216 protein-coding genes, 4 tRNA genes, 3 pseudogenes and 1 riboswitch (2 of these 224 cut by a window edge) are annotated in these 228,686 nt (G+C 64.5%); of the genes and pseudogenes, 121 read left to right on the plus strand and 102 right to left on the minus strand.

The window, feature by feature from the left end; all coding sequences use genetic code 11:
* Positions 1-497, minus strand: partial view of a DoxX family protein gene (locus DSM43276_RS03125; RefSeq protein WP_078331348.1) — the 5' portion only. It extends 829 nt beyond the left edge of the window; the window shows 497 of its 1,326 coding nt (coding positions 1-497); the start codon lies at positions 495-497; the stop codon falls past the left edge of the window.
* Between the two features lie 123 nt (positions 498-620).
* Here DSM43276_RS03125 and purF point away from each other — a divergent pair, with 123 nt between their 5' ends.
* A complete protein-coding gene (gene purF / locus DSM43276_RS03130; protein WP_078331349.1) occupies positions 621-2,135 on the plus strand; it encodes an amidophosphoribosyltransferase in 1,515 nt (504 codons plus the stop codon).
* Here the strand turns inward: purF and DSM43276_RS03135 are convergent.
* The 3 genes from DSM43276_RS03135 to DSM43276_RS03145 form a co-directional block, all read right to left on the minus strand.
* Complete coding sequence (locus DSM43276_RS03135; RefSeq protein ID WP_078331350.1) at positions 2,132-2,659, minus strand: hypothetical protein; 528 nt, start codon at positions 2,657-2,659, stop codon at positions 2,132-2,134. The two genes, purF and DSM43276_RS03135, sit on opposite strands and share 4 nt — an antisense overlap.
* A 74-nt stretch (positions 2,660-2,733) precedes the next feature.
* The gene (locus tag DSM43276_RS03140; RefSeq protein ID WP_078331351.1) at positions 2,734-3,747 is read right to left on the minus strand and encodes an AraC family transcriptional regulator; all 1,014 of its coding nucleotides are present in this window, start codon (positions 3,745-3,747) and stop codon (positions 2,734-2,736) included.
* Between the two features lie 55 nt (positions 3,748-3,802).
* On the minus strand, positions 3,803-4,270 hold the full coding sequence (locus DSM43276_RS03145; RefSeq protein WP_078331380.1) for a MarR family winged helix-turn-helix transcriptional regulator: 468 nt from the start codon (positions 4,268-4,270) through the stop codon (positions 3,803-3,805).
* A gap of 72 nt (positions 4,271-4,342) precedes the next feature.
* Between DSM43276_RS03145 and DSM43276_RS03150 the strand changes: the two genes are divergently transcribed.
* On the plus strand, positions 4,343-5,254 hold the full coding sequence (locus tag DSM43276_RS03150; protein WP_078331352.1) for an SDR family NAD(P)-dependent oxidoreductase: 912 nt from the start codon (positions 4,343-4,345) through the stop codon (positions 5,252-5,254).
* Here DSM43276_RS03150 and DSM43276_RS03155 read toward each other — a convergent pair.
* A complete protein-coding gene (locus DSM43276_RS03155) occupies positions 5,240-6,211 on the minus strand; it encodes an NAD-dependent epimerase/dehydratase family protein (protein WP_078331353.1) in 972 nt (323 codons plus the stop codon). The two genes, DSM43276_RS03150 and DSM43276_RS03155, sit on opposite strands and share 15 nt — an antisense overlap.
* Positions 6,212-6,417: 206 nt before the next feature.
* Between DSM43276_RS03155 and DSM43276_RS03160 the strand changes: the two genes are divergently transcribed.
* Genes DSM43276_RS03160 through DSM43276_RS03175 form a run of 4 tightly spaced genes read left to right on the plus strand, consistent with a single transcriptional unit; the run spans position 6,418 to position 11,562 of the window.
* Positions 6,418-7,944, plus strand: coding sequence for an ABC transporter substrate-binding protein (locus tag DSM43276_RS03160; RefSeq protein WP_078331381.1), 1,527 nt, complete (start codon positions 6,418-6,420; stop codon positions 7,942-7,944).
* Positions 7,941-8,966: an ABC transporter permease gene (locus DSM43276_RS03165; protein WP_078331354.1), complete on the plus strand. Its 1,026-nt coding sequence runs from the start codon at positions 7,941-7,943 to the stop codon at positions 8,964-8,966. Before DSM43276_RS03160 ends, DSM43276_RS03165 begins: the two co-directional genes overlap by 4 nt.
* Positions 8,966-9,907, plus strand: a complete 942-nt coding sequence (locus DSM43276_RS03170) for an ABC transporter permease (protein WP_078331355.1) — start codon at positions 8,966-8,968, stop codon at positions 9,905-9,907. Before DSM43276_RS03165 ends, DSM43276_RS03170 begins: the two co-directional genes overlap by 1 nt.
* Positions 9,904-11,562 (plus strand): ABC transporter ATP-binding protein, encoded by a 1,659-nt coding sequence (locus DSM43276_RS03175; protein ID WP_078331356.1) that lies wholly within the window; start codon positions 9,904-9,906, stop codon positions 11,560-11,562. The genes DSM43276_RS03170 and DSM43276_RS03175 overlap by 4 nt, the downstream gene beginning before the upstream one ends.
* Here the strand turns inward: DSM43276_RS03175 and DSM43276_RS03180 are convergent.
* From DSM43276_RS03180 to DSM43276_RS03190, 3 genes are all read right to left on the minus strand, one after another.
* Entirely contained in the window at positions 11,559-13,562 is a 2,004-nt protein-coding gene (locus DSM43276_RS03180; RefSeq protein WP_078331357.1) for an esterase/lipase family protein, read from the minus strand. The genes DSM43276_RS03175 and DSM43276_RS03180 overlap by 4 nt on opposite strands.
* Before the next feature lie 118 nt (positions 13,563-13,680).
* The gene (locus DSM43276_RS03185; RefSeq protein WP_078331358.1) at positions 13,681-15,105 is read right to left on the minus strand and encodes an amidase; all 1,425 of its coding nucleotides are present in this window, start codon (positions 15,103-15,105) and stop codon (positions 13,681-13,683) included.
* Complete coding sequence (locus tag DSM43276_RS03190; protein ID WP_078331382.1) at positions 15,102-15,662, minus strand: TetR/AcrR family transcriptional regulator; 561 nt, start codon at positions 15,660-15,662, stop codon at positions 15,102-15,104. Before DSM43276_RS03190 ends, DSM43276_RS03185 begins: the two co-directional genes overlap by 4 nt.
* Before the next feature lie 154 nt (positions 15,663-15,816).
* On the opposite strand from DSM43276_RS03190, the gene DSM43276_RS03195 reads away from it, so the two are divergent.
* From DSM43276_RS03195 to purM, 3 genes are read left to right on the plus strand one after another with little or no spacing between them, the layout of a single operon-like run.
* Positions 15,817-16,824 carry a 3-ketosteroid-9-alpha-monooxygenase, oxygenase component gene (locus DSM43276_RS03195; RefSeq protein ID WP_078331359.1) on the plus strand — a complete coding sequence of 336 codons (1,008 nt, stop codon included), beginning with the start codon at positions 15,817-15,819 and terminating at the stop codon, positions 16,822-16,824.
* An 8-nt stretch (positions 16,825-16,832) separates the two neighbouring features.
* Positions 16,833-17,906, plus strand: coding sequence for an NAD(P)H-dependent amine dehydrogenase family protein (locus DSM43276_RS03200; protein WP_078331360.1), 1,074 nt, complete (start codon positions 16,833-16,835; stop codon positions 17,904-17,906).
* Positions 17,907-17,955: 49 nt separating this feature from the next.
* On the plus strand, positions 17,956-19,035 hold the full coding sequence (gene purM, locus DSM43276_RS03205) for a phosphoribosylformylglycinamidine cyclo-ligase (protein WP_078331361.1): 1,080 nt from the start codon (positions 17,956-17,958) through the stop codon (positions 19,033-19,035).
* A gap of 25 nt (positions 19,036-19,060) precedes the next feature.
* Here purM and DSM43276_RS03210 read toward each other — a convergent pair whose 3' ends face one another.
* Complete coding sequence (locus DSM43276_RS03210) at positions 19,061-19,240, minus strand: DUF3073 domain-containing protein (RefSeq protein WP_078291719.1); 180 nt, start codon at positions 19,238-19,240, stop codon at positions 19,061-19,063.
* Between the two features lie 115 nt (positions 19,241-19,355).
* Positions 19,356-20,450 (minus strand): CAF17-like 4Fe-4S cluster assembly/insertion protein YgfZ, encoded by a 1,095-nt coding sequence (gene ygfZ, locus DSM43276_RS03215; protein ID WP_078331362.1) that lies wholly within the window; start codon positions 20,448-20,450, stop codon positions 19,356-19,358.
* A gap of 70 nt (positions 20,451-20,520) precedes the next feature.
* Here ygfZ and DSM43276_RS03220 point away from each other — a divergent pair, with 70 nt between their 5' ends.
* On the plus strand, positions 20,521-21,375 hold the full coding sequence (locus tag DSM43276_RS03220; protein WP_078331363.1) for an aminodeoxychorismate lyase: 855 nt from the start codon (positions 20,521-20,523) through the stop codon (positions 21,373-21,375).
* Between the two features lie 288 nt (positions 21,376-21,663).
* On the opposite strand, the gene DSM43276_RS03225 is transcribed toward DSM43276_RS03220, so the two are convergent.
* Complete coding sequence (locus DSM43276_RS03225; protein WP_078331364.1) at positions 21,664-22,281, minus strand: heme-binding beta-barrel domain-containing protein; 618 nt, start codon at positions 22,279-22,281, stop codon at positions 21,664-21,666.
* A 347-nt stretch (positions 22,282-22,628) separates the two neighbouring features.
* On the opposite strand from DSM43276_RS03225, the gene DSM43276_RS03235 reads away from it, so the two are divergent.
* Positions 22,629-23,015: a hypothetical protein gene (locus DSM43276_RS03235; protein WP_078331383.1), complete on the plus strand. Its 387-nt coding sequence runs from the start codon at positions 22,629-22,631 to the stop codon at positions 23,013-23,015.
* 134 nt (positions 23,016-23,149) lie between these two features.
* A complete protein-coding gene (locus DSM43276_RS03240; RefSeq protein ID WP_412458698.1) occupies positions 23,150-23,515 on the plus strand; it encodes a hypothetical protein in 366 nt (121 codons plus the stop codon).
* Between the two features lie 28 nt (positions 23,516-23,543).
* Here DSM43276_RS03240 and DSM43276_RS03245 read toward each other — a convergent pair whose 3' ends face one another.
* Positions 23,544-24,197 (minus strand): response regulator, encoded by a 654-nt coding sequence (locus DSM43276_RS03245; protein WP_078331365.1) that lies wholly within the window; start codon positions 24,195-24,197, stop codon positions 23,544-23,546.
* Positions 24,198-24,324: 127 nt separating this feature from the next.
* Between DSM43276_RS03245 and DSM43276_RS03250 the strand changes: the two genes are divergently transcribed.
* The 4 genes from DSM43276_RS03250 to DSM43276_RS03265 all read left to right on the plus strand — a co-directional run bounded on the left by DSM43276_RS03250 (position 24,325) and on the right by DSM43276_RS03265 (position 28,003).
* Entirely contained in the window at positions 24,325-25,785 is a 1,461-nt protein-coding gene (locus DSM43276_RS03250; protein WP_078331366.1) for an ATP-binding protein, read from the plus strand.
* A gap of 378 nt (positions 25,786-26,163) precedes the next feature.
* Positions 26,164-26,820 carry an MspA family porin gene (locus tag DSM43276_RS03255; protein WP_078331367.1) on the plus strand — a complete coding sequence of 219 codons (657 nt, stop codon included), beginning with the start codon at positions 26,164-26,166 and terminating at the stop codon, positions 26,818-26,820.
* A gap of 14 nt (positions 26,821-26,834) precedes the next feature.
* Entirely contained in the window at positions 26,835-27,401 is a 567-nt protein-coding gene (locus DSM43276_RS03260) for a hypothetical protein (protein WP_078331368.1), read from the plus strand.
* A gap of 32 nt (positions 27,402-27,433) precedes the next feature.
* Positions 27,434-28,003 carry a hypothetical protein gene (locus tag DSM43276_RS03265; RefSeq protein WP_078331369.1) on the plus strand — a complete coding sequence of 190 codons (570 nt, stop codon included), beginning with the start codon at positions 27,434-27,436 and terminating at the stop codon, positions 28,001-28,003.
* A 98-nt stretch (positions 28,004-28,101) separates the two neighbouring features.
* Here the strand turns inward: DSM43276_RS03265 and DSM43276_RS03270 are convergent, their stop codons facing one another.
* The 6 genes from DSM43276_RS03270 to lmeA form a co-directional block, all read right to left on the minus strand.
* Entirely contained in the window at positions 28,102-28,407 is a 306-nt protein-coding gene (locus DSM43276_RS03270) for a DUF1416 domain-containing protein (protein ID WP_070936675.1), read from the minus strand.
* Positions 28,408-28,409: 2 nt separating this feature from the next.
* Complete coding sequence (locus tag DSM43276_RS03275; protein ID WP_078331370.1) at positions 28,410-29,243, minus strand: sulfurtransferase; 834 nt, start codon at positions 29,241-29,243, stop codon at positions 28,410-28,412.
* Between the two features lie 30 nt (positions 29,244-29,273).
* Positions 29,274-29,747 carry a DUF4395 domain-containing protein gene (locus tag DSM43276_RS03280; protein ID WP_078331371.1) on the minus strand — a complete coding sequence of 158 codons (474 nt, stop codon included), beginning with the start codon at positions 29,745-29,747 and terminating at the stop codon, positions 29,274-29,276.
* A 69-nt stretch (positions 29,748-29,816) separates the two neighbouring features.
* Positions 29,817-29,906, minus strand: coding sequence for an Ms5788A family Cys-rich leader peptide (locus DSM43276_RS24050; protein WP_354535866.1), 90 nt, complete (start codon positions 29,904-29,906; stop codon positions 29,817-29,819).
* A 10-nt stretch (positions 29,907-29,916) separates the two neighbouring features.
* A complete protein-coding gene (locus DSM43276_RS03285) occupies positions 29,917-30,336 on the minus strand; it encodes a thioredoxin family protein (RefSeq protein ID WP_078331372.1) in 420 nt (139 codons plus the stop codon).
* 44 nt (positions 30,337-30,380) lie between these two features.
* Complete coding sequence (lmeA, locus tag DSM43276_RS03290; protein ID WP_078331385.1) at positions 30,381-31,178, minus strand: mannan chain length control protein LmeA; 798 nt, start codon at positions 31,176-31,178, stop codon at positions 30,381-30,383.
* A gap of 116 nt (positions 31,179-31,294) precedes the next feature.
* Between lmeA and DSM43276_RS03295 the strand changes: the two genes are divergently transcribed.
* The 7 genes from DSM43276_RS03295 (at position 31,295) to DSM43276_RS03325 (ending at position 38,122) form a co-directional block, all read left to right on the plus strand.
* Entirely contained in the window at positions 31,295-32,089 is a 795-nt protein-coding gene (locus DSM43276_RS03295) for a winged helix-turn-helix transcriptional regulator (protein ID WP_078331386.1), read from the plus strand.
* Between the two features lie 20 nt (positions 32,090-32,109).
* The gene (mshD, locus tag DSM43276_RS03300; RefSeq protein WP_078331373.1) at positions 32,110-33,015 is read left to right on the plus strand and encodes a mycothiol synthase; all 906 of its coding nucleotides are present in this window, start codon (positions 32,110-32,112) and stop codon (positions 33,013-33,015) included.
* A gap of 166 nt (positions 33,016-33,181) precedes the next feature.
* Positions 33,182-34,321, plus strand: a complete 1,140-nt coding sequence (pstS, locus tag DSM43276_RS03305) for a phosphate ABC transporter substrate-binding protein PstS (protein WP_078331374.1) — start codon at positions 33,182-33,184, stop codon at positions 34,319-34,321.
* A gap of 78 nt (positions 34,322-34,399) precedes the next feature.
* Positions 34,400-35,464 (plus strand): phosphate ABC transporter permease subunit PstC, encoded by a 1,065-nt coding sequence (gene pstC, locus DSM43276_RS03310; protein WP_078331375.1) that lies wholly within the window; start codon positions 34,400-34,402, stop codon positions 35,462-35,464.
* On the plus strand, positions 35,461-36,369 hold the full coding sequence (gene pstA / locus DSM43276_RS03315) for a phosphate ABC transporter permease PstA (RefSeq protein ID WP_078324787.1): 909 nt from the start codon (positions 35,461-35,463) through the stop codon (positions 36,367-36,369). The genes pstC and pstA overlap by 4 nt, the downstream gene beginning before the upstream one ends.
* A 10-nt stretch (positions 36,370-36,379) precedes the next feature.
* Complete coding sequence (gene pstB / locus DSM43276_RS03320; RefSeq protein WP_078324788.1) at positions 36,380-37,156, plus strand: phosphate ABC transporter ATP-binding protein PstB; 777 nt, start codon at positions 36,380-36,382, stop codon at positions 37,154-37,156.
* Positions 37,157-37,195: 39 nt separating this feature from the next.
* Positions 37,196-38,122: an NADP-dependent oxidoreductase gene (locus DSM43276_RS03325; RefSeq protein ID WP_078331376.1), complete on the plus strand. Its 927-nt coding sequence runs from the start codon at positions 37,196-37,198 to the stop codon at positions 38,120-38,122.
* A 4-nt stretch (positions 38,123-38,126) separates the two neighbouring features.
* On the opposite strand, the gene phoU is transcribed toward DSM43276_RS03325, so the two are convergent.
* From phoU to DSM43276_RS03345, 4 genes are all read right to left on the minus strand, one after another.
* Positions 38,127-38,804: a phosphate signaling complex protein PhoU gene (phoU, locus tag DSM43276_RS03330; RefSeq protein WP_078324790.1), complete on the minus strand. Its 678-nt coding sequence runs from the start codon at positions 38,802-38,804 to the stop codon at positions 38,127-38,129.
* A gap of 113 nt (positions 38,805-38,917) precedes the next feature.
* The gene (locus DSM43276_RS03335; RefSeq protein ID WP_078331377.1) at positions 38,918-41,227 is read right to left on the minus strand and encodes an LCP family protein; all 2,310 of its coding nucleotides are present in this window, start codon (positions 41,225-41,227) and stop codon (positions 38,918-38,920) included.
* A 148-nt stretch (positions 41,228-41,375) separates the two neighbouring features.
* A complete protein-coding gene (gene dusB / locus DSM43276_RS03340) occupies positions 41,376-42,551 on the minus strand; it encodes a tRNA dihydrouridine synthase DusB (RefSeq protein ID WP_109556296.1) in 1,176 nt (391 codons plus the stop codon).
* 12 nt (positions 42,552-42,563) lie between these two features.
* A complete protein-coding gene (locus DSM43276_RS03345) occupies positions 42,564-43,568 on the minus strand; it encodes an acyl-ACP desaturase (protein WP_136628980.1) in 1,005 nt (334 codons plus the stop codon).
* Positions 43,569-43,783: 215 nt separating this feature from the next.
* Here DSM43276_RS03345 and DSM43276_RS03350 point away from each other — a divergent pair, with 215 nt between their 5' ends.
* Positions 43,784-44,131 carry a hypothetical protein gene (locus DSM43276_RS03350; RefSeq protein WP_078331536.1) on the plus strand — a complete coding sequence of 116 codons (348 nt, stop codon included), beginning with the start codon at positions 43,784-43,786 and terminating at the stop codon, positions 44,129-44,131.
* On the opposite strand, the gene DSM43276_RS03355 is transcribed toward DSM43276_RS03350, so the two are convergent.
* Positions 44,088-44,738 (minus strand): TetR/AcrR family transcriptional regulator, encoded by a 651-nt coding sequence (locus tag DSM43276_RS03355; RefSeq protein ID WP_078331535.1) that lies wholly within the window; start codon positions 44,736-44,738, stop codon positions 44,088-44,090. The two genes, DSM43276_RS03350 and DSM43276_RS03355, sit on opposite strands and share 44 nt — an antisense overlap.
* A gap of 74 nt (positions 44,739-44,812) precedes the next feature.
* Here DSM43276_RS03355 and DSM43276_RS03360 point away from each other — a divergent pair, with 74 nt between their 5' ends.
* From DSM43276_RS03360 to DSM43276_RS03370, 3 genes are all read left to right on the plus strand, one after another.
* Entirely contained in the window at positions 44,813-45,829 is a 1,017-nt protein-coding gene (locus DSM43276_RS03360) for an oxygenase MpaB family protein (protein WP_078331534.1), read from the plus strand.
* A 106-nt stretch (positions 45,830-45,935) separates the two neighbouring features.
* A complete protein-coding gene (locus tag DSM43276_RS03365) occupies positions 45,936-46,919 on the plus strand; it encodes an oxygenase MpaB family protein (protein ID WP_078331533.1) in 984 nt (327 codons plus the stop codon).
* A 65-nt stretch (positions 46,920-46,984) separates the two neighbouring features.
* Positions 46,985-47,659, plus strand: coding sequence for a GAP family protein (locus DSM43276_RS03370; RefSeq protein ID WP_078331540.1), 675 nt, complete (start codon positions 46,985-46,987; stop codon positions 47,657-47,659).
* 9 nt (positions 47,660-47,668) lie between these two features.
* Here the strand turns inward: DSM43276_RS03370 and DSM43276_RS03375 are convergent, their stop codons facing one another.
* Both DSM43276_RS03375 and DSM43276_RS03380 read right to left on the minus strand, forming a co-directional pair.
* Positions 47,669-48,526 carry an SDR family NAD(P)-dependent oxidoreductase gene (locus tag DSM43276_RS03375; protein ID WP_078331532.1) on the minus strand — a complete coding sequence of 286 codons (858 nt, stop codon included), beginning with the start codon at positions 48,524-48,526 and terminating at the stop codon, positions 47,669-47,671.
* 39 nt (positions 48,527-48,565) lie between these two features.
* Positions 48,566-49,063: an anthrone oxygenase family protein gene (locus tag DSM43276_RS03380; RefSeq protein ID WP_078331531.1), complete on the minus strand. Its 498-nt coding sequence runs from the start codon at positions 49,061-49,063 to the stop codon at positions 48,566-48,568.
* A gap of 102 nt (positions 49,064-49,165) precedes the next feature.
* On the opposite strand from DSM43276_RS03380, the gene DSM43276_RS03385 reads away from it, so the two are divergent.
* Both DSM43276_RS03385 and DSM43276_RS03390 read left to right on the plus strand, forming a co-directional pair.
* Positions 49,166-49,630, plus strand: coding sequence for a DUF2269 family protein (locus DSM43276_RS03385; RefSeq protein ID WP_078316510.1), 465 nt, complete (start codon positions 49,166-49,168; stop codon positions 49,628-49,630).
* A gap of 50 nt (positions 49,631-49,680) precedes the next feature.
* The gene (locus DSM43276_RS03390; protein WP_078331530.1) at positions 49,681-50,583 is read left to right on the plus strand and encodes a DMT family transporter; all 903 of its coding nucleotides are present in this window, start codon (positions 49,681-49,683) and stop codon (positions 50,581-50,583) included.
* Between the two features lie 7 nt (positions 50,584-50,590).
* On the opposite strand, the gene DSM43276_RS03395 is transcribed toward DSM43276_RS03390, so the two are convergent.
* Complete coding sequence (locus DSM43276_RS03395; protein ID WP_078331529.1) at positions 50,591-51,553, minus strand: AraC family transcriptional regulator; 963 nt, start codon at positions 51,551-51,553, stop codon at positions 50,591-50,593.
* A gap of 111 nt (positions 51,554-51,664) precedes the next feature.
* On the opposite strand from DSM43276_RS03395, the gene DSM43276_RS03400 reads away from it, so the two are divergent.
* Complete coding sequence (locus DSM43276_RS03400; protein ID WP_078331528.1) at positions 51,665-52,360, plus strand: alpha/beta hydrolase; 696 nt, start codon at positions 51,665-51,667, stop codon at positions 52,358-52,360.
* A 56-nt stretch (positions 52,361-52,416) separates the two neighbouring features.
* On the opposite strand, the gene DSM43276_RS03405 is transcribed toward DSM43276_RS03400, so the two are convergent.
* Both DSM43276_RS03405 and DSM43276_RS03410 read right to left on the minus strand, forming a co-directional pair.
* Positions 52,417-53,703: an MFS transporter gene (locus DSM43276_RS03405; protein WP_078331527.1), complete on the minus strand. Its 1,287-nt coding sequence runs from the start codon at positions 53,701-53,703 to the stop codon at positions 52,417-52,419.
* 69 nt (positions 53,704-53,772) lie between these two features.
* Positions 53,773-53,848 (minus strand) — tRNA-Lys (locus DSM43276_RS03410).
* Between the two features lie 140 nt (positions 53,849-53,988).
* Here DSM43276_RS03410 and DSM43276_RS03415 point away from each other — a divergent pair.
* The 3 genes from DSM43276_RS03415 to DSM43276_RS03425 all read left to right on the plus strand — a co-directional run bounded on the left by DSM43276_RS03415 (position 53,989) and on the right by DSM43276_RS03425 (position 54,278).
* A tRNA-Glu gene (locus DSM43276_RS03415) sits at positions 53,989-54,061 on the plus strand.
* A 29-nt stretch (positions 54,062-54,090) separates the two neighbouring features.
* Positions 54,091-54,167, plus strand: a tRNA-Asp gene (locus DSM43276_RS03420).
* Between the two features lie 34 nt (positions 54,168-54,201).
* Positions 54,202-54,278 (plus strand) — tRNA-Phe (locus tag DSM43276_RS03425).
* Between the two features lie 122 nt (positions 54,279-54,400).
* Here DSM43276_RS03425 and DSM43276_RS03430 read toward each other — a convergent pair.
* The 3 genes from DSM43276_RS03430 to DSM43276_RS03440 all read right to left on the minus strand — a co-directional run bounded on the left by DSM43276_RS03430 (position 54,401) and on the right by DSM43276_RS03440 (position 57,721).
* Positions 54,401-54,814, minus strand: a complete 414-nt coding sequence (locus DSM43276_RS03430) for a DUF2628 domain-containing protein (protein ID WP_078331526.1) — start codon at positions 54,812-54,814, stop codon at positions 54,401-54,403.
* A gap of 340 nt (positions 54,815-55,154) precedes the next feature.
* Positions 55,155-56,615: a PPE family protein gene (locus tag DSM43276_RS03435; protein WP_169053030.1), complete on the minus strand. Its 1,461-nt coding sequence runs from the start codon at positions 56,613-56,615 to the stop codon at positions 55,155-55,157.
* A 215-nt stretch (positions 56,616-56,830) separates the two neighbouring features.
* The gene (locus tag DSM43276_RS03440; RefSeq protein WP_078331524.1) at positions 56,831-57,721 is read right to left on the minus strand and encodes an alpha/beta hydrolase; all 891 of its coding nucleotides are present in this window, start codon (positions 57,719-57,721) and stop codon (positions 56,831-56,833) included.
* A gap of 107 nt (positions 57,722-57,828) precedes the next feature.
* Here DSM43276_RS03440 and DSM43276_RS03445 point away from each other — a divergent pair, with 107 nt between their 5' ends.
* The 5 genes from DSM43276_RS03445 (at position 57,829) to DSM43276_RS03465 (ending at position 61,283) form a co-directional block, all read left to right on the plus strand.
* Positions 57,829-58,572, plus strand: coding sequence for a 3-oxoacyl-ACP reductase family protein (locus DSM43276_RS03445; RefSeq protein WP_078331523.1), 744 nt, complete (start codon positions 57,829-57,831; stop codon positions 58,570-58,572).
* A gap of 28 nt (positions 58,573-58,600) precedes the next feature.
* On the plus strand, positions 58,601-59,038 hold the full coding sequence (locus DSM43276_RS03450) for an SRPBCC family protein (RefSeq protein WP_078331522.1): 438 nt from the start codon (positions 58,601-58,603) through the stop codon (positions 59,036-59,038).
* A 69-nt stretch (positions 59,039-59,107) separates the two neighbouring features.
* Positions 59,108-59,707, plus strand: coding sequence for a TetR/AcrR family transcriptional regulator (locus tag DSM43276_RS03455; RefSeq protein ID WP_078331521.1), 600 nt, complete (start codon positions 59,108-59,110; stop codon positions 59,705-59,707).
* On the plus strand, positions 59,704-60,474 hold the full coding sequence (locus DSM43276_RS03460) for an SDR family NAD(P)-dependent oxidoreductase (protein WP_078331520.1): 771 nt from the start codon (positions 59,704-59,706) through the stop codon (positions 60,472-60,474). The genes DSM43276_RS03455 and DSM43276_RS03460 overlap by 4 nt, the downstream gene beginning before the upstream one ends.
* Positions 60,471-61,283 (plus strand): enoyl-CoA hydratase/isomerase family protein, encoded by an 813-nt coding sequence (locus tag DSM43276_RS03465; RefSeq protein WP_078331519.1) that lies wholly within the window; start codon positions 60,471-60,473, stop codon positions 61,281-61,283. The genes DSM43276_RS03460 and DSM43276_RS03465 overlap by 4 nt, the downstream gene beginning before the upstream one ends.
* Here DSM43276_RS03465 and DSM43276_RS03470 read toward each other — a convergent pair.
* The 7 genes from DSM43276_RS03470 to DSM43276_RS03500 all read right to left on the minus strand — a co-directional run bounded on the left by DSM43276_RS03470 (position 61,280) and on the right by DSM43276_RS03500 (position 66,924).
* Complete coding sequence (locus DSM43276_RS03470; RefSeq protein ID WP_078331518.1) at positions 61,280-61,924, minus strand: TetR/AcrR family transcriptional regulator; 645 nt, start codon at positions 61,922-61,924, stop codon at positions 61,280-61,282. The two genes, DSM43276_RS03465 and DSM43276_RS03470, sit on opposite strands and share 4 nt — an antisense overlap.
* A complete protein-coding gene (locus DSM43276_RS03475) occupies positions 61,921-62,706 on the minus strand; it encodes an enoyl-CoA hydratase-related protein (protein WP_078324814.1) in 786 nt (261 codons plus the stop codon). The genes DSM43276_RS03470 and DSM43276_RS03475 overlap by 4 nt, the downstream gene beginning before the upstream one ends.
* Complete coding sequence (locus DSM43276_RS03480) at positions 62,703-63,857, minus strand: thiolase domain-containing protein (RefSeq protein WP_078324815.1); 1,155 nt, start codon at positions 63,855-63,857, stop codon at positions 62,703-62,705. The genes DSM43276_RS03475 and DSM43276_RS03480 overlap by 4 nt, the downstream gene beginning before the upstream one ends.
* Complete coding sequence (locus DSM43276_RS03485) at positions 63,854-64,927, minus strand: thiolase domain-containing protein (RefSeq protein WP_078331517.1); 1,074 nt, start codon at positions 64,925-64,927, stop codon at positions 63,854-63,856. The genes DSM43276_RS03480 and DSM43276_RS03485 overlap by 4 nt, the downstream gene beginning before the upstream one ends.
* The gene (locus tag DSM43276_RS03490) at positions 64,920-65,396 is read right to left on the minus strand and encodes a Zn-ribbon domain-containing OB-fold protein (RefSeq protein WP_078331516.1); all 477 of its coding nucleotides are present in this window, start codon (positions 65,394-65,396) and stop codon (positions 64,920-64,922) included. The genes DSM43276_RS03485 and DSM43276_RS03490 overlap by 8 nt, the downstream gene beginning before the upstream one ends.
* Positions 65,393-65,848, minus strand: a complete 456-nt coding sequence (locus tag DSM43276_RS03495) for a PhlB family protein (RefSeq protein ID WP_078331515.1) — start codon at positions 65,846-65,848, stop codon at positions 65,393-65,395. The genes DSM43276_RS03490 and DSM43276_RS03495 overlap by 4 nt, the downstream gene beginning before the upstream one ends.
* 113 nt (positions 65,849-65,961) lie before the next feature.
* Positions 65,962-66,924 (minus strand): ABC transporter substrate-binding protein, encoded by a 963-nt coding sequence (locus DSM43276_RS03500; protein WP_136628981.1) that lies wholly within the window; start codon positions 66,922-66,924, stop codon positions 65,962-65,964.
* 239 nt (positions 66,925-67,163) lie between these two features.
* Between DSM43276_RS03500 and DSM43276_RS03505 the strand changes: the two genes are divergently transcribed.
* The 6 genes from DSM43276_RS03505 to DSM43276_RS03530 all read left to right on the plus strand — a co-directional run bounded on the left by DSM43276_RS03505 (position 67,164) and on the right by DSM43276_RS03530 (position 73,233).
* Positions 67,164-68,150: a hypothetical protein gene (locus DSM43276_RS03505; protein ID WP_078324820.1), complete on the plus strand. Its 987-nt coding sequence runs from the start codon at positions 67,164-67,166 to the stop codon at positions 68,148-68,150.
* A gap of 163 nt (positions 68,151-68,313) precedes the next feature.
* A complete protein-coding gene (locus DSM43276_RS03510; protein WP_234803129.1) occupies positions 68,314-69,165 on the plus strand; it encodes a hypothetical protein in 852 nt (283 codons plus the stop codon).
* Positions 69,162-69,926, plus strand: a complete 765-nt coding sequence (locus tag DSM43276_RS03515) for a hypothetical protein (protein WP_078331513.1) — start codon at positions 69,162-69,164, stop codon at positions 69,924-69,926. The genes DSM43276_RS03510 and DSM43276_RS03515 overlap by 4 nt, the downstream gene beginning before the upstream one ends.
* Positions 69,923-70,957 (plus strand): hypothetical protein, encoded by a 1,035-nt coding sequence (locus DSM43276_RS03520; protein WP_078324822.1) that lies wholly within the window; start codon positions 69,923-69,925, stop codon positions 70,955-70,957. Before DSM43276_RS03515 ends, DSM43276_RS03520 begins: the two co-directional genes overlap by 4 nt.
* Before the next feature lie 43 nt (positions 70,958-71,000).
* On the plus strand, positions 71,001-72,092 hold the full coding sequence (locus DSM43276_RS03525) for a CaiB/BaiF CoA transferase family protein (protein WP_078324823.1): 1,092 nt from the start codon (positions 71,001-71,003) through the stop codon (positions 72,090-72,092).
* Positions 72,093-72,162: 70 nt separating this feature from the next.
* A complete protein-coding gene (locus DSM43276_RS03530) occupies positions 72,163-73,233 on the plus strand; it encodes an alpha/beta hydrolase (protein ID WP_078331512.1) in 1,071 nt (356 codons plus the stop codon).
* Here the strand turns inward: DSM43276_RS03530 and DSM43276_RS03535 are convergent.
* From DSM43276_RS03535 to DSM43276_RS23510, 3 genes are all read right to left on the minus strand, one after another.
* Positions 73,222-74,400 (minus strand): pyridoxal phosphate-dependent aminotransferase, encoded by a 1,179-nt coding sequence (locus tag DSM43276_RS03535; RefSeq protein ID WP_078331511.1) that lies wholly within the window; start codon positions 74,398-74,400, stop codon positions 73,222-73,224. The genes DSM43276_RS03530 and DSM43276_RS03535 overlap by 12 nt on opposite strands.
* 54 nt (positions 74,401-74,454) lie before the next feature.
* Positions 74,455-74,862, minus strand: a complete 408-nt coding sequence (locus tag DSM43276_RS03540) for a hypothetical protein (RefSeq protein WP_078331510.1) — start codon at positions 74,860-74,862, stop codon at positions 74,455-74,457.
* 103 nt (positions 74,863-74,965) lie between these two features.
* On the minus strand, positions 74,966-75,373 hold the full coding sequence (locus DSM43276_RS23510) for a hypothetical protein (RefSeq protein WP_234803127.1): 408 nt from the start codon (positions 75,371-75,373) through the stop codon (positions 74,966-74,968).
* Between the two features lie 256 nt (positions 75,374-75,629).
* On the opposite strand from DSM43276_RS23510, the gene DSM43276_RS03550 reads away from it, so the two are divergent.
* The 6 genes from DSM43276_RS03550 to DSM43276_RS03575 all read left to right on the plus strand — a co-directional run bounded on the left by DSM43276_RS03550 (position 75,630) and on the right by DSM43276_RS03575 (position 86,742).
* Entirely contained in the window at positions 75,630-76,838 is a 1,209-nt protein-coding gene (locus DSM43276_RS03550) for an acetyl-CoA C-acetyltransferase (protein WP_070936623.1), read from the plus strand.
* Positions 76,839-76,867: 29 nt separating this feature from the next.
* Positions 76,868-79,027, plus strand: a complete 2,160-nt coding sequence (locus DSM43276_RS03555; RefSeq protein WP_078324829.1) for a 3-hydroxyacyl-CoA dehydrogenase NAD-binding domain-containing protein — start codon at positions 76,868-76,870, stop codon at positions 79,025-79,027.
* Positions 79,028-79,594: 567 nt separating this feature from the next.
* The gene (locus DSM43276_RS03560; RefSeq protein ID WP_078331508.1) at positions 79,595-80,986 is read left to right on the plus strand and encodes a condensation domain-containing protein; all 1,392 of its coding nucleotides are present in this window, start codon (positions 79,595-79,597) and stop codon (positions 80,984-80,986) included.
* Between the two features lie 61 nt (positions 80,987-81,047).
* Positions 81,048-82,247, plus strand: a complete 1,200-nt coding sequence (locus DSM43276_RS03565) for a serine hydrolase domain-containing protein (protein ID WP_078331507.1) — start codon at positions 81,048-81,050, stop codon at positions 82,245-82,247.
* Positions 82,244-83,608: a condensation domain-containing protein gene (locus DSM43276_RS03570; RefSeq protein WP_078331506.1), complete on the plus strand. Its 1,365-nt coding sequence runs from the start codon at positions 82,244-82,246 to the stop codon at positions 83,606-83,608. The genes DSM43276_RS03565 and DSM43276_RS03570 overlap by 4 nt, the downstream gene beginning before the upstream one ends.
* 2 nt (positions 83,609-83,610) lie before the next feature.
* The gene (locus tag DSM43276_RS03575; protein ID WP_078331505.1) at positions 83,611-86,742 is read left to right on the plus strand and encodes an MMPL/RND family transporter; all 3,132 of its coding nucleotides are present in this window, start codon (positions 83,611-83,613) and stop codon (positions 86,740-86,742) included.
* Here DSM43276_RS03575 and DSM43276_RS03580 read toward each other — a convergent pair.
* The gene (locus DSM43276_RS03580; protein WP_078331504.1) at positions 86,669-87,337 is read right to left on the minus strand and encodes a TetR/AcrR family transcriptional regulator C-terminal domain-containing protein; all 669 of its coding nucleotides are present in this window, start codon (positions 87,335-87,337) and stop codon (positions 86,669-86,671) included. The genes DSM43276_RS03575 and DSM43276_RS03580 overlap by 74 nt on opposite strands.
* A gap of 65 nt (positions 87,338-87,402) precedes the next feature.
* Here DSM43276_RS03580 and DSM43276_RS03585 point away from each other — a divergent pair, with 65 nt between their 5' ends.
* From DSM43276_RS03585 to DSM43276_RS03610, 6 genes are all read left to right on the plus strand, one after another.
* The gene (locus tag DSM43276_RS03585) at positions 87,403-88,884 is read left to right on the plus strand and encodes an FAD-dependent monooxygenase (protein WP_078331503.1); all 1,482 of its coding nucleotides are present in this window, start codon (positions 87,403-87,405) and stop codon (positions 88,882-88,884) included.
* A 1-nt stretch (position 88,885) separates the two neighbouring features.
* Positions 88,886-89,887, plus strand: a complete 1,002-nt coding sequence (locus DSM43276_RS03590) for an LLM class F420-dependent oxidoreductase (protein ID WP_078331502.1) — start codon at positions 88,886-88,888, stop codon at positions 89,885-89,887.
* A gap of 246 nt (positions 89,888-90,133) precedes the next feature.
* Complete coding sequence (locus DSM43276_RS03595; RefSeq protein WP_169899980.1) at positions 90,134-91,813, plus strand: PA14 domain-containing protein; 1,680 nt, start codon at positions 90,134-90,136, stop codon at positions 91,811-91,813.
* Positions 91,814-91,855: 42 nt separating this feature from the next.
* Complete coding sequence (locus tag DSM43276_RS03600) at positions 91,856-92,341, plus strand: SRPBCC family protein (RefSeq protein WP_078331500.1); 486 nt, start codon at positions 91,856-91,858, stop codon at positions 92,339-92,341.
* 23 nt (positions 92,342-92,364) lie between these two features.
* Positions 92,365-93,714, plus strand: a complete 1,350-nt coding sequence (locus DSM43276_RS03605) for a PA14 domain-containing protein (protein WP_078331499.1) — start codon at positions 92,365-92,367, stop codon at positions 93,712-93,714.
* A gap of 27 nt (positions 93,715-93,741) precedes the next feature.
* Positions 93,742-94,857 carry an acyltransferase family protein gene (locus tag DSM43276_RS03610; protein ID WP_078331498.1) on the plus strand — a complete coding sequence of 372 codons (1,116 nt, stop codon included), beginning with the start codon at positions 93,742-93,744 and terminating at the stop codon, positions 94,855-94,857.
* Here the strand turns inward: DSM43276_RS03610 and DSM43276_RS03615 are convergent.
* A complete protein-coding gene (locus DSM43276_RS03615) occupies positions 94,854-96,506 on the minus strand; it encodes a DNA repair helicase XPB (protein ID WP_078331497.1) in 1,653 nt (550 codons plus the stop codon). The genes DSM43276_RS03610 and DSM43276_RS03615 overlap by 4 nt on opposite strands.
* 64 nt (positions 96,507-96,570) lie before the next feature.
* On the opposite strand from DSM43276_RS03615, the gene DSM43276_RS03620 reads away from it, so the two are divergent.
* A complete protein-coding gene (locus DSM43276_RS03620) occupies positions 96,571-96,969 on the plus strand; it encodes a DUF2628 domain-containing protein (protein WP_078331538.1) in 399 nt (132 codons plus the stop codon).
* Positions 96,970-96,987: 18 nt separating this feature from the next.
* Here DSM43276_RS03620 and DSM43276_RS03625 read toward each other — a convergent pair whose 3' ends face one another.
* Positions 96,988-99,222 (minus strand): helicase-associated domain-containing protein, encoded by a 2,235-nt coding sequence (locus DSM43276_RS03625; RefSeq protein ID WP_109556308.1) that lies wholly within the window; start codon positions 99,220-99,222, stop codon positions 96,988-96,990.
* Positions 99,223-99,285: 63 nt separating this feature from the next.
* Between DSM43276_RS03625 and DSM43276_RS03630 the strand changes: the two genes are divergently transcribed.
* The 5 genes from DSM43276_RS03630 (at position 99,286) to DSM43276_RS03650 (ending at position 102,263) form a co-directional block, all read left to right on the plus strand.
* The gene (locus tag DSM43276_RS03630) at positions 99,286-99,459 is read left to right on the plus strand and encodes a hypothetical protein (protein ID WP_099051525.1); all 174 of its coding nucleotides are present in this window, start codon (positions 99,286-99,288) and stop codon (positions 99,457-99,459) included.
* 2 nt (positions 99,460-99,461) lie between these two features.
* A complete protein-coding gene (gene moaC / locus DSM43276_RS03635) occupies positions 99,462-99,974 on the plus strand; it encodes a cyclic pyranopterin monophosphate synthase MoaC (protein ID WP_078331496.1) in 513 nt (170 codons plus the stop codon).
* Positions 99,959-100,444 (plus strand): MogA/MoaB family molybdenum cofactor biosynthesis protein, encoded by a 486-nt coding sequence (locus DSM43276_RS03640; RefSeq protein WP_078331495.1) that lies wholly within the window; start codon positions 99,959-99,961, stop codon positions 100,442-100,444. The genes moaC and DSM43276_RS03640 overlap by 16 nt, the downstream gene beginning before the upstream one ends.
* Positions 100,441-100,869 (plus strand): molybdenum cofactor biosynthesis protein MoaE, encoded by a 429-nt coding sequence (locus DSM43276_RS03645; RefSeq protein ID WP_078331494.1) that lies wholly within the window; start codon positions 100,441-100,443, stop codon positions 100,867-100,869. Before DSM43276_RS03640 ends, DSM43276_RS03645 begins: the two co-directional genes overlap by 4 nt.
* A gap of 86 nt (positions 100,870-100,955) precedes the next feature.
* Complete coding sequence (locus DSM43276_RS03650; protein WP_078331493.1) at positions 100,956-102,263, plus strand: lipase family protein; 1,308 nt, start codon at positions 100,956-100,958, stop codon at positions 102,261-102,263.
* 2 nt (positions 102,264-102,265) lie between these two features.
* Here DSM43276_RS03650 and DSM43276_RS03655 read toward each other — a convergent pair whose 3' ends face one another.
* From DSM43276_RS03655 to moaA, 5 genes are all read right to left on the minus strand, one after another.
* Positions 102,266-102,973 carry a class I SAM-dependent methyltransferase gene (locus tag DSM43276_RS03655; RefSeq protein ID WP_078331492.1) on the minus strand — a complete coding sequence of 236 codons (708 nt, stop codon included), beginning with the start codon at positions 102,971-102,973 and terminating at the stop codon, positions 102,266-102,268.
* A gap of 5 nt (positions 102,974-102,978) precedes the next feature.
* Complete coding sequence (locus tag DSM43276_RS03660; RefSeq protein WP_078331491.1) at positions 102,979-103,767, minus strand: class I SAM-dependent methyltransferase; 789 nt, start codon at positions 103,765-103,767, stop codon at positions 102,979-102,981.
* 132 nt (positions 103,768-103,899) lie between these two features.
* On the minus strand, positions 103,900-105,018 hold the full coding sequence (locus DSM43276_RS03665; protein ID WP_136628982.1) for a transglycosylase family protein: 1,119 nt from the start codon (positions 105,016-105,018) through the stop codon (positions 103,900-103,902).
* Between the two features lie 10 nt (positions 105,019-105,028).
* Positions 105,029-105,206: riboswitch (cyclic di-AMP (ydaO/yuaA leader) on the minus strand.
* A 291-nt stretch (positions 105,207-105,497) separates the two neighbouring features.
* Positions 105,498-105,746, minus strand: a complete 249-nt coding sequence (locus DSM43276_RS03675) for a MoaD/ThiS family protein (RefSeq protein ID WP_078330707.1) — start codon at positions 105,744-105,746, stop codon at positions 105,498-105,500.
* Positions 105,747-106,739, minus strand: coding sequence for a GTP 3',8-cyclase MoaA (gene moaA / locus DSM43276_RS03680; RefSeq protein ID WP_078330708.1), 993 nt, complete (start codon positions 106,737-106,739; stop codon positions 105,747-105,749). It abuts the gene before it with no gap.
* A gap of 92 nt (positions 106,740-106,831) precedes the next feature.
* Between moaA and DSM43276_RS03685 the strand changes: the two genes are divergently transcribed.
* On the plus strand, positions 106,832-107,245 hold the full coding sequence (locus tag DSM43276_RS03685; RefSeq protein WP_078324852.1) for a cold-shock protein: 414 nt from the start codon (positions 106,832-106,834) through the stop codon (positions 107,243-107,245).
* 28 nt (positions 107,246-107,273) lie between these two features.
* Positions 107,274-107,966, plus strand: coding sequence for a DNA alkylation repair protein (locus tag DSM43276_RS03690; protein ID WP_078330760.1), 693 nt, complete (start codon positions 107,274-107,276; stop codon positions 107,964-107,966).
* Here the strand turns inward: DSM43276_RS03690 and DSM43276_RS03695 are convergent.
* Together DSM43276_RS03695 and DSM43276_RS03700 are read right to left on the minus strand one after the other, a co-directional pair.
* Entirely contained in the window at positions 107,963-108,466 is a 504-nt protein-coding gene (locus DSM43276_RS03695) for a DUF2771 domain-containing protein (RefSeq protein ID WP_078330709.1), read from the minus strand. The genes DSM43276_RS03690 and DSM43276_RS03695 overlap by 4 nt on opposite strands.
* Positions 108,463-110,061, minus strand: a complete 1,599-nt coding sequence (locus DSM43276_RS03700; protein WP_078330710.1) for an MFS transporter — start codon at positions 110,059-110,061, stop codon at positions 108,463-108,465. Before DSM43276_RS03700 ends, DSM43276_RS03695 begins: the two co-directional genes overlap by 4 nt.
* Before the next feature lie 139 nt (positions 110,062-110,200).
* Between DSM43276_RS03700 and DSM43276_RS03705 the strand changes: the two genes are divergently transcribed.
* Positions 110,201-110,938: a DUF3027 domain-containing protein gene (locus DSM43276_RS03705; protein ID WP_078330711.1), complete on the plus strand. Its 738-nt coding sequence runs from the start codon at positions 110,201-110,203 to the stop codon at positions 110,936-110,938.
* Here DSM43276_RS03705 and DSM43276_RS03710 read toward each other — a convergent pair.
* Together DSM43276_RS03710 and DSM43276_RS03715 are read right to left on the minus strand one after the other, a co-directional pair.
* Positions 110,935-111,396, minus strand: a complete 462-nt coding sequence (locus tag DSM43276_RS03710) for an SRPBCC family protein (RefSeq protein ID WP_078330712.1) — start codon at positions 111,394-111,396, stop codon at positions 110,935-110,937. The genes DSM43276_RS03705 and DSM43276_RS03710 overlap by 4 nt on opposite strands.
* Positions 111,397-111,437: 41 nt before the next feature.
* The gene (locus tag DSM43276_RS03715) at positions 111,438-111,683 is read right to left on the minus strand and encodes a DUF2530 domain-containing protein (RefSeq protein WP_078330713.1); all 246 of its coding nucleotides are present in this window, start codon (positions 111,681-111,683) and stop codon (positions 111,438-111,440) included.
* A gap of 81 nt (positions 111,684-111,764) precedes the next feature.
* Here DSM43276_RS03715 and DSM43276_RS03720 point away from each other — a divergent pair, with 81 nt between their 5' ends.
* Genes DSM43276_RS03720 through DSM43276_RS03735 form a run of 4 tightly spaced genes read left to right on the plus strand, consistent with a single transcriptional unit; the run spans position 111,765 to position 114,674 of the window.
* Positions 111,765-112,196, plus strand: a complete 432-nt coding sequence (locus tag DSM43276_RS03720; protein ID WP_078324858.1) for an Rv0880 family HTH-type transcriptional regulator — start codon at positions 111,765-111,767, stop codon at positions 112,194-112,196.
* 34 nt (positions 112,197-112,230) lie between these two features.
* Positions 112,231-113,553 carry an MFS transporter gene (locus DSM43276_RS03725; RefSeq protein WP_078330714.1) on the plus strand — a complete coding sequence of 441 codons (1,323 nt, stop codon included), beginning with the start codon at positions 112,231-112,233 and terminating at the stop codon, positions 113,551-113,553.
* Positions 113,554-114,366 (plus strand): TrmH family RNA methyltransferase, encoded by an 813-nt coding sequence (locus DSM43276_RS03730; protein ID WP_078330715.1) that lies wholly within the window; start codon positions 113,554-113,556, stop codon positions 114,364-114,366. It abuts the gene before it with no gap.
* A complete protein-coding gene (locus DSM43276_RS03735) occupies positions 114,363-114,674 on the plus strand; it encodes a DUF2537 domain-containing protein (RefSeq protein ID WP_078330716.1) in 312 nt (103 codons plus the stop codon). The genes DSM43276_RS03730 and DSM43276_RS03735 overlap by 4 nt, the downstream gene beginning before the upstream one ends.
* Before the next feature lie 13 nt (positions 114,675-114,687).
* Here the strand turns inward: DSM43276_RS03735 and sepH are convergent, their stop codons facing one another.
* The 4 genes from sepH to DSM43276_RS03755 form a co-directional block, all read right to left on the minus strand.
* Positions 114,688-115,506 carry a septation protein SepH gene (gene sepH / locus DSM43276_RS03740; RefSeq protein WP_078330717.1) on the minus strand — a complete coding sequence of 273 codons (819 nt, stop codon included), beginning with the start codon at positions 115,504-115,506 and terminating at the stop codon, positions 114,688-114,690.
* A 267-nt stretch (positions 115,507-115,773) separates the two neighbouring features.
* A complete protein-coding gene (locus DSM43276_RS03745; protein WP_078330718.1) occupies positions 115,774-116,250 on the minus strand; it encodes a lipoprotein LpqH in 477 nt (158 codons plus the stop codon).
* Positions 116,251-116,340: 90 nt separating this feature from the next.
* On the minus strand, positions 116,341-116,649 hold the full coding sequence (locus DSM43276_RS03750) for a DUF202 domain-containing protein (RefSeq protein ID WP_078330719.1): 309 nt from the start codon (positions 116,647-116,649) through the stop codon (positions 116,341-116,343).
* Positions 116,646-116,990, minus strand: coding sequence for a YidH family protein (locus tag DSM43276_RS03755; RefSeq protein ID WP_078324964.1), 345 nt, complete (start codon positions 116,988-116,990; stop codon positions 116,646-116,648). Before DSM43276_RS03755 ends, DSM43276_RS03750 begins: the two co-directional genes overlap by 4 nt.
* A gap of 115 nt (positions 116,991-117,105) precedes the next feature.
* Between DSM43276_RS03755 and DSM43276_RS03760 the strand changes: the two genes are divergently transcribed.
* Together DSM43276_RS03760 and DSM43276_RS03765 are read left to right on the plus strand one after the other, a co-directional pair.
* Complete coding sequence (locus DSM43276_RS03760; RefSeq protein ID WP_078330720.1) at positions 117,106-118,335, plus strand: saccharopine dehydrogenase family protein; 1,230 nt, start codon at positions 117,106-117,108, stop codon at positions 118,333-118,335.
* A gap of 69 nt (positions 118,336-118,404) precedes the next feature.
* Positions 118,405-119,265: a PaaX family transcriptional regulator C-terminal domain-containing protein gene (locus DSM43276_RS03765; protein WP_078330721.1), complete on the plus strand. Its 861-nt coding sequence runs from the start codon at positions 118,405-118,407 to the stop codon at positions 119,263-119,265.
* Here DSM43276_RS03765 and DSM43276_RS24055 read toward each other — a convergent pair.
* Together DSM43276_RS24055 and DSM43276_RS03775 are read right to left on the minus strand one after the other, a co-directional pair.
* A pseudogene (locus DSM43276_RS24055) lies at positions 119,258-119,644 on the minus strand (hypothetical protein). The gene DSM43276_RS03765 and the pseudogene DSM43276_RS24055 sit on opposite strands and share 8 nt — an antisense overlap.
* Positions 119,645-119,646: 2 nt before the next feature.
* Complete coding sequence (locus tag DSM43276_RS03775; RefSeq protein WP_412458689.1) at positions 119,647-120,594, minus strand: alpha/beta hydrolase family protein; 948 nt, start codon at positions 120,592-120,594, stop codon at positions 119,647-119,649.
* Between the two features lie 356 nt (positions 120,595-120,950).
* On the opposite strand from DSM43276_RS03775, the gene DSM43276_RS03780 reads away from it, so the two are divergent.
* Together DSM43276_RS03780 and DSM43276_RS03785 are read left to right on the plus strand one after the other, a co-directional pair.
* The gene (locus tag DSM43276_RS03780; protein ID WP_078330722.1) at positions 120,951-122,174 is read left to right on the plus strand and encodes a bifunctional glycosyltransferase family 2/GtrA family protein; all 1,224 of its coding nucleotides are present in this window, start codon (positions 120,951-120,953) and stop codon (positions 122,172-122,174) included.
* The gene (locus DSM43276_RS03785; RefSeq protein WP_078330723.1) at positions 122,171-124,036 is read left to right on the plus strand and encodes a glycosyltransferase family 39 protein; all 1,866 of its coding nucleotides are present in this window, start codon (positions 122,171-122,173) and stop codon (positions 124,034-124,036) included. The genes DSM43276_RS03780 and DSM43276_RS03785 overlap by 4 nt, the downstream gene beginning before the upstream one ends.
* 29 nt (positions 124,037-124,065) lie before the next feature.
* Here DSM43276_RS03785 and serC read toward each other — a convergent pair whose 3' ends face one another.
* Positions 124,066-125,181: a phosphoserine transaminase gene (gene serC, locus DSM43276_RS03790; protein ID WP_078330724.1), complete on the minus strand. Its 1,116-nt coding sequence runs from the start codon at positions 125,179-125,181 to the stop codon at positions 124,066-124,068.
* A gap of 213 nt (positions 125,182-125,394) precedes the next feature.
* Here serC and DSM43276_RS03795 point away from each other — a divergent pair, with 213 nt between their 5' ends.
* The gene (locus tag DSM43276_RS03795) at positions 125,395-126,450 is read left to right on the plus strand and encodes an AurF N-oxygenase family protein (RefSeq protein ID WP_078330725.1); all 1,056 of its coding nucleotides are present in this window, start codon (positions 125,395-125,397) and stop codon (positions 126,448-126,450) included.
* Positions 126,450-128,132, plus strand: coding sequence for an FAD-dependent oxidoreductase (locus DSM43276_RS03800; RefSeq protein WP_109556225.1), 1,683 nt, complete (start codon positions 126,450-126,452; stop codon positions 128,130-128,132). The genes DSM43276_RS03795 and DSM43276_RS03800 overlap by 1 nt, the downstream gene beginning before the upstream one ends.
* Positions 128,133-128,145: 13 nt before the next feature.
* On the opposite strand, the gene DSM43276_RS03805 is transcribed toward DSM43276_RS03800, so the two are convergent.
* Together DSM43276_RS03805 and DSM43276_RS03810 are read right to left on the minus strand one after the other, a co-directional pair.
* Positions 128,146-128,610: a VOC family protein gene (locus DSM43276_RS03805; RefSeq protein WP_078292770.1), complete on the minus strand. Its 465-nt coding sequence runs from the start codon at positions 128,608-128,610 to the stop codon at positions 128,146-128,148.
* Between the two features lie 46 nt (positions 128,611-128,656).
* Positions 128,657-129,793, minus strand: a complete 1,137-nt coding sequence (locus DSM43276_RS03810) for a citrate synthase 2 (protein ID WP_078330727.1) — start codon at positions 129,791-129,793, stop codon at positions 128,657-128,659.
* 110 nt (positions 129,794-129,903) lie between these two features.
* On the opposite strand from DSM43276_RS03810, the gene pdxH reads away from it, so the two are divergent.
* Positions 129,904-130,551, plus strand: a complete 648-nt coding sequence (pdxH, locus tag DSM43276_RS03815; protein ID WP_078330728.1) for a pyridoxamine 5'-phosphate oxidase — start codon at positions 129,904-129,906, stop codon at positions 130,549-130,551.
* Positions 130,552-130,581: 30 nt separating this feature from the next.
* On the opposite strand, the gene kstD is transcribed toward pdxH, so the two are convergent.
* Positions 130,582-132,270, minus strand: a complete 1,689-nt coding sequence (gene kstD, locus DSM43276_RS03820) for a 3-oxosteroid 1-dehydrogenase (RefSeq protein WP_109556226.1) — start codon at positions 132,268-132,270, stop codon at positions 130,582-130,584.
* A 76-nt stretch (positions 132,271-132,346) separates the two neighbouring features.
* Between kstD and DSM43276_RS03825 the strand changes: the two genes are divergently transcribed.
* A complete protein-coding gene (locus tag DSM43276_RS03825) occupies positions 132,347-132,943 on the plus strand; it encodes a TetR/AcrR family transcriptional regulator (protein WP_234803081.1) in 597 nt (198 codons plus the stop codon).
* 5 nt (positions 132,944-132,948) lie between these two features.
* Positions 132,949-133,602 (plus strand): GAP family protein, encoded by a 654-nt coding sequence (locus tag DSM43276_RS03830; protein WP_078330763.1) that lies wholly within the window; start codon positions 132,949-132,951, stop codon positions 133,600-133,602.
* Between the two features lie 20 nt (positions 133,603-133,622).
* Here the strand turns inward: DSM43276_RS03830 and DSM43276_RS03835 are convergent, their stop codons facing one another.
* Genes DSM43276_RS03835 through DSM43276_RS03850 form a run of 4 tightly spaced genes read right to left on the minus strand, consistent with a single transcriptional unit; the run spans position 133,623 to position 141,100 of the window.
* Positions 133,623-135,392: an AMP-binding protein gene (locus DSM43276_RS03835; protein WP_078330730.1), complete on the minus strand. Its 1,770-nt coding sequence runs from the start codon at positions 135,390-135,392 to the stop codon at positions 133,623-133,625.
* Positions 135,393-135,406: 14 nt separating this feature from the next.
* Positions 135,407-136,573 (minus strand): acyltransferase PE, encoded by a 1,167-nt coding sequence (gene pe, locus DSM43276_RS03840; RefSeq protein WP_078330731.1) that lies wholly within the window; start codon positions 136,571-136,573, stop codon positions 135,407-135,409.
* A gap of 51 nt (positions 136,574-136,624) precedes the next feature.
* On the minus strand, positions 136,625-139,645 hold the full coding sequence (locus tag DSM43276_RS03845; RefSeq protein WP_078330732.1) for an MMPL/RND family transporter: 3,021 nt from the start codon (positions 139,643-139,645) through the stop codon (positions 136,625-136,627).
* Between the two features lie 33 nt (positions 139,646-139,678).
* A complete protein-coding gene (locus DSM43276_RS03850) occupies positions 139,679-141,100 on the minus strand; it encodes a condensation domain-containing protein (RefSeq protein WP_078330733.1) in 1,422 nt (473 codons plus the stop codon).
* Between the two features lie 299 nt (positions 141,101-141,399).
* On the opposite strand from DSM43276_RS03850, the gene DSM43276_RS03855 reads away from it, so the two are divergent.
* From DSM43276_RS03855 to DSM43276_RS03890, 8 genes are all read left to right on the plus strand, one after another.
* Positions 141,400-152,541, plus strand: coding sequence for a type I polyketide synthase (locus DSM43276_RS03855; RefSeq protein WP_078330734.1), 11,142 nt, complete (start codon positions 141,400-141,402; stop codon positions 152,539-152,541).
* 88 nt (positions 152,542-152,629) lie between these two features.
* Positions 152,630-153,928, plus strand: a complete 1,299-nt coding sequence (locus DSM43276_RS03860; RefSeq protein ID WP_078330735.1) for an MFS transporter — start codon at positions 152,630-152,632, stop codon at positions 153,926-153,928.
* Between the two features lie 10 nt (positions 153,929-153,938).
* Positions 153,939-155,315 carry a DUF2252 domain-containing protein gene (locus DSM43276_RS03865; RefSeq protein WP_078330736.1) on the plus strand — a complete coding sequence of 459 codons (1,377 nt, stop codon included), beginning with the start codon at positions 153,939-153,941 and terminating at the stop codon, positions 155,313-155,315.
* Between the two features lie 62 nt (positions 155,316-155,377).
* The gene (locus tag DSM43276_RS03870) at positions 155,378-156,355 is read left to right on the plus strand and encodes a GlxA family transcriptional regulator (RefSeq protein WP_078330737.1); all 978 of its coding nucleotides are present in this window, start codon (positions 155,378-155,380) and stop codon (positions 156,353-156,355) included.
* A complete protein-coding gene (locus DSM43276_RS03875) occupies positions 156,352-157,131 on the plus strand; it encodes a DJ-1/PfpI family protein (RefSeq protein ID WP_078330738.1) in 780 nt (259 codons plus the stop codon). The genes DSM43276_RS03870 and DSM43276_RS03875 overlap by 4 nt, the downstream gene beginning before the upstream one ends.
* 72 nt (positions 157,132-157,203) lie before the next feature.
* The gene (locus DSM43276_RS03880) at positions 157,204-158,487 is read left to right on the plus strand and encodes a citrate synthase (protein WP_169053031.1); all 1,284 of its coding nucleotides are present in this window, start codon (positions 157,204-157,206) and stop codon (positions 158,485-158,487) included.
* Positions 158,488-158,561: 74 nt separating this feature from the next.
* Positions 158,562-159,974: a DHA2 family efflux MFS transporter permease subunit gene (locus tag DSM43276_RS03885; RefSeq protein ID WP_078330739.1), complete on the plus strand. Its 1,413-nt coding sequence runs from the start codon at positions 158,562-158,564 to the stop codon at positions 159,972-159,974.
* Positions 159,975-160,002: 28 nt separating this feature from the next.
* Positions 160,003-160,386 (plus strand): MarR family transcriptional regulator, encoded by a 384-nt coding sequence (locus tag DSM43276_RS03890; RefSeq protein WP_078330765.1) that lies wholly within the window; start codon positions 160,003-160,005, stop codon positions 160,384-160,386.
* On the opposite strand, the gene DSM43276_RS03895 is transcribed toward DSM43276_RS03890, so the two are convergent.
* The 3 genes from DSM43276_RS03895 to DSM43276_RS03905 are packed head-to-tail and all read right to left on the minus strand — an operon-like array spanning position 160,379 to position 164,762.
* Positions 160,379-161,848, minus strand: coding sequence for a phytoene desaturase family protein (locus DSM43276_RS03895; protein ID WP_078330740.1), 1,470 nt, complete (start codon positions 161,846-161,848; stop codon positions 160,379-160,381). The two genes, DSM43276_RS03890 and DSM43276_RS03895, sit on opposite strands and share 8 nt — an antisense overlap.
* A gap of 26 nt (positions 161,849-161,874) precedes the next feature.
* Positions 161,875-163,194, minus strand: a complete 1,320-nt coding sequence (locus DSM43276_RS03900) for an aspartate aminotransferase family protein (protein ID WP_078330741.1) — start codon at positions 163,192-163,194, stop codon at positions 161,875-161,877.
* Entirely contained in the window at positions 163,191-164,762 is a 1,572-nt protein-coding gene (locus tag DSM43276_RS03905; RefSeq protein WP_078330766.1) for an APC family permease, read from the minus strand. Before DSM43276_RS03905 ends, DSM43276_RS03900 begins: the two co-directional genes overlap by 4 nt.
* Before the next feature lie 257 nt (positions 164,763-165,019).
* Between DSM43276_RS03905 and DSM43276_RS03910 the strand changes: the two genes are divergently transcribed.
* From DSM43276_RS03910 to DSM43276_RS03925, 4 genes are read left to right on the plus strand one after another with little or no spacing between them, the layout of a single operon-like run.
* A complete protein-coding gene (locus DSM43276_RS03910) occupies positions 165,020-166,048 on the plus strand; it encodes a phosphotransferase enzyme family protein (RefSeq protein ID WP_078330742.1) in 1,029 nt (342 codons plus the stop codon).
* A complete protein-coding gene (gene fabG, locus DSM43276_RS03915) occupies positions 166,048-166,824 on the plus strand; it encodes a 3-oxoacyl-ACP reductase FabG (protein ID WP_078330743.1) in 777 nt (258 codons plus the stop codon). Before DSM43276_RS03910 ends, fabG begins: the two co-directional genes overlap by 1 nt.
* A gap of 25 nt (positions 166,825-166,849) precedes the next feature.
* The gene (locus DSM43276_RS03920) at positions 166,850-167,671 is read left to right on the plus strand and encodes a GntR family transcriptional regulator (RefSeq protein ID WP_078330744.1); all 822 of its coding nucleotides are present in this window, start codon (positions 166,850-166,852) and stop codon (positions 167,669-167,671) included.
* Positions 167,668-168,027, plus strand: coding sequence for an FKBP-type peptidyl-prolyl cis-trans isomerase (locus DSM43276_RS03925; RefSeq protein WP_078324890.1), 360 nt, complete (start codon positions 167,668-167,670; stop codon positions 168,025-168,027). The genes DSM43276_RS03920 and DSM43276_RS03925 overlap by 4 nt, the downstream gene beginning before the upstream one ends.
* Before the next feature lie 2 nt (positions 168,028-168,029).
* Here the strand turns inward: DSM43276_RS03925 and DSM43276_RS03930 are convergent, their stop codons facing one another.
* Both DSM43276_RS03930 and DSM43276_RS03935 read right to left on the minus strand, forming a co-directional pair.
* Complete coding sequence (locus tag DSM43276_RS03930) at positions 168,030-169,343, minus strand: sensor histidine kinase (RefSeq protein ID WP_078330767.1); 1,314 nt, start codon at positions 169,341-169,343, stop codon at positions 168,030-168,032.
* Positions 169,344-169,450: 107 nt separating this feature from the next.
* Positions 169,451-170,185 (minus strand): response regulator transcription factor, encoded by a 735-nt coding sequence (locus DSM43276_RS03935; RefSeq protein ID WP_078330768.1) that lies wholly within the window; start codon positions 170,183-170,185, stop codon positions 169,451-169,453.
* A 165-nt stretch (positions 170,186-170,350) separates the two neighbouring features.
* Between DSM43276_RS03935 and DSM43276_RS03940 the strand changes: the two genes are divergently transcribed.
* Positions 170,351-170,932, plus strand: coding sequence for a hypothetical protein (locus DSM43276_RS03940; RefSeq protein ID WP_078330745.1), 582 nt, complete (start codon positions 170,351-170,353; stop codon positions 170,930-170,932).
* 21 nt (positions 170,933-170,953) lie between these two features.
* Here DSM43276_RS03940 and DSM43276_RS03945 read toward each other — a convergent pair whose 3' ends face one another.
* The gene (locus DSM43276_RS03945) at positions 170,954-172,024 is read right to left on the minus strand and encodes an NAD(P)-binding domain-containing protein (RefSeq protein WP_078330746.1); all 1,071 of its coding nucleotides are present in this window, start codon (positions 172,022-172,024) and stop codon (positions 170,954-170,956) included.
* 15 nt (positions 172,025-172,039) lie between these two features.
* On the opposite strand from DSM43276_RS03945, the gene DSM43276_RS03950 reads away from it, so the two are divergent.
* Positions 172,040-172,771, plus strand: coding sequence for an enoyl-CoA hydratase (locus DSM43276_RS03950; RefSeq protein ID WP_078324893.1), 732 nt, complete (start codon positions 172,040-172,042; stop codon positions 172,769-172,771).
* Between the two features lie 2 nt (positions 172,772-172,773).
* Positions 172,774-173,874, plus strand: a complete 1,101-nt coding sequence (locus DSM43276_RS03955) for an MBL fold metallo-hydrolase (RefSeq protein WP_078330747.1) — start codon at positions 172,774-172,776, stop codon at positions 173,872-173,874.
* Here the strand turns inward: DSM43276_RS03955 and DSM43276_RS03960 are convergent.
* Positions 173,871-174,548, minus strand: coding sequence for a class I SAM-dependent methyltransferase (locus DSM43276_RS03960; protein ID WP_078330769.1), 678 nt, complete (start codon positions 174,546-174,548; stop codon positions 173,871-173,873). The genes DSM43276_RS03955 and DSM43276_RS03960 overlap by 4 nt on opposite strands.
* Positions 174,549-174,665: 117 nt before the next feature.
* Here DSM43276_RS03960 and DSM43276_RS03965 point away from each other — a divergent pair, with 117 nt between their 5' ends.
* Both DSM43276_RS03965 and DSM43276_RS03970 read left to right on the plus strand, forming a co-directional pair.
* Complete coding sequence (locus tag DSM43276_RS03965; RefSeq protein ID WP_078330748.1) at positions 174,666-177,071, plus strand: cation-translocating P-type ATPase; 2,406 nt, start codon at positions 174,666-174,668, stop codon at positions 177,069-177,071.
* Positions 177,072-177,374: 303 nt separating this feature from the next.
* A complete protein-coding gene (locus DSM43276_RS03970; protein ID WP_078330749.1) occupies positions 177,375-178,055 on the plus strand; it encodes a slipin family protein in 681 nt (226 codons plus the stop codon).
* 6 nt (positions 178,056-178,061) lie between these two features.
* Here the strand turns inward: DSM43276_RS03970 and DSM43276_RS03975 are convergent, their stop codons facing one another.
* The gene (locus DSM43276_RS03975; protein WP_078330750.1) at positions 178,062-178,895 is read right to left on the minus strand and encodes a class I SAM-dependent methyltransferase; all 834 of its coding nucleotides are present in this window, start codon (positions 178,893-178,895) and stop codon (positions 178,062-178,064) included.
* 54 nt (positions 178,896-178,949) lie between these two features.
* Between DSM43276_RS03975 and DSM43276_RS03980 the strand changes: the two genes are divergently transcribed.
* From DSM43276_RS03980 to DSM43276_RS03995, 4 genes are all read left to right on the plus strand, one after another.
* Entirely contained in the window at positions 178,950-179,165 is a 216-nt protein-coding gene (locus tag DSM43276_RS03980; protein ID WP_078330751.1) for an antitoxin, read from the plus strand.
* Between the two features lie 13 nt (positions 179,166-179,178).
* On the plus strand, positions 179,179-180,324 hold the full coding sequence (locus DSM43276_RS03985) for a lipase family protein (protein ID WP_459543353.1): 1,146 nt from the start codon (positions 179,179-179,181) through the stop codon (positions 180,322-180,324).
* A gap of 36 nt (positions 180,325-180,360) precedes the next feature.
* Entirely contained in the window at positions 180,361-180,804 is a 444-nt protein-coding gene (locus DSM43276_RS03990) for a type II toxin-antitoxin system Rv0910 family toxin (RefSeq protein ID WP_078304310.1), read from the plus strand.
* A 112-nt stretch (positions 180,805-180,916) separates the two neighbouring features.
* Positions 180,917-181,204 (plus strand): hypothetical protein, encoded by a 288-nt coding sequence (locus DSM43276_RS03995; RefSeq protein WP_078330752.1) that lies wholly within the window; start codon positions 180,917-180,919, stop codon positions 181,202-181,204.
* A 20-nt stretch (positions 181,205-181,224) separates the two neighbouring features.
* Here DSM43276_RS03995 and DSM43276_RS04000 read toward each other — a convergent pair whose 3' ends face one another.
* Positions 181,225-182,136 carry an LLM class flavin-dependent oxidoreductase gene (locus DSM43276_RS04000; protein WP_078330753.1) on the minus strand — a complete coding sequence of 304 codons (912 nt, stop codon included), beginning with the start codon at positions 182,134-182,136 and terminating at the stop codon, positions 181,225-181,227.
* 91 nt (positions 182,137-182,227) lie between these two features.
* On the opposite strand from DSM43276_RS04000, the gene DSM43276_RS04005 reads away from it, so the two are divergent.
* Entirely contained in the window at positions 182,228-182,779 is a 552-nt protein-coding gene (locus tag DSM43276_RS04005; RefSeq protein ID WP_078330754.1) for a TetR/AcrR family transcriptional regulator, read from the plus strand.
* Here DSM43276_RS04005 and DSM43276_RS04010 read toward each other — a convergent pair.
* Positions 182,742-184,742 carry an MDR family MFS transporter gene (locus DSM43276_RS04010; RefSeq protein ID WP_078330771.1) on the minus strand — a complete coding sequence of 667 codons (2,001 nt, stop codon included), beginning with the start codon at positions 184,740-184,742 and terminating at the stop codon, positions 182,742-182,744. The two genes, DSM43276_RS04005 and DSM43276_RS04010, sit on opposite strands and share 38 nt — an antisense overlap.
* A 144-nt stretch (positions 184,743-184,886) precedes the next feature.
* Here DSM43276_RS04010 and DSM43276_RS23745 point away from each other — a divergent pair.
* The 4 genes and pseudogenes from DSM43276_RS23745 to DSM43276_RS04030 all read left to right on the plus strand — a co-directional run bounded on the left by DSM43276_RS23745 (position 184,887) and on the right by DSM43276_RS04030 (position 189,168).
* Positions 184,887-185,284, plus strand: a pseudogene (locus tag DSM43276_RS23745) (PaaI family thioesterase).
* A 76-nt stretch (positions 185,285-185,360) separates the two neighbouring features.
* Positions 185,361-186,878: an aldehyde dehydrogenase gene (adh, locus tag DSM43276_RS04020; protein ID WP_078330755.1), complete on the plus strand. Its 1,518-nt coding sequence runs from the start codon at positions 185,361-185,363 to the stop codon at positions 186,876-186,878.
* Between the two features lie 28 nt (positions 186,879-186,906).
* Positions 186,907-187,293 (plus strand): DUF779 domain-containing protein, encoded by a 387-nt coding sequence (locus DSM43276_RS04025; protein ID WP_078330756.1) that lies wholly within the window; start codon positions 186,907-186,909, stop codon positions 187,291-187,293.
* A gap of 102 nt (positions 187,294-187,395) precedes the next feature.
* Positions 187,396-189,168, plus strand: coding sequence for a hypothetical protein (locus DSM43276_RS04030; RefSeq protein WP_078330757.1), 1,773 nt, complete (start codon positions 187,396-187,398; stop codon positions 189,166-189,168).
* Here the strand turns inward: DSM43276_RS04030 and yaaA are convergent.
* Positions 189,158-189,904, minus strand: a complete 747-nt coding sequence (gene yaaA / locus DSM43276_RS04035) for a peroxide stress protein YaaA (protein WP_078330772.1) — start codon at positions 189,902-189,904, stop codon at positions 189,158-189,160. The two genes, DSM43276_RS04030 and yaaA, sit on opposite strands and share 11 nt — an antisense overlap.
* Positions 189,905-190,023: 119 nt before the next feature.
* Between yaaA and DSM43276_RS04040 the strand changes: the two genes are divergently transcribed.
* Positions 190,024-190,806 (plus strand): VOC family protein, encoded by a 783-nt coding sequence (locus DSM43276_RS04040; protein ID WP_078330758.1) that lies wholly within the window; start codon positions 190,024-190,026, stop codon positions 190,804-190,806.
* Positions 190,807-190,967: 161 nt separating this feature from the next.
* Here DSM43276_RS04040 and dinB read toward each other — a convergent pair whose 3' ends face one another.
* Positions 190,968-192,173 carry a DNA polymerase IV gene (gene dinB, locus DSM43276_RS04045; protein ID WP_078330759.1) on the minus strand — a complete coding sequence of 402 codons (1,206 nt, stop codon included), beginning with the start codon at positions 192,171-192,173 and terminating at the stop codon, positions 190,968-190,970.
* A 227-nt stretch (positions 192,174-192,400) separates the two neighbouring features.
* On the opposite strand from dinB, the gene DSM43276_RS04050 reads away from it, so the two are divergent.
* The 3 genes from DSM43276_RS04050 (at position 192,401) to DSM43276_RS04060 (ending at position 195,227) form a co-directional block, all read left to right on the plus strand.
* Entirely contained in the window at positions 192,401-194,281 is a 1,881-nt protein-coding gene (locus tag DSM43276_RS04050; protein ID WP_420359330.1) for a hypothetical protein, read from the plus strand.
* Positions 194,282-194,370: 89 nt separating this feature from the next.
* Complete coding sequence (locus DSM43276_RS04055; RefSeq protein ID WP_078324979.1) at positions 194,371-194,799, plus strand: MarR family winged helix-turn-helix transcriptional regulator; 429 nt, start codon at positions 194,371-194,373, stop codon at positions 194,797-194,799.
* Positions 194,796-195,227: a hypothetical protein gene (locus DSM43276_RS04060; RefSeq protein ID WP_109556232.1), complete on the plus strand. Its 432-nt coding sequence runs from the start codon at positions 194,796-194,798 to the stop codon at positions 195,225-195,227. Before DSM43276_RS04055 ends, DSM43276_RS04060 begins: the two co-directional genes overlap by 4 nt.
* Here DSM43276_RS04060 and DSM43276_RS04065 read toward each other — a convergent pair.
* The 4 genes from DSM43276_RS04065 to DSM43276_RS04080 are packed head-to-tail and all read right to left on the minus strand — an operon-like array spanning position 195,189 to position 198,071.
* The gene (locus DSM43276_RS04065; RefSeq protein ID WP_078330774.1) at positions 195,189-195,854 is read right to left on the minus strand and encodes an enoyl-CoA hydratase/isomerase family protein; all 666 of its coding nucleotides are present in this window, start codon (positions 195,852-195,854) and stop codon (positions 195,189-195,191) included. The two genes, DSM43276_RS04060 and DSM43276_RS04065, sit on opposite strands and share 39 nt — an antisense overlap.
* Before the next feature lie 6 nt (positions 195,855-195,860).
* Entirely contained in the window at positions 195,861-196,304 is a 444-nt protein-coding gene (locus tag DSM43276_RS04070) for an acyl-CoA thioesterase (RefSeq protein ID WP_078296816.1), read from the minus strand.
* Positions 196,301-197,413 (minus strand): alcohol dehydrogenase catalytic domain-containing protein, encoded by a 1,113-nt coding sequence (locus tag DSM43276_RS04075; protein WP_136629151.1) that lies wholly within the window; start codon positions 197,411-197,413, stop codon positions 196,301-196,303. Before DSM43276_RS04075 ends, DSM43276_RS04070 begins: the two co-directional genes overlap by 4 nt.
* Positions 197,414-197,438: 25 nt before the next feature.
* The gene (locus tag DSM43276_RS04080; RefSeq protein WP_136628984.1) at positions 197,439-198,071 is read right to left on the minus strand and encodes a TetR/AcrR family transcriptional regulator; all 633 of its coding nucleotides are present in this window, start codon (positions 198,069-198,071) and stop codon (positions 197,439-197,441) included.
* Positions 198,072-198,145: 74 nt separating this feature from the next.
* On the opposite strand from DSM43276_RS04080, the gene DSM43276_RS04085 reads away from it, so the two are divergent.
* The 3 genes and pseudogenes from DSM43276_RS04085 to DSM43276_RS04095 all read left to right on the plus strand — a co-directional run bounded on the left by DSM43276_RS04085 (position 198,146) and on the right by DSM43276_RS04095 (position 202,166).
* The gene (locus DSM43276_RS04085) at positions 198,146-199,654 is read left to right on the plus strand and encodes a flavin-containing monooxygenase (protein WP_078330776.1); all 1,509 of its coding nucleotides are present in this window, start codon (positions 198,146-198,148) and stop codon (positions 199,652-199,654) included.
* A gap of 427 nt (positions 199,655-200,081) precedes the next feature.
* Positions 200,082-201,377: a serine hydrolase domain-containing protein gene (locus tag DSM43276_RS04090; protein ID WP_078330777.1), complete on the plus strand. Its 1,296-nt coding sequence runs from the start codon at positions 200,082-200,084 to the stop codon at positions 201,375-201,377.
* Positions 201,364-202,166, plus strand: a pseudogene (locus DSM43276_RS04095) (ArsR/SmtB family transcription factor). The gene DSM43276_RS04090 and the pseudogene DSM43276_RS04095 overlap by 14 nt, the downstream one beginning before the upstream one ends.
* Positions 202,167-202,169: 3 nt before the next feature.
* On the opposite strand, the gene DSM43276_RS04100 reads toward DSM43276_RS04095, so the two are convergent.
* Complete coding sequence (locus tag DSM43276_RS04100; protein WP_078330778.1) at positions 202,170-205,040, minus strand: MMPL/RND family transporter; 2,871 nt, start codon at positions 205,038-205,040, stop codon at positions 202,170-202,172.
* The gene (locus tag DSM43276_RS04105; protein WP_078330779.1) at positions 205,037-205,480 is read right to left on the minus strand and encodes an MmpS family transport accessory protein; all 444 of its coding nucleotides are present in this window, start codon (positions 205,478-205,480) and stop codon (positions 205,037-205,039) included. The genes DSM43276_RS04100 and DSM43276_RS04105 overlap by 4 nt, the downstream gene beginning before the upstream one ends.
* Positions 205,481-205,545: 65 nt before the next feature.
* Here DSM43276_RS04105 and DSM43276_RS04110 point away from each other — a divergent pair, with 65 nt between their 5' ends.
* On the plus strand, positions 205,546-206,160 hold the full coding sequence (locus tag DSM43276_RS04110; protein WP_078330780.1) for a TetR/AcrR family transcriptional regulator: 615 nt from the start codon (positions 205,546-205,548) through the stop codon (positions 206,158-206,160).
* 27 nt (positions 206,161-206,187) lie between these two features.
* Here DSM43276_RS04110 and DSM43276_RS04115 read toward each other — a convergent pair whose 3' ends face one another.
* The 3 genes from DSM43276_RS04115 to DSM43276_RS04125 form a co-directional block, all read right to left on the minus strand.
* Positions 206,188-206,733, minus strand: coding sequence for a DUF5994 family protein (locus DSM43276_RS04115; RefSeq protein ID WP_078330781.1), 546 nt, complete (start codon positions 206,731-206,733; stop codon positions 206,188-206,190).
* A gap of 230 nt (positions 206,734-206,963) precedes the next feature.
* Complete coding sequence (locus DSM43276_RS04120; protein ID WP_078330782.1) at positions 206,964-207,815, minus strand: universal stress protein; 852 nt, start codon at positions 207,813-207,815, stop codon at positions 206,964-206,966.
* Positions 207,815-208,696 carry a slipin family protein gene (locus DSM43276_RS04125; protein WP_078330783.1) on the minus strand — a complete coding sequence of 294 codons (882 nt, stop codon included), beginning with the start codon at positions 208,694-208,696 and terminating at the stop codon, positions 207,815-207,817. The genes DSM43276_RS04120 and DSM43276_RS04125 overlap by 1 nt, the downstream gene beginning before the upstream one ends.
* A 406-nt stretch (positions 208,697-209,102) precedes the next feature.
* Here DSM43276_RS04125 and DSM43276_RS04130 point away from each other — a divergent pair, with 406 nt between their 5' ends.
* The 3 genes from DSM43276_RS04130 (at position 209,103) to DSM43276_RS23515 (ending at position 211,056) form a co-directional block, all read left to right on the plus strand.
* On the plus strand, positions 209,103-209,906 hold the full coding sequence (locus DSM43276_RS04130; protein ID WP_078330784.1) for a GAF and ANTAR domain-containing protein: 804 nt from the start codon (positions 209,103-209,105) through the stop codon (positions 209,904-209,906).
* Positions 209,907-210,090: 184 nt separating this feature from the next.
* Entirely contained in the window at positions 210,091-210,651 is a 561-nt protein-coding gene (locus tag DSM43276_RS04135; RefSeq protein WP_078330785.1) for a hypothetical protein, read from the plus strand.
* 246 nt (positions 210,652-210,897) lie between these two features.
* On the plus strand, positions 210,898-211,056 hold the full coding sequence (locus DSM43276_RS23515; RefSeq protein WP_169053033.1) for a DUF6307 family protein: 159 nt from the start codon (positions 210,898-210,900) through the stop codon (positions 211,054-211,056).
* 14 nt (positions 211,057-211,070) lie between these two features.
* Here the strand turns inward: DSM43276_RS23515 and DSM43276_RS04140 are convergent, their stop codons facing one another.
* The 4 genes from DSM43276_RS04140 to DSM43276_RS04155 form a co-directional block, all read right to left on the minus strand.
* Positions 211,071-212,324 carry a fatty acid desaturase family protein gene (locus tag DSM43276_RS04140; protein ID WP_078330786.1) on the minus strand — a complete coding sequence of 418 codons (1,254 nt, stop codon included), beginning with the start codon at positions 212,322-212,324 and terminating at the stop codon, positions 211,071-211,073.
* Positions 212,325-212,418: 94 nt separating this feature from the next.
* Positions 212,419-212,670, minus strand: coding sequence for a hypothetical protein (locus DSM43276_RS04145; protein WP_136628985.1), 252 nt, complete (start codon positions 212,668-212,670; stop codon positions 212,419-212,421).
* 88 nt (positions 212,671-212,758) lie between these two features.
* The gene (locus DSM43276_RS04150) at positions 212,759-212,938 is read right to left on the minus strand and encodes a DUF6131 family protein (protein ID WP_078330788.1); all 180 of its coding nucleotides are present in this window, start codon (positions 212,936-212,938) and stop codon (positions 212,759-212,761) included.
* Between the two features lie 86 nt (positions 212,939-213,024).
* Positions 213,025-213,198: a CsbD family protein gene (locus DSM43276_RS04155; RefSeq protein ID WP_070950158.1), complete on the minus strand. Its 174-nt coding sequence runs from the start codon at positions 213,196-213,198 to the stop codon at positions 213,025-213,027.
* Between the two features lie 389 nt (positions 213,199-213,587).
* On the opposite strand from DSM43276_RS04155, the gene arsC reads away from it, so the two are divergent.
* Positions 213,588-213,929 (plus strand): arsenate reductase (glutaredoxin), encoded by a 342-nt coding sequence (gene arsC, locus DSM43276_RS04160; RefSeq protein ID WP_078330789.1) that lies wholly within the window; start codon positions 213,588-213,590, stop codon positions 213,927-213,929.
* Positions 213,930-214,009: 80 nt separating this feature from the next.
* On the opposite strand, the gene DSM43276_RS04165 is transcribed toward arsC, so the two are convergent.
* Positions 214,010-215,038: an FUSC family protein gene (locus DSM43276_RS04165; RefSeq protein WP_078330790.1), complete on the minus strand. Its 1,029-nt coding sequence runs from the start codon at positions 215,036-215,038 to the stop codon at positions 214,010-214,012.
* Positions 215,039-215,161: 123 nt separating this feature from the next.
* Here DSM43276_RS04165 and DSM43276_RS04170 point away from each other — a divergent pair, with 123 nt between their 5' ends.
* From DSM43276_RS04170 to DSM43276_RS04190, 5 genes are all read left to right on the plus strand, one after another.
* A complete protein-coding gene (locus DSM43276_RS04170) occupies positions 215,162-216,052 on the plus strand; it encodes a LysR family transcriptional regulator (protein ID WP_078330791.1) in 891 nt (296 codons plus the stop codon).
* A gap of 156 nt (positions 216,053-216,208) precedes the next feature.
* Positions 216,209-217,393: an NAD-dependent formate dehydrogenase gene (locus DSM43276_RS04175; protein ID WP_078330799.1), complete on the plus strand. Its 1,185-nt coding sequence runs from the start codon at positions 216,209-216,211 to the stop codon at positions 217,391-217,393.
* Between the two features lie 155 nt (positions 217,394-217,548).
* Entirely contained in the window at positions 217,549-217,923 is a 375-nt protein-coding gene (locus DSM43276_RS04180; RefSeq protein ID WP_078330800.1) for a DUF4345 family protein, read from the plus strand.
* A gap of 103 nt (positions 217,924-218,026) precedes the next feature.
* Positions 218,027-218,296, plus strand: a complete 270-nt coding sequence (locus DSM43276_RS04185; RefSeq protein WP_234803085.1) for a hypothetical protein — start codon at positions 218,027-218,029, stop codon at positions 218,294-218,296.
* Between the two features lie 78 nt (positions 218,297-218,374).
* A complete protein-coding gene (locus DSM43276_RS04190) occupies positions 218,375-219,655 on the plus strand; it encodes an acetyl-CoA C-acyltransferase (RefSeq protein ID WP_078330793.1) in 1,281 nt (426 codons plus the stop codon).
* Between the two features lie 65 nt (positions 219,656-219,720).
* On the opposite strand, the gene DSM43276_RS04195 is transcribed toward DSM43276_RS04190, so the two are convergent.
* The 9 genes in view from DSM43276_RS04195 to DSM43276_RS04235 are tightly spaced (at most 37 nt apart) and all read right to left on the minus strand, a layout consistent with a single transcriptional unit that may run on beyond the window.
* The gene (locus tag DSM43276_RS04195; RefSeq protein WP_109556234.1) at positions 219,721-220,518 is read right to left on the minus strand and encodes a mannan-binding protein; all 798 of its coding nucleotides are present in this window, start codon (positions 220,516-220,518) and stop codon (positions 219,721-219,723) included.
* Between the two features lie 18 nt (positions 220,519-220,536).
* On the minus strand, positions 220,537-221,214 hold the full coding sequence (locus DSM43276_RS04200; protein WP_078330794.1) for a YfgM family protein: 678 nt from the start codon (positions 221,212-221,214) through the stop codon (positions 220,537-220,539).
* Positions 221,215-221,251: 37 nt separating this feature from the next.
* Positions 221,252-222,502, minus strand: a complete 1,251-nt coding sequence (locus tag DSM43276_RS04205) for an MlaD family protein (protein WP_078330795.1) — start codon at positions 222,500-222,502, stop codon at positions 221,252-221,254.
* Positions 222,499-223,842 (minus strand): MlaD family protein, encoded by a 1,344-nt coding sequence (locus tag DSM43276_RS04210; protein ID WP_078330796.1) that lies wholly within the window; start codon positions 223,840-223,842, stop codon positions 222,499-222,501. Before DSM43276_RS04210 ends, DSM43276_RS04205 begins: the two co-directional genes overlap by 4 nt.
* Positions 223,842-224,972 carry an MCE family protein gene (locus DSM43276_RS04215; RefSeq protein WP_078330797.1) on the minus strand — a complete coding sequence of 377 codons (1,131 nt, stop codon included), beginning with the start codon at positions 224,970-224,972 and terminating at the stop codon, positions 223,842-223,844. The genes DSM43276_RS04210 and DSM43276_RS04215 overlap by 1 nt, the downstream gene beginning before the upstream one ends.
* Positions 224,969-226,015: an MCE family protein gene (locus DSM43276_RS04220; protein WP_078325000.1), complete on the minus strand. Its 1,047-nt coding sequence runs from the start codon at positions 226,013-226,015 to the stop codon at positions 224,969-224,971. The genes DSM43276_RS04215 and DSM43276_RS04220 overlap by 4 nt, the downstream gene beginning before the upstream one ends.
* Positions 226,008-227,066: an MlaD family protein gene (locus DSM43276_RS04225; protein WP_078330798.1), complete on the minus strand. Its 1,059-nt coding sequence runs from the start codon at positions 227,064-227,066 to the stop codon at positions 226,008-226,010. Before DSM43276_RS04225 ends, DSM43276_RS04220 begins: the two co-directional genes overlap by 8 nt.
* The gene (locus tag DSM43276_RS04230; protein ID WP_169053034.1) at positions 227,063-228,631 is read right to left on the minus strand and encodes an MlaD family protein; all 1,569 of its coding nucleotides are present in this window, start codon (positions 228,629-228,631) and stop codon (positions 227,063-227,065) included. Before DSM43276_RS04230 ends, DSM43276_RS04225 begins: the two co-directional genes overlap by 4 nt.
* Positions 228,632-228,686 carry the final stretch of an MlaE family ABC transporter permease gene (locus DSM43276_RS04235; protein WP_078296884.1) on the minus strand. It continues 803 nt past the right edge of the window, so the window shows 55 of its 858 coding nt (coding positions 804-858); its start codon lies beyond the right edge, outside the window; it ends in the stop codon at positions 228,632-228,634.

Genomic DNA, 228,686 nt, shown 5'->3' on the forward strand with positions numbered 1-228,686 from the left:
GGGCTCAGGGTGCCGTACGGCTGCAACAGCTGTGCCAGCGTCGGGCCCGGCATCTGGGTGGGGATCAGCTTGGCGAATCCGTAGAAGAGCATCTGCCCGCCCAGACATATGCGCAGGAACACGGTGAACCAGGCCAGTAGCCGTGGGTAGTAGGTGCGGCGGTCGAGAGCCGTCCACAGCACCGTGGCCACGACCGCGATGACCAGAATGCACAACACCAGCACCCAGATGGCGGCCTGGTCCCCGCTTCCGGAGTCCTCGTGCAGCACTGCGTCGACGCCGAACAAGGTCCTGCCCACCCAGCCTGTGATGGGGTTCATCAGTGACATCGCCGTCAGCGCGGTCTGCCCGCCGATCACCCGGCCCGCGACACCGAGTAGCGCGAACGGAATCTGCGTCAACAGCAGGCAGAAGAGGCCGAAGTAAACGACACCGAACCGGAACGCGATTCGCGTCTGCGGGCGCCACGTTGGGGGTGTTGCAGTGGCCTCGGTCACTTCAGCGATGGTACTGACGGGCCATTTTGCGGGGATCGGCCTGCCGATTCTGCGTTCAGCAACCTTCCCCGTAAACTGAAGTGGTCACCACCCCCACGCAGGACTCAGCCAGGGAGCCGCACCGTGACCGCACAGCCAATCGAGCTGGAAAATGATCCTCGTGAAGAATGCGGCGTATTCGGGGTCTGGGCACCCGGCGAAGAGGTAGCAAAACTCACCTATTACGGCCTGTATGCGCTGCAGCACCGTGGCCAGGAGGCCGCCGGTATTGCCGTAGCGGACGGCTCGCAGGTGGTGGTGTTCAAGGACCTCGGCCTGGTCAGCCAGGTATTCGACGAGCAGACCCTCGCCGCCATGCGGGGACATGTGGCGGTCGGTCACTGCCGTTACTCCACCACTGGCTCGGTGACCTGGGAGAACGCCCAACCGGTGTTCCGGACGACCGCCGCGGGCACTGGAATCGCGTTGGGACATAACGGGAACCTGGTCAACACCGCCGAGCTCACTACCCGAGCGCGTGATGCGGGCCTGATCAACTCGAAGACCCCGGGTCTGGCCACCACCGATTCGGACATCATGGGCGCACTGCTGGCACACGGAGCTGCGGACGCCACCATTGAGCAAGCGGCCATGTCGCTGTTGCCCACCGTTCGCGGCGCGTTCTGCCTGGTCTTCATGGACGAGAACACGCTGTATGCGGCGCGTGATCCGCACGGGGTCCGGCCGCTGTGCCTGGGCCGTCTCGACACCGGCTGGGTGGTCGCCTCCGAAACCGCCGCCCTGGACATCGTGGGTGCCTCCTTCGTTCGGGATATTGAGCCGGGCGAGCTGCTCGCCATCGACGCAGACGGGGTGCGCTCCAGCCGGTTCGCCAACGCGACGCCCAAGACTTGTGTCTTCGAGTACGTGTACCTGGCCCGTCCCGACAGCATGCTCGACGGCCGCTCCGTGCACTCCACCCGCGTTGATATCGGGCGCCGGCTGGCCGCCGAACACTCGGTGGACGCCGACCTGGTGATCGGTGTTCCCGAGTCCGGTATCCCGGCGGCCGTCGGATACGCGCAAGGCTCGGGCATCCCGTACGGACAGGGACTGATGAAGAACGCCTACGTGGGCCGCACCTTCATTCAGCCGTCGCAGACCATCCGTCAGCTTGGTATCCGCTTGAAGCTCAACCCGCTTCGTGAAGTCATCCGCGGCAAGCGGCTTGTGGTGGTGGATGATTCGATCGTCCGCGGCAACACCCAGCGCGCGTTGGTGCGAATGCTGCGCGAGGCCGGGGCGGCCGAGGTGCATGTGCGCATTGCCTCCCCGCCGGTGCGCTGGCCATGCTTCTATGGCATCGATTTCGCTTCTCCCGCAGAACTTATCGCTAACGCGGTGGAATCGGACGACGAGATGCTCGATGGCGTCCGGACCGCTATTGGTGCCGACAGCCTCGGTTACATTTCGGCTGAAGGAATGGTCGCGGCCACCACGGAACCCCGGTCGCGGCTGTGCTGTGCGTGCTTCGACGGCAACTACCCGATCGAGCTGCCCAAGGAAACGGCGCTGGGCAAGAACGTGGTCGAGAACATGCTCGCGGCGACCGCACGGGAGAGATCAAGCGACAGCGCGGATTCCGTTCAGGCGCGTTAAGTGTCACGTCCCCGCGGCGGGTACTCCTCGACGACGGTGACGTCCCGAAGTACCTCGGAGCTGCTCTTGATGAGCTCGATCTGGGTGTCGATCATGCCGTCGAGTGCCGTCATGAAGGAATGCTGAAGGTCGCCGGTCAAGATCACTTCGTCGATCAGCACGAACAGCTCGGCCCTGACCGACGGCGCCTGCTCGTAGACGTTGAGCACGACGGTGGCGGTCGCACCCTGTAGTCCTTTCGACACCACCTGGTAGCGGCCTCGACGGTCGGCGAGAAGTTGTGCCGTGTGGGTGATTTCGACGATCACCCAATCGATGGGCGTCATCAGGCCGGCTATTCCGGCCTGTGTGGTGAATTCGTCGCCGACGGTGAAGTCACTGAGCCGACGAGCCGTATCGGCGAAGACCAGGGGTGCGTGATTGCCGGGCTCGATGTCGCCGGCTGAGGGTAGTTCGAAGCGGGCGACCGAAGAGATTTCCTCGAGGCTGCGAGAGAACTCGAATCGTCGCTCAGCCGATAGCAAACTTCCCCCCTCGGATTCCCTTGGCCCGAGGTTATGTGATGGAGCGGGAGCGTGCGATGACCGAATGGGGCGAATTACTTGACCGAACGTGCACCGTTTCGGTACTGGGCCGGCGAAGCGCCCGTCCAGCGGCGGAAGGCGCGAGTAAAGGCGCTCAGCTCCGAAAAGCCAAGGCGGATCGATAGATCGCTAAGAGATTCCATTCCGCCCTCGAGGCTTCTGATGGCCTCAGCGCGCAGCGCGGTATCTCTGATCTCTCGCACCGAGGTGCCGAACTCGCTTCGGAGTGAACGCTGGAGCGCGGAGGGCGTCATGTTCAACGCCGTCGCGATATCGCGCACGGTCGGAATTCCCTGCCCGATACTCGATGCGACGATTCGTTCGACGCGCTCGGGCAGCTGCTGGCGGTCACTATGAACGTTGAACCAGATCTGCTCCGGGTTCTCGAGGAGGGATGTGATTTCTTCCTCGGTGCGCAGAACCGGAGCATCGAGGAGCTTGGCGTCCAGAATTATTGCGGCCGAACCACTGTCGAACTCTATCGGCGCCTTGAGTATGTTGCTGCGGTTGGATCGCCCGGCCGCGCGAGCCTGAGGAAGGCAAATACGGTCCAGGTGTATCGACCGCATGGTCAACCAGCTCCACATCCGGACTACGGCGGCGAGAATCCATTCCGTGACTGTGGCGTCGGGCAATCTGAGTGTTGATACCTCTATCGCCACGGTCGCGAGGTCGCCAGATCTGGCCACCGTCATGTTCGGCACCAGAGGCATGGCGTCGCGGAATACCACCCAGCGGGCAAAAGCCGCACCGACAGTCTCGGAAGTCGCGAGACTGAACATCAGAAGCTGGAGTGTCTCGGGTGGGATCGGCTCCGGGCTGCTGCCAAATGACAGGTCTGCCGTGCGGGCGAGGGTCTCACGTATTACGGTGCGGATCTGCTCGGGGCCGACCATCGCAGGTTCGCCGGCGAGAAACCGTGGCGAAACCTGCACATTCATCAGCATTTTGGCTGCGTCCATGCCCTGCCGCTGTGCCAACTCCGCCACCAGGGTGCCCCATCGCGGCGGGATAGACAGCTGCTCCACGTCACCTCCTGAATCAAGATCCGAGAGGTGATCTTGGTATAGATTATTGCCAGTTTCAACTACCCCGGTACTGCGGCACGTCAATTCCACGCGCGCGCAGGGCCTCTGCCACCTTGGTCAGGAGGCGAAGCAGCTCCACCTGTTCCCTGACCGGGAGGTCGTCGAAGAGCGCCGCAGAGACCAGTTCCGAGGGGCCGAGTTCTGTCTTGGCGATTTTCCTTCCTGCATCCGTGATTTCGACACAGGTGATCCGTCGGTCGCGCTCGTGGGGTACCCGCTGGACCAGGCTCTCTCTTTCGAGGCCGTCAATGAGCACCGTCATGTTCCGTGGGGACATGCCGAGATACTCGCCGAGTTCGCTCATTCCGGCGGGCTCGGTTCGGGTGGACAGGCCGAGGAGCACCGTGGCGCGGGGCACGGTCATGCCGCCGTCGGTGGGGATGTTCGAACGGGCCCACTGTGTGAGGGCCTTCGATGACTTCAGCAGGGCGAAGAGCAGTTCGCGCGTCGTTGTGCTTGACATGGCCATTCTTAACAATTGATACTATTTCCAGTGATATGTTAACTGTCATCCTAGACGTCCCGGAAGGCCGACATGAGCGAATCCACCCCCCAACACACCGTCGTCATGACGGGTGCCACCGCGGGACTCGGTGCGCACGCCGCCAAACTTCTTGCCGAACATTCGAATACGCGCCTGATTGTGGGTGCGCGCGGCACCGGCAGGGATGTTCCCGGCGCCCAGGTGCTGCCGCTCGATCTCGCCTCACTGGATAGCGTCAGGGAATTCGCCGAGGACGTGAAGCGTGAACTTGGCAAAGTCCCGATCGATGTGCTGGTGCTCAACGCGGGGATTCAGTTCCGGGACACGAACCATGTGACCGTCGATGGCTTCGAGACGACCTTCGCGGTCAATCATCTCGCGCACTACCTGCTGGCGCGGCTGCTCCTGCCCAGCCTCGCGGAGGGTGGTCGTCTGCTCATTACCACCAGCGACACCCACGACCCGGCGATCATCCCGTTCGGACCGCGGTCGCTGGACCCGGAGCGTCTGGCGCACCCCGAAACGGGCGGATTGTCCGCGGGCTTTCGCGCGTACGCGTCCTCCAAGCTGTGCAACCTGCTGACTGCGCGATCCTTCGCCGCGTCGGATGAGGTCATTCGTCGGCGGATCGATGTGGTCGCATACAACCCCGGCCTTACCCTGGGGACGAATCTGGCGGGGGAGTCGATGTCGGGTCGCGCGATCACGGGGGCGTTCCGGCCGGTGCTGCACTTGCTCTCCACAGTGCGGCCCGCCTTCTATCCAGGGCGCGTCGAAACGGCGGGAAAGGCACTGGCGGATCTTTCGACGGGCGCACTGACACCGCCGCAGGGTCGCCTCTATGCGTCACTTGTCAAGGGGAAATTGACTTTCCCGGACCCGGCGCCGCTGGCACAGGACAACCGCATCGCGGATCAGCTGTGGCGGGAGAGCGCGACCATGGTGGGGCTAGAGCCGGCCTGAACTGACGAAGAAGTCCACGAGTTCGGTGACCGTCGTCTCGATCGAGCGAGGGTCGTAACCCAACTCGGTGCGGGCCTTGGTGATGTTCGCAGTGGGCGAGACGGTCAGCTTGTTGAATGCGGCGCGGCTCAGCGCGTCGTTCTTCAGCAGCTTCCCGATCGGCTCGATGAGCGGAACCGAGGCGTTGAGCAGACCCATCGGCAGCGCGAACAGCGGACCGCGCTTGCCGACATGGCGCGCGGCCAGGCGACACACCTCTAACAGGCTGCCCATGTGGCCGCCGAATAGATAGTTCTCGCCGGTGCGCCCCTTCTCGCCGGCCAGGTATAGCCCGGCCGCGACATCGCGGGCATCGACGAGGTCGTACTTGCTGTTCACCATGGCGGGAAGTCGTCCGCGGGCACTGTCGAACAGCAGCTTGTTGATGCGGGACAGGTTGGGCAGATCCACCGGGCCGTAGACGCCGGTGGGGTTGCCGATGACGGCGTCCAATCCGGACTCGATGACCTCGCGCACGGCAACCTCGCCACCCCACTTGGAGCGCTGGTAGACGGGCAGGTCGGCACCCGTCGAGCGCGGTGAGTTCTCGTCGAGGGTGGCCACACTGTTGGAGTAGGAGTCGATAGAGCTGCAATGCACCATGCGGCGGACGCCGACGGCGAGGGCGGCCTGCGCGACGGTGCGCGCACCCTCGGTGTTGATGCGCCAGCACAGCTCGTCTTCGTGCTTGAGCGTGATGACCGCCACCAGGTGGTAGACGACCTCGACGCCTGCGAGGGCCTTGGTCATCGAGGCTAAGTCGAGAACGTCACCGGAGACCCAGGTCACGGCCTCGCGAGTCTCCGGTGAGCTGGGCGCGGCGCGGTCGATGGCGACCACTTCGTGCCCGTGCTCCACCAGGAGATTGACTAGGTTGGTACCAATGAAGCCGGCGGCTCCGGTGACAGCAGTCTTCATCTTTGTCCCTCGTGTGGCTCGGGTGTCGTGACCGCCGGGCGCTGGCGCGGACGACGGGATCGCCACCAACCTACCTAACGCTCGCTTGGTCGGTCTGGTGACATGTATTGCACCGCACCCCAGCAGGGTGGGGCAAGTATTGCCATACTCGTCGGATGCGCAAACTGGCGGTGGCCGCATCCGTGCTGCTTGTTGCTGGATGTGGAGTGGGCCGGCCACCAGGAGCCGTCGATGGCGAGTACCTCACGGTCGGCACCACGGACCGTGTTTCCACGCTCGATCCCGCGGGCGCCTATGACAATGGCTCCTTTCAGGTCGAGAACCAGGTCTACCCGTTCTTGATGAACTTCACTCCGGGGACCGGCGACCTCAAGCCCGATTTGGCGGCGTCGTGCGGATTCAAGAACCCCACGCTCTATAGCTGCACGCTCAAGCCCAACACGGTATTCGCCAACGGGCACAAACTGACCTCATCGGACGTGAAGTACTCATATGACCGCGAGCGCGTGATCAATGATCCCAACGGGCCGCAGTCGTTGCTTGCCAATCTCGATCGCATCGAGACGTCCGACGACCTGACTGTCGACTTCCTGCTCAAGCTCCCCAACGACCAGACCTTTCCTCAGGTGCTGGCCACTAATGCGGGGCCCATTATCGACGAAGAAGTATTTCCGCCCGACCGGCTGCTCGATGACGATGCCATCGCGCATGCCGAACCTTTTGCGGGTCCATACACCATCACTTCGCACAGCAAGAATCAGCTGATCGGCCTGCGGGCCAATCCCACATACGTTGGCGGCCTGGGAAAGCCGCAATGGGAGCTGGTCGGTATCAAGTACTACTCCGGTGGCGAGAACCTCAAGATCGACATCGAGAACCGTGCCATCGACATCGCGTACCGGAGTCTGTCTCCCAATGACATCGAAACGCTGCGGGTCAATCCGCGCCTTGCCGTGCACGAGGGGCCCGGCGGCGAGCTCAGGTACATCGTCTTCAATCTCAAGACCATGCCGGGCGGCACGGATGTGCAGAAGCTAGCCATCCGCAAGGCCGTCTCCGCGTTGGTAGACCGTGAAGCGTTGTCCCGCAACGTATACAAGGGCGTCTACACCCCGGTCTATTCAGTGGTGCCCGACTCGATGTCGGGTGCCCTGGAATCTTTCAAGACGCTCTACGGAGCCAAACCCAATGTGGAACTGGCGCGAAAGTTTTTGTCCGATGCCAAGATTGCGGTTCCGGTGCTGATAAACCTGCAGTACAACCCGGATCACTATGGGAGCAATTCATCGGAGGAGTACGCGGCGGTCAAGGGACAACTCGAATCATCCGGCCTATTCCGAGTGGATTTGCAGTCCACCGAGTGGGTCGCCTACCAGGAGCGGCGGTCGACGGACTCGTACCCCGTGTACCAGTTCGGTTGGTTCCCCGATTTCCCCGATCCCGACAACTATCTGACGCCATTCTTCATGCCGGACAACATGTTGGTGAACCACTTCGAAGATGACACCATCACCCGGCTCATCACCGCCGAGGTCACCGAACCGGACCGAGCCAAGCGCCTGGGCATCATCGGGCAGATCCAGGATCTGATGGCGCGCGACTATATTTCGACGCTGCCGCTGCTCACCGGGAAACAGATCGCGGTATCGGTGAAAAATGTCGAGGGGATCAAGCTCGGTCCCTCGTTCAAGTTCCAGTTCACTCCGCTGAAGAAGACGAGTAAAGCCGCATGAGCTCCACGCTGCTGCGCTATCTCGGAGTGCGTTTGGCGCTGATCATTCCCACAGCCTGGATCCTGATGACGCTGGTATTCGTGCTCATGCGCGGCATCGGCGACCCGATCACCGCGCAGGCCGGCGGGCGGCTCACACCCGCCGAGATCGCCAAACGCAAGGCCGAGGCGGGGTTTGACCGACCGATCTGGACTCAATACTGGGAGTACCTCACCGGCGTGCTGCGCGGAGACTTCGGGCGCACGTTGACCGACAAGCGCTCGATCACCGACATCATCGTGGTCAACGGCGCGGCCACCCTGGAGCTTGCCGTTGGTGCCATCCTGCTGGCACTGCTGGTGGGGATTCCCCTGGGGCGCCTGGCAGCAACTCGCCGCGACAAGATCACCGACGTGGCGTTGCGGCTGGCGGCGGTGTTCTTCTACGCAGCCCCGGTGTTCTTCGTCGCGATCCTGCTCAAGCTCTTCTTCTCGGTGAAACTGGGGTGGTTGCCGGCCTCGGGGCGCAGCACCGTGGGGACTGAGATCGCGCTGGACGCCATGCCGCACCGCACGCACCTCTTGCTGGTGGACACCGTGTTGTACGGCAACAGTGGATATTTCGTGGATGCACTCAAACATTTGGTGCTACCGGTGCTGGCGCTCGGATTGTTGACCGCCGGGGTGTTCCTGCGGTTGGTGCGCGTCAACCTCTTGCAGACGCTGCGTGCGGGGTATGTGGACGCCGCCCGCGCCCGCGGGCTTTCGGAGCGAGTGGTCGTGGGACGGCACGCCTTCCGGAACTCGTTGGTGCCGGTGGTCACGGTGATGGGTATGCAGATCGCCATGCTGCTGGCCGGCGCCGTGCTCACCGAGACGGCCTTTGAGTGGAATGGGTTGGGTTCACAGCTGGCGCATTATCTTTCGGCGCGTGACTTCGTCGCGGTGCAGGGCATTGTCACCGTGATCGCGATCATTGTCGCGGTGATGAGCTTCGTCATCGACGTGGTGGTCGCTTTTATCGACCCGAGGGTGAGGTTCTGATGACGGCATCGGTTAAGGAACCGGTCGGGGACCGGCTGCGCAGGCTGCCGGGTGTGGGTCTGTTGCGTTCCACGCATGGCCTGCAGCGGGTCACGCTGGTGGCCGGTCTGGTTCTGGTCTTGGGATTTATTCTCGTCGCGATACTGGCGCCCGTGTTGGCGCCGTACGGATTCGCGCAGACCAGTGGCGACAGCGTTGATTTCGTGCGACAGCAGGCCCCGTCCTGGCAGCACTGGTTCGGTACCTCGGTGCGGGGTGAAGACGTGCTCTCGCGCGTACTGTTCGGTGCCCGCACCGCGCTGCTGGTCATCGTGGCCTCGCTGGTGGTCTCCCTGCCGGTGGGTGTGGCGCTGGGCCTGACCTCCGGATACCTGGGCGGCTGGCTGGACCGTGCGCTGGTGCTCGTGACGGACGCGCTGTACGCCATGCCCTCGCTCCTGCTGGCCATCGTGGTGTCGATCGCGGTCACCGGAGGGCAATCCAGCACCGGCGGAGGCATTCTCGCTGCGGCCATCGCCATCATGGCGGTGTTCGTGCCGCAATACTTTCGGGTGGTACGCAATGCCACCGTCGGCATCAAACAGGAGCCGTTCGTGGACGCCGCACGGGTCACCGGGGCCAGCACCCCACGAATCCTGTTCCGGCACATCCTGTCCAATGTCACCTCGTCGCTGCCGGTGATCATCACCCTCAACGGTGCCGAGGCCATTCTCACGCTGGCCGGCCTGGGATTCCTCGGCTTCGGCATCGAACCCACCCAGGCCGCCGAATGGGGGTATGACCTCAACAAGGCGCTTTCGGACGTGGCGAACGGCATCTGGTGGACGGGGGTCTTTCCCGGTACCGCCATCGTGTTGGTGGTGCTCGGGATGACCCTGGTGGGCGAGAGCCTCAACGAGGTCATCAATCCTCTGCTGCGGACGAGGCGGGGGGACGCATGAGCGAGAAGGAAGCATTGGCTGCGCTGTCGTTCCAGTCGCTGTCGGTGACATTCAGCACCGACAGCGGTCCGGTGGCCGCTGTCGAAGATGTGTCGTTTGACGTCAAACCGGGAGAGGTGCTGGCTGTCGTCGGCGAGTCGGGTTCAGGCAAGTCGGTGTCCTCGCGCACCGCCATCCGGCTGCTCCCGGACACCGCGCGCATCACCGGTTCGGTTCTGCTCGACGGCCGCGACGTCACCACCCTGTCGGGCCGGGAGCTGACGGCCATGCGCGGCAAGGACATCGCGATGGTGTTCCAGGAGCCCGGGGCGGCACTGGATCCACTGTTCACCATCGGATACCAGGTGAGTGAGGCCGTTCGCGCACATTCGGATATGGGCCGCGCTCAGGCCCGCGCGCGCGTCATAGAACTACTCACACTCGTGCAGCTGCCCGATCCTGAGCGCCGCTACGACTGCTATCCCCATCAGCTCTCGGGTGGCCAGAAACAACGTGTGGTCATCGCGATCGCCATCGCGTGCGACCCCACGGTCATCATCGCCGACGAGCCGACCACCGCCCTGGACGTGACGGTGCAGGCCGAGATCCTGGAGCTGCTGCGGGATCTACGCGACAGGATCGGCAGCGCCATCGTGCTCATCACCCACAACATGGGGGTGGTGGCCGATATCGCAGACCGAGTGGTTGTCATGAAGCAGGGCAAGGTTGTCGAAATAGCCCCGGTGGAACAGCTATTCGCTGAGCCTGCCGAGCCGTACACCCGCGCATTGCTGGCGGCGGTCCCGCACTTGGGCCAGGGAGATCCCGAGCATGCGCCCGCGCGGAGTCCGGAATCGGCCGAGCCCGTGCTCGAGGTGACCAACCTTGTCGTGGAATTCCCTGGCCTACTGGGCCGCTCGTCCTTCCGCGCGGTGGACGATGTGAGCTTCAGTATCGGACGGGGGAAGACCCTGGGGCTGGTGGGGGAGTCGGGATCCGGGAAGTCGACCATCGGCCGATGCGTGGCCGCGCTGCAGCAGCCCGCCTCGGGGTCGGTACGGATGCTCGGGCAGGAGCTTGTCGGCATGAGCCAGCGCAAGCTGCGCCCGTTGCGCGCCAAGTTCGGTTTCGTGTTTCAGGACCCGGCGACCTCGCTCAATCCGAAAATGCGCGTGGGCGACTGCATCGCCGAACCCATGCGGGTGCATCGATACGGCGATCAGCGCAAGATTCTGGGTCGCGTTGCCGAGCTGATCGATGCCGTGCAACTTCCGGCCGGCACCGAAAACCGCTATCCACATGAGCTTTCGGGAGGCCAACGGCAGCGCGCCAACCTGGCCCGAGCGCTCGCGTTGGGGCCTGACCTACTGGTCGCGGACGAGCCCACCAGCGCTCTTGACGTGTCTGTGCAGGCGGCGGTGCTGGACCTGTTCGAGGAACTGCAGCGTCAGTGGCAGTTCGCCTGCCTCTTCATCAGTCATGATCTCGCGGTGGTGGACCGGCTGGCCGACGAGGTCGCGGTGCTACGTCATGGAGTTCTGGAGGAGCTGGGGCCGCGCGGACAGATTTTGCACAATCCGTCGACCGAGTACACCCGAGCGTTGGTGGCTGCCGTGCCCGTGCCGGATCCCGTAGAACAACGGGAGCGGCAGCGCAATCGCCAGCACAGCCTTTAGGAGTCACCTGCGGAGTGCTCGTGGGACGGCCCGGTGGTGGACTTCTTGTGGTCACTGGCACCCGAGCTTGAGCTGGCATCCGAATGTCCGGGCTTGCTGTCACTTGCCCCGGACACCGATCGCGAGCCTGTCGAGCCGGAGGTGCTCGCACCGTCCTTGGGCGCGGAAGAGTGTTGTCCACCAACGCTGCTCGACGAGCCAGGGCGTTCGGGGGAACCGTTGGGGGTGCGGGCGCCGGCCCCGGCGCTGGCGGGCGCCGTGCCGTTCTTCTCTGCCGCCGTCTTCGTCGACTCCGAATCGGTTGTCGGGCCGCCCGGATGGTCGGCGGGTCTGCCGCCCGCAGTTGTCCCGTCATGGCCGGCTATCCCATTGCCGCCGATACCGATTTTCGGCGTGATACCCACGGTCTTGTGTGCGGAGGGCTTCTTGTCGGCATCCGGCTTACCCGGTGACTGGCCGGCTTTCGTGTCACCACCCGCCGGGGAGGATTTGTCGGTGGTGTCCCGGCCGGCTTTGGCGGGGTGATCAGGCTGCGGGGAACTCTTGGTGCTGGATGACTGTTCGGCCGGGCTATTGGTAACCGTCACACCGTGCGTTTCGCTGACGGAGACCGATTGGCCATTGCGCTTCAGTGTGACGTCGCGCCCCGCCACCTCAAGGGTCGCTCCCGACGGTGTGGTACTGGTAGCGGCCTTGCCGGTGGATTCGCGAGATTGCTTGGCGGTGTTCTGTTGTGCATCGGATCGGTTGTCGACGGTCGCGATGACCTTGCCGCCCTCGGACACGGTGGTCGTGTCGCCGTCCCTGGTAAGTGTGGTGCCGGGATTGGCCTTGACCTGGTCGGTGGAGCGCTGTGCAGACTGGGTGGACTTGAGGTAATTGGTCACCGCCGAGATGACGTCTCCGGTGTTCAGGCCGTGGTCTACCACCCCGTCACGCGGCACGCCGGGCAGTGCATGCGCTTCGATATTGACCGCAGTGGAACCCGGTGCCGCGGTGATGAATTGAGATTTATATGGCGTGGCTACCACATCGTCCTTGGTGCTCACTACCAGATAGTCGACGCCGGGTTTGGTGTCCGGCAGTTTGTTGAGCTTCTCGAGGAAGCGGCTGCCCACGGTTTGTTGCGACAGGGATGGCCAGGCCAGCGTGCCAGCGGCCCCGTAGATCGCGTCCTTGACGGGCTTCCAGCCGTTGATGTCGACGGAGTTGCCCACCGGGCCGACGAAGTCCGCCAGGCCATTGAAGGTGGTGCCGTGGGTCGACGGGGCAAGCTGAACGACATTGGCCACGCTGTCAGATGTGTCCTGCGCCACGAAGTTCTTGATCAGGAGGCCGCCTTGGGAATGGCCCACGAGGTCGACCTTGCCCGCCCCGGTTCGGTCCAAGACCGTCGCGACTTCGTTGGCGAGCTGCTGGGTGGACACCTCGACATCACCGAAGCCACGCAGTCCGACCTTCCGTCCGATCGACCCGACGAGTCCCTGAAATCCAGTCTGGCCGTACTCGAAGGTGAATGCCTTCATCCCGGCATCGTGCAGGCTCGTCTTCATTGCATCCCAGTACTTCTCATTCTCGGCGGTCCCGTGTACCAGCACGATCGGGATGCTTCCGGTCGTGGGCTTGTCGGCCTCGGACGCGGAAGTCACGGATTCGGACGTGATCACCGCATCGAGGCCCTGGCCATTCACGCCCGGGTTCAGCGACACGGTGGCCCGTCTGGTGATCGTCAAGGTAGGTGACGAATCGGAGACGCCATGCTCCGCTCCGAGTGATGTCGAGCTGGAGGTCAGAGAAATGAACCCCGACTCCACCGTCACTGTCATCGGCGCGGACGACGGATTGACCGTAGTCGTGTGCGGGGCAGCGGGCGCCCCGTCCGTGACAACCAACGATGCGACGAGGGACGCGGCCAGCAGGACGCGCAGCCTGTCTGTGCGTGGGTGCTGTGAACGGGGATTCCGGAAGATACCGCTCGCTTGATGCGATGCCGTCGGCATGAACCAAACGGTAGGTGTTCAGCCGGTTGATCGCATGTCGAGCGTCCCAATTCTGTTGCAACACTGACAATTTGTGACTGGCGTCACGGTGGAGGGTTGGATGTTGCCGTGCGGGCGGCTAGCCCAGAATCGAGAAGGGCCGCGCTTCCTCGACTTCCAGCGCCAGCTCAAGCAACGTCCGCTCGCTGCCGCGGCGACCGCTGAACATCACCCCGATGGGCAGACCGTCCGGATCTTGCCCGAGCGGAAGCGATATCGCCGGAGCGCCGGACGCGTTGTGCATCGGGGTGAATCCCACGTATGAGCTGAGCTTGTCCAGCAGTACCTCGGGATCCTGGTCTGGGGTGAGGTACCCGATTCGCGGGGTGGTGTGCGTGAGCACCGGCGTGAGCACGGCGTCGATACCGGTGTCGAATCCGCGTTCGTACACCCGGGCGGATGCGGCCAGCCGGGCCAGGAACAGCGGCGTGCGATAGGACCGCCGGACAAACCTGCGGCTGAGTCCGAGCGTCAGCGGGTCTAGCCGGGAGGCGTCGAATCCGTCGAACAGCCTGGAACCGCCCTTGGCGACGGCGAACGCCAAGAAGGACCAGTAGTCCTCGAAGTCGGTTTTGAACGAGGGCAGCACCGCAGGTGTGTACGGCTCGACGCTGTGGCCAAGGGACTCAAGCATTTCCGCGGCGGAGTTCACCGTCTGCCGGGTCGCGGTATCCGTGGCCGGAGTGAAGGGGGAATCCATGCACAGACCGATGCGCAGCCGGCGCTGCACCGGGCGGTCCACGCGGCCGATCGGGGTCAGCTTCGGATTGCGGTAATGCAATTCGGCCGCTTCGAAGAACCTCGCGCAGTCCCGGACGCTGCGTACCAGCACCCCGTCGGCGACGATCTTCACGGGCGCCGAGCTGCTTGACGGATCACCCAAAAGTCTTCCGCGACTTGGCTTGAGGCCAACCAGTCCGCAGACCGCAGCCGGAATCCGGATGGAGCCGCCGCCGTCGTTACCGTGTGCGATGGGCACCACGCCGGCGGCCACCAGGGCCGCCGAGCCACCTGAGGAGCCACCGGCCGAGAAGTCCGTGTGCCATGGATTACGGGTGACCGAGCCTCCCGAACGTTCCGTGCTGGCCGACCAGCCGTATTCCGGCATGGTCGTCGACGCGATGGGCACGACCCCGGTGCTGAGGAACTGCTGCGTGAACGGCCCATCCACAGTCTGCAGTGTCGGTGCGATCGCCGCCGAGCCTTCTGTCAGTGGCATGCCCGCCACGTGGATATTGCATTTTGTGGCGGTGGGTACGCCCCGAAAGGCAATGAACGTCTCGGAGGCGCCCTCCGCGGCTTCTGCCCGCTCTCGAGCCCGCGGAAAGTCCTTGAACTCCACCGCATTGAGCGCCGGATTGACCCGCTCCAGACGGACGATGGCGGCCTCGGCGCATTCGCCCGCGGTGACCTCGCCGGAGGCGATACGCTCGGCGACCCCGGTGGCATCCAGGTCGCCAAGAGCGTCCTCGGTGAATGCCGAAACGACGTGCGTGCCCGTCATGCGTGACCTCCTAGGTAGGCGACGATCGCGTTGGTCAGCCCTCGACGGGCCTCTTCCAGATCCGAATAGGTTCCCAGCTGCTTTTCCGACACAAGCCCGCGCATGGCACCGGGAATGAAGGCCGCCACCTCGCGCACTCGGACCGGATCCACATCCAGGCCGTCGAACGCCTGCTGGCACGCTCGCGCCCAACGATGCTTCCATGACGCCAGCTCGGCGGCGGTGTGGGGGTAGAGCCGTTCCAGCTCGGCGGATTCATGGGGCAGTGCGCGGCGCAGGTTCTCAATGGCCCGCGAGTCCGGTGAGGTCAAACCCCGGTAGAGAGTTTCCACGATCGCGCTGACCCGGCGATCCAACGGGCCCTCTGGATCGGATCGCCAGGGCTGATCGCCGCGGCGCTCGGCGGTGCGCTGCAGTACCGCGGCCCACAGCCCGTCGATATCACCGAACTGGTACTTGACCGCTCCCCAGGTGGCGCCGCATTCCTTGGCGATTCTGTTCGCCGACACCGCGGCCGGATCGCCCGAGGCAAGCACGCGTAGCGCCGCGTCGAGCATGCTCTCGCGGGTCGCCAGGCCGCGACGATTGGCTCGTCGTCCGGTGGCCACCGCTTCGCTCATTTCAGTGATGCTAGCGGTCGGGGAATTTTTCACAGAAGCATCTGTGATAAGTGGATGAATTGGATTACTGTCACCGCGTAAGGAGGTTCCGATGCCGAAGCCGCCGTTGTCGATGAAGCCCACGGGGTGGTTCCAGGTCGCCTGGTCCGCGGAGATCGCAGTGGGCACGGTGCACCGGATGACCTATTTCGGGCGTGAGATGGTGGCCTGGCGCGCGCAGTCGGGTGAACTCGCCGTCATGGATGCCTACTGCGAGCATCTCGGTGCGCACCTCGGGCACGGCGGCCACGTTGAGGGCGATCGCATTGTCTGTCCCTTTCATGGCTGGGAATGGAACCGCGACGGCAAAAACGTGTGCATCCCCTACGAGAAGCGGCCAAATCCATTGCGGCGTATTCAAAGTTATCCGGTAGTGGAACGCAATGAGGCGGTGTACATCTGGCATGACATCGACGGCCGCGAGCCATACTTCGACGTCCCGGACGTCTTTACCGGATTCGCCGACGGCAGCAGCGCCCAGGACTACTACCCGGGATATCCGTACAGCACCCTGTATCGGGAACGGTTGCAACTGCATCCGCAGTACGTGCTCGAAAATGGGGTCGATTTCGCGCATTTCAAGTATGTGCACAAGACCCCGTTCATCCCGAAGTTCACCCGGCAGGAGTTCGAGGAGCCCATCTCCTATGTCGACTTCACCATTGCCTTCGACGAGATACCGGGCATCTCGGCCGAGGGCATGAAGAGCGGAGTGCAGGCCATCAATGGCGGCTTGGGGGTCGCCGTCACCAAGAGCTGGGGGATGATCGACAACCGCACCGTGTCCGCGGTGACTCCGGTCGATGACCAGACCTGCGATGTCAGATTCACCGTCTTCATCGGAAGACCTCCGGGGGCCGGCCCGGGCGGGCCCGAGGAGCCATCCCAGACTGCAAAGGCCTTCGCGCAGGCCATCATCGACCAGTTCCTCGCCGACATCCACATCTGGTCGCATCAGCGGTACTCGGACCCGCCCGCGCTGGTGCGGGCCGAATACGAAGGCTTCATCGCCCTACGAAAATGGGCGACCCAGTTCTATCCGGAGGAAGTCCGAGCATGATCCGAGCAATGAGCGGAATTAGGGTTTTTCAGGTGGCGACCGGAAATGTCGGCACCGAGATGATCAAGCGCATCGCCCAGCATCCCGATCTGGAGCTGGCCGGATTGCATTGCTACTCACGAGAGAAGATCGGTCGGGACGCCGGCGAGCTCGTGGGGCTGGAACCCAACGGAGTCATCGCCACCGGCACCGTCGAAGAGATCATCGCCGCCAAACCCGATGTGCTGACCTTCCACGGTGTGTTCCCCGACGAGGATCTCTATGTGAAGGTGCTCGAGGCGGGCATCGACATCGTGACCACCGCCGACTGGATCACGGGGCACCATCGCGACCAGAATCACCCTCATCCCTCGGGTCGATCCACCACCGAGGTCTTGCAGGAGGCGTGTGAGCGGGGTGGATCCACCTTCTACGGCACCGGGATGAATCCGGGTCTGACGCAGATCCTGGGCGTCATCCACTCCTGCGACGTCGCCGAGATCGAGAACGTGACCGTCATCGAATCGGTGGACGTGTCCTGCCATCATTCGGTGGACTCCTGGGACATGGTCGGATACGGGCGCCCCATAGCGGACCCGGAGATCCCGGCCCTCCTGGAGAAGGGCACCCGTGTCTTCGCCGATGGGGTGTATCTGATGGCCGACTGTTTCGGTCTCGAACTCGACGACGTCACGTTCTCCTATGAGCTGGGGGCCTGCACCGAGGACGTCGACCTCGGTTGGTACCGGCTGCCCAAGGGCTCCCTGGGTGCCAACTATCTGAAGTACCAAGGGATCGTCGACGGGGTACCCAAGGTGGAGGTGCATGTCGAATGGCAGATGACCCCGAAGACTGAGCCGCACTGGAACGTCAAGGGCTGCTACATCACGAAGATCCAGGGCGATCCCTGCGTGTACAGCAAGCACATGGTCATTCCCAAGCCCGGCACCGACTTCTCCGACCCCGCCGCCTTCGCGTCCGTCGGGATGACCGTCACGGGTCTGCCCGCGCTCAACGCCATCCGGAGCGTCATCGATGCCCCGCCGGGCATCCTCACCTCGGCCGACCTGCCACTGCGCGGATTCGCGGGCCGGTTCAAGTAGGGCTGTGCGGACACCGCTGACAGCCGGGACGGGTAGCCTAAGGCCCGTTATGAGCGAGCGAGCCGACAAACCCAGTAATTCGTACGCCGCGGCCGGGGTGGATATCGAAGCCGGCGACCGGGCGGTCGAGCTGTTCAAGAAATCCGTCGCCAAGACGCATCGCCCCGAGGTGCTGGGCGGCATCGGCGGCTTCGCCGGGCTGTTCGCCCTCAAGGGCGGATACCGCGAGCCGGTGCTCGCGGCCTCCACCGATGGCGTGGGCACCAAGATCGCCGTCGCGCAGGCCATGGACAAACGCGACACCGTCGGCCTCGACCTGGTGGCCATGGTCGTCGACGACCTCGTCGTGTGCGGGGCCGAGCCGCTGTTCCTGCAGGACTACATCGCCGTCGGCAAGGTGGTGCCCGAGCGCGTCAGTGAGCTGGTCGCCGGCATCGCCGAGGGATGCGCCATTGCCGGCTGCGCGCTGCTCGGCGGCGAGACCGCCGAACATCCGGGCCTGATGGCTCCCGAGGACTTCGACCTGTCTGCCACCGGTGTCGGCATCGTGGAAGCAGACCGGGTGCTGGGACCGGACCGCGTGCGTCCGGGCGATGTCGTGATCGCGATGAGGTCCTCGGGGCTGCATTCCAACGGATACTCGCTGGCTCGGCATGTGCTGCTGGAAATCGACCGGATGGATCTGTTCGGACAGGTCGAGGAGTTTGGCCGCACTCTTGGCGAGGAGCTCCTGGAGCCCACCCGCATCTACGCCAAGGACTGCCTCGCGCTGGCTGCCGAGACCGAGGTGCGGACCTTCTGCCACGTCACCGGTGGAGGGCTCGCAGGCAACCTCGCCCGCGTGATCCCCGATGGATTGGTCGCCGAGCTGGACCGCAGTAGTTGGACCCCGGGCCCGATCTTCGCGATGATCGCCCAGCGCGGCCGCATCGAGCGTGCCGAGATGGAGAAGACCTTCAACATGGGCGTCGGCATGGTCGCCGTCGTCGCACCCGAAGACGTCGACAGGGCGCTCGCCGTCCTGACCGCACGGCACATCGACTGCTGGACCCTTGGCGCCATCAAGAAGTCAGGCAGGGATTCGGGCAGTGAGAATGCCGTGCTGGTGGGCCAGCACCCGAGATTCTAAGGAGAGGTGCTGCGCCTGGCCGCTGTCAGCGGCGCCAGGCGTCCTCGTCTTCGGTCCAGCGGTCGCTGGTGCGGTCGTCATCCGGCTGAGATGACGGAGCGCCGGAAAGTTCACGGCGGAGCTGCTCGAGATCCGTGTTAGGAGAGCTGTATTTCAGCTCGCGAGCAACCTTGGTCTGCTTTGCCTTTGCCCGGCCGCGGCCCATGGGGGAACCCCCTCGCGCAATAGCGGAGCGGCCCAATTTCAGGGCGGCTCCGGTGGAGTGTTTTTATCGATCCTGACGATAGTTTAGCGTGCCGATCCACCAACTGCTGCACGCCCTAACTACCCGGTTGACCCGGCCCTTGTCGTAGACGGTTGATCGCCTCGCGTCCGCGCTGCTCACCCTGCAGGTCGGGCAGTAGATCGAGGTCGATAGCGGCCGGTGACGGGCCTGCCGTGAGGGGCGTTTGATCGCCGTGTGAGAGGGCCTCGACGACCGTGCGCTTGAGCAGAGCCAGGGCTATGGGGCCGAGGTCCACATGGTCGACCACCGAGCCCACCCGGCCGACGGAACGCCCGCCCGCGGCCACCTCATCACCGGTGGACGGCCGATCGGCGGAGCCATCGAGATGTAGCAACACCAGCACCCGCGGTGGCTTGCCCAGATTGTGTACCCGAGCCACCGTCTCTTGCCCGCGGTAGCAGCCCTTTTCTAGGTGTACCGCCCGTGGATCGTCGTCGACCGCGATCCATGCCACCTCATGCGGGATGGTGCGCTCATCGGTATCCAGCGTCAGCCTCGGTTGTGCGGCCGCGATCCGGAGCGCCTCGAACGCCCACAGGCCGGCCAGACGTACACCCAGCCGGTCGGCGAGGTTGTCTCCCGGCGGAACCAGGAGGTCGAACGTCGCATCGGGGAGCGGCCACGGCATGCGCCTGATGAGGCCGCCGCCGGGTAGGGCGACCGCACGGTCGAGTTCGGGCAGAGCTGTGATCCCCAGCTTGCCGGCGAGGTCGGCGGTGTTCGGTCCTATCAGGCTGTAGACCTTCAGATCGGACGACGAGACCTCCACCTTCGCCCAGAACACCATCTTGGCGAGGAAGTCCTTGAGCGCCTGGCCCCGCCAGGGCTCGGTGTCCAGGTAGGTGATGCCATCCAGATCGGTTTGTACCCAGTGGTCTTCGACACGTCCTTGGCCGTCGAGGCTGAGGTTCTCCCGCGTTTGACCGTCCTGTAGATCGGTGACGTGCTGGCTGGAAATGGTGTGCAACCAACTCAGCCGCTCGGTGCCGGACAGGGCGATGACGGGGCGTGTCGACCGATCGATGAGTACGGCGGCAGTCAGGGCTGTGCGCTGCTCACCGAGGGGGTCGCCATAGTGCCACACAGCGCCGGCGTCGGGGCCGCCTTCGGGTACGTAGATAGCCGTCATCGGTGCCTAATGTTCTTCACGCAAGCGGCTCATCACATGTCCAACTGTACGACCGCTAATCTCATTGCCCATGGCGGTAGCGGTGCTGGTCACACTCGACGGTGCAGTGCATGACCCCTCGGTACCGCTGTTGTACGCCGACGAGCTTGCCGCGGTTCGCGGAGACGGCGCGTTCGAGACGCTGCTGGTGCGCGGCGGCCTGGTCTGCAAACTGGACGCGCATCTGGATCGGATGGCCGTATCCGCCGCATCGATGGATCTGGCCGAGCCGGACCGGCCTGCCTGGCGTGCGGCCGTTGAGGTCGCTGTGCGGCAATGGAACTCGATATCGACCGACGATGCGATGTTGCGGCTTGTCTACACCCGCGGTCGTGAAAGCGGAGGGGGCGCAACGGCGTATCTGACGATCGCGCCGGTTCCGGAACGATCGTTGGTGGCGCGCCGTGACGGTGTCTCGGTGATCACCTTGGATCGCGGACTGCCCGCGCGGCCCGCCGAGCCGCTGCCCTGGCTGCTATCGGGGGCCAAGACGCTGTCCTACGCGATCAACATGTCCGCCCTGCGATATGCCGAAACTCAAGGGGCTCACGACGTCATCTTCGTCAGTTCGGATGGGTTCGTGCTGGAGGGGCCGCGGTCGACGGTCATCGTGGATACCGGCGACGCACTCCTCACCCCGTTCCCCGAACATGGGATCCTGCACGGAACCACACAGCGGGCGCTCTTCGAGGTGGCAGTGGCCGAGGGTATTCCGTGCCGGTACGAGGCCGTGAGACCCGCTGATCTGGTTGCCGCCCAAGATGTTTGGATGTTGGCCAGTATTACTCTCGCGGCCCGGGTGCGCACGCTCGACGGTGTCAGCCGTCCCGCGGGGCCGCTGGCGGCGCGGTTGCCCGAGCTGGTCGATAGGGCCATCGCGCTCTAGTTCTGCTCGCCGCAGAATAAATCGGTTGTCGCGCACTCTGTTGCGTCGTACCGTCGTCGGTACACAAGGAAGGAGGTGGTCCGACACTTTGATTGCTTATTGGACATGTGAGGTGGCTGCTCGCTAGGTGCAGCCATGCGCTGCAGTGGGCAAATCCACCGCAGCCACCCGGCCCCCGAACCCTCGATGAGTCCGATCGAGCCGAATGGTTCGGGGGCCGCCCCCTTTCTGGGGACGGCCGGAAAGACGCGTCGAAGTGCCCGGCCACGAGCGACAGGCGGGGGAGGTCTAGCCCGCGAACCGTGACAGCCGCGCCGACAGATGCGGTGTCAGGCCGCCGTCGGCCGCCACCCGCTCCTCGACATAGGCCAGGTCGCCGCCCTCGACGATGCCGTACAGACGCTTGGCGCCGCCGATCAGTGCACCGGACTTGCTCCGGGCCAGCGCATCGGTGACCAACTCCCAGGATGAGGCGTTGCGGGGATGGCCGTAGAACAGCTCGACAAATCCCGCGGCATGCGCCAGCACCAGCTCGATGGCCTGCTCTTCGTCTGGATCGTCAGGATCGGGCGCGAACCGCCAGAACCCACTCTCGCGCAAGGTCAGGCGCTCGAACTGCCCGTCGGCATCCAGCCGCCACGACCGCGAATCCCACGTGAGGTAGTCGCTGCCGTCGTGCGCGACGATGATCTGCTGTCCGAAGCGGTAGTCGCCATCGGCATCCCGGCCCTCGCCCTCGCCGCGCCATACCCCGACCAGGGGCAGCAGCGCGAGCATCGCCTGGTTGAGATCAGCGCCCTCGCGCAGGTTCGCGGTATCGGCGGGGATGGGGAGGTCTTGAAAGGTGGGTAGGTTTCGGTCCACCGATGGCCGCTGCTCGGCGGCGGTCGGATCTGGTTCCGTCACGACTCGTCGGTGATCAGCCGGTACAGCGCGTACAGCGCGAACCAGGTGATGACAAGCACCGCGGCCACCAACATGATCTCGAAGAAGAGCACCACGGAATGGGAGCTTACCTGGGACAACGGTGTGACCCACAACTCGCCGGGTAACGTCGGATCCAGCTACCGCGATGGAGGGGTGTGACGATCTTGCCAAGGCGATTGTTATCTGCGTTTTTCGTACCCTTTGTGGTGTCTGTTGGGCTTGTTGCGACGCCCACAGCGAATGCGCAACCGCCCAAGTTTCCGGATGTTGACTCCTATCCGGCGGTCGACCTCGGCGAGTATCGGGTGATCGGTGCGCACCCGAGCATGTCGGGTTGGGTGTTCAGCACGCCCGGTGGCCTCAGATGCCAGAGCAACATGATCGCGGATCTGGGCGTCTCGTGTACCGGACAGGTCGTGGGTGCCGGCGAGGGCATGAACTCGGTGACGGTGTCCCTGACGAGGCCTGGGCTCATCGCACAGTACGAGCAGACACCCGACGATCACCCGTATCCGCTGTTGCCCACCGGATCCAAGATCGCGCCCGGCAATGGCGTGGTCTGTGCCGTTCTCGCCGAGGATGCGCTGGCCTGTCGCGCAAAGAAACCCGATTCCTGGGCCAAGGACGCCCCGGATCCGCCGGACCGGCATTACGGCGAGCACGGGTTCGTCGTGCAGCCCAGTTCGTCGGGCACCGGCAGCTGGTCCTACTAGCGAGCTTCCGATCTGTGGGGGTAAACCCCCATGAACTTTGGGTGTCCGTCTGGATGCCAGCGGTGGGCGCACACGGGACGATTGCCGAGTGGGGCGTCGTGGATAGGAAACCAACTGTGTGGCAATCGAAGTCAGTGTTCCGGGGAATCGGTGCGGGTCTTGTCGGCCTCGCGCTCGTGGTGGCGACACCGGGTCTTGCCTATGCGGCACCCGACAAGCCCACTCCGGTGCCTTCGCCCAACCATGACGGTGAGTGGCTCGATGGCGGCATGGCGCCCACCGAGGCGCAGCAGCCGCGCGACAGTGCCGGCGGCTGGGTTGACCACCCCGATGGCACCGGGCCGCAGTGCATGGATAGGGGCGTCATCTGTAGTACAGGAATCTGGTACCCGGACCAGGTTCAAAGTCAGCGCGGTCAACCCGAGTGGGTGCAGTTGCCCGACACCACCGGCCCCGAATGTGAGAATCCCGGCGTCGTCTGTGGGAACACGGCGTCATAGTCGCCGCGCACATCGAGCCCGGCCCGGGTCAGGTACCCGCCAGGAAGGTGATCACCGCCAGCACCCGGCGGTGGTATTCATCGGTTTCGGTGAGATTCAACTTCGTCATCACATTGTGGACGTGCTTTTCGACCGTGCTCTCCGTAATCCATAGCCTGCGGGCGATGCCGGCATTCGATAAACCCTCGGCCATCACCCCCAGCACCTCGCGTTCGCGCTGGCTCAGGGCATCAATCGGATGGTCGTTGCGGCGTGTCACGACCAGCTCCCTGACCAGTGCCGGGTCCAGTACCGCGGCCCCTGCGGCAATCCGGTTCAGCGCGTCGACGAACTCCGCGACATCGCCGATACGGCTCTTGAGGAGATAGCCCCGCCCGCCTCCCGTGGACACGAGCTCGATCGCGTACTCCACTTCCACGTGCGCGGAAAGGACCAGCACTCCCGTCGCGGGGAATTCCTTGTGGATTGTCCGGGCGGCCTCGAGTCCTTCTGTGGTGTGCGTCGGCGGCATCCGGATGTCCGTGACGACGAGGTCGGGCCGGTGGGCCCTGACCAAAACCATCAGGTCGGCAGCGTCGCCCGCCTGGCCCACAACCTCGAAATTCGAACGATCGAGAAGGCTGGCGATCCCTTCACGAAGGAGTACATCGTCGTCGGCGATTACCACGCGCAGGGCGGTCACAGCGCCAGAGTAGCTGCGCAGCCTGCGTCGCTATATTCGAAGAGGCGGGACGTACTGGGTCCCGGAGGTAAGGAAGTTTCCAGACGTGACCCCCACTATCTCAACGCTGCCGCTGGGGCCGTCGACGATGGCCGGCGAGTCGGTCAACAACGGCCGCGGCGCGTCATCACCCAGATTGTGGGGATGGCTGACGCTGCCCTTCCGGCCGGGCGCATCACCCTCGGCCACACTCGGAATCCTGGTGGCGGCGGGCTTTCTCGTTTCCGAAACCGTCGCGGCGCTGTTACTGCGGCAGATCGCGCCGACCGAGCGCATGGGGACCATTTATCTTCTCGGCATCTTGGTCGTGTCGGCGATCTGGGGCCTGCGGCTCGCGGTGCTCACCTCCATCGCCAGCGCCATCACGTTCGACTATGTACGCGATTGGCCGAACGGTCACGTGCTGTCGGTCGAGCTGCAGAACGGCGTGGTCCACGTGATTTTCCTGGTTGCCGCGCTGGTTGCCAACGGGCTGGCAAGCCTGGCTCGCGCCCGCACCAACGAGGTCGAGGCGCGCCGTCGGGAGGCGGCCGCTATCGCCGAGCAGCAGGCGGGGTTGCGCCGGATAGCGACTCTGGTCGCGCGCGCGGTACCTCCGTCGGACGTGTTCGCGGCGCTGGTCGACGAGATGGTCCATTGCCTGCACGCCGACACCGCGATTCTGATGCGGTATGAGGCCGGCAACACCGTCACCATTGTCGCGGCATCCGGTGACGTAGGCCTGGGTCACACCCCGGGAACCCAGTTCGTGTTGGACGACGGCGTGCCGCCGGGCGAGGCGCTGGACTTCCATGCCAGCGTGTCCACCCCGATCCGCGTCGGTGAGAGCACCTGGGGAGCGGCAGTGCTGCGGGGGGAAGGCCTTGCGGTTGCACCCGTGAACGACTTTGCCGACCTGGCTGCCACCGCGATCGCGAATGCCCACACGCGAGAAGAACTCACAGCCTCCCGCGCGCGGATCGTGACAGCGGCCGACGAGGCACGGCGCCGTCTAGAGCGCGATCTGCACGACGGCGTACAGCAGCGCCTGGCGTCGCTGCGCCTGCGGCTCGGCATGGTGACCGCGGAGTTGCCCTCGGGTTTCCCTGATCTGGCCAACCAACTCGCCGAGCTCAATGCCGGGTTGATCGGCGTCACCGAGGATCTTCGGGAATTCTCGCGCGGTGTTCACCCGGCAATCCTGTCCAGTGGCTTGCGGCCCGCGTTGTGCACGCTGGCGCGGCGCTCGGCCGTTCCGGTCACCATCGAGGTGAACGTTGATGGCGCGATCGCCGAGTCGGTCGAGATGGCCGCGTACTACGTGCTGGCGGAGGCACTTGCCAACGCCGCCAAGCACTCCGCTGCCAGTCAGGTGCAGGTTTCGGTGCGATGTAGCGGGCCAGATCTTTGTATGGCTATCCGCGATGACGGCGTAGGTGGGGCCAATCCGCGTAAGGGTTCGGGACTCGTGGGGCTGACCGACAGAGTCGAGGCGCTGGGCGGCACGTTGAGGGTGTCCAGCCCCGTCGGGCGCGGTACGTCTCTGGACGTGTCCATTCCGATTCTCTGACCGGGTCGCTGCCACGGCCCCGCACAGGTGATTCCCGGGTATTTCTGCCTGCGGTGCTGTCCTCATGGGGGCAAACCACACCTGCTTAATGGTGGGAAACCCTACCAAATTCCGCGTTTAGTCCCCGTTCACCGAGATTCGAGGCGGCGTTAACGGATCTCTAGCTAGATGAGCTCCGTTCGGTTGCGAAGAGCTTTATCGGGAATAAGTGACGGCTGGAGAAATTGTTGCGGTAAAGCGCAATTCGCAGAAATTGTGGCGTTGTTGCCTGGTCAAGAGTGATGTTGTCGATATCAGTCGATAAATGCCCATACAAGGCAAGCGGCGCCATTCCGTAAGACAGAACGGCGATATTCAAAGACCATTCGAAAGGCTCACATGGCGGGAATGCTTGATCGATTTACGCGCGCTGCATGCGTTGTGGCGGTGCTCTGCGGTATGGCAGTGACAGAAGCGCCCGCGGCATTCGCGGAACCGGTGACCATGTTGCCGGAGGACCTGGATCAGGTGACACCGGACGGCTGGCACATCCATCTGAACAGCTACAACGAGGTAGTCAACTCGATTCCCAACCTCGCCAATGCGACGAACTCTCGCGAGGCCTTTGTATCCCTGTATGCCTCGGCGAGGGTCGAGGGTGGGCAAGGGGCGATCGTGGACAGCCTGTTCATCATGGGCTATCAGCTCGGCTGCCAATCTGACGTGTCCAGCGGCCTTCAGTTCGGCGGCGCGGCGTCCGGCGGTGTGAGCGGAACCGGAAGCCTCGGGTCGAGCAGCTCCGTCGGCGGATCAGTAGGTGGCGGTCTTACCGGGTACGCGCAGACGGTTCTCGAACCCGGCGTGATTGTTGATCTCCCGATGTCGAACATGGCGCTCGACAAGTCGGGACACGCAACGCTCGACGTCACGAATCTGCATGTCAAGGCCGATGCCTGCGGCGGCGATGTCACCGTCCGGTCGTACGCGTACTTGCGGATCTCGACCACGGGGGCACATTCCTCCTACGCCATCTATGGCGAACCCACCAAGATCTGAACAAGGAGAACGCCATGGCATCACGCATGATCGCGAGGGGAGCGCTCGCGATTCTCTGTGGCGCAGGGATTTTCCTGGCGCCGAACGCATCCGCAGATCCCGTCCCTCCCGGCCCACCTCCTGGCTATGACGGTCTTCCGTACCACAACATGCCGGGCCGGATCGGGCATCAACCCGGTGCGTACACCTGGATCCTGGGCTTCTGGATGCGGCCCCGGCGCGTCCTCGACACGGCCGGCGTGGCCGCGATGACCAATACCGACTCCCAATCGGCCGAGTTCGGGCTCCCCGGCTCGCAACTCGGTGTCGAACCGCAGCGCCGTTCGATGGTGGGGAACGCCTTCGGAGTGCGGCCGGAGTCGCAGATGGAGGCGACGGGTGCACCCGAGCCTGCCGGTGGCGTCACGCCCGGATACACGATGCCGGTGGGCAGTCCGGGTGGTGGCCTCGAAGACCCCTACGCCGGAACCGCGAGACAGCTGCCCCTCGGCGGTGAATCCCTGCAGCCGGCCGCCAACGGGACCGTCGGGCCAAGCTCTGTGAACAGCGGCCCCGACACGGGTCCCACCTTGTCGAAGTGACTCACCGCACCCATAGGCAGAGGATCCACACCATGAGAGCACACCTCACCCGAGCAGCGGCGATTGTCGCGCTGCTACCTGCGACACTGCTGGGAGCGCCGAGCGCGGCGGCGGACCCTTCGGTACCGGGCGACCCGACAGGGCAGATCTACTCTCCGCCGGGCTACATCGGCTACTTCCCCGGCGCGTACGGGTTCCAAACCGTCTTCTCCCTGACCCCGCCGCCCCGGGTCCTGGACGCCGGTGGCGTCGGGGCCATGACGAACGCGGACCCGGAGTCGTCCCATATCGGCCTGCCCGACGATCGTCTCGGAGTTCAGTTGAAGTATGTCGTCGTGAAGCCACAAGAGGCCGGCCCGCGTGGACAGGTCTTCGGCGTGCGCACCGGTTCGCCCATGCAGGAGACCGCGGCGCCCGACGCCGCCGGCGGCGTGATGCCGGGTGCGACGTCCGCCATCGGCCGGCAAAACCCCGCCACCGGGCAATCGATCGGACTGGAGGATCCGTCACCGGTCGGGGGTGGACCCGAGCAGCCCATGCCGGGGCTGGAGGCCAGGCAGCCGGTGCGCAGTCCCGTCGCCGCACCGGATACGGCGAACTGAACTCCTGCGGGCACGGCGCCTAGTGACATGAAAAGGCACTCAGGTACGTGATTCGGGCTGAATACGTACCTGAGTGCCTTCGGCAGCGAAAGAAGAGGCTAGGCCTCGATCTTGATGTCGACCTCGTGGATGCCGGCGCCGGTGGGGCTCACCGTGGCCGTGCCGTTCCCGGCCGAGGACAACGCGCGCAGCGTCCAGTCGCCCGGTGCGGCGAAGAACCGGAAGTCGCCGGTCGCAGACGCCACCACCTCGGCGGTGAATTCATCGGAGGAATCCAGCAGGCGCACAAAGGCACCGCCCACCGTCTGACCGTTGCCGTCGACCACGCGGCCGGTGATCACGGTTTCCTTTTCCACGTCAACGCCCGCCGGAATGGCCAGGCCCTGCTTCGGTGCACTGCACATAACTAGCTTCCCAACTCGATCGGGGCTCCCACCAGAGAGCCGTATTCGGTCCAACTGCCGTCGTAGTTCGTCACGTTCTGATGTCCCAGGAGCTCCTGCAACACGAACCAGGTGTGCGAGGAACGCTCACCGATACGGCAGTACGCGATGGTTTCCTTTTCACCGTCCAGCCCCGCGTCGGCGTAGAGCTTGGCCAGCTCTTCATCCGACTTGAAGGTGCCGTCTTCATTGGCCGCCTTGCTCCACGGGACGTTGATGGCGCCGGGGACGTGTCCGGGGCGCTGGCTCTGCTCCTGCGGCAGGTGTGCGGGAGCCAGGATCTTCCCCGAGAACTCGTCGGGCGAACGCACGTCGACCAGGTTCTTGGCGCCGATGGCGGCGATCACCTCGTCGCGGAAGGCGCGGATCGAGTTGTCCGGTGCGGCGGCCTGGTAGGACGTTGCGGGCCGCGAGACGGTGTCAGTGGACAGCGCGCGGCCGTCCAGCTCCCACTTCTTGCGGCCGCCGTCGAGCAGCTTCACGTCCTGGTGCCCGTACAACTTGAAGTACCAGTAGGCGTATGCGGCGAACCAGTTGTTGTTACCGCCGTAGAGGACCACGGTGTCGTCGTTGCCGATGCCCTTGTCGGACAGCAGCTTCGAGAACTGCTGCTGATCGACGAAGTCTCGCTTGACCGCATCCTGCAGATCGGTCTTCCAGTCCAGCCTGACGGCGCCCTCGATGTGGCCGACGTCGTACGCGCTGGTGTCCTCGTCCACCTCCACGAACACCGTGTTGGGGGTGGAAAGGTTGTCTTGCGCCCATTGGGCGGAGACCAGTACGTCAGAGCGTGCCATGCAGGGGATCCTTCCGGTGGTTTTGTCGGGTTACTGAGCCGACGGTTGTGTGCGGCGAAAACGGGTGACGAGCGGGTACAACTGGCAGCCCAGGCAGATGCCGAAGGCGGCGTTCAGGAAGGCGGCGCCCAGTGCGAACGCCGTCGCGATCAGGCCGAGCAAGGTGACGCCGGTGGCGAACCCGATGGTTCCGACCGCGGCGAAGGTGAAACCCAGCAACTGGGCGAACTGTAGAGGCGGGATGGGCTCACGCTCGGTGACCGGGCTCAGCCTGGGCTGAATCAGGGTCCGGAAGATCGTTCCGTAGGGGGAGCGATGCGGTCCCAGCAGCGCGCCGATCGCGAACACCACCGCTTGAAGTCCCAGGATCACCGCGGCTGCAACCGGCGACACGGCAGACACCGCCAGGGTGATGATGAGAACTGTGGTGGTGACCCACGCGACGAAGCGCGGACCGCGAACGTCAACCTGACTGATTGCGGGCGGTGTGTTGGCAGTGGTCATGGGGTGTTGTGCTCCTAAGGGTGGCGGATATGGCTACACCAGGTACGGCACACTCAAAGGTGGCCGCTATTAGCAGCAACAACAACAGCAGCAGCCCGCGACGCGGCACAGATCGACGGCGCGTCGTTTAGTGAGCATCGGCTCAAGGCGGGCTTGCACGGCGACGAGTTTACCCCGGCTGCGTCATGCCCTGCAGCGCAGTGCGCAGGTCGGCGGCCTTGGGCACTCCAGAGACCCGATACGCCTGCCGTCCGGTGGCATCGAAGATGAACGTTGTCGGCAGTGACAGCACCGAGAGGACCCGCGCGGCGTCGGGATTGGCATCGATGTCGACCTCTATATGGGCCACCTCAGGATGGTCAGCCGAGACCTGGTCGACAACTCGCCGGACCGACGCGCACGGACCACACCAGACCGCGCTGAAATGCACGATTGTCGGTCCGGTCGCGGAGAGCTCGATGCCGGGCGGGGCTTGGACGTCGTCCGTTCCGCCGGGGCCTTCGCGGAGCTTGCCGGCCCTGCTCTTGATGGCAACTGCGATGAGGCTCGACGCCAGCAGCGCGACCGCGATCACCATGACCGCGGTCACAAAGGGCGATGAGCCGCTCTCCTGGAGAGCGGACAAACCTGACGTCATGACTGTTTGAACGCGTCCAGGGAGATGGTTACTCCCTTGGCGATACCTTCGATGATCACATCTGATCCACGTGCGCCGACCGTTGTTGGTTCGATGGCGAAGGGGAGCTTCTGCTGCGGGACCACTTTGGTGAACGCGGCGAACACGTTCGCCTGCTGGTCCTCGGGCACATCGCGGTCGGCCGTGCCCGGGCCCGTCACCACGGATGTGGCGACGAACTGCAGATCCGTCTTGGCCGGTCCGCCGACGGAGACGTCGACGGAGACGGTCACCTTGTGCTGAAATTCGCCCGTCTTCGGCGTGCCGGTGAACAGCAGGCCGGTTCCCGTGGAAATACCGGATTCGGTGGTGCCGCCGGTGGCGTCGTTCTGTTCCTTCGGCGGGGGTTCGACGGCGAGGTCGTTGATTCCCATGAATCGGCCCAAGTGGTTGGAGTCGATGATGATTCGGCTCTCCACCCTGTCCACGCGCAATGGAGAATCCGGGCGGATCAGCCAGGAAGCCTGGGATATATCGATGCCGTGCAAGGTGCCTTCCAGCGTCGCCTTGCCCGTTTCCGCGTGGTCCACCCCGTGCGCCTTGATCTCTACTTCCTTGTATCGGTGCGCCAGAGCCTGGGGAATGAACGGGAACACCAGGATCGCCACGGACGGATCGGAGCTCAGGTTTGCCTCGGCGCGCAGCGTCCGGGACAGCCGGTATTCGGCGTAGATCGCACATCCGAAATCGGTGCCGGTGACCGCAATTGCCAGTGCACATACCGGCGCGATAGTGGCGATCAGGGGTTTGCGCATCTGCACATTCTGGCGTACCGCCGCGCGTCTGACGTTCTCGGCCGGGCTTACCAGCAGGTGGCGGGGTACATTATGGAACACCTGGAGACCGAAGCACCCGGGTGTTGGAGGGCTCGTTGGACCTGTTGCTGCTGACCGCTGACCCAAATCCCGATGCGGTGTTGCCGTCTCTGTCGCTGCTCGCCCATACCGTGCGACCGGTGCCCAGCGAGGTGTCCTCGCTGCTGGAGGCGGGCTCCGCCGACCTGGCGATCGTCGATGCGCGCACGGATCTGGCCTCCGCGCGCGGCCTGTGCAGACTGCTGGGAGCCGCCGGATCGTCGGTTCCGGTGGTCGCCGTGGTCAACGAGGGCAGCCTGGTGGCGGTCAACGTCGACTGGGGTCTGGACGACATCCTGCTGCCCGGAACGGGCCCCGCTGAGATCGACGCACGGCTACGCCTGCTGGTGGGGCGCCGTGCGGGCGCGGTCAATGTGGAGAACGCCAGCAAGGTTGTGCTCGGCGAACTGGTCATTGACGAGGGCACCTACACCGCGCGGTTGCGCGGGCGCCCGCTCGACCTCACCTACAAGGAGTTCGAGCTGCTCAAGTATTTGGCGCAGCACGCCGGTCGAGTGTTCACCCGGGCTCAGCTGCTTCAAGAGGTGTGGGGATACGACTTCTTCGGTGGCACTCGCACCGTGGATGTCCACGTGCGGCGGCTGCGCGCGAAGCTGGGCGGCGAGTACGAATCGCTCATCGGCACCGTACGCAACGTCGGTTACAAGGCGGTCCGGCCGCCACGAGCGAAGGGCGACTCCGGCGCATCCGAGAGTGCCGGCGTCACGGTCCCCGACGTCGATGACGACGTGGACGAGCAGATCGGCGATGACGACGTCGTCACCGAACCAGGGGCACGCAACGCAGGCTGAATCACGACTAGCGTGACGGTATGACCGAATGGGTCCCGCTTCTCGATGATCAGCGCCAACTACAGATACGCGAATTGATTGTCGGGGCCACCCGCGTCGATGGTGTCGCGCCGGTGGGGGAACAGGTGCTGCGCGAGCTGCGCGGAACCGGAGCCAAGCATCTGGTCGCCGAGGACGGGGACGAGGTGGCGGCCTACCTCAACTTGGTGTTGCCGGACGACGGCGCCACCGACGGGGATGCTCGCGAGAATGCCACGGCGATGGCCGAATTGGTGGTCGCGCCGGCGATGCGGCGCCGCGGGATCGGTTCGGCGATGATTCGGCAAGCCCTTGGTGAGGGTGGCGAGGGCACCCGCATGTGGGCCCACGGCGACCTGCCGGAGGCGAGGGCGCTGGCTGCCAAGCTGGGGCTGGTCGCGTTGCGGCGGCTCCATCAGATGCGTCGCCCCCTGTCAGATCTGCCCGCCGTCTCGGTCGACCCCAGTGTCGTTATCCGGCATTATATTGGGCCGCAAGATGATTCGGATCTGCTTCGCGTCAACAACGCCGCGTTCGCGTGGCATCCGGAACAAGGGGGCTGGACGCAGGACGATCTGTCCGGCCGGTTTGCCGAACCCTGGTTCGATCCGACTGGGGTGTTCCTCGCGCACGACGCGCAGACCGGCGACCTTCTCGGATTCCACTGGACCAAAAGGCATTTGGACAAGCCCGGAGTGGGCGAGGTGTATGTCGTGGGGGTCGACCCCGCCGCGCAGGGCGGGGGATTGGGTCATCTCCTGACGTTGGTGGGGCTGCATCATCTGGCTGACACCGGATTGAGCACCGTGTTGCTGTACGTCGAGTCGGACAACAGCGCGGCCCTGCGAACCTATGAGCGGCTGGGATTCGAGGTTTCCCTCACCGATGCCGCCTACGGTCGGGCCTGATAGGCGTTTACCTGCGATAACGACCGGACTGTCAAGTCTGTGAGTTCACTTCCCGTTCACCTGCGGTCGGGTGCCCGTCCATCGACTGCCTTTAGTTTCCGGGGTGCGCGTAGAAGATCCATCCCATCACCTGACTTCCGATCACTCATGCGAGAAAGCGAGAGCCGTGAACCTCAAGGCCGTGAATCTTAAAAGCACTGGCACCACGATCTTCGCGGCGGCCGCCGCAGTCGCTCTGACCGCCGGCCTCGCCGCCTGCGGTAGCGACAACACCACGGGAGGTTCCTCGTCCAGTGCCTCAGGCGCTGCTTCCGGCTCGGGCGACTGTGCGGGCAAGGCCAAGCTGAGCGCAGAGGGCTCGTCGGCACAGAAGAACGCCTTCGACATTTTTGCTAACGAGTACTCGACCGCGTGCTCCGGAAAGTCGATCAACTACAACCCCACCGGCTCGGGCAAGGGACGCGACAACTTCATCGCCGGACAGGTCGACATCGGCGGCTCCGACTCGGCGCTGTCCGAGGAAGAGGCGGGCAAGGCAAAGGAGCGCTGCGCAGGCAACGAGGCATGGAACCTGCCCGTCGTTTTCGGTCCAATTGCCTTGGCCTACAACGTCCCCGGCGTTGACAAGCTGGTCCTGAACGCGGACGCCGCGGCCAAGATCTTCACCGGTGCCATCACCACCTGGAATGACCCGGCCATCGCCGCACTCAACCCGGGCGCGACGCTGCCGGACACCAAGGTCACCCCGGTGTACCGCAAGGACAAGTCCGGCACCAGCGAGAACTTTGGTAAGTATCTGACCACCGCGGCCCCGGAGAGCTGGACCAAGGGCAGCAGTGGCAGCTGGGAGGGCGGCGCCGGTGAGAGCGCCGAGAAGTCCTCCGGTGTGGCCGAGAAGGTCAAGGCTCTGCCCGGTGCCATCACCTATGTGGAGAAGGGCTACGCCGACGACCTCAAGATGCCGTATGCCCAGATCGACAGCGGTGCCGGCGCGGTTGCGCTGACCCCGGAGACCGCCGCAGCCTCGGTGGAGACCGCCAAGTTCGCGGGCGAGGGTAATGACCTCAAGCTGGACCTGGCCTCGATCTACGGGACCAAGACCGCCGGTGCTTACCCGATCGTGCTGGCCACCTACGAGATCGTCTGCTCCAAGGGTTACAAGGACCCCGAAGTTGCCGCCGCGGTGAAGTCGTTCCTGACGGTTGCGGTGAACCAGGGACAGAAGGGTCTGGCCGATGTCGGCTACGCCCCGCTGCCCACACAGTTCAAGTCCCGTCTGGAGACGGCCATCAAGGCCCTCTCCTAGCAGCTGATTCGTCCCCACCCGGTGAGCTCGGGCGACCCGGGTGGGGACGTACCATCAACGACATAGACAGCGAGTTCAATGAGCAGCCAGACCAGCGGGATCGATCCCGTGGGGGTAGCCCGTCCGGCGGATCTTGACGGATCGGTCTTCGAGGAGAAGCCACAACCCATGAGCGACGAGGGCGACCATCAGCCACCCGCTAAGTCCACCAAGACGGTCAGCCGTCCAGGCGACCGCATCTTCTCCGGGCTCGCGACTGGCTCGGGAGTGTTCGTTGTCGCGCTCATCGGTCTGGTGGCCGTATTCCTGATCCTGCGCGCTGTCCCGGCGCTGAACAACGACGACGCGAACTTCTTCCTCTACAACGGTCCGTGGCGCACCGACGACACGGCGCACATGCAGTTCGGCGTCCTCGATCTGTTCCAGGTCACCGTCTTCGTTTCGGTCTTCGCGCTCCTGCTCGCCATGCCGGTGGCTCTTGGTATCGCGATCTACCTCTCCGAGTACGCACCGGCACGGGTTCGTGGGCCGCTGGCCTATGTCATTGACCTGCTGGCCGCGGTGCCGTCCATCGTCTACGGCCTGTGGGGCATCTATGTGCTGGCGCCCGCGATCGCGCCGGTTGCCCTCTGGCTCAACAGAAACCTCGGTTTCATACCGTTTTTTGCCGACAGCCCCGTAAACATCGGAGGCGGCGGCAACCTGTTCACCGGTGGCATTGTGCTGGCGGTGATGATCCTGCCGATCATCGCGGCTGTCACTCGCGAGGTCTTCATTCAGACCCCGAGGGGCCAGATCGAGGCCGCGCTCGCGTTGGGCGCCACCAAATGGGAAGTGGTGCGCACCACCATCATTCCGTTCGGCACCTCCGGATATATCAGTGGTTCCATGTTGGGGCTCGGTCGCGCGCTGGGCGAGACCATCGCACTGATGTTGATCTTGTCGGGTACCTCGGTGGCATTCGGCTGGTCGCTGTTCGACAGTGGGAGCACCTTTGCAACCCATATCGCTTCCAATGCATCGGAATTCAACAACGAATTGGAGGCCGGAGCCTACATCGCGGCCGGGCTGGTGCTGTTCGTGCTGACGTTCCTGGTGAACTCGGCGGCCCGTGCCGTCGTCGGCGGAAAGGGCCGGGCATGACCGCGACTCTTGACAGGCCCGTGAAGGAGCCTGCTTTCCATCCCCTCTCGGGTAGGCGCAAGGCCACCAACGCCCTTGCCACGGTGCTTGTCTCGGCGTCGGTGCTGGTCGCCCTGGTTCCGCTGGTGTGGGTGCTGTACACCGTGTTCGATCGCGGATTCAGTGCCATCCTCAGTGAGGACTGGTGGTTCAAATCCCAGAACATGATGACCAACCGGATCGAGGGTGGCGGCGCCTATCACGCCATCATCGGCACGCTCTTCCAAGGTCTGTTCTGCGCGATCATCTCGGTGCCCATCGGCATCTTCGTGGCCATCTACCTCGTCGAGTACGGTGCCAACTCCCGGCTGGCCAAGCTCACCACCTTCATGGTCGACATCCTGACCGGCGTGCCGTCCATTGTGGCCGCGCTGTTCATCTATGCCCTGTGGGTGGCGACGCTCGGGTTGCCGAGGTCGGGCCTTGCGGTATCGCTTGCCTTGGTGCTGTTGATGATTCCGGTGGTGGTGCGCTCCTCGGAGGAAATGCTCAAGATCGTCCCGAACGATCTGCGCGAGGCCTCTTTCGCACTGGGCGTGCCCAAGTGGAAGACCATCGCGCGCATCGTGCTGCCTACCGCACTCTCGGGTGTGGTTACCGGTGTGATGCTGGCGCTGGCCCGTGTCATGGGCGAAACCGCACCGCTGCTGGTGCTCGTCGGCTACAGCAAGCTGATCAACTACGACATGTTCGGCGGGGAGATGGCCTCGCTGCCCGGCATGATGCTCGACCAGCGCAGCGGTTCTGTGGTGGGGCTTGCCGAGTCGCGGCTCTGGGGCGCCGCCCTCACCCTCATCCTGCTGGTTGCGATCCTCAACGTAATCGCCAAGCTCATTTCGCGTTTCTTCGCACCGAAAAAGGTCTAGGAAGGTAGTCATGGCCAAGCGCCTCGATCTCAAGGACGTCAACATCTTTTACGGCAAGTTCCACGCCGTTCAGGATGTCGCGCTGTCGGTTCCGCCTCGCAGCGTGACGGCCTTCATCGGCCCGTCCGGTTGCGGTAAGTCGACTGTGCTGCGCACCCTCAACCGGATGCATGAGGTGACACCCGGTGCTCGTGTCGAGGGTTCGGTGCTGCTCGACGGTGCCGACATCTACGGTGCCGGGGTGGACCCGGTTTCGGTGCGTAAGACCATTGGCATGGTGTTCCAGCGGCCAAACCCATTCCCCACCATGTCGATTCGTGACAATGTGGTGGCCGGCCTGCGGTTGCAGGGCGTGCGCAGCAAGAAGACCCTTGACGAGGTCGCCGAGCGCTCACTGCAGGGCGCCAACCTGTGGAACGAGGTCAAGGATCGTCTCGACCGTCCGGGCGGCGGGCTCTCCGGCGGTCAGCAGCAGCGTCTGTGCATCGCCAGAGCCATCGCCGTGCAGCCGGACGTGCTGCTGATGGACGAGCCGTGCTCGGCCCTGGACCCCATCTCCACGCTGGCCATCGAGGATTTGATCTCCGAGCTCAAGCAGGAGTTCACCATCGTCATCGTCACGCACAACATGCAGCAGGCCGCGCGCGTCAGCGATCAGACCGCGTTCTTCAACCTGGAGGCCGCCGGTAAGCCGGGCATGCTGGTGGAGATCGACGACACCGAGCGGATCTTCTCCAACCCCAGCCAGAAGGCCACCGAGGACTACATCTCCGGCCGCTTCGGCTGATCCAGGAATACCTCGGGTCGCGCAACTGTCTTAGTCGGCATGACAAAGGCAGTGCAGTTTGACCAGTACGGCGATATCGACGTCCTGCAGGTGCGTGAGGTGCCGCGTCCGGTCCCCGGGCCCGGTGAGGTGCTCGTGCAGGTGCGTGCCGCGGGGATCAACCCCGGCGAGGCGAAGATCCGCACCGGGGTGCTGCACGATAGGTTCCCCGCGATCTTCCCCTCCGGGCAGGGCAGCGACCTGGCCGGTGTGGTGGTGGAGGTGGGCCACAGCGTGGCGCGTTTCGCGCCAGGGGACGAGGTGTTCGGCTACACCGATGATCGGGCCAGTCACGCGGAGTTCGTCGTCGTTCCGGCGAGCCAGCTAGTCACCAAGCCTGAGAGTCTGTCATGGGAGGTGGCGGGCAGTCTCTTCGTCGCGGGTACCACCGCATACGCCGCGGTCGGCTCGGTGGATTTGGCTCCGGGTGATGTGGTCGCCGTCTCGGGCGCGGCGGGGGGAGTGGGCACCATCGCCGTACAGCTCGCCAAGGCCGCTGGTGCGACCGTGATCGGTATCGCAGGGCAGGGCAACGACGAGTGGCTCACCGCGCATGGCGTCATCCCGGTCAACTACGGCGACAGATTGGCAGACCGCATCAAGGCAGCAGCGCCCGACGGGCGGGTTGACGCCTTCCTCGACCTCTTCGGCGGAGGCTACGTGGAGCTGGCGCTCAATGAGCTTGGAGTGGAGCTGCGGCGAATCGACACCATCATCGACTTTGCGGCAATCGAGCGATACGGCGTGCAAAGTGTGGGAAACGCCGAAGGCGCCTCGGCGCAGGTGCTCGCCGAGCTGGCCGCACTAATTGTCGACGAAAAGCTGGATGTGATTGTTGCGCAGACATTCCCGCTGGACGAGGTGCGCAGTGCGTACGAGCTGCTCGAACAGCAGCACACCCGCGGAAAGATCGTCCTGGTGCCTTAGCCGCTCAGAGTGGAGTCAGGTGGTCGTGGCCCTGCCCCTCCGGCGGCAGCGTGCCGGTCACCTGGAAGATGACCCGTCGGGCGACCTCCACCGCGTGATCGGCGAAGCGCTCGTAGAAGCGACCCAGCAGCGTTACATCGACGGCGGCGGCCACTCCATGCCTCCACTCGCGGTCCATCAACACGGTGAACAGGTGCCGGTGCAGATCGTCCATCGCATCGTCTTCTTCATTGATGCGGGCGGCCTTCTCCGGATCGCGGGTCAGCAGCACCTCCTGCGCGCTGTTGCCCAAATCGACTGCGACACGGCCCATCTCAGCGAAGTATCCGTTGACCTCTTCGGGCAGCGCGTGCTGAGGGTGCCGGCGCCGGGCGATCTTGGCGACGTGCAGGGCCAGGGCGCCCATCCGGTCCACGTCCGCGACAATCTGGATGCTGCTGACGACCTCGCGCAGGTCGCCGGCCACCGGGGCCTGCAGGGCCAAGATGGCGAAGGCGTTCTCTTCGGCAGCGGCACTCATCGCGGTGATCTGCTCGTGGTCGGTGATGACCTGCTCGGCAAGGACGAGATCGGCCTGCAGCAATGCACGAGTGGCCCGCTCCATAGCGGCTCCGGCCAACCCACACATCTCCCCCAGCTGTGCCGATAATGAGGACAGCTGCTCCTGAAACGCGGTACGCATGGATTAAGACTACGGACCAGTCGTCGTTGAGTCATGGCCCTGGTGTGAACGGCGAGTGAATGCCGCTACAGATTCCGTCGACAAAACTTGCGATCAATGTCTAAATAGATGGACTATCCGCAGGTAGCGTCGCCGGCGTTGACGACCGTCAGGTCCATCGGAAGTTCGGCGGGAGCCATCGCGCCCGATGACAGCTGCAGCGGCACGGTCGATCCGGCGACGGGCGGAGCCTGCACGTTGGCGGTGGACATGTAGTCACCGCCGAGGACCACGCGCACAGAGGTTTGGGCTCCGGTGATCCGCTGGAGCTTGGCTCCACCGAACGAGGCGGCAACCGTCGCGGCCTGCTGCTCGTGTCCCGGCGAGAAGAAGACCGTGGTGGCGGGTAGTGCGGACGGATAGTCGTCGGTGGTGGTGATGCCGAATCCGTACTGGGACAGCTGGCTGGCCGCCGATGCGGCCAGGCCCGTTCGGCCCGTGCTGTTGGACACGTGCACGTTGATCTCGCTGGGCTCTGTGGTGACCAGGTCGATCTGTTCACTCGGCGTAGCGGCGGGAGCAGGTGTGGCCGTGGATGTTTCGCCGAGTTCAGTCGCATCGCCGTGCTCGCTGGATGCCAAGGTAGTGCCTTGAGTGGTGGTGCCGGGCATGGGGACGCGGGTGCCGTCGGGCTGCAGCTCGCCGGGCAACGGATCGTCATTGATGATGGCGTCGAAGATCTTTCGGATATCCGTGGTGCGCGGCGTCTCGTTGCCCTCAGGGTCGGTGCCATCGGTTGGGACCGTCAGGAAGGTGATCCGGCCAGCCTTCACGTCCTGCAGTGATTGACCAAGGTCCACAAGGTCTTTCGTCCTGATGTTGTCGACGTAGGAGTCGTCGATGAAGGTGTTCACCACGTTGTTGAGCTTGCTCAACGAGAAGAAGGTGTTGTGCGAGATCATCGAACGCAGCAGGGATGACAGGAACAACTGTTGCCGCTTGATGCGCCCGTAGTCACCGTTGTACTCGGTGGTGACCTGACGTGCGCGTACGTACTGCAGGGCAGTATGCCCGTCAATCGTTTGGCGTCCAGCGGTTTCCAGCACGGTGCCCAGTTCGTAGTCCTCGATCGGCGTGGGCGTGCATACCTCGACCCCACCCAGCGCGTCGACCATCTTGGAGAACCCGGCGAAGTCCACCCCGAGGAAGCGGTTGATGTTCAACCCCGAGATCTTCTGAATGACCTTGACCAGACACTTGGGACCGCCAAATGCGAAGGCCGAGTTGAGTTTAGTTTCGGTATAGGCCTTATCGGGCCCGTAGGACCGGGTGTCCTCGTTCCAGACCTCGCAGAGTGTCGGCTGGATCGCCAGATCGCGCGGGAAGGACACCACCGCGACGCGCTTACGGTTCGCCGGGATGTTGACCAACATCATGGTGTCCGAGCGCGTGCCCTCGGCATCGGAGGTGTCTCCGGCGCCCATGTTGCTATTGGCGCCCGCACGGGTGTCGACGCCGATGATGAGGAAGTTCTCGTCGCCGTACTGAGCGTTGGGATCGCGGATGTCGTGGGAGTTGGGATCCAGCGCCTCGACGCGGTTGAGCCTGTTGTTCTTGACATTGCTCCACTGCCACGCGCCGCCGGTCACGGTGAGGGAGCACACCGCGACGATCGCGGCAATGGAGCGTCCGAGGTAGATGGGCCGCCGTGAGCGCTTGGACTCAGGTTCCTGGACAAAGGCTTCCGGATTCCCCACGCGGATGGGGATGGCGCGGGTGTCGATGTTGTCGTCCAGATTCGATGCCCGCACACGGCGTGCGGCGGCCTTGTCGTAGAGGGGGGCGTCGTCCGGATAGTCGACAAAGTCGGCATGCTCATCGACCGGCTCGTCGGAGTAGCGATCGAGATCGGGTGCGTCCTGTTGCACCTGCGGGAGGACATCGGTGTGGCTTTCGTCGGCGAACGCAGCGAGAGCGGGCTCCTCGGCGCGGTCCTCGGCCTCTGAGCGGGCGTGCCGCCGCGATCGGCGCCCGCCGCCGGCGCCCTCACGGGCCAGGAGATCGGCCACCGACAGCGAGTGTGAGCCGGTCTCGTGCGCTGACGTAGCGGGCGGTTCCGGTGCCCGGCCCGGCGTCGATCCGTTGGGGGCGGGTTTGGGCGGTCGGGTGGCCTGCCGCGGTGCGGGCCGGGGGGCCGGCGCTGCTGGCTCCGGACGCTGCGTCTCGCGCACCGTGTGCGTGGTCTCCAACCGCCGCGCCCACTCGTCGTCGGTGGGATCGGGCAGCGAGTGATTCAGCGCGGGTGGTGGCGTCCACGGTGTGTTGGATGGTTCCGGCGCCAAGTCAATGTCAGGATGACTGCCAACGGGCTCGACCGCGCGTTCCCATGGGGCCGCGCCGTATGCGCGCGGTTGGGCAGGAGTGGCGTTGGGGCCATCACCCATATTCAACCTCGCTTAAAAACGTCTGGACAGTTGCAAGTACACGGCACACCGGCAGCACATAATGCCGTGCCCTGGGCACGGTCGTCGTCACATGCTACTGAGCATTGCCGCAGATCACCATGCCCAGTGACCGAGATGTGACCCCACATCACCCGCCAGAGTGCATGACGTCGGCGGCTGAGGGAACCGTGCAATCGTCGGGGTCGTTGAGCCAGCCATCGGGCAGCGACACCTTGCCAGGTGACCCCTGGCGTCCCCGAGGGCCGTTTCCGCCCTCGGGGAAGGGAGCGGTGGGATCCAGCTGATTGAGCAGGGTGTCCAGCTCGGCGAGGGTGCTGACGAGTGCGAGCGCGCGCCGGAGGTCTCCACCGGCCGGGAAGCCGTGCAGGTACCAGGCAATGTGCTTGCGCATATCGCGCAACGCCTTGTCCTCCCCAAAATGATCGACGAGCAACACAGCATGACGACGCATAATGTCCGTGACCTGACCGAGATTTGGCGGCACTGGAATCGTCTGACCGTTGAAAACGGCACTCAGTTCGGCGAAGAGCCAGGGCCGACCAAGGCATCCGCGGCCAATGACGACGCCGTCGCAGCCCGTCTGTTCCATCATGACGACCGCATCGGCGGCGTCGAAAATATCGCCGTTTCCGAGAACGGGGATGGTTGTCACGTGGTTCTTGAGTGCCGCTATCTGGCCCCAGTCGGCGGTGCCCGAGTAGCGCTGCGAGGCGGTACGTGCGTGTAGCGCAACCGCGGCGGCTCCCTCGGCCTCGGCGATGGCGCCGGCATCGAGGTGGGTGTGGTGGTCGTCGTCGATGCCGACGCGGAACTTGACTGTTACCGGTATATCGGTGCCCTCCGTGGCGCGCACGGCGGCGGAGACGATCTGCCCGAACAGCCGCCGCTTGTAGGGAAGTGCTGCGCCGCCGCCATTCCGGGTGACCTTCGGGACCGGGCAACCGAAGTTCATGTCGATGTGGTCGGCGAGATCCTCGTCCACCACCATCTTGGCGGCCCGATAGGTCGTTTCCGGATCGACTGAATAGAGCTGTAGCGACCGCGGTGACTCTTCTGGGGAGAAAGTCGTCATGTGCAGCGTGACGGGATGCCGCTCGGCCAGGGCCCGCGCGGTGACCATCTCGCAGACGTACAGTCCGCTCACGGTGCCCGTGGTGGCCAGCTCCAGCTCCCGGCACAGCGTCCGGAACGCCACGTTGGTGACACCCGCCATCGGAGCGAGCACGACCGGGCTCGGCAATACCAAAGACCCGATCCGCAGTTCGCGGGATCGGGCCTTCGGAAGGTCGACGGATGCGGTCACGATGTCAGTCGATTAGACACTGACCGCTTCCCTGGCGGCCTTGGCGGCGTTGCGCTCGGCCCGCTTGGCCTGGCGCTCCAGGTACTTGGCCTTGACTTCCTCGAAGTCGGCGGAGGTCTTCCTGAGATCGTTGACGATGCGGTCCAGGTCCTCGCGCAGGGTTTCGCCCTCGCCGCTGAGGTCGGTGCGGTCGAAGATGCGCCATTTGCGCAGCACCGGCAACACCACCTCGTCGAGATGTGACTGCGGGTCGTACACGCCGCCGGTGGCGATGGTGACGGCGCTCCTGCGGAATCCGGGGATCGTGTAGCCGGGCATCTTGAAGTTATCGAGTACCCGGTGAACGGCCTTCACGGCCTGGTTCGGTGACACTTCGAGGGCAGCCTCGACCATGTTCCGATAGAAGATCATGTGCAGGTTCTCGTCGGTCGAGATCCGCTTGAGCAGCTCGTCGGCCACCGGCTCGTTGCAGGCCTTGCCGGTGTTGCGGTGCGAGACGCGGGTAGCCAGCTCCTGGAACGTCACATAGACGACGGAATCGAGCAGGCTGTGGGCGAAAATCTCCTCCCCGCCCTGCCGATTCTGGCCGGGGGAGAAGCCGCGGGTCATCTGCTCCACGCGGAGCTTCTCGAGTTCCACGGGATCTACCGAGCGGGTGACCACGAGGTAGTCGCGGATGGCAATGCCGTGGCGATTCTCCTCGGCGGTCCACCGGTTCACCCAGGTGCCCCACGGCCCGTCCATGGTGAAGTTCATCGCGATCTCGCGGTGATATGAGGGCAGATTGTCCTCGGTGAGCAGGTTGGTGATCATCGCGACCTTGGCCACCTCGGAGAGCTTGGACTGCTCCGGATCCCAGTCCTGCCCACCCAGTGCCTTGTAGTTCTTGCCCTCGGACCACGGCACGTAGTCGTGGGGGTTCCAGTCCTTGGTGACACCGAGGTGGCGGTTGACATTCTCCTCGACCACGGGCTCGAGCTCGTGCATGAGCTCGAGGTCGGTGAATTCCTTCTGCATGGACACGTTCCTCAGGTCTCGACAGAGTTATCTGTATCTGGAAGTTGCAGTCAATATATCTGTAAACGGCGGTTGCACACAAGTGGACGGATCATGACGCACAAATACCCTTCCGCGTGCCTACCGACGTGCGGATCAATGCGTTTCTCGCTCGGGCTGCGAGACCGCTATACCCGCAGTATGATTGCTCGCATCCCAAGCCGGAGGTGTATCCAGTGAAGTCGGTAGTCAACGCGACCATCGTCGCGGTTGCGGGCGCGGGTTTCTCGTTGGCGATGGCCGGGCTGGCCCATGCGGGTGGCCCGACCGACACGACCGGGCAGTTCTACGGCGATGCCTCCTCCACTCTTAAGGGTGAGGGCTACACGGTCGTCGTTGCGGGCCGCTCTGGTGATCAAGTGGGTCTTGACAATTGCCTTGTCGCGCATCAGGAAGCGTTCACCGTTAAGAAGGGGCAGGACGACCGCGGAAAGATGGTCCATGTGACCCTGCGCTGCTACAAGGCAGAGGTCGCGGCGGCTAAGAAGGCTGCTGAGGAGAAGGCGAAGTCCGCAGCGACGTAGTCGACCCGGTCGTTGATGGCGTCGCGGTAGCGCCCTGTAGCAGTATCTGCACGCAGTAGTCCACGAACCGCTGCCGGCCCACATTCAGCTCCTCGTTCAGGTATCCCCTGAAAAGGCTTGTCAGCGCACCCACGAGGCTGGTTGCCACCAATTGTTGCTGCACCTCGTCGGTGAGGTTGGTGCTGAGCTTTCCCTGCAACAACGCGACGAATCGTGGTAGCCAGTCGTAACCGGATTCCGAAAGTGTCGGCTCAAATGTCGGTGCTATCAGGAGGACTCGTCCCATCGTGGGTTCGTCCACCATGAGACGGACAAACGCGTCGACGCCCTCATGTGCGGATCGGGCGCCGCTGAGTGCTTCGATCGCGCGAAAGCCCACGTGGTCGTAGACCGCTCGGACGAAGGTGTCGCGGTCGGAGAAGTTCTCGTAGAAGTATCGCTCGGTCATGCCCGCGGATCGGCATACGGCCCGGACGGTGACGGCCGGCCGGGGGTTGAGTCCCAACAGGCGTACGCCGGCCGCCATGAGCTCGCGCCGCCGCTCATCTGCGCGCTCGCTCGCTGAGATACCTGCCCAGCTACGTCGCTGCGCTTGACCGTTCGCCACGGGCCTCCTAGTCTGATATCAAAGTTGACAACCGTGATTGTCACTATACGTCGAACTGCAACGGAGCGTTCCGAATGGTCAACGATATGTCCGAGCTCGCCGAGGCGCAGCCTGTCGCCACATCCGGCACCTTCATGTCGGGCTGTCCGGTGAGCCACGAAGCGGGTTCGTCGAGCGCTGTACCACTCGGCCCTGAATCGTTGACGTGGAAGTACTTCGGTGATTGGCGGGGGGTGTTGCAGGGCCCCTATGCCGGGTCCATGCAGAACATGCATCCACAGCTGGGCGCGGCCGTCGAGCAGCATTCCCTGTTCTTCCGGGAGCGTTGGCAACGGCTCCTGCGCTCGTTGTATCCGATCGGCGGCGTCGTATTCGACGGAGATCGTGCCCCGATGACGGGCGCCGAGGTGCGCGACTATCACGTCAACATCAAGGGGGTCGACGATCAGGGGCGCCGGTACAGCGCACTCAATCCTGATGTCTTCTACTGGGCGCACGCCACCTTCTTCATGGGCACGATCGTCGTCGCGGACTGGCTCAGCGGCGGTATCGGCGAGGCCGAGAAGCGTCAGCTCTTCGATGAGCACATCACGTGGTACCGGATGTATGGCATGAGCATGCGACCGGTGCCGAAGACCTGGGAGGATTTCCAGGAATACTGGGATCACATGTGCACCAACGTCTTAGAGGACAACAAGGCTTCGCGAGATGTGCTCGACCTGACCACTCTGGCGGTGCCGCCGTTTGCGCCCTGGATTCCTGAGGGTTTGTGGCGGTTCCAACGACGTTTGGTGGCGCCGATGTTCGTGTGGCTGACCGTTGGCCTGTATCACCCTGCCGTCCGAGAGCGGTTTGGGTACACCTGGTCTGCACGTGATGAGTGGCTGCACCGCAAGTTCGGTCAGGGTGTCAATCTGCTGTTCAAGTTTGTGCCCGAACGCAAGCGGCGCCACCCGCGGGCCCGGGCCGGCTGGGACCGTGCCACGGGAAGGATTCCCACCGATGCCCCGCTAGTGCAGACCCCGGATCGCAACCTGCCGCCACTGGATACGTGGGGCAGCCCCAATCACTACAACCCCAAGGTCTCCTGAACGCCCGTCATTTTTGGTGCTTGACGTCACCACATGGGGGCTCCTAGTGTCGACGTATAACTGAATCGCAATTCAGTTTCTGATAGGGGCGACAACGGAGTGGCTTATGACCGACGGCGAGGTCGATGCTCTGACGGCAGGGTGTCCGGTCACCCACGGCGCGGCTCGGTCCATGCCGGTGCCGCTGGGGCCGGAGTCGTTGACGTGGAAACTCACCGCGGACTGGTCCGGGATGCTGATGGGCTCCTACGCCACCGCGATGCAGAACATGCACCCGAAACTCGGTGCCGCCGTCGAGGAGCACTCCACCTTTCTGCGTGAGCGGTGGGAACGGCTCCTGCGGTCGCTGTATCCGATCACCGGCGTGGTCTTCGACGGGAATCGTGCCCCGACGACCGGCGCCGAGGTGCGCGGCTATCACGTCGGCATCAAAGGCATTGACAGTCAAGGGCGCCGCTACAGCGCACTCGACCCCGACGTCTTCTATTGGGCGCACGCGACCTTCTTCAAATCGTTGTTGCTCTCGGTGGAGCGGTTCGGTGGGGGGCTTACCGAGGCGCAGAAGCGACAACTTTTCGATGAGCACATCGTCTGGTACCAGATGTACGGGATGAGCATGCGGCCCGTGCCCAAGACCTGGGAGGAGTTTCAGGACTATTGGGATGACATGTGCGCCAATGTCTTAGAGGACAACAAGGCGACGCGTGATCTGCTGGACTTCGCCCAGTTGCCCAAGCCGCCGTTCCTGCCGTTGATGCCGACCTGGATGTGGCGCCTAGCGCTCCCTATCTTCACCCGGTTCTCCGAGTGGGTGATGGTTGGGATGTTCGATGATCCAGTGCGAAAACGCCTGGGGTACACGTGGACCGACCGTGACGAGCGGCGTCTTGAGCGACTGGGGCGGGTAAACCACGCGATCTTCCGCCTGGTGCCCTTCCGATGGAGAAAACATCCGCGCGCGCGGGCGGGGTGGGACCGGGCGACCGGGCGGATGCCCGCCAACGCACCGTTGCCGCAGACTTCCGCGCGCTACCTGCCTCCGGTGGCGCTGCGCGACAGTCCCCATCACTACAGCCCCACGGCGTCCTGACCGGCCGACTGCCCTTCTTTAGTTTTCGCCGGTGACATCGTGTTCATGGTGCGAAGATGCTGCTCATGGCAGGAAGTTGGGGCTCTGTCCTCACTGGGCTAGTTCCGCTCGGACTGGTTATCGCGCTGTCGCCGATCACGGTCATTCCGGCGGTGTTGGTCTTGCATGCGCCGAGGCCACGGCCGAGCGGTCTCGCCTTCCTTGCCGGGTGGCTGTTGGGCCTGGCCGCTCTCACGGCGCTGTGCGTCGCGGCCACCGGCCTACTTGGCGGGCTACACCGGTCGGCGCCGAACTGGGCCTCGTGGGTGCGCGTGGTTCTTGGCTCGGCGCTCATCCTTTTTGGCATCTACCGGTGGCTGACCCGGCATCGTCACTCCGAGTCGCCGGGCTGGATGCGATCGTTCTCCACGATCAGCCCGGCGCGGGCGGCGATAACGGGGACGGCTCTGGTGGTGGTACGGCCCGATGTCCTGTTCATTTGCGTTCCGGCCGGATTGGCGATCGGCGCCAGTGGGCTGGATATCGCAGATCGCTGGACGGCCGCGGCGTTCTTCGTCGCCGTCGCCGCATCGACAGTCGCTGTCCCGATACTGGCCTATGCGGCAGCGGGGCACCGACTCGACGACACCATGCGCCGGCTCAAGGACTGGATGGAGAAAAACAACGCGGCCTTGATGGCGGTAATCCTGATAGTGATCGGTGTGATGGTGCTGTACAACGGAATTCACGCCTTGAAGTGAGGACGTCCGCTAGCTGCGCACCGGAAGCGGCTCGACGCCGACCAGCTCGCAGCTCTTGGTATACAGGTCATCTTGCGCCGTTACGTTTTTCGTGTAGCGCCGTACCGGGCTCGGCTTTTGTGCGGTGAGGTACTCCCCATTGTGCCCGCGGTGCTCCTCCGTCACCGCCATGTCGGTGATCAGCTGACTGGGCCGCTCCGGTGTGATCAGCACCAGCATCACCAGCGGCCGGATGGGCTGCGGTATCTCACGCCAGATCTCGGATCTGACGTTGCCGGGATGTAGCGCGTTTGAGGTGACCCCTTCGGGGAGGCGGCGGGCAAGTGCATTGCTGAACATCAGATTGCCCATCTTCGACTGCGCATAGGCCGAGAAGGTGAAGTAGAAACGCCTTCCACGCCAGGTCTTTTCGTTGATCCTGCCTACGCTGTGGGCGACGGAGGCCAGATGTATGACGCGGGCATCGCCGGTTCGGGCGGCCTGCAGCTGCGGAAGCAGCAGGTGTGTCAGCAGGAAGGGGCCCAGATAGTTGGCACCCCACTGCAGTTCGAATCCGTCTTCGGTTGTGGACTGGCGCATCGGTGAGGCGCCGGCATTGTTGATCAACACGTCGACCTGGGGATGCTGTGCGGCCAGCTCACCGGCGAAACGGTGGATGTGCTCGAATGAGGACAGATCCAGCGACATCACGTCGACCTGCGCGCCGGGCGTTGCGGCCAGGATTTCGTCGCGCGCTGCCTGGGCCTTCTCCTGATTGCGGCAGGCCATCACGATGGTGTGCCCATCGGCGGCCAGCCGGTGTGCCGTGGCCAGGCCGATTCCGGCGTTCGCGCCGGTGATGACCACTGTCCTCGGGGTGCTGGACATGCAGATCTCCTCGTTGAGATGTTCGGAACAGGGGAAGCTTCACACGGTGGCGGTCGGGTGTCGACCGGAGGACTGCCAGACAAGACGCAGGGCTCTCATGGCGAACAGTAGCGCGATGGCGGTGAGCACCACACGGATGAGGTTGAGCATGTTCCACCGCAGCGCGAGCTCATGTAACTCACTAGGGGTTTCGCCCAGAGAGCCGAAGAAGAGCGTCATATTGAGTGTGACGATCATGTAGATGGAGAGAGCCACAGCCGCGATCTCGGCGAGGCAGGCCAGGAACAGCGAGAGTTTCTCGGGAGCTCGGCGCGGAGTGCGCACGAGCCAGACGATCAGGGTGATCGCGGCGATCTGGGTGAGCGGGATGTAGTAGTACACGGGATTGATCACCTCGGTGAACTGCTGGAAGGCCTTCAGCTGCTCCTTGGTGTCACCGGCGATGTTCGGTCCTATCACGATGGCCTCGTAGAGGTTTCCGAAGAACCACATCGCGATCCCGAACACGGTGAAATACATCAGTATTCGACGGCCCATCGGCACATACTCCCAAGATTCGGGGGCGATACGGCCGAAAGTCGTCGAAATATGGCCAGCGGCGGCCTTTCGGCACCGCGGCGGGACCGATACCGTCTGCGCGTGACCAAGGTATTGCTCTCGATCCACGTGCTGGCCGTGATTCTCGCGGTCGGCCCAATTGCCGTGGCAGCAAGCATGTTTCCGGCTTTCGCACGTCGGGCGGCGGCCTCGCCCGACGGCGCTGGCGAGTTGGGAAGCCTGCGCACCCTGCATCGGGTCTGCCGGGTATACGCGGCGGTGGGGATCGCGATTCCGATGTTCGGTCTGCCGCTGGCCGACCTGATGGGTGTCCTGGGCACCCCGTGGCTGATCGCGTCGCTGGTGCTCACGGGGGCGGCAGCGGCGGTGCTGGTGTTTGTGGTGTTGCCGCGACAGCAGCGGGTGTTGGCCCAGTTGGGCGAAGGCGAGTCGCTCGATGGGCGGGTGTTCGCGCGGTTGGCGATGTTCACCGGGATCTTCAACCTGCTGTGGGCGGTGGTCACCGTGCTGATGATCGTGCGCCCGGGGTCCAGCACCGGCGTGTGACGTCCGAAATCCGCTAGCGCTTGTGGTCGGTTGTGCTGTGGAATCACTCAGTGGACACCGCGACCGTCGCTCCGGCCCGTAATCGCTGGCTTCCTCTTCAGTTCGCCGCTCTTGCCCTGGTGTGGGGTGCGAGTTTCCTCTTCATCAAGATCGGTCTGCAGGGGTTGTCGGCGCTGCAGGTGGCGGCCGCACGCCTGGATCTCGGTGCTCTCACGCTCGTTTCCCTGATTCTGCTGCTGCGAGTTCCGCTGCCGCGCCAGGCCACGGTGTGGGGACATATCGCCGTTGTCTCGCTGACGCTCTGCGTCATCCCGTTCGTGCTGTACCCGTGGGCCGAGCAGACCATCGACTCCGGGTTGGCGAGCATCTACAACGCGGCCACGCCCTTGATGACCACCCTGGTGACACTCATCGCGCTGCGGGCCGAGCGCCCCGGCCGGATGCAGCAGCTCGGATTGGCGCTCGGGTTCGTGGGTGTGTGCGTGGTGTTAGCTCCGTGGCAGCTGATTGGTCACGGCGGCCCGGTGCTCGCGCAATTCGCTTGTCTCGGGGCAACGCTGAGCTACGGAATCGGTTTCGTCTACATGCGCAAGTACGTCACGCCGCTGGGTCTGCCCGCGCTGACGGTCGCCGGTATTCAGGTGGGTGTGGGCGCGGTGCTGATGACCGTCGTGGTGGCGCTGGCCGACCGCCACCGCGTGGACGCGACTCCCGCCGTGGTGCTGAGCATGCTGGCCCTCGGGGTACTGGGGACCGGATTGGCCTACGTCTGGAACACCCGCATCATCAATGGGTGGGGTGCCACCGCGGCGTCGTCGGTTACCTACCTGACCCCGGTGATCGGGGTGCTGCTCGGCGCGTTGCTCTTGGGCGAGCGCATCGGCTGGCACGAACCGCTGGGCGGGGCGATCGTGATCGCCGGAATCGTGCTGAGCCGCAGGGGTAGTCGCTGACCTGAGGTCATTGAGGCCGGTGTCGCATGCGCCAACGTAGGGGCGGCTCGCCGAATCGGCGCTGGAACGCCCGGCTGAAGGCGGCATCCGAGGTGTAACCGACGGCTCTGCCGACCTTGCTCACCGCGTCGGTATTGAAGCGCAGAAGATGCGCCGCCCGATCGAGCCGTCGCTCGGTGATGTAACCGGCGGGCGGCTGTCCCAGCAGTGCGGTGAACCGTTGCGTGAACGCCGAACGTGACTGCTGCGCGTGCTTGGCGAGCTCTGCGATGGACCAGGGGTGCTCCAGATTGTTGTGTATCGCGGTGAGCACGGGGGCCAGGCGTGGGTCCATGGCCGCGGTGAGCCAGCCGGGCTCGGCGCGATCGGATGTCGACCACTCCCGCAGCGCATGGATGAACAGCAGGTCCAGGATCCGCGACAGCATCACCCAGGAGCCAGGGCTAGGCGTGACGACCTCGGCCAGGACGAGCTGAAGAGACAGCGATAGCCATTCATGGCCGGGCTGATCGGTCCGAACGACGATGGCAGGCGGCAGGACCGACAGCAGCGGGTCGGCGGCTGTCTTCTCCGCGGTGAATCGCCCACTGACCCAACGGGTTGCGGTCGGGGTGTCCCGCACGCTCACGTGCCGATCCGCCGCAGACAGGCTTCGCACGCAGCTTGGCTCGCCGTTGGCAAGGCGGTGCGCGGTACCGCGCGCCAGGAGCACCATGTCTCCGGCACCGAGGGTGTACTCAAGATCTCCGTCGATATGCACCCGGAGCCCGGGGGTCTCGGCGATGTGCAGTACGCGATCGCTGGAGGGGAAGGTGATATCGAACGGCGGCTCGGAGGAGCAACGCATCACGGTTTCGCCCCTCAACCCGATGGCGGAGAGGACGCCGGAGAAGGCGTCGATATCTGGAGAGTCTGAGAACCAGCTGAGCGATTCTGGCCGATCGGCAAAAAATTCAGGATGATCGGTCATACCACTTGCTCCATAGTCCAAATATGTTGGAGGAGCCCCGGTAAGTCAACAGTGCCGCCGACGGCGGACACGACGGGGTTGAGCTCGTCCAACATCTACTGAGAGGCAGATATGTCCAGCAAACCGGCCATCGTCCTGGTCCACGGATTCTGGGGTGGCGCCGCGCATTGGGGGAACGTGATCGTCGAGCTTCACAAGCGCGGCTACGAGGAGCTTTACGCGGTGGAGAACCCGTTGACGTCACTGGCCGATGATGCTGCCCGCACGCGGCAGATGGTCCAGCAGATCGACGGCCCGGTGCTTCTTGTCGGGCACTCGTACGGCGGTGCGGTGATCACTGAGGCCGGCGATCTTCCGAACGTGGTCGGCTTGGTCTACGTCGCGGCGTTCGCCCCCGATGCCGGCGAGAGCCCAGGGCAGCTGACCGAACAGCTGCCGCCCGCTGCGGCGGCCAATTTGGCCCCCGATAGCGATGGTTATCTGTGGATCAAGCAGGACAAGTTCCGTGAGAGCTTCGCCCAGGACCTGTCCGAGGACGCGGCGCTCGTCATGGCCGTCACGCAGAAGGCGCCGCTGGCATCGACATTCGGGGACGCCATCACCGCGCCCGCGTGGAAGGTCAAGCCCTCCTGGTATCAGGTATCCACGCAAGACCGGATGATCAACCCGGAGAACGAACGCAAGATGGCGCAGCGGATCAACCCCCGTAAGACCATCGAACTGGACGCCAGCCACGCCTCGCTGGCGTCGCAGCCCGTTGCCATCGCTGATCTCATCTCCGAGGCCGCTGAGGAACTCGCCGGCTGAGAGATAGCGCGAGTGGGGGCATCGGCCAGTGCTGTCGATGCCCCCATCGGCGTGAGTTAGGGCGCCAGGTCTTCGGTAAAGGCCTCGTCGGCAAGGTCTTCGAGCTCCTTGCCTTTGGTTTCGGGTCCCAGCAGGTATCCGATAATCGTCAGGACCCACAGGCCGCTGAGCGCCAGATAGGGCGTTTGGATTCCGTACTGCGTTATGGCCCAGCCCACCAGGGTTGGTGCGGCAATGGAGACGACGCGGCCACCGCCGACCGCGATACCGAATCCGGTGCCGCGCAACACGGTGGGGAAGAGTTCTGCGACATAGGTATCGCCGACGCCCCACAGCCAGCCGAGCGTGGCGATGGAGATGGCGCCGAACACCAAATACTGCGAGAGCGAGTCTGAGGTGGCTCCCAATGCGGTGGAAGTGATTTCGATGACCGCGGCGAGGATGGCCGAGGGGCGTCGCCCTATCCAGTCGGCGAGCGCGGTGCCGATGAACACGAACACGGCCTGCAGCAGAAAGAAGATCAGGGCATAGCGGATCGCTTCTACCGAGGTGGCGTGGAATTTCTTGACGATGTACGTGGTCAAGAACAGTGTCATGCCCCAGTACCCGACCGCGTTGGCGGTGTAGACGAGCCAGCCGACCATGAGGCGCCGTCGCACGCCGGGCAGATGCCACAGCTTGGGTTTGGTGGCGCCACGTTCGACCTTGGCCTGGGTCTCCGTGTAGCGGTGTGATTCCTTGATGCCTTGCCGGGCAAGGAAAAGCACGATCGCCGGGACGATCGCGACGATGAAGGCCGCCTGCCAACCGAAACGGGGAACCAGCACCAGGGCAACACCGGCGGCCAGGACGTAGCCCAGCGAGAAGAGTGAAAAGATCACGCCACCAACGCCTATGGCTCGGGTCTTGGCCGGCCACACCTCGGCAGTGTAAGGGGCACCGACCGCGAGCTCACCGGCTCCGCCGACACCCGTCAGAAACCGCAACCCGGTGAATGCCGCGACGTTCGTGGTGAGACCTGCCAGGGAGGTCGTGATGCCGTACAGCAGGATCGAGGCCCCGAGTGTCGTTTTGCGTCCCCATCGGTCGGCCGCGAGGCCGAAGCCAATGGTGCCGATCGTGTAGCCGAGCAGAAAGATCGAGCCGATGTATCCGGCTTGAGCCTCGGTGATGTGCAGGGTCTTCTTGATCTCGGGCAGCACCAGACCGTAGATGTTCACCGCATACGAGTCGAAGCCGTACCCGAGCCCCGCCGTCACGGCGACGAAGAACGCCTGCCGGAACGTCACGGGCTGGGACTGAGGCGCTGCTGTCTCGGTGGTGCTCTGGGCCGTCGACGTCATTTTCCGAACGGTAGGCAGCGGGGGAGGGCCTGATAAGGCTCCTGCTCCCGCTGATCGCAACCGGCGCGCTGGTGCCCCCCGTAGGGCTCGAACCTACGACCTGCGGATTAAAAGTCCGTAGCTCTACCAACTGAGCTAGAGGGGCGTGCCGAGACAGAATACTGGTCGGAGCGGCGAGTCAGCACCGAGGTAATCCGGTTTGGGTTCTGGGGAGGTTGTGCCCTAAGCTAGGCGAGCTCCCAACGTGACCACGTTGACGAGTACCCCGGAGTGATTCGGACATGGGCCCCCATCGTCTAGTGGCCTAGGACGCCGCCCTTTCACGGCGGTAGCACGGGTTCGAATCCCGTTGGGGGTACGCAACCAGTCATACTGGGAGCAGAGTAAGGCCCTGTGGCGCAGTTGGTTAGCGCGCCGCCCTGTCACGGCGGAGGTCGCGGGTTCGAGTCCCGTCAGGGTCGCCAGTACGGCGAGGCAGTTTCTGTGGATCTGCCGTCCGGCCAGGTAGCTCAGTTGGTACGAGCGTCCGCCTGAAAAGCGGAAGGTCGCCGGTTCGATCCCGGCCCTGGCCACCATGAGAGCCCGCTGGTGACAGCGGGCTTTTTCCGTATTTGGGCGCACGCACGTCCATCTCGGGGGGCGTACACGGTCTATTCCTGCCGTGGGCAGACGTACTTGCCTACTTGCGGCGCTGCGCCTAGGCTTCGCACATCTCACGGTTGAACCGCCAGCCGATGCCATCGAGCGGATTCCACGACCGGCTGCCCACGGCCCGATGGCGGTAGTAGGCCGGGCCCGCCAAAATCATGTACACCGCGCCATTGGTCCCGAATCCTCCGAATCCCAGCCTCGGGAAGGCCAGGTACACCACCACACCAAGGAGTAGGCCTAACAGCATGATGGTTATGGCTTTCCGCCACATGCCTTTCACGATGAAGTAGATGGGCCCGAAAAACAGGGCAGGCAGATTGATGGCCGACCGCATCCTGACCGTGAAGGGTCTGGCTTTCGCGGCGGCGACCGTTTCCGGCGTGAATCTCGTCCCGTAACGGTCGTAGAAATCGAACTTCAGCCGCCAGTACGCCGACAGGTCGCTGCGGTCATCGATCATTGCCACGGCCAGCAACCTAGCAAATTCAGGCACAGTGCTGCGCTCTGTGCCCGAGTCAGGTGCGCCGGCACGCGTCGATTAGCCATCGGTCAGGTTGGACGTCTGTCTTCCTCGACTCGGCGAGCGTATCGAGCTCGCGGTGTGGGGCTCCAGGCCAGTAACTGTCGTGGAGTTCGATGGCGCGATGAAGCGGTTCTCGGAACCGGTGCTCGCGGTAATCGCTGCGCTTGGGGTTGTAGCCGGGGCCGCTGAGCGTGTGTGGGCTGTCTCGTGGCGGCTGCGACATCGAGACTGTTCCGCCACGGATCGTTCTCAATGACCGCGGTCGCGCCGATGGTATTCAGCGCGGATCACTGCCAGCCGGATCCCAGGTGTTCGGAATCATCGGCGCACGGGCACCCTCGCCGCAATCATCACTGCGGCCGAATGTCGCCAATCCAGCCGCTGCCGTGTCCTTTCTGGACGCGGTACCGGTGAACCCCATGGGCCCGGCTCCGCGGTGTGAAGCCGTCGCGGAAGGCTCGTCCCTGTCAAAGGTCACGGTGGCGTCCATGTCCATGTATTCGACGGCGCGCCGTTCCTGCTTGCTCCGATCGCGGCGTCGGCGCGCCTGTCGTGCTGCCGCAGTCGCGGCAGTCGCCGCCCGTTCTGATGCTGAGTTCCTGGCTACTGCATTGGCTCTCGTGTGAGCCTGGCTCGCCAATGCCAATCCGGCACCGATGCGGGGGCCGCCGCCCACGGCATACGGGAAGGAAAAGCCGGGATCGCCGACGGGTGGGGGAGGAGGCGACGGCGCGGGCGCCGTACTTGTGACCGTGGAGGTAGGGGCGCTGGCGGGGGCTGGAGTCGACGGCGATGGGCTGCTTGTCGGGGCCGTCCCTGCCGCCGCTGCTGTCGGAGGTTCCTGAATGGGATTCGGTTCCGCGGCAAGAGCATCAGGCGATGGTTGAATCCCGGCCAGTCCGGCGAGTCCGGCCACCGAGGCAAGGCTGGCAATAGCCAGGGCCAGCGCGGGCTGGATCAGAGCCGGGGCGAATTGTCCGATGGTGGAAGCCAATTGGGCGGCATGAAAAGCAACGTCCGCCAGCACCAACGGCAGGTTGGTCAACAGCGCGGCCGGATCTGTCAGCAGGTTGTTCCACAGCAGCTCAATATGTTCAACCATCTCGCCGGCCACATGTACCCACCACTCCGGGTCGGTGGGATCCAGGTCCCCGTGGCCATGGCCATCGTCGTGCTCATGATCGTGGTCGTGATCGTGGCCATGCAGGATCGGCGGTGGTGGCGTGGAGGGCGGTGCGGATGCCAGGGCGGCATCGGAGGCAGTTTGGTACGTCGCCATCGTGGTGGCGGCCTGGACCCACATGCGGACGTAGTCGGCCTCGGTGGCCACGATGGGAATGGTGTTGATACCAAAGAAGTTTGTGGCCATCAACGCCGCGTGCGTGGCGTGGTTGGCGGCCAACTCGGCAAGGGTGGGCATGATCGCGAGTGCGGAGCTATAGGCGCCCGCCGCAGCCCCGTGCTGAGCGGCCCGCCCATTGCTTTCGATGGCGCCTTGGGTCAGCCACTCCAGGTATGGAACGTGCGCGGCCACGTACGTGTTCGCGCTGGGGCCCTGCCACGCTGCCGCATGGGCAGTGGCCAGAATCGCGCGGAGCTCGTCGGCGGTCTCGGTGTAATGCGCACCCAGCGAAGACCATTGGGCAGCGGCGGCGAGCAGAGGGCCGGGGCCCGGGCCTCCGCTGAGCAGGGCCGAATGGACCTCCGGCGGAGACGCCATCCACACAGGCATAGCCATTTCCGCACCCTCCGCAGCACTAATGACAACGATAACGATATTCATTTACATTAGCGCGTGAGGTTCTAGGCCGTGCCGGTACCCCGTAGGCGTTCGCTGCATTCAGCCGCAGATTCGAGAAATCCTGTGCCGTAGATATCGGAGAGCCGTGTCGGCCAGCTGTATTCAGAAGGTCAGTAGATCGTTCTCGCCGCTGAGAGCTCGGGAAGCGCCGCTCAGATGAGCGCCTGCTGCAGGCTTCGGCAGGCCTTGGCCAGGAAGTCCTTCGATACCTGCGCCCACGGCGCGAATCTGTCGAAACCGTGGAAGGCGCCCTCGACCACTTCCAACTCGCACGGCACCCCGGCCGCTCGCAGGCGTTCGGCGTACGTGAGGTCCTCGTCGTGGAACAGATCGGCGGTCCCAATGCCCAGCCATGCCGGCGCCAACCCCGCCAGATCGGGGCGGCGGCCCGGCACCGCGACATCGGGGTCTGCGTCGCCGAGATACGAATCCCAGCCAAACCGGTTGCTTTTGTTGCTCCACATCCGCAGCGTGGTTTCGTCGACATCGGTGCGCGCGGCGGTGCGATCATCGAGCATCGGGTAGACCAGCAGCTGCATGGCGGGGGCCACCTCGCCGCGATCGCGTGCCAGCAGGGCCAGCGCCGCGGTCAGTCCGCCCCCGGCACTGGCACCGCCGATGGCGATGCGGGTCGGGTCGATCCAGCCCTGCACGGATAACCAGCGCAGCGCGGCATAACAGTCCTCGATGGGGGTGGGGTAGGGATGTTCGGGCGCGAGGCGATAGTCGACGGACACGACGGGAAGCCCCGTCTCCCGCATCACCTTGCGGCAGAAGAGATCGTCCTGGCGGGCGGTGCCCATCACATAGCCGCCGCCGTGAATCCACAACAGCGCCGGGGACGGTTCGTTGAGGTTCTTGGGAACGTGTGCGCGCACGGTCACGTCGTCGTTGACTGCCATGGTCCGTATCCCGAACCTCGGGAGCAGCCCCGAGGCGCGGATAACCGCGCGCAGCGTCGACAGCGTTCGCGGAAGGCCGACCTGCCGTGGAAAAACCTTGGCGGCCAAGCGGAGACTTGGATGAATGTCAGGGGACGACACACAGCGAGTATGCCGGGGGTATGGGCATACCGTGCACGAATCGGACAGGTGGGAATGTTTCGGACCCCGGTCCCCTTGTCTTCTGAGTACCGACCGAAGGGATTGACATGACTCAGCCACTCACGGGCCGCCGCGCGTTCGTCACCGGTGGATCGCGCGGAATCGGCGCGGGCATCGTGCGCAGGCTTGCCGCCGACGGCGCACGTGTTGTCTTCACGTTTTCAAGCTCAGCGAAACAGGCCGCCGATGTGGTGGCTGATGTGAAGGCGGCAGGTGGGTGGTCGCTGGCCATCAAGGCCGATGTCGCCGACCCCGATCAGCTGGCGGCCGCCGTCAACGAGGCGGCCGAACACCTTGGGGGACTGGATATCCTGGTCAACAACGCCGGGATTGCCACGTTTGGTGACGTTGACACGGCCACCTTGGAGGACTTCGACAAGATTGTCGCGGTGAATGTGCGGGCCGTCTTCGCCGCCATCAAAGCCGCCTCCCCGCATCTGCAGGATGGCGGCAGGATCATCACCATTGGCAGCATCAACGGTGACCGCTCGCCGACGGCCAATGCGTCGCTGTACTCGATGTCGAAGGCCGCTGTCGCCGGCCTTACCCGAGGACTGGCGCGCGAGCTCGGGCCGCGCGGCATCACCATCAACAACGTTCAGCCGGGTCCGGTGGCCACCGATATGAACCCCGAGGACGGCGCGCTGGCCGAGATTCTGCGTCCCAACATCGCGGTCGGCCGCTATGGCCACCCGCGCGACGTCGCGAGCCTGGTGAGCTACCTGGCGTCCGAGGAGGCGTGGTACATCACGGGAACAGCCATCAACATCGATGGGGGATTCACCGTCTAGGGCTAGGCGGGTCGCTAGGGTCAGATCCATGGCCACTAGCGACACCCGGGAAATCGTCATCGAAGCGACCCCCGAACAGATCATGGACGTCATCGCCGATTTCGGGGCACTGCCGAAATGGTCTTCGGCGCACCAGAGTTCAACGGTGTTGACGACGGGTGAGGACGGGCGTCCGCATGAGGTGAAGATGAAGGTGAAGACGGCGGGTATCACCGACGAACAAACCGTCGCCTACAGCTGGGGGCCCGACACCGTCAGTTGGACGCTGGTGAAGGCCAGTCAGCAGCGCAGTCAGGACGGCAAGTACACATTCACGCCCACGGGCGACAAGACGCACGTCAAGTTCGAGCTGACGGTCGACCCGCTGATCCCACTGCCCGGATTTGTGCTGAAGCGGGCCCTTAAGGGCGCCATGGAAACCGCCACCGACGGGCTGCGCAAGCAGGTTCTCGCCACCTACCGGTAGGACCTTCCCTCCACCGGGCCGTCCTAGTATCGTTATTTCCAATATCGAAACTAGGGGGATGGTCGGATAGTGGACAGACGCCAGGGCGGACGCCCCCGCGACCCGGACAAGGACGACGCGGTGCGCGAGACGGTGCGGCAGATGCTGGCCACCGAGGGGTATCAGGGCACCACTATCCCCGCGGTGGCGCGCGCCGCCGGGATCGGTGCACCCACCATCTACCGGCGTTGGCCCACTCAGGCCGACATGGTGGAAAGCGCGATCGCCGACCGCCCCTGGCCCGCGGCGCTGGCCGAGCCCGCCGAATTTGAGGACCATCTGCCTGTTGTGGTGCGATCCGTGGTCGAATACTTCGCCGACCCGGCCACCCGCGCGGCGATGCCGGGACTCCTCGTTGAGTACTACCGCGAACCGAGCCGGTATGCGGGTCTGGTAGAGCGCGCCGAAACGCCTTTGCGCGAGGCATTTCGGGCAGCACACACCGAAGCTGTCGCCGTCGGCCGGTGCGCGGACCAGCCGGGGGCAGACGCGCTCTTCGACACGATCGTGGGCATGGCCGTGTATCACGGCGTGCTGCGCGGCACCGCCGACGATGCGCTCGTCGAACAGATTCTTGGCATGGTGCGCGCCGCGAGTTTTATGGACCAGCGAAAAGTTAGGGAACGATGAACCGGGAAACCTTCTCCAGCCTGTTCGACCTCACCGGGCGCACTGCGATCGTCACCGGCGGCACGCGCGGGATCGGACGCGCACTCGCTGAAGGTTATGCCTGCGCGGGCGCCAATGTCGTTGTCGCAAGCCGCAAACCAGAATCTTGTGCCGAGACCGTCGAGCACCTGCGCGCGCTGGGTGGGCGAGCCCTGGGCGTGTCGACGCACACCGGTGACATCGAATCCCTGGAACACCTGGTGCAGGTCACCGTGGAGGAATTCGGCGGTATCGACATTGTGGTGAACAACGCCGCCAATGCCCTGACCGAGCCGGTCGGTGCGTTCACCGTCGACGGCTGGGATAAGTCCTTTGGGGTGAACCTGCGCGGGCCGGTCTTCCTGGTGCAGGCCGCGCTGCCGCATCTGGTGGCCAGCCAGCACGCCGCGGTCCTCAACGTGGTCTCAGTGGGCGCCTTCATGTTTGGGCAGGGCGTCTCCATGTACTCGGCGGCCAAGGCCGCCCTCGTCTCCTACACTCGGTCCGCGGCAGCCGAGCTCGCCGCGCGGGGTGTGCGTGTCAACGCACTGGCGCCCGGCGCGATCGATACCGACATGGTGCGTAAGACACCACCCGCGGAGGTGGAACGCATGGCGAACGCCAACCACCTCAAACGGCTCGGGCTCCCCGACGAAATGGTGGGCACCGCGCTGCTTTTGACATCCGATGCGGGCAGTTACATCACCGGCCAGACCATCATCGCCGACGGCGGGCTGGTGGCCCGATGATCCGTACCGAGCAGCGAGAGAACGGCATCCTGGTCGTCACGATCGATCGCCCGGAGCGCCGCAACGCGTTGGATCCGCAGACCGTGGCTGAGCTGCATTCGGTGATTGAGAAGGTCGATGGCGATCCGAAGGTCCGTGTGGTGGTCCTCACCGCTGTCGGTGCCTCCTTTTGTGCCGGAGCCGATCTGAAGTCGCTGCCCACTGATTTCACCAATACCGGTGTCACCTCGACGGCCGCGCTGCTCGGTGCCACCGACTCGGAGCTGGTCCGCACGCTTGCGGCCCAGGAGCTCATGGCCTCGCTGTTTGAACGGATTCACCGGATGCGTCAGCCGGTCATCGCGGCCGTCAACGGGCATGCGGTCGGCGGCGGGTTCGCGTTGGCGCTGGCCTGCGATATCCGGTTCGCCTGTCCGGAAGCTTCTTTCGGGGCCGTGTTCATTCGTCACGGGGTGTCCAACTGCGATATGGGCACCAGCTATCACCTACCGCGGCTGGTGGGCGCGGCCCGCGCCGCCGAGCTGATGTTGACGGGACGGGTGTTCGGTGCCGACGAGGCCTTGCGGATCGGCTTGATCTTCGACGTGGTGCCCGCCGAGAACCTGCTCGACGTCGCACTGGCGAAGGCCGAAGAGATCGCGGTGCACTCACCCTTGGCGGTGTGGATGACCAAGGAGACGATGTGGCAGACGGTCGATGCGCCGAGCCTGCGACATGCACTGGATCTGGAGAACAGGACCCAGGTGATGTGCACTGCCACAGGGGAACTGCGCCGGTCCTTCGACGCATTCCGGGAGGGCCGCGCCTAGTCCTCTCTGGGAGGTCCGGCCAGGATGGCGGTCACCATGTCGACGAGCTGCGCGTTCATCTGCCGGTCGTCAAGGTAGGTGCCGCTCAAGGACATCAGACGATTGGTGTGGGGGATATCGCCGAGAACCACGCAGGTCAGCGTCACCGCGTGGGTGACGCCAAAACGGATGGACGGCAGTGACGCGTTCGGACGTAGCCGGACGATGAGTTCCTGGAGTCGCGCGGCCTGAGGCTGGAAACTCACGCTCATCGGAATCAACGCGGGATGGCCGCTGATGAGAAGCTTTCCCAGGGTGGAAAGCCATGCGGTTCCACCTTCTTCACCGATCTCCGCCAGCGGGACGACGATCGCCTCGGCGATGGCGCGCAGTGTCCCGGCCTTCTCGGCGACATCCAATAACGCGAAGCGGCGAGTCTCTAGTTGGTTCAGGTACTTGTCGAGCAGCGCCTCGATGAGACGCTCCTTGGATCCGAAGTGATAGTGCACCGAGGCGACATTGGTGCCGGCCGCCGCCATGATCGCGCGCAGAGATACCGCGTCCACACCGCGCTCGGCGAACAATCGCTCGGCGGCACCGAGCAATCGCTGATCGGTGGAATCATGGGCAATACCAGTAGGTTCTGCTGCGGTGTTGGTCATTGCCCGGTGAACCGTGCCTCTCGTTTCTCGCGGAACGCGGCCAATCCCTCGCGCGCGTCGGCGGAGGTAATCACCTGTCGGGTAAGCCGAGCCTCGATGGCGCGGGCATCTTCCTCGGCAATCCATCCGCTGCGCACCACTGCCTCCTTGGCGTTGCGCACGGCCAGGGGGCTGTTGCGGACTACGCGCTCGGCGAGGCTGCGCGCCTTGTCCAATGCGGTGCCCGCCGGTGCCACGTGTCCCACCAATCCGAAATGGTATGCCTCCTGGGCGGTGAGTGGCTCGCCCGTGAGGATCATCTCCATAGCTTTGGTGTAGGGAATCTGGCGCTTGAGGCGGACCATGGACCCCGCTCCGGGCACCAGCCCGCGCTGCACTTCCGGAAGACCGAAGGTTGCGTTCTCGTCGGCAACACGGATATCGGTCTGCTGCAACATCTCACAGCCGCCGCCGAGGCACGCGCCGTTGACCGCCGCGATGAGTGGTTTGGTCAGGGTATGGGTGAGTAGCAGACCCCTGCCGATGGCGGCGGGGTCCAGTGGCGGGGCGGAGCCGTCGCGGACCATCCAGCCGTCACTGAGATCGCCCCCCACGCAGTAGGCGGCACCTGCGCCCGTCAGGATGGCAGCCCGGATGCCGTCGTCCGCGTCGATCTCGTCCCAGACCTGGGCGAACTGCCCGATCATAGTGGTGGACAGTGCATTCCGACGATGCGGACGGTTCATGGTCACGATGACGATGGGGCCGTCACGCTCGACGAGAAGTTCTCGCTCGGTGGTCATGGCCTCTCGCTTCCCACTACCCAGAGCGCGTGGAACTGCGATGCTCCGCCCATGGCATGTCCTATCGCACGTCTGGCGCCGTCGACCTGATGTTCCCCTGCTAGTCCGCGCACCTGCAATGCCGCTTCGGCGAACCGAAGTAGGCCCGTCGCGCCGGTGGGGTTGCCCGAGAGCACACCGCCGGAGGGGTTGATCGGATGTGTGCCCTCGAATGCGGTGTGGCCCTCATCGACGGCGCGCCAGCCCGCCCCCTCCGGGGCCAGCCCAATGTTTTCCATCCACATCGGCTCATACCAGCTGTAGGGGATGTAGAGCTCGGAGACGTCGACCTCGGTGGCGGGATCGGTGATTCCCGCCTCGCGGTACGCCTGCGCAGCGCACTCCTGTCCGGCGCGCGGATTCACCTCGTCGCGACCTGCGAAATGACCTGTCTCGGTGCGCCATCCGGTGCCGTGAATCCAGGCGGGTGGTCGAGGGGCATGCATGGCAAACAGCTCGGACGAAACGACGACGGCACACGAGCCATCCGATGACGGGCAGGATTCCAGGAACCGGATCGGATCCCACAGCATCGGGGAGTTGCGCACCTCCTCGACGGTGATATCGGGTTTGTGGATGTGCGCGTACGGGTTCCGGGTAGCGTTGAGGCGATGATTCACGGCGACCTGCCAGCCGATGTGCTCCGGCGCCTGCGAGCGGCGAATGTACTCGCGGATCACCGGTGCGAAATGCCCGCCCGCGCCGGCGCCCAGCTGGACGCTGAACGGCAGTGGCCGTGACAGTGCCCAGGTGAAATTTCCTTCTGACTCCTTGGAATACGCGACTACCAGTACTCTGCCGGCGAGTCCGGCCTGTACCAGGTGCGCGGCGTAGATGGCCGCGTGCCCGCCCACACTGCCGCCGGTGAACACCCGGGTGACCGGCAGACCACGCGCGCCCATCGCGTCGGCGAGGTACAGCTCGGGATTCATCACCCCGTCGAAAAGATCAGGGGTCTTGGCGAGCACGATCGCGTCGATATCCCCGAATGTCAGCTCCGCATCGGCCAGCGCGCCGTCCACCGCCTCGCGGACCAGCGCCGCGATGCTGACCTCACGTTTCTTGGCCTGCTTGCTTTGTCCGACACCGACTACCGCAACACGGGCACTCATGCGCTTGCCTCCATCAGACACACCAGGTTGTGCTGCAGTCCGGGTCCGTTGGTGGCGTGGGCCAGTGCTCGGGTGGCCCGCCCCTGCATGATGGTGCGGGCCGATTCCCCGATGCGGATCAAACCGGTGGCAGTAGCGGGCGCACCCGCCAGCGGTCCGCCGGATGGATTGACGAGTGTGTTGTTGTCGATGCCAAAGGTCTTGGTGAGCAATGGTTCCGCGTAGCTGTATTCGGTATGCAGCTCGGCGACCTCCACGTTCGAGGCTGAAAAACCGGCCATGGCGGCTGCCTTTTCGGCGGCGATCCGGGCCGAGTCGAGCACCGCGAGGTCCCGCGAGCCGGGATGGTGCGTATCCATCCGATGATCGATTGCCCGGATCCACGCCGGTCGCCGCGCCAGGCGCCGTGCCACGTCGCCGGTGGCCAGGATGAGCACCGCCGCACCGTCACCGACCGGTGCCGCATCGTGGGGGCGCAGCGGTGCGGCGATGTACGGCTCATCCAGCAGAGTTTCGACCCCTGGAGCACCTGCCTTGAGCGCAAAGGGATTTGACAGGGCGTCGGTCAGTGATTGGTTCACCACATCGGCCATCTCGCGCTCCGTGGTGATACCGGCTTCGATGACGGCGGCAGCCTGTAGCCCGGCGATCGCATGCCGGTGCGGATGCAGGGGAGCCAGGTAATAGGGGTCCAGAGAAGAGGGAAACACCTGGTCGAGGTCGGCGGGCGGCGCTCCCCGGCCGACGCCGTAGATCAATGCGATATCGCCATGCCCCAATTGGAGCCAGGCCCACGCCTCGTAACACGCCCACGCGGCGTCCATTTCGACGTGAGATTCCGAGATCGGTGGCCAGGCGCCAACGGCGTCGAGGGATTCGATGTACGCGAAGGTGCGGCCCTCGAAGAAGTCATGGCTACCCGATGCGTAGAAGTCGATGTCCTCGCGACGCAGCTCCACCTGTTCAAGGGCCTCGCGGACCACGGGGAGCAGGATCTCGGCCATATCATCCCGCAGATTAGCTGCGGTACAAGGTGATTGAGCATAGGAGACCACGGCGACGTCACGCATGGGCGGCCTCGTTCGATACTGGGCGGAAGTAGCGGATGCTCTGCATGGTGGCACCGAGGTCCTCGTCGGACACCCAGACCGGCTCGACCGTCATACCGATGTGTACTCCGTCCGGCTCGGTGTCCCCGATCATGTGCATGAGCCTGGTGTCAGCACCGTGCAACTGGATGTGTGCCACCGCGTACGGCGGGGTAAACACCTGCCCGGGAAAGGGGAAGCTGACGATGCAGAAGGTCTGGACCGTGCCGGTTCCCGTAAGTGGGTACGGTTCGCCCAGTTCGCTCAGGCATCGCGAACAGAATTGCGGCGCAGGGCAGTACGCGCGTTCGCAGTCCGGGCATTGGCGTGCCAGCAGCCGTCGTTGCGCCAGTCCACGGAGGAAGACCGACCGGCCGATTCCGGCAACATACGTGTAGTCCATGTGAAACGGGCTGGCTATCGAGGTGACCGGTACGGGCAATGTGCTCACGGCTGACCGATCGGTTCGAAGCAGACGATATCGGTGATGGCGCCGACGCGGTCGGTGCGCCATCGCGGGGCGACCGGAAGTCCCGTCCTCATCACCGCGAGGTTTCCGCCGACATCGACCGCGTGAAACATCGAGTTGGCGGTTCCGTCGATGCGGATGAGTGCCCATGCGAAACTTGTTTTGATCTCGTCGGCTGGCCGTGGAGGCACCCATGTCCATTGCAGCACAACGCCCTTCGGCTCAAGCTCCACCAACTCGCCGGTGGCGCTGGCGTCTGTCGGGTCGAATTCGAGCACCGGGCACGACACCTGGCCGTGGGTTGTCCGCACTCCGAACAGCCGCGCGTCGCGCAGACCGCCGAGGAAGGTGCCGATCTTGGGGCCGACGGTGCGTTCGAATCCGAACTCGATCGTGTAGGGAGCGCGTAGGGATTCGGTGGATTGGTCGGTCACAGCCCTCCCGACAAGGTGTCTATCAGTTGATTCAATCGAGCGATAGGACCGTAACACGGCAGTGATGGGGGCCACAGATCTTCGTCGACATGGGTGCGACGAGGGGGCGGCGGTTATCGCGGAGGGGGTGGCTTCAATGCCTTTTCGAGCTGGGGTGTCAGTTGTTCGAGGGCATAGATCCGAGCCAGTGGGCCGCCGAGCCGGAGCGCGTCCACCACTGGGCTGTCCGCCGGGATGTAGACCGCGCGCCCCTCGGTGACCGCACGCAGGTCGGCAAGGCCACCCATGGACTTCGCCTGCTGCTCGGTGGCTCCCACCACGACCAGGAGGTCCTCGTCGGCTTTCTTCTTCAGCTCGCTATCGGGCACCGGGCCGGCGTATCGCTGGCTCAGGAAGCCCAGACCGTCGAAAACCGCTCGGCGCGGATCGCGGAACCCCACCAGGAAGGTCCCTTGTCCGTCGGCGACCCAATCGACGACAGCGGTTCGGTTGACCCAATGCTGGTGTCCGGTGCGTATCTGGTTGTACCGGGTGCCAACCTCCTCGGATCGCATGCGCGCCTGATCGGACTTGCCGATGGCGCGACCGATGGTGAAGAGCTGTGTATACCAAGGTGTTTCAGCACGATCGAGGCGGTCCTCCGAGACCACGGTTGGTGCGATCCGGGTCAGCCTGTCATAGGTGGGCCTGTCGATATCGGCGCCGGTGGCCAGGATGACGTCGGGCTTGGCGGCGGCGATAGCGTCGAAATTCAGCTCCGCGCCTGAGACGACGGGGGGATAGGAGACCTCCGGAACGACCCAGGGGTACATGGGGTACTCCGGCAGTGCGGACCGGACGCCGACGGGTTTGGTGCCCAACGACTGCACGAGGTCTTGGTCGTTCCATCCGAGTGTGACCACGCGGTTGGGCCGTGTCGGGAGGAACGCGCCGCCGTACTTGTGCGGGATGCTCAGGGGGAAGCCGTCAGGAGACAGTGTCGGAGTGGTGGCGGGTGGCGGACTGTGAGTGCGAGAGCATCCGGTGAACGCCAGCAGCATCAGGAGCGCGGCAATCACGCGTCCGGCCGTTGCCATGCCGAGGAAGCTACCACCGGCCTGCGGCGATAAACGAATGTGCCCCAAATCGGCTCGGGGTGAATCGAACGAGCGGTCTCCGGGTTGCAGGCCCACCACCTGCGGGAACGCCACCAGGCGGGATGTCGTTTGCTGGACGTTGCCATTGACGCGTGGTCGGGACCTTCATACGTTTGCGCCGTTCCCAGCTCGTGCTACGGGTCAGAGCAACAGTGCAATAAGCCTGCAATAGGACACCGATGATTAAGCATCTCACCCGCCGCGCGACGGTCGCCCTCGTTGTGGCAGCCGCGGCGATGTCACCTGCCGCCTATCCGGCGGTGGCCGATACAGCGACGCCGCTCAACGGCCTGTTCGCGTTGGCGCCCGGAAGCTGCGCGGAGGGTCGCGCCACGGGCTCCTATTTCCGCATGATCTTGCCCGCCGGTGACGCGTCCGGCCCGTACCTGGCCAACGGTGATTCGACGTGCTCGGACAACACGGTCACGCTGCTGGCGCCGGGTACCGACGGTGGCCTGAAGTCGGGCGAGTATCAGCCGCAGCCCGGCAACGCATTCGACGGAAACGGAAATGCGGTGTCCGGCAGTATTACCCAGCCGGTCAAGTTCTACGGCGTGGGGTTTGCCACCGCGTCCAACCAGACCGACCCGCAGACCGGTCAGGGCACCGCCACGCCGCAGATCACGGTGAGTGGCAACAAGCTCGGCGGCGATCTCAGTGCCTTCGGCGTGACCTGGAACAACCAGGTGTTCAACCAGGGATCGCCGAAACCCGGTGGCGCATTTCCCGGTAAGACCACGCCGGTGACCGGCACCTACGACAGCAATACCGGAGCCTTCATCGTTGAGTGGACCAGCCAGATCGTGGGCGGTCCGTTCAACGACTTCACCGGGCTGTGGCACCTGGTCGGCAAGGTCGGGGGCGGCGCCGGTGGCGCAGCAGTGGCCGAACCGCCACCCCCTCCGCCGCCGGGTGCTCCACCCGCGGCGGATGCACCGCCCGCCGTGGCCGCGCCGGCGGCCCCCGGGCAGGTTGTTGTGCAAGCTGGTCAACAGCTCGCGGCACCGCCACCGCTGTCGGCCGGCCAACAGCTCATCGCGCTGCCCGTTGATGACAACCCGCGCACGATAACTCCGCCGTGGGTCATCGCACTGCTGGTGTTCGTGGCGATCGGTGGCGGAATCCTGTTTGTGGTGGGGGAGCGGATCTTTAGCCGTGGCCGCTGAGCGGTTGGCTGAGACATCTCAGTCGGCCCTGCCTTCGTATGCCGATATCGTCGGCGAGGACGCCGTCGTCGCTGAGGCCGGACCGGCCCCCAGACCCCGCTGGCCGTTTGTCGCGCTCATCGTCCTTGGTGTGCTGCTGTTCGCGTTGCCGGTGGGCACCGGGATGTTCACACGTGCCGCGGGCGGCCAGCAGATGCTCACGGAGTTCCGTCCCTTTGTGTCGTCGGAGGTGCTCGCCAAGTTTCGCGGTTACCTCGACACCGTCGACGCCGCTCGTGCCGACGTGCAGGCGACGCGGTCGGTCGCGGGCGGGCGCTACGAGCGACTGGATGTCTTTGTCGCGCAGTATCCGTCGATTCGACAGGACATGAACGGTCTGCTTGATGCGGTCGATGGTCAGGTGAACAACTACGGGCAGTTACGTGCGGTGGGCCCGTTCGACGTATTGCCGTTTCTGCTGGCGGTGCCGGGGCTGGTTCTGCTCGGCGCGGGTGTGTGGGGCCTTCGGCGAACTCGTGACGGTGAAAAAGCCTTCGGGGCAAGGATTCTCGCGGTTCTCGCGGCCGCGGTGCTGATCGCTGTGCCATTCGCGGACGGACTCTTTTCGCGCGCCCCGGCGGGGGCCCAGCTCATTGACGCGTTCACTCCGATCATGACCCACGAGCGGGTGGCGGCGGTGCAGCGGCATTTTGTGGTGCTGGTCGCGGCGGAAGGAGAATTGGACACCCAATTCCTGGGCGATCTGCGGCAGCATGATCCGGCCCGCGCGGTTCCGGGTATCGACGCCTTCGTATCCCAATGGCAGCCCATGACAGCGGATTTCGCCTCACTGATCGGAGTGATGGCCGACAACGTGGACAACTTCGGCAGGGTGGTGGCGCTCGATCGGATCACCGCCCCGCTCGGATTCCGATCATTCGACTATTTCGGGTGGTTCTTCCTCGTGCCCGGTGTACTGGCGGCCGCTGCCGCTATTGACGTGAAAGGAGCCGCACGGTGGCCCAGAAAACGATGATGCGCAGCACTCTCTGTGCGGCGCTGGCGGCAGCGGTGCTGGTGACGGCTCCGGCCTGTGGGTCGGAGAAGCCGGCCGAGTCCCCGCTCACCGGGCTGCTGGCCTTGCAGCCCGGCACGATCGACGGGAACAAGCTCAGCGGCACCTGGTTCAAGATGGTGCAACCGGGCGGCAACCCCCAAGAGGGTCCCTTCATGCCGAATGCCAATTCTCCTGTACCGCAGGGGGCCGCGACACTGCTCGCGCCGGGCACGGATGGCGGGCTGGTCCTGGGCGACTATCAGGGTGAGCCGAATCCGGCGTTCGACGAGGCCACCGGCTACTCCCTGGCCGCCCGGGTAACCCAGCCGACGAAGTTCTTCAACATCGAATTCGGCATCTCCACCAACAAGATCGACCCGCAGACACAACGCGAACTCTTGGCGCCCTCGGCCACGGTGTCGGGCGACAAGATCTCGGCTGATGTGTCCGCGTGGGCCGCCTCGTGGAACCGCCAGGAGTTCAATCAGGGTGCGCCCAAGCCGAAACCCAAAGAGCAGGCGCAGATTCCGGGTGAGGCACGTGCCAAGCAGGTGTGGGAGTTCGTCGCGGGGCGCTGGGTCGGCCGCGATTCCGTGGACGGCGAAAGCCCCAAGGCCACCGGTACATACGACAAGGACACCAAGAAGTTCACGCTCGATTGGACCAGTCTCATCGTGGGTGGTCCGTTCAACAGCTTCACGGGAGTCTGGCACCTCGAAGGCGTGGTGAAAGACCGATGAGTCCGACCCCCGCAGAAGAGACGGCTCCGATCGCTTCCGTGCAGCGGCGGCCCACGAAGGAACGCGTATTCGGTATCGCGGTAAGGACATTCGCGGCCATTACCGTGATCGGCAGCGTGGCCGCCATTACCCAGCTGTCGTACTCGCCTGCGCGCGCGCCCATCGTCGGGTATCAGATCGTGAACCGTGACGGATCGATTCCCGAAGGCGCCATCCCGATCCCGGTGCCGCCGCCGGGGCCGCAATTGATCGCGCCGCTACCGCGTCCCCAGGTGCCCTCGCATCCACCGGGTCGGGCCGCGGGACCATTTGGCGCACTGCCGTCGGTGACCGACCGTGGGCTTCCGATCTCCGTCGCCCAGCCTTGCCCCTTCGGCTGGCCGGCACCTGGCCCGGACGAGCAGGGTGGGTTGGCCTCGCTGATCGACGTGGCACCGGCGGCGGGCGTGTTCTCCTCGGAGGCGTTCGCCCCGGCGACGGCCTATGAACCGATCCTGAAGATGATGGGACCGGTGCTGGCGCGCATCTCTCCGCTGCTCTCCCGGCATCCGTGGGCGATCGACCAGTTCGTCACCCGATTCCAGACCGTCATGGTGCGCGTCCTCGAAGCGATCCTGCCGTACTACGGCCCGTACCGGAACGACGTCCTCAAGGCCGAGGGTGACCTCGCAAAGGCGTTGACCCCCTTCCTGGAAAGCCTGTACAACACGCCGACGGCGCAATGCCTCGTCGCCTGGGAGGCGCAGCGCATCCGGGACGCGCGTGGGGGCCGACCACCGGCGTTACGGCTACACGATCTGGGCAAGGTGATCGACCTGTACCGCTCGACGCACTGGCGTGAGGGCGACGACGATCCGCCACCCGCTCCGCTGCCTGCCTACGAGTTCACGCCGCCGCCCGCGCCACCACCGGCGTCGGACGCTCCGGCGGCACCGAGCACGTCGCGACCGGTGATCCCCAACTTCCCGACCCCCACACCGGCCCCGGCGCCCGCGCAAACCTCGTCACCGGCCATCTCCTCGTCGCTCTAGCCACACTTCCCAACCAACGGGTTGACTGGTTAGGGTGACCCCCATGGCTGACACTGGCGTCAAGACAGGCCCCCTTGCGGGCGTAAAGGTGATCGAGCTCGGTGGCATCGGCCCCGGGCCGCACGCGGCGATGATGTTGTCCGACTTGGGGGCAGACGTCATCCGGGTCCGTCGTCCGGGCGGGCTTGCGATCCCCGCTGAGGAGGCCGATCTCTTCCACCGCGGCAAGCGCCTGGTCAACCTGGACGTCAAGAAGGACCCCGAAGGGCTGCTCGCGCTCGTCGACAAGGCCGATGTCCTGCTGGACCCATTTCGGCCCGGTGTGTGCGAGCGCATCGGGATCGGCCCCGAGGAGTGCGCCACGCGCAACCCGCGGCTGATTTTCGCCCGGATGACGGGCTGGGGCCAGCACGGCCCGATGGCCGACCGCGCGGGGCACGACATCAACTACCTGTCGCTGACCGGCGCCCTGGGCTCGATGGGCTACAAGGACCGGCCGCCGATGCCGCCGATGAACTTGGTCGCCGACTTCGGCGGTGGCTCAATGCTTTTGGTGCAGGGCATCCTGGCCGCACTGTACGAGCGTGAGAAGTCGGGCAAGGGGCAGGTCATCGATGGCGCGATGGTCGACGGCGTCAGCCAGCTGGCCCAGATGCAATGGACGATGTACAACAACGGTCTGCTGTTCGATGAGCGTGAGTCTGGTCTGCTCGACGGTGGGGCGCCGTTCTACGGCACCTATGAGACCTCCGACGGTAAATACATGGCGGTGGGATCGATCGAGCCGCAGTTCTTCGCGATCCTGGTCCACGGCCTGGGACTGGATCCCGAGAGCGTTCCGTTCCAGCTCGACAAGGCGCGTTACCCCGAGATGCGCAAGATGTTCGACGACGCGTTCAAGACCAAGACCCGCGATGAGTGGACCGAGATCTTCATCGGCACCGATGCCTGTGTGTCACCGGTGCTCACCTGGGGCGAGGCCAAGCAGAATGGGCATCTGCGCGAGCGCGGCACCATCGTCGAGGTCAACGGAGTGACGCAGGCCGCGCCGGCCCCGCGCTTCTCGCGGACGCCCAGTGGGCCCATCGAGGCGTCGCCGAAGGACACGACCGAGCTCTCCGATATCGGCTGGTGATTTAGCCGAGATTGCTAGTACTAGGTACTGGTAGTCTCGCTCCAAAGCAATGACGCTACGAGGAGGCTCGATGACCAGCGCCCGACATGCCGCCGAATCCCGGCTGGCCGCCGTTACCTATGCGGGGCCGGAGTGGATGGGCAAGGCCAATTGGCATTCGGTGGCCGAGACGTACCTGTTCAAGGCGGTGGGCAAGCCGGGACTCTACGCGTTGACCCGGCTGATGCTGGCCGTCAACCGTCGGTTCCCTGATGCCCTGTTGAACCGGCGATACGACGGACTGGAACGTCTCATGGGCTGGGTGCCGGGCGTGTCCGGAACCCGCACCGAGCGTGTTCAGCTGCCGAATTGCGAAGCTGAATGGACGTGGAACGCCAAGAATGAGCCGGGGCCAGACGCCCCGGTGGTCATCTACTTCCATGGATCGGCGTTCATCGCGTTGGGGATCAACAGCCATCGACCGTTGGTGAGCCATATCGCGCGTGACTCCGGTGCGCGGGCGCTGAGCGTGGGCTACCGGTTGTGCCCGCGCAATCTGGTCGAAGATGCCGTCGCCGACGGCGTCGATGCGTACCGCTACGTGCTGAGTCAGGGCGTCGATCCGGACAACATCGTGCTCGCGGGTGATTCGGCCGGTGGATTCCTGGCGGCCATGATCGCTATCGCGGTGCGGGATCAGGGCCTGCGGCCGCCCGCGGGGTGTGTGCTGATCTCGGCGGCCACCAACAATGACATGGAGCCGAAGTACGCAGCCGTCAAACGTGTTGGCGATGCCATGTTCCCCGTGAACTTCCTGAAGATGATCAACGATGTGTTCCTGCTGCGCAATGGCGCGCGCGAGCCGGGAGCGTGCCCGGCCGACGCCGACCTGGCCGGACTGGGCCCGTTCCTGCTGCAGGTGGGTTCGCAGGAGGCGCTGCGGCCCGACTCCGAACTGTTCGCGGAACGTCTTGTCGCGGCAGGGGTTCCGGTGCGGTTGCAGATCTTTGACCGCGCGATTCACGTGTTTCAGGTGTTCGCGGCGACGAACCCAGACGCCCGCCGCGCGGTGGGGGAGATTACCGAGTTCATCAAGATCCTGCCGGGGCTGGCCAAGGCGCGCCAGCGTCCGGACGCGGTCGCGGCGGGCCTAACCTCCTAGTCGCGCCAAGCGGGATATCGCCTCGTCGATCACCGCGTCGCGCTTGGCGAAGGTGAACCGCACCAGGTGATTCCATTGATCGGCTGTTCCGGTATTGGGATCGCAGAAGGCGCTTACCGGAACCGCGGCCACGCCAACGGTTTCCGGTAGGCGCCGACAGAGCTCGGCGCTGTCGTTGAACCCCAGGGGCCGCGGATCCGCGCAGACGAAGTACCCGCCCTCGCTGCTGTGCACCTCGAATCCCAAGCCGGTCAGTGCCTCGGAGAGGCGATTGCGCCTGCGCTGCAATGACTCTCGCAGGTTCTTCACCCAGGTCTGTTCGGTATCCAGGGCCACTGCCACCGCGGGCTGAAAGGGTGCTCCGCCGACATAGGTAAGGAACTGCTTGGCGGCGCGCACGCCCGCGACCAATTCCGCTGAGCCACAAGCCCAGCCGATCTTCCAGCCGGTGCAGTTGAAGGTCTTGGCGGCGCTGGAGATCGTGACCGTGCGATCGGCCATCCCGGGCAGGCTGGCCATCGGGGTCTGCGTGCGCCCATCGAAGAGCAGCCGCTCATACACCTCGTCGGAAATGACCAGCAGATCGTGCTCGACCGCGAGCTCGGCAACCCGTGCCAGCTCGCCGTCGGTGAACACCTTGCCCGTCGGGTTATGCGGGGAATTGATGACCAGTGCCGCGGTCCGGGGGGTGATGGCGGCCGCGAGCGCGTGGGTATCCAGGGCGAAGCCCGCACCGTCGGGAACGAGCGGTACCGGGACACGAATGGCGCCTGCCATAGCCACCGCGGCCGCGTACGAGTCGTAGTACGGCTCGATCAGAATGACCTCGGAGCCGGGCTCGACGAGGCCCAGGAGTGCACCCGCGATCGCCTCGGTGGCGCCGACGGTCACCAGAACCTGTGTGTCCGGATCGAGCTCCTCGCCGTAGCGGGCGAGCCGATCGGCGGCGATGGCCCGGCGCAGTTCGGGGGTGCCGAGCCCCGGTGGATATTGGTTGAGACCGGAACGGATGGCCTGCTGCGCCGCATCGAGCATGGACGCTGGGCCGTCTTCATCGGGGAATCCCTGGCCCAGATTGATCGCGTCGTGGCGGACCGCGAGCGCCGACATTTCGGCGAAGATCGTTGCGCCGAAAGGGCGCAACCGGTTGACGGTCTTCGGGTTCACGCTGGCCCGTCTTCGGTGTTACCCGGCTTCATGCCGGGCAGCCTACCGCCGGATCTAGCAGCTGGGCGGTTCGAAGGACAGGTCGGTGCCCGGGATGGGGCAGAAGTAGTGACTGAGGCCCGGATTGCCTCGGTCATGGCTGTCCACGAAGACCTCCACGTCCCGGTCCGCGCTGTACACCCGGTAATACGTGGTGGTGTCCTCGAGAAAGAAGTTCGCGATCGTGGTCACCAGTTCGGCACCGGTGCCGGCGGCGCGGGCCTGGCGCATGCAGTCCAGATAGTCCGGTGGGATCTCGTGTGACGGCGGCAGCATGCGCAGCCTGCCGCAGTTGTGCAGCGCCGGCCGTTGTTCGAACGCGATGTCGGGGCTGAGCGGTTCTGGCTCGGCCTGCGCCAGCGGAGGACATCCTGCGGCGATGGCAGCCAGGATCACCGACGAGGTGCAGAGTCTTTTGAGCATCGCTCCAGACTTGCCGCCTTCGGGTCGACCGCGGAAGATTTCGGTGAAATCTCGTCGAAAAGCACCGCAAAGCGCGCATTCGACTGGGGTCTGACCCCAGGGGTTACCGGTCGGGCTGCAGTTTGGGGTCGGGGCAGCTGGGGTCTGGCGAGTAGTCGATGGGTGTGGTCCAGCAGAAGAAATGACTCCAGCCGAAATTGCTGAACTGATCGCCGGAGTAGTCCACAAAGACCTCGGTCCTCTGCTGTGGGGAGAACACCCGGTAGTAGGTGGTGACGGGATCTCCCTCGGTCGTGGGCTGGACGATCTTCAGCTCGGCGCCGAGGCCCGAGGCCCTGCCGTTGTTCATGCAATCGCGCTGTGGAGCGGGCGCGGCACGATCGCGGAAGCCGAAGGTGTAAGACCCGCAGCTGGGTAGCGGGGTGCGATCGATGAACGCGGATGGTGGCGGCTGAGGATCGCGGTCCCATGGAACTCGACGACCATGGCCCCACTCCCACGCCGACCACACGGCGAATATTGAAAGAGCCGCGATAGCCCCGATGATCACGCGTCTTAGTGGTCGAGACCGGGTCCACAGCACACTGCCAGCGTACCGGCACCCCATTCCCAACCAACGGGTTGGGAGGGCTGCTTACCATGGGGAGGCCACCCTGGTCTAACGTAGGGCTGTCTCGGCGAAACTGACCCGGAGTCAACCCGGATTCACAGGCCGGGGCGCTTGCACCACATGCCCCATACGCACCTCCCTATAAGGACGTATACCCATGACTGAAGCATTCATCTACGAGGCCATCCGCACGCCTCGCGGTAAGCAGCGCGGCGGCGCCCTCAACGAGGTCAAGCCGCTGAACCTGGTGGTTGGCCTGATCGACGAGATCCGCCGCCGCTTCCCCGACCTGGACGAGAACCTGATCAGCGACGTCGTGCTCGGCGTCGTGGCACCCGTCGGCGACCAGGGCGGCGACATTGCCCGTACCGCGGTGCTGGCGGCAGGCCTGCCCGACACCGTCGGTGGCGTGCAGCTCAACCGCTTCTGTGCCTCCGGCCTGGAAGCCGTCAATGTCGCGGCCCAGAAGGTCCGTTCCGGTTGGGACGACCTGGTACTCGCCGGTGGTGTGGAATCCATGTCGCGCGTCCCGATGGGCAGCGATGGCGGCGCCTGGGCGTCGGACCCGGCCACCAACTACGACGTGTCCTTCGTGCCGCAGGGCATTGGTGCCGACCTGATCGCCACCATCGAGGGCTTCACCCGTGATGACGTCGACGCCTACGCCGCCCGCTCGCAGGACCGTGCCGCAGCTGCGTGGTCCGGCGGTTACTTCGCCAAGTCTGTTGTGCCGGTGAAGGACCAGAACGGTCTGCTCATCCTGGACCACGACGAGCACATGCGTCCGGGCACCACTGCCGCGGACCTGGGCAAGTTGAAGCCCGCCTTCGAGGGCCTGGCCGCACTCGGCGGGTTCGACGACGTGGCGCGCATCAAGTACACCTACGTCGAGAAGATCAACCACGTGCACACCGGTGGTAACAGCTCGGGCATCGTCGATGGCGCCGCTCTGGTGCTTGTCGGCTCCGAAGAAGCCGGTAAGTCGCAGGGTCTGACCCCGCGTGCCCGGGTCGTGGCGACCGCCACCACCGGTAGCGAGCCGCTCATCATGTTGACCGGCCCCACGCCCGCCACCCAGAAGGTGCTCGACCGCGCCGGCCTGACCGTGGACGACATCGATCTGTTCGAGCTCAACGAGGCGTTCGCCTCGGTGGTCCTGAAGTTCCAGAAGGACCTGAACATCCCGGACGAGAAGCTCAACGTGAACGGCGGCGCCATCGCCATGGGCCACCCGCTAGGTGCCACCGGCGCCATGATCACCGGAACCATGGTCGACGAGCTCGAGCGCCGTGGCCTCCGTCGCGCCCTCATCACCCTGTGTGTCGGTGGCGGCATGGGTGTGGCCACCATCATCGAGCGAGTCTGAGCCGGATAAGACAAGAGGAGCCAGAACCAATGAGTGCAAACACAATTCAGTGGGAAAAGGATGCCGACGGCATCGTTACCCTTACCTTGGACGACCCCAACGGCTCGGCCAACGTGATGAACGACGACTACAAGCAGTCGATGGCTGCGGCCGTCAAGCGCCTTGTGGAAGAGAAGGATTCGATCACCGGCGTGGTGATCACCAGCGCCAAGAAGACCTTCTTCGCCGGTGGTGACCTCACCAAGATCATCCAGATCCAGCCAGAGCACGCTCAGGAGGCCTTCAACGAGGTCGAGGAGATCAAGAAGGACCTGCGCACGCTGGAGACCTTCGGTCGCCCGGTCGTGGCAGCCATCAATGGCGCCGCCCTCGGTGGTGGCCTGGAGATCGCGTTGGCCACCCATTACCGGATTGCCGCCGATGTCAAGGGATCTCAGATCGGTCTGCCCGAGGTATCGCTGGGTCTGCTGCCCGGCGGCGGCGGTGTCACCCGGGTTACCCGCATGCTCGGCATCCAGAACGGCTTCGTCACCGTGCTGGCGCAGGGCACCCGCTTCAACCCGACCAAGGCCAAGGAAGTCGGCCTGATCGACGAGCTGGTTGGCTCCGTTGATGAGTTGATCCCCGCCGCCAAGGCATGGGTCAAGGCCAACCCCGAGGCCGTGCAGCGCTGGGATGTCAAGGGCTACAAGATTCCTGGCGGCACCCCGGCCACCCCGGCGCTGGCGGCCATCCTGCCGTCGTTCCCGTCGAACCTGAAGAAGCAGCTCAAGGGCGCGCCGATGCCGGCCCCGCGGGCCATCCTGGCCGCCGCGGTCGAGGGTGCCCAGGTGGACTTCGATACGGCCAGCCGTATCGAGAGCCGCTACTTCACCAGCCTGACCACCGGCCAGGTCGCCAAGAACATGACGCAGGCGTTCTTCTTTGACCTGCAGACCATCAACGGCGGCGGATCACGCCCGGACGGCATCGCCAAGCGGGAGATCAAGAAGATCGGTGTGCTGGGTGCGGGCATGATGGGTGCCGGTATCGCGTACGTCTCGGCCAAGGCCGGCTATGACGTCGTCCTGAAGGACGTTTCGGCGGAGGCAGCTCAAAAGGGCAAGGCCTACTCGGAAAAGATTGAGGAGAAGGCTCTTTCGCGTGGCAAGACCACCGCGGAGAAGTCGGCGGCACTGCTGGCCAAGATCACCCCGACCGCCGATCCTGCCGATCTGGCAGGTGTGGACTTCGTGGTCGAGGCGGTCTTCGAGAACACCGAGCTCAAGCACAAGGTGTTCCAGGAGATCGAGGACATCGTCGAGCCCAACGCGCTTCTCGGCTCCAACACCTCCACCCTGCCCATCACGGGTCTGGCAGCGGGTGTGAAGCGTCAGGAAGACTTCATCGGTATCCACTTCTTCTCGCCGGTCGACAAGATGCCGCTGGTGGAAATCATCCGCGGTGAGAAGACCTCTGATGAGGCGCTGGCCCGGGTGTTCGACTACGTGCTGGCCATCAAGAAGACCCCGATCGTCGTCAACGACAGCCGTGGCTTCTTCACCTCACGTGTCATCGGCACCTTCGTCAACGAGGCCGTCGCGATGCTGGCCGAGGGCATCGAGCCCTCGACCATCGAGCAGGCCGGCAGCCAGGCCGGATACCCGGCCCCGCCGCTGCAGCTGTCGGATGAGCTGAACCTGACGCTGATGCAGAAGATCCGCAAGGAGACCGTCGAGGCCGCCAAGGCCGAGGGCAAGGAACTGCCGGACGATCCGGCGGGCCGTGTCATCGACACGCTGGTCGAGGCGGGTCGTCCAGGTCGTCTGGGTGGCGCTGGTTTCTACGACTACGTGGACGGCAAGCGCACCGAGCTGTGGCCCGGCCTGCGCACGACGTTCAACACCCGTCTGGGATCTGACGCGGCCAACCCGCCGCTGCAGGACCTCATCGAGCGCATGCTGTTCGCGGAGGCCATCGAAACGCAGAAGTGCTTCGACGAGGGCGTGTTGACCTCGACCGCTGACGCCAACATCGGCTCGATCTTCGGCATCGGCTTCCCGCCCTGGACCGGCGGTGTGCACCAGTACATCGTCGGGTACGAGGGTCCCGCCGGAAAGGGCAAGGCCGGGTTCGTGGCTCGCGCAAAGGAATTGGCCGCCAAGTACGGTGACCGCTTCAACCCGCCCGCGTCGCTCCTGGACGCGTAGACAGGGCTCGACAACAACCTCAGCCGCTCACCCTTCGGGGTGGGCGGCTGAGGTGCGTTGTGGGGTCAAATTTTTCGTGAGATTCGGGTGGCGACGCATCAGACCCGGTGTCAACAACCGTTGAACCCCTGGCGAATTCGGTAGTTTTAGAGCTAGCAGTCAGAAATGTCGCCGCGCGCCGCGTGGCGTACGACACAGTGCGGGTAGCCAAGGGTGGTGGCCCACAGAATTTGTGCGTCATCACGTAGGTTCTCTGGTGTCACTACAAACATAGTTATTGGTACTTCGCGTAACCAGACATGGATTGCCTGGTCATAGGGTATTTCGATACGGTAGTTATATTTGCTGGAATTGGTTTACCGTAAGACTTTCGAGAAGTTGCTGAAATACGGCGTAACGCGACGTTACCCACAGTTCACTCGCTATTTCTTTGTTGGAACGTACCTTTGCGAGATATTTGTTCGCTACGCTGCCCGCAATGAGTAATGTCTTTGCCACTGACATTGTGGCAGCTAGGTCGAATTTGGTTCGGCCCGTATTCAAGATCGCTGAGCAGGGATAGAGACGATGGTTGCACTCGGAACGATCCACGATTGGCGTCCCAAGCCGGGAACCGTCATCTCCTGGAGTGCGTCGCCACGCGCCCGCCAGGCCGCTGCGCAAGCGCCCGCCAGCCTGGTGCCGCCGAGCTATCAACAAGCCCAGCATGTGCGCTCCTACCGGGATCTGGCCCGCCAGGACCGCGAGATGGCACGGCTGGGCATCGGATCCTGGGACGTCCCCGGCGTGTGCGATATCGATGCCATGACCGCGGCGATCAACGCGCACCTGCGTCGGCACGACACCTACCACTCATGGTTCGAGTTCGACACGGCCGACACAATCGTCCGGCACGCGATCGGGGATCCGCAGACCATCGACTTCGTGCCGCAGGATCATGGGCTGCAGGGCCCCGATGAGATCCGTGCGCACCTGCTGCGCACGTCGGGCACTCCGCTCTCGTGGGATTGCTTCACCTTTGGGGTGATTCAGCGCGCGGACCACTTCACGGTGTACATCAGTGTCGATCATCTGCATACCGACGGCATGTCGACCGGGATCATCTATGTCGAGATCCAGTTGATGTACGCCAGCCTGGTGCACGGGTCGGCGCTACAGCTTCCACCTCCCGCGGGTTATCTGGATTTCTCCGCCCGCGAACGTGCGCACAACCAGGCCATGACCCTGGATTCGTTCGAGGTGCAGACCTGGCTCCGGTACGCGCGGGATAACGGTGGCACCCTGCCGGACTTCGTTTTGCCGCTCGGCGACCGTTCCGTGCCGCACGTCGGTGGCATGGTCGCTACTCCGCTACTGGACGCCGAGGAGACGGTGGCGTTCGAAAAGGCTTGTGAACAGGCGGGTGTGCGCTTCAGTGGTGGTGTATTCGCGTGTACCGCACTGATCGACCGCGAGCTCACTGGCGCCGATGCCTTCTACGGCATTACCCCGTATGACACGCGCGGCACTGCCGAGGAGCAGATGTCGGTGGGTTGGTACGCGAGCTTCATTCCCTTCGTGGTCGATATGTCGGAGGCTTCCTTCGCACGGGTCGCACGGTCCGCGCAGAAGTCGTTCGACGAATGCCAGCCGCTGGCCAAGGTTCCTTTTGAGCGTGCCTTGGAGCTCGCGGGTCCGGAGTCGGGGTTGACCGCCCCGGACTATGTGGTGCCGATGGTGTCCTTCCTGGACGCGCGCAAGATCCCGGTCAGTGCCGAATGGGATCGAATCAATGGCGGAATCTACGGGGACAGCCGTTCTTCCGATCAGGTGTGTATGTGGGTCAACAGGTTTGAGAACGAAACCAACCTGACGATCTCGTTCCCCGACAACGCAGTCGCCCGTGAATCTGTGTCGCGCTATCTGGAAGTGGCCCGCATGGTTTACCAGCGTGTCGCGCAGTCACAGTTCGTTTCCTGAAACCGCGGCATCGCAGCCGCACCCCGCAGCATTGGGCAGTACCTGAAAGGAAGGCATTGTCATGAGCACAAGCCTTGACATCGCGGTGAACGGAACCAGCTCACCGGATTTCGACAACGTCCGGCGCGCATTCGCACTGAATTTTTTGGAGAACGACGAGTTGGGCGCCGCTGTCGCGATCTGGGTCGACGGTGAGCTCGTCGTCAATCTGTGGGCCGGCTGGGCCGATGAGGCGCGCACCCGTCCCTGGACCGAGGACACCTTGGCGCCGGTCTACTCCGGGACCAAGGGATTGATGAGCACCTGCGTCCATATGCTCGTCGAGCGCGGCGTGCTCGACCTGCATGCGCCGGTCGCCCGGTACTGGCCCGAATTCGGCCAGGCCGGAAAGGAATCCATCACGCTGGCCATGGTGCTTGGGCATCGCTCGGGTGTGATTGGACCGCGCACCCGGCTGACGCCGGAGCAGGCCGCCAACTGGGACGAGGTGTGCGAACACATCGCGAGGGCGACGCCGTGGTGGGAGCCCGGAACCGCGCAGGGCTACCACATGGCGACGTTCGGGTTCATCCTGGGCGAGGTCGTCCGTCGGACCACCGGTCAGACGCTCGGGCAGTTCCTGCGTACCGAGATCGCCGAGCCGTACGGCCTCGATGTACACGTCGGACTGCCGCACAGCGAGCACCATCGGTGCGCGGAGTTGATCAACAAGCCGTTCCTGCGCGACGTATTCCGCGGTGCTCCCGGGGAATTCGACTGCATGAGTGATCACCCGCTGGCGGGCCCGCTCATCTCGGGTGACTTCATCCCCGACGACGAGATTGCCCGTAAGGACATTGCCCTGTGGCGGGCGCTGGAGTTCCCCGGGACCAATGCCCACGTTTCGGCGCTGGGTCTGGCCACCTTCTACAACGCGATGGCGCTCGGCAAGCTGCTCAGCCATGACCACATGGATGTGGTGCGGGTGTCGCAGGGCGGGTTCGATCCCGATGTGGTGCTGGGCCCCCGGGTGGCCAACCACGGATGGGGGCTGGGCTACATGCTCAACCAGCGCTGCTATGCCGGGCCCAATCAGAAGACGTTCGGGCACGGCGGGTCTGGTGGTTCGTACGCCTTCGTCGACCTGGAGCACCGCATCGGCTACTCGTACGTGATGAACCAGTTCGATGTGACCAAGGCGGATGCCGATCCTCGTAGTGTGCGGCTGATCAACGAGCTCTACAGCACGTTGGGGGTGTCGCCGGCGGGAGAGTCGCTGTGACGGCGACGATCCCGGAGGTTCACGCCCCGCCGCGCACCACAACCCTGCCGATCTCTCATTTGGACTTCGTCGATCAGGCGTCCTTCCTGGGGCTGCGAGCCACCGAGCTGTCGACGCTGGGACAGATGGTCTGGGTGTACGAACGCGATATCGATACCGACCGGTTGCGCAGATTCCATGCCAATCTCGGCCAGGGACTGTTCGGCCGCCGCATCGAACGTTCCCGGGTGCCTTTTGGTCGTCATCGCTGGGTGCTCGACCCGGCGTGCCATCCCATCGATGTCGAGCTCGCGCCCTTGCCGCGCGCCGAACTGCAGGATTGGGTGCACCGGCATGCCCAGCTCCCCGTCGATCCTGAACACGGTCCGTCCTGGCGACTCGGTGTCACCCGATTCACCGATGGCGCCACCGCGGTGAGCCTGGTGGTCTCGCACAGCATCGCCGACGGCGTGGGCATGTGCCGGGCCATCGCCGATGCGGTCAACGATGCGGTAGTCCCGTTGGGCTACGAGACACCACAGGCACGCACGCGCTTGCGTAGCGTGCGGGAAGACTTGCGGCGTACCAGGCGTGACCTGCCCGATACCGCACGGGCCTTCCGCAAGGCCACCAAGATGTTGAGCGCGCGGCGCCAGGACATCAAACATGCGGGCCGGCCCGCGACTGAGGCGCACATCGAACAGATCCCGGCGGTGACCGTGTATCTGGACGAGACCCATTGGGACGCACACGCGCACGGCCGTGGCGGTACCAGTAACTCGCTAGTCGGTGCGTTTGCCGGTCAGCTCGCCACCAAGGTGGGCAGGCTCGGCCCGGACGGCCGGGTGACGCTGTCGATGCCCGTCAATGAGCGCACTGACGGGGATCATCGTGCCAACGCCATGACCTCGGTGATGTTCGCGGTCGACCCAGCCGACCTGACCACCGATCTACGCGGAATCCGCAGAGCGACCAAGGAGGTGCTCTCCGGACTGCGGGACGCACCCGACGAAAAGTGGGCACTGCTACCGCTGACTCCCTTCATCCCCAAGGCTGCTGCACGCCGATTGGCTGATGTGGCACTGGAATACGGTGACTATCCGGTGGGATGCTCGAACGTCGGGCCGCTGGATCCCGACGTGAATCGCCCGGACGGGACCCACGCCGATTACGTCTACTGCAAACTGGCCGAGCGGCGGGTGCGGCCGGATAAGGTGCTGAGCACCTACGGGCAGCTCTTCGTCGCATCCGGGAGGGTCAACGAGAGGGTCTTCCTGGCCGTTGTCGCGTACCAACCCGGCGTGATCGAGACACGCGCCGACCTGACCGGCCTGCTGACCGAGACGCTCGACGACTTCGGTATGCACGGGGTGATCGAGTAGTCGTGGCGGACAACACAGGTGGTATCTACGGACTGATCGCTCGGATCGTCCGGAAGGCTCCTGTCGCCGTCATCGGGGTGTGGATCGGTCTGGCCGCCATCTTGGCGCTCACCGCTCCTTCGCTGCAGAAGGCCATCGAGGATCACCCGGTGGATCTGCTGCCCAAGGATGCTCCCGTCATGGAGACCACGCGGCAGATGGTCGAGTCGTTCCAGGAGTCGGGTGCGCAGAACATCCTGCTGATCGTGCTCACCAACGAGAACGGGCTGACGCCCGCCGACGAACAGACCTATCGGGTTCTCGCGGCACGAATGCGCGAAGACACCCGCGATGTGAGCATGGTGCAGGACTTCATCACCAAACCGATGCTGCGCGAGATGATGTCGAGCACCGATGGCAAGGCGTGGTACCTGCCGGTGGGATTGCAGGGTGAGCTCGCCACCCCCGAATCCGGTAAGGCGTATGTCGGCGCCCTCAAGATCATCAAGGACGCCACCGCGGGCACCACCCTGAATGCCTTTACGACGGGGCCGACCGCCACCGTCGGGGATTTGACGGTGGTGGGAGAGCGCGACCTGCACAAGGTCGAAATCACGACGGCTGCTTTGGTTCTGCTCATCTTGCTGATCGTCTACCGCAATCCGGTGACGATGATGCTGCCGCTCATCGTGGTGGGCGTCTCACTCGGCATCGCCCAGGCGGCCGTCGGGGGACTGGCGCAGATGGGTCTGAGTATCTCGAATCAGACGCTGACATTCATGACCGCGATGATGATGGGCGCCGGTGTCGACTACGCGGTCTTCCTCATCAGCCGATATCACGAATATGTCAAACAGGGCATGGATTCCGACAGCGCGGTGACCGCCGCGCTGGAATCCATCGGCAAGGTGGTTGCGGCATCGGCGGCGACGGTGGCGGTGACCTTCCTGGGTATGGGCTTTACCAAGCTGGGGATCCTGTCCACCATCGGTCCGGCGCTGAGTGTGTCCATCCTGATCGCATTCGTGGCATCGGTGACCTTCCTGCCGGCGGTGCTGATCCTGGTGGGACGCCGAGGCTGGGTGAAGCCGAGAAAGGCTTACGCCAATAAGATTTGGCACCGCTCGGGAATCAATATCGTCAAACGTCCGGGTACGCACCTGGCGGTCAGTCTGGTCATCCTGATCATCCTTGCCACCTGTGGTGCGATGGTGAAGTTCGGATACGACGATCGCAAGAACCTGCCCTCCTGGGCCGACAGTAATCAGGGCTACGCCGCGATCGAGAAACACTTCCCGGTGAATTCGACGCTGCCGCAATACCTCTACATCAAATCGCCCCACGATCTGCGCACCCCGCGCGGGCTGGCCGACCTGGAGCAGATGGCCGCGCGGGTGAGCCAGGTGCCCGGTGTCGACAAGGTGCGCGGTATCACCCGGCCCACGGGTGAACCGCTGGAGGAGGCCAAGCTGTCCTTTCAGGCCGGTGAGGTGGGCGGGAAGCTGGGCGATGCATCGAACCTGATCGATGCCCGCACCAGGGACTTGGACAAGCTCGCCGCGGGTGGACACACGTTGGCGGACAAGCTCGGTGAGGTCCGCGACTCGGTGAAGAACTCATTGGGCACGGCGCGCGCACTGGTTGAGGTGTTGGCCCAGCTGCGCGGCAGTGGTAGGACGGGTACCCTCGCCGATCTGGACTCCGTGGACAAGCTGGTCACCAGCATGCATTCTCTCGGAGACGCCATCGAGGCCAATGCCCAGAGTGCCAGTGAGGTGTACGGCTGGATCGAACCCGTCGCACGTGTGTTGGTGGGCAATCCGGCCTGTGAGATGGACCCAGCGTGCCGCTCCTCGCGAGAGGAGATGAACAAGTTCCTGGAAACCAAACAGGATGGCACCAGGGACAGGATCGTCGAGCTCGGTCGTGAGTTGAAGTCCGTCGACAACGACAAACAGATCAGCTCGACCATTGCCCGACTGCGCACCGCGCTGAACGCCATCGACACGAACCTGCGCCGGCTGGGCCTGTCCGACTCCTACGGCATCCAGCAGAAATTCGCCGAGGTCCTGACCGGGGTCAACTCACTGGCCGATGGCAGCGCACAGCTGGCCGAGGGTGTGCAGATGCTGGTGGACCAGACCAAACAGATGGGCGGCCAGTTGGGTGATGCCTCAACGCTCCTGGTCGCAGCCAAGCGGGACGCGGCACCCGGATCGATGTCCGGTTTCTACATACCGCAGCAGGTGCTCACCCAAGACTCCTTCAAGACCGCTGCGGCAGCATTCGTTTCGGCCGATGGGCATGCGGTGCGCTATCTGGTGCAAAGCAACCTGAATCCGTTCAGTCCCGAGGCGATGGATCAGGTCCGCGCCATCCAGGACGCTGCGCACAGCGCGCAGCCCAACACCACACTGTCCGATGCGTCCATCTCGATGGCCGGGTTGTCGGCGATGTACAACGACATCCGCAACTACTACAACCACGACCTGCGGTTCATCATCGTGCTGACGGTGATCGTGGTGCTGCTCATCCTCGTCGCGCTGCTGCGGGCCATTGTCGCGCCGCTGTATCTCATTGGTTCGGTGATCATTTCGTACGCCTCGGCGGTGGGCATCGGGGTGATCGCGTTCCAGTTCATCGGTGGGCAGCCGTTGAGTTGGAGTGTGCCGGGCATGGCGTTCATCGTGCTGGTCGCGGTGGGCGCGGACTACAACCTGTTGTTCATCTCGCGCATCCGGGATGAGTCGCCCGACGGCATCCGCTCCGGGGTCATCAAGACGGTCAAGTCGACCGGAGGTGTGATCACCTCTGCCGGAGTCATTTTCGCTGCGTCGATGTTCGGCTTGCTGATCGGCAACCTGCAGTCGATGGTCGAAGCGGGCTTCATCATCGGGATGGGCCTGCTGCTGGATACCTTCCTGGTGCGCACCATCACCATTCCCGCTCTGGTGGTGCTGTGTGGACAGGCCAACTGGTGGCCCGCTGCGATCGTGGAACCCTGGTTCCAGAAGCATTTTTCGCGGTCGAAGGCCGATGTTGAGGATGCGGAGTCGCCGGAATCGGACAAGGCCGATTGCCCTAGCGGCGATTCGGTGCTCGAGGAGCCCCTGATTTCCGTTTCGCACGAAGCCGAGCTCGTAGGCCGTCGATGATGATCGCGAGTCCGTCCTCGAAGTCGGCATCGAAGTCGGGCTCGTAGAGCTCTGAGAAGGCCTCCATGATCGCGGGATACTTCTGTAGATCGAGCCTGGCGATCAGGTTTTCTTCGGTATAGGGATTGGGTCCGGGGTACTCGGAGCCATCCCGGGCCTGCTGTTCAATGGTGAATCCGATGGTGTAGTGGTGGATCACGGGTGTCAGACGGGCCGCTTCGCGGACGGTGAACCCGGCAGACGTCATGGCATCCAGCATCGGTTCCAGCACGTCGGCGGCATTGGTCACGAAGGTGCCCGCCAGGATCCGGGCGCCCTGGTGATAGCGCAGCATTGCCTGCCGAAAGGCTCGAGCGCCGTTGGCCAGGAAGATATCCCATGGCGCAGAGGTGTTGTCGAAGGCATCCTGGGCATCACTCATGATCGCCTCGCCCATGAGGTCGATGAGCTCGCGCCGGTTCTTCACATGCCAGTACAGGGCCGGTGCCTGCACGCCGAGGGACGCCGCCAGCGCACGCATGGTGAGGCCGTCGCTGCCCTTCTCGTCCAGCAGGGCCAGGCCGGCCCGCGCGATGGTTTCCCGATTCAAAATCACATTGACACCTTAACAGCGTTAAAGTAATTATGGAGTCAATACCAATAACGACGTTAAGGAGCGCTATGACCGAGCATGCAGTGGTTATCGCGGGCGGAGGCCCGACCGGGCTGATGTTGGCAGGCGAGCTCGCCCTCGCCGGTGTCGACGTTGCGGTGTTGGAACGTCGGGGCAGCCACGAGGAGGTGGGATCGCGCGCGGCGGGAGTGCATTCGCGCACCATCGAGGTGTTCGATCAGCGGGGGATCGCCGAGAGGTTCCTCGCCCAGGGGATGACCGGCCAGGCGACCCATTTTTCGGGCATCTTCATGAGCATCGAGGACTTCCCCACCCGCCACCCATACGCGCTGGGCCTGCTTCAGCATTACACCGAGAAGACGCTGGCGGCCTGGATCACCGAGCTCGGGGTGCCGATCTACTACAACGACGAGGTGCTCGGGTTCACCCAGGATGACTCCGGTGTGGATGTGGAACTTGCCGACGGGCGTGCGATGCGCGGGCGGTATCTCATCGGATGCGATGGCGGACGCAGCGCCATCCGTAAGGCCGCGGGGATCGGGTTTCCCGGCCATGACCCGTCCTGCTCGGCGATGCTGGTGGATGCCGAGATCACCGAGCAACCTCTCGAGTTCGGGCTGCTGCGCAAGCCCGGTCAGGCATTCCTGGCCATTCTGCCGTTCGAGGAGGGGTGGTGCCGGCTGGTCTTCAGTACCGACCTCTCCCGGCTCGGAACCGAACCGACCCTGGAGGAAGCGAAGGAAGCGCTTATCGCCATAGCGGGAACGGATTTCGGACTACACAGCCCGCGCTGGATGTCCCGATTCTCCGATATGACCCGCCAGGCCGACCGGTACCGCGATCGGCGCCTGTTCCTCGCGGGCGATTCCGCGCATATCCACTTCCCGTTCGGCGGCCAAGGACTCAACACCGGTGTCCAGGACGCGGTGAACCTGGGGTGGAAGCTTGCCGCGGTGATCAAGGGAGAGGCCCCGGACTCGCTGCTGGACACCTATCACTCCGAGCGCCACCCGGTGGCGGAACGGGTGCTGCACAACACCATGGCCCAAACACCGTTGTCCGAGGCAGGTCCGCGGATGGACGCGCTGCGTGACATCGTGGCCGACCTGCTGGCCATGGAAGAACCGCGCAAGCGCATCGCCGGCATGATGAGCGGCCTGGATATCCACTATGAGGTCGGTGGGCATCAGGGCGCAGCGCATCCACTGCTGGGTCGCCGGATGCCGGACCTGGATGTGGTAACCCCGGATGGGCCCACACGCGTCTACCCGTACCTGCACACCGCGCGTCCCGTGCTGTTCAACTTCGGCGAGTCGCCGAGCTTGCGTGTCGACGGTTGGGCCGACCGGGTTCAGCTGGTGGACGCGAAATACTCAGGTGCATGGGACCTTCCGGTGCTGGGTGAAGTGTCGGCACCGGATGCGGTGCTGGTGCGGCCCGACGGCTATGTCGCCTGGGTGGGGGAGGGTTCCGATACCGGCCTCGGCGAAGCGCTCACCCGCTGGATCGGATCGCCGGTTCCGGCGTAATGTGGCGCGGGTGGCCGAGACACTGGAGTTCGGAGTCTTCATCCCGCAGGGCTGGCGCCTGGATCTGGTAGGCATAGCGCCCGAGCATCAATGGGACGTCATGCGCGATCTGGTCCGCTATGCGGAGGATGGCCCGTGGGACTCGGTGTGGGTGTACGACCACTTCCATACCGTGCCGGTGCCCACCGACGAGGCGACCCACGAAGCGTGGACGCTGATGTCCGCCTTCGCGGCGGTGACCTCGCGAATCAAACTGGGGCAGATGTGTACGGCCATGGGATACCGAAACCCGGTGTATCTGGCCAAGATCGCTGCGACAGTGGACATCATCTCGGGTGGACGCACTCAGATGGGTATCGGCGGCGGCTGGTATGAGCACGAATGGCGCGCGTACGGCTATGGCTTTCCGGGCGCCGCCGAGCGGCTCGGCAGGCTGCGCGAGGGAGTGCGCATCATGCGCGACGCCTGGCGCGACGGACGCGTCTCCCTGGACGGCACCTATTACCAGGTCGATGATGCCATCGTTGCTCCCAAACCCTTGCAGTCCGAGGGTATTCCGCTGTGGATCGCCGGGGGCGGCGAGAAGGTGACATTGCGGATCGCGGCGCGCTATGCGCAATACACCAACTTCGGCCAGAGTCCCGAAGAATTCGAGCACAAGTCGAAAGTGCTTGCGGCGCACTGCAAGGACATTGGCACCGACTTCGATGCGATTGTCCGGAGCGCCAACATGAACATCGTCGTCGGAGCCGATGAGGCCGAGGTCGCCGATCGTCTGGCCGCCATCAGGGCGCGGCTCATCCCGGTCATTGGTGAGGACGTCGCCGAGGCCACGGTGGGGAACCTTGCCGAGACGGCGGGAACCCCGGAGCAGATCGCCGAGCGTCTGGCCGCGTTGCGCCGGCTGGGGCTGGGCTATGCGATATGCAATTTCCCGGAAGCGGCCTATGACCGTTCCGGAATCGACTTGTTTGTTCGCGAGATAGTCGCCAGCAGTTCATAGTTGGGTCAATTGGTCAGCCTGTCTATTGCAGATTCATCGCCGGAGAATATCGCTTGAACGAATGCTCTGGTGACCGGATTCAATCCGGGAGTATTTTGCGCGTGAATCGTTTTACGCCTGCTACCGGACAGGGTATTCACGCTCATGAGAGTTCTGCGGTTCTTGGCTGCCGTGGCCGTCCTGGCGGCCATCGGAATAACATTTCCATCTGTCTCACAAGCAGATACGGCCATCGAAGCGGAATCGATGTCCTACTCGAACGGGGGCGGCGGAACCTGGGCGGACGGTAGCGCGTCCGGTGGAACACTGCTGGGTCTGTACGGCCAGAATGCGGTTGCCACCAATACAGTGTGGCTGCAGGCTTCGTCGAGAATTGTTATTCGGGCACGCGGGCAGCAATGTCTGGGCGCACCGGCGATGCGGGTGAGCGTCGACAATGCCGCGGTGGGCACCTTCACGGTGGCGGCCAATACTTTGACCGAGTATTCGGTGGATGTGTCGATCGCTGAGGGGTCGCATTCGATCACCATTACGAACAGCGCGGCGTACAGCACGTTCTTCTGCGGGCGAATGCTGGTGCTGGACAAGGTGACGGTGGTCTGGACCGCGCCGACCACGACGGCGCCCACCACGGTCCCGCCGACAGCCACGACGGCTCCGACGACCCCACCGTCGGATTGTGCCGTGAATGAGTACCAGGCCAGTTACTACAACAACACCGCGCTGAGCGGATCTCCGGTGGTGCGACAGTGTGAGACATCGGTGGGCGGCAACTTTCGAAGTGCCGCACCGGTATCCGGCGTCAACACCTCGAACTGGGGTGCCCAGTATGCCGGAACCATTCACTTTCCCGTCAGCGGCAACTACGTGTTCAGCGCGGACACCGGAAACATGGCGGTGGGCGTGTGGCTCGACGGACAACTGGTCATCGACAAGGGGGCCGTGAGCTGGGGCCGAAATCTGGCCGCCAAGGACGTCGCCGCGGGCGATCACGCGGTTCAGGTCGCCTTCTGGAAGACGTCCGGCGATTCTTTCGAGTTCTTTTCGGTCTCACAAATGGGGCCGGGCCCGGCCAGTACCAACGGTAACTACTACGCCGCGGACTCTTTCTGGAATACGCCTATCCCCGCCGATGCCCAGATCGACCCTCGCTCCGACGGCTGGGTGGCGATGCTGGGAAATCAAAACGGCATCTCGCTGAACAGCAGCACGTGGACCCAACCCATCTACGTCGCGCCACCTGGCACTCCTACCCGCGCCATCCGGATCACCAACTCGAATAAGAATCTGACCGTTCCGTATCTGTCGTCCTACACGGCGAGTCCGGATGGCGACAGCGCGCTGATCATTGTGGATCAGGCGAAGGGATGCGCCTACGAGTTGGAGATGTTCAACAATTCGTTCTCGGCGGTGGCCTCGGCTTCGTACCACGCGTACACGGGCACCGGCGGGCACACGTCGGGGCCGGCTCACTCCGGCGGGGAACTGTCCTGGCTTGCCGGGCTCATTAGATCGACCGAGGTGAACGCGGGCGGCATCAACCATGCGCTGCGATATGCGCTGCCCATCGGCTCACCACGATTTGCCTATCCGGGCACCCGTTCCGACGGCAGCACGCCCAATGGCATTCCGCAGGGAACCAGAATGCGGCTCGACCCGAGCCTCGACCTTGACCAATTTGGGCTCACCTCCTTCCAGCGGATGGTGGCTGTCGCGTTGCAGAACTACGGCGGCTACAACGCCGATACCGCGGGGGTGCTCGCCGTCGCCACCGAGAACACCGCGGCCTCGGCGCCGTTCAACGTCTCGCTCTCAGGCCTACCGCAGCCCCTCATTCAGCACCTGCAGTTCCTCAAACCGACTGTGGCGTCGACGGACATCCGGCTGGACGAGCAGGCCGACCAGACGTGCGCCCAGCAGCAGTAGGGCCCATTGTTTACGCCCCAACTGATACCGTAAGTTACGGGAATGCCTTCGCTTGACGCAGTCGATGAAGCCTTCCTGTCCAGCGCTCCCGTGAGAGCGAGCCACACCATCTCCGTGCCGGTGTCCGCCGACACCGTGTGGCGTGAGCTGACCAACGACACCACGCTGCGGTGGTTGGCGCCGGGTATCAGGGTCGTGTGGGGTAGCCCCCGCGCCGGCGTCGGTGCTGTTCGCAAGATCGGGCCCGCGGTGGGGCCGAAGGTGAATGAGCACTACTTCCTCTGGGAGGAAGGACGACGGAAGGCGTTCTACGTGACCAGCTTGCCGGTGCCGGTGCCTGGCTTGCGTGCCTTCGCCGAGGACTATGTGGTGACGCCGACGGATCGCGGCGCCGACTTCACCTGGGCATGGGCCATTGACGGCACGGGCCCGATTCGCAATGCCACCCCCGCGGTGAGCGCCATCGTCGGTTTCTCGATGAAGCGCACCCAGAGGTACTTCGACAAGATCGCCGCCGCAGCAAGGTAAGCGTTCGCCCGTACAGTGAATCCGTGCGCGTGTTCGTTCTGCTTGCGGTGTTCCTGGTGGTGGCTGCCTGTGCACCCGCCCGGAACGCGACGGATGCGGCGGCCCAGAACCCTTGCGATGTAGGTCAATATTGGACGCGCTACTACAACAACACTGATCATGCCGGCACCGCGGTGCTCGCCCGATGCGAGTACTCGGTGGGCGGGAACTTCACGGGATCTCCTGCGCCGGGTGTACGGCCCGACGAATTTTCGGTCGATGCCACCGGCTCGCTGCGATTTCCGGTGACGGGCGAGTACCAGATTGCCTCGATGAGCGGTGGCGTCGTCGGGCGAGTGTGGCTCGATGACGAGCAGATCTTCGATCATGCCAACACCCGTGACTGGGGAACCGATCTGGCCACGCGCACCGTCCAGGCCGGTGTGCACGCGGTCCGGGTCAGCTATGCCAGTACGAGTGGCCCTGCGGTACAGGAGTTCTCGGTGTCCCAAGTCGCGCTGGGCCGGGAGTCCGCGAACGGCAACTTCTTCGCGGCGAACTCATTCTTGAACCAGCCGCTCCCGCCCAGCCCGGCGATCGACCCTCGTTCGCCGAATTGGGTTGCCACCCTGATGCATCACCCTGACATCAAAGCAATCGACGTCAACGAGGACATTTGGACTACCGCCGTCTATCACGCACCCGCGGGCACTCCTACCCGGACCGTCGCCGTCCGCAACAGTGGGAAGTCGATCGACATCCCGTATCTGCCGCATTACCTGCCCACGCAGGACGCCGACGCGCATCTGGCAATCATCGACGACAGCACCGGGTGCGAATACGAGTTCCAGTCCTTCAAGCCGGATTCGATGTCGGCGATCGCGCAGGCCACCTATCGGGTAAACACCGGATCGGGCGGGCATGTCAGTGGACCCGCGCATTCGGGGGGCGAGCTGTCCTACCTCGCCGGGCTGATCACGCCGGAAGACGTACAGGCCGGAGTGATCGATCATGCGCTGCGGTTCGCGATCCCGATCAACGCACCCACCTACGTGTACCCGGGTACGCGGTCGGACGGCACGATTCCGGATGGGGTGCCCGAGGGGATCAGAATTCAGCTTGATCCGTCCCTGGACTTGCGGACGTTGAACCTGACCCCCTTCCAGCGGATGGTGGCGACGGCGCTACAGAAGTACGGGGCGTTTGACGCCGACGTCGCCAAGACCTTCTCGCTGACCGCGCGCAGCGTGATCGACGGCACCCGCTATTCGACCCGGATCGACGATCTGCCGCGCGAGCTGATCGGGCATCTTCGGTTCCTGACGCCCTCGATCAGCTCCACGGATGTCCAGCTCGACACCGCCGCCAACACTGGATGCCGGCAGCAGCACTGATCTGGTAACGCTGATACCCTTCTTTCGGTGTCGCGACGGGCAGTGGCTGCTTATGAATCGTTTCTCGCCACGAAGAAATTCGGGGCGCTGGACGGCTTGCGGGCGCTGAGTGTGCTGGCGGTGATCTGGCACCATACGTCCGGGACGCCCGGTCCGAAGATCTCGCACAGCGGATTCATGGGCGTCGACTTCTTCTTCGCGATCAGTGGCTTTCTCATCACCACCTTGCTGATTCGTGAGCGTGATCGCACATCCGACGTATCGCTGCGAAACTTCTACGCGCGCAGGGCATTACGTATATTCCCGCTGTACTACGCGGTGCTGGCCCTATACGTCCTGCTGGTGTTGGCCACCGAACGCGGTACCCCGAAGGGGGAACGATTCTTGGGGAACCTGCCGGCATTCCTGACCTATACCGTCAACTGGTTCGTGGACCTGTCCACCGGCACGTCGGTGCCATTCTATTTTTCCTGGTCGCTGTCCACGGAGGAACAGTTCTATCTGCTGTGGCCGCCGCTGTTGGCCGGGGCCCTGGTGCTGAGCAAGGGAAGGATCTGGGCGCCGCTCATCGTGCTCTTGGCACTGGTAGCGGTTTCGGCCGGAACCGGCGTGTTCTTCGATGCGCGCGTGCTGCCCTGGCGCATCCTGGCGAGCTTGTCGTTGCCCATCCTGCTCGGCGCGGCTTTCGCGATCGTCGTCAACACCCGCGGTGGCTACGCGCGGGTCGCCGCGGTGCTGGGCTGGCGGTGGTCGGCCCCGGCGGTGTTCGCGGCGATGATTGCCGCGCTGTGGTTCGGTGCGCCGCTATGGTCGATCCAGATCCTCATGGCCGTCACCGTCGTCGCCGTCTCCATCCGCGAGGACACCCTCATGCATCCGGTACTGAGCTGGAGACCCCTCGCGTTCATCGGTGTGATCAGCTACGGCATCTACTTGATGCACATGTTGTGTGCCAACGTCGTACGCCGAATAGTCCACGAGGAACAGGGGCTGACGCTGTGCGCCGCAACGACGATCCTCGTCATCGCCGTTGCCTATCTGAGCTTTCGATACTTCGAGACGCCCTTGCTGCGCGTTAAGCGCCGCTTCGAATCATCCGCCGAGCGGGCCGGAGACGAACTCTCCCGCACTGCTGGGGTCTAACCGATCGCGGGTCCGAGTAGATCGTCGGCATCGGTGATCCGATAGCCGTAGCCCTGTTCGGCCAGGAACCGCTGCCGGTGCGCTGCGTATTCGGCATCGAGGGTGTCGCGGGATACCACCGAATAGAAGTAGGCCTGGCCGCCGTCGGCCTTCGGACGGAGCAGCCGTCCAAGCCGTTGTGCTTCTTCTTGACGTGAGCCGAATGTACCCGAAACCTGAACAGCCACAGCTGCTTCCGGTAAGTCAATGGAGAAGTTGGCCACCTTGGAGACCACCAGGGTAGCGATCTCGCCGCGCCGGAAAGCGTCGAAGAGTGCTTCACGTTCGGCGTTCTTGGTGGAGCCCTGGATCACCGGGGCGTCCAGCTCGGTTCCCAATTCGTCGAGCTGATCCAGGTAGGCGCCAATCACCAACGTCGGCACTCCCGGATGGCGGGCCAGAATCGACTTCACCACGTTGATCTTCGTGTGGGCCGTCGAGCACAGTTTGTACCGCTCGTCGGCCTCGGCCGTCGCGTAGATCATCCGCTCGTTCTCGGTGAGGGTGACCCGTACCTCGATGCACTCGGCGGGGGCTATCCAGCCTTGTGCCTCAATGTCTTTCCATGGCGCGTCATAGCGTTTGGGGCCGATGAGGCTGAAGACGTCGCCCTCGCGGCCGTCCTCCCGGATAAGAGTGGCGGTGAGGCCGAGGCGGCGCCGCGACTGCAGATCTGCCGTCATCCGGAACACCGGAGCGGGCAGCAGATGCACCTCGTCGTACACGATCAGGCCCCAGTCCCGGCTGTCGAACAGCTCCAGGTGGCGGTACTCGCCCTTGGTGCGCCGGGTGATCACCTGATAGGTGGCGATGGTGACCGGCCGAATCTCCTTGCGCTCGCCGGAGTATTCGCCGATCTCCTCTTCGGTCAAGGAGGTTCGCGCGATGAGTTCACGTTTCCACTGCCGCCCGGCCACGGTGTTGGTGACCAGGATCAGGGTGGTCGCCTGTGCCTTCGCCATCGCGGCGGCGCCCACGAGCGTCTTACCGGCCCCGCAGGGCAGCACCACCACACCGGAACCGCCCGCCCAGAACGAGTCGGTTGCCATCTGTTGATAGTCCCGGAGCTCCCAGCCATCCTCGGCCAGACTGATCGGGTGGGCTTCGCCGTTCACATATCCGGCGAGATCCTCTGCGGGCCAACCGATCTTGAGTAGCATCTGCTTGACCCGGCCACGCTCGCTGGGGTGCACCTGCACGGTGTCGTCATCAATGCGGGCGCCGAACATGGGGGCGATCTTCTTGTGCCGTAACACCTCTTCGAGCACTGCGCGATCCAGACTCACCAGCATGAGACCGTGCGCGGGATGCTTGACGAGCTGGAGGCGCCCGTAGCGGGCCATGGTGTCGACGATGTCCACCAGTAGCGGCTGCGGCACCGCGTAACGGGAGAAGGTGACGAGGGCATCGACCACCTGCTCGGCGTCGTGCCCGGCGGCGCGGGCGTTCCACAGCGCCAGCGGCGTGATGCGGTAGGTGTGCACGTGCTCGGGTGCGCGTTCGAGCTCGGCGAAGGGGGCGATCGCCTGGCGCGCCGCGTCTGCCTGGTCGTGATCGACCTCCAGCAGCACGGTTTTATCGGACTGGACGATCAGCGGTCCATCGGTCATTCGATCCAGGATAGTGATCCCCGGAGACATTGGAGGGGGCCGTATGCCCTGCTAGATTGCTGTGGTGACGACACCACAAGACCGCAGCACCCTGGCCGACATTTGGCAGCGCCGGTTCGCGTTCTACGACCAGTACGCCGCGGCGCCGACAAAAGAAGAGGCAAACGCCATCTTCCGGGCGGGGTCGTTTTGGACGCGTGTCCGGTTAACCAGTAATTTCCTTGCCTTTTTCTTTGGCCCGATCTACTTCTTCGTCAAGGGGATGTGGCGCAAGGGCCTGGTGCTGCTGGGGCTCAGTGTGGGTCTCGGCGTCGTGCTGGGGGTGGTGGGCGCTTCCGACAGTGTGACGCGCGCATTCTCCTTCGGCTTTGCTGCGCTGTTTATGGGCATCGCCAACCAGGCGTACTACTTGCACTGGGTGCGACAGAGCGAATCGTGGAACCCGTTCGAGGGTGTCCGCTGACGCGGAGCTGATCGACGGTCAGGACGGCGGCGAGACCGCGGTGATGCGGTGAATCGCGAAGTCGCGGATCCGCCCGGCGGCGGTGTCGAAGGCCGACAGCTGCCCACCGCGCACGCTGATCGGATTGACCACTCGCGAGGACGCCACCCCGGCCGGGTCTACGTACCCGATGAGCACGCTGGTCTGGGCCTTGGCGGACTGCTGTAGCAGCGCCACCGCATGCGACGGCTCGATGCGGATGCCGTCGTGATCGCCCGCCGCGCGCAATGCCTTGACCACTGCGGCGGCCGCGGGCTCACTGAGTACCGGTGGCGTCCAACCCATCCGGTGCGGCTGCGGAGTCACCCGGGCGCGGTGCACCCGGAGTTCGACGATGGTTCCGGTGGCATCCTCGGCGGCGGGAGCGTAGCCCGCCGCGCGTAGCCCAGCCACCAACTCGGCCAGCGGGGCCAGTGACACCGCGACGGTCGGGGCCAGCAGCCGCAGCCCCAGATCCTCCGCCAGCACCGACGCCATCACCTGCGTCAACAGGGCCACGTCATCGCAGCGCAGGAATGAGCTGGCCACTCCGGCCCGAAGCTGTCCATGTCGACGCGCGACATCGTCGATGAGGTAGGTGAGCGATTGGGGGACAGGGGTTTTGGATCGCGAGCCGAAGAAACTGTGCAGTGAGGTCGCGGTCCGTCCCGAATCCAGCGCACGCCGGATGCTCGCGTCACTGACCCGAAAGACACTGGCCGCCCCCGCTGATTCGAGGTCCGCCATCGCGGCCAGTTCGAGCTCTACCTCGCGCGTCAATGGGCCGGGTGCGACGACGGTGAGATCGGCCTGCACCAGAAAGTGGTCGATGGGGGCGGGTAACGCCTTCTCCATCGCGGCCAGCGTCGTCGCCTCATCGCCGCTGCTGTCCAGGAAGGTCCGGACATGTGTCGTCAACGCGCCGCGCCCGATCACGCCCAGCGTCGTCGCCTCGAACAGCAGGGCCGTCACCGGTTCCACGCCCAGCCGTGCGCCCCAGCGCGGACGACGCCACCGCATCACCCGGGATGTCTCCTCGGCCCGCAACCCCTGCCCGGGCTTCAGCTCACCGAGGATCTCCAAGAGCAGCTTGCGGTCATGCGGGGCCGCCGTCGACCGCAGCGAATCCGAAAGGGCCGCTATCGGTTTGTCCTCGCTGGTGCGCTTGCCGATCAGGTCGGGTCGGGCCGCCAGCATCAACCACGCCGACATCAGCCGCAACCAGCGGGTCGAGGTCGGCAGCTCGGCGAAGCGGTCGGCCTGGGTGGTCGGCGCCCAGTGCCAGCCCTCGGCATCGGTCTGCACGTCGGGGTCACCCACCGCGATCAGCTCGGCGGCAGCCAGCACCTCCAGCAGCAGCCCCATCCGGGTGTCATCGATACCCGTCGCCTTCGCCAGCCGTTTGACCTCGCGCACGCCCAGGCCACCGCTGCGCAGCTGAGGAGCGGGGTTGACCCCGAGTTCGTCGAGCAGCAGACCCACCTCACGCAGCAGATCAAGTGCCGCCCCCGCGGCGGCGGCGTTGGCTTCGGCCTGGGTCGCCGTCGTTGTCTCGGTGGCCGGTGGCTGCAGCCGGTCGGGCTCCTCACCGCGGAGCAGCTGTGCCACGAACCGCGGCAGTAGCACCGTCTCGTCGTCGATCCGCTGCAGCAGGCCGGCGGCGAGCAGCCGCTGCACCGGACGATCCGGCGGGGCATCGGGTGCGGCGTCCCGGGTGCGGCCAATGGGCGATCCCGTGATGAGTGCCTGCAGCAGCTCCATCCCGCGCTCGTCGGTCGCCGCCAGTGCGGCCCGCGCCGCGTCGTAGGAGTCGGGGGTCTGCTCGCTGATCACCTGTCCGACCACCCAGGGCAGCCCCAACCGTGTCTCTGCCGCCAGATGCAGTTCGCGATCCCCCCACACCAGTGCGAGCTCGCGCAGCCGGTCCAAGGTGGTGCGCACCTGCAGTTCAGTGGCGCGGCCATCGACCTGAGTGAGTACCTCCGAGACCGGAGTGCCGGTGACGTCCGCACGGGCCACCAGCAGCGCATCCAGGACCGCCAGAGTCAAAAAGTCCAGGTTGTCGGTGGCTGCGCGTACCGATTGGCGCGACAGCGCCCGGCCCGCCAGGGCGGCCAGCGACGCCGGAGGCGGCGACGCCAAATCGGGTCGCAGCCGGACCAGCCGCACCAACTGTTCATCGGGCAAACGGCGTAACCACGCCGCAAAGCCAGTCAACGCCGCATCGTCACTCATCGGACACCAGCGTAGAGGCGGGTTGGGTTCGCCGTCGTGCTCCCGGCCTGCCACAATGGCTTCGTGGCTGACAAGAAGCAATACGTCGACAACGGCTGGCCCGCACATGTGGACGGTGAGCACGCCGTCTCCGAACTCGCGGCCGACCGCACCGGAGCGCTGTCCCCCTTCGGCGACATCGAGTTCCCGGTGCAGTCCGTGCCGTACGTGCACCCCGTCACCGTCATCAACAAGTAACGGTGTCCGACGGTCTTCGCGATAGCGGCTCATCCCAGCCTGACCGTCTCTCTCATATCGACGAGCACGGATCCGCCCACATGGTCGACGTCTCGGCCAAACAGGCCACCGCCCGCGAGGCGGTCGCGGCCGGATGCTTCGTCACCACTCCGGAAGTCCTGACGCTGTTGGCCGACGGCACGCTGCCCAAGGGTGATGCCATCGCCACCGCCCGGCTCGCCGCCATCATGGCCGCCAAACGCACCAGCGAGCTCATTCCGCTGTGTCACCAGATACCACTCACCGGCATCGACGTGGACTTCGAGATTGACGCGGCCGCGGGATCCATTCAGATCACCGCCATCGCGCGCACCAACGACCGCACCGGGGTCGAGATGGAAGCGTTGACCGCCGTGACGGTCGCCGGATTGACATTGCATGACATGGTCAAGGCGGTCGATCCGGCATCGCGCATCGACGATGTCCGAGTGCTGCGTAAAGAGGGCGGCAAGACCGGAACATGGACTCGACCCTGAGATCCGCGCGGGTGATCGTGGCCTCCACTCGGGCGGCCACCGGTCAGTACCCCGACAAAACCGGACCCGTCATCGTCGAATGGCTTGGCGCACAAGATTTCCGTGTTGGAGAGCCGATCGTCGTGCCCGATGGCGACACGGTGGGAGCGGCGATCCGCGCCGCGGTTTCCGATGGAGTTTCGTTGGTCATCACCACCGGCGGCACCGGGCTCTCACCCACCGACGCCACACCCGAACAGACCGCGCCACTGCTGGACTACCAGATTCCCGGCCTGGCCGATGCCATCAGACGCTCCGGGCTGCCGACCGTGCCCACCAGCATTCTGTCCCGCGGCGTGTGTGGAGTTGCCGGCCGCACCCTGGTGGTCAACCTGCCCGGCTCCACCGGCGGGGTGCGCGACGGACTCGCGGTGCTCGACGGCGTGCTGGGCCATGCACTGGACCAGATAGGCGGGGGTGATCACGTATGAGCGCTAGCGTCTCTCGTGCGCTGTTGACCGCGGAGCGCATCTCGCTGATCGAGCACGAGCAACTCGTCGATCACGAATCTGCGGGAGCCACAGTCGGATTCGTGGGCAATGTGCGCGACCACGACGGCGGCAAGACGGTGCTGCGGCTCGAGTATTCGGCACATCCGTCGGCCCAGCAGGTGCTGACCGACGTGGTACAGCGCATCGCCGCCGAGGCAGAGGGTGTGCGCGCGGTGGCGGTGAGCCACCGCATCGGCGCGCTGACGGTAGGCGAGGCGGCCTTTGTGGTGGCGGTGAGCGCCGACCATCGCCGTCAGGCATTCACCACCTGCCAGCGCCTCGTCGACGACGTCAAGGCGGCGCTGCCGGTATGGAAGCACCAGTTTTTCGCCGATGGCAGCAACGAATGGGTGGGCTCGGCCTGAAAAATCCGGGCCCCGATTGGGGTCTGGTACCTAAAAACCCAGATCAGGGCGTTGCGAGGCCATGGGTGCGCTAGTTTCCCTAATTCATGAGCACTTCCGTGCAACCGAAACACCGCGCTGAGGCGCCGGCGCCCCAGATCTTCCCGCACCCCGGTAAGCGCCCGGCGCATCCCGCCGATGATCCGTTCCACGTTCCGCCCGACGGTTTCGGGGCCGCGGCACCGGGAACAGTTCTGCGTGCCCGCCCTGTGGACATCGGATTCCTGGGGCTGCGGCGCCAGCGAGTGGCCGCCTGGCAGCTGCTCTATCGGAGCACCGATCCGCATGGCGCGCCTGAGGTTTCGGTCACTACCGTGCTGGTCCCCGCCGGTCATGATCCGCACTCGCCACGTCTGCTGGCGTACCAATGCGCGATCAACTCGAGCGAGCGATCCTGCTTTCCTTCCTACTGCCTGCTACAGGGTGCGCGTGGACCGTTCGCCAACCCGCAGATCGAATTGCTACTGATGGCCGCCGCGTTGCGCCAGGGCTGGATCGTGAGCGTCGCCGACCATGGCGGGCAGCCCGGGCGTTATGTCGTCGCGCGCCAACCCGGCTACCACGTACTCGACGGTCTGCGGGCCACGTTGCAGTTCGCCGAACTGCGGCTTCCTGCCGATACCGCAATTGGATTGTGGGGGTATTCCGGTGGTGGGCTTGCCAGTTCGTGGACCGCGGAGATGGCACCGGACTATGCCCCCGAACTCAACATTGTCGCGGCGGCGTTGGGCTCGCCGGCCTCGGACCCCAGCAAGATCCTGGAGAGGGCTGACGGAGGGTTGTTCGCGGGGCTGGGCATCGCCGCGATCTCTGCTCTGCGCGGAAGCTACCCCGCATTGGATTCTGTTCTGACGGAGCACCTTACGTGTCGGGGTGAGGAGGTCATGGCGACCGTACGGGGGCTCTCGACGGGTCAGGCTGTTGGGCGGTACGCAATGCGCAACTTCGATCGCTTTGTGGACTTGCCGATCGCCGAACTGATGGCGCTGCCCGACGTCGTCGCGATGAGCGAGGACCTCCGCCTGGGTAAGGTGGCGCCGACGTGCCCGGTGTATATCTACACCGCAGTACATGACCAGCTCGTCGGCATCGATGAGGTGGATCGCCAGGCCCAGTTCTACGCCACACACGGCGCCGATGTTACGTACCGGCGTGACCGCCTCAGCGAGCATCTATCTCTGGTGATACTGGGTGCACCGGCCGCCCTGCGGTGGCTGGCGCAACGCCTGGAGGGAATGGCACCCGAATCCGGCGCCCGCACTGTGAATTCCATGCTCGGCTCCACGCCCGCGCTATGGACCATGGCGGTGATGTCGGCTGCGGCGGCCCGCGTGTTCGCGGGCCGCCAGCTGTAGTCTTACGCCCGTTCGGCGATGACCGTGTACACGGGGATATAGAGCAGCGGATCGTCGAGATCCTGTTCCAGCCGCTCCAGCCGCTCGGGATCTCCGCGGTAGGTGCCGCGAATCGCGTTGAGGAACTCCGCCTTTGGCGCCGCCATGGTCGTCGGGTTCAACTGCAGTACGTTCCATCCGTTGGCGAGTAGCACCTCTTCGATGTCCTCTGCCTGCAGAGCGTTCTGGAACGGGGTCGGGATGCCGTGCACGCCGCCCTGGGCGAAACACCATATGTACCAACGTGCTCCGGGGCGCGTGGCACGGTGCAGCGCGCTCGCGTACTTCGCGTGTCCCTCGTGGTCGAAACAGTGGTATACGCCGCTGTCGATCACGGTGTCGAACCGTCCGTCCCAGCCGTCGAGCTCGGTGGCGTCGGCGACCTGGAAGTCGACGGTGACGCCGGCGGAGGCCGCCCGGCCCTTGGCCTGCTGGATCGCGGAGGGGGCGAAGTCCAGTGCGGTGACGTTAAAACCTTGCCGAGCAAGGTAAATGGCATTATCGCCAAGGCCGCAGCCGATATCCAGGACGTCTCCGCGGACCGCGCCGAGCAGGGCCAGCTCCTTGATGCGGGGTTTGGCATCCTGGGAATCCCACGGGATGATGGGCCCGCCGTCCTTGACACTTTCTCGGTACAGATCCTCGAACGTGTTCTGAGTGGGTGCGGTCATGTTGTTCAGTCCCTTTCCGCGACGATGTTGAAGAACGGCATGTGGATCATGTCGTCGTCCAGCTGCTGGAGACGCTCAAATGTCTTCTGTGCTTTGTCGGCCACGCCCGGCCGTTGATAACGCTCGCGCATATCGGCGGGCATCTGTTCCGGATCGATACCGGCCAGTGCGGCACCGACGAAGGCCGTCCGGGATCCGAGATATGTTGTTCGGCCGAAGTATTGGATGTTCCAGTTGGCTTCGGACAACACGCTCTTGATCTCCTCGGGATCTTGCACGCCGAATGGCATCGCGATGCCGTTCACGGTGCCATCACCAAAGCAGGCGATGAACCAGCGTGCCCCCGGCCGGGTGGCCCGGTGTAGTGCCTTCGCATACTGCTGATGGCCATCGTGGTCGAAACAGTGATACACGGCGCTGTCGATGGCGGTATCGAACTGTGCGTCCCAGCCATCGAGCTTGGTCGCGTCGGCCACCTGGAGGTTGACGGTTACGCCCGCGACGGCGGCCCGTTGCTTCGCCTGTTCGATGGCCGAAGGAGAAAAGTCGAGGCCGGTGACCGAGAGTCCTTGCTGGGTGAGATAGATCGAGTTTTCACCGAGACCGCAGCCGATGTCCAAGATGTCTCCGCGCAACGCGCCATAGGCGGCGAGCTCTTTGATTCGTGGTTGCGCATCCCTGATATCCCAGGGCACGCCCGCCGCGGGGGCGCCGCCGACCATGGGTTTGCCGTTGTAGACCGCTTCGAATGTTTCTTGACTGGGAACGTCCGGGGGAGTGGTCGGTGCCGTCATGGTGACCAACGTACGCCTCGAAGCTGGGACGTCAACCCCCTTGACAAGGGGCCTACACTTCCCGTCGAAAGGGTTACCCCGCAACGACAATCGCCCCGGCCGTGGCGGCCGGGGCGATTATCTAGGTACGAGTTAGCGCTGTGCCAGAGCCAGGATTGCGTCGCTGGCCTTGACATCCTGCGTCTGCATGGCGAAGACGATGTCCTTCAGGTAGGACACTCCGCGACTGTCCTGAGGAGTGACATCGGTGGTGCCGGGAGGCAGGTTATTGGGATCGGGCAGATGCCGCACCACACCGGCGACCGCGTCAGGGTTCAGCGTCCCATTGGAGGCAACCGGACCGGCGTCGAACGCGGCCTTACCAGCGGCGAATCCGATATCCGCTGCGTCCGGGACACCCGCGGGAAGCGGGATCTCGGGAGCTGCCGCGGCGGGTGCCGGGGCCGGCTCGGGGGCCGGTGCGGGCTCGGCGGGCGCCGGGCCGGACTGGAGCTCGTACGGCAGGACCTGGTCCTCGGCGGCGGGGGCTTCGGGAGCCGGAGCCTGCTCGGGGGCCGGTGCCTCGTCAACGACAGGTGCCTCAGGTGCCGGCGCGGCGATGACCTCGGGAGCCGGGGCTTCCTCGGCGGGGGCCACGGGCTCGGGGGCGGGTGCGGGCTCGGCCGGGGCGGGAGCGGACTGGAACTCGACGTCCTGGGCCTCGGGTGCGGGCACCTCTTCGGGGGCCGGGGCCTCCTCGACAATGGGCGCCTCGGGGGCCTCGGCGACGAACTGCTCGTCGGCTTCGGGTGCCGGGGCGGGCTCAGGAGCCGGGGCGGGCTCGGCGGCCGCCTGCTCCTCATGATGCGCGGCAGGTGTGATGTTCGCGGCGGGGGCCGTCCGCGGGGTGGAACCGGACAGGCCACGGCCGCAGACCGGCCAGGCGCCACGGCCTTGGCCCGCGAGCACCTTCTCGGCGACCGCGATCTGCTGTTCCTTGGTGGCCAGGTGAGCGGACGGGGCGTACTGGCCGCCACCGCTGTTGATCCAGGTGCTGGGCGAGAACTGCAGCCCGCCCTGGTACCCGTTACCGGTGTTGATGGCCCAGTTGTTACCCGATTCGCAGCGCGCGACCTGGTCCCACTCACCATCGGTGGCTGCTGCGGCCGTCGCGGCCATCATCAGACCGCCGCCGACAAGGCCTGCACCTGCTACCGCGACCTTGGCCGCCTTAGCGCCCGCCTTGGTGGGCTTACTGTGCCGTCCACTCATATGTCCGTCGTATTCCTCTCTGTGACGCACCTGCGAAGTCAGCTGTCGGGTTCGAACGAGAGGTCGCTCGGCCCGGTTGCCCGGGCTTCACCCCAAGAACCATGGAGGTTCGTGCTGGAGATCGAGATCTCCGGCGGTTGGGTTCCCCGCCTCCGTCCCTTGGTTTACCGACGAGGTGCCACACCCGAGGGACGGAGCTCGGTGCGCGGGTATGGGCTTCGGATGACGGTACGTGCCCGCGCGCATCTCGTCATGTTGGACATTCACCGGTGTTTCGTCCACGGCGGGGTGGGTTTATTCCCGTCAGTGGTGGGGTCTGCGCAGGTTATTGGGTAGCTCCACCACCCCGTGTCCGCGTCGTGACCGTACTGTGACCTTCCGATGTGTGTCGCAGATCACGAAATTGGCCGGCGGTCTCTGTATGCGACTCTCAGAGTTACCTTAGAGCTTCCTTAAGAAAAGGATGGGCCAGCGCGCTTCTATCCACCAGCGAACGGAGGCAGAACATCCACGACAGCACCGGATTCCGGCCGGTGGGAGCGGTCGCGGACCGCCACACCGTCATGGAGAAAGGAACAACGCGCCAATACGCGTTCCAGTTCCGCTCCTTTTGTGGCCAGGTGACGGGTCAGATCGTCGAAAGAGGCCCCTGTGGGGAGCTCGACGGTCTCCTCCTGGACACCTGCCGCGGTCGCGGCAGCGGCGAAGTACCGAACGCGAATGCTCACCTAACCGCCGATCGCACTCATGGGACGGTCCGGCTGCAGGAACGATGGGTCGTTGATCCCGTGTCCCGCTTTCTTCCCCCACATGGCGGTCTGCCACGCCGAGGCCACGGTCGCGTCGGTAGCGCCCGAGCGGAGCAGCCCGCGCAGGTCTGACTCGGCGGTGGCGAACAGGCAATTGCGCACCTGCCCGTCAGCCGTCAGCCGGGTGCGGTCGCAGTCCCCGCAGAACGGCCGCGATACCGACGCGATGATCCCGACCGTGGCGGGGCCTCCGTTGACCAGCCAGCGTTGTGCTGGTGCGCTGCCACGGGGTGCCGGATCCGTACTCAGCGCGAATTCCCGGCTCAGAGCGGCGTGAACTTCGTCGGCCGTCACCATGTGGTCTCGGCTCCAGTTGTGCTCGGCGTCCAGCGGCATCTGTTCGATGATGCGCAGCTCGTATCCGTGTTCCAGGCTGAACCGCAGCAGTGCGATGGCGTCCTCTTTGTACTGCTCGGGCGTCAAAACCGCGTTGATCTTTATCGGTGCAAGTCCGGCGGCATCGGCGGCTTCGAGTCCCCTGAGGACATCGGACAACCGATCGCGGCGGGTGATCGCGGCGAAACGATCGGCGTCCAAGGTATCGAGCGACACATTGATGCGATCCAGCCCGGCGTCTCGGAGCGCGGCAGCCTTGCGGTCCAGGCCAATGCCGTTGGTCGTCAGCGCGATATCGGGTCGCGGGGAGAGGGCAGCCACCGCCGCGACGAGTCTCTCCAAGTCCTTGTATATCAACGGTTCCCCGCCGGTGAATCGGATGCTGCGGATGCCCAGCTCGGTCACCGCGATGCCGATAAGCCGAACGTATTCGTCGGCGGTGAGCAGTGTGTCGCTGCGCAACCAGTCCAGTCCCTCTGCGGGCATGCAATACGTGCAGCGCAGATTGCACCGGTCGGTCAATGACACCCGTAAGTCGGTCGCGATGCGGCCGAACGAATCAATCAACGGGGTCATAAGTCCAGCGTAGCGACCACTTGCGTGCGCCGAGTAGGATGACCAGTCACCGCGCCCTATTTGGGGCGCGTTAATCATGTGAGGTGAGTGCAGTGCCAACCGGCAAGGTGAAGTGGTACGACGCCGAGAAGGGCTTCGGCTTCCTGTCGCAAGAGGATGGCGAGGACGTGTACGTCCGGTCCTCGGCGCTGCCTGCTGGCGTTGAGGGGCTCAAGGCTGGACAGAAGGTCGAGTTCGGCATGGCCGCGGGCCGTCGCGGTCCGCAGGCACTGAGCCTCAAGTTGATCGACGCGCCGCCGTCGGTGCAGAAGACGCGCCGCGAGAGCAGTGGGCCGGTGAATCACAAGCACACCACCGACGAACTGCACGGAATGATCGAGGACATGATCACCTTGCTGGAGGGCACGGTGCAGAGCGAGCTGCGCAGGGGGCGTTACCCGGACCGCAAGATCGCCCGCAAGGTGTCCGAGGTCGTGCGCGCTGTCGCCAGCGAGTTGGACGCCTGACCTGAGCTCCATCCGCGCCGAAGATGTGATCGCGGCGCTCGATGCTGTCGGCGATACCGGCCGGGCCACGAAGTCGGCACAGTTCTTCAAGACCGGTCCTGGCGAATACGGCGAGGGCGATGTCTTCGTGGGCGTGTCCGTACCGGATCAGCGCAAGCTCGCGCGGCAGTTCCGTGGCATCGGACGCGACGCGGTCGTGCGGCTGCTGGCCAGTGATGTACACGAGCACCGATTGACCGGGTTGATCCTGGCGGTTTGGGAATTCGCGCACGCCGAGGGCGCCGAATGTGAAGCGTGGGTGCAGATGTACCTGCAGCAGGTCCGCGACGGCCGGGTGAACAACTGGGACCTGGTTGATTCCTCGGCGGAGCAGATCCTGGGAGAATGGCTTGTCGGCCAAGACTATTCGCTGTTGCTAGAGCTGGCTGCGGAAGACGACCTCTGGCGTCGACGGGTGGGCATCATCGCAACCTTCGCCTTCACGAAGCGCGGTGACGCGCAACCCCTGCTCGCGGTGGCGCCGCTGGTCATCGGGGACCGCCGCGACCTCATTCAGAAGGCCTACGGTTGGATGCTGCGTGAGGCCGGAAAGCGTTGTGGCACCGAGATGCTCATCGAGTATCTGGATGGACATGCCGCGGCCATGGGTCGCACGGCACTCCGTTACGCCACAGAGCATCTCGATGCCCAGGCGCGCGCGGAGTATCGCGCGCGGCGCTAGTTCTTCCAGACGGTGGCTACGGACCAGATGGCGTGGGTGACCTCGATCAGATCCCCGGTCTCGGTCTGAACCACCGTCGGGAGCTTGATTTCCAGGCCCAGCAGCCGCCGGCCCTCACTGTCGACCGTCGGGATCGTCACGGCGGTCCGGTGGTCGCGGTACACACTTGACTCGGCCCGTTTGTGATCGACGTCGCCCACCGGTGCGTAGATTCGGGACAGCATCCACGGTGCTTTGGCGATCCGTCCATCTACCGAAAGCTGCACGGGTTCATGGGCATTGACGACCAGCTCAACGGTGCGGCCCAGCGGGTCGCATTGGTCCAGCTTGTTCTTGTCGCAGTACTGGTAGGGCGTGGCATGGATGACGGTGCCATGGGTGAAAGCACTGATTTCGGGCCGCTCGTCTTCATGCCCGCGCAGCTGCCAGGCGATGAACCCCACCATCGCGGCAGCGGTCAACACCATGACGGCGGCAAGTGCCGCCAGTTTTGCCTTCACGCGACTACCTTGCCACCCTCTTGTTCGGCCATCACCGGGCGGTTACCGCCCAGGCCCGGAATCAAGGAGACACCGCGGAAGCTGGCCAGCGTCTGGGCCAGGCCGAGGATGAGTACCGCCGATATCACCGTGAACCCCACCCATAGATCGGTGTAGATCATCACGCCGATCGCGCCGCCGAGCACCCAGGACAGCTGCAACAGTGCCTCGGAACGCCCGAACGCCGATGCGCGGGATTCCTCGGGCAGGTCATCCTGCAGCGAGGCATCCAGAGATGCCTTCGCGATGGCGCTGACCCCCGATGTCACCAGCGTCGCGAACACCACGACCGCCAGGACCCCGGCGAAGGCCGCCGCGAGCGCCACCACTGTGACCGCGCTGGCGCACCGCACCACGAGGAGGGCGGGGCGGCCGAGCTTGAGCCGAGCGCTGGTGGCATTGCCGGCGAAGTTTCCGATACCGGCGGCGGCACCGATCATGCCCAGCATCGCGAGCTGTTGAAAGCCGTGCGCATCATGGGATTTGGCGACGAAGGCCGGGTAGAGGGTGAGGAAACCCACCATCACCTTGATGGTGCTATTGCCCCACAACGCGGTGATGATGTTGCGGCCCAACGGCTGGCGGATCTTGTCCTGCTGCTTGTGAGAGCGGCGGAGCAATATCGTCGGGTGTTCGCCGTCGTCGCCGTGATAGCCGAAAGTCGTAGGCACCTCACCGGCGGTCACCTCGACCCACTTCGGAATGCGCATGGATGCCCAGGCGCCCACCGCCGCGGCGGCCATGACGGCGAACAGTGCTCCGGGCAATTGGAACAGCCGGGTGAACGAGAGCTCGAAAGCCCCGGCGATCGCACCGCCCACAATCGTCCCGCCGACCAGGCCGAAGGTGGTGAGTCGCGAGTTGACCCGAACCAGGTCGATTGTCGGAGGCAGCACACGCGGTGTGACGGCGCTCCGCAACACACCAAAGGACTTGGACAGCACCAGCATTGAGAGCGCGCACGGATATAGCACCCAGGGCGGGAAGCTGCCGCTGGCGCCGTCGTAGTTGGCGATCATGATCACGGCCAGCGCGATGCGCAGCCCAAACGACCCGGCGAGCGCGACCCGGCGTCCGTGTTGCAGACGATCCAGCGCGGGACCTATCAGCGGCGCGATGACCGCGAACGGTGCGATGGTGATGAGCAGATACAGCGCCACCTTGCTCTTGGACTCGGCGGTGGCGGCGGCGAAGAAGAGTGTGTTGGCCAGGGCCACTGCCATCGCGGCATCGACCGCGAAATTGGCCATGACCGGATAGGTGAGTGCGGTCAGGCCCGATTTGTCGGCACCGTCGGCCGTCGCGGCCTTGTGAAACAGCCCGTACATTCGGGAGCCCATTTCACGGCTGCGCATCGCGGCGACCCGGGTGACCGTCAGCTTCGGCGGGATCTCCTGGTCGGGCGGGGGCTGTCGGCGCACCCGCTCGCGGCGTTCCTCGCCGAGCGGCGGGAGGTATCGATTCGATGAGCCGCTCGCGCGACGGGGATCGCGCTTCGATGAGCCGCCCGCGCGAAGAGGATCGCGCGGGGAGCCACCCGTCGGATAGTTGGCCATACCGGGGTGGGAGTTGGCGTCGCGCGCATCCTGATTTCGGCGACGAGATGGGGAGTCACTACCTGGTTGGCGGTTCCCGAACCGCGCGTAGTCGTCCCGCACGCATCAATTGTCCCCCACGGTGAGAAGATGGTCAGCGATGGACATCACTATCTCCGGCCGCGACGCCCTTTACACCTGTATCGACCAGGCTCGTACAGCCATCGTCGAGTTCAGTGGGGAGACCGTGGGCAAGTACCTCGGGGCCTCCTCCGAGAGCACCGATCTGCACGCGTTGACCCACCGTTTCGAGGCTGAGCTGCCGGGGTATCGCGGATGGCACTGGGAGGTGGTGATGGCCGCCCCACCGGGAGCGACCGCTGCCACCGTGAGTGAGGTGGTGCTTGTTCCGGGCACCGAGGCGCTGCGCGCACCGAACTGGGTGCCCTGGGATCAGCGCGTCCGCCCGGGCGATCTGGGCCCCGGCGATCTGCTCGCGCCACCGCCCAATGATCCGCGATTGGTGCCCGGGTACACCGATAGCGGCGATCCGCAGGTCACCGAGACCGCGGGTGAGATCGGGTTGGGGCGCAAACAGGTGCTGAGTCTGGCCGGGCGCGTCGATGCCGCACAGCGGTGGTTCGAGGGCGAGTGGGGGCCGGATACCGACATGGCCCGTGCCACCCGTCGGGTGTGCCGGTCCTGCGGTTTCTACCTGCCGCTGGCCGGGTCACTGGGTGTCACGTTTGGGGCATGCGCCAACTCGATGGCCGCCGACGGCCGCGTCGTGCACATCGAGTACGGCTGCGGCGCTCATTCCGATACGCCGCAGCCGGTCAACTCCGCGATGCCGTTGTACGAGCCCTTTGACGACGGCGTCCTGGATCTAGCGGACTAGGCGTTTTCCGCCGCATCCTTGATTTTCGACAGCGAGGTCCGCATCCCTTCAAGGAGCACCACGTCGAACACCTCGGTCCCGCCGAACATCAGGTTCTGCAGGTTGGTGGAGATGGGCGAGCGCTTCTCGCCCAGCACGCGGCGCTCGGTCACTCGGGTACCACCGGATGCGGTGGGCTCCAGGTCGTAGCTCCACTCGCTCAGGTTGTCCTTGATGTGCCAGGCCAGGCGCCTATTGGGCTCGACGGCGGTCAGCACGGCCCGTGTCGGCCATACCTTCCACCCCTTGCGGTTGTAGTTGATGACATTGGTGCCCGCCTGTACGGGGCCGCGCACAAACATCTTGCGGGTCTGCGGGCTCCACCGGGGCATGTTGTCGAGGTCGGCGATCAATCCCCATACCTTTTCCACCGGCGCGTTGATCTCGACGGCGGTTTCCAGCAGTGATGCATTGGGCATGAGTTTGCTCCTCTTTCCGGGGTGTTTGCGGGTTTTTCGAGCTACAAGCCGGTTTGCGCACCGCGTGAGCCGCGCCGCGCCGCACGCACTTGGAGCAGGACGATGGTCGTGCCCAGCGCGCCGGTACCGAGTCCGGCGAGTGTTATGGGGCGCCAGCTTTCGAACGCGGGAACCGTGAAGGCAAGGATGTTGGCAACGAGCCAGAGCAGGGTGCCTGCGACGACAACCGGCCACGGATTGAGCAGTGCGGCCGGGAGCGGGGGCGGTTGGGGCGCGGGGGTGTCCACTAGATGCGCAGCATACGTGGGGAAGAACTACACCGGGCTAGGTCCCTGTGAAAGCCCTGGACGTGCCGTAAGGTTTGGGCCGTGAGCGACCCCGATGCCCGGTTGGCCAGCGATCTGTCGCTTGTTGTCATCCGCCTGGCCCGGCATCTGCGCTTTCGTCGTGCGGATTCGCCGGTCTCGTTGACACAGTTGTCGGCATTGGCAACGTTGCTCAACGAGGGTGCGATGACCCCGGGCGCGCTGGCTGCCCGTGAGCGCGTGCAGCCACCGTCGATGACGCGGGTGATCGCTTCGCTGGCCGAGCTCGGGTTGGTGGAGCGTTCGGCGCATCCGACTGACGGCCGCCAGGTCGTTGTCTCGCTGTCGGAGGCGGGCGCAGACATCGTGCTGGCAGATCGCAGCGCCCGCGAGGAATGGCTGCGCGAGCACCTGGACGATTTCACCCCGGACCAACGCACGGTGCTGCGGCAGGCGACCGACCTGCTCTCGGCGCTGGTCAATGAAAACGGTTAGCTGACAATCTCGTTAGTCTCTAAAATGATCTACCGTGGCTGACCGCGGCGGGATATTCGCATCGCTGCGCACACGCAACTACCGGCTGTGGATCAGCGGGCAGATGGTATCGCTCATCGGTACGTGGATGCAGCGAGTGGCGCAGGACTGGCTGGTCCTGGACCTCTCGCATGGCAACGCCTTCCTGCTCGGCACGGTGATGGCGCTGCAATTCGGTCCGACGCTCTTGCTGTCGGTGTGGGGCGGGATGCTGGCCGACCGCTACGACAAGCGGCGGATGCTCATGGTCACCCAGGCGCTGATGGCGCTGTTCGCGTTGACCGTGGGCCTCTTGCAGATCACCGGGCTGGTCCGGATCTGGCACGTGATGGCGGTGGCCTTCGCGATGGGATGCGCCGCGGCGATCGAGGCGCCCACCCGGCAGTCCTTCACCATCGAGATGGTGGGCCCGGAGTACCTGCCCAACGCGGTCGGGCTCAATTCGATGGTGTTCAACCTCGCCGGCGTGATCGGGCCGGCGATCTCCGGTGTGCTGATCGGGCTGGTCGGCACCGGCTGGGTCTTCCTGCTGAACTTCGTCAGTTTCATCGGTGTGGGGATCGCGCTGTGGCGCATGCGACCAGATGAGCTGCACCCGAGTGATCCGGTCCCTCCCGCCAAGGGGCAGCTGCGCCAGGGATTCTCGTATGTATGGCACCGACGCGACTTGTTCATGATCATGCTGACGGTGTTCCTGGTCTCGACGTTCGGGCTGAACTTTTCGCTGACGCTCGCGGTGCTGGCGCGTGAGACCTTCGGTCGTGGCGCGGAGTCGTACGGGCTGCTGTCAACGGCACTGGCCATCGGCACGCTGTTAGGTGCCACCTTGGCCGCCCGGCGCACCGAGAAGGTGCGCATGAATTTGTTCTACAGCGCCGCCATGGCTTTCGGGGTTTCCGAGGCTGTCGTCAGTGCGATGCCCTCCTACCTCTCGGTGGCGGTCGCACTCATCCCGACAGGTCTGCTTGCGCTGACGTTCACCACGTCGGCGATGAATATCATTCAGCTGTCCGTGGATTCGCAGCTGCGAGGAAGGGTGATGGGCATCTACATGGTGGCTTTCCTGGGTGGCACCCCGCTGGGCAGCCCATTGGTGGGCTGGCTGGCCGATCTACATGGTGGGCGGATGCCGCTGCTGATCGGTGGGGTGGTGTCAGTGGCCGCCGGGCTGACATGCGCGGTGTATTTGCGCCGTCATCCGTGTCCGGTTGTCACCGAGGTGGTTCCGGAGGCCGGCCAGATAAGTCCCGGACCCATTCCGCCTGCTCCGGTCGCAACCCCGGTGTGTGAACCGACGCCGCTGGCGAGGCGGGTCTAGATGCTGGTCATTGACGTAGACAACGCCGCCGATCCCCGTTTGGACAGCTTCCGCGATCTCAACAGCGTCGACCGCAGGCCCGATCTGCCCAGTGGCAAGGGACTGGTGATCGCCGAGGGCGTACTGGTTGTGCAGCGCATGGTGGCCTCGCGATTCGCCCCCTTAGCCCTCTTGGGTACCGACCGTCGATTGACCGAGCTCGCAGGCGATCTCGGCCCTGTTGATGTTCCGTATTACCGGGCAAGTGCCGAGGTCATGGCGGAGGTCGTCGGCTTTCATCTCAACCGCGGCGTGCTCGCCGCGGCGCGGCGTCCCGTGGAGCTGTCGGCGGCCGAACTGATGCAGAACGCACGCACGGTGGCGGTGTTGGAAGGTGTCAACGACCACGAGAATCTGGGCTCGATCTTTCGCAACGCCGCGGGAATGGGAGTGGACGCGGTGTTCTTCGGCAGTGGCTGCGCCGACCCGCTGTATCGGAGGGCGGTGCGGGTGTCGATGGGACACGCGCTGCTGGTGCCGTTCGCGCGCCTTCCGGAATGGCCGAAGTCGCTGTACAGGCTGCGGGACAATGGGTTCCGATTACTGGCGATGACTCCGGCCGGGGACTCTCGGGCGTTGGCCGATGCGTTACCGCCGTTGCAGGGGGAGAAGGTGGCGCTGATGGTGGGTGCGGAGGGCCCGGGATTGACCGATGTTGCACTGCGTGCCAGCGATTTTCGAGTGCGCATTCCGATGGCCAACGGCACCGACTCGCTGAACGTGGCCACCGCCGCCGCGTTGGCGTTCTATGAGCGCGCTAGGCTCGCGCCATGACCGGCGATCCCCAGCCCGCGCGAAGAGCGAAAGGCCCGTCGGACTCAGACACCCCGTGGGCCGAGGGCATCGTCTCGGCGATGTGTGTGGCCGTGGTGGTCGCGGTGGGTGTGGTGGTACTGAGTCTCGGCCTGGCGCATGTACATCCGCTGTGGGCGGTTCTGCTCAATATTGTTGCTGTGGGGGGTCTTTCGCCAACGTTATGGGGTTGGCGGGAGCGCCCGGTGTTGCGATGGTTCGTGCTGGGGATCGCGATCGGGATCGCCGGCGGATGGGTGGCCGCCGTGGTGACCGCCCTGATCACCTAGGGCGCGGCCCCACTTAGTTCTGGCCGCTGGAGCGAACGCCAAGCAGCACGTCTTCCCACGTGGGTACCGTCGGCTTGCTCCGGCGTGAGCGCCGCGGTGCCGGCGCCGGCTGCGCGTTGGTGTGCTCCTCGGTCACCGCGGGTTCCGGTTCGCGGACCGGCTCGGGCTGCGGTGCGGAACGCTCGTTGAACAACTCCGGCTCGGGCTCGGGGAGGAGGGGAGCTACCGGCGCGACGGGGCGCAGGCTTCGGGAGAACGTCGGGTCGATGAGCTCGCGTGCGGAATCGTCGAGCGCGGTCACCGTGCCGCCATGGGCCCCGGGAGTGAACCGGAAGTGTGCCTTATTGTCCGACCGGCCGGCGCGCCACAACAGCTGCACGGTCCACCGGCCGTCCTCGACCTTCCAGGCGTCCCATTCAATGCCATCGGGGTCGAGTCCCCGCGCGAACATCGCACCGGCGACGGTATCGGCGAGCGTGTTGACCGTGGGGCCATCGCTGCGAACAGGATGTGCCGCGGTGGCCATCTCGGCTGCGCGCTGTCGTTCCAGCAATACGGGATGAGCGAACCGCTCGATTCGCGAGACATCGACTCCGGCGGAGGTGGCTACTTGCTGGACGGTGGCACCGGCCCGGATGCGAGCCTGAATTTCCCGGGGTCGCAACGAGCTCTCCATTTCGATCTCGATCTGTCCCAGACGGGACAGATCGCGCCGGGCAGCTGCGCGGAGTCTGTCGTCGGCGTCGATGACGAACTTGTCGGCGCCATTGGCGTCCTGGCAGACCACTCGCTTGCCGTCGGCTGACAGACCGATGACTTTCAGTTCGCGCACGATGTCCTCCTCGCCCTGGACTGGATGCTCCAGTTCTCCGGACCTTAGTGCAGGTAGAGGGCCATTCTGTGGTGACACGCGGGGGTGGGGGCTACTTGCTTTTCAGGACGGTTCGCGCTATGTGACGCGTGTGGCAGATGTTGTTTGCCGCCGGGCGCGCGGCCTGGTGCTGATAACGCGAATCGAGTGCGAGCCTGGCGCGGGTTCTTGGCGTGATTTCCGCGGGAGGCTCGCACTCGATAGCGCGCTAGATCGGAATCGCGTGCCCTACGGGCAGGTGACCTCGATTTCGAATGGCTTGTTGGTGGGCTGCATGGGGTTGGCCATGTCCACCGCGATGGCGGTGCCTTCGATGTGGTACTTCTTGCCGTCCTTGGTGGCCTTCGCGCTCGCTCCGGGGGTGCCTTCGGAGAATGCCAGCGACTGCCCGCCGAGGCTGCCCAGGCCCGCGGACTTCACCGTCGGTGAATCGCCGTCCGTCACCACGGCGCCAAAGCCCTGTGCGCCGCTGCCGATGACGATGTTGACGTTGCCGTTCGAGGCCTGGCAGACGACAGCACCTTCGATCTTCTGCTCCTTGCCGTCGATGACGACCTTCGCGCTGCTGTTGGTGGCAACTGCGCCGGCGCCATTGCTGACAGTGGTGCCCTTGGTCTCGGATTTGTCCTTATCGCTCGAACAGCCGACCAGACCTGCGGCGATAATCGCCGCGCCGCCAATGGCGACCACAAGCCCACGCTTCATAGCGTTCTCCTTATATGTGATGAGGGGTGGAGTCGAACAGGACAAAGTATGTGTCGGTAACGGGGCGGGGTACGCGAAACGCCGGTATACCTACGTACCCAGATTTGAGATATCGATTCCGGTCGACATCAGAATCACCACCACCACGGTCAGGGTGGTCAGTGCGATGGGCTTGCCGCCGTGGTGCCAGTGCCCCCGGGCCAGCGCGTGGTGGCGCACTGTGCTGATCGCGACGATGCCGAGCACAACCCCGGTGGCGATCAACGACGCCCCCGCGGTCTGTTTGTGGATGAGTGCGTGAGTGATGAAGACCGCAGCGGTTCCCGCGGCGGCCAACCCGGTGCGAAGCCAGGCCAGGGCTGTGCGTTCGGCGGCGCGAGTCTCGTGAGCCGCCCTCATCGGTAGAAGACCGCGATCGATGCCAGGATCGCGACTAGTCCGATGCTGACGGCGAGTAGGGGTACCAGCAGGGTGCCCTTGAGTGGTTGGTCGCGGTCCATCCGGTCCTTCACGTCGCGCCAATGCACATATGCGCCAATCGACACCACTACGGCAAGGGCCAGGCAGGACGCTGCCAGTACATGCCGGACTCCGGCATGGTGAAACGGTTGGACGAGCGTCTGGACCGCGACACCGCCGGCGAGCAATCCGAGCGCGGTGCGGATCCAGGAGAGGAACGTGCGTTCGTTGGCCAGGGTGAAGCGGTAGTCGATCTCGGGATCTTCGGGTGGTTCCGTCACCCGGCCCAACTTACCGAGCACCGCACCGGCACCGGAGTCAGTTGATTTCTCAATGTCTATCAATATCTATCAATACATAAACGATCGTTCTGAAATTGATAGGTACTATGGGTGTATGAAGGTTCTAGCTTTAGGTGGGGCGGGCGCCATGGGCGCTGTTGCTGCCCGCACCGCTCGTGAAATGTCGGGTGTCGAGGAGATCGTCATCGCCGATCGTGATCTCGGTGCTGCCGAGGGATTGGCGCGACAGTTGGGGGTGGGCCGCATACCGGTCCGAGCCGTCGAGATCGATGTCACCGACGAGGCGGCGCTACGTGCAGTCCTGGAACCGATGGATCTCGTTCTGAACACCGTTGGTCCGTACTTCCGTTTCGGATTGACGGTGCTGCGTGCGGCGATCGAGACGCGAACGCACTATCTCGACATCTGCGACGACTGGGAGCCGACGTTGCAGATGCTGGACCTCGATGGGTTGGCACGCGAACATGGGGTCTGTGCGGTGATCGGTATGGGCGCGAGTCCAGGGATCAGTAACCTGCTTGCCGCCATCGCCGCAACGGGATTCGATTCGATCCACGATATCTACACGGCATGGCCAGTGGATGTCGGCGCCGACGGCGATGACACCGAAGGCAAGGCCCAGTTGTTGAGCTCAGGTGGCCGGCCCACCGCCGCGGCGGTGCATTGGATGGAGCAGGCCAGCGGCACGATCACCGCGGTGGGTGCCGGGCAACTCATCGAGCAGCGTCCGTTGAGTCCGGTCGTGTTGAACCTGCCGGCGGGGCACCGGGGCACCGCCTACTCGATTGGGCATCCGGAACCGATCACGTTGCAACGCAGTCTGAAACCGATCGGCACCGCACTGAACCTCATGGTCATCACACCGTGGACAGTCGCGTATCTCGACGCGCTGCGTCGGGATATCGACGCCGGATTGCTCACCCTGGAACAGGCCGCGGTTGCGTTCGCGGTGCCCGGATGGCGTCGCGCGGTGCGCTCCGCCTGGGCAGCGCTTCGCCTGCGGGGCCCCGGCACGCTTCCGCCGTTCTTCGCGGCGGTCACGGGCGAGTGGCAAGGGGATCGGCAGACTGCGGTCGCACGCCTGAACATGGCTGGTCCGCAAGCACAGCCGATCAGAAGTGCGTTGCGTGATATGGCTCGCATCACCGGCGTGCCGCTGGCCCTGGGCATGGCGCAGGTGATCGACGGCACGGCGCGCCGCGCGGGAGTTCACCCGCCCGAGGCGGTCATCGAGCCGCAGCGGTTCTTCGCCGAGCTCGGGGTGGCACTCGGGTGTGACAGCGGGGTTTCGCCGTACCTGGTCGAGCGGGCGTCGCTGCCTTGATTCGATCGGGACTCCACCGAACGTAAGATGGTCGAACACAATGTGGCGGCGGCTTCGTGAGGTGAACGTTTGGACATCGAACACGTCCTGAACTCTGCTGTCTCCACCCGCAGTGTGGTCGAGAGCATGATCCGCGAGGACGCGACCATTGCTGCCGGTGAGCTCTACGACGTCGCCAACATTCTCGGCATGAGTGATCAACAGGTCCGCCTATGTGTCAAACGTCTTGTCGCCGAGGGTCGTTTCACGCAGGAGGGACGGGGCCGCAAGGCAGTTCTGCATGCCACGGGGGCGTCAAGGAGCGCCCTCGAGCCGGACTTGGATTTCGTGCGCTATATGTACGAGCAGGATCGCGGCCTTGCTCCGTGGGATGGCCGGTGGCATCTTGTCGCATTCGCGGTACCCGAATCGTCCCGCCCGGCGCGCGATGCCATGCGCGACAGCATCCTTCGGTTGGGTGGCGCACCGATCCAGGGTGGCCTGTATGTGTGCGCCAATGGCTGGGAGGCCCGTATCGGGGCGACGGCTGAACAGCTCGGCGTGGCCGATCACGTCACGATGTTCACCACGACCGATCTTGTGCTTGGTGGTCAGTCCGGGGCCCGAGAGCTGGCTGAGCGGCTATGGCCGATCAACGCGATCGCAGATCGGCACCACAGGCTCCTGGCGGTGGCGGAAGCGATTCTTCCCGCGCTGCGCACCGCGTCACAGACCGAAGTTCTCACTCTGGCCGTTGCGCTGGCGGCGGAGTTCACCCAGGCGGTCGAACCCGACCCGCTGTTGCCGCCGCAGCTGCTCCCGCAGCCCTGGGTGGGCACGGCCGCCCGTGCATCGGTCGCCGCGTGCTGGGGCGAGCTTGCGAAATACGAAGCCGAACAACCAATTCAATTGTTCGGCTGGTATGGCGAAGCTATTCGACAGGTCATCTGAGCCGTTCGGTGCGCATCATCCGTGCGATCGCCGCGCAGCCCAGCACGGCGCCAAGAACCGTCAGTGCACACCAGAACCAGCCCCATGATGGTGGCAATGGAGAGAGTATGAATGCCGCCAACGCGTACACGCCGATGGCCAGGCGAAGGCGCAGCACGGTGTTGAGGTTGGCAAGGGTCACTGTGACAGTGATTCGGCGCAAGACGAACAGTTTGACGGCGAACATTCCGAGCAGAAATGTCAGGCCGAGCAGCTGGACCCACGGTGGCGGAGCGCCCTTTCATGGTGACGAAAAGGGCAGTGTCGCCACCGCCAGTATTACGGCCCCCCCGGCTTCGTAGAACGCCAGCCGCCGCGTGGTGTGCCGCTTGCGCCTCACGATCAGCGCACCGCTTGTCCCGCAACGTAGTTCCGCAGGTTATCCAAATAGCCGGGGGCGTAGAGCGAACGCGGAGAGAACACCGCGACCATCGTCGAGCGCCAATTCTCGTCGTTGTCCAGATCGGCCTTGACGATGTTGTGCGATGCCTTCGGGTACCGCTGCACCGTCAGCTGGTGCGGCGGCAGTGCCCGCCGGTAGACCTGCTCGGTCTCGTCGACATCGACGTTGAGATCCTCGTCGCCGAGGGCCAGGAGAACCGGCACCTTGACCTGCGGCAGGGTGTCGGTCACATCGGCCCGATAGTTCTTGCGCACAAAGTTCCATCGATCAGCCGACATGGGATCCGAATCCTGTTGTACTGCAAGGTACTGCTCGTAGGTGGCATTGTCGCGCAGTGGTTGTAGTGACTTTTCTCGGCGACTTAGCGCGGCGTCGATTTCGGACCTGGAGGCTCCGCGGTGCCGCAGGTTGGCAAGCAGGTTGTACTTGCCCTGCCGTAGCCAATTCACAGCCGCGCCAACGAGAATCACGAATTGTAGATCCGGCCGACGCGCGGCGACCTCGGGTACCACCCACCCGCCTTGGCTGATGCCCCACATCCCGATCCGTCGCGGGTCAATGTCGGTGCGCTGGCGGGCCCAGTCGATCGCTGCTTCCGCTTCGGCGGCCCGGTCGTGCATGCTTTGATACAGCCAGTTACCCTGTCCCCCATTGACTCCCGGCTTGTTCCAAGACAGCGAGGCGTACCCTGCCTTGGCGAACGACTCCCACATCGGCTCGTAGAAGCCGTCCCGTGTCGCATTCGCCGCACCGTCACCGTGCACGAATACCACTAAGCCGAATGGTCCATCGCCATGATGGGGCAACGCGAGTGTTGCTTCAAGCGGCCCGATGGAGCCGGGAATGGTCAACCGCTGCGTCCTTATCGCGAAGTCATGCGCGTACATCACCCAGCCGCCGGCACCCAAGACCAGTGCGACAACGCCGCCCAGGGCAATGAGAAGCCGCGTGTTCCGGCGATTCGAACGATGAAAGGAGGCGCCAAAACTATCAAACATCATACGATCGTATACGCTGCAATAGCCCTAAGAGGGCTTGATCAGGGTTATGTGTGCGCTCGGTGGTGAGCCGTGCCAGGCGCGTACAGGCATGTGTGAATGCCGCGGGTTCGGAGTCCCCGGACGGTCGCAAACCTCGTGGTGCGTGATGCCCGGGAGGTCGAAAGCCCGCGGCGGAACCCCTCACAGGAAACTCACAGTGGCGACCCAGTCGCGTCGGAGCCGGAGACACCATTGTCACTGATGTGACCAGTGTGATGCAGCCGATCGACACCGCGACGGCACCGACCTCCGTACTCGCGACGACCCTCGACATCGTGATTCCCGTGTACAACGAGGAAAACGACCTGGAACCGTGCGTGCGTCGTTTGCATGCGTTCCTGGCTGGCGAGGTGCCGTACACGGCGCACATCACCATCGCCGACAACGCCAGTACCGATCGCACCCTGCAGATCGCGCATCGGCTTGCCGATGAGCTTGACGGCGTTGACGTGCTGCACCTGGAGGAGAAGGGCCGGGGACGTGCGCTGGCCGCGGCGTGGTTGTCCTCGGACTCCGAGGTTGTCGCCTACTGCGATGTAGACCTGTCCACCGACCTCAACGCGCTGATGCCGCTTGTCGCACCCCTGATCTCGGGCCACTCAGATGTCGCCTACGGATCGCGGCTCAACCGCAACTCACGCGTGGTCCGCGGCCCCAAACGCGAGTTCATCTCACGTACCTACAATCTGATCTTGCACGCTTCGCTGCAGGTGAGATTCTCCGATGCCCAGTGCGGCTTCAAGGCAATCCGCACCGACGTTGCGCGCCAACTACTTCCGCTTGTCGAGGACAAAGAATGGTTTTTCGACACCGAGCTGCTGGTACTGGCCGAGCGCGTCGGTCTGCGCATTCACGAGGTACCAGTCGACTGGGTGGATGACCCAGACAGCCGGGTCGACATCGTCGACACCGTGCGCAAGGACCTGCTCGGAATCTGGCGGTTGGGACGGGCACTGATGCTCGGCACCCTGCCGCTGGACGAGCTTCGTCACAGCCTTGGCCGTGAACCACTCGTCGAGGGTGTGCCTCCCGGAATGGTCGGCCAGCTGGTGCGATTCGGGATCATTGGTGTGGCAAGCACATTGGCCTACGCGCTACTGTTCCTGGTCTTGCACGGGGCGGTGGGGGATCAGGCTGCCAACTTCCTGGCGCTGCTCATCACTGCGGTGCTCAACACCGCGGCCAACAGATTCTTCACCTTCGGAGTGCGGGGTCGGCGCAACGTTGCCAAGCATCAGTTCCAGGGGCTTGTCATCTTCGGCATCGGGTTGGCCTTGACCAGTGGCTCGCTCGTCGCGATGCACCACCTGGTTCCGGACGCCTCTAAGCATCTGCTGCTGATCGTGCTGACCGTGGCCAACCTGGTCGCGACCCTGGTCCGGTTCGTCGGATTGCGTTGGGTGTTCAGAAGCGCGAACGATCGATGATCCGGGAGCGGATCAGCGTTGGTCTTCTGCTGATCGGCACCGCGGCCGCGTACCTGGTCAACCTCGGGTCCAACGGCTGGGCCAACTCGTTTTATTCGGCTGCGGTGCAAGCGGGTTCGGTGTCCTGGAAGGCCGCGTTCTTCGGATCCTCCGACGCCGCCAACTCGATCACCGTTGATAAGCCCCCCGCCTCGCTATGGCTCATGGAACTTTCGGTGCGCATCTTCGGTCTCAGTAGTTGGAGCATTCTGGTGCCCCAGGTGCTTCTGGGTGCGGCGTCGGTCGGCCTGCTGTACCTGACCATCCGCCGGTACTTCGGCCACCGGGCCGGTCTGCTGGCTGGGCTGGTACTCGCGGTGACGCCGGTGGCGGTGCTGATGTTCCGGTTCAACAATCCGGACGCGCTGCTGGTCTTCCTGATGATCGCCGCGGTGTGGGCCATGTTGCGCGCCATCGAGGATGGCCGCACCCGCTGGCTGCTTCTGGTCGGGGCGCTGGTCGGATTCGGTTTCCTGACCAAGCAGCTGCAGGTTCTGCTCGTCATCCCGCCCATCGCACTGACTTATCTGGTCGCCGGACCCGTGGTCGCCGGGAAGCGCCTCGCGCAGCTCACCGGATCGGCTGCCGCGGCAGTAGTTTCAGCGGGATGGTGGATCGTCATGGTCGAGCTGTGGCCGCCCGGCTCGCGCCCGTGGATCGGCGGATCGCCCGATAACTCGATCCTCGAGCTGACCCTCGGCTACAACGGGCTGGGCCGCATCAACGGTAATGAGAAGGGCAGTGCCTCGGGCCCGCGCGATGAGATGTATGGCTTCGGCGGCCACTTCGGCAGCGAACCCGGGATCGGCAGGTTGTTCCAACCGGCCCTGGGTGGGCAGATTGCCTGGCTGCTCCCGACGGCACTGGTCCTGGCGGTGTTGGGATTGGCCCTGCTACGCAAGGAATCCCGGACGGACACGCGTCGGGCGGTGCTGCTTGTCTTCGGATTGTGGATGCTCACCACGGGCGCCGTGTTCAGTTACATGCAGGGCATATTTCACCCTTACTACTCGGTGGCGCTGGCACCCGCTGTCGCCGCACTCGTGGGCGCGGGAGCATCCCTGGCCTGGCGGAAGCGCGAAAGATCATGGGTAAGAGCTTCTCTGGCCGCGACTCTGGCTCTTACCGCAGTGCTGGCCTGGATCCTGCTGGGCCGGTCACCGGAGTTCCAGCCGTGGCTGCGCTGGGCGGTTCTGGCCCTAGGGGTACTCGCACTTCTCGGCATCGTCCTGAACAGATATCCCAGGGCTGTCGTCGCCTTGGCGCTCGTGGTGGCGCTCGCCGGTCCGATCGCCTACTCGATCCAGACCATCGCGACGCCGCACAGCGGAGCACTCCCGTCGGCTGGGCCCGAGGTCAAGGGAGGCGGTTTCCCGGACTTCCCGGATATGCCCGAGCGAGAGCATCGTCCCGAATTTGAGCGCGGTTCTCCGCGCGGTGGCGGTCTGCTGGATGGAAGCGATCCGGGCCCCAACATTGTTGCCGCGCTGGAAGGCAACGCCGACCGCTACACCTGGGTGGCAGCGGCGGTGGGCTCCAACCAGGCCTCGGGATACCAGCTGTCCACCGGTCGGCCCGTCATGCCCATCGGTGGATTCAACGGGACCGATCCGTCACCGACGCTCGCGCAGTTCCAGCAGTACGTGGCCGATGGGCAGATCCATTACTTCGTAGATGGGGAGCGCGCCAACCACGGCGGCGAGGGATTTGGCGCCCCCGGCAGTGAGACCTCGAAGTCCATCCGTGAGTGGGTGCAGAACACCTTCGCCAAACAGACGATCGACGACGTCGATGTTTACGACCTCACGGAGGCAACGCGGTAGTGCTCCCTCTGGGGGCACGAAGGTGTGAGTCAGAGGCGCTCGACGACCCAATCGATGCACTGCGTCAGCTGGGAGATGTCCTCGGGATCGATGGCCGCGAACATCGCCACTCGCAGCTGGTTGCGGCCCAGCTTGCGGTATGGCTCGGTGTCCACAACGCCGTTGGCACGCAACACCTTCGCCACGGCGGCCGCGTCCACATCGTCGTTGAAGTCGATGGTGCCCACCACCTGCGAACGCTGCGCCGGGACCGCCACGAAGGGTGTGGTGTACGCCGTCGTCTCGGCCCAGGAGTACAGCCGCGACGCCGAATCGGAGGTCCGTTTGGTGGCCCAATCCAGGCCGCCATTGCCCAGCAGCCAGTCGATCTGATCGGCCAGCAGCAGCAGCGTTCCGATGGCGGGGGTGTTATAGGTCTGGTTCTTGAGGCTGTTCTCCACCGCGATGGGCAGGGACAGGATGTCCGGCACCCAGCGTCCGCTGCCGCCGATCTCCGCCACGCGCTCCAGCGCGGCCGGGCTCATGACCGCGAGCCACAGCCCGCCGTCGCCCGCGAAATTCTTCTGCGGCGCGAAGTAGTAGGCGTCTGCCTCGGTGACATCCACCGGCAGGCCACCGGCACCGGAGGTGGCGTCGATGAGCACCAGCGCGTTCTCGGAGCCGGCCGGACGCTGCACCGGAACCATGACGCCTGTCGACGTCTCGTTATGGGCCCAGGCGATCACATCGGCCGATGGATCCGAGACGGGCGCGGGCGCGCCACCGGGATCGGCGGTCACCTTGATGGGATCCCCGACGAATGGGTTCTTGGCCACGCAGGAGGCGAACTTCGAGCTGAACTCGCCGAAGGTCAAGTGCAGCGACTTCTCGCGGATCAGGCCGAAGGCGGCAGCATCCCAGAACAAGGTGGAGCCGCCGTTGCCGAGGATGACCTCGTAACCGTCGGGTGCGGAGAAGAGCTCCTTGAGCCCCTCGCGGACGCGACCGACCAGGTTCTTGACCGGCGCTTGCCGATGCGAAGTACCGAAGAGGGAGGCTCCGGCGGTCACGAGCGATTGCAGCTGTTCGGGGCGCACTTTGGAGGGGCCGCAGCCGAAACGTCCGTCGGCGGGCAGGAGGTCAGCGGGGATGGTCAATTCAGCCACGACTACCAGCCTAAACGGTGCCCCATTGAGACCTGCCTCACACAAAACAATACGTGCAGAGAACGTCACATGGGACGTTTCGTCCCAAACCTAGATAGGGGCTTCTCGCCCTGTTTACACTCGCCCAGAGCTTGTAGACTTTCAAGTAGCCCCAGAACGTAAAAGTTTGCAGGTCCGTTACTGCGTCTTTGGACGAATCAAAGGAGATAAGCCATGTCGCTCCGCGAGAAGCTCCGCGCGAAGAAAGAAGTACGCGCCGACGCGAGCTACGTGCAGGTGCTCGAGACCCTGTCGCACGGCTCCACGCACCGGAACTTCGATCCCTTCATCGACATCGACTGGGATAACCCGGAGTATGCCGTCGTCCCCAATGATCCACGCTGGGTGCTCCCGCACCGGACCGATCCGTTCGGCCGGCACCCCTGGTACCAGGCGCAGCCGCTGGAGAAGCAAATCGAGATCGGCATGTGGCGGCAGGCCAACGTCGCCAAGGTGGGTCTGCACTTCGAGAGCATCCTGATCCGCGGTCTCATCCAGTACGCGTTCAGCGTGCCCAACGGTTCACCGGAGTTCCGGTACCTCAACCACGAGTCCATCGAAGAGTGCAACCACACCCTGATGTTCCAGGAGATGGTCAACCGCCTCGGTGTCGACGTGCCCGGTATGCCGCGCCTGCTGCGCTGGGTGTCCCCGTTCGTTCCGCTGGCCTCCACGCCGTTCCCCGAGATGTTTTTCGTGGGTGTGCTCGCCGGTGAGGAGCCCATCGACCACACGCAGAAGAACGTGCTGCGCGAGGGCGACAACCTGCACCCCATCATGAAGCGCGTCATGGAGATCCACGTGGCCGAGGAGGCCCGGCACATCTCCTTCGCGCATGAGTACCTGCGCAAGCGCGTCCCGGCCATGCACTGGTTCAACCGGTTTGTGTTGTCGATTGCCACCCCGATCACCATGCGGGTGCTGATGGGCGCCATCATGACGCCGCCGCGCAGTTTCGCCAAGAGATTCGACATCCCGCAAGAGGTGATGAAGGAGATCTTCTGGAAGAGCCCGGCCTCTCGGCAGACGATGAGCGAGGTCTTCTCCGACGTGCGGATGCTGGCCAGGGAAACCGGGATGATGAACCCGGTGTCCAAGCTGGTGTGGCGGGCGCTGCACATCGATGGGCGTGCCGCCCGTTACCGCAGCGAGCCGCAGCGCGGTCCGTTGGTGAATTACTCGGCTCCGGGAGCCGCAGTGCCTGATTCGCACAGCGCTGTTCCCGCCTGATGCCACACGTCGTTACCCAGGCGTGCTGTAACGAGGGTTCGTGCGTTTACGCATGCCCGGTGAACTGCATCCACCCCACGCCTGACGAGCCGGATTTCCTCAAGGCGGAGATGTTGCACATCGACGCCTCCGCATGCGTCGACTGTGGTGCTTGTGTCGCCGCCTGCCCCGTGGACGCCATCAAGCCGGATTCGGTTCTCAAGGAAGAGCAGCTGCCCTTCCTGCGGATCAACTCCGAGTTCTATCCGCGCGAAATCCCACGTGCCAGCTTGGCTCCGGTCATTCAGGCGCCGCCGGTCCGCACGTCCGGCCGTGCACTGAAGGTGGCCATCATCGGCTCCGGTCCGGCGGCCATGTACGCCGCCGACGAGCTGCTGACCCAGCCGCACGTGAAGGTCAATATGTTCGAAAGGCTGCCCGCTCCCTACGGTTTGGTGCGTGCCGGGGTGGCCCCCGATCACCAGCAGACCAAGCGGGTGACGAAGCTTTTCGACACGATGGCCGCGCAGCCCAACTTCGAGTTCTTCCTGAATGTCGAGGTGGGTAAGGACATCACCCACGCGGAACTGTTGGCGCATCACCATGCGGTGATCTACTCCGTCGGTGCGTCCTCGGATCGCCGCCTGGACATCCCGGGGATTGAGTTACCCGGCAACGCCACCGCCACCCAGGTGGTCGCGTGGATCAACGCGCACCCCGATTACACCGATTTCCGGGTGAACCTCGATCATCAGCGAGCGGTGGTCATCGGCAACGGAAACGTGGCCCTGGACGTGGCTCGGGTGCTCACCGGAGACACTGATCGCCTTGCGCGCACGGATATTTCGGATACCGCCTTGACCGCGTTGCGCAGTAGCACGCTGCGCGAGGTAGTCATCGTCGGGCGCCGCGGTCCCGAGCATTCGGCGTTCACCCTGCCCGAGCTGCTCGGTCTCGTCGGTCTCCCCGATATGACGGTGGTCATCGACCAGGAAACAGCGGACCTCGTCGACGAGGCACTGCAGACACATCTGGAGCCGTTGACGCGGCAGAAGCTGGAAGTGCTCAGCACCTGCCCGCGTGAGGCACGGGAGCCGGGCGGTAAGACCATCCGCTTCGCCTACAACCGCACCCCCATCAAGGTGCTCGGGGACGGCCGCGTGGAAGGCATCGAGTTCCAGCACGGTGATGCCACCGACACCATCCAAGCGGGCCTGGTGCTCACCTCGATCGGCTACCGCGGTGTCCCGATGCCCGACGTGCCGTTCGACAACCAGCGTGCGATCATCCCGAATGAACAAGGGCGGGTGACGGATCCGGACACCGGGAAGGCGCATCCCGGCACCTATGTGGCGGGATGGATCAAGCGCGGTCCGACCGGCTTCATCGGGACCAACAAGTCGTGCTCGCAGCAGACCATCACCTCGCTGGTCGAGGACTATAACCACGGACTGCTGGCCGATCCCGTGCAACGGCTGTCGGGCCTATCCAAGCTGATCCAGCGGCGCCAGCCGACGATCGTCGGCCACGATGGGTGGCTGGCCATCGACCGCGCGGAGATTGCGCGCGGTAAGGGTGAAGGCCGTCCGCGTGACAAGTTTGTCTCGGTGTCCGAGATGCTCCGCGTCGCCGCGAGTGCCCCGCAGCCACCGTTGTGGCGCAAGGCAATTCGCGGGTCCGCGTTGGAAGACTTGCTGCGCTAGCGGTTGTTGGGCTTTAGTCGACGCCGCCCGCGGCGTACTTCTTGAGGTCTTCGGGGTTGACGATCTTGACCGGTTGACCCAACGACCACAGGTGCCCGAACGGATCCTTGATGACGCCGAAGCGGTCACCCCAGAACTGGTCTTCGAGCGGCATCTCGATGCTCGCTCCGGCGTCGACAGCGCGACTGAACCAGTCATCGACATTGGGCACCGTGAGGTGAATCGTGACCGGGGTGCCGCCGAGCGCGGTGGGGGTGCTGGACTTGCCGTCGTTGTACTCGGGGAAGTCGTCGTTCATCATGATCGTCGTGCCGTTGATCTTGACGGCGGCGTGCATCACCTTGCCGTCGGGAGTCTCCAGCAGGCCGAGTTCTTCGGCGCCAAAAGCCTTCTTATAGAACTCGATCGCTGCGCGTGAGTCCTCGACGATGATGTATGGGGAAACAGAGGGCACTACGGGAGGTACTTCGGAGGTCATGTGACCCACCCAACCACCTCACGCGTGGTGACGCCAGGACTTCGGGTTAAGCACCCACCCGAGAGCGCAGAAGCCCGTATCCTTCGACCGATTCAATGGAGCGTGGCCCCGGCCCGACATAGAGTGCCGCCGGACGTACCAGCTTGTCGAGGCGCTTCTGCTCCATGATGTGCGCGCTCCAGCCCGCGGTGCGGGCGCAGGTGAACATCGCCGGCATCATGCGGGTGGGTACCTGCGCGAAGTCGAGAATGACCGCTGCCCAGAACTCCACATTGGTTTCGATAACGCGATCGGGACGGCGTTCCCGCAGCTCGGTGAGTGCGGCCTGCTCGACGGCGGCCGCCACCTCGTAGCGCGCGGCGCCGAGACGCTTGGCAGTGGCGCGCAGCACACGCGCACGCGGATCCTCGGCGCGGTACACCCGGTGGCCGAAGCCCATGAGCTTTTCGCGGCGATCCAGAATGCCCTTGATGACGCCGCGGGCGTCACCGGTCTTTTCGGCCTGCTCGATCATCGGCAGCACGCGGGCAGGTGCGCCACCGTGCAGCGGGCCACTCATCGCGCCCACCGCACCCGAGAGTGCGGCAGCCACGTCCGCACCGGTGGAGGCGATGACCCGGGCGGTGAACGTCGAGGCGTTCATGCCGTGTTCGGCGGCCGACACCCAGTAGGCGTCGATGGCCTCGACGTGCTTGGGATCTGGCTCACCCTGCCAGCGAGTCATGAAACGTGATGTGACGGTCGAACATTCGTCGATGGTCTTTTGAGGTACGGCGGGCAAGGCCGTACCCCGCGCCGACTGGGCGACGTACGAGAGCGCCATCACCGAGGCGCGGGCCAGCTGATGGCGAGCGACGGAGTCCTCGGTGTCCAAGAGCGGTTCGAAGCCCCAGATGGGTGCGAGCATCGCGAGTCCGGCCTGTACATCGACGCGGACGTCCCCGGTATGTACCGGAACGGGAAAGGGCTCAGCCGGGGGGAGTCCCTGGCCGAACTTGCCGTCGACCAACAGCGCCCATACATCACCGAAGGTCACCCGTTGGGCGACCAGATCATCGATGTCGACACCGCGGTAACGCAGGGCGCCGCCGTCCTTGTCGGGCTCGGCGATCTCGGTGGCGAAGGCGGTCACGCCCTCCAGTCCAGGTGCGAAATCCGCTGGTAGCGGCGCTGCAACCGTCATGATTCTCGACTCCCTACCTGTGGGTAACAACTCGGTAAAGGCGATTCTTGCACCCGCAATTAAGGGCAATTCTTAGTTCGTTCGATCTCTCTTAAGCGCCCGCCTGTAGCGTGCTTTTCGTGACCGAATGGCTGCGCTCGGACTACCGTCCCGGAGAGAAGGACGGCAGTGGAGATCTGGATGTTGACTGGCTCGCCGATGGCTGGCTTCCCTTGCTACACAAATGGTTTGACCTCGCGGTGTCCTCGGGCATCCCCGAACCGAACGCGATGGTGCTCGCCACCGTCGACGGCGGTCGGCCCGCCACGCGCACGGTGTTGTGCAAGGGGTTCGACTCCGCGGGTGTGACCTTCTTCTCAAACTACGATTCCGCCAAGGGGCGCCAGCTCGATCACGCGCCGTATGCCAGTGTCACCTTCCCCTGGTACGCGCTGGGGCGACAGGTACATGTGCGCGGTCGGGTGGCCAAGGTCGATCCTGCGCAGACCGCAAACTACTGGACCAATCGGCCACGTGGCTCGCAGCTGGGGGCGTGGGCGTCCCAGCAGTCCGCGCCCATCGCGTCGCGAGAGGCGCTGTTGGCTCAACTCGAAGACGTCACTCGGAGGTTCGCCGATGTGGACGCGGTGCCGGTGCCCCCGCAGTGGGGCGGCTATGTGATTGCTCCCGAGACCGTCGAATTCTGGCAGGGGCGGGAGAACCGCGTGCACAACCGGATCATCGTCACCGATGGTCGGGTGCAGCGCTTGCAGCCGTGATGGATGAGCCGCTTGCGCGAAGACCGGCGGTTACGATGAGCCCTTCGCACGACGACCGGTGGCTAGATCGAGTGCGGCCAGATAGCCGAATACGAGGGCAGGCCCGATGGTGGCGCCCGGCCCCGCATAGGTGTGCCCCATCAGTGCGGAGCTCGCGTTTCCGGCGGCGTACAGCCCGGGTATGACGGAGCCGTCGGGGCGTAGTGCACGTGCGTTGACATCGGTGTCGATACCGCCCTTGGTGCCCAGATCGCCCGGCACCATGCGGGCCGCGTAAAACGGGGCTTGGGTCAGTTCTCCCAGGCTCGGATTGGGCTTGTTGGTGATGTCGCCGTAGTAGTGGTCGTACGCGGACTCGCCGCGATGGAAGTCCCCGTCGCGTCCGCTGCGTGCGAATTCGTTGAACCGGCCGATCGTGGATTTGAGTGCGTCCGCGGGTACGTCGATCGCTTGCGCTAGCTCGGTGATGCTGTCCGCCTTGATGATTGCGCCGCTGCTCAGCCAGGATTTGGGGAGCGGGGCGCGCCCGGTGACACCGGCGAAGGTGTACCGGTTCCGATACGTCTGGTCAAAGATCAGCCATGCGGGCAGGTTCTCGGCGGGGCCCGTTCCGGTGCCGAACTGGCCGCCGAACATCTGGTGGGTGGCTTCGACGTAGGGCAGCGATTCATTCATGAATCGATGCCCGCGGGAATTGACCAGGATGCTGCGGGGCAGCGATCGCTCGGCGAGCGCGAACCATGGCCCCCTGGGTAGCGGAATCGATGGCGCCCACCATGCGTCGTCCATGAGAGATACTGCGGCACCGGCTGTTTCGGCGGCGAGGATGCCGTCACCGGTGTTCGAGGTGGCGCCGATCGACCACTGCGCGCCGGCGGGTTCACGGTGGTGCTTCGCGCGCATCTGCGCGTTGTGGTCAAAGCCCCCGCACGCGATCATGACGCCGCATCGCGCGGTGATGGTGCCCTGATCGGTGACGATGCCGGTGACGCGACCGTCAGTGACGACGAGCTCGCGTAACGCCGTGCTCAGCCGCACCGGGATGCCCGCTTCCTTGATGCCGATGAAAAGCGATGCGACAAGCGCGCTTCCAACGCCGACGAGGTGTTGGCGCCGAAGCTTGGCGAGGGCGGTGCGGGCGCCAATGCGGAACATGTGCCAGGGGCCGCGCCAGTGCCGCAGCCCGGTGCTCAGCCACCGGTAGTCGGATTGTTTGACGACGACGTTCATGGGGGCCTTGGTATAGAACGGCGCCATGGTGTCGAGGTCAGATCCGAGCTGTCGTGCATCGAATGGTTTTGGTTCGCAAGATCTTCCGCCGGCGCGCCCACCCGGGGCCTCCGGAAAGTAGTCCGAGTAGCCGCGCACCCACTCCAGGCTGAGTGCGGAGTTGTCGGCGAGGAACTTCAGCGCCTCGGGGCCGCGATCGATGTAGGCGTTGATGCGATCCGTGGCGGCATACGGGCCGATGATGTGGTGAAGGTAGGTGCGCGCATCATCGAGCTCGTCGGCGGATGACTTTCCGGACGATTTCGCGAGGAAGTGGTTTCCGGGGATCCAGACGCCGCCGCCCGATCGCGCGGTCGAGCCGCCCCATTGCGGGGCCTTCTCGACGATCACAACGGATAAGCCGTGCAGCGTGGCGGTAATCGCCGTGGACATGCCGGCGGCGCCCGAACCCACCACTACGACGTCGAAGATCTCGCTCACCCTGGCCATCCTCTGCGAGTTGATATCAATTTGACAGTAACTGTCAAATTGCCACGGCATGGGGCGCTGTGTCAAGGTCAGACATATGACCGGCTCGCTGCGATCACGTCAGCGGATGAGAGTGCGCAGCGATATCTACAACGCGGCCATCGCTCTTTTCGCCGAGCGCGGGTTCCATACGGTGACCACCGAGGAGATCGCGGCCGCTGCGGGGGTTTCGGCGAGCACCTACTTCCGGCATGTGAACGCGAAGGAAGACCTGCTACTCGCCCCCTTGCTCATCAGTGGTGACGCGATCACCACGAGGTTTTCCCACAGGCCCGGGGGTGAGGCGGTTCCCGTCGCCTTGGCGGCGGCCATTTCCGAGCGCAGCGCCGAGGTCAACGACGACGAGCTGCACCGGTGGCGCACGGCCATCCTGACGGCCCCCGAGCTGATGGCCCGGGTATCCCTCATCTCGGTGCAGGACCGCGAGCAGCTGACCGCGATCGCGGCCGACCGGATGGGGCTCGATGCGGTGGCCGATCAGCGACCCGGGCTGATCGTGCACATGCTCCTGGCCGCCGCCGAGTTTGGCTTCCGACGATGGCTGGGACCGGATGCCCACCTGCCGCTGGACGCCTGCGTCGAGTCGGCGCTGATGGCGGTTCTCGATCTCCGCACGGAATGGTCGCGGCCCTGACACCCATGTGGATCACCCTGCTGGTGATGGCCATTGCCGTCAGCTTCGAACCCTTCCGTCTGGGTATGACGGTGCTGATGCTCAGTCGGCCACGCCCACAGCTGCAGCTGCTGGCATTCCTGTGTGGTGGGTTCGTGATGGGGATGGCGGTGGGGCTGGCGGTGCTGTTCGCCTTCCGGCACGTGTCCACCGGATCGGCGCAGTTCACGTTGCCGCGGGTACAGGTCGGCATCGGGGTGGCGGCGCTGCTGGTCGCCGCATTACTGGCCTCGCGTGTGCGGGGTCCCGCCTCCAACGCGCAGTTGGACAAGGTCACTGGGCGTATCCAGTCCATCGCGACCGGTGGCTCGCTGTGGGTGGCCGCGGTCGCGGGGTTGGGCATCGCGCTGCCCTCCGTCGACTTCCTGGCCGCGCTTGCCGTGATCGTGGCCTCGGGCTCTGCACCAGCAACGCAGGTCAGCGCGTTGCTGATGTTCAACGTCATCGCCTTCGCGCTGATCGAAGTGCCGTTGCTGGCTCATCTTGCCGCGCCGGAGCGGACGGCCGAGGCGATGGCAAGGCTGAACAGCTGGATACAGTCCAACCGGCGGCGCAACATCGCGCTGGTCTTGGCCTTGGTCGGATGCGTGTTGCTCGCGGTCGGGATTGCCGGCATCTGACGGCGTTCTACCGAACGAGGTCAGGCAACCCCGACGCGAGTGTCCGCGTCCAACCGGGTGAACTGGTCCTGGAGATACTGCTCGACACAGGCCGCGCGCCGGATCTTGCCGCTTGTCGTGGTGGGAAGTGACCCGGGCGGCACGAGAACGAGATCTCCGACATTCACGCCGTGCTCATTGGATATCGCCGAGGTGACCTCGCTCTTGATCTCCTCGAGCCAGTGCGTCGCCGCGTCGCCGGAATCGCCGCGCTTCTTGAGCTCGATGACGGTCACCAGCTTCTCGGTGCTGTCGAACGGGACCGATATCGCCGCGACTCGGCCACGCGTGATCTCTTGAACCGTGGCCTCGATGTCCTCGGGATAGTAGTTGCGTCCACGAATGATCAGCAGGTCCTTGATGCGGCCGACGATGAACAGCTCGCCCTCGGAGATGAACCCGAGGTCACCAGTCCTCAACCAGGGCCCGTCCGGGGTGCCCGGCGACGGGTCGAGCACCGTTGCCCCGAAGCAACGCTGCTCCTCGGGCGACTTGCGCCAATAGCCGTAGGCGACATTTTCGCCGTGCACCCAGATCTCGCCGACCACGTCCGGTGTGCACTCCCGGTGGGTGGCGCTGTCGATGATCCGCACGGTGGGGGAGTGCGGCACGTGGTATTTGACCAGTGCCGTGCCTGTCCCGGCCGGGCAACGCTGAACGCGGCCCGCGGACAGCTCTTCGACGTCGAAGTGGGTCGCGGGTGCTGTCTCGCTCCATGTCCCCGAGGCCACGAAGACCGTTGCCTCCGCCAGCCCATAGGAGGGACGCATCATGCTGTCCTGGAAATTGAAGTGCGCGAACCGATCCACGAAGCGTCGCAGGGTGGCCTGCTCGACGCGTTCGGCGCCGCTGATGATGCCGAGCACCCCACCGAGGTCGAGCCCGGCCAGGTCGCTGTCGGTGGTCTTGCGGGCCGCCAGATCAAAGGCGAAGTTGGGCGCCGAGGAGAACGGATGGGGATTCTCGGCGAGCGCTCGCATCCACCGGGCGGGGTTTTCCAAGAAGGCCATCGGACTGGTCAACTGGGCGTGAAAGCCGCCCAGGATGGGCGCACAGACGCCCAGCACCAAGCCCATGTCGTGGTAGAAGGGCAACCACGACACGATCGTGACATCAGACGGGATTTTGACCCCGGCGTCCGCGAAAAGGCTGCGCATCAATTGCTCGAAGTTCACCTGGAGATTGCGATGCGAAAGCTCGACCCCGGTCGGCGTTCGGGTCGAACCCGAGCTGTACTGCAAGTACGCGATGTCCGGCATGTCGGTCGGCACGACGCTCGGCCCGCCGTCGATATCGAGCCGCAACGCGTCGATTTCGATGATCTTGGGGGCGATCTCGAGGCGGGACTGATCGACGTAATCGCCGACGTCGCCGGCGACCGCCGAGGTCGTGAGCACCACCGAGGGCGACGTGTCGTCGAAGACGGCACTCACTCGATCAAGACTTGAGCCGCGGTGCGGCAGCGGGAGCGGCACCGCGATCAGCCCGGCCTGCATGGAACCGAGGAAGGCCAGGATGTATTCGAGGCTCTGTGGAGCCAGGATCAGGGCCCTGTCGCCGACCGCCGCGTGCTGGCTCAGCTCGCGGGCCACATTGAAGGTGCGGCGTGACAACTGCGACCACGTGAGGCTTTCGGCAACACCAGCCGGGTTGTGGGTGTAGTCGGTGAAGGTGAACGCGAGGTCATCCGGCCGCAGGCTGGCACGTCCGTGCAGCATCGAGAGGATGGATGACTGGGTCGAAGGTGTCATGTGTTTGTCCGTACTTAATTGGGAGGGGTCGAGCGGGTGCCGTTGCCTAGCACGGCCAGGGCGCCGCTGGTGATCTGTGAAATCGGATCGGAGCCGCCGCCGAACGTCGCCTGATTGGCCGGCGCGGTGACTTTTGCGGGATCGAAGCCGCGCACCGGATCCACAGTGATCGGTGCCGTTGCCGGGTCATCGTTACGTGAGTAGCCCGCATCGACCCGCGGTTGCAGGATCGCGTCGAGCCTGTTCAGCGTTTCCTCCGGCACCCCGAGATACTTGAAGCCCAGCACCAGGGGAAGGTGTTGCTCGGGGATGAAGTAGGTCGTGGTCGACCCTCCCCGGGAGTTGAACTCCGTCCTGATGTTCTGCGCCGGAACCATTTTCGGGTTGGTGAAGGCAATCGCGGTGTGACCGGTGGCCAGACCCGCGATGGCGTTGGCGACCGCAAACAGGTTGTCCGGCCGGTCCGGCCAGTCCGCGATGCTGTCGTAGGCGGAGATGAACTGATCGGTGTGGTACTGACTCTCCACCGGAGCCGGTACGGGATAGTCCATGAACGGCACTACGGAGCCGACGGGGAAGTTCTGCGTCAGGAAGCTCTCACTGAAGGGGCTTTTCGCGATCGGGTCGCCGAAGGTTGCGAAGGTCAATGTATCCGGCGCCGGTGCGGTCGGATCGGTCGCCAACGCCGATTTGACGGCGTTGAGTACGAGCGCTCCCTCGGACAATCCCATCGCCGTACCGGGACCGCCATCGCGAATGGCGTTCTCGAGGTTGGGTTCTCCGATGTCGATCGACTCGCCGATGCTGGGGCCGTCCAGACCCAGGCCCGGCATGATCTTCTCCCCTACCGGACCGATGCCGGGGAACAGGCGTTCCAGGGTGTGGCCCTGCACCTGTCCCGCGGGGTACCAGATGTTTGCCCGCTTCATGCCCGGGAACCAGTCCTTGCCGGTCATCCGGATGTACTCGTCATAGGGGATACCGAGTACGTGCGCGCCGCCCAGGGCATATGCGGTCCGGTCCGGCGACACTGGTGCGGCCATCGGTATCCCGCTGGCCGAAATCCCGGGAATGGGTGGTCCAGGAACCTGCGGGTCATCGGCCACCGCGGACGGGATGCCGAAACAGCCTGTCATGCTGGCGACTACCAGCAGGGCCGCTCCTGCGAGGAGGTCTTTCATCCGTGCTCCTGACCGCTCGGCTTCATTTCAGTCTCACATACATTTCGCGTGCTAGCCCGCCTGCGTCGCCGGTTCGGAAGGTGGGGGTGATGTCACCGACGGTCTCTGACGCTTGCTGGCCCGGGACGGCCACCAGTTGGCCCAGCCCACCAACGCCGCGATGGCGGGCACCGTGATGGTCCGAACGACGAACGTATCCAGCAGGATTCCCACACCGATGACGAAGCCGCCCTGGACCACGATTCCAATGCTAGAGAAGAGCAGACCGCCCACTGACGCAGCGAAGATCAGCCCGGCCGCCGTGATGACGCCACCTGTGGAATTCAGCGCGCGAATGATGCCGTAGCGCACGCTGTTTGTGGATTCGTCGCGCATCCGCGATACGAACAGCATGTTGTAGTCCGCACCCACCGCGACAAGTACCACGAAAGCCAAGGGCGGCACGGTCCAGTGCAACTGCTGGCCGAGCAGGAACTGGAATGTCAGTACCCCGATACCGATGGCCGCGAAGTACGACAGCACCACCGAACCGACGAGATAGAGCGGCGCGACAATCGCCCGCAGCAACACCATCAAGGTCAGCAGCACGACGATCAGGGTCGCCGCGATGATGAACCGGATATCGTGCTGGTAATAGTCGCGCGTGTCGCGCAGCGCGGTCGGGAATCCGCCCATCGATATCGTGGCGTCGGCCAGCGTGGTGTTGGGCTGAGCCCCCTTGGCGACGTCACTGATCTGGTTGACCTGGTCCATCGCCTCGGGACTGAACGGATTGAGTTTCGTCTGAACCAAGTACCGCACCGAGTGGCCGTCCGGTGAGATGAACGCCTTGGCGGCCCTCTGGAAATCCGGATTGCTCAGCACCTCGGCGGGAATGTTGAAGCCCGCCTGCGATGGGTCCGCGGCGTTGGTCTTCATCGTCAGCAGGAATGACGACGCCTGGTTGAGGCCGTTGACGATCACCTTGATCTGCCCGACGAGTTGATCCACACCACCGGCCACCTGCTGGCTGCCGCCGGCCAGTCGGTCGGCGCCCTGCCGCAACTGGTTGAGTCCGGCCTGCGGGCCGCCGGGCTTGTCCAGGCCCATGGCCTGCAGCCCGTTCATGACACTCAGGAGTGAAGTGTTCAGCTTGGTCACCGTCGAGGAGAGGGTTGCCTTGTTGCCCTGGGAATTCCCGAGCTGATGAGCGAGCTGATTGATCTCGTCGAGGCGTCCGCTGTTGCGCTCGCCGACGAGCCGCTCGAATTGGCCGCGGGTGGTGGCGCAGGAGGCATCGGCATCGCAGACCGGGTTGGCCTGTAGCGCGTTCAAGACCGGGTTGATCCAGGCGAACATGTCCTTCGCGGTGGAGAAGTTCCACCCCATGTCGTTGGCGAGCGCATTGATGGCGTCGACGAGCTTGGCGGCGTTGTCCACGTTCCGCACCAGCTCGTCGCCGCCGGATTTGGTCTTCAGAGAGGCCGACGCGTCGAGCAGACTCTGCAGACCGGGGACGATCTTGTTGAGCTGCGTGCGGAGGTCACCGAGGCTGCCGGCCAGGGTGTTGGCCCCGGAGGTGAGTCGATTCAGGTCGCTGCTGCGCTGACTGATCTGGTTGGAGCCGTCGGCCAGCCGGGTGCCGACGAGCCCCGCCTGATAGGTGGCCCTGAATTCCGGTGGCACCTCGCCGAGCGGGCGGGTGACGCCGCTGACCAGGCCCACCTCCGGCAGCTGGGCGATGCGAGAAGCCATCTGTTCCAGGTCGGCGAGGGCCTGTGGGGTGCGTAGGTCACGCGGTGACTGGATGAGGATGTACTCGGGAATGGATTGGCTGAGCGGGAAGTGGCGTTCCAGCGCGGCGTACCCGACTGAACTCGGTGCCGACGGCGACACGGCCTTGCGGTCGTCATAGTTGTAGCGCGCGAGCAGCGCGCAGCTTCCCAGCAGGGCCAATACCAGCACACTGGTAACCAGGTGGGGAATGGGCCGACGCACGATACGAATGCCGGACCGCCGCCAGAACTGGGCAGTGAGCTCGCGCCGCGGCCTGACCCAGCCGCGCGGCCCGGCGAGCACCAGGATCGCGGGCAGCAGGGTCATTCCCGACAGGTAGGCGACGCCGATGCCGATCGCCGACGACACTCCGACCGTCTGGAAGACACCCATCTTGGCGAAGCTCAGGAGCAGGAAGGTGATACCCACCGTTGTGGCGGATGCGGTGATCACCTTGCCGATCGACATCATCGCGGCCCTGACCGCCTGGTCGTAAGTCTTACCCGACCGCAGATAGTCGTGATAGCGACTGATGAGGAATACCGCGTAGTCCGTGCCGGCGCCGGCCAGGATCGCGCTCAGGAACACGATGGACTGGTTCGAGACGCCCGCGCCGGTCAGATGCGAGTAGGCCGCCACCACGGACTGCGCGATCACCAGCGACGACCCGATCGTCACCAACGGAAGCATCATGGTCAATGCGCTGCGATAGACCAGGAGCAGCACCGCGAGCACCAAGATGGCGATCGCGAGCTCGATCGGCAGACGATCCTGCTCGCCCGCGACGGTGAGGTCGGCGACCGTGGCCGCGGGACCGGTGATGTGCACGGTGGTCGCACTGCCGTCGATGCTGTGCTGGATGAGGCTGGTCACCCGGTTGTAGGAGTCGAAAGCCCTGGGCGTGCCCAACTCGCCCGCGAGGCCAATCGGCAGAACCCAGGTCTTGTTGTCCTCACTCGTCAGGAACTTTCGCAGTTCGGGCGTGCCGATGAAGTCCTGCACCGACACGACGTTCGTCAGGTCGTGCCGTACCGCGTCCACCACCTTGCGGTAGCTCGCCGCGTCGTCGGCCCCCAGTCCGTTCTCGTTGATGAACACGACCAGGAGGAGATCGTCGTTGCTCGATTCGTGGAACGCCTCGGTCATCTTCTTGGCGGCAACACTCGACGGCGCGTCGGCAGGCAGGATGGCGAGCGGATGCTTCTCCGCCATCTCGGTCAGTGAGGGGAAGGTCAATGGCAGAGCGATGGCCAGCGCGACCCAGGCGCCGATCACCGCCCACGGCCATCGCACCACGAAATCGGCTAGCCGCCGCATATCTTCCTCACCCTCACTCTGATGTTGCTCAAGCTACGCGACGCGTCCCCAGTGCCCGCTGTCCGCGACCCGCATGCACACCGACTTCATCGCCTCCATGTAGCGCAGAGACGACTTCTCGGCGATCGGGTTGTCGGGGTGCATGATCGCCATCGCCGTGCCCTCCCCGTAGCGGAATATGTAGATGGTCAGCTGATAGGAGAAGCGGCCGTCCGGATAGATTCCGATGTTGTCGGCAAGGCCCAGCTCGCCCGCCGCGAGAATGGCGTTGAGCGGAGCCGCACCCCCGTGGAAGAAGTTCGACACCGGAAAGTTCGGTTCCGGCCATTTGAGCCACGGTGCCAATTCCAGTACCCGGTAATACGGCACCCGGGACATGTCCAGACTCGAATCGAAAGCGGTCTGCGCGGCGTATGCGGCATCGTTGAACGAGGTTGCCGCGATCGGAACGGTGATCGGGATCAGGCCGGTAAACCAGCCTTGCGTCATGAAGTTATCGCTAGCTGTACGGGAATCCCTCGGAGTCAGGCCGTAATACGTGAGCGCCCCGGTGAATTCGTGCTCAACCAGACCGAGGCAGGCGAACAAGCCGCCGACAAACCGTGAGCCGGCAGTCGAGCAGGCGGACTCGAATCGGTCCGTCTGCTCCGGACTCATCAGTGACAGGGACGTCATGGTGCTGTTGGTCGCTTCCGACGGATTGCCCAGTGGAAGCGGGAACTCGGGGAAGGTTCCATTGTTGTTCTCGGCAAAGTCAATCCACGCGCGCACCCCGGGCGAGTCCAGCGTCAATGCCGATGTGAACTCGCGCTCGCGAGTGCAGAAGTCGTCGAAGCTGCCGGGATCGGGCAGCGTGAGAGCCTGGCCGCCTCCGCTCAACGCCGAGTACATTCCGTTGGCTTCCATCATCGTGGTGCCGATCAACGTCGCGTCGCCGTGCACGTGATCCATGGCAGCGAAAAACGTAAAGTGGTTCTCGCTCTGGATAATTCCAAAGGTGAAGCATCCCCATTCCAATGGACTCGGTATATCGATGACGTGGCTACGTATGTCATCGACCGACATATGCCCTTGCGTTACAGGCGCGAACTCGATGTCGCTTGAATCGCTGATCGAGTGCCTGATGAACCCCCCGTCGTCGGTGCGCTCGAACCAGCTGCGGAAGGTGTCATGCCTACGCAGGTATGTGTTGAGGGCATGGTCCATCGCGGAGATATCGCACTGACCCGCAACATCGCAGCTGGCGATAATTTGGCGGGAGAAGTTTAGGCCAGCTGCGTTCCGTTCGTAGTAATTTCGCAGATGTTGACTCTGCATGTAGCTGACTGGCACCAAACTCACAGGTGCTTGCCGGGCCTTCTCCGCCGCGGCAGGGGTGGGGTGCCACGAGGTGACGGAGCCGGGGCTCAACGTCCATTCATCAAGTGCGCCAACCGTTATCGTTCCTATGCGCAACGCGCCGTCCTCTCGCTCGGCCGGCCCCGCTCCGGCATCTCTCGTCGGTGGCCCAACATACCCTCGGTTTGACCGCGCAACCGGCGGTCGACCGAGACCCGGAAACCCCATGCGCCACATGGCATACCGGGAATAACTAGAACTCCTTGTCCTAGTTACCACGAAGTTTGGGAACGACAGTGCGCACGATACTTGTTCGGCTAGAGTCGCGTTCGCACCCGCCGATGTCCAGAGTCACATTCTCGCCCGACGACGTCGAGGGCCACTCTCCCCACCCGCCGACGCAAGGAGGCCTCAGCATGGAATCCGCTGACCATCCGATCAAGCCAGCCCCACGTTTTGCAATCATCGGATATGCAGCGCGTTTTCCCGGTGCCGCCAACGCGGACGAGTTCTGGGACGTGCTGCGTGAGGGCCGTGACGCGATATCCGAAGTGCCTGCCGACCGGTGGGACGCCGATGAGTTCTTTGACCCTGAACCCGGAGCTCCCGGCAAGGTCGTGACCCGTCGTGCGGGCTTTGTCGACGACGTGACGGGGTTTGATGCGCCGTTCTTCGGTATGTCGACGCGCGAGGTCAGGCTGATGGACCCGCAGCACCGACTGTTGCTGGAGATGGCGTGGCGAGCGGTGGAGCATTCCGGAATCGCCCCAACGGATTTGGCCGAGACCAATGCCGGCGTGTTCGTCGGCTTGGCCACCCATGACTACCTGGGAATGGCATCTGATGAGCTGACCTTCCCCGAGATCGAGGCCTACATGGCCATCGGTACCTCGAACGCAGCGGCAGCGGGCCGCATCAGCTACCGACTGGGGCTGCAGGGACCCTCGGTTGCCGTCGACACAGCGTGCAGCTCGTCATTGGTAGCAATTCATCAAGCGTGCCAAGCGCTTCAACTCGGAGAGTGCGACCTCGCGCTGGCCGGCGGTGCGAACGTCCTGCTGACCCCCGCGACAATGATCACGTTCTCGCATGCGCACATGCTCGCGCCCGACGGCAAGTGCAAGACCTTCGACGCGGCCGCAGACGGCTACGTCCGTGGTGAGGGATCCGGTGTCATCGTCATCAAGCGCCTTGAGGACGCGATCCGCGACGGTGATCGGATCCGGGCCGTGATCCGCGGCAGTGCGATTAACCAGGACGGCGCATCGGGCGGGTTGACGGTGCCCAATGGCGTTGCTCAGCAGCGTGTTATCGCCGATGCGCTCAAGCGTGCCGGTGTCGCACCACGTGACGTCGGGTATCTGGAGGCGCACGGCACCGGAACATCGCTGGGCGATCCGATCGAGGCCCAGGCCGCTGGCGCGGCCTATGGCATCGGCCGCGAAACGAACGATCCGTTGTTGATCGGATCGGCGAAGACGAACATCGGACATCTGGAGGCGGCCGCGGGTATCGCGGGTGTCATCAAGGTCGTCCTGTCGCTCGAGAACGAATTGTTGCCGCAGCACCGCAACTTTCAGAATCCGTCGCCGCACATTCCCTGGGACCGGCTCCCGGTGGAGATCGTCAAGGAGGCCACCGCCTGGGAGCGCAACGCGCGGCCGCGCATTGCGGGAGTTAGCTCATTCGGATTCGCCGGGACGAACGCTCACGTCATTCTCGAAGAGGCCCCCGAGCAGGCAGCGGCACCGATCGAGACCGACACGGCCGGGGAGCCCCAGTCGATAGGGAACCGGTTCAGCATTCTGCCGCTCTCGGCACACACACCCGCCGCGTTGGTGCAGATCGCCGATCAATACCGCAGCTGGTTGAACGCGCACCCGGAAGCCACGTTGGCAGACGTGTGCCTCACCGCCGGAGTGGCGCGAGCACACCTGGAGCACCGGGCCGCGCTGGTGGTCAACTCCCGAGAAGCAGCCGTGGAGCTGCTCGGCGCTGTCGCCGACGACCGCCCGGCTCCGGGCCTTGGTCGTGGCGAATCCTATGACGTGCCGAAGACCGCATGGCTCTTTACCGGTCAGGGCAGCCAGTACCCGGGCATGGCCCGGGAGTTGTTCGACACCGAACCTGTGTTCGCCGAAACGCTGAAGCACTGCGCAGCGGTAGTCGCGGATGTTCTCGAAAAGCCTTTGCTGGATGTTATTTTCGATGTGGACGGCCCGGAAGCTGGAGAGGCGTTGCGGCAGACCTCCTACGCTCAACCCGCCTTGTTCGCGGTGGAGATGGGCCTGGCCCGACTCTGGCAGTCGTGGGGCTTCGAGCCGGACGTGGTGTTGGGTCACAGCGTCGGCCAGTACTCGGCGGCCTGCGTCGCAGGTGTGTTCAGTCTGGAGGACGGCGCACGGCTGATGGCCGAGCGTGGCCGCCTGTTCGGCAGTCTGCCCGCAGGTGGCCGGATGGCGGCGGTGTTCGCCGCTGCCGAGCGCGTGGAGAGCCTGACCGACGAGTTCCCCAGTCTGTCGGTTGCCGCCTACAACGGTGCTAACACCGTATTGTCAGGTCCCGCACAGGATCTGGAGAAAGCGGTGGCGGGCCTCGTTGCTGAGGGCGTGCGATGCGATTTCCTGGAGACCAGTCACGCGTTCCATTCGGCCTTGCTGGATCCGATCCTCGACGAATTCGAATCATATGCGGGGCAGTTCAATTACAAGACTCCACAACGGATTCTGATCGACAACAGGACTGGTGCCGCGCTCGGCAGAAGCACGAAACTTGATGGCGCGTACTGGCGTCGCCACGCGCGCCAACCGGTGGAGTTCGCCAAGAGCGTGCGCACTCTCGCCGACCTGAACTGCAAGGTGCTGTTAGAGATCGGTCCACAGCCGGTGCTCACGGCCGCAGCCTTGCGCGCGTGGCCCGACCCGGCCACCGCTCCGCGGGCGATCGCGTCGCTGCGTCGCAACACCGCAGACCACCGACAGATCACCGAAGCCGCTGCCGACGCGTACGTCTTGGGCCACGTGCCCAACTTCGGTGCGTTCCGACACGGGCACGCGCGAAAGATCGACCTGCCCACGTATCCGTTCGAGCATCGCCAGTACTGGTTCAGCGATAGGCGAGACGCTAACGGACGCGACGACACCACGAATCGGCCGCAGCGTGCCGGCGGCCCGCGCACCGAGGCGGTTCGGCTGCTCGAGGACGGAAAGATCGAGGAACTGGCGAATCTGCTCGGCGGTGCCGGTGGTGATCAACAGACTCTTGCGGTGCTGACAAAGCTTGCAGCACAACATAACCAGCAACGCACCACCCAAACCATTGCCGATGACCGTTACCAGTTCCGCTGGGATAAGTCACCCACGCCACTGTCCGGTGCGGAATCCGGTGCGGGCATTACCTGGATTCTCGTAGGCGAGGTATCCGGCGCGGCCGCACCGCTGGTCGAGGCGCTGACCGCGCGTGGGCACCAGCATCGGATCTTCGGATTACCCGCGTCCGACGCCGACGAGCAACAGCTCGCCGCTGCGTTGCGCGCTGTGGCAGCCGACGCCTCGGCGCATGAACAGGCACTACGCATCGTGCACGTCGCGGCCCTTGACGCGGGCTCTCCCTCGGCGCGGTCTCTGCTACGGATCCAGCACCAGGTGCTGGCCGGAACACGGCGACTCTTCCGGGCCGCCGCCGCTGCCGAATTGCGGGCTCCCATCTGGTTGCTCACCCGGGGTGCACAGCGAATCGTCGACGCCGACACCGTGGCGCCCGAACAGAGTGCCCTGTGGGGATTCGGCCGTGCGGCAGCGCTGGAGCTTCCGCAGGTGTGGGGCGGACTCGCCGATCTGGCCGACGCCAGTGCTGACGAATGGTCACAGTTCATCGCTCGTGCCTCCGCGTCGACCGACGCGGCCATGAGGGAAGACCAGATCGCGCTGCGCGATCACGCGGTCTACGTTCCCCGGCTGGTTCGGCGCGAAGAACTGCCGAGCGGCAAGCCGCTGGAAGTGCGTGACAACGCAACGTATTTGGTGACCGGTGGACTGGGTTCGATCGGACTGGAGATCGCCGGATACTTGGCGGCGCACGGTGCCAAGAATCTGGTGCTGACGAGCCGGCGCGAACCCAGCGAGTCCGTGCGCCAGCGCATTGACGCTTTGGGCGTGGAACACGGCTGCGAAATCCGGGTCGTCACCGCCGATGTCGCGGATGCGCACGACGTTGCGCGCCTACTGGCCGGCGTGCAGGCCGAGCTGCCCCCGTTGGCGGGCATCGTCCACGCTGCGGGGGAGATCAGTACCACTCCGCTCAGCGACCTCGACGACGCCGAAGTGGATCGCGTATTCGCCGGCAAGGTCTGGGGTGCTTGGTATTTGAGCGAGGCTGCGGCTGACCTGAAGCTGGACTTCTTCATCAGCACCTCCTCCATCGCCTCGGTCTGGGGTGGCTTCGGTCAGACCGCGTACAGCGCGGCCAACGCCTTCCTCGACGGGCTCGCCTGGCGTCTGCGCGAGCAAGGCATTGCGGGAACCAGCGTCAACTTCGGTCCGTGGAGTGCGGGCATGGCGGACGCGGAATCCCGTGCGCGACTGGAGCAACGTGGGATCAAGACGTTGTCACCGGCGGATGCACTGGCGGGCCTTGCCGACGTCGTGTCGGCCTCCCGATCGAACGGCGGGGCGCAGGGCGTCATCGCCCGCATCGACTGGGCGCGATTCCTGCCGCTCTACCAGCAGGCAGGGAGGCGAGCATTCCTGACGGAGCTGGAGCGTGAGGTGCCCTCGCACCTGGCCGCATCGCCGGCGGTCACACAGTCGGGCAAGACGCAGTTGGTCGAGCGGCTCGCGAGCGCTCCCATCCAGCAGCGCAAGAAGCTCTTGACCGACTACCTGCGCGACGCGGTGGCAGAGGTCACGCGCGTGGACGTATCGGAGATCCGTGAGGATGCCGGCTTCTTCGACCTCGGCATGGATTCGCTGATGGCCGTCGAATTGCGGCGTCGCATGGAGCAAGGTGTCGGCGAGGAGATACCGGTCACCCTGGTGATGGATCATCCCCGCATTTCCGATGTCGCCGACTACCTGCTCGGTGAGGTGCTCGGGCTCAACGAGCAGGTCAAGTCCGCGCCTCGGCAGGCCGCGGTGACACGGACAGATGAGCCGATTGCGATCGTCGCGGTGTCATGCCGATTCCCCGGCGCGCCAGATCCGGAAGCCTTCTGGGACTTGCTGTCCGGCGGTGTCGATGCGATCCGGGAAGTCCCGGAAGATCGTTACGACATCGACGAGTTCTACGACCCGGATCCGGAGGTCGCGGGCAAGACCTATACCCGCTTCGGCGGATTCCTCGACGGCATCGATGGGTTCGATCCCGAGTTCTTCGGCATCTCCCCGCGCGAGGCCGTCTGGATCGAACCGCAGCAGCGGTTGATGCTCGAAACGGTGTGGGAGGGCCTGGAGCGGGCCGGATACTCGCCGGCCGCATTGCGCGGCAGCCGAACCGGCATCTTCGCGGGTGTGGGCGCCAACGAGTATGCGCATCTGCTGTCGTCGGAATCGCTCGACAAGATCGAGCCCTACTTCATCACCGGCAACGCGCTCAACGCCATCTCCGGTCGCGTTGCCTTTGCGCTGGGATTTGAAGGACCGGCGGTGGCTGTCGATACCGCGTGCAGCTCGGCGCTGGTGGCCGTTCATCAGGCCGTCCAGGCCTTGCACTCCGGTGACTGCGACCTGGCGGTGGCCGGCGGTGTGAACGTTCTGCTGAGTCCGGTGACGGTGATCGCCGCCTCACGCGCCAGGATGCTGTCGCCGGTCGGTCGATGCAAGACATTCGACGCGTCCGCCGACGGTTACGTGCGCAGCGAAGGCTGCGGAATCCTCGTGCTCAAGAGACTGAGCGACGCCCAGCGCGACGAGGACCGAATCCTTGCCGTGATTCCCGGCAGCGCGGTGAACCAGGACGGCGCCTCCAGCGGCTTGACTGTGCCCAATGGTGGTGCACAGCAACGGCTTATCGGTGCTGTGCTCGACCGGGCCGGGCTGGTGGGCGGGGACGTCGACTACCTCGAGGCGCACGGCACGGGCACTCCGCTGGGTGATCCGATCGAGGTACAGGCAGCTGCGGCGGCCTACGGCGGCTCGCGTGACGCGGACCGGCCGTTGCTCATGGGATCGGTGAAATCCAATATCGGTCACACCGAATCAGCTTCCGGCGCGGCAGGTCTCATCAAGGTGGTGCTGTCTCTTCAAAACGGGGTGCTGCCGCAGAGCCTGCACTTCGACAAGCCCTCTCCGCACATCCCGTGGGACTCGTTGTCGGTGCGGGTGGTGGACAAGGCCATTCCGTGGGAGGCCGACGGTAGGCCGCGTCGTGCCGGTGTGAGTTCGTTTGGCTTCACCGGAACCAACGCACACGTACTGATCGAGGAGGCCCCGCAACGGCCGACGGACGTGGATGAGGATGCCACCGAGGCCCCGGACACCGCTCCGGAACCGCAGGGCGACCAGGTGAGTGTGCTCCCGCTGTCTGCCAGGTCACCGGAGGCGCTGGTCGCGGTAGCGCAGCGTTACGAGTCCTGGTTGACCGCCCATCCGGATGTCGACATCGAGGATGTGTGCCTGACGGCCGGGAGAGGCCGGTCGCACTTCGAACATCGCGCCGCGCTGGTCGTGGATTCGGTGGGGGCCGCGCGCGAGGGTCTGGCCGAGCTGGTCCAGAACCGACTGCGCCCCGGTGTGGTCCGTGGCGAGCACACGAATCATCCGACGACGGCCTGGCTGTTCACTGGGCAGGGCAGCCAGTATCCCGGTATGGCACGTGAGTTGTTTGACGCCGAGCCGGTTTTCGCCGAGACCGTGACGCGTTGCGCGGAAGCAGTCAAGGACATCACGGCGCGGCCGCTGCTTGAGGTGATGTTCGCGACCGATCGCGAGACCGGTGGAGAAGTTGGGAAAGTCCTGCGGCACACGTCCTTTGCGCAGCCGGCGATCTTCGCCGTCGAGATGGGTCTGGCCCGGCTCTGGCAGTCATGGGGCATCGAGCCCGATGTGGTGCTCGGACATAGTGTGGGCCAGTACGCGGCCGCCTGCGTGGCCGGCGTGTTCAGTATCGAGGACGGTGCGCGACTGATCGCCGAGCGCGGCCGGCTGTTCGGCAGCCTGCCCGCGGGCGGGCGCATGGTGGCGGTGTTCAGCGACGCCAAACATGTCGAGCAGATCGCGGGCGATTTTCCGCGCGTATCGATTGGTGCCTACAACGGACCGAACACTGTGCTGTCGGGTCCGGGTGAGGACGTGGAGCAAGCGGTCGCGCGATTCGAGGGAGAGGGCATCCGCTGCACCTGGCTGGAGACCAGCCACGCCTTCCATTCGGAGTTGCTGGACCCTGTCCTCGACGAATTCGAGTCGTACGCAGCGCAAGTGCAGTTCGCAACCCCGACGTTGCCGTTGGTGTGCAACCGCACCGGTGCCGTGCTGACGGCGCAGACCCCCATCGACGCTCAGTACTGGCGCCGGCATTCGCGCCAGCCGGTGCAGTTCGCCGAAAGCGTTCGCACCGTGGCCGCACTGGGGTGCTCGGTGCTGATGGAGATCGGCCCGCAGCCGGTGTTGACCGGCGCCGCGGTGCAGGTCTGGCCGGAGCACTTGGCCGCGCCTCGGGCAATCGTCTCGCTGCGCAAGGGTGTTGGCGACCGACGCCAGATCGCCGAGGCGCTTGCCGCGGCGTACGTCGGTGGCCATCGGCCCAATTTCGCTGCACTGCAACGTCACCCCCGGAATACGCTGGAGTTGCCGACCTATCCCTTCCAGCGTCGCCGTTTCTGGCCGAAGTCATCCGGTGCCGCCATCGAAGGCGGGGGCGGCTTGACCGCGGGCATCCTGGGTAGGGGCGAGGATCTCGCCTCCGGAGATTCCGTGTACATCAGCCGGTTGTCGGTCAGGTCGCAGCCGTGGCTGTCCGACCACGTCATCTACGGCACCGTCGTCGTCCCCGGCGCGACGTATGCCGCGATGGCCCTGGCCGCGGTCGGCACTCCGGCACGGGCCAAGGATGTGTTCTTCTACGAGCCGATCATTTTGCCGGAGAAGAGCTCTCGTGAAGTGCAGTTGACTCTGCATCCGCTGGAAGATGGCAGCGGGTCGAAATTCCAGGTGCACAGTCGTCCCTACGGTGAACGCGACGTTGACTGGTCGTTGAACGCCGAAGGCACCGTCGTCACCGGTATCGGCGAAGACACGGACGAACCGACGTCTGAGGCTTCCGAGCCCATTGATGCGGCCATCGAGCGGATGGAACGCATGCGTCCGATGGAGCTCTTCGAGATCTTTGCCGACCTGGAACTGGCCTGGGGCCCCACCTGGTCGGGTTCTCTGAAGTCACTGTGGCTCGGCCAGGGTGAGGCGATCGGCGATGTCCTTGTCGGCGAGGAGCTCGCCGAGCAATTGGGCACCGAGCCGATGCATCCGGTCTTGATGGACCTGTGCACGGGTGTCGCCTTCCCGGCGTTCCCGGCCCTGCTCGCCGCCGAGCAGGGTATCAACGACCTGTTCCTGCCCTTGCGGTACGGACAGGTGACGTTGAAGGAGAAGATGCCCCGGCGCTTCTACTGCCGTGCACGCTGGCACGAGAGCCCACTGGACAGCGAGACGCAGGTCTTCGATCTCGACTACCTCGATCGGGATGGCCGTCACCTGGGTGGGATTCGCGAGTTCACCGTCAAGCGTGCGCCGCGCGAGGCGCTGCTGCGCGGGCTCGGTGGCGATGCCACTCGCTTGCTGTACACCCTTGGCTGGCACGAGGTTCCGGTTCCTCCATCGGAGGACGCAGCTGTGGAGACAAGCGGCACCTGGCTGATCGCCGGATTCGACGAGCTGGCTGCCAAGGTGCCGGGCTGCATCCCGTGTGATCGCACGACCAATCCGGAACTACTCGGGCAGGTGCTGGAACAGGCCAAGGAGCGCGGTGTGCCGTTCTCCGGTGTCGTCTGGCGTGCCGCCGGGCCGAGCGCGAAGGATGGTGCCGGTTTCTCCGACACTGAGATTGCGCGCCTCGAAACAGAGATCGCCAACCTGCTCAGTGCCGTGCACACGGTGCAGAACGGTTCCCAGAACGGCGTGAAGCTTCCGCATGGTCTCTGGATCATCACCGAGCGGGCCGTGGCCACCGAGTCCGGCGAGCGGGTCGATCCGGTGCAGGCGTCGCTGTGGGGATTCGGGCGCACCACAATCAACGAGGAACCGGCGCTGCGTGCCAAGCTCGTCGATTGCGACGGTTCGCCCGAGGCCGTGCAGGCGCTGGCGAATCTGTTGGTCACGCCCGTGGACGAGCCGGAAATCGCTGTGCGGCAGGGCAAGCTGCTGGCCTCCCGGTTGCTGCCCTGGTCACGCAGTGGGAATCTCACGGTGCCGCGCGGGAGTGACTACGCCCTGTTGCCGACCGAACGTGGAGCCATCGACAACCTGCGGATCATCGAAAAGGATGTGCCGGCGCCGGACGAGGGCTACGTGCAGGTGCGGGTGGAGGCCGCAGGTCTCAACTTCCGCGACGTGCTCAACGTGCTGGGCCTGTACCCGGGTGATCCCGGCCCGATCGGTGGTGACTTCGCCGGTGTCGTCACACAATTGGGTGAGGGTGTCACCGAAGTCGAGGTGGGCCAGCGGGTCTACGGCTCCATGCAGGGTGCCTTCGCCAGCCGGTTCAACGCGCCGGCTCAGTTCCTGGCACCGATTCCCGACGGGGTCAGCGCGGTTGAGGCCGCCACGATTCCCGCCGCGGCGCTGACGGTCCGGCTGGCATTCGACTGGGCACAGCTCAAGCCCGGCGATCGGGTGCTCATCCACGCCGCCAGTGGTGGTGTGGGATTGGCCGCCATCCAGATGGCGCAACAGCAGGGTGCTGAGGTCTATGCGACGGCGAGTACCTTCAAACGGGCAACGGTGCGCAAGCTCGGTGTCAAGTATGTCTACGATTCGCGCACAACGGATTTCGCCGATCAAATCCTGGCGGACACCGACGGCGCCGGCGTGGACGTGGTGCTCAACAGCCTGACCAGTGAAGGTTTCGTCGAGGCGACCGTGCGGGCCACCGCGAAGAACGGCCGTTTCGCCGAGATCGCCAAGCGCGATATCTGGACTCCGGAGCAGATGGCCGAGGTCCGACCCGATATCGCCTACGAGATCGTCGCGTTGGACACGGTGATGTTCCAAGAGCCCGAGCGCATTCGCGCCTTGTTGACCGAGGTGTCGGACGGTCTGGACAAGGGGGAGTGGACACCACTGCCCGCGGAGATCTACCCGCTGACGGAGGCCAGAACGGCATTCCGGCGCATGCAGCAGGCTCGGCATATCGGCAAGATCGTGTGCCAGATGCCGAATCCGCTGGCACCTCGCTCGGATCGGACCTACCTGATCACCGGTGGTCTCGGTGCGATCGGTCTGCACACCGCGGGCTATCTGGCTCAGCTCGGCGCCGGTGACATCGTGTTGACCAGCCGCCGCGCGCCCGATACCGACGCGCAACGGCTGATCGAGGAGATCACCGAGCGCTCCAAGACGCGCATCCACGTCTTCACCGCTGATGTCGGTGAAGAGTCCGAGGTTGCCAAGCTCCTGGAGCGGATCCGTGCAGAGCTGCCGCCGCTCGCGGGCATCGCGCATCTGGCGGGCGTGCTCGATGATGCGCTGCTCGGGCAGCAGAGTGTGGAGCGGTTCCGGACCACGTTGGCGCCCAAGGCCTTCGGTGCCGGATACCTGGACAAGTTGACGAAGGCCGACGAGCTGGACTTCTTCATCGTGTCCTCCTCGGTGTCCAGCTTGTTCGGTTCACCCGGTCAGTCCAACTACGCGACGGCCAACGCGTTGCTTGACGGCCTGATCGCGCAGCGCAGGGCACAGGGCCTGCCGGCCACCGGTGTCAACTTCGGCCCCTGGGGGCAGGGAGGCATGGCCTCCTCGGCGGCCGCGACCGCGAATATCAGTGCGCAGGGCCTGATTCCGCTGGATCCTTCGGCGGCGCTCGCGGCTCTCGCCGAGGTCATCGCCAACGGCACCGGACAAGCCACCGTCATCAAGGCTAACTGGCAGCGTGCCGCGAAGGTGCTGGGTAGTTCGCGTCCACCGATCCTGGACCTCGTCTTGCCGAGCGCCATCGGAGAGGTGACCGGCGACAGCGAGTTGCTCAAGCAGCTGATGGAGATCCCGGTGCCGCAGCGGGCCGGATTCGTGACCGAATTCCTGCAGCGCGAGGTACAGAACTTCCTGCGACTGGCCCAACCGCCTGCCGCGACGAGTCGGTTCCTTGACCTCGGCACGGATTCGCTGATGGCGATCGAGCTTCGGAACCGGCTGCACAGCCAGTTCGGCGGCAAGTTCACCATCAACGCGACCGCGGTGTTCGACTACCCGACCATCGGGGGTCTCGCCGAGTATCTCGTGGCTCAGCTGCCGGACGCGGAATCCGAATCGGAGGAGGCACTGCCCGCTGCCGAGTCGGCGGAGGCACCACCGGCTGCTGACTCCGACGCGACACCCACGCCATCTGACGCAGTATCCGAGCCGAAGGAGTGATTCGGCGGTCTCCCGGGTAAATTAGCTAGCCTGGACGCCTCGGTGTCTGTTAGCCGATAACGAGTGGAGCGGGTGCGGTCTGAGTCGATTGTTTGCGGACGTCACTCCTCTTCGGAACGCCGATTTCCGGCGCCTGTGGCTGGCCGGAGTTGTCACCGTCATCGGTGCCGGACTGACGCTGTTCGCGGTCCCGGTACAGATCTATGCGCTCACCCACAGCTCGGCGTACGTCGGACTGACGGGCGTTTTCGGTCTGGTGCCGTTGGTGGTGTTCGGTCTGTGGGGCGGTGCACTGGCCGACCGAATGGACCGGCGGACCCTGCTGATCATCACCGCGACCGGGTTGGGCGTCTCCTCGGTACTGCTGTGGCTGCAGGCCGCGCTGTCGGTCAACAACGTGTGGGTGGTGCTGTGTCTGCTGTCGGTGCAGCAGGCCTTTTTCGCGGTGAATTCACCGACGCGTGCCGCCGCGATTCCACGGATGCTTCCGCTCGATCAGCTGCCGGCCGCCAACGCGCTGAACATGACCGTTCAACAGTTCGGGTTTATCGCCGGACCGCTGCTGGCCGGGGTGCTGCTGAAGTGGGTGGATCTATCCACGTTGTACCTGATTGACGCGATCGCGTGCGTGGCGCCCATCTGGGCGACCATCCGGCTGCACAAGATGCCGCCGAGTGGTGTGTCAAACGATTTGCGAGCCAATACTTCTGGCCTTCGTGACGTACTCGAGGGTTTCCGGTATCTGGCGGGGCACAAGATCGTGCTGATGTCCTTCGTGGTGGACCTCATCGCCATGATCTTCGGGATGCCGCGGATCCTGTTCCCGCAGATTGCCCACGAGGGATTCGGTGATCCCGCCGACGGCGGCACCGTGATCGCGCTGCTGTCGGCGGCGATATCGGTGGGTGCGGTGATCGGCGGGGTGTTCTCCGGCTGGTTCCAGCGGATCGATCGTCAGGGTTTCGCGGTGGTGGTGAGCATCGTGGTGTGGGGTCTGGCAATGGTGGGCTTCGGGCTCACCGCGCATGCTCCGCTGCTCTGGATGGCCCTGCTGTTCCTGGTGATCGGCGGGATCGCGGACATGGTGTCGGCCGCGTTCCGGTCGACGATTCTGCAATCGGTGGCGACCGACGATGTGCGGGGTCGGTTGCAAGGTGTGTTTACCGTGGTGGTCGCCGGGGGACCGCGGGTCGCCGACGTGACGCACGGTGCGGTCGCTGCCGTCGTGGGTACGACGGCAGCCGCTGCCGGTGGTGGCGCCCTCGTGGTGGTCGGGGTGATCATTGCCGCGCTACTCGTGCCGATGTTCGTGCGGTTCCGGACGTCGGACGAGATCGTCGAGGGCGATGAGAGCCAGACCAACCCGGACCAGGTACAGCCGCAGTAGGTTTCACTCCATGGTTGCTCTGACGGCCGAGGATCTTCGGCGGCTTCCGCGGGATAAGCAGCTCGCTCTCGGTCGCGGGCTGCGCGATGGCATGCCACGGCGACGGCTCGGGGAACTCTCCGCCGAGCCGGGGCGAGATCCGATAGCGGTACTCGCTGCGCAGAACAAGGCCAGGATTCTGTCCTTGGTTCCGGTGCGCAGGGAGCGAATGTCGGAGTCGCCGTTCGCGTTCTACCGAGGCGCGGCCGCGGTAATGGCGTCTGATCTTGCCTGCACGGCGTCGACCGGGGTCCTGATTCAGACCTGCGGTGACGCGCACCTTTCCAATTTCGGGCTGTTCGCCTCGCGTGACCGCGCGCTGTTGTTCGACGTCAACGACTTCGATGAAACCGCGGTCGGCCCCTGGGAGTGGGATGTCAAGCGCCTGGTCACGAGCGTGGCGATCCTCGGCGACGAATTCGGGATGTCCGGCGATGCCGTGCGCCAGACGGCCATCAAGACCGTCGCCGCGTACCGCGCCCGGATGAACGAATTGGCGCAGATGTCCGCCCTGGATCGGTTCTATCTCAAGACGACCGCGCTGGAGGTGCTGGAGCTGGTCTCCCGGCTTTCCAAGAGCGCGTCCAAGTTGGCGACAGAGACGGTCTCGAAAGCATCCCGCAACACCTCGCACCGTGCACTCAGGAAGCTGACCGCGACCACTGTCGATGGTCACTATCGGATCGTCGAGCAGCAGGACATCGCGGTCCGGGTCCCTGAGGTGGGGTTGTCCGAGGCGGCGGCCATGGTCGACGAGTACTTCGGTTCGGTGCCCGAGGACGTCGTGGCGCTGTTGGCATGTCATCAGTTTGAGGACGCCGTCGTGCGGGTGGTCGGTGTCGGCAGCGTGGGTACCCGCTGTTACCTCGCGCTGCTCACCGATGCGGATGGGTCGCCGTTGTTCCTGCAGATGAAGGAGGCCTCGGCCTCGGTGATTGAGGCGTACTTCCCGCAGGAGCTGCGGCTGGACCATGGGCGCCGGGTGGTGGCCGGGCAGCGCATCATGCAGGCCAGCGGCGATCCTTTCCTCGGTTACGTGTCCTCGGCGCGGCGGGGCAGCTTCTACGTCCGGCAGTTCCGCGACATGAAGGGCTCTGTCGAGATCGCGAGCCTCACCGATCCCGATGATCTGGCGTTGTACGGCTCGCTGTGCGCGATGACGCTCGCGCGTTCCCACGCGCAATCGGGGGTGCCGGGGGTGATCGCGGGCTACCTCGGAACGGGAAGTGATCCCAACGCCGCGGATGCCGCGTTCGCGGATTTTGCCGAGGCCTACACGCAACTCAACCGTGCGGACCACCAGCGGCTGCTCGCGGCCTCGGCAGAGCAGTGGCTGCCGAACTCCTGATGTCCTAATTTGTGGGACACCTGACCTGGACGCCATTGTCCAGGTGGCGAAGACTGAGAAGCGTGACGCGTTCGGTGGTGATCCTGGGATTCCCGGGGGTTCAGGCCCTCGACCTAGTGGGGCCCTATGAGGTGTTCGCGACCGCGTCGCAGTACTTGACCGGTACACCGGGCTACGACGTGTCGCTGGTGTCGAGCGGTGGCGCCCCGGTGTCCACGGGTTCGGGTATGGAGCTGGTTACCCAGCCGCTGCCGGACTCCGGTGCGGGATGTGACACGTTGCTGCTGCCGGGCGGTGTCGGCGTGCCCGCGGTCCAGCGGGATGCCGCCCTCATGGATTGGATCCGCGCCTCGGCACGCTCTGCCCGACGGGTGGTGAGCGTCTGTAACGGTGCGTTCCTGGCCGCGTCGGCCGGCCTGCTCGATGGCTGCCGAGCCACCACGCACTGGGCGATGGCCGAAACGCTTGCCGCTGAATTCCCAAGCATCACAGTGGATCCCGACCCGATATTCATACGCAGTTCGGACAAGACGTGGACGGCGGCCGGCGTGACCGCGGGTATAGATCTGGCGCTGGCCCTCGTCGAGGACGATCACGGCGCAGAGGTGGCGCAGACGGTCGCGCGCTGGCTCGTTCTCTACCTGCGCCGCCCGGGCGGACAGTCCCAATTCGCAGCCCCGGTATGGATGCCGCGGGCCAAGCGGATGCCGATCCGGGACGTGCAGGAGGCCATCGAGGCGCAGCCCGGTGGATCGCACCGGGTGCCCGAGCTGGCCCGCCTGGCCGCGATGAGCCCGCGGCATTTCACGCGTGTGTTCACCGCGGAGGTTGGCGAGGCGCCGTCGGCCTATGTGGAGCGCATCCGCTCCGAGGCCGCTCGCCGCCAGCTCGAAGAGACTGACGACACCATGGTGGTGATCGCGAACCGCTGCGGGTTCGGGTCCGCGGAATCCTTGCGCCGCAACTTCGTTCGCCGCCTGGGTGTGTCACCCGACCAGTACCGCAAGACCTTCCATCGAATCGAAAGGACTTCCTTATGACTTCCCCTACGACCCAGATCGCGATCGTGCTGTACCCGGATTTCACGGCGCTGGATTTCATTGGCCCGTACGAGGTCTTGCGCTTCATGCCCAACACCGAGGTCCGGTTTGTGTGGCATCGGCCCGGGCCCGTCACCGCCGATTCCGGCGTGCTGGTCATCGGTGCCACGCACTCGTTTGACGAGACCCCCGCGCCGGACGTCGTGCTGGTACCCGGAGGGCCGGGAACGACCATGGCCGCGCGCGATGAACAGCTCCTGCAGTGGTTGCGCCGGGTGCACCCGGCGGCCACCTGGACCACCTCGGTGTGTAGTGGTTCGGTGGTGTTGGCGGCAGCTGGTCTGCTCGAGGGTCACCGGGCCACCTCGCATTGGTCGACCCTGCCGCTGCTGAAACCCTTCGGGGTGACCCCAGTCGGCGACGAGCGCATCGTGCGCACCGGTCACGAGGGTGTGGTGACCGCGGCGGGGGTGTCGGCGGGTATCGATCTGGGGCTGTGGCTGGCGGGCCAGATCGCCGGGGAGGAACGGGCCAAGGCGATCCAGCTGAGCATCGAGTACGACCCGCAGCCGCCCTTCGACTCCGGGCACATGTCCAAGGCCAGCGCCGCCACCAAGGCCACCGCGACCGCAGGGCTGGCCAAGGACACGTTCCGGCCGGCGGTCATCGCCGCGGGCGCGATGTTGTTGTGGGATGGCGCTCTCGCGACGGTGCGCAGGAGAGGGGACCGACGCGGGTCGCTCCGCGGCCGCGTGGACCCCCGACCTCGACCCTGACCAGGCGCCCTGAAGGCAGAGCGACTACCTTCTCTATGAACGTTCTCACGGAGCCGCTCAACCTCAGAAGGGATGCCTGTGGCCGACAACAATGATTTCGCTACTCTCCAGTACCCCGGAGGCGAAACCAAGCTGGATATCGTCCGTGCGACCGAAGGCTCTGATGGCTTCGCGCTGGGCAAATTGCTGGCTGATACCGGCTACACCACCTTCGATGCGGGGTTCGTCAATACCGCGTCGACGAAGAGCGCCATCACCTACATCGACGGCGACGAGGGCATCCTGCGCTACCGGGGTTACCCGATTGAGCAGTTGGCCGATAAGTCCACCTTCATCGAGGTGAGCTACCTGCTGATCTACGGCGAGCTGCCCACCCCGCAGCAGCTGGAGGATTTCACCACCAAGATCCAGCGCCATACGCTGCTGCACGAGGACCTCAAGCGGTTCTTCGACGGCTTCCCGCGCAACGCGCACCCGATGCCGGTGCTTTCGAGCGCCGTGAACGCGCTCAGTGCCTACTACCAGGATTCGCTGGATCCGCATGACGACGCACAGGTCGAGCTGTCGACGATTCGCTTGCTGGCGAAGCTGCCTACCATCGCCGCGTACGCGTACAAAAAGTCGGAGGGGCAGCCGTTCCTGTACCCGGATAACTCGCTGACCCTCGTCGAGAATTTCCTGCGGATGACCTTCGGCTTCCCCGCAGAGCCCTATGAGGTGGACCCGGAGATCGTGCGGGCCCTTGACATGCTCCTGATCCTGCACGCCGATCACGAACAGAACTGCTCGACCTCGACGGTGCGGTTGGTCGGCTCCTCGGACGCCAACCTGTTCACCTCCGTATCCGGTGGCATCAACGCGCTCTGGGGCCCGCTGCATGGCGGTGCGAACCAGGCGGTGTTGGAGATGCTGGAGCGCATCCGCGCCGAGGGCGGCGACACCCACGACTTCGTCCGCCGGGTCAAGAACCGCGAAGACGGCGTCAAGCTCATGGGCTTCGGGCACCGCGTCTACAAGAACTACGACCCGCGTGCACGCATCTGTAAGGAGCAGGCCGACAAGATCCTCGGCAAGCTCGGCGGCGACGACCAGCTGCTCGAGATCGCCAAGGCCCTTGAGGAAGCCGCGCTCACCGACGATTACTTCATCGAGCGCAAGCTGTACCCGAATGTCGACTTCTACACCGGTCTGATCTACCGGGCCATCGGCTTCCCGACCCGGATGTTCACGGTGCTGTTCGCCCTCGGGCGACTCCCGGGCTGGATCGCGCACTGGCGCGAGCTCCATTCGGAGCCCGGCAAGATCGGCCGTCCGCGCCAGATCTACACCGGCTACGGAGAGCGTCAGTACCCGTAGCGAGCGCTCGGGAGATGACAAAGCTCACATAAATCTGTTTGCATCGCTAACAGTTGTAGTTTCACAATAGTCATGTGGAAACTGCCGTCGAGGCGTTGAGTGAGCGCCGCAAGATCGTCATCCTGGGGTCTTGCTGCCTGAGCCTGCTCATCGTGTCGATGGATTCCACCATCGTGAACGTCGCGCTGCCGACCATCCGGGCGGATTTCGGTGCCAGCACCTCGCAGCTGCAATGGGTCATCGATATCTACACCCTGGGGCTGGCCTCATTGCTCATGCTCTCCGGGGCCGCGGGAGATCGGCTGGGGCGCCGGAAGGTCTTCCACATCGGGCTGTCGATCTTTACGGTGGGCTCGCTGCTGTGCAGCGTGGCACCCACCATCGGATTGCTTATCGCCGCGCGTCTGCTGCAGGCGGTGGGTGGCTCGATGCTCAACCCGGTTGCGCTGTCCATCATTTCGCAGGTGTTTACCGGCCGCGTGGAACGCGCCAGGGCGCTGGGATTCTGGGGCGCGGTGGTGGGGATATCTATGGCGCTGGGCCCGATAGCCGGCGGGCTGCTGATCGAATGGGTGGGCTGGCGGGCCGTCTTCTGGATCAACCTGCCCGTGTGTGCCCTGGCGTTCGTGCTGACGGCGATCTTTGTCCCGGAGAGCAAGTCGGCAACCATGCGCGATATCGACCCGGTGGGTCAGGTGCTCGCGGTGCTCTTTCTGTTCGGCATCGTGTTCACCCTTATTGAAGGGCCGTCGCTGGGATGGGCCACACCCCAGCTCATCGCGGTCCTGATCACCGCGCTGGTGGCGTTCGCGGTATTTCTCAGGTACGAGTCCCGACGGCGCCACCCCTTCATCGATCTGCGCTTCTTCCGCAGCATCCCGTTCGCTTCGGCCACCCTCACCGCGATATGTGCGTGCGTGGCGTGGAGCGCGTTCCTGTTCACGATGTCGCTATACCTGCAGGGGGAGCGGCACTTCTCGGCGATGCACACCGGGTTGGTCTATCTCCCGATTGCCATCGGGGCGCTGGTGTTCTCGCCGATCTCGGGCCGCATGGTGGGCCGGTTCGGTGCGAGGCCGTCACTGCTGGCGGCGGGCGCCCTGTTCTTCACGGCCTCGCTGCTGCTCACCCGGGTTTCGACGGTGACACCGATGTGGGAACTCCTGGTGGTTTTCGCCATCTTCGGCGTGGGGTTCTCCATGGTGAACGCACCGATCACCAATGCCGCGGTCAGCGGTATGCCGCTGGATCGGGCCGGCGCGGCCTCGGCAGTCACCTCCACCAGTCGCCAAGTGGGCGTGAGCATCGGTGTGGCACTGTGTGGTTCGGTAGGTACTCCCGCGCTGTGGTTCATGTGTGCGGGCCTCGGGCTGGCCATCGCTACGCTCGGTATCGTGTCTACTTCTCCCTTCGCGCTGCGTTCGGCGCAGCGACTCGCGCCGCTCATCCAGAGCACGTCGGCACGGGAGGTTTCTCGTGCCGGATAGGCCCCTCGCCGACGAGGTGTGGCGCGCCATGGCGAGCCTGGTGCTGGACAATCGTGACGGCTGGCGACGGATGGTCGTCGAGAAGACCGGACTTCCCTTCAGTCGTGTGCGCATCCTGCGAAGGCTTGCGCGACAGTCCATGACGGTAAAGGGAATAGCCGAGGCCACGGCCCTGGATGCTCCGGCGGCCACGGTTGCGGTGAGCGATTTGGAGCAGCGCGGGCTGGTGGTACGCCACATCGACCCCGACAATCGCCGATGCAAGCGGGTGTCATTGACCGAGGAGGGGCAGCGTGTCGTCGCGGCCATCGCTGAACTTGATGACCCGGCGCCGGCGGCGCTGGCGGCGTTGAGTGAGGCCGAACTGAAGAACTTGCGGGCGATCCTGGAGAGGGCGGCGTCCTTCAGCTAGCGCCCAGCACCGCCATCGCGGCATGGTATCCACCGAGCCCCGATACCCCGCCCCCTCGGCGGGAACCCGAGCCGCAGAGCAGAATCCGATCGTGGTCCGTGGCCACGCCCCAGCGACGCGCGGGTGTGTCCAGCGGCTCGTCCTCCTCTGCGAACGGCCAGTGCAACCCGCCGTGGAAGATGTTTCCCGCCGTCATGCCGAGGGCGCGCTCCAAGTCGTCAGTGGTCTTGGTCTCGATACACGGGTTGCCCTGGGAGTCGGTGGCCACCACATCGGTGATCGGCTCGGCCAGTACCGAGTTCAGCGATGTGAGCACGGCGGCCTGCAGCTCCTCGCGGGTTGCCGTCAGCCCATGCGGAGTGTGTAGTCCGAACACCGTTAACGTCTGGGCCCCGGATGCGCGCAGCTCCGGCGACAGGATGCTGGGATCGGCCAGCGAATGGCAGTAGATCTCGCACGGCAACGGGTCTGGGATGCCGCCTGCCAGCGCCTGTCGATAGGCGTTGTCCAGCTGCGTGTACGTCTCGTTGATGTGAAAGGTTCCGCCGAAAGCCTGTTCCGGCGTGACCTTCTCGTCGCGCAGCCGCGGAAGCCGCCGCAGGAGAAGGTTGACCTTGACCTGTGCCCCCGGCTGGCCATCCGGTGGATCTTCCCCGAGTAGGTGGGCCAGCACCGCGGGCGTGACACCACTGAGAACACGTTCGCCGATGGCGATGTGCTCGTCGTCACCGATCCGGTAGCACACCTCGCCATCGGGACTGACGGTCAAAACCTCTGCTCCGGTGCGTAATTCGGCGCCGTGACGGCGTGCTGCGGATTCCAGCGAGCCGGTGACGGCGCCCATGCCACCGATGGGAACGTCCCAGGGATTCATCTGGTGATAGAGGAAGCAGATGTTCTGTTGCAGCGACGGGTCATCGGCGCCGGCGAATGTTCCGATGAGCGCATCCGTCAGGAGGACCCCGCGTTGGAGGTCATCGGGTGTGGCCGCGCGGATCACCTCGCCGATGGGCGTCTCGATCAGCTCGGACCAGGCGCCGGTGCGCAATTGCTTGCGGGTGGGCAGCGGCCCGAGCATCGAATCCCATACCGGCTCTGTGACGGAGGCGCACAAATTCCCGAACTCGGCGAAATCGTCTGGACGGGCGAGAAATCCGCTCCGGCCACCGGTCGATGGGTCCGGCGTGTACGACGCGTACTTGCGGCGTGCCAGCCGCACCGAAAGACCCAGGTCGTCGATGATCTGGCGTGGAAGCAGGCTCACCAGATACGAGTACCGCGACAATCGGGCGTCCACGCCGTTGAATGCCGGCGCCGAGATCGCCGCACCGCCGAGCACGTCGAGCCGCTCCAGGAGCAGCACCCGCTTGCCTGCGCGTGCCAGATACGCGGCGGCGGTCAGGGCATTGTGCCCGCCGCCGACGATCACTGTGTCAAACCGGTCGGATCCCGTGATGGCCATGGGAGGACTGTACGACCTGCCGGCGATCAGACGGCGCCTTTCAGGACGTCCTCGAACTCGGTGCAGAACCAGTCCACGTCCGACCGCGAGAACACCAGGGGGGGTCTGACTTTCAGTACGTTGCCATCCTGGCCGCAGACCGAGACCAACACCCGGCGGTTTCGTAGCGCGTTCACGATGCGCAGTGCGCCGGCGCGGTCGGGGGTGCGGGAACCGGGGTCGACGACGATCTCGATTCCGGTGTACAGGCCGGTACCCCGGATATCGCCCAGCTCGACGTGGCGCGAGGCTATGGATCTCAACTCGGTGCGCAGCAGCGCACCTACCTCTGCGGCATGGAGCTGTAGCTTCTCATCCTCGATGACATCTAGCACGGCGGACGCCGCGGCCATGGAGACCGGGTTTCCTCCGAAGGTGTTGAAATAGGGTACTTCCCGAGAAAATGGGGCGAGGATCTCGGAAGTCGCCGCCATCGCCGAAACCGGAATGCCATTGGCCATCGGTTTACCCATGGTGACCAGGTCGGGCACCACACCGTGACGAATGAACCCCCACATGGCCTCGCCGGTGCGGGCGAATCCTGGCTGGACCTCGTCGGCGATGAGTACACCACCTGCCTTGTGCACAATCTCCGCAGCCGGCGCCAGTACCGACGCGTCGGGATAGATCCCATCCGAGGAAAAGATGGTGTCCACCACCAGGCAGCTGAAACCGTGATCTGCGGAACGTAATTCATCGATGGCACCCGAGACAGCGGCGGCGAAGTTGGCGGCCAGGTCGCCCGGTGATGTCCGATAGCTATCGGGTGCCGGTACCACGCGCACGTACGGTCCAAGGGAGCTCCCGCTGAGTGACGGGGAGATGGCGGTGACCGCTGCGGTGTTTCCGTGGTAGGCATCGCTGGTCACGATGACTCCCCTTGCTCCGGTGTACATCTGCGCCACGCGTAGCGCCAGGTCGTTGGCCTCCGACCCGGTGCACGCATACATCACCTGGTCGATGGCGCCGGGCATGGTGGCCAGTAGACGTTCCGAGTAGTCGACGATGCCTTCATGGAGATACCGGGTGTGCGTGTTGAGTGTGGACAGCTGCCGGGTGACCGCGTCGACGACATGGGGATGGCAGTGGCCGACGCTCGCCACGTTGTTATAGGCGTCCAGATACCGGTTGCCTTCGGCGTCGAACAGATGGCTGCCCTGTCCGCGCACCAGGTGTACCGGCCGCTCGTAGAACAACCGGTATGACGGGCCGAGCATGCGTTCTCTTGCCGTGATCAGCGTTTCGGTGGCCGGATCGTCGTGTTCTCCGGCGTAGCTGTTCGAATCCATGATGTTGGAAAAGCTCATCGTTCGTGTGCCTCCTCCAGGACGGTTCTTCCCAGTTCTTCGTAGCGGGCGGGCGCGGTGTACTTGAGGGCGAGAGCCAATGCGATACCGCCGATTCCGGTAGCCGCCACCACCCACGGAATCGATGCGAAGATCCAGTCACTAGCCGCGGTGCCGGCTGCGAACGAAGCATGTTTGGCCAGTAGGTAGACGACGTAGACCATGCCCAGTCCGCCGAGTAGCGGCGCCACCAGGGTTCGGAACCAGTGCGCTGTTTCGGGGTGATTGCGCAGCACATGAAAGTACGAGATCACCGCGAAAGCAGTGAGCGCCTGGACAATCAGGATTGCGGTCGTGCCCAGGAGAGCCATGAGTCCGTAGAGCCCGGTGTAGGGATCGCGGTGGGTCAGCGCGAAGAAGAGCACCACCACGGTGGCGAACGCGGTTTGGACGAACCCCGCCACGTGCGGTGAGCCATGTGCCGAATGGGTGGCTCCGATGGTCCGGCGCATCCCGGGTATGACGTTCTCGCGTCCGATGGCGTACAGGTAGCGGGCGGCACAGTTGTGGAACGCCATGCCACAGGCGAACGAACCCGTCATCAGGAGCACCTTGAACAGATTGACTGCCCACACCCCCAGGTGGCTCTGGACCGGGCCGAAGAAGATCTCACCGGCTGTCGACGAATCCTGGGCCAGTGCAACGGCATTATCGGGGCCGGTGCCGACGATGGCGAGCCACGAAACCAGGACGTAGAAGATTCCCACGCCGACGACTGACGTCACTATGGCAATGGGGATGATCTTTTTAGGGTTTTTTGACTCCTCGGCATACATCGCGCTGGACTCAAACCCGACCCAGGACCAGAATGCGAAGAAGAGGCCGACGCCGGCAGAACCTGCGACTGCGAGGGGACCGGCCGGACCGTGGACCACGCCGCCGAGATCGTGAAAGCCGTTGAGGGGATTGAGCGATTCCCAGGACCAGCCCTGTGGCCCGCCCCCGGTGAACAGCACTGAAAGCGCCAGCAGCGCCAGCATGAAGATCTCGGTTACCAGGAAGACACCTAATACCCGCGCAGCGAGGTTGAGATCGAAATAGGTGAGCACCGCGTTGGTGGCCAGCATGATCAGCGCGAAGAGGATCCAGGGAACGTCGGCGTGGAAGAACGTACGGAAGAGGTCGTTCGCGAAGAACGAGAAGATTCCGACCAAGGACGCCTCGAAGACCATATAGGCCAACGTGATCAGGAATCCTGAGCCCAGTCCGACGACGCGGCCGAGGCCGTGCGAGATGTATCCGTAGAACGCACCCGTGGCGACGATGTGTCTGGACATGGCCGCGTAGCCGACGGCGAAGAGCGTAAGCACGATGGTGGCCACCAGGTACCCCGCGGGTGCGTACGCCCCGTTACCGAATCCCACCGCCATGGGCACGTTGCCGACCATTGCGGTGATCGGCGCGGCGGTGGCCACGGCCATGAACAACACACCCATCAGGCCGACGGCATTGGGTTTCAGACGCTGCATGCCGCCGGGTTCGGTGGCTGTTTCAGTGGCAGTGGTGGTGGGGTCGATGGTGTCGCTCACGGAAGATCCCTTCTCCATATTTGGTCTGGTTTTGACCGGTTCTCCGCGATCAGGCGAAGCCTGGCTGTCAGATCAACGGTGCTGTTCTGGTGCGACGCGGTTATTTATACCTGGCTTAGTGCCCAGGTTAAAAGGAAATCAGGGAAATCGTCCGGATTGGTTTCGGTGATGTTTCGACTTGAGTCCATCGCACTGCATCGGAGTTAATTGGTCCGATTTGGTCCGCTTGATGGCCTCTTGTGGTGCACACTCGACCCATGCCGGGATTACCGTCGAATCACAGCGAGTTCGCGCGAGCCGCCCTTCCCGGGTACGGCCGCGATCCGGACACCCCGTTGCGGCTGCTAAGCCTGTCCGAGAACGCCACGTACCTGGTGGACGATCAGCGACCGATCGTGCTGCGGGTGCACCGTCCCGGGTACCACGGGCTGCCTGCCATCCGTTCGGAGCTGGCCTGGATGCGGGCGTTGCGCGCAGAGACCGCTGTCGTCACACCACAACTTGTGGAAGCGCTGGATGGATCGGACGTGATCGCCGTCGGCGTCGCCGACGTCACGCTGCATGTCGATGCCATGGGGTTCGTCCCGGGCTGTACCGCGGAGGAGGCGCCCGGCGTGGTCGGGTACGCGAAGCTCGGCCAATTGACCGCACACATGCACGACCATGCTCAACGCTGGCGCGTGCCGCAGGAATTCACGCGGTTCCGTTGGGATCTGGACTCAATGTTCGGTCCGCGGGCACGCTGGGGTGACTGGCGTCGGGCTCCCGGCATGATCGACCGCGACCGCACTGCCGTCGAGGCCGCCGTGCGGGACCTTGTCCGAAGGCTTACCGAATACGGTTACACCCCAGATCGATTCGGCCTAATACATGCCGACATGAGGCTGTCCAACCTCATGGTGGACCCGGCACAGCCGGGGTCTGACATCACGGTCATCGACTTCGACGACTGCGGATGGTCCTGGTTCATGGCCGACCTTGGGGCTCTGGTCTCGTGGGTGGAAGACACTGCGGAGGCCGAGGTAGCGGTTGCGGAGTGGCTCGATGGATACCAACGAGTGCGCCGGCTCTCCGACGAACATCTCGCCATGATCCCGGTTTTCGTGATGTTGCGCCGGGTCATGCTCACCGCCTGGATCGCATCGCATGCCGATGCCGATGCGGCGATCAGAGTCAGCGACGGATTCGGGACGCGTACCGCCCGTCTCGCAGAGCGATACCTCGGCGACCGAACATGGTTGCGGGAGGAAGTTTTCGGTCGTAGAGCAACAAGAGAGGACGTGTGATGTTCGATCTGTCTGCCAAGTCGGTGCTGGTGACCGGCGCCAGCAAGGGCATTGGCCGTGGTATCGCCGCGGTGTTCGCGCGGGCCGGCGCCAACGTTGCGGTCGCCGCCCGATCATTGGACGAAACCGCCTCGTTAGCAGCAGAATTGGATGAGCTCGGTGTTGGCAATGTCATCGGTGTCCGGCTGGATGTGGCCGACCCCGCGTCGTGTGCGGATGCCGCGCGGACCGTTGTCGACGCGTTCGGCGGACTGGATGTGCTGTGCGCCAATGCGGGAATCTTCCCGGAGGCTCGCTTGGACAGCATGACGCCCGAGCAGCTCTCCGAGGTGCTCGATATCAACGTGAAGGGCACCGTGTACTCCGTGCAGGCCTGTTTGGAGGCATTGACCGCTTCGGGTCGCGGTCGCGTGGTTCTCACCTCGTCCATCACCGGGCCCGTCACCGGATATCCGGGCTGGTCGCACTACGGTGCGTCCAAGGCCGCACAGTTGGGTTTCATGCGCACCGCAGCGATCGAACTGGCGCCGCGGGGGGTGACGGTGAACGCGATATTGCCCGGCAACATCCTCACCGAGGGCTTGGTGGATATGGGCGAGGAATATATCGCCGGGATGGCGCGCTCGATTCCCCTGGGGAAGTTGGGCAGCCCCGCCGATATCGGGCACCTGGCGGCTTTCCTGGCCAGTGATGAGGCCGCATACATCACCGGCCAGGCCATCGTGATCGACGGGGGACAGGTGTTGCCCGAATCGCCGGATGCGGTTAATCCGTAGGTGCGTTTGCGGCGATACTGAGCAGATGGAGGAGTCGGAGGGCGGCCCGGTAGCCGAGGACGTGCGGCGCCGAATTCTGTCGATGCTCGCGCAGGGCACGCTGCACCCGGGCTCGCGGTTGGGCTCCGAGCGTGAGATGGCGGAGCGGTTCGCGGTGTCGCGCGCTACCGTACGCAGCGCGCTGGTGCCGTTGAGTCGAGCGGGCATCCTGGAGCGTCACACCGGCCGCGGCGGTGGCACCTTCGTACGGGCCGATGTGGTGCAGCGCAATGTCGCTGAACTTGTCGGCCTGCCCACCAGACTGCACATCGGCGGCCACACGAGCGATACCCGGGTGCTCGGCACGTCCCGCAGGGCGGCCACCCCGGTTGAGCGATCTGCGCTTGAAATCGAGGACGGGGCAGAGGTTTTCGATGTGCGGCGGCTTCGCTACGCCGACGGGGTGCCGCTCTCGGTCGACAGCGCGTGTTTTGCCGCCGAGCTGGTGCCGGACTTGCTGGAACAACCGCTCGGTGGGTCCCTCTACGACCTGTGCCGGCTGCGCTACGGATTGATCGCGGACTCGTCGACCGAGACGATCGAAGTGGTGAGTGCAAATCCGCGTGAGGCCGAATGGCTTGACGTGCCTCATCGCAGGCCCTTGTTGGCCATCACCCGGGTAACCCGTCATACGGACGGCCGGCCGTTCGAGTACAGCTATGACCTGTTCCGCGCCGACCGGGTACGGCTGACCGCCACCATGACATCGTCCGTCGCGCAAGAGAGTCGCGGTATGGACGGCAAGGTGGAACGCGCGGTGAGCAGCCTGGCCGCCCACCGGAGGCGGGACGATACGCTGCTGGCATGACGAAACCCGAGATTGATTTTCAGCCAGGTCCAGCACCCACCGAACTGGTCGTCAAGGACATCACCGTCGGTGACGGCGCCGAGGCCGCGCCCGGATCTGTCGTCAACGTTCATTACCTCGGAGTCGAATTCGAGAGTGGTGAGGAGTTCGACAGCTCGTGGAACCGTGGCGAGTCCATCGAGTTCCCGCTCGGCGCGCTCATCCAGGGATGGCAGGACGGCATTCCCGGCATGAAGGTCGGCGGACGTCGTCAGCTCACCGTGCCGCCGGCGCAGGCTTACGGCGAGGCGGGCGCCGGGCACCAGCTGTCGGGCAAGACGCTGGTGTTCGTGATCGACCTGCTCGGCACGCGCTAGGGCTAATGCCCGGGGAGGCGCAGCACCAGTCTTGCGCCTCCCAGCGGGCTGGACTCCAAAGCGGCTGTGCCGCCATGGAGTTCGGCCTGCTGAGCGACCAGCGCCAGGCCCAGTCCGGAGCCGGTGTGCGATGCGGTGGAGCCGCGTGAGAACCGTTCGAAGACGACCTCCCGCTCGGCCTCGGGGATGCCGGTGCCGTTGTCGTCAATCGCGATTTCCACACCATGCACCGTGCTGATCGCGGAGAGTCGAACCTCCGACGCGCCGCCGTGCCGGACCGCGTTCTTGATCGCGTTGTCGATCACCAGTCGCAGCCCCGCGGGCAGCCCCAACATCAAGATGGTCGACGAGGGAACCAGGGACACCTCGACATTCGGATAGCTGCGGTCGGCGTCGTGCGCGGCGCGGTCCAGTAGCTCGGTGATATCGACCGGTACGTGGTCATCCTCGGTGGTCAGGTCGCCCTGGGCGAGTCTCTCGAGCGCGGAAAGCGTTGCCTCGATGCGGGTTTGGGTGCGAACGGTTTCCTCGAGGATCTCGGCACGCTGGTCCTCGCTGAGGTTGAGTGTGGTGAGCACCTCGAGGTTGGTCCGCATCGCGGTGAGCGGGGTGCGCAGTTCATGGGAGGCCACCGCGGAGAAGTCACGCGCGGTTTCGAGGGCGGCTTTGGTCTTTGCCTGCTCGTTGTTGATGCGTTCGAGCATTCCCTCGACGGCCTCGGAGATCTCGACGGCCTCGCGTACACCGCGCACGTTCACGTCGTCGGGGTTGGATTGCGCGTTGATCAGACGGGCCTGCTGCGCCAGCAGCCGGAAGGGGCTTACCACGATGAGGGATATCACCCAGCCCACGATCACGGTCCCGATCAGCACGCCGCTACAGATCGCGAGGATGCGTATGTGGTAGCGGTCGATCTGCCGCTGTGTCTCGGCGATCGGGGCGCCGACCGCGACGGGGATATTGCCGGGGGCGATGAACGACCGGACCCGGTATTCGACGCCGTTGATCGTGGTGTTCGCATACCCCGGATCCAGGAGTGGTAGTTCCACGTCGCTGGGGATGGACTTGGTCAGTCCGGCCACACGGGCGGTGAGCACCAGGCCGTCGGGGGTGTCGATCTTCCCCTCCGAACTGATCACCGAATTCAGCAGACTCGAGACGGCACCGAGGCTGGACACCGAGTCCAGCCGACGATCCAGCTGGCTGTTCTGGTCATCCTCGACACCCAGCCACACCCAGGTGCCGAGCGTCACGACGAGCACCATCACGCCCAGCGCGGCGATGGCGACCAGGGTGCGCAGTGAGAAGACCCGCATGGGCCTTTCCAGCAGTCGGTAGGCCAGATCGGTGATCCGTTGGCTGCGGTGCTTGCTGGGAGCGGTCATGCAGGTTTGTTGGTCTTCGTGCAAGCGGCTCATCCTGGCTACTGGGACCGCAGCACGAACCCGACGCCGCGCACGGTATGCAGCAGGCGAGGCGCGCCATTGGTCTCCAGCTTGCGGCGCAGGTAGCCGATGAACACGTCGACGACGTTGGTATCGGCGGCGAAGTCGTATCCCCACACCAGCTCCAGCAGCTGGGCGCGGGACAGCACCGCGGTCTTGTGTTCGGCCAGAACGGCCAGCAGATCAAACTCGCGTTTGGTGAGGTCGACCTCGATACCGTTGATGCGGGCACGCCGACCGGGGATCTCGACCTCAAGGGGGCCGACGGCGATGGTCTCGGTGGACGAAGTGGCCACCGAGCCGCGGCGGCGTAGTAGCGCTTTCACCCGGGCCACCAGCTCGGCGAGTACGAACGGCTTGGTCAGGTAGTCGTCCGCGCCCGCCTCAAGGCCCGCGACCCGGTCGTCCACCGAGGTGCGGGCGGACAGCACACACACCGGTACGTCGTTGTCCATCGCACGCAGCGCTGTCACCACGCTGACACCGTCGAGCACGGGCATGTTGATATCCAGCACGATGGCGTCCGGGCGATGCTCGGTGGCGCAGCGCAGCGCTTCGGCGCCGTCGCTGGCGGTGTTCACCTCGAAACCGGAGAGACGCAGGCCACGCTCCAGCGAGGCGAGCACATCGGCGTCGTCGTCGACCACTAATACGCGCGGGGAGGCGTGCCCGGCGTCTTGTGATGAGCCGCTTGCGCGAAGTCCATCAGGCATGTCTGCCATCTTGCCCGATGCAACGCTCAAAACCTTCCATCTGCCGACACCGGTGCTGTCCCGTGAGTCGCCAGTATCATGAAAGCTGATAATCCGGCGTCCCATACCGAAGGCTTGCGCATGTCAAAAACAGTACCTGTAAAGCTGGTTTCCTACGTTGCTGGCGTGTGCGCCGTGCTGGGTCTGGGGCTGCTTTCCGAGGGTGCGGCGCTCGCTCACGCCGATCCCGCATTCCCCGATCTGAACGGGTTCGCCGCGGTGGCGCCCGACGGTTACTTCGTCACCAACGAGAACTCCTCGGTGCGGTCGATCCATTTCTCCACCCCCGATGGAATCGGTTGTATGTTCCGCGCCTCGGCCAACATCACGCCCACCTCACGTCAACGCCTGAGCTGCGACGGTGCCGTCCCCGGGATTCCCGGGGATGCACAGAGCGCGCCGAATGTGCCGGGTGTCGGCGGCGCGAGCGCGAATGTGCCGGGGCTGGGCGGCGTGAACATCCCGGGCGTGGGGACCTGCCCGATGGGTACCGTCGCGCAGAAGGGCGATGGCGCGTTCGAGATCAGCAAGGGTGCCTGGTCCTGTGGCACCAAGCCCGAGGCGCCTGTACTCGATGTCGGGAAGAAACTCACCTACGGCAACGTCACGTGTGCCGTCGGTGCGGGCAGCCTGACCGCCTGCCAGGTGAGCATGGGCGATCAGAAGCACGGCTTCGTGCTGCAGCCTTCGGGCAGCACATCCTTTTAGGGATGGTTTGGGCGGGCACTTTTAGGGATGGTTGTGGGCGGGGAAGCCTAGGTAATCCAACAGCTCGACGACGGCGGCACGCGACGCCCGGTTAGCGCCAATGGTGCTGGCGGAGGATCCGTACCCCAGCAGATGGACGGCGGGCTGTCCCGCGACTTGAGTGAGCAGCCGGCCAGTCATGGTGATGCCGCCGCGACCGTTGCGCAGGCGCAGCGGTGCCAGGTGATCCAGTGCGTGCCGGAACCCGGTACACCACAAGATCACGTCGACATCCAGTGAGCTGCCGTCGGGCCAGGCGACCCCGGTCGGGGTGATGCGGCTGAACATGGGCTGGCGAGCCAGTACCCCGCGTTGTGAGGCCTCGGCGATCTCCGGCGTCCACGGCAGTCCGGTCGCGGACACCACCGAGCGTTGTGGTTCCCCGCGCCGCGACCGTTCGTCGACGCCGGCGACCGCGGCGCGCAGTCGATCGACGGTGAAATCAGTGACGAATACCGGCTCGCGCCGGGTCACCCACGACGTGCGTGTGACCGTCGATATCTCGGCCAGTAACTGCACAGCGGACACCCCGCCGCCGATCACCAGCACGTGCTTGTCTGCGAATTCCTCCGGTGTGCGGTAGTCGTGGGTGTGCAGCTGGCGGCCCTCGAAGGTGGCTGAGCCCGGAACGAAGGGGACGAACGGCTTGTCCCAGGTACCCGTCGCATTGATCAATCCGCGGACGGTGAACTCGCCCGCGGATGTCCCTAGCGAGAATCCTCCGGACACCGCCCGCACCTCTCGCACATGCACGGGCCGATGGACATCGAGGGCGTACCGATGTTCGTACTCGTCGAAGTACCGGGGCATGGCGGTGGACGCCCTGATGGTGCCCGTCTCGTCGAACGGCAGCCCCGGCAGTTGATAGATGCGGTTGGTGTTGTCGAGGGTCAACGTGGGCCAGCGGAATTGCCATGCCCCGCCCGGACCGGGGGAGTGATCGAGGACGACGAATCCGTCGCCGGGCTCAAGGCCGCGCCGCCGTAGGAAGTATCCCGCCGCGATCCCGGCCTGCCCGCCACCAATCACGGCGACGGTAGTCATGGGCGCCATATTAGGGTGGTCGCCATGATCGGTGTAACTAGCGATGGTCCCGTCACCACCATTGAGCTGCAGCGCCCAGAACGGCGCAACGCGGTGACCTACGAGTTGGCGCTCGCCTTCGCCGAGGAGGTTCGCAAGGCAGCCGAAACGGCCCGCGTCATCGTCATCACCGGGCAGGGCACGTCGTTCTGCGCGGGTGCCGACCTTTCCAGCGGTGCCCCTGATCCCGACAAGTTCGCCGATGCCTGGCAGCACTCGATCAAGAGCATCGACGCTGCCGACATTCCGGTCATCGCCGCCGTCAACGGCCCCGCCATCGGTGCCGGTGTGATGCTGGCGATGGTGGCCGATCTGCGGGTGGTCTCCGAGACCGCGCGTTTCCAATTCCCGGTCGCCAAATACGGTATCGCCCTAGACAACTGGAGTATCCGCCGACTTTCCTCATTGGTTGGGTACGGACGCGCACGCGGGATGCTGCTGGCGGCCGAGCCGCTCGACGCGCAGGCTGCCTTCCAGACCGGACTGGCCAACCGCATCGGAGAGCTTGCCGACGCGCAGGCCTGGGCGGCCGAGCTGGCCGGGTTCGCACCGTTGGCACTCAAGCACGCCAAGCGCGTGCTCAATGACGACGGTGCGTTCGAGGATCAGCTGCCCGAACACAAGGTGTTGTTCGACAAGGCCTGGAGTAGCCAAGACATCATCGAGGCTCAGGTCGCGCGGATCCAGAAGCGCCCTCCCAACTTCCAGGGAGCCTGAGCATGCGGGCGCTCTGGGTTGGCGCCGGCGCAGCTCTTGCGTCGACGTGGATCGGTCGCGCCCTGCGTGACGTCCCACGGACGCTGGGCGCCAGCAAGGTCCGCATCGCCGAGGTTGCTGAGGGATCGCCGCAGTACCGGAACGGTTCCTTCCACAACGCCGAACCGGCACGGCAGTTTGTCCCCGACGCGGATCCGACCTCACTGTTACGCGGACTGCTGACGCGACAGGGCGCCGGGAGCCCCAACGGGGAGGTGCCCCTCGTAGTCCCCGAACTTGCCGGTCCACCAGCGGATTTAACGGTTACGTGGTTCGGGCATTCCAGTGTGCTCGTGGAAGTTGATGGCTATCGGGTGCTCACCGACCCGGTGTGGAGCGACCGCTGCTCGCCCTCCCGTGCTGTGGGGCCGCACCGTCAACACCCGGTGCCCCTGGAGCTGTCGGCATTGCCGGCCCTGGACGCCGTGGTGATCAGTCACGACCACTACGACCATCTCGATATGGACTCCATCATCGCGCTGACCCGCAGCCAGAACGCGGTGTTCGTGGTGCCACTCGGGGTCGGCGCGCACCTGCGCGGTTGGGGTGTCTCACCGGCGCGGGTCATTGAGCTCGACTGGGACCAGAGCCATCAGCTCGGAAAGTTGACGCTCACCTGCACGCAGGCCCGCCATTTTTCGGGCAGATCCCTTGCCCGCAACACCACGCTGTGGGCGTCCTGGGTCATCGCCGGACCTAAGCACAAGGTGTTCTTCGGTGGCGACACCGGATATACGAAGGCGTTCAAGGTCATTGGCGACACCTATGGGCCCTTTGATCTCACCCTGTTGCCAGTCGGGGCCTACAACACCCAATGGCCGGATATCCACATGAATCCCGAAGAGGCCGTCCAAACTCACCGGGATCTCGCGACCACTCAGGCGCCGCTGCTACCCATTCACTGGGCGACGTTCAACCTGGCACTGCATCCCTGGGACGAGCCGATCGAACGGGTCCTTACCGCCGCCGGCGAGCAGGGCGTGACTGTCGTGGTGCCCAAGCCCGGGCAGCGGGCCGACGCGCAGCGGCCCGCCGCCCCCGACGGCTGGTGGCGTCTTTCCTAACGCTTGTGTGCTTGGAGCAGGAACGCGGGCTGCTTGTTGCGGCCCTTCTCGTCCTTGTGGAACGCAGGCATCTCGAAGTTGGCGCCGGGCAGCACTTCCGGGATGTTCGAGTGGATGAACGCCGGACGCAGCTCGTCGATCACCCAGTAGGGCTCGACCGCCGCACGCAGCTCGTCCTCGGTGACCGCGTTGGGGCCGATCCCGGGTGGAAAGGCGCCGACGGCGAAGACCAGCACGTAGTACGACGCGTCGGGAGCGGCCGCACGAGAGATCGACTGCTGGTAGCCCTCGCGCGCCTCGACGGGGATCGAGTGGAACAGCGTGCTGTCGACGATGGTGTTGAAGCGCCCGTCGTAACCGGAGAACTCGGTGATATCGGCGACCTCGAAACTGGCATTGGTCAGTCCGCGTTCGGCGGCCGCGGCCCGCGCCGCCTCGATCGCGGTCGGGGACAGGTCAAGGCCGAGGGTGGTATGTCCCTGCGCGGCTAGCCGCAGCGAGGTTTCGGCGTGCCCGCATCCGACGTCGAGGACGTCGCCGTGGAACTTGCCGGCCTCGATCAGCGCGGCCAGCTCGGGTTGCGGCTCGCCGATGTTCCATGGCGGTTCACCCTGGAAGATCTCGCTCTTACCTTGGTATGAGGCATCCCAGTCCGGCAGCTCGTTTGATGTCATACCACCTGACATTACCCGTGTTCGCGGCGAACACGCCACGACAATGGGGCCAAATAGTCGCGCCGTGTTCGGACTCGGCGGCCGTGCCAGGCGATCGCCGGTCGCTACTGTGCAGGGGTGGCAACGATCGAGGAGTTGACGTCGGGTGGATTGACCGCCGCCGAGGTCGCTGAGCGCGTAGCGCAGGGGAAGACCAACGACGTCCCGTCCCGCGCGGCACGCAGTGTGTCGGACATCGTGCGAGCCAACGTCTTCACCCGAATCAACGCGATCCTTGGCGTGCTGCTGGTCATCGTGCTGTCCACGGGCTCGGTCATCAACGGGGCATTCGGTCTGCTGATCATCGCGAACAGCGCCGTGGGCATCATTCAGGAACTGCGCGCCAAGCAGACGCTCGACAAGCTCGCCATTGTCGGCCAGGCCCGGCCGGTGGTCCGGCGCGACGGAGCGGCGACCGCTCTCGCGCCCAACGACGTGGTCCTCGACGACATCATCGAGCTGGGACCCGGAGATCAGATCGTGGTGGACGGCGAGGTTATCGAGGAGGCCGCCCTCGAGGTCGATGAGTCGCTGCTGACCGGTGAGGCCGATCCCATCGACAAGACCGTGGGCTCCCCGGTGCTTTCGGGGAGTTTCGTGGTCGCGGGCAGTGGCGCGTACCGGGCCACCAAGGTGGGGCGCGAGGCCTACGCGGCCAAGCTGGCCGAGGAGGCCTCCAAGTTCACCCTGGTGCATTCCGAACTGCGCAATGGCATCAACAAGATCCTGCAGTTCATCACGTACCTGCTGCTGCCAGCGGGCGGGCTGGTCATCTACACCCAGCTGTTCACCACCGACGACAGCTGGCAGGAATCGGTGCTTCGCATGGTGGGCGCACTGGTCCCGATGGTGCCCGAAGGCCTGGTGTTGATGACGTCAATTGCCTTCGCGGTCGGTGTGGTTCGACTGGGACGGCGCCAATGCCTGGTGCAGGAGCTGCCCGCCATCGAGGGACTGGCCCGCGTAGACACGGTATGTGCCGACAAGACCGGCACTCTCACCGAGAACGGCATGCTGCTCTCGGATGTGAAGAAACTGGACGGCGACTGTGATCGCCAGGACGCACTGCCGGCGCTGTCTCAACTCGCGGCCGACGACCCGCGGCCCAACGCGAGCATCGCCGCCATCGCCGAGGCGTACGACTCCCCGCCGGGCTGGAATTCGACTGCGATCGCCCCCTTTTCGTCGGCCAAGAAGTGGAGCGGCGCCTCCTACGGCGAGCATGGCAACTGGGTGATCGGCGCGCCCGATGTGCTGCTCGATCCGGCCGACCCCATTGCCACCACCGCCGAGGAGATCGGTTCCCGGGGTCTGCGGGTGCTGCTGCTCGCCTCGGCGGAACTGTCCGTCGATGATGCTCGAGCGCCGGGTGCCATCACCTCGCGTGCGCTGGTGGTGTTGGAGCAGAAAATCCGCCCCGATGCCCGCGACACCCTTGATTACTTTGCTTCCCAACATGTCTCGATCAAGGTGATCTCCGGCGACAACGCGGTGTCGGTGAGCGCGGTGGCCCAGACGCTGGGGCTCTCCGGCGCCGCTGTGGATGCGCGCACCCTGCCCACCGATACCGACAAGCTGGCCGACACTCTCGCCGGGGCGACCACCTTCGGACGGGTACGACCCGACCAGAAGCGGGCGATGGTCAAGGCCCTGCAATCGCGCGGCCATACCGTCGCGATGACCGGTGACGGCGTCAACGACGTACTCGCGCTCAAGGATGCCGATATCGGTGTCGCGATGGGTGCCGGTAGCTCGGCCTCACGCGCGGTGGCTCAGATTGTCTTGTTGGACAACAAGTTCGCCACCCTGCCCTACGTGGTTGCCGAGGGGCGGCGCGTCATCGGAAACATCGAACGAGTGTCGAACCTGTTCCTCACCAAGACGGTGTACTCGGTGCTGCTGGCGCTGACAGTGGGGCTCGCGGGGCTGGGTTCGAAGATCTTCCACTACGGCGCGGTGCCGTTCCCGTTCCAGCCGATCCACGTCACGATCGCGGCCTGGTTCACCATCGGGATCCCGGCATTCATCCTGTCGCTGGCACCGAATAACGAACGCGCACAGGCAGGATTCGTACGCCGGGTAATGATGTCCGCCATTCCGTCGGGCTTGACGGTGGGCGTCGCGACGTTCCTGTCCTACCTGTTGGCTCGTCACATTTTGCACGTCACCGGTAACAGCACGCAGGCGTCGACCGCCGCTCTGATCACCGAACTCGTGGCGGCGGTGTGGGTGCTCGCGGTGGTGGCTCGTCCTTATCGGTGGTGGCGGGTGGCACTGGTGACATGCTCCGGCCTGGGCTATGCCGTGATCTTCGCGATTCCGTTGGCGCGAAAGACATTCATGCTCGATCCGAGCAATCTGGCAGTCACCGGACCTGCGCTGGGCATCGGCATCGCGGCCGCCGCGGTGATTGAGGTGTTGTGGTGGCTGCAGGGTAAGTGGTCCGGCCAGCCACGCCATTTCTGGGCCACCGAAGACGACTGAAGTAAATCGGATGCGCGCAACAGGCGCGGTTCGCTATCTTTGCTCACGCGGAGATCAAGCGGCGCCCCGGCATCGCCGGTCGGTGTATCGCGTGTTGGGCCTTCGCCTTGGTGGCACGCCCTCTTCAGGCTAGTGGGTTCGAGTCCCTCACGGGACGGCTTCCGGGATGCGCGCCGTACGGTTCGCGGATCGGTCCTGCGGGGAGCGCTGTGGCGACTCCTCCCGCTGGCTCGCGATGTAGTCCGGAAGCCGTTCCTCCGCAACTGAATTACGAAAAAGATATGTAAGAGAGGTGAACAAAGAATGAGTATGTTGGACGAGATTTTCGGGCAAAAGGTCACGATCATGGAATGGCAGCGCGGTGTGCTGTACCGCGAAGGTGTATTCGAGGCGGTGCTGGCGCCAGGTGTTCATTTCACTCGCCAGCGTACCGACACTTTGGTCACTGTGGACATGCGGGCGCAGTCGGTTCAAGTTGCTGGCCAAGATGTGCTGACCGTTGATGGTTTCACTGTGAAGGTATCGGCGGCGGTTATCTACACGGTGTCCAATCCGCGCGTTTTCGCAACTGCCGAGGGCGGTTCGGTGCACTGGAATATCTACCTGCGCACCCAGCTGCAGGTGCGTGACGCCGTCGCGGCGCTGACTCTTGATGAGCTGCTGGCCCGGCGCGGTCAGTTCTTGGGTGCCGACGCTGTCGCGAGACTCTCGGCCGAAGTAGAGGAGCTCGGTGTGACGGTGACGTGGTTCGTCGTCAAGGACATCATGCTGTCCGGTGAGGTGCGCAAGGCACTGGCTGAGCCGCTACTGGCGCGAGAAGCAGGTAAGGCTCAGCTCGAACGGGCCCGCTCCGACGCAGCGGTGCTGCGCTCTATGGCCAACACGGCCAAGCTGCTGCGGGAGAACCCGGAGCTGCTGAGGCTGCGGACCCTGGAGTCGGTAGCCGAGGGCAAGGCCATGGTCGTTTTCAACGCACCGTCGTGACCTCGCCTAGAAACTGAACCGCATGATCCTGCCGATATCGCGCAGGGCGGGGATGTGGGATATGACCTTCATCTGGATGCGGCCCGACAGTGGCAGGTGCTCCTCACCTGCCACGTCGGTGCTGCGCAAGTCGTCGACGCAGCGCAGCCCGGGGTGCAGCGCTTCGATCTGGCCGGGGTCGTCGATACCCCAGTGCAGGGTGGCACCGGCGTTGCGCACCGCGGGCACCAGCTTTTGCAGCGTGATCCCGATGCTGCCGTAGCAGTCGAAGGCCAGTTGTCCGCTGGGAAATCGGCCGGTGATCCGCCGTATCAGGGACTGTCCCTCGGCCTGCGTGAGATACATGGTCAAACCCTCGAACACCGCGAGCGTGGGCCGGTCGGCCGGGATGCTTTCCAGCCACGATTCATCGGTGACCGAGCTGTCGATCATCCGGTAGTCACCGGCGCGCTCGGGGAGCAATGCACGCCGGAGCGCGATTACCTCGGGGTAGTCGACATCGACCCAGCGCACCGTGTCGGGCGGATTGATCCGGAAGACGCGGGTGTCCAGCCCGCAGGCCAGATGCAGCACCGTCGACTCCCGGTGCACGGTGAGAAACTCCGAGGTCCAGACATCGAGCTGACGGGCGCGTAGCGCTACTCCGATCGCCTGGGTGCCTTTGATCTTGGTTTTGGAGAAGTCGTAGTCGATGCGTGCGACGGCGTCCGCGGCGTAGTGGTCATGAAGAACCGAATTGGGGGATGTCGCGTCCTGCGCGCGGCCGTACAGGGTGGCCAGCATTGTCTCCGGAGCGCCGGTCAATGTGATTTTCACAGGGTCCGTCACTCGACCCAACATACGCCGCTATCTCGTACTACAGTTGCGCCGTCCCAGACGAAGGAGAACACGCTCATGGCTGATTTCAAGGGCCTCATCGACAAGCTGAAGAGCCTGTTGGCGGGTAACAAGGACAAGGTGAACCAGGCCGTCGACAAGGTCGGCGACGCGATCGATTCCAAGACCGGTGGCAAGTACAGCTCCGTGGTGGACAAGGTGCAGGACGCCGCCAAGGGTGCCGTCGAGAAGGTGGAAGGTTCCGAGTCCCCGAAGGCCGGCGACGCTCAGTAACCGACTGGCGCCGTTGCTTGCGGCGCTGGTGCTGTTCACGGCGGCCTGTGCGCGGGTGGAGGCGGAAGGTGTCGCACCTCCGCCTCCTTCGCCGTCGCCGGGTGAGGTGCTCTCGGATACGCCGCTGTCGCTGGCCCCGGATCTTGATGCCCATGCCGACGGTCATCTGATCCGATACATGTCGACCTCGGGTGCGACCGGCACACCCACCGAGGTTTCCGGGGTCATCTTCGCTCCGAAAGGTCAACCACCACAACAGGGTTGGCCCATCGTATCGGTGGGGCACGGCACCACGGGGCTAGACGACGAGTGTGCCGTTTCTCGTGCTCCCGATTTGCGCGGCTATATCTGGCTGGTGCGCAACCTCACCAAGCGCGGCTGGGTGGTGGCCATCACGGATTACGAGGGGCTGGGCGTTCCGGGCCCGCATCCGTATCTGGAACCCCGGTCCGAGGGCTTCAACGTGATCGATGCGGCGCGCGCGGCGGTGTCGCTGATCCCCGGGGCTGCGACGACCTGGGCGGCCATCGGCGCTTCCCAGGGCGGCCAGGCAACGTGGGCGGCCGCCGAGATAGCGGGCGATTACGCCCCTGAACTGGAGTTCGTGGGCGCGGCCAATCTGTCCCCGGCCGCCGATCTCACCGCTATGGCGACCCACGTCGGCGACGGCCGATACGACTGGAGTCAGCTCTCGATGATGCCCACCCTGCTGACGGGGCTGTCGGTCACCGTTCCAGAGCTGAGGCCGGAGAACTTTCTGCACGGGTCCTTCCAGGACAACCCGCGTGACAAGGCGCTGCTGCTGGGGTGTCACAACGGGCTGGATCCCGCTCGGGCTGCGGCCATAGGTAGATTGCGCGCCAACGATTTTCACGGCACCACCGCACAGGACCCGGCGATCTTCGCTGGTGCGCTGCAGCGGATCGCGCTACCGCTGGGTCCGGCGTCCGGGCCGATGTTCGTATATGCCGGTGAAGCCGACCGGCTCATCGACGCACGCTGGATCCACGCGGCGGTGCGACGGGCCTGCGCGCTGGGCGACACGGTCCAGGAGATCATCGCGCCAGGTAAGGGGCATGTGGACCCCGAAGGGGAACGACTGGGGGTGCAGTGGATCGCGGACCGGTTTGCCGGGATCCCGGCCCCGAGTAACTGCTAGCCGCCTGTCGGTGTCGCTCCGGTATCGTTTGCCGACGTGGCAGCCAAACTGAATTCCTCGATCGATGTGCCTCTCCCTCCCCAGGAGGCCTGGGAGCATGCCTCGGATTTGCGGCGTTTCGATGAGTGGCTGAGCGTTCACACCGCGTGGCGCAGCGCGTTGCCCGAGATCCTGGAAAAAGGCACGGTGATCGACTCGATCGTGTGCGTGAAGGGCATGTACAACCGGGTCAAATGGACCCTTCAGAAGTACGACCCTCCGACGGGTTTGTTCCTGGAAGGGCAGGGCAGGGGCGGTGTGAAGGTCAAGCTCCGGTTGACGATCACACCGAAGGGGCCGGGGTCGGTCGTGGACTTCACCCTGCACTTGGGTGGGCCTGCGATGTTCGGTCCGATCGGCGCGGTGGTCGCGGCCGCGCTGCGCAGTGACATCGACGCCTCGCTGTCGAAGTTCGTTCAAGTTTTTGCATCCGCGTCGTAACTGCGTTTTCCGCGTCCTACCTGCGAAAACAAAAGCGACCGTTTGTGATTGGACGAGTATCGAGTTCGTGTCGGTGGTTGGCAGGCTCCGGAATAAGGAGCAATATGGATATATGTCAATCACACGGAAGATCATCGGAAGGGTGCTCGCCGCAGGTGCCGGCGCGGTGCTGATCGCTGCTGCGCCCGCCGCCGTGATGGCCGCCGGGGTGCCGACAACCACGTCCAACCAGGTCGTTCTTGCCGATCCCGGTGGCTCGGGCAGCGGCGACGCGGGTGGCGGCGGTGGCTGCTACAACGGCGTGTGCGGCGGGTGGAATCCCGGACAGGGTGGCTACGGCCACGGCTGCTACAACGGCGTCTGCGGTGGCTGGGACGGCCAGCGCGGCTGGGGCAACTAACCCCTGCCCAGCCGTACGAGCTAGTCCGCTAGCGGCCGAAGGGCCTGCGCCAGTGCGTCATAGGCGTCTCGGCGAGCCGAGCCGGTGCCGAGTAGGTGATCCGGCAGGATGACTTCGTCCACCCCCTCCTGGGCCCACGGTGCGATCTGCTCCGCGATGCGTTCCGCGGTGCCGTGCAACACTGGAATCGGTGATGCCGCAGCGGTTTCCGCAGCTCGGGCCTCGGACTGCGGGTCGTCGGTGACGATAATGCGGGCCTGCGTGGAGCGCCAGATCGTCGCAGGATCGCGGCCAATCTTCTCGGCTGCGGCGTCGAGTCGGCCCGAGATCTCGTGGAAGGTGCCGGGCGAGGACCACTGATTCCATTCGTGGGCATACCGCGCGGTCAGGGCAAGCATGCGTGGCTGGGTGGCGCCGATCAGGATGGGCAACGGCCGCTGTAGCGGTTTGGGTTCGCAGATGCCCTCCGCCAGCTGGTAGTACTCGCCGGCCACTGTGGTGGCTTGCTCGTTGAGCAGGCCGGTAATCACCTGCAGCCCTTCGGAAAACCGGTCGACACGTGGTCCGGGCTTGCCAAGTTCGAGCCCGTAGCGCTGGTGCTCGTTTTCCTGCCAGCCGGCGCCCAGCCCGAGTGTGAAGCGCCCCTGGCTTACGTGGTCGACGGTGGCTGCCCAGTTGGCAAGGACTGCCGGATGCCGGAAGGTCATCGACAGCACTAGGGGCGCGAGCCGGATTCGCGAGGTGGCCGCGGCGAGCGCCGCAAAGATCGCGGTGGCCTCGTGGAAGTCGGTGCGCTGCGCGGCGGTGTCCGCGTGTGACATGAAGTGGTCGGCCGCATAGAAGGCGCGCCAGGATCCGTTGTCGGCGTATTGCGCGATATCCAGCAGATCTGCCCAGGATTGATTGGTTTGTCCCCATATCGAGAAGCGCATGTCTTCCAGACTAGAGCCGGTGCATATATCGCCGTTATTGCGTACTACCCTCGAAATGGTGGAGGAGCAACCAAGGGGTCGGCGGGCAGAGGTGATCGCGGCCGCCATTGAGGTGGCGGGCACCGTGGGTGTTGGCGGTCTTACGTATCGCTCGGTAGATGCGGCGGCTAATGTGCCGAGCGGGACTACGTCGAATCATTTCCGTACGCGTGATGCGCTGTTATTGGGTGTCATTATCGAGATCGAAAAACTTCGTCGGGCCTTCTGGCGGGCGCTTGTCACCGAGATCAGCCCGACTACGGTGGCCGACCTGGTGGGTATCGGTACCGCATACGCCAACGGTGCCGTCGGAGTGATGAGCACCCGGGTGCGGGCGTACATGGCACTTCTCATGGAAGGTTGGAGCCATCCTGATCTCAGAGAGCCGCTGCAGCGGGGTCGGGATGCGCAGATTCCTCGCACCCTGCAGCTCATGCGCAAAGTGAACCCGACAACCCCCGAGCTGCATGCGGAAATTTTCCAGGACTATCTCACCGGCATCATCTACCAGCAGCTTGCCAACCCGGTGCCGGACTTCAAGCCGCGTCCCGGGATCGAGGCGCTGCTCACCGCGCTGGTGCTGCCCCAGGCAGCGCAGAGATAGGGTTCTCGCGCCAGTCGGTATCGGTAACGATTCGCCGTGAAATGCGTTCCAGTGCAGCCTGAATCTGCTCCCGGTCTGCGCGATCTTCGAAATCAGGTGTGCGGGAAAGTCGTTCGACCAAGTACTGGTTGATTGCCTCGCTGATTTTGTCGACTTCCTGTCGCCCCGGGTCGGTGAGCCAGACGTGGTCATTGGTGCGCAGGGCGTAACCATTCTCGACGAGTTCATTGAAGGCGGGGTCGATGACCTCCGGCGGTATCCGGTACCACTGCGCGATTCGGGATACCTCGGCAGACCCGGTGGCGCGCAGAAAGCGGTTGGCCTGCACCAGGGCCCACAGTGGAGCGATGGGCATCGACACATCCGCGTGCTCGCGCAGCTTGCGCAGACCGATATGCGGGAATCCGCGCATCGCATTGCTGATCGCGATCTCCAACAGTTTGTCCGGTGAGATCGAATTGGGCATGCCGAAGCCTTCGCCCATATCCGCGGCAAGGGCCGAGTCGGTGCCGCGCAGCGGGACCTCCTTGAGGAACAGTGCGACGACGAATCCGATGACGGCAACCGGTGTGGCACAAAGGAACACAAGGTCCAATGAGTCGGCGTAGGCGTTGATGACGGGTATCGCGGCGTCATGCGGCAGTGCGTGCAGTGCCTGTGGTGACTGAGTGGCCTCGGGTGGCACCTTCACCGAGCTGATTTCCCGCGTAAGGAAATTGGAGAACAGCGACCCGAATATCGCTGCGCCGAAGGAACTGCCGATGGTGCGGAAGAACGTCACGCCGGACGTCGCGACGCCCAGATCGTCGAATCGGGCCGTGTTCTGGACGATCAGGGTGAGTACCTGCATCGAGGCGCCGATGCCTACGCCCAGGATGAGCAGGTATAGCGACTGCAGGATGAACGGTGTCGAATTGTCCATCCTGGACAGCAACACCAGCGCGATGGCCATGGTGGCGGTGCCGGCGACGGGATAGCGTTTGTACTTGCCGGTGCGCCCCACCAGGATGCCGGTTCCGGTGGAGGTGATGAGCATGCCCGCCACCATGGGCAAGGTGCGCAGGCCGGAGACGGTGGCCGAGACACCGTTGACGAACTGCATGAACGTCGGCAGGTAGGTCATCACCCCGAGCATGGCGAAGCCGACGACGAAGCTCAGCACGCAGCAGATCGTGAAGACCGGGTCGCGGAACAGCCGTGGAGGCAGAATCGGTTCGGACACGCGGGATTCCACCCAGACGAACAGGGCTATGGCTGCGGCCGAGCCGACAAACAACCCGATAATCGTCGGAGACGACCAGGGGTAGGTGGTGCCGCCCCAGCTGGTCGCCAGCGTCAGTGCCGAGGCGCCCAGCCCGATGAGCACAATGCCCCGGTAGTCGATGACGGGGCGTGTGGCCTTGGCCAGTGCCGGGATGGCTCCGGCCGCGACCACGATCACCACGACCGAGATGGGCAGATTGATGTAGAACGCCCAGCGCCAGCCCAGATGATCGGTGAACAGACCGCCCAACAGCGGGCCGATCACGGTCGTCACCCCGAAGACCGCGCCCAGCATGCCCTGATAGCGGCCGCGCTCACGCATGGGGATGATCTCGCCGATGAGGGCAGTCGCCGTCACCATGAGGCCACCGGAGCCGAGACCCTGGATCGCGCGTGCACCGACCAACATGGCCATGGATCCGGCCATACCGCAGAGCAGCGATCCGGCCGCGAAGATGACGATGCAGCTCATGAAGACTGCACGCCGTCCGAAGAGGTCACCGAACTTACCCATGACGGCCGTGGCCACGGTGGAGGCCAGTAGGTAGCTGGTGACCACCCACGACTGGTGCCCGGCATCTCCGAGATCGGCGACGACGGTGGGCAGGGCGGTGGCGACAATGGTGCCGTCCAGCGCGGCCAGCAGCATCCCCAGCAGGACCGCGACGAAAATGAGGTTGCGGCGCTGCACGCTGATCATGGAGCTCGCGGCTTCCTGATCGACGGTTTCGGACTCAGGAGACTGCTGCAGGGATTCGGCTGACATAACTTACCCATGCTAAAGGTATGTGGGCTCGAGCATCGTGAACTTACGTTGCCCGCTGAGACGTAGACAGGAAGCCAGATGACAAGCGAACGCCTTCCCAGGGATCAGTTTCCCGGTTACCTGGGCATCGAGTCCGTGTCGTTTCAGGACGGTCGGGTTACCGCCGAGCTTCCGCTCCGCGGGGAGCTGTTCGCACCGAACGGGTTCGTTCACGCCGCGGCCGTGGTGGGACTCGCTGACACCTTGTGCGGATATGGATGCCTGGCGTCCTACCGGAGGGGGCGACGGGATTTACCACCATCGAGCTGAAGACAAACTTCCTTGGCAGCGCTCGGGACGGAAAGCTCACCGGAACCGCTGTCCCGGTTCATCGCGGCCGATCCACCCAGCTGTGGGACGCAACGGTGACGTCCGATGACGGGCGCACTTTGGCCGTCTTCAGGTGCACCCAGCTGGTGCTGTGGCCGCGGGGCTGACAGCCACCGGCCAGACTCCTGACCTGGGTGTAACGTACGTCACAGGGCTCGGATGTTAGACCGACAGGAGCAGGCAATGAAGCACGCAGCACCCGGAACCGAGGGCAGCGCAGTAACTTTCGCGCCCCGGTATGACAACTTCATCGGCGGGGAGTGGGTGGCCCCATCCGATGGGCGCTACTTCGACAATTCCTCGCCGATCGACGGCAAGGTGTTCACCCAGGTTGCCCGCAGCACCGCGCCCGATATCGAGAAGGCCCTGGATGCCGCCCATGCCGCGGCTGAAGCCTGGGGCAAGACCTCACCGGCCGATCGGTCGAACACCCTGCTGCGGGTCGCCGACCGGATGGAACAGAACATCGAGAAGCTGGCGGTCGCCGAGACCTGGGACAACGGCAAGCCAATACGTGAAAGCCTCAACGCCGATATCCCGCTGGCCATCGATCACTTCCGGTACTTCGCCGGGGTGCTGCGCGCCCAGGAGGGATCGATCTCCGAGATCGACCATGACACCGTCGCCTATCACTTCCACGAGCCACTCGGTGTGGTCGGCCAGATCATCCCGTGGAATTTCCCGCTGCTGATGGCGATCTGGAAGCTGGCACCGGCGCTAGCGGCGGGCAACTGCGTCGTGCTCAAGCCCGCCGAGCAGACGCCCGTCTCGATCCTGGTGTTGATGGAGTTGATCGCAGACCTGCTCCCGCCGGGGATCGTCAACGTGGTCAATGGATTTGGTGTCGAGGCCGGTAAGCCGCTGGCGTCGAGTCCGCGCATCGCCAAGATCGCGTTCACCGGCGAGACCACCACCGGGCGCCTCATCATGCAGTACGCGACCGAGAACATCATTCCCGTCACTCTGGAGCTGGGTGGAAAGAGCCCCAACATCTTCATGCCCGACGTGATGGCCGCTGACGATGCCTTCCTGGACAAGGCACTCGAAGGCTTCACCATGTTCGCGCTCAATCAGGGCGAGGTGTGCACATGTCCCTCGAGGGCGCTGGTGCATTCCTCCATCTACGACGAATTCATCGCGCGTGCGATCACCCGTGTGGAGGCCATCGTGGGCGGCGATCCGCTCGACGAAGACACCATGATCGGTGCTCAGGCTAGTAATGACCAGTACGAAAAGATCTTGTCTTACATCGATATCGGACGACAAGAGGGCGCTCAGGTGCTCACCGGTGGCGACGCCCGGAAGGTCTCGGAGTACCCGGACGGTGCCTACATTCAGCCGACCGTGTTCGCCGGTACCAACAGCATGCGCATCTTCCAGGAGGAGATTTTCGGCCCGGTGCTGTCTGTGGCGAAGTTTGACTCGCTGGACGAGGCGCTGAAGATTGCCAACGACACGCTGTACGGCCTGGGTGCCGGGGTGTGGTCGCGCGATATGACCAACGCCTACCGGCTGGGGCGCGGTATCAAGGCGGGGCGGGTGTGGACAAACTGCTACCACCAGTACCCGGCGCACGCCGCGTTCGGCGGCTACAAGAAATCCGGTATCGGGCGTGAGAACCACAAGATGATGCTCGATCACTACCAGCAGACCAAGAACCTTTTGGTGAGCTACTCGCCCGACGCCGCAGGGTTCTTCTGATGGGCGGTTACGCGAAGGAAGTCCAGCCCTGATCAACCGCGTCGAGCTCACTCCGGCGGCGGCCGAGCTGTTGGCTTCGCTGGTGAACACGCACGGACCTGTGATGTTTCACCAGTCCGGTGGCTGCTGTGACGGCAGTGCGCCGATGTGTTACTTGCGCGGGGAATTTCGTGTGGGTGCGTCGGATGTGCTGCTCGGCGAGGTTAGCGGAGATACCCCGTTCTGGATGAGCGCCGACCAGTTCGAGTACTGGTCGCATACACATCTGACGGTGGATGTGGTACCCGGGCGCGGGTCAGGATTTTCGCTGGAGGCGCCCGAAGGGGTACGGTTTCTCATCCGCTCACGGCTGTTTACCGATGACGAAATGCTCGCGTTGGCGAATCAGCCGGTCAGGACCGGCGCCGACGGTTGAGGCGCCGCCGAGTCCTTCGTGTTGTCGGTTGCCCGCAGAGGTAGTAGTTTGCCCTTGTCGGAGACAGTTCTGGTCGGGTCGGTCGTAGGGGAGTGTCATCCAGTGTATGTAGCTATTCGAACTGCTGCGGTTGCTGCGGTGTGCAGTCTGTGTGTCGGGACAGGCGTGGACGCGCGCACCGTGCGGCCGGTCCCTTCCCTAACGGCTACGGCCACAACACGTTCCGTGACGAATCGGGCAGTTTCTCTTACATCGTTCTCTGATCTGCTGGCGGTGGCTGCTCCGCAGAATGATGCTGGGGCGCAATCAAATCCGGCGGCCACCGGGGTACCGAGTGGCAGCGATCTTATTGGGACAGTCGCCAAACTCCTCACGGCATCACAAGCCGCGTCGACCGGTTCGGCTCCGGGGATCACCGCGGCCGCCGTCGACCCGCCGGTAGAGCAGCCGGTAGATCCGCCCGTCGAGCAGCCCACAGATCCGCCCGCGGCCGACGAGCCGGCGCCGCCGACCAACTTCCCAGGGACGCATTGGCCTGCGTTTGGCACCCCGTCCTACTTTGCGCAGTTGGCCTTTGCGGTGTTCCACGTTGTGGCCTTGCCAATCACGGTGCCTGTGCAGTTCTTCCTGGGCAGCGCCGAGGGTGTGCCGACGGTGATAGCCGCGGCGCTCAACGACTTGTCGGGCCTGCTGGGCCAGATACCAGGGTTCTCACCACAGCAACCGGCGGCGGCGCAAGCACAGCAGAAGGTCGCAGAGGCCTCCTCGCTGTTGCCGAAGGCGGCGGCCGAAGCGCCCGCCGCTGAGGAGCCGGCTCCGGAACCGGAGCCCTTGCCGACCAACTTCCCGGGCCCGCGCCCGGCGTTCGGCACGCCGTCTTACTTTGCGCAGCTGGCGTTCGCGGTACTGCATGTGCTGGCGCTGCCGATCACGGTGCCGGTACAGGCGATCATCGGTACGACCGAGGGTGTGCCGTCGGTCATTGCCGCGGCGCTCAATGACTTGTCGAGCCTGCTGGGACAGGTGCCGAAGATATCGCTACCTGGGACCGACCCCGGGACCACACCGGAGACATCCTCGAAGCAGGTCGATCAGGCTGTCACCAAGCCGGAAACCGCGTCCGAGAAGTCAGAGACCACCAAGCGCGACGTCGATGCGAAAACTCCCAATACCGAGCACACGGAGCACGTGGCCAAGCCTGGCGATACGCCCGCAGAGGCGCCCAAAACCGAGCATGAGGCCAAGCCCGCTGATACTCCGGTGGACGCGACGAAGGCAGATCCGACGAAGGCTGTTGAGCCCAAGGTTGATCCGACGAAGGTCGTCGACCCCACGAAGGCTGTCGAGCCGACGAAGGTCGTTGAGCCCAAGGTTGACCCGACAAAGGCTGTCGACCCGACGAAGGTCGTTGAGCCCAAGGCCGATCCGGCGGCGGCAGCATCAACGAAGCCCGAGCCTGCCAAGCCCGTTGCGGTCAAGCCGGAGACCAAGCCCGAACCGGTCAAGGCGGAGACCAAGCCGGAACCGGCCAAGCCTGAAACCGCCAGCCCGGTGAAGGTCGTCCGCGACAGCCTGAAGTCGACACCCGGTGAAACGGGCACCACTGGCGGCACCAAGACGACCGAGGGGTCCAAGGGCGCCGAGACAGACAGCAAGGCGCCCGCTGCGTCTACGGTGACCAAGGTTCGCGAAGGATCGACATCCTCCGCGGGCGCCGCGACCGATAAGCCTGCTGAGAAGCCATCGACAGAAAAGTCGTCGACGGAGAAGTCGTCGACCGGTAAGGGCGCATCGTCATCGGAAGGGAATTCGCATTCCTCCGAAGGAAAGACGCACACCTCCGAGGGAAAGTCACACTCCGGGTCTACTGACTGACGATGATCGTCAGCGCGTTGCCGTCGCGTTCGATATGAAGTCCCGCACGACGGGCGACGGTGGCCACGGCGGCGGCATCACTGGGTTCGGCTCTGCTTCCGGCGAGGATGCGCGCCAGCTTTCCCTTGTGTGCCTTGTTGAAATGGGTGATGACCGTGCGGCGCCCATCAGGATGCTCGGTGAGGCAATCAACAGTCACCGCGTGCGGTAGTCGCCCCAAACCGGCATATGAACCCGAACGTAGATCGACGATCAGTTCGTTCGCGGCCAGCTCGGCCAACACGGGTTCCAGAACGGGCTTCCAGCGTGCGGACAATGACGGCTTACCGGGCAGTTTGGACGAGGCAGACAGCCGGTAGGCGGGGACCGGATCATCGGCACGGAGCAGTCCGAACAGTGCCGAGCCGACAGCGAGTCGCTCGCGTGCACGAGTCGCGGAGGCGCCGCGCAGCGATGTGACGTTCAGGGCGTCGTACAGCACGCCGGTGTACCGGTGCAGTGCAGGCATGGTGGGGGAGGAGCGCAGCTCGGCATTGCGTTGGATCTCGGCGTCTTGTGATGCCGAGATGCCTAGCGCCTTCCGGCATGCCTGAGGGTTGGCGGCGAGGTCGACGAGCTCGTCGACGAGTACCTCGCGTAGTGGATTCAGTGACGGTGTCGCCAGTTCATCCAGGCGCAGAGGAGTGTGATCTCCGCCTTCACGTTTGGTTTCCGAGGGCGGCAGCAACACGATCACGCCACAGACCGTAGCGAACTGGCCGCCCTCTGCGGTGGACAGGGTCGGCACCTGCGATGAGTTTTCCCGGCCCCGGTGGTCGATACCTGTGAATGCCCCATCCAGTTCAAGGAGACCCCATGCCCACTCGTGAAGAAACTCCACTCGGCGCCCCCGCGTGGATCGACCTTGCCTCATCGGACCTTGAGAAGTCGAAGGCGTTCTATGGCGCGCTGTTCGGCTGGACGCTCCAGGAGGCCGGCCCCGAGTACGGCGGCTACGTCAACGCTCATAAGGATGGCAAGGCCGTCGCGGGAATGATCGCCAAAAACCCGGAGTGGAATGCCCCCGACGGGTGGACGACCTACTTCGCCACCGACGACATCAACGCCACGCTGCAGAAAGTGGCCGACAACGGTGGCGGAAATTGCATGCAGGCCATGGAAGTTCCGCAGCTCGGATACATGGGGATATTCGGCGATCCCTCCGGTGCCGTGGTGGGTCTGTGGCAGCCGCTGGCTCACAAGGGGTTCCAGCTGGTCGCCGAGGCGGGCGCGCCAGTGTGGCATGAACTGAACACCCGTGAATATGACAAGGCGGTCGATTTCTACACCAAGGTACTCGGGTGGAATACCAAGGTAGAGGGCGATTCCGATGAGTTCCGGTATGCGTGCGCCCAGCATGATGGGGAGCCGATTGCCGGCGTCAACGACGCGACAGTCGGCCAGTGGACGCTCCCCGAGGGTGCGCCGGCGCATTGGGCCGTGTATTTCGGCACCGACGACACCGACGCCAGTGCGGCCAAGGTGACCGAGCTCGGTGGTGTGGTGCTCACAGCCGCACAGGACACCCCTTACGGCCGGATGGCGCTGGTTCAGGACACCACCGGCGGTACCTTTTGGTTGTGCTCCGTCGATTCCTGATTGCGGCCGCGGTGAGCCCCGTTATCGTCCTCGCGACGATTACGGGGCTCTCCTTTTGGTGAACGCGCACACCCTTTCAGCTAGCGGGAACCCTTGTCGCGCAATGTGCCACCGATGAAAAGGTTTGTCACCGTGTCACAGCTACGTGCCGCACCGCGTCGTTAGATGTCCTCGAAGGTGGGGATGCCCCACTCCTCGTGTCCGCCTCCGTGCAGCAAGGTGGCGCGGGTCACCGACCGCGTGCCGAACTTATCGCGCAGTTCATCAAGGGTGCTGTCGAGCGCCAGCGCCTTCTCCGTCAAACCCATGAACGGAAGCTCCAATTGTGCTGCGCCGCATGGGTCGAAGTTGGACACTGAGAATCCGATCAAGGTGATACCTCGTTCAGCGACGAGTGCAGTGGCCTCGGCGACGAGCTGTCGTGCCACCGACAGCAGGTGCTCGGTAGATGTCGTGGGCCGCGACACGGTGCGTGAACGCGTCGCGCGTGTGTAATCGTCGAACCGCAGCCGCAGTACCACCGTTCGGCAGCTTCGTCCGGTGCCACGCATCCGGCGGGCGATCCGTTCGACGAGTTGCGTCGCGATGGCGTCGATCTCATCGGTGCTGCGGCGCCGCCTCCCGAGCGCGCACTGCGCGCCGATCGAGCGCCGCCGTCGTCCACCCTGTACTCGCCGCGGGTCGACATTATGTGCCAGGCAATGCAATTGGTGGCCCATGGCCCGACCGACCATGGATGCCAGAGTGGACTCGCCAAGATCGGCGATATCCGCGACCGTATGGATGCCGTACACGCGCAGCTTCTCGGCGGTGATCGCGCCGACGCCCCACAGTGCCTGCACCGGCAAGGGGCGCAGGAAGGACAGCTCCTCGTGGGGCTCCACCACCAAAAGCCCATCTGGTTTGCCCTGGCGGCTGGCGACCTTGGCCAGGAACTTGGTGCGGGCGATCCCGACGGTGATCGGCAGACCTGCCCGCCGGCCTACCTCCGCGCGCAGTGTCGCCGCAATATCGCGTGGTGTGCCCGAAATACGCAGTAAGCCAGAGACATCCAGAAACGCCTCGTCGATGGACAACGGCTCGACCAGGGGAGTGGTGTCTCGGAAGACCTCGAAGACCTTCTTGCTTGCCGCGCTGTACGCGTCGAAACGGGGTGGGACCACCACGGCTCTCGGGCACAGTTGCTGCGCTTGCCGACCTCCCATCGCGGTGCGGACCCCGCATCGCTTCGCTTCGTAGCTGGCGGCCAACACGACACCGCCTCCAACGATCACCGGGCGGCCGCGCAACGCTGGATCATCACGTTGCTCGACGGAGGCGTAAAACGAGTCCAGATCCGCGTGCAGGATGCTTGCGGTTCCGGTCATGAACAGATGCTCGCACCGGGGTCCGACAGTCACAGCGGGTTGATGTGCCCAACCGCTGGTTGATTCGGAGAATCGCGGGGCAATCCTTGGTGGCGCCCGGGAGATATTTGACTTACGGCTAGGAAAACTATCGAGTTCGTGGTCGGCGGCATGGTGCAGTGTGCCCTACGTTTATGGCAAGTTCCTCAGGTTACTTCCAGCCTATTCACAAACTTTGCCCAGAAGGGGTGGTTTACGTGCGTATACGACTTCGTGCGACGGCGGCCGCGACGGTTTGCAGTATTTGCATCGCCGCGTCGGCTTCCGCGCTCACGATCCAAACTCCTAGCGCCAGTCCGGAACAACATCGGACAGTGTCGACACAGGCTTATGTCCTGACGTCGAACGACGGCACGCTCTCGCCCGCCAGCATCGGCTCGCTGGCGACCTTGCCGGGTGTTCAGGGTTCCGCCGCGACGCCTTTGGCTGCGGCTGCTGCGCCGGCGCCGAGTTTGTTCACGGCGATTCAGCCGGTGTTTACGGTGTTGGGCGGGGCGTTGACGCTGCCGTTCAACATTCCGTTCTGGTTTGTGACGGGGCAGCTGAACGCGGCCGCGAACCAGACCACGATCAACAACTTTGTGACGGCCATTGGTCAGTTGCCGGGTGTTCCGGCTGCGGTGTTGTCGTACTTGGCGGGTATCCCGTCGCAGACGCTGCCGACGATCCCGTCGATTCCGGGGTTGACGTCGGCGGCGGCTTCGCCGACGGTGAAGACTGCGGCGCTGTCCACTCCGACGGCTGCGGCTGCTGCGCCGGCGCCGAGTTTGTTCACGGCGATTCAGCCGGTGTTTACGGTGTTGGGTGGGGCGTTGACGCTGCCGTTCAACATTCCGTTCTGGTTTGTGACGGGGCAGCTGAACGCGGCCGCGAATCAGAAGGTGATCACTGATTTTGTGACGGCTCTTGGTCAGTTGCCGGGTGTTCCGGCTGCGGTGTTGTCGTACTTGGCGGGTATCCCGTCGCAGACGCTGCCGACGATCCCGTCGATTCCGGGGTTGACGTCGGCGGCGGCTTCGCCGACGGTGAAGACTGCGGCGCTGTCCACTCCGACGGCTGCGGCTGCTGCGCCGGCGCCGAGTTTGTTCACGGCGATTCAGCCGGTGTTTACGGTGTTGGGTGGGGCGTTGACGCTGCCGTTCAACGTTCCCTTCTGGTACGCGACGGGGCAGTTGAATACGGCCGCGAATCAGAAGGTGATCACTGATTTTGTGACGGCTCTTGGTCAGTTGCCGGGTGTTCCGGCCGCGGTGTTGTCGTATCTGCAAGGGATTACGAAGCAGACGCCGCCGACCATTCCGACCATTCCGGGCATCACCTCCTTGGTCACGCCCTCGTCGAAGCTGATCACCAACGCTGCGGCCGTTCAATCCGATGCCACCAAGCCGGAAGTTGCCAAGTCGGAAGTCGCCAAGCCCGCGACCCTCGAGGACGCGACGAAGCCTGCCACCTCGGCGGAGCCGGTGAAGGTGACGACTCCGGCTGAGCCTGCCAAGCCCGCGACCCCGGCCGAAGCGGCCACTTCCGCCGAGCCAGTCAAGGCGACGACTCCTGCCGAGCCGGTCAAGGTGACGACTCCGGCAGAGCCGGCCAAGCCCGCCACCTCGGTGGAGCCGGTGAAGGTGACGACTCCGGCTGAGCCTGCCAAGCCCGTGGAAGCGGTCACCCCCGCCGAGGCCGTCAAGCCGGCGACCCCGGCAGAGCCCGCCAAGCCCGCGACGCCTGCTGATGCCGTCAAGCCTGCGGAGCCGAAGGTCAACGTTCCGAAGGTCAAACTGCCCACCCCGGCCACCAAGGTCGGAGAGGTCAGCGGCGGGGTTGCGCCGAAGACCGAAGACTCGGCCAAGGCAGACAAGAGCGAGAAGGCCGATTCCAAGGACACCAAGTCCGACAAGGGGTCGGCACCGAAGAAGTCCGAAAATGACTCTTCAGCTGCGAAGAAGCCCGAGAGCGCCGCATCGAGCACCGGTAAGTCGGAGTCCGCTTCGAGCTCCTCATCGAGCGACTCACACTCGAGCGCCTCGAACGGTTCCTCGCACAGCGACTCGCACAAGGCGTCGTCGGACTAGTCCCCGGTAGCAAGCTCAAAGGTCCCCGCGCCCGACACGGCGCGGGGACCTGCTTGTAAGCGGCACTGACATAAGTCAACATCATTGACATGGATATCGACGGAACCGCGACCCTGGGGTACTTGCTGACCCGCACCGCGACATCACTGCGCGGCAAGGTGGCGGCCCGGTTGGAGCCCATGGGCCTCAGCCTGCCCGAGTACATCTGCATGCACATTCTGCGGAGCTACCCCGGCATGTCCAATTCCGAACTGGCTCGGCAGGCGATGGTCACCCGGCAGGCCATGAATGCGGTGTTGCACCGGCTGGAGCAGGAGGGCCTCATCAGCCGTCCGGAGAACGCAGACCACGGGCGGTCGCTGCCGGCCCGCCTGACCCGGCGCGGCACCACTCAACTGGAGAAGGCTGTGGAGGCGGTAACCGCCGGCGAGAACGAGGTTATGGAGAAACTGACCGCTGACGAGCGCCGCGCGTTGAAGGCCATGCTGGCCAAATGCGTTCCGAGTCAACTGCCGTGAGACGCGCCGGGTGGGTGATCGCGTTTACCGGTCTGGTGATCGGGTTCAGTGTCTGGCTCCCCTGGTTGCGAACGTCGGCCAGTGGCGGGGGCAGGGCCAACGCCATCGGCGGTGCCACCGGATCGGTGGTGCTCGCACCGGGTTTCGGTGCGGGCCAGATGATCTTGCTGGTTTCGGCGCTTCTCGTAGTGGCCGGATGCATGGTGGGCCAGCACATTCTGCATCGCATCGCCCCGATCGCCGCAGGTGTACTGGCGCTGACGCTCTTGGGGCTGGAATTGCTGTACTACCGCATCAACATCAAGGCCCCGATTGTGACGGGCTATGGGTTCTGGGTTGCGATCGTGGCCTCGGCTATCGCGGTCGCGCTGGCCATCGTTGCCCTGCTGTCACGACCCCAGGCCGGCGAGCAACAGTGGCACGATTGAGCCGTACATCCCGTACTTGACGGTGCCAAGCGTGTCCCGGTTCTTTCCTACCAGCGATGACACGAAACTCGTTGCGGTAGAGAGCACCTGGTCCTCGGCAACGGCCGCGTCGACGATCTGGTAGTTCAGGGATTCGGATCCGCCGAGACGCCGGCCGCTGGGCATGGTGGCCGATGCCGCCTGGGGCGTCATCTTCCCCTGACACAGCGCAGACATGCCGGGGGTGAACGGCATGCCGAGATCGACCTCGGGAAGACAGAAGAAGCCGCGATCGGTACGCATCACCCGGTAATCGCATGCCAGCGCGACCATGGCTCCGGCGCCGAAGGCGTGACCGTTCACGGCGGCGACGGTGGGTGTGGGGAACACCAGGAAGCGCGCCAGGATCTTCTGAACCTCGGTGATGTACCAGCTGAGTTTGTCGGGGTTGGCGCCCAGGAAGTCGACGTCCAGCCCGTTGGAGAAGAACTTGCCACTGCCGGTGACCACCAGCGCGGACGGGGTGTCGTCGGCGAGCACCTCGTCGAGCAGTGCGTTGATCTGCTCGATATTCGCTGTGGTGAAACGGTTCTCGTCTGTGCCGAGCTCAAGGGTGTAGATGCCTTCGGAGCGCTGCAAAGCTGGCATGTGTCGCTACCTCAACTGTTCGAGAGCTGTCGCTACTTGCTCGGGGATGGGTACGGGGGTGCGGGCGTCGGAGTCCACGTAGACATGGACGAACCGGCCCAGGGCGCGGGGAGTGTCCTCGACCACGCCGTCGACAACCGTGAACACCGCGAGCTTGTAGATGACGCTGCTGCGGCCGCGGTGTTCCAGGGCCAGTCCGATGGACAGCTCGTCGGGGAAGGATACCTCGGCCAGATACTTGCAGGAGGTTTCGGCGACGACGCCGATGGCGGGCAGGTCGCGGATATCGCACCCGGCGGCATCCATCAGCCAGCCGTTGACGGCGGTATCGAACCAGGCGTAGTAGACGACGTTGTTGACGTGTCCGTACACATCGTTGTCGGCCCAACGTGTTTGGTGCAGACGGTGTACCGGGAAGTCTGCTTTGGTGGGCAGCTCTGGCTTGGTCATGCCGTCACCGGGCCGGGGCGCAGGATCTGTCGAACAGCCTGGCCATCGGCCAGGGCGTCGAGCGCGATGTTGATGTCGTCCAACGGCAGGTCATCGGACTTGAGCTTCTCCACTGGCAGTCGCCCGGCCCGCCACAGCGCGAGCATTGCCGGGATGTCCTGTTGCGGCTGCGCCGATCCCATGTACGAGCCCAGGATGCTGCGGCCCTCGGCAACAATGCTCAACGCGGGCAGGGTAATTCGTGCATCGGGATGCGGCAGTCCCACCGACACGGTGCCTCCGCCGCGGCCGGTGAGCGCGTAGGCCTGTTCCAGCACCGCCGCCGACCCGACGACCTCGAATACCCAATCGTGACCGCCGGGGGCTTCATCCGGCGCGCAGGCGCGCGTCGCTCCGAGTTCAAGGGCCAGTTCGCGTTTGGCGGGTACCGGGTCGATGGCCAGCACCTCGCCGGCGCCCGCGGCGGCCGCCGACATCACGACGGCCAGTCCCACGCCGCCCAGCCCGAGTACCGCGACCGAGTCGCCGGGGCGCACCGAGGCGGTGTGGGTGACGGCTCCGAAGCCGGTCAGCATGGCGCAGCCGAAGAGTGCGGCCGTGTCCAACGGAACGTTCTGATCGATGACAACCACCGAATTGCGGTCCACCACAGCGTGGTCGGCGAAACCCGAGACGCCCAGGTGGTGACGCACCTCGGCGCCGGTCAGATCGCGCAGGCGGGTGCCGCCGCGGATGAGATCACCGCGGCCGTTGGCCGCCGCGGCGTCCGGGCACAGCGCGGGGCGGCCCGAGGAGCAGTACCTGCAGGCACCACAGCTCGGCACGTACACCAACACCACGTGATCGCCGGGGGAGACGTCGCGAACACCGGGGCCCACTTCGGCGATGACACCGGCCGCCTCGTGTCCGAGTGCCATCGGCACCGGGCGTATCCGGTTCCCGTCGACCACCGACAGATCCGAGTGGCACAGCCCCGCGGCCTCGATGCGGACCAGTACCTCACCGGGCCCGGGTGGGTCGAGCTCCAGTTCAACGAGTTTCAGCGGGTGGGTGTCGCGATACGGCCGCTCGATCGGTGCCGCGTGTAGCACCGCAGCACGAATGCGCATGGATGAGCCGCTCGCGCGAAGACTCTCAGGCACTGACCCCTCCATAGATCGCATTAAGCCAGACGTGGAGCAGCGTATCGACAACGTCGTCGTCGGCGACGGCGGGTTGCTGACCGGTGAAGGTTGCCCGCATCATCGACTGGTTGATGAGGTTGAGTGCGATGGCGATATCGCGGGCGGGAATGGTGGCGGGTGCCGCCCCGCGTTCGCGTTCGGACTCGATGCCCGCCGTCGTGTTGGTGACCCAGTTTTCCGTCACTTCGGACCAGCGTTGATCCAGTTCGGCGCTGGTGCCCTGGACCCCGGACAACGCGACCGTGAGGGATCGGTGGGAACCGAAGGCGTCGAAGTAGGCCTTGATCACGGCGCGCCAGTAGTGCGCGGGGCTCGTCATGGCGGCCGGGTCGATGCTCGCGACATTGGCGTCGGCTTCCTCGATGATTCGCTCGGCGAGCGTGAGGAGGACGGCTTCCTTGGAGGGGAAGTAGAAGTAGAACGTCGGCCGGGAGATTCCCGCGCCGCGTGCCAGATCATCAACAGAGACGTCGGCAAGGGGGCGCTGGCCGAGTAACTCCTCGGCGGTCGCCAGGATCGCCTGGATCCGCTCGTCCCCGGACGGGCGCGTCGTTTTGCGGCCTCTTGTAGCTGGTTTAGCCACGTCTACCTGCACATTCTATGAAGTTCTCGACACACTGTTGACTTTCTCGACACTGCGTCGATAGCCTAGCTGTCATGACCGAACATGTCGACATTGTCATCGTGGGCGCCGGGATCTCGGGTATTGGCATGGCATGCCACATCACCCGCGACGTGCCGGGCAAGAAGTTCGTGGTGCTGGAGGCGCGTGAGCGCATCGGTGGCACCTGGGACCTGTTCCGCTACCCGGGTATCCGCTCGGACTCCGACATGTTCACCCTCGGCTACAACTTCCGGCCCTGGACGAGCACCAAGGGCATCGCCGACGGAGCCTCGATCCGCGAGTACGTCACCGCCACCGCACGTGAGTTCGGTGTGGACCAGAAGATCCGTTTCGGTCACAAGGTAGTGAGCGCCGAGTGGTCCTCTGAGCGCGGGCTCTGGACGGTGCGCGCCGAGCACGACGGTGAGATCGTCGAGTTCACCACCGAGTTCTTCCTGGGCTGCACAGGGTACTACAACTACGACGAGGGCTTCACGCCCGAGTTCGAGGGCATCGACGACTTCACCGGTCAGGTGATCCACCCGCAGCATTGGCCGGAGGATCTGGACTATGCGGGCAAGAAGGTCGTAGTCATCGGCAGTGGGGCCACCGCCATGACCCTGGTGCCCGCGATGGCGGGAACGGCCGGTCACGTGACCATGCTGCAGCGCTCGCCCACCTATGTGGTGTCACTGCCGTCCACGGACGCGCTTGCGGTGGCGCTGCAGGGCAAGGTACCGGCCTCGATCGCGTACCCGATCGTCAAGTGGAAGAACCAGATGGTCAGCTTCATCAGCTACCAGACGAGCCGCCGCGACCCCGAGCGGATGAAGGGAATTCTGCGCGCTCTGCTGAAGCGTCAGCTGCCCGATTTCGATCTGGACAAGCACTTCACTCCGAAGTACAACCCGTGGGACCAGCGGCTGTGTGTGGTGCCGGATTCGGATCTGTTCCGCGCACTGCGCAAGGGCACCGCATCGGTGGCCACCGACCGGATCGCACGCTTCACCCCCAAGGGCATCCTGCTGGAGTCGGGTGAAGAGCTTGAGGCCGACATCGTTGTCACCGCAACGGGTCTGAATGTTCAGCTGGCGGCCGGCCTGAAGCCGGTTGTCGACGGCGTCGAGGTGGACCCGTCGAAATGCATCACCTATAAGGGTCTGATGCTGACGGGCATCCCGAACTTCATCTTCACGTTTGGCTACACCAATGCCTCCTGGACGCTGCGTGCCGATCTGGTGTCGCTGTACACCTGCAGGCTGCTCAACTACATGGACAAGACGGGCCAGTCGGTCGTGTGGCCGGTCGAGCCCGAAACGTCCGAACGGCTGCCGTTCGTGGACTTGGACTCCGGTTACATCTCGCGTGCGGCCAGCGCTGTGCCGCATCAGGTGCCGACGGCCCCGTGGCGGTCGTACCAGAACTACTTCCGTGAGCTGCCTGTGCTCAAGTACGGGAAGGTCGCCGACAAGGGCGTCCGATTCAGTCGCGGAGCCGCAGGGTCGGCGACATCCGGCCGGGGCAAGGCCTCCCATGAGGCACCCGTTGCAATAGGCAGGTAAATACCATGAGAATGGCCGGGTGCAGTCAGCACCCGGCCATTCTCATTGGCGGACAAGGTTTTCAAGGATATCGCCGACCACGCGGACAGATGGGATATAAGGTCCCACGAACCTAGGCCGAACCTCAGGGGCCGACCGGGCCGAGTGGCCAGTCGTGTGTTGACCGCTCCCCGCAGCGCGGAGATTCGAGCGGTGGAAACCGATGTCTCGGCGTCACTCCGCAAGGCTGGCCAGGTGTGAGTGATGGTCCAAAGTATGTGCTGCACAGCTCTATATATGTGTCTTGTCTAGGCCCGCGATAATCCAGGGGCGCAGTCGAAGTGAACTATGCGATAGTCGCATGCACATTGCCGGCTCGACATCGTGCGTGCTGAAGTGATTGGAGAGTTCTGTGACACAGCCAAATAGGCGTCAGATCATTGTTGGCGTGTCCGCTGCAGCGTTGGCGGTGGCCGCCGGCGATATGGCTGCCTGTTCGTCCTCGGGCGATGTGCGTGAGTCCGGTGAGGGTGCTCAGGCGCCGCTGTTGCCTGTGGGTCTCAAAAATGACCTGATGAGACTGACTGATTCGAAACATATTCTGGGGTGCAGTGTTTCGGCAGTCACTCGTGAGGGCACGGTGTATGCTGATGGATGGGGAGCGGCGAGGGCCGGGCAACCGATGACGGCACTGAGCACCATCAATATTGGGTCAGTAAGTAAGACGATCACGGCGACGGCCGTGCTGCAGTTGGTCGCGGCGGGACGCATCGGCCTCGATACAGATGTGAATGATGTTCTGACGGAGAGCAAGGCCTACGGCCCGAGGAGTGTGCGCAGCCCCTATTACCCAGATACCCCGATCACTGTCCGGTACTTGCTGGCTCACCTGACGCCGCTGACCACCGGTCCGGAATTGGGTCCGTACGGATACGCTCCCCGTATCGGCCCCGCTCCCGATTCGGGTGAGCTAGGTCGATGGCTTCACGACTTTCTCACGCCCGCACCGCGTGGGTGGACGTACAACCGCGAAGAGAACTTCACGAAATCGAAGCCCGGACACGTGCATATGTACTCCGACATCGGATTTGATCTGGCGGGTTTTCTCGTACACGCGGTGACGGGCCAACCCTTCGCCGATTACTGCCGTGAGCACGTTCTGCAGCCGGCGGGAATGGTGAACTCTGATTTCGATCGTGACCGCATCCCGGACGGCCGGCGGGCGTATCCACACGCCTGGTTTGAGAACGGGGCGAAGAAGGGCATGTGGCTCGATTACCGCAACCTGATACCTGTGGCAATCGCCGATGACTACACGGGTCATACCGAATACTCGCCGTACGCAAGCTGTCTCACACCCGATGGCGGTCTGCGATCCAACTCGCTTGACTTGGCGCGGTGGGCCCGACTGTGGCTGGGTAACGGCACGCTGGACGGTGTTGAAGTGCTTCCGCGCGCCCAGGCGTCGGCGGCGTTGGCGGACCAGGTCTCTCCAGAAATCATGGCGTCGTCGGAGGCTCCACTGCCGTTCATCTCTCAGGGGTACGCCTGGCACAGACTGCGCGGGGACGCTGATGGCCAGTGGCAACATGCCGGCAGCGAGGTAGGTACCGCTTCGTACGTCAAGATCGACACGGTACGTGGTGTGGGGGCGGCGATTGTGATGAACACAGAGGTGGCGATTGACGGCGATCCGCGGCCCCAGATGCTGCAGCAGCTGATGGACGCCGCTGCGGTGCCCTGAGGGGGCGTCCTCGTCCGATCCCGATCCTGGCCTCGCGGATGTCTTCAAGGCTCTCGCCGATTCCACTCGGCGTGCGCTGCTGGATCAGCTGTATGAACACAACGGTCAGACCCTGAGTCGGCTGTGCGTCGGGGTCGGAATGGCGCGACAGTCGGTGACTCAACACCTGGGTGTGCTCGAATACGCCAACCTGATCAGCACGGTGCGACGAGGCCGCGAGAAGCTGCACTGTCTTAATTCAGTTCCGCTGCGAGAGATTCAGGAACGATGGATCGACAAGTTCGAGCGCCCGCGGCTGCGGGCGCTGAGTGCGATCAAGCGGCGAGCTGAGGAGTCGAACATGTCTCAACTCACTTTCGTCTACACCCCGTACATCAACAGCACCCCGGAGAAGGTCTGGCGGGCCATCACCGATCCCTGGCTCAGGGTCCAGTACCGGGGACATGCGAATGTGTATGATTGGCAACAGAGTTCACGTTGGGAACATCAACGCGACGAATCGGGAATCGTCGAGATCGTTGGCGTCGTCGTGGAAAGCGAACCGCCTCGTAAGCTCGTACTCACGGGGCTGAGCCCGTGGAGGGCGGTGAGAATCCCGCCTCCACCGTCACTTTCCTGATTCAGCCGTACCGAGACATCGTGCGGCTAACCGTGGCACATGCCGATCTCGCGGACCCTGCCGAGTACGCGCAGGCCAGTGACGGATGGGCGGCCGTGCTGTCAAACCTCAAGTCCTTCTTGGAGACCGGCGCTCCGCTGCCCACCGAACCGTGGGTACAGCCCCAGTAAGCGCTACCCGCCCGTCGGGATCGGTCCGGTGGCGTATTCGGCCCCAACGGGTTTCGGCCCAAATGGTTTTGGTAATGGGCGGGAACGCACATTGAGGGGCCACCAGAACCAGCGGCCCAGCATGGTGGCTATCGCGGGCGTCAAGAACGACCGCACCACCAGGGTGTCGAAGAGCAGCCCGAGGCCGATGGTGGTACCGATCTGGCCGAGAACGCGCAGATCGCTGAAGATGAAGGATGACATCGTCACCGCGAAGACCAGGCCGGCGGCGGTGACGACCCCACCGGTGCCGGCGATGGCGCGGATGATGCCCGTCTTCAACCCCGCGCCGGTTTCTTCTTTGAAGCGGGAGATCAATAGCAGGTTGTAGTCTGCCCCGACCGCCAGCAAGATGATGACCGCCAGCGGGAAGATGACCCAGTACAGCGGAATTCCGAAGATGTACTGCCACACCACCACCGACATCCCGAAGGATGCCGCCAGCGATAGCGCCACCGTCCCCACGATGACCATGGCCGCCACGAGGCTGCGCGTCAGGAACATCATGATGAGCAGGATGAGGCCAAGCGAGGCCAACGCGGCCATCAGCAGATCGTATTTCTGTCCTTCAGCAATGTCCTTGTACGCCGAGGCGGTTCCAGCTACATAGATCTTGGCATCGGCCAACGGCGTGGCCTTGACGGCATCGAATGCCGCTTCCTTGATCGCATTGATGTGCTCAATGCCCTCGGAGGTCTGCGGATCTCCTTGGTGGGTAATGATCATGCGGGCGGCCTTGCCGTCCGGGGACATGTACAGCTTCATGCCGCGTTTGAACGCGGGGTTGTCGAATGCCTCCGGTGGCAGGTAGAAGGAGTCATCGTTCTTCGCGTCGTCGAAGGCCTTGCCCAACTCTGTTGCGGTGCGGGTGGATTCCTCATTCTGTGTGTTGGTGCCGTTATTGATGGCGTAGTTGGACTGGGTCAGGTCGCGGTTCTTCTCCTGTATCGCGATCTGGGGCGGTATGAGATCGACGAGTTTGGGCTGTAGTGCGTCGAGCTTGGTGAGGCTCCCGGTGACCGTCTGGAGTGCATCGACCAGTTCATCGATGCCGTCCAGAGCATCGAAGAGGGACCGCAGTGCCGCGCAGAAGGGGATGTCGAAGCAGTGCGGTTCCCAGTAAAAGTAGTTGCGTATGGGTCGGAACTGGTCGTCGAAGTTGGCGATCTTGTCGCGTAAGTCCTGGGCTACCGCCACGGTCTGCTGGAATCCCTGGGTCTGTTCATGGGTGGTCGTGGCGCTCTGTTTCTGAAGTGCCAGTTGGTTTTTCAGCACTGCGATGGTTTGCGTCATCTGATCGGCCTGCTGAGACAGATAGAGGGCCTGGTTCTGCTGCTGGGAGAGGTTCATCAGTTGGCTGGCACTTGATGCACTGATCTGAAAGGGAATGGAGGAGTGGGTGATGGGAGTGCCGAGGGGCCGGGTGATCGATTGGACCAGGGCCACGCCGCGGGCGTGGAGAACGGACTTGGCGACGCGTTCCAGCAGGACCATGCCTGCGGGGTTACGCATATCGAAATCGGTTTCGATCATGAGGAGCTCGGGGTTGAGCCGCGCGACGGAGAAGTGCCGCTCGGCTGCGGCGTAGCCCACGTTGGAGGGAGTCGACGCGGGCATGTAGATGCGCCCGTCGTAGGTGGTCTTGTACCCGGGCAACGCGAGCAGTCCAATGAGCGTTACCACGCACGAGACGACGAGAATGGGGCCGGGCCAGCGCACGATTGCTGTGCCGATCCGACGCCAACCACGGGTACGCATGGCGCGTTTGGGCTCCATAAGTCCGAAGCGGCTGGCGATCACCAGCACGGCCGGTGCCATGGTGAGCGCCGCGGCCAGCGTCACCAGTACCCCGAGTGCCGCGGGCACACCCAGGGTCTGAAAGTAGGGCAGCCGCGTGAACGACAGGCAAAGTAGCGCGCCCGCAACAGTCAGACCCGATCCGATGATGACGTGCGCGGTGGACTTGAACATCGTCTGGTAGGCGGTCAGGCGATCCTCACCGGCCGAGCGTGCTTCCTGATAGCGGCCGACGAAGAATATCGCGTAGTCGGTGCCGGCGGCGATGGCGAGCATGGTCAGCAGGTTCGTGGCATAGGTCGACAAGCCGATGACGCCTGTATGTGCCAGTGCCGCAACGATTCCACGCGCTGCCGATAGTTCGACGAGGACCGTCACCAGCACCAGTGCCGTGGTCGTCAGCGAGCGGTAGACGATTAACAGCATGATGGCGATGACCGCGAAGGTGATGAGGGTGACCTGGGCAGAGCCCGCGTTGCCTACCTCGAACTGATCGGTGATCGTCGGGGCTTCGCCGGTTATGTAGGCCTTGACCCCGTCCGGGGCGGGCGTGTCCGCGACGATGCGGCGTACGGCATCGACGGATTGATTGGAGAGCGCCTCACCCTGATTGCCGGCGACGTAGACCTGCACGTACGCGGCCTTACCGTCCTTGCTCTGCGAACCGCCCGCGGTGATGGGATCGCCCCAATAATCGGCGACGTGTTGCACGTGTTCACGGTCGTCCTTGAGTCGCTGCACCAGCGTGTCGTAGAACTGATGTGCTTGCGCACCAAGGGGTTTGTCACTCTCGAGCACGACCATGGCCGAGCTGTCCGAGTCGAACTCGTTGAAGACCTTGCCGATATGGCGCATCGCCATGGTGGACGGTGCATCGGCGGCATTCAGTGGGGCAGAACGTTCTTCGCCAACCACTTCCAGCTGCGGCACGGTGGCGTTGGTCACCGCCGCGATCGCCACCCAGAACAAAATGATCGGCACCGCGAGCCGGCGGATGATCCTGGCTGCGCGGGACTCCTGGGCGTGGCCGGTACTCATGCGGACTTGTCCAGGCAGGTGGTGTAGCCGTTCACGATGGTGACGGTCCTTTCGTCCTTGACGATGCCGTCCACGGTGATGCGGCAGCCGGTTGCGTCACCGGTGCCCTGCGCGCGCAGGTCGGCGAACAGGGTGGGGTCGTTGGTGACGAGCTCGTGCGACCACGGCAGCGGCGCATTGTCGACGCGGTGCGGCTGCGCCATTTCATCGAGGAAGTTGATGGTCGCGGTGCTCCCGGCCGTGCCGAAGACCTCGAGCAAGACGCGCTTGGGGTTGTAGTTGGTGTTCTCCATGGCCTCGTTGCCGGGGCGGGTCAGCTCGACGTTCGAACCGAAAACGCCGTGTAACCGAGTAACACCGAAGGCCACCACCGCCACCACTGCGGCCGCGACGAGTACCGTCCACCATCGTTTGAGCAGAGTCCAAAACCGACCTTGCACCAGCGCCCACGCCCTCTCGATAGTCGCTGACCGACCTTTGTGGAACGGTACGGTACCGTACTTCTATGGCGAGTGGCGTGTCAACGGGGTTGACTAAAGCGGCAAAGGGGCAATCAGACTCCCGGTGGACCGAGCGGGAGTCGGAACTGCTGGCGGCCACCTTGCGTTTGTTGCAGAAACATGGATACGACCGCTTGTCGGTCGATGAAGTCGCTTCCGAATCGAAGGCGAGTAAGGCCACGATCTATCGCCGTTGGCCGTCAAAGGCGGAGCTGGTACTGGCTGCGTTCGTCGAAGGCATGCGTGCACAGCTGGTCCGGCCGGATACTGGCTCGCTCCGTGAAGACTTGCTGCAGATAGGCGGCAGTGTGCTTGACGAGAGTCGTCACAATATGCCCATCATGCGTGGGATGTTGAACGAGATTGCTCGAAACCCCGCACTGACCAAGGCATTTCGGACACAGTTCATTGATCAACGTAAGTCGTTGATCAATGACGTGCTCGACGCGGCCGTCGAACGCGGTGAAATCGATTCCGCCGCCATCAATGAGGAGCTCTGGGATCTGTTGCCGGGGTATCTCGTATTCCGCGGGTTACTGCCGGTGAGGTCTGCTACGGCCGCCACCGTCCGCACGCTGGTAGACGATGTCATCATGCCCAGCCTGACCCGAAAACTCTGACGGTTCGATATCGAGCTGTGGTGGGGTTTACGCGCTGGCACTCACGGCGCCGCATTGATCGCGGTGTGCGACGTTTTGTGCGCCGCCTTCAGAATCCCATTGGTTCTGTGCTGCGAAAGTATCGATCAATGTGCCGAACTCCGTTCGGTTGGCCGGTAGCAGTTGGGCGACGGCCGTCGTGTTGCCGGGAGCGGCCGCCGCCATCATGGCGGTGTGGGCGGGCAGCGCCTCAATATCCGGCGGAACGATCAATAACGTCAGACGCGCCCCGTCCGCTCCCTCGACACTGATGGTGTTACTCGGCTGGCTAAGTGACCAATTCAGATGTGTTAGGCGATTGAGATACAGTATCCGCCGCGAGTCTGTCGACCACTCCGAGACCCGGTACGTGATCCGGTCGATCGAGCCCAAGCGGACACTGAGAATCCTGAGCAACTGCGGCAATTCGCCCATCAGATCCCTGGAGTAGGGCCACCATGCGCCATCGACATAGCCGGTCGGTGGTGCCTTTGGCTTCAATCGAAGACGAACGGCTGGTCCGCTTCGGGGTTTGGAAAACACATGATGCGTCATCAGACGCTCCTACCCTGGGCCCCGCAACCGAGACCATTTTTCCGACGACTCAGCACCCTATCGGTGAGCGAGTATCTGGACATCGTCGTACACGCCAGTTTACTCCCTTTGATGGAACGAACGAAGAAGGATCAGGTTACCGGTCTTCCCATGCCGGTACGCCAAATCCATTGTAATTCTGCAATTCTGGGCTGTTTCCGCATGATGTAGATGCCACTTCACAACCCGCACTAAGGACGTACGACAAGAACTGAGCAGCATTGTTCACGTGATGATCGGCAGAGCCGGACCGCTTGCCTGGCCTCCGATGCGCCGATCACCGCGAGCGCAATCGGTTCGTGGCAGCGGGCGATGAAGCGGGCGATTCGGGCGCGGGTTGTCACTGGGTAGATGTGAACGTCGCCGTATTGCTCATGCAGGCTGGCGACGCGGCGCTCGAGTTCATGATTCATCCCCTCGCCGAGTTTAAGAGGCCAGGTGCTTATGGCAAGTACCGGTAGCTGACGTAGCCGAGCCTCGCGTATGGCGTGGTCAACGACATTCCGGTTGTCCTTAGAACCATTGACGCACACAGCGATCCAGTTCTGTCGGCTAGCGTTCCAGCTGCTACCGTCCTCTGTGTTTTCCAGCACCGATAGCTCTGACGGCTGGTCCGGCATCGGTGCGCGAGCGATCAGAACGGGACAATGGGCGCGCTCGGCGAGCCTGGTGGCCGTCGAGCCCAGGGCCGCGTGCGCGAATCGGCCGGCGCCGATACAGATGAGACTGGCACTTCTTGACTCAAAGACAAGCGCTTCAGAGGGCAGTCCGCGGATAAGGATGGTGTCCACTTTGACCGGCTTGCCGATCGCCTCGATCGCAGCTGCGGCTGCGCGTAAAGATGATTCGGCGAACCGTTCATCATGCCGACCTTCGGCTGCGGGTGATGATTTCGTGGTCACGAGCGGTCGCGTCACGTGGACAAGGCTTAGCGGCACGTCACGACTAATCGCCTCATCAATCGCCGATTCGGCGGCGAAAAGAGCGGCCTGCGACCCGTCGATTCCGACCACAACCGGCCCACTCTGGTCAGTATTGAACATCAGAGCCTCCAGTTTTCGGGCTCCGCGGAGTCTGCTCGTCGTCCGGTGTTGGCCGCAACGCCGTTGATTTCGGCCTCAACCTGATGGGGCGGAGGCGACGACCTGGCGGCGGCCGCGCCCTCGTGTGAGAGGAACGCACCGAGCTCGGCAATGGTTGACATCAAGGGAGCGGGGAATACAACCGTGGTGTTTTTGTCGACGCCGAGCTCGACCAGGGTTTGCAGGTTGCGTAGCTGTAGTGCCAGCGGATGGGCCATCATGGTGTCCGAGGCCGCACCGAGCGCGGCCGCTGCTAAGGATTCGCCCTCCGCAGCAATGATTTTCGCGCGCTTCTCCCGCTCCGCTTCGGCCTGGCGCGCCATCGCCCGTTTCATGCTATCGGGCAGCTGAATGTCCTTGAGCTCCACCAAGGTAACCTGGACACCCCACTCGATGGTCGTGACGTCAAGAATCCCGCGGATATCAAGGTTGATGTTCTCGGTCTCGGCCAAGATCTCATCCAGCGTGTGCTGGCCAACCACCTTGCGCAGCGTTGTCTGTGCAATCTGATTGATTGCCGCGTGCACATTCTCAATTGCCACAACGGATTTCACCGCATCGATAATCTTGAAGTAGGCCACGGCAGACACATCGACGCTGACATTGTCGCGGGTGATGATGCCCTGAGACTGAATCGGCATCGTCACGATCCGCAATGAAATCCGATGCAACACATCGACAAATGGGAAAATGAACCGCAGGCCAGGTGCTCGTTGGCCGATTACTCGGCCCAGCCGAAACAGCACGCCGTTCTCATATTGCTTGACAATACGAACCGACATTGCCAGTGCCAACAGGACCAGCAGCATCAGGACGGCCGCCACGATGATCAGGGTCTTCATGACCGTGCCCCCGCTGCCTCATCAGGTCGGAGGCTGGGTGGCGCACGCCGTGACAAGCGTGGAGGAAAATTAGTCAAGCTGGGCATGGCGATCCTGACGGGCAGACGATCACCGGGTATGTCAGGACTCGGAGCTCGCGCTCCTCGAGTTCTACGGCGGACAGCAGAACCTTTCTCAGACCAGCTGTAATTCTCAGCTGCCTTCGACGCTACACCCCGGTGATTCAGCGCGCTACGTCTTTCCGCGAGCCCCCAGATACCCTCGGAAATATCCACTTTCAATGTTGGCACCCGATGTTGCTAGTCGTTCAGGGCCTTGGCGGGTAGTCTCGGAATGACGAGCCTTCCGGGCACGGCTGACGCTCGGGGCAGGGCTCGGGCCGAACTATTGAGCATGGGCAAGAGCAGTGGCTGATTTTCGCGAATACGCACCCGATCCGGTGATTGGGCCGACGAGTTCGGACCACGTCAGCGCCGACGTTGTCGACCTGCAGAAGGCTCTCGGCGATCTGGCGGGTCTGGTGGCCGGCAGTCAAGGGTTGCCCGAGTTACTCGCGGAGGTAGCGACTTTCGCAGTGCACGCCATCCCGGGCGCCGATGGCGCCGGAGTGACGCTGTTGCGGGTAGACCATCCGGACAACATGGTCGAAGCGCTGGCAGCAAGTGCACCGTTTGTCTCTGAAATTGACCACATTCAGTACACCGTGCTTCAGGAAGGCCCCTGCATCACCGCGGCACTGGAGCGCCGCACGGTACGTTCTGGCTCATTGGGAGGGGAGAGAATGTGGCCACGGTTCGGCCCGCGCGTAGGCAGGCTAGGTGTGCACAGCGCTCTTTCGTTACCTCTGCTGTTGCCGGGGCAGGTGGTCGGCGCGATCAATGTGTACTCGCACGGCAAGGACGTCTTCGACGAGCGGGCGGCGGAGCTGGGCGAGCTGTTCGCCAAACCGGCGGCGGTGGCGGTACATAACGCCCAATTACTTTCTCAAGCAAGAGCTTTAGCGGCTCAGTTGCATACGGCTTTGTCCACACGACCGGTAATTGATCAAGCGATTGGTCTGCTTAGAGGGCGTAGCGGACGCAGTGCCGAGGATGCGTTTACCCAATTACGTGCGATCAGCCAAGCCGAGCACCGTAAGTTGGCGGACGTCGCGCAGCGCATCGTCGATGAGGCCGTTCGCCGGGCGCGCGCCCGGCACTCGGCGCGCTGAATTCACCGCCTGTGGCCGACAGCGGCGCTGCACAGCCCCGACCCGCGTAGGGTTGAGAGTGGAGTACCGCGACGGATACGGGCCCTGACCCGTACACCCAGGTTCTCCACGGCGCACAGCAATCGCGATGCACGGTATTGCCCGACTCGACAGCGCTCGGGAGCGCTTAGGGAGTATCCACCTCGTGAAGATCACTGCGGCCATGGCCGCTGATCTGGCGATCCTCACCCAAGCGCTAGATGCACCGGGGGTCAACGTTGCCGATAGTTTGCGGCAGTTGGCCGCAGACGCCGCTGCGGCGATACCGGCCTATGTGGGCCTGAGTGTGATTGTCTCCGAAAGTGATCCGCCGATCACCTTCACTCTCATGGCCGATGGGCCAGCGACCGTAGACGTCCGCGCCTCGCTGCGCATCATGCTGTCGGGCGGCCGGAATCGCCCTCCAGTGGCCCTCGTTCTCCATTCTGGAGCGCCGGGAGCGTTTGTCGAACTCGCCGCAGACCTGGCCCTGCTCGCCACGCAACCACTGACCGACCTCATCTTCGATCAGGATCTCACCGTGGCAGACAGTGCGAGCGCCAACCAACTACAAGCAGCCACGGACATCAACCAGGCCATCGGAGTTCTGATCGGCCGCGGCTACACGCCCCTACTGGCCCGGCAGCATCTTGACACCCAGGCCGTCCGCATCAGCACCAGTCGGCACGCCATCGCGCAACTGATCCTCAACGAGGGAAACTGCTGAGGAATGACTCACGCGCGGGTTGCCCGAAAAATAAAGCATTGCAAAGATGTCGGTGCTACTCGTCGCGGCGGCGAGTGTGAGACTACCCCGGCGCGAGTGCGCCGACGTCCGTGACGTTTCTTGAGGTGCCCGCCGTGGCCCAGTGGTAATGGCTTGGGCCGGTCCGTGCGAGGAGTAACGTTGACAGTGTCAGGCGGAGCATCCTCGCGGCGCTCGAAACAAGCCTGACTGAATAGGACAGAGATCATGGATTCTCCGGCGACCTTCACCTCTCCTTATGAGAAACGCGTTGAATTGGTTAAGCAAGCGTTGATGTCCGCGTCATCGCTCGACAGCAGTGTCGCCGGCGAGCTCGCCGTCGAGGTTCTGCGTGCATTGAACTCAATTCCCGAAAAGGTGCGCTAGCGAAGGCATCTCGGTTATCTTCCGGTGCGTGGGCGACGCTCCCATTGGCGCACCGCCCTGATGGCGGTCTTCAACCCCTGCGTGCGGGCCGTATTTACTCGGCCGCCGGCCAAATCTGGCCCTAGCTCGGCGAACATCCGCTCGCTTCGGGTCTCCGGCGCGTCATCGGGGGTGTCACGCAGATACTTGTCGGGCAGCGAGAGCTTAGCGATGGTGCGCCATGTCTTGGCGTACTGCATCAGGAATGATCCTGTGGTGTAAGGCAAGTCGTACTTGTCGCATATCTCACTGACCCGGATGGCGATCTCGTGGAGCCGGTTACTCGGCAAATCGGGGTACAGATGGTGTTCGATTTGGTAGCAGAGGTTGCCGCTCATAAGCCGCAGCGCTGGTCCCGCATTGAAGTTCGCGGCGCCAAGCAACTGGCGCAGATACCACTGCCCTCTACGCTCACTGGCCATATCGGTCTCGGTGAATTTCTCTGCGCCATCGGGAAAGTGGCCGCAAAAGATCACAGCGTTGGCCCACACGTTGCGGATCACATTGGCGATAGCGTTGGCCGAGAAGGTCGAGTGATAGGTCGCAGCGGGCGACAGTGAGGTCAGCGCCGGGAAAGCGACGTAATCCTTGAACACCTGTCGGCCGGCCTTGCTCAGGAACTCGCGGATCTGCACAAGGGCGATCTTGCGGTTCGACTGGCCTGTGAAGAACTTTTCAAGTTCCAAGGACTGCAGGCCGATTCCCCACTCGAACCCAACGGCCAGGACGGCGTTGACCAACAGGTTGCCGAGGTGCAGTGGTGACCAGCGCTGGTCGCGGGTAACCCGCAGCACTCCGTAGCCCACGTCGTCGTCAATACCGAGGATGTTGGTGTACTTGTGGTGCATGACGTTATGAGTGAGTCGCCAGTGCTTGGACACTGCGCTCATATCCCACTCCCATGTCGAGGAGTGAATCTCGGGATCGTTCATCCAATCCCATTGGCCGTGCATGACGTTGTGGCCAATTTCCATGTTCTCGATGATCTTGGCGACGCCGAGGGTCGCAGTGCCAGCCCACCACGCCGAACGATGTGAGCTGGCCGTCAGCAAGACTCGGCCGGCCACTTCAAGTCCGCGTTGTGCGGCAATGGTGCGGCGGATGTAGCGCGCGTCTAGACCCCCGCGGGATTCTTCGACGTCGAGGCGGATCGCGTCCAGCTCAACGGCCAGGCCTTCAATGTCGGGATTCGTCAGGTGGGCGAACGCCGGAACGTCGGTAATCGCCATTGTTCCCTTGCTTTCTGCCGGACCATCGCGCTCATGTGCACCAGGCCATCGACCGAGTCGGCGGCTACGGCCTCGGTGCGGGTTGGCGGGACTGTCACAGGTTTTGCGCTTCTTTGTCGACGGCGCTCGGAGTTTCATCCTCCTGCAGGGTTCCCGCGACTAGCTTTTCTGTTCGGTCTTGCTGCCTATTGAGGTGATTGTGGGAGGTGGTGCCGTAACCGCGGATGAAACCGGCTTTGTTGTGCTGCTGCTGCTTTCGCATCCTTTGGGCCTGCCATGCCAGCGCGATGGAGAGCACGAACAGCCCAACCGAGACGACGGCGATGGCCATGGAGATGGTGCTCATGTTTGTTTCCTTGGATAGGTCGTCCATGGTCAGTGATGTGAACGACTCTTCAACAGCCCTGGCTGGCTGCGTTGGCGGGTGCCATGGGTTAGTAGTAGTGGCGACGGCCGCCAAGGGCGTGTCCCGTCCGCCCCGCGACCATCAAGACCACGCCGACGACCAGGAGGATGACCCCTAGGACGAGAAGCATGTGGGCGAAGGCGAAGGTGGGGACAAGGCTGGGGAGAAGGAGCCCCAGGGCGATAAGGATGATGCCAAGAACGATCATGATGTTTACCTAGTTTCTCTGCGGATATTCGGCGAGATGGGACGGGATCAGACCTGGTTGCACGCCTGGTCGGTCCGGCCCGCAGCTCAATGTCTGAACGCGTCTTTGACCTTCTCTCCTGCTTGTTTGGCGTTGCCCTTGAACTGATCTACGTGCCCCTCGGCGCGCAGGCGGTTGTTGCCGGTGGTGCGGCCGAGGTATTTCTTGACGGCGCCTGCTGCCACTTGGGCTTTGTAGGTGATCTTCTTGCCGATGCTCATCTGGCGATTCCTTCGGTTCGGTGATCGTGAGCCGCGACGGCGGCGGACGTGGGTCGCTGGGTGTGATGCGTAGTCGCAGGAATCGCCATGTTCTTCAACGACTTTGATGGGCGAAGGACGGTCATGGCAGACCTCGGGCGTACGCACGTTCGTCGGTAGCGTTGGGTTGCGGAGCGAATGCTCCCGGAACTTCGCGGCGGACGGCGAAATTCTTCCCAGACCAGCTGAAATGCCCAGCTACCTCAGATGTTACGCCACCTTGGGCCTTCTGCACAGAGACGGATTCCGCCGACGAAGTGTTCGGAAGCTGCGGTGGGCGCATTCCCACAGTTGGCGTCCGGCAGGCGTTTCACGGTCGAATTGTCGGTAACGCTATGTAAGTTGAAGCTGTGGACGCGACGATTTACCACAATCCCCGGTGCACGAAGTCCCGTCAGGCGTTGGCCCGGCTCGAGGAGGCGGGGGCCACCGTCACCGTCGTGAAGTACCTCGATGACGTGCCGACCAAGGCGCAGCTGAAAAAGCTGATTCACGATGCGGGTCTGACGGTGCGGGAGGCAGTGCGTACCAGTGAGGCCGAGTACAAAGACCTCCGCCTGGCGGATGCGTCCGACGACGTCTTGCTCGAGGCCATGGTCGCGCACCCTCGCTTGATTCAGCGTCCCTTCGTGGTGACCTCGAAGGGTACCCGGATGGCGCGCCCCACTGAGGCTGTCGACGAGATCCTCTAGTTCGGCAGATGTCCTGATTCCGAGCAGATTTGGCACGTAGCTGCAGGTTCCACCCGGCCGGCCAGGGATCTGGCGGGGCCCTAACGGCCCCTGGTGCCCTGCCTGCCCACCAGCGCGGCGGCGGACACCCCGGCCGCGACGCCAATCAGGGTGTCGAGACCGCGGTACAGCATGAGGGTGAACGGGTCTGTCGGGTCGGCCAATTCGGTCATCAGCATCACCAGCGGGGTGAAGAAGCCGACCGCCAGCGCATAGTGGCGCGCCATAAACAGCTCGGTGGGGAACAGCAGCGCTATCACCAGCGCGCCCACGGCGACGGGCGGAAGCCCCAGGGCCAGAAGTGCTCCGGTGAGCATCAGGCCCGCCATGGTTCCCACGGTGCGGTGTCCGGCGCGTGCCAGCACCCTTGATACGTCTCGATTCGACGGCCGCCCGGGGTCGATGGCGGCCAATGGCACCGCGGCGGCGGCCATCGCCCAGTTGGCGTGGTCGAAGCCCAGCAGCAGTCCTGTCCCTCCGGCTGCGGAGACAGCGAGTGCGTATCGCAGTGCATGGGTACCGGTGTCCGGCGGCAGGCGAAGGTGTCGCACGCGCGGTGTCGAGATCTCGCGGGGCGACCCGATGAGGCCAATCAGGACCGACAGCGATGCCGCCGCTACGCACAGTCCAAGGGCGCCCCACGGGGCCACCAGGTCGGCCGGAACGGTGGCGGTGGCACCGATCGCGAAGAGGAAGAAGAACGGACCTGCCGGCCGCAGACGTAGCGTGTCGGCCACCACCGAGCCTACCGTCGCGAATGTCACCTCCACCGCTACCAGCACCCAGGTACTGGCATGCAGCGACGAAAGCATCACTCCGAGAGCGACTCCCGCGGACAGTAGGGCGCCCGCCTGAATCTGGTGGCGGGCGCGGCGCCAGCCAGATTCGGCGCGGCCGTAGATCCCGGCGAAGGAGCCGAAGACGATGTACACCAGTAGCTCGGGCCGGCCCATGGCCAGCAATAGCGCACCAGGTAGGGCCAGACCCGCTGCCACCCGCAGTGCGTGCCAGTGGTCCTGCCGGTCCGGCCGGGCGCCTATCCCGGGGCGTGTCCTCGCGGATGCGTCCACGGATGTTCTCCCAACCTCGGTGGTGTCGATGGGGACCAGTGTGTGAGCGCACCGGTGCGCCTGTCCAAGAGACATTGCCGCTGAGGCGATAGGCAGCACCGATCGCTAGTGGTAGAACGAGTCATGCAGTTCCGTCAGCTTGAGTATTTCGTGGCCTTGGCACGGGAACGACACTTCGCTCGGGCGGCTTCTGCGTGCTATGTGTCCCAGCCGGCGCTTTCGGAGGCAATCCGCAAGCTCGAACACGAGCTGGGTGTTCCGCTGGTACTGCGCGGATCGAACTTTGAGGGCCTGACTCCGGAGGGGGAGCGCCTGGTCCTTTGGGCACGAAGGATTCTGGCGGACCGTGACGCACTGGAGCACGAGGTGACGGCGCTGCGCAGCGGACTCACCGGTGAACTGCGGTTGGGGGTGGTGCCCGGTGCGGCCACCCGCGTCGCGCTCATGGCCGATGCCTTCTGCGCCGAACACCCACTGGTGCGGGTACGGATCGAATCCAGCCTGCGATCCGCGGAGATCCTGGACCGGATCCGCCGGTTCGAACTCGATGCGGGTGTGGTCTACGACGATGGGCTGCAGACCGAAGGACTCGAGCTGACTCGACTGTACGAGGAGCGATACGTGCTGGTGGCGGGTGAAGGGATGTTGCGTGATGCTCTCGACCCGATCGACTGGTCGGAGGCGCTGAGTCTGCCGATGTGCTTGTTGCACCAGGGTATGCGTGATCGCGATCGGATCGACGAGGCGGCCGCCGAGCATGGTCTGGTGGTGTCGCCCCGCCTGGAGGCTGACTCTGTCGCGACGCTGCTGGCCCTCGTTGGCACCGGCCGCTGGGCGGCGATTGTCGCGCGGACCTGGTTCGCCACCGTGCCTGCGCCGACAGGCACGCGAGTCGTGGAGCTGCAGGCGCCGACACTCGGTTCGCCGGTGGCCCTGGTGCGCGCCGCGGGTGAGCCCGCATCGCTCCTGGCACGCGCGCTGGCGGAGACAGCAGCACCGCTCGACCAGCCCTGATCGGCTCCGCCTATTGGGCGGTCGGAACTTGGTCTTGGACACCCCGCCCCCGCGCGCCGGACACTGAGGATACGTCGATAAGGACGCATCGGAGTGCTGAAAAGCAATCTGCATCAACAGAACTGGCGGCCAACTGACCGCCGCGGAGGAGTGGTCATGGCGAAGATCTTGTGTGTGCTCTACCCCGATCCGGTGACGGGCTATCCGCCCGTGTACGCCCGGGACTCGATCCCGGTCATCGGCGACTACCCCGACGGGCAGAGCCTGCCGACCCCGTCAGCCATCGATTTCAACCCGGGTGAACTGCTCGGGTGTGTATCCGGGGAACTCGGCCTGCGCCGCTACTTGGAGGGGCAGGGGCACGAGCTGGTAGTCACCTCCGACAAGGACGGGCCGGACTCGGTGTTCGAGAAGGAGCTGCCCGACGCTGATGTGGTGATTTCCCAGCCCTTCTGGCCCGCGTATCTCAGTGCGGAGCGGATCGCCAAGGCGCCCAAGCTGAAGTTGGCTTTGACGGCTGGTATCGGCTCGGACCATGTCGATCTGGATGCCGCCATCAAGGCGGGTATCACCGTCGCCGAGGTGACGTACTGCAACAGCATCAGCGTCGCCGAGCACGCCGTCATGCAGATCCTGGCGTTGGTGCGCAACTACCTGCCGTCGCACCAGTGGGTCGTCGATGGCGGCTGGAACATCGCCGACAGCGTCGAACGGGCCTACGACCTCGAGGGCTTTGACGTCGGCATCATCGCGGCCGGACGTATCGGTCAAGCCGTCATGCATCGGCTCAAGCCGTTCGATGTGCGCCTGCACTACTTCGACACCCGTCGGCTGCCTGCCGACGTTGAGCAGGAGCTCGGCCTGACCTACCACCCGGATGTGCAGTCTCTGGTCGGCTCCGTGGACATCGTCGACATCCACGCCCCGCTGCACCCGCAGACCTATCACCTGTTCGACGCGAACCTGATCAACTCCATGCGCCGCGGCTCGTACATCGTGAACACCGCACGTGCCGAGATCATGGTGCGCGATGCGGTGGTCGACGCCCTGCGCAGCGGACAGCTCGCCGGGTATGCCGGGGATGTTTGGTACCCGCAGCCACCGGCCCCCGATCACCCGTGGCGCACCATGCCCCACGAGGCGATGACCCCGCATGTCTCCGGCACGACGTTGTCGGCACAGGCCAGGTACGCCGCAGGCACCCGGGAAATCCTCGAAGACTTCTTCGAGGGGCGGCCCATCCGTGACGAGTACCTGATCGTCGAGGGAGGCCAGCTGGCCGGCACCGGAGCCAAGTCCTACACCGCGGATGGCTCGGCCAGCCCCGGCGCGGGCACCTAAACGCCCAAGAGAAAGCCATGAGACCGCTGTCGGGGACTGATTCCTCGACAGCGGTCTGGGGCCCGACACACCTCAGCAACAGTTGGCATGGATCCGGCGGGATCTGGCATCGATTGGCAGTGTCAGGACCGGCGCATCCTGGCACCATCGCCTTCATGAGCCACAACACAACACTGCGCAAAGCGGCAGCCGGGTTCTACGCGGGAATCGGCGTCTTCGCCCTCGTGAAACCCGCGCTGGTGCCCCAGATGTTCGGCGGCGACGCGCCGACCAGCGAGTCACGCACCGAGATTCGCGCCGTGTACGGAGGCATCCCGTTGGCCTTCGCGCTGGCCCTGGCGCGGGCTGGGGACGATAGCCCGCGATCCGCCGGTCTACGTGCCACGGTGCGTTATGCCAGTTATGGCATGGGGCTCACGCGATTGGTGTCGGGCGGGTTTGAACGACGGGTGCGACCGTGGCCCACAGGGCTTTTCGCGGCGCTGGAGGTGGCCGCGGGTGTGGCTCTTTCCGAGCGATCGAATACCTGACGATATGAGTCTCAATAGAGCACTACGAGGAATTGCGGTCGGACGCGTCGCTTCGGGAGTTGTCGGTTTGGCGGTCCCGCAATTGATGGCACGATGGAGCCGGGTGCCGGCTACCCCTGAGTTGTCCTATGTGACAAGGGTCTTTGGTGCACGCGCGATAGCCCTGGGTGTGGGTTACCTGACGTGTCCCGAGTCGGAGCGGCCGCGGTGGCAGCGACTGGCCCTGATGGTGGACACCCTCGACACCACACACGGTGTCGCTCATGTGCTGCGCGGGGATCTGCCGCGACCGGCGGCGGTCTTCTGGGCGACCTTCACCGGCAGCTTCATGGTGCTGGGTGCGTCCAAGCTTGCGAGGGACTTAGCGTCCTGACCGGTGCGATCAATGCCAATATTTACGCTCGCGCTACCCGCGTAAACGGGCAACTGACTCGCGAGTAAGCTCGCCGCCATGACCGCTCATGCCAAGCGCCGCGCCGTCATCGTCGCGGGCGCGCGCACTCCATTCGTCCGGGCCTTCGGGGACTTCACCCGCATCGACACCATCGCACTGGCCGACGAGGCTGTGCGTGGTCTGCTCGATAACACCAAGATCTCCTCCCATGAGATCGAGGCCATCGTGTGGGGCGGTGTCATCCTGCCGGCGGGTGCGCCAAACATCGCTCGCGAGATCGCGCTCGATCTGAAGCTTGGCCACGGCGTCGAGGGACACACCGTCACCCGCGCGTGCGCGTCCGGTCTGCAGGCCATCACCACCGCGGCCGCCGCGATCGAGCGCGGCGAGTACGACGTGATGATCGCCGGTGGCTCCGATTCCACCTCCAATGCCGGAGTCAACTTGCCGCAGAAGCTCATTCACGCCGCGGCCCCGCTCGCCCTGGGCAAGCCCAAGCCGAAGGACTACCTCGACGCCGCACTGAGCCTGGCGCCCTTCACCGGACTGCTGCCGCGCCGACCCAAGATCGAAGAGCGGACCACCGGTGAGGTGATGGGGGAGTCGGCCGACAAGATGGCCAAGATCCACGGCATCACCCGTGAGGCGCAGGACGAGTTCGCGGTGCGCTCGCACCGTCGCGCGGCCGCCGCCATCAAGTCGGGACGCTTCGATCGTGAGGTGGTGCCCGTCAACGGCGTCACCCGCGATGGACTGGTCCGCGAGAACACCAGTGTGGAGAAGCTCGCGACGCTGAAGCCGGTCTTCAACCGCGACGGCACGGTGACCGCCGGTAACGCCAGTCCGCTGACCGATGGCGCTGCCGCGGTGCTGCTGATGAGCGAGGAGAAGGCGCGTGCTCTCGGTCTGCAGCCGTTGGCCGCGTTCCGGTCCTGGAGCTACGTCAGCGTCGATCCCGCCGACGAGGTGCTCATCGGACCGGCCATCTCGATGCCGCGGGCGCTGGAAAAGGCGGGACTAACCCTCGCCGACGTCGACTACATCGACATCCACGAGGCCTTTGCCGCACAGACCCTTTCGGTGCTGGAGGCCCTCGGCTCCAAGAAGTGGGCGGCCGAGCGGCTGGGGCGCTCGGAGGCCGTAGGCACGCCCGATATCGACAAGGTCAATGTGCACGGCGGCTCGGTGTCGATCGGTCACCCGTTTGGTGCCACCGGCGCCCGCATGGTCACCACCATGGCCAATGAGTTGGCGCTCACCGGGAAAAGCACTGCGCTGCTGGGCATTTGCGCGGCCGGCGGCCACGGCGCCAGCGCTGTGCTCGAACGCGTGGAGTAATCCAGAAAACGGAAAATGCCCGCCTACAAGCGTTGTCGCTCGTAGGCGGGCATTTCCGTTGCGTTCTAGCCTCCGTACCCGGGCTTCAGGATCGGTGCGATGGCGCCGATCGGAATATGCGCCTCGACGCTGCCGCCGTCCATCGAGTACACCCGCTGGCCGGGGGAGTAGTCGATCGGATAGTCATGCGCCACGGGGTAATCCGGCATGTAGATGATCAGCTCGTCCGGTGTCAGCGCCCACGCCTTGTACGCACCGGAATACACCTTGTCCGGGGTCCAGCGGTCGGGTGTGAACGGGTAGGTCTGCGGGGTGTGCCCCGGCGCCGACCGGTCCAGAGCTTCGATGATGAACGGCTCGGCGATCGGCGGGATGGCGTTCAAATCGCCACCCTTAAGAATGTCGGCGAGCGTGATGCGCTTACCGCCGTCGTAGTTGAAGGTCCGGTAGGCGTTGTTCACCTGCGGGCCATTGGCGTGGTAATCCTCGTGAAACACGATGGACGTGGTGCTGCCGTGGTTGAAGATCTGGAAGTTCTCCTCGCCATAGCTGTCCTGAATCATGTCAGCGCCCTTGGCTTTCCAGTTGTTGTACAGATTGCGCAGGTAGTCACGGATGGCGGGGTTGCTGTCCACCAACTCGGGGATGGCGACCTTGATATCGCGATCTGCCTTACGCGGCGAGCTCACCACCGTGTGGCAGTAGAGCCCGTCGAAGTTGCCGCCGAGTTCGCCGCAGAAGGACTGCGCCGAGGCTGACGCCAACGGCGCGCTACTGATGGCCGCGCTGATTACCAGGGCAGCGGCTGCCCCTCCCGTAACCCCTCGGGCTGCCCGCCCGGTGAAGAGCTTAGAAATCCGCATGATGACCTTTCCGGCGGTTTACAGGTACTCCAGCTTGCTCGCTAGCCAACGGCCATCGATCTTTTCCATGGTGATCTTCATCCGGCTACGGTCGATCCGCGGATCGGGCCGCTGGGTGTTGGTGATGCTCTGATCGACCATCATCAGCAGCACGACCTTGTCCGGAGACTTGTATTGGATCGCCGAGTTGACGACCTTGCCGTGCGCGGCGGCCTTGTTGTCGACCAGCAGCTGGCGCAGCTGCACGCTGGCCTTGGTGAACTCGTTCTTGAGATCACCGGTTGATCCGTTGAGGATCTGCCGGAAGTTCTCGTCCACGCTGCTGGTGTCGATGCTGGTCAGGATCTCCGTGTAGGGCACGGCGATGGCCTGTGCCTGCTCGCCGGCCGCGTCGATCTGGTGCTGCTGCCAGACCTTCCAGCCCACGACACCCGAGAACACGAGAGCGCCCACCAGGATTGCCGCGACGGCCCCGATGACGGCGTAGCGTACCCACGTCACTGCTGACGGCGAGCTCTCCTCGTCGTCAAGGCTGGGAGCATCCGAATCAGACACAGCTGTCGATTCGGCATCGTCGGTCTCGTCGGTGTCGGTCGAGTCGGTCTCCGCAGCAGTGTCCGCGGCTTCCTTCTCGTCGACCTTTTCCGTGTCGGCGTCGCTTGTGGAGTCGACGTCTTCTTTGGTCATAGCGACCACGGTAGTAGCTCCTTGAATCTGATTCGCAGGTCAGGCGTCAACGCGGGGGTTCGATCGGCAGTGTCGGTCCACCATAGGTGGTCGGTACCTGGAACCGGCCCTTCGGTGTCGGATCGGACTTCTTCTCCATGTCGGCGCCCATCGGCGGCCCGGCGGTGTCGTCCCCTGCTGGTCGTGGCGCATTCTTGGCGCCACGGATCAGGACCGCCGGATCCTGGTCCGCGCAGTAGTTGGCGTAGAGGAACGGTTCGGGGTAGTCGGCGGCCGACAGCGGCAGCCGTGGCGTCGGGTAGTCGCACACGTAGCGCGGGTACAGATCGGCGGTGGCCCAGATGCCGCCGTCATGCATGATGCTCATCAGTGCGTCGAACACCGAGGCCCGGTAGTTGGGGAACAGCGCGTTAAGGGCGGGAACACGCAGGTAGAGCAGCCGTGAGGCGGTCGCCAGGTTGCCCAGCAGGGTCACCATGGTGTCCGAGTTGTCCGCGAACAGGTTGTCCACCGCGCCCAGGGTCTTCGGGGTCTGATCCACCAGGGTGCGGTAGCCGTTCTGCATCTTCTCGATACCGCGCAGTGTCCGGCCCAGTTCGTTCGCGGTGGACTTGATACCGGAGTTCTTGTCGGCCGCCAGGGTCAGCACCACCCGGCTGGTCTTGAGGAGGCTGGTGGTCTCCGGGAGCACCGAATCGAGGGTGCTCAGCAGGAAGGTGCCACCGTCGATGATCTCGGTGAGCTTGCGCGGCCCCTCCTTGCTCAGGCTCAGTTCCTTCTTGATGAGCTCGAGTTTCTTGGGATCTATCTGCGCGAGCAGGCCGTCCGCGTCGGCGAGCAGCTTGGCCAGCGTCACGGGCACCGTGGCGCCCTCGGAGATCACGGCGCCGTCCTTGAGGAACGGACCCTGATCCGAGACACCCTCGAAGTTGATGTACTGCTCGCCGGCGGGAGACAGGCCGGTGACGCGCACCTTGGCGGTGACGGGGATCTTGTACTTCGACTGGATCTCGGCGACCGCGTCGACACCCTGCTGGGTGATCGCCAGCGATTGCACCGTGCCGATCTTCACGCCGCGCAGCGCGACGTCCTGGTTGGGCAGCAGACCGCCCGATTCGGGAAGCTGCACCTTGACGCGGTAGGTACCCGAGAACGGGCTGATGCGCAGGGCGCCGACGGTGAGGTAGGCGATCGCGATCAGCAGCACCGATGCCAGCGCGATGCCCGAGAGCACCATCTTCTTGCGGTGCCCGGCACGAACGGTGCCGACGATGCCATTGGCGAGAGCGTTGATCACTGGCCCATCACCTCCGGTCCGGGAGCGGGGCCAGGCGCGGGAGCGGGCACCGGTCCGGGTACGCCTTGAGCGGGAGCCGACGCGGGCTCGGCCTGCCCGGGAGGCGGTACCTGAGCACCCGGGTTGGACGTCGCCGGCGGGGCGGCTCCGGGCGGCGGGCCCGGCACGCGTTCGATCACACCCGGCTCGGTCGGGCTCGGCCGCATCGGCACGTCATCGCCGTACACACCCTTGCCCACGACGCGTTCCTGCAGGCGCCACAGCGTGTACTTGAAGGAACCGACCAGCTGGGCCCAGTTGTAGCGTTTGGGCCCATGCGAGCCGACGTCGCCCTTGAATCCGGCATCGGGGATCGACCCCAGGACCAACCGGTCGATGCTGACACGCACCGAAATCGCATTGCTGGGCGTGGATTTGATGAGCGTGGTGATCTGCCGGTTGAGGCCGTTGATATCGACTGTCGGATCCTGCGCGATGTCGTTCCACGACTTGGCGATCGTGTTCGCGTCCTTGATGAGGCTGTGTCCGCTGGTATCGGTGCCCGCGATCGACGGGAATTTCTGCAGCTGCTTGGTGGTGGCGCCGATCTGGAGAACCAGCTGCGAGAGCTGCGCGGTGTTGGCGGCGAGCGCCTCGGTGGCCGGATCGGCCTCTTTCACGATGTCGGCGAGCGTCTGATTCTTGGTGTCCAGCTGGTCGGCCAACTGCGCGGTCTGGGTGAGCGCATCGGAGATTTGTGCGGATCGCGTATTCAACGTTCCCAGTAGACGATTGGAGTCCTTGATCAGATCGCCGAACGCCTGGCCCTGATCGCCGGTCGCCTTACCGAACCCATTGATGACGTTGGTCAGGTTGCGCACCGCTCCTCCGTTGGAGACGAGCGCCGCCGAGCTGAGCACGGATTCCACCGTCGCCGCGGCCATCGTCGAATCAAGGCCGATGGTGTCGCCCTCCCTGAGTGCTGGCGAGTCCGACGTCGCACCGGCTGGGGGGCGAATCGAGACGAAGACATCACCGAGCGGTGTGGCGGAACGCAACTCGGCGGTGCTGCCCTTGGGGAGACGGACTCCGTGGATGATGCGCAATGTGGTGATGGCGGTGTAGTTGCTCACCCGCATGTCGTCGACCTGGCCGACGTCCGCGCCTGCCAGCTTCACCTTGGCGTTGTTCGGGAGATTCAGGATGTTCGAGAACAGGGCCGTCAGGTGGTAGCCGCCCGATCCGACGCCGGGGGCGGGCAGCGGTAGGTCGCCCAGGCCGTTGGTTCCGCATCCCGACAGCACGGTGGCAGCCAGCAGCGTTGCCGTGCCCGCCGCTGCCAGTCGCTTGCGTGTAGCCATCACTTTTGCCCCATCGCCGCGAGCCCGTCGAGCACGTAGGAGAGGCCGAAATCGGGCCCGTAGTCCTGCAATGTGCCTGTGCTGCAGCCCAGTTGGCGCAGCCCCATCAGGTTGCAGATCTCCTTGGCTGTCTGACTCTCGAACAGCAGCTTGTCGGTGAGGAACCGTGCACGCAGCGACCCGTTGTCCTGGTCGATGATGTTGTACAGGTTCTCCACGGCCAGCGGCGCGAGGTCGAGGGTCTCCGCGAGTTCACGCTGGTTGTCCGAGACCGTCTTCAGGGCCGTGTTGCCGTTGAGGACCGCGGCCTTGATGTGGTCGCGGTTGGCCTCCAGGAGGTCACCGGCCTGTTTGACCAGATCATTGAGCTTGCGGCCGGTGTTACCGGTTCCGAGCGCCTCGTCGTCAATGACGCTGCTGAGCTGGTGAATGGTGGTGGAGAACTCGCGCAGCTTCCCGTCGTTGGTGGCCGCGGCGTCGAACAGTGAGCTGACATTCTTGATGATGGTGGTCATCTGCTCGCGGGTGGTGACGCCGCCTTCGGAGCTGAGCCGCAGTGCTTTCGACAGTTCGTCAAGGCCTGACTTGATCTTGTCGCCGTTGCCGTCGGCGACTCCGGCGGCCGCATTGATGATGTCGCCCACTGGCCCCTGGCCGTTGCCGTCGCCCTTGAGCGATACCGACAACTTGTCGAGCATGCCCAGCACCCGGTCGAACTCCACCGGTGTCTTGGTCTTGTCCAGCCCGATGGTGTCGCCGTCGTTGAGCGTCGGCCCCCCGCGGTAAGGCGGGGACAGTTCGACCTGGCGGTCGGTCAGGATCGATGTGGAGAGGGTGACGGCCTGCACGTCGACGGGAACCTTGACGTCCTTGTCGACGGTGAACTCCACGTCGACATACCCCGAGCGGGGCGTGATCTTGGTGATTGTGCCGACCGGCATACCCAGCACCGCAACAACATTCGACTCGTAAAGCCCGGAGGCATTATCGAACTGGGCGGTCAGCGTGATGTGATCCAACTGGGACTTCACGTAGTACGCGCCCGCGCCGACAATCGCCGCGGCCACGACAGCGATCGCCGCGATGACGGCGATGGCTTTGCCTCTTCCGGCACTCTTGCCGCTACTCATTTGCAGTCCTTGAAGTACTGGATCATGCCGAATTGCTTGGCCCGCCCGCTGATTGCGCACATCCAGGAGTCGACCGCCAGGCCGTTGGGTGCGTTGAACTCGATGGCGTTACCGGTGCCGGTGGCATTGGTCACGCCGCGCAGCGCGACGGGTGCGACCTGCAGGATGTTGCGCAGCAGGTCGTCGTGCTGGCCGAGCATGTCCGTGAGCTGATGCAGCGTCTTGAGCATGTCGTCGAGCTGCGGCCGGTTCTTGATGACGATCTTGCTGAGCTGCTCGACCAGGTTGGTGAGCGACTGCATCATCGCGTGGAAGGTGCCACGGCGGACCACGAATTCACCGATCAGGCTCTGGCCCTGGTTGATCAGGGTGCCGATGCCCTGCTGCTGATGATGCAGCGTGTTGGTGACCTTCTCGGTGCTCTTGAGCAGCGTGCCCAGCTGGTCGCGTCGTTCCGCGATGATCCCCGAGAGGGTCTGGATGTTCTCCATGGCCTGGGGGACGACCTCGGGCAGCCCGTCGAGCTGCTTGCCCAGAATGCTCAACGACTGCGCCACCTTGTCGAAATCGACTTGGTCAAAGGTGTTTGTTATGTCCTTCAGAGTCGCCTGCAAGTCGTAGGGGACCTCCGTGTGGGCGAGGTCAATTGTCTTGTTGGGCAACGATCCCGGCCCTTCGGGGCGCAGGTCCAGGTACCGGGAACCGAGGATGGTGGTCACCCGTATCGCGGCCTTGGTGTCCTTGCCCAGCTTCACGTCATCACTGATCGAGAGCTTGGCCTCGACGTGATCACCCATCAGCTTCATGCCGGTGACCGTTCCGAGTGGGATGCCCGCCACGGTGATCGGCTGACCCGTCCGCAATGACGCGGCCTGTACGAATTCAGCGGTGTAGGTGGTGTAGCCGAAGCCAATGGCCTTGACGAGCAGCATCCCGCCGACCAGCGCGCCGATCACGGCGATAGCGATGAACCCGAGCCACGTCTTGTTGTAGGTCTCGACCGGCCGGTTCTTGATCTTCTGCCATCTTGTCTGCTCAGCCATCGGCCAGGTTCCTGCATCGCGGGGTGTGCTGGGTGACGTTGCCCGGGGTCGCCGCATTGACGATGATCGGTACCACGTCGTTGAGGCCCGGGAAGAAGCCGGTGATATTCAGGTCGCAGATGTAGGCGTTGCCGTACGCGCCGTCGCCGGTGATGCGGGCCAGGCCCTTGAGCAGCAGCGGCAGGTTACCGCCGAGGAAGGCCAGCTTCGGCTCGATCGCAACCATGTGCTTGGCGAAACCGGGCTGGCGAGTGATGAGCTCGTCGAGCGACGGGTAGACCTCGTCGGTGATCTTCGATAACCGTCGCAGGGTCTGCGCCAGTGAGCCCACCGAGTCGACCAGCTCCGGACGGCGAGAGTCGAAGTCCGCCACCACTTTTCTGGTGTTGGTGATGGCCTTGTCGAGACTGTCGTTCTGCTGGGCCAGGTTGCCCGTCACCGTGCTCAAGCTGGTGATCACGTTGCCCAGCACCTGGTCGCGGCCCGCGAATGTCTTTGTCAACGTGGAGGTTTGGTCGACCAGAGAAGTGATCGAGGCCTGGTCGCCCTGCAGCGACTGAATGACACCCTTGGTGAGGTTGTCGGCCTGCTCGGGTGAGAGTGTGCTGAACAGCGGCTCGTATCCATTGAGCAGCGTGGTCACGTCGAAGGACGGATCTGTGCGTTCCAGCGGAATCGTGGACCCGGCGGCGAGCACATTCGTGTCACCCGTCTTGCCCAGCGACAGGCCCAGATACCGCTGACCGACGATGTTCTGATAGGTCACCGAGGCAAGGGTGTTGCCATAGAGCTTCTGGTCGTTCTGCACGACGAAGTTGACCTTGGCCTGGTTGTTGTTGACCAGCTCGATCTTTTCCACACGCCCCACGCGCACACCGGCCATGCGTACGTCGTCGCCGTCGCGCAACCCGTACACATCGGTGAAGACCGCCGAATAGGCCGTGGTCCCGCCCGCCACATCACGGCGCAACGTGGCATACACCAGCCACGTCAACACCATCGCGATCGCCATGAAGACGACGAGCGCGATCAACGGACCGCGGAACTTCATCTGGATCCTTCCTTCGCGAGCGAGACCGTGGTGCCCCGCACAACCGGGCCGAGCAGCAGCTGGGTAGAGGAGCTAGCAGGCTTGTCGGTGATGACACTGAGCTGAGCGCGTTCCACCGTGCTGCCCACCGGGCCCACAGTTCCGCCGAACGATGCCGGGGCGATCGGTGCGCCTCCGCCGTCGTGTGCGCCGGGGGCAACCGGCGCGGCGGGTAGCGGTGGCGGTGGCGCGGGAGGTGGTTCCACATTGTCGGGATCCGCGGTCCCGGGGACGCGCGGCACCGGCACCGACTGCCACGGTGGCAGCGGCGGGTTCGGGTCCGTCAGGTTCGGGCCGCCGGGCGGCACCACGTACGGCGGGCCGACCGCGATCAGATTTCCGTTGGGGCCCACCACAGTTCCGCGCGGTGGCTGCAGGTCCGGGGGCACCTTGTAGTTCTGTGGCAGCAGTTCCTCGGGTAGGTCAGGACGTACCACGAGCTCGGGTGCGGTGAAGCAGCTCGGACCCTTGAGCTCGCCGTACCGCGGGCAGTCCGCCCGCGTGTAGCTGTATCCCGGGGTCAGGGACAGGTTCACCCGCATGTTGCCGGTGTCGACATCGGACAGCCACGGATTCTCGAACCACCGCTGACTCATCTGAGTGATCTTCTGGAAGATCATCTGGAACTTGCTTGCGTTGTTCGCGAACGTGCCGAGGACGGGCGTGATCTCGGTGGTGATGCCGATCAGCTGATCGGTGTGGTTGTCGAAGGCCTGCCGGGTGGTGCCCACCGTGGTCAGGCCGCCGTTGATCAGGCTGGTCAGCTGCTCGCGCTGCTCGACAAAGGTCTGCATCGGCTTGACTGCCTGGTGCAGCGAGTCGAGCAGCTCGGGTGCGGTCTGCTTGAGGCCCTCGGTGGCATCGAGCAGAGCCTTCACGGTGGACGGGCCGGTGTCGGTCACCACAATGTCGTTGAGCTGGGTGATGAGGCGGTTCAGCTGTGCACCGCCGGTGAGTAGCTTGACGCGGCGGTTGTCGGTCGCGGCTCCCAGGGCGGCCAGGATGCCGGTGGAGTGGTCGTCGCGGCCACGCCCGGTCGCGGTGAGAACATCGCGCAGCTTGCTCACCGTGGTCTGGAACAGAACGGTTGGCAGCTGAGTGTCCTCGGCGATGTGCGCACCCGCACGAATGGGAGCACCGGGCCCTCGATCCACCAGCTGCACCGACGAGACCGCGAACACGTTGCTGGGGACCACGCGGGCGGTGGCGGTGGCGGGGATGGACTTGGCGTACACCGGCTTGAGGTTGATGTGCACGAAGTTGGGCTGGCCGTTGGCGGCCGGCGTCACACCGTCCACCTCGCCGACGAGAACGCCGTGGTACTTCACATCGGATTTCTGCGGCAGGCCGTCGCCGACATTGTTGAGGTCGGCAACCACGCGAATGAAATCGTTCAGACGTCCCGTGGACTTCAGCATCATGAGACCGGTGACCAGTGCGGCCACCACGATCATGGCGACGCCGGTACCCAGCAGGAGCTTCTCGGACGGGCCACGGCCATCCGTCTCAAAGGAATTGGCTGCCATCTAGCCACCCAACCTCGCACCGGCATCGACGCTCCAGAGCGCCATGGTGAGCAGC

Source organism: Mycobacteroides salmoniphilum (assembly GCF_004924335.1).
Taxonomy (GTDB): Bacteria; Actinomycetota; Actinomycetes; order Mycobacteriales; family Mycobacteriaceae; genus Mycobacterium; species Mycobacterium salmoniphilum.

Excerpts from the sequence above, each read along its gene's own strand:
- DSM43276_RS03145 (WP_078331380.1), bottom strand. The coding sequence starts at position 4,270 with ATGTCAAGCACAACGACGCGCGAACTGCTCTTCGCCCTGCTGAAGTCA.
- DSM43276_RS03150 (WP_078331352.1), top strand. The coding sequence starts at position 4,343 with ATGAGCGAATCCACCCCCCAACACACCGTCGTCATGACGGGTGCCACC.
- DSM43276_RS03155 (WP_078331353.1), bottom strand. The coding sequence starts at position 6,211 with ATGAAGACTGCTGTCACCGGAGCCGCCGGCTTCATTGGTACCAACCTA.
- DSM43276_RS03165 (WP_078331354.1), top strand. The coding sequence starts at position 7,941 with ATGAGCTCCACGCTGCTGCGCTATCTCGGAGTGCGTTTGGCGCTGATC.
- DSM43276_RS03170 (WP_078331355.1), top strand. The coding sequence starts at position 8,966 with ATGACGGCATCGGTTAAGGAACCGGTCGGGGACCGGCTGCGCAGGCTG.
- DSM43276_RS03175 (WP_078331356.1), top strand. The coding sequence starts at position 9,904 with ATGAGCGAGAAGGAAGCATTGGCTGCGCTGTCGTTCCAGTCGCTGTCG.
- DSM43276_RS03180 (WP_078331357.1), bottom strand. The coding sequence starts at position 13,562 with ATGCCGACGGCATCGCATCAAGCGAGCGGTATCTTCCGGAATCCCCGT.
- DSM43276_RS03185 (WP_078331358.1), bottom strand. The coding sequence starts at position 15,105 with ATGACGGGCACGCACGTCGTTTCGGCATTCACCGAGGACGCTCTTGGC.
- DSM43276_RS03190 (WP_078331382.1), bottom strand. The coding sequence starts at position 15,662 with ATGCTCGACGCGGCGCTACGCGTGCTTGCCTCGGGCGATCCGGCCGCG.
- DSM43276_RS03195 (WP_078331359.1), top strand. The coding sequence starts at position 15,817 with ATGCCGAAGCCGCCGTTGTCGATGAAGCCCACGGGGTGGTTCCAGGTC.
- DSM43276_RS03200 (WP_078331360.1), top strand. The coding sequence starts at position 16,833 with ATGAGCGGAATTAGGGTTTTTCAGGTGGCGACCGGAAATGTCGGCACC.
- purM (WP_078331361.1), top strand. The coding sequence starts at position 17,956 with ATGAGCGAGCGAGCCGACAAACCCAGTAATTCGTACGCCGCGGCCGGG.
- DSM43276_RS03210 (WP_078291719.1), bottom strand. The coding sequence starts at position 19,240 with ATGGGCCGCGGCCGGGCAAAGGCAAAGCAGACCAAGGTTGCTCGCGAG.
- ygfZ (WP_078331362.1), bottom strand. The coding sequence starts at position 20,450 with ATGACGGCTATCTACGTACCCGAAGGCGGCCCCGACGCCGGCGCTGTG.
- DSM43276_RS03220 (WP_078331363.1), top strand. The coding sequence starts at position 20,521 with ATGGCGGTAGCGGTGCTGGTCACACTCGACGGTGCAGTGCATGACCCC.
- DSM43276_RS03235 (WP_078331383.1), top strand. The coding sequence starts at position 22,629 with ATGTCGGGTTGGGTGTTCAGCACGCCCGGTGGCCTCAGATGCCAGAGC.
- DSM43276_RS03250 (WP_078331366.1), top strand. The coding sequence starts at position 24,325 with ATGGCCGGCGAGTCGGTCAACAACGGCCGCGGCGCGTCATCACCCAGA.
- DSM43276_RS03255 (WP_078331367.1), top strand. The coding sequence starts at position 26,164 with ATGGCGGGAATGCTTGATCGATTTACGCGCGCTGCATGCGTTGTGGCG.
- DSM43276_RS03260 (WP_078331368.1), top strand. The coding sequence starts at position 26,835 with ATGGCATCACGCATGATCGCGAGGGGAGCGCTCGCGATTCTCTGTGGC.
- DSM43276_RS03265 (WP_078331369.1), top strand. The coding sequence starts at position 27,434 with ATGAGAGCACACCTCACCCGAGCAGCGGCGATTGTCGCGCTGCTACCT.
- DSM43276_RS03270 (WP_070936675.1), bottom strand. The coding sequence starts at position 28,407 with ATGTGCAGTGCACCGAAGCAGGGCCTGGCCATTCCGGCGGGCGTTGAC.
- DSM43276_RS03275 (WP_078331370.1), bottom strand. The coding sequence starts at position 29,243 with ATGGCACGCTCTGACGTACTGGTCTCCGCCCAATGGGCGCAAGACAAC.
- DSM43276_RS03280 (WP_078331371.1), bottom strand. The coding sequence starts at position 29,747 with ATGACCACTGCCAACACACCGCCCGCAATCAGTCAGGTTGACGTTCGC.
- lmeA (WP_078331385.1), bottom strand. The coding sequence starts at position 31,178 with ATGCGCAAACCCCTGATCGCCACTATCGCGCCGGTATGTGCACTGGCA.
- mshD (WP_078331373.1), top strand. The coding sequence starts at position 32,110 with ATGACCGAATGGGTCCCGCTTCTCGATGATCAGCGCCAACTACAGATA.
- pstC (WP_078331375.1), top strand. The coding sequence starts at position 34,400 with ATGAGCAGCCAGACCAGCGGGATCGATCCCGTGGGGGTAGCCCGTCCG.
- pstA (WP_078324787.1), top strand. The coding sequence starts at position 35,461 with ATGACCGCGACTCTTGACAGGCCCGTGAAGGAGCCTGCTTTCCATCCC.
- pstB (WP_078324788.1), top strand. The coding sequence starts at position 36,380 with ATGGCCAAGCGCCTCGATCTCAAGGACGTCAACATCTTTTACGGCAAG.
- DSM43276_RS03325 (WP_078331376.1), top strand. The coding sequence starts at position 37,196 with ATGACAAAGGCAGTGCAGTTTGACCAGTACGGCGATATCGACGTCCTG.
- phoU (WP_078324790.1), bottom strand. The coding sequence starts at position 38,804 with ATGCGTACCGCGTTTCAGGAGCAGCTGTCCTCATTATCGGCACAGCTG.
- DSM43276_RS03335 (WP_078331377.1), bottom strand. The coding sequence starts at position 41,227 with ATGGGTGATGGCCCCAACGCCACTCCTGCCCAACCGCGCGCATACGGC.
- DSM43276_RS03345 (WP_136628980.1), bottom strand. The coding sequence starts at position 43,568 with ATGCAGAAGGAATTCACCGACCTCGAGCTCATGCACGAGCTCGAGCCC.
- DSM43276_RS03360 (WP_078331534.1), top strand. The coding sequence starts at position 44,813 with ATGGTCAACGATATGTCCGAGCTCGCCGAGGCGCAGCCTGTCGCCACA.
- DSM43276_RS03365 (WP_078331533.1), top strand. The coding sequence starts at position 45,936 with ATGACCGACGGCGAGGTCGATGCTCTGACGGCAGGGTGTCCGGTCACC.
- DSM43276_RS03370 (WP_078331540.1), top strand. The coding sequence starts at position 46,985 with ATGGCAGGAAGTTGGGGCTCTGTCCTCACTGGGCTAGTTCCGCTCGGA.
- DSM43276_RS03375 (WP_078331532.1), bottom strand. The coding sequence starts at position 48,526 with ATGTCCAGCACCCCGAGGACAGTGGTCATCACCGGCGCGAACGCCGGA.
- DSM43276_RS03380 (WP_078331531.1), bottom strand. The coding sequence starts at position 49,063 with ATGGGCCGTCGAATACTGATGTATTTCACCGTGTTCGGGATCGCGATG.
- DSM43276_RS03395 (WP_078331529.1), bottom strand. The coding sequence starts at position 51,553 with ATGACCGATCATCCTGAATTTTTTGCCGATCGGCCAGAATCGCTCAGC.
- DSM43276_RS03400 (WP_078331528.1), top strand. The coding sequence starts at position 51,665 with ATGTCCAGCAAACCGGCCATCGTCCTGGTCCACGGATTCTGGGGTGGC.
- DSM43276_RS03405 (WP_078331527.1), bottom strand. The coding sequence starts at position 53,703 with ATGACGTCGACGGCCCAGAGCACCACCGAGACAGCAGCGCCTCAGTCC.
- DSM43276_RS03430 (WP_078331526.1), bottom strand. The coding sequence starts at position 54,814 with ATGATCGATGACCGCAGCGACCTGTCGGCGTACTGGCGGCTGAAGTTC.
- DSM43276_RS03435 (WP_169053030.1), bottom strand. The coding sequence starts at position 56,615 with ATGGCTATGCCTGTGTGGATGGCGTCTCCGCCGGAGGTCCATTCGGCC.
- DSM43276_RS03445 (WP_078331523.1), top strand. The coding sequence starts at position 57,829 with ATGACTCAGCCACTCACGGGCCGCCGCGCGTTCGTCACCGGTGGATCG.
- DSM43276_RS03450 (WP_078331522.1), top strand. The coding sequence starts at position 58,601 with ATGGCCACTAGCGACACCCGGGAAATCGTCATCGAAGCGACCCCCGAA.
- DSM43276_RS03460 (WP_078331520.1), top strand. The coding sequence starts at position 59,704 with ATGAACCGGGAAACCTTCTCCAGCCTGTTCGACCTCACCGGGCGCACT.
- DSM43276_RS03465 (WP_078331519.1), top strand. The coding sequence starts at position 60,471 with ATGATCCGTACCGAGCAGCGAGAGAACGGCATCCTGGTCGTCACGATC.
- DSM43276_RS03470 (WP_078331518.1), bottom strand. The coding sequence starts at position 61,924 with ATGACCAACACCGCAGCAGAACCTACTGGTATTGCCCATGATTCCACC.
- DSM43276_RS03475 (WP_078324814.1), bottom strand. The coding sequence starts at position 62,706 with ATGACCACCGAGCGAGAACTTCTCGTCGAGCGTGACGGCCCCATCGTC.
- DSM43276_RS03480 (WP_078324815.1), bottom strand. The coding sequence starts at position 63,857 with ATGAGTGCCCGTGTTGCGGTAGTCGGTGTCGGACAAAGCAAGCAGGCC.
- DSM43276_RS03485 (WP_078331517.1), bottom strand. The coding sequence starts at position 64,927 with ATGCGTGACGTCGCCGTGGTCTCCTATGCTCAATCACCTTGTACCGCA.
- DSM43276_RS03500 (WP_136628981.1), bottom strand. The coding sequence starts at position 66,924 with ATGGCAACGGCCGGACGCGTGATTGCCGCGCTCCTGATGCTGCTGGCG.
- DSM43276_RS03505 (WP_078324820.1), top strand. The coding sequence starts at position 67,164 with ATGATTAAGCATCTCACCCGCCGCGCGACGGTCGCCCTCGTTGTGGCA.
- DSM43276_RS03510 (WP_234803129.1), top strand. The coding sequence starts at position 68,314 with ATGTTCACACGTGCCGCGGGCGGCCAGCAGATGCTCACGGAGTTCCGT.
- DSM43276_RS03515 (WP_078331513.1), top strand. The coding sequence starts at position 69,162 with ATGATGCGCAGCACTCTCTGTGCGGCGCTGGCGGCAGCGGTGCTGGTG.
- DSM43276_RS03520 (WP_078324822.1), top strand. The coding sequence starts at position 69,923 with ATGAGTCCGACCCCCGCAGAAGAGACGGCTCCGATCGCTTCCGTGCAG.
- DSM43276_RS03525 (WP_078324823.1), top strand. The coding sequence starts at position 71,001 with ATGGCTGACACTGGCGTCAAGACAGGCCCCCTTGCGGGCGTAAAGGTG.
- DSM43276_RS03530 (WP_078331512.1), top strand. The coding sequence starts at position 72,163 with ATGACCAGCGCCCGACATGCCGCCGAATCCCGGCTGGCCGCCGTTACC.
- DSM43276_RS03540 (WP_078331510.1), bottom strand. The coding sequence starts at position 74,862 with ATGCTCAAAAGACTCTGCACCTCGTCGGTGATCCTGGCTGCCATCGCC.
- DSM43276_RS03550 (WP_070936623.1), top strand. The coding sequence starts at position 75,630 with ATGACTGAAGCATTCATCTACGAGGCCATCCGCACGCCTCGCGGTAAG.
- DSM43276_RS03555 (WP_078324829.1), top strand. The coding sequence starts at position 76,868 with ATGAGTGCAAACACAATTCAGTGGGAAAAGGATGCCGACGGCATCGTT.
- DSM43276_RS03560 (WP_078331508.1), top strand. The coding sequence starts at position 79,595 with ATGGTTGCACTCGGAACGATCCACGATTGGCGTCCCAAGCCGGGAACC.
- DSM43276_RS03565 (WP_078331507.1), top strand. The coding sequence starts at position 81,048 with ATGAGCACAAGCCTTGACATCGCGGTGAACGGAACCAGCTCACCGGAT.
- DSM43276_RS03585 (WP_078331503.1), top strand. The coding sequence starts at position 87,403 with ATGACCGAGCATGCAGTGGTTATCGCGGGCGGAGGCCCGACCGGGCTG.
- DSM43276_RS03595 (WP_169899980.1), top strand. The coding sequence starts at position 90,134 with ATGTCCTACTCGAACGGGGGCGGCGGAACCTGGGCGGACGGTAGCGCG.
- DSM43276_RS03600 (WP_078331500.1), top strand. The coding sequence starts at position 91,856 with ATGCCTTCGCTTGACGCAGTCGATGAAGCCTTCCTGTCCAGCGCTCCC.
- DSM43276_RS03615 (WP_078331497.1), bottom strand. The coding sequence starts at position 96,506 with ATGACCGATGGACCGCTGATCGTCCAGTCCGATAAAACCGTGCTGCTG.
- DSM43276_RS03625 (WP_109556308.1), bottom strand. The coding sequence starts at position 99,222 with ATGAGTGACGATGCGGCGTTGACTGGCTTTGCGGCGTGGTTACGCCGT.
- DSM43276_RS03640 (WP_078331495.1), top strand. The coding sequence starts at position 99,959 with ATGGACTCGACCCTGAGATCCGCGCGGGTGATCGTGGCCTCCACTCGG.
- DSM43276_RS03645 (WP_078331494.1), top strand. The coding sequence starts at position 100,441 with ATGAGCGCTAGCGTCTCTCGTGCGCTGTTGACCGCGGAGCGCATCTCG.
- DSM43276_RS03650 (WP_078331493.1), top strand. The coding sequence starts at position 100,956 with ATGAGCACTTCCGTGCAACCGAAACACCGCGCTGAGGCGCCGGCGCCC.
- DSM43276_RS03655 (WP_078331492.1), bottom strand. The coding sequence starts at position 102,973 with ATGACCGCACCCACTCAGAACACGTTCGAGGATCTGTACCGAGAAAGT.
- DSM43276_RS03660 (WP_078331491.1), bottom strand. The coding sequence starts at position 103,767 with ATGACGGCACCGACCACTCCCCCGGACGTTCCCAGTCAAGAAACATTC.
- DSM43276_RS03665 (WP_136628982.1), bottom strand. The coding sequence starts at position 105,018 with ATGAGTGGACGGCACAGTAAGCCCACCAAGGCGGGCGCTAAGGCGGCC.
- moaA (WP_078330708.1), bottom strand. The coding sequence starts at position 106,739 with ATGACCCCGTTGATTGATTCGTTCGGCCGCATCGCGACCGACTTACGG.
- DSM43276_RS03700 (WP_078330710.1), bottom strand. The coding sequence starts at position 110,061 with ATGGCCAACTATCCGACGGGTGGCTCCCCGCGCGATCCTCTTCGCGCG.
- DSM43276_RS03705 (WP_078330711.1), top strand. The coding sequence starts at position 110,201 with ATGGACATCACTATCTCCGGCCGCGACGCCCTTTACACCTGTATCGAC.
- DSM43276_RS03710 (WP_078330712.1), bottom strand. The coding sequence starts at position 111,396 with ATGCCCAATGCATCACTGCTGGAAACCGCCGTCGAGATCAACGCGCCG.
- DSM43276_RS03730 (WP_078330715.1), top strand. The coding sequence starts at position 113,554 with ATGCTGGTCATTGACGTAGACAACGCCGCCGATCCCCGTTTGGACAGC.
- DSM43276_RS03735 (WP_078330716.1), top strand. The coding sequence starts at position 114,363 with ATGACCGGCGATCCCCAGCCCGCGCGAAGAGCGAAAGGCCCGTCGGAC.
- DSM43276_RS03745 (WP_078330718.1), bottom strand. The coding sequence starts at position 116,250 with ATGAAGCGTGGGCTTGTGGTCGCCATTGGCGGCGCGGCGATTATCGCC.
- DSM43276_RS03750 (WP_078330719.1), bottom strand. The coding sequence starts at position 116,649 with ATGAGGGCGGCTCACGAGACTCGCGCCGCCGAACGCACAGCCCTGGCC.
- DSM43276_RS03760 (WP_078330720.1), top strand. The coding sequence starts at position 117,106 with ATGAAGGTTCTAGCTTTAGGTGGGGCGGGCGCCATGGGCGCTGTTGCT.
- DSM43276_RS03775 (WP_412458689.1), bottom strand. The coding sequence starts at position 120,594 with ATGTACGCGCATGACTTCGCGATAAGGACGCAGCGGTTGACCATTCCC.
- DSM43276_RS03785 (WP_078330723.1), top strand. The coding sequence starts at position 122,171 with ATGATCCGGGAGCGGATCAGCGTTGGTCTTCTGCTGATCGGCACCGCG.
- DSM43276_RS03795 (WP_078330725.1), top strand. The coding sequence starts at position 125,395 with ATGTCGCTCCGCGAGAAGCTCCGCGCGAAGAAAGAAGTACGCGCCGAC.
- DSM43276_RS03800 (WP_109556225.1), top strand. The coding sequence starts at position 126,450 with ATGCCACACGTCGTTACCCAGGCGTGCTGTAACGAGGGTTCGTGCGTT.
- DSM43276_RS03805 (WP_078292770.1), bottom strand. The coding sequence starts at position 128,610 with ATGACCTCCGAAGTACCTCCCGTAGTGCCCTCTGTTTCCCCATACATC.
- DSM43276_RS03810 (WP_078330727.1), bottom strand. The coding sequence starts at position 129,793 with ATGACGGTTGCAGCGCCGCTACCAGCGGATTTCGCACCTGGACTGGAG.
- kstD (WP_109556226.1), bottom strand. The coding sequence starts at position 132,270 with ATGGCCAGGGTGAGCGAGATCTTCGACGTCGTAGTGGTGGGTTCGGGC.
- DSM43276_RS03825 (WP_234803081.1), top strand. The coding sequence starts at position 132,347 with ATGACCGGCTCGCTGCGATCACGTCAGCGGATGAGAGTGCGCAGCGAT.
- DSM43276_RS03830 (WP_078330763.1), top strand. The coding sequence starts at position 132,949 with ATGTGGATCACCCTGCTGGTGATGGCCATTGCCGTCAGCTTCGAACCC.
- DSM43276_RS03835 (WP_078330730.1), bottom strand. The coding sequence starts at position 135,392 with ATGACACCTTCGACCCAGTCATCCATCCTCTCGATGCTGCACGGACGT.
- pe (WP_078330731.1), bottom strand. The coding sequence starts at position 136,573 with ATGAAAGACCTCCTCGCAGGAGCGGCCCTGCTGGTAGTCGCCAGCATG.
- DSM43276_RS03845 (WP_078330732.1), bottom strand. The coding sequence starts at position 139,645 with ATGCGGCGGCTAGCCGATTTCGTGGTGCGATGGCCGTGGGCGGTGATC.
- DSM43276_RS03855 (WP_078330734.1), top strand. The coding sequence starts at position 141,400 with ATGGAATCCGCTGACCATCCGATCAAGCCAGCCCCACGTTTTGCAATC.
- DSM43276_RS03865 (WP_078330736.1), top strand. The coding sequence starts at position 153,939 with ATGGTTGCTCTGACGGCCGAGGATCTTCGGCGGCTTCCGCGGGATAAG.
- DSM43276_RS03875 (WP_078330738.1), top strand. The coding sequence starts at position 156,352 with ATGACTTCCCCTACGACCCAGATCGCGATCGTGCTGTACCCGGATTTC.
- DSM43276_RS03880 (WP_169053031.1), top strand. The coding sequence starts at position 157,204 with ATGCCTGTGGCCGACAACAATGATTTCGCTACTCTCCAGTACCCCGGA.
- DSM43276_RS03890 (WP_078330765.1), top strand. The coding sequence starts at position 160,003 with ATGGCGAGCCTGGTGCTGGACAATCGTGACGGCTGGCGACGGATGGTC.
- DSM43276_RS03895 (WP_078330740.1), bottom strand. The coding sequence starts at position 161,848 with ATGGCCATCACGGGATCCGACCGGTTTGACACAGTGATCGTCGGCGGC.
- DSM43276_RS03900 (WP_078330741.1), bottom strand. The coding sequence starts at position 163,194 with ATGAGCTTTTCCAACATCATGGATTCGAACAGCTACGCCGGAGAACAC.
- DSM43276_RS03910 (WP_078330742.1), top strand. The coding sequence starts at position 165,020 with ATGCCGGGATTACCGTCGAATCACAGCGAGTTCGCGCGAGCCGCCCTT.
- fabG (WP_078330743.1), top strand. The coding sequence starts at position 166,048 with ATGTTCGATCTGTCTGCCAAGTCGGTGCTGGTGACCGGCGCCAGCAAG.
- DSM43276_RS03920 (WP_078330744.1), top strand. The coding sequence starts at position 166,850 with ATGGAGGAGTCGGAGGGCGGCCCGGTAGCCGAGGACGTGCGGCGCCGA.
- DSM43276_RS03925 (WP_078324890.1), top strand. The coding sequence starts at position 167,668 with ATGACGAAACCCGAGATTGATTTTCAGCCAGGTCCAGCACCCACCGAA.
- DSM43276_RS03930 (WP_078330767.1), bottom strand. The coding sequence starts at position 169,343 with ATGCGGGTCTTCTCACTGCGCACCCTGGTCGCCATCGCCGCGCTGGGC.
- DSM43276_RS03935 (WP_078330768.1), bottom strand. The coding sequence starts at position 170,185 with ATGCCTGATGGACTTCGCGCAAGCGGCTCATCACAAGACGCCGGGCAC.
- DSM43276_RS03945 (WP_078330746.1), bottom strand. The coding sequence starts at position 172,024 with ATGGCGCCCATGACTACCGTCGCCGTGATTGGTGGCGGGCAGGCCGGG.
- DSM43276_RS03950 (WP_078324893.1), top strand. The coding sequence starts at position 172,040 with ATGATCGGTGTAACTAGCGATGGTCCCGTCACCACCATTGAGCTGCAG.
- DSM43276_RS03955 (WP_078330747.1), top strand. The coding sequence starts at position 172,774 with ATGCGGGCGCTCTGGGTTGGCGCCGGCGCAGCTCTTGCGTCGACGTGG.
- DSM43276_RS03960 (WP_078330769.1), bottom strand. The coding sequence starts at position 174,548 with ATGACATCAAACGAGCTGCCGGACTGGGATGCCTCATACCAAGGTAAG.
- DSM43276_RS03970 (WP_078330749.1), top strand. The coding sequence starts at position 177,375 with ATGAGTATGTTGGACGAGATTTTCGGGCAAAAGGTCACGATCATGGAA.
- DSM43276_RS03975 (WP_078330750.1), bottom strand. The coding sequence starts at position 178,895 with ATGTTGGGTCGAGTGACGGACCCTGTGAAAATCACATTGACCGGCGCT.
- DSM43276_RS03980 (WP_078330751.1), top strand. The coding sequence starts at position 178,950 with ATGGCTGATTTCAAGGGCCTCATCGACAAGCTGAAGAGCCTGTTGGCG.
- DSM43276_RS03995 (WP_078330752.1), top strand. The coding sequence starts at position 180,917 with ATGTCAATCACACGGAAGATCATCGGAAGGGTGCTCGCCGCAGGTGCC.
- DSM43276_RS04000 (WP_078330753.1), bottom strand. The coding sequence starts at position 182,136 with ATGCGCTTCTCGATATGGGGACAAACCAATCAATCCTGGGCAGATCTG.
- DSM43276_RS04010 (WP_078330771.1), bottom strand. The coding sequence starts at position 184,742 with ATGATCAGCGTGCAGCGCCGCAACCTCATTTTCGTCGCGGTCCTGCTG.
- adh (WP_078330755.1), top strand. The coding sequence starts at position 185,361 with ATGAAGCACGCAGCACCCGGAACCGAGGGCAGCGCAGTAACTTTCGCG.
- DSM43276_RS04040 (WP_078330758.1), top strand. The coding sequence starts at position 190,024 with ATGCCCACTCGTGAAGAAACTCCACTCGGCGCCCCCGCGTGGATCGAC.
- dinB (WP_078330759.1), bottom strand. The coding sequence starts at position 192,173 with ATGACCGGAACCGCAAGCATCCTGCACGCGGATCTGGACTCGTTTTAC.
- DSM43276_RS04055 (WP_078324979.1), top strand. The coding sequence starts at position 194,371 with ATGGATATCGACGGAACCGCGACCCTGGGGTACTTGCTGACCCGCACC.
- DSM43276_RS04065 (WP_078330774.1), bottom strand. The coding sequence starts at position 195,854 with ATGCCAGCTTTGCAGCGCTCCGAAGGCATCTACACCCTTGAGCTCGGC.
- DSM43276_RS04070 (WP_078296816.1), bottom strand. The coding sequence starts at position 196,304 with ATGACCAAGCCAGAGCTGCCCACCAAAGCAGACTTCCCGGTACACCGT.
- DSM43276_RS04075 (WP_136629151.1), bottom strand. The coding sequence starts at position 197,413 with ATGCGCATTCGTGCTGCGGTGCTACACGCGGCACCGATCGAGCGGCCG.
- DSM43276_RS04085 (WP_078330776.1), top strand. The coding sequence starts at position 198,146 with ATGACCGAACATGTCGACATTGTCATCGTGGGCGCCGGGATCTCGGGT.
- DSM43276_RS04100 (WP_078330778.1), bottom strand. The coding sequence starts at position 205,040 with ATGAGTACCGGCCACGCCCAGGAGTCCCGCGCAGCCAGGATCATCCGC.
- DSM43276_RS04110 (WP_078330780.1), top strand. The coding sequence starts at position 205,546 with ATGGCGAGTGGCGTGTCAACGGGGTTGACTAAAGCGGCAAAGGGGCAA.
- DSM43276_RS04115 (WP_078330781.1), bottom strand. The coding sequence starts at position 206,733 with ATGACGCATCATGTGTTTTCCAAACCCCGAAGCGGACCAGCCGTTCGT.
- DSM43276_RS04120 (WP_078330782.1), bottom strand. The coding sequence starts at position 207,815 with ATGTTCAATACTGACCAGAGTGGGCCGGTTGTGGTCGGAATCGACGGG.
- DSM43276_RS04125 (WP_078330783.1), bottom strand. The coding sequence starts at position 208,696 with ATGAAGACCCTGATCATCGTGGCGGCCGTCCTGATGCTGCTGGTCCTG.
- DSM43276_RS23515 (WP_169053033.1), top strand. The coding sequence starts at position 210,898 with ATGGATTCTCCGGCGACCTTCACCTCTCCTTATGAGAAACGCGTTGAA.
- DSM43276_RS04140 (WP_078330786.1), bottom strand. The coding sequence starts at position 212,324 with ATGGCGATTACCGACGTTCCGGCGTTCGCCCACCTGACGAATCCCGAC.
- DSM43276_RS04145 (WP_136628985.1), bottom strand. The coding sequence starts at position 212,670 with ATGAGCACCATCTCCATGGCCATCGCCGTCGTCTCGGTTGGGCTGTTC.
- DSM43276_RS04150 (WP_078330788.1), bottom strand. The coding sequence starts at position 212,938 with ATGATCGTTCTTGGCATCATCCTTATCGCCCTGGGGCTCCTTCTCCCC.
- DSM43276_RS04155 (WP_070950158.1), bottom strand. The coding sequence starts at position 213,198 with ATGAGCATCGGCAAGAAGATCACCTACAAAGCCCAAGTGGCAGCAGGC.
- DSM43276_RS04170 (WP_078330791.1), top strand. The coding sequence starts at position 215,162 with ATGCAGTTCCGTCAGCTTGAGTATTTCGTGGCCTTGGCACGGGAACGA.
- DSM43276_RS04175 (WP_078330799.1), top strand. The coding sequence starts at position 216,209 with ATGGCGAAGATCTTGTGTGTGCTCTACCCCGATCCGGTGACGGGCTAT.
- DSM43276_RS04180 (WP_078330800.1), top strand. The coding sequence starts at position 217,549 with ATGAGCCACAACACAACACTGCGCAAAGCGGCAGCCGGGTTCTACGCG.
- DSM43276_RS04190 (WP_078330793.1), top strand. The coding sequence starts at position 218,375 with ATGACCGCTCATGCCAAGCGCCGCGCCGTCATCGTCGCGGGCGCGCGC.
- DSM43276_RS04195 (WP_109556234.1), bottom strand. The coding sequence starts at position 220,518 with ATGCGGATTTCTAAGCTCTTCACCGGGCGGGCAGCCCGAGGGGTTACG.
- DSM43276_RS04210 (WP_078330796.1), bottom strand. The coding sequence starts at position 223,842 with ATGGCTACACGCAAGCGACTGGCAGCGGCGGGCACGGCAACGCTGCTG.
- DSM43276_RS04215 (WP_078330797.1), bottom strand. The coding sequence starts at position 224,972 with ATGAGTAGCGGCAAGAGTGCCGGAAGAGGCAAAGCCATCGCCGTCATC.
- DSM43276_RS04220 (WP_078325000.1), bottom strand. The coding sequence starts at position 226,015 with ATGGCTGAGCAGACAAGATGGCAGAAGATCAAGAACCGGCCGGTCGAG.
- DSM43276_RS04225 (WP_078330798.1), bottom strand. The coding sequence starts at position 227,066 with ATGAAGTTCCGCGGTCCGTTGATCGCGCTCGTCGTCTTCATGGCGATC.
- DSM43276_RS04230 (WP_169053034.1), bottom strand. The coding sequence starts at position 228,631 with ATGGCAGCCAATTCCTTTGAGACGGATGGCCGTGGCCCGTCCGAGAAG.